Consider the following 225,258-nt stretch of genomic DNA (forward strand, 5'->3'; position numbering starts at 1 on the left):
CTGGAGGCGCGCAGGCAGGACGACGAACAGAACCTGATCGCCATCGTGCGCAGCGAGCGTCTTGCCGTGGCCGGGCTGGTACCCAGCCTGAGCCTGCGCTACGCGCGCATCGACAGCAACGTTGGCTGGCTGTACAGCCACGACCGCAGCCTGCTCAGCCTGAAGTGGGAGCGGGCCTTCTGAACACGCCGCTGCAATGCCGCGGTGAACGGGCCGTGGCCGCGATCTTCATCCATCATCACGCGCTCTTGTAGCCCGGTTCGCGCATCCTGCGGGCGTTGCGGCAGAGCTGGGCCGCGTGTATCGAGGAGCGCCGGTCGTGCTGGAAGCGGGCAACAAACCAGAGGGCCTGAAAGGGCTGCGTGTACTGGTGGCGGAGGATGAATTCGCCATCGCGATGTTCCTGGTCGACTATCTGGAGCTGAAAGGCGCACAGGTGGTGGGGCCGGCCGGTGACCTGCAGGCGCTGGGGCAACTGGTCGATACCCATCCCATCGATGTGGCATTGCTGGACATCAACCTGGGCGGTGAGCAGGTCTATCCGCTGGCCGATCGGCTGGCCGAGGCGGGTACGCCCTTTCTGCTGACCTCCGGTTACGACGACAACCTGCCCAGCCGCTTCGCCAGCGCGCCGCGCTGTACCAAGCCTTATCACATCGAAACCCTGGTGCAGCAGCTGGCCGGGCTGGTGGCGGCGCCGCAGGTCTCTGCGGGCATCGCCTGATTGCGCGGCATGTCGCGCGGTCCTGAAGGCATCCACGCTGCCAAGCTGCGTGGCTCGATGCCACCTGCGCCGCGCCTGCATGCGCGCCACGATGGCATGGCCGCGCGCATCGCCCGCCACGACTGGTCGTCCACGCCATTGGGTGCCTGTGAGCAGTGGCCGCCCCACCTGCGCGCCACCGTCGACCTGATGCTGGCCCATGGCTTCCCGATGATCGTGCTGTGGGGCGAGCAGCTGGTGCAGCTCTACAACGATGGTTATGCCGAGATCCTGGCCGACAAGCATCCCGGCGGGCTCGGCCAGCCGACCCGCGAGTGCTGGCCCGAGGTGTGGCATATCAACGGGCCGATCTACCAGCGCGTCTGGCAGGGCGAAACCATCACTTACGAGGACAAGCTCTATCCTCTGGCGCGCCGAGGGCGGTTGGAGGACGTCTGGTTCACCATTACCTACAGCCCGATCCGTGGCGAGGAGGGGCGCATCAACGGCGTGTTGGTGACCATGTTCGAGACCACAGCGGCACATGTGGCCCAATTGGCACGCGAGCGCGAAGAGCAGAAGCGGCGGGAGGCGGACCGGCGCCTGGCATTGGCCTTCAAGGTGCTGCCGGTAGGTGTCTGCATTGTCGACACCGAGGGGCGCTTGCAGCTGTCCAACGACCAGATGCGTGCCTACCTGCCCAGCGGCAAGGTGCCTTCCACGGATGAGGTGAACCTGCATCGATGGCGCGGGTGGCATGCGGACGGTAACGCCATCGAGGCGCACGACTTCGCCATCGCCCGCGCGATGCGCGGCGAGACCGTGGTGCCGGGGCTGGAGTTCCAGTACCTGCATGATGATGGCCGCGCGCGCTGGACCCGCGTCGCTGCCGCGCCCCTGCGCGATGGCGACGGTGAGGTCAGCGGGGTATTTGCCATCGCGGTGGACATCGACGACCTCAAGCGTGCCACTGAGTGTCAATCGGTATTGCTGGCCGAACTGCAGCACCGGGTGCGCAACATCATGTCGACCATCCATGCCATTGCCTGGCGGACCCGCGAGTCGGTCAGCAGTGTGGATGAATACGCTGAACGGTTGTGCGGGCGACTGATGTCGCTGGCACGCACGCAGAGCCTGCTGACCCGTGGTGCCAATGCCGGCGTCTGCCTGCGTGGCATGCTCGACGAGGAGATCGCTGCGCAGACGCCGGCAGCGGCCGCCTACCGCCTGCAGGGCGAGGACGTGCTGCTGCCGCCGAAAGCAGCCGAAGTACTGTCCCTGGCGATCCACGAATTAGCGACCAACGCGCTGAGGCATGGCGCGCTCACCCATGAGGATGGCCGGATCGAGGTCACCTGGGATCTGCAGGTTCAGGCCGGCCAGCCATGGCTGGGCCTGCACTGGTGCGAGCGTCATGCCGAGGTGGAGGACTGGGAGCTGCCCCGCCAGCGCGGCCTGGGCCGGGCGCTGATCGAGCAGCGCGTGCCGTACGAACTGGCTGGCAGCGGGGAGCTGCGCTTTGGCCCACAAGGCCTGGATGCCTGGATCCGCTTCCCGTTGCGGGAGCGCGACAGCCTGCTGCAGACCGATGCTCCGGGCGCGGCGGCGGAGGGTTCCGTCAGGTAAAGGTCCATTTATCCCCAATTGGGCCAAATTGGGCATAATGGCCTCAACTATCCCCGTCTGGAGCCGTGCCATGACCCTGCCGCTGGATCTGCCTGGCCTCGAAAAGGCCCCGGCCTCGTCGGTGAAGACCCGTGGCTGGCCGAGCCTGATGCGCACCGTGCGCGAGAAGCAGGCACTGGTCATCACCAACCATAATCATCCCGAAGCGGTGATCGTGGATATCCGCACATACCAGGAGCTGCTGGCCAAGGCCGCTGGCGGTGACGCCGGTGAGCGCAGTGAAGAACTGCTGCGCCTGCGCGGTGAGTTCGACCAGACCCTGGCCAGCCTGCAGCGCGGTGAGGGGCTGGGCAAGGTGCTGGGCCAGCCGATCCGCCGTGGCCGCAAGGTCACCCTCGGCCGTCCGCTCTGAACGATGGGGCGGATCCTGGTGCTGGCCGGCGTCAATGGCGCCGGCAAAAGTTCGCTGCTGGGTACCTGGCTGGAAGCCGAAGGACTGAGCTGGTTCAACCCCGATTCGTTCACCCGCCGCCTGGTCGAGGCTGGCTGGCCGCTGCCCGAAGCCAATGCCGAGGCCTGGCAGGAAGGCACCCGCCGCCTGCGCCAGGCCATGGCCGATGGCACGGACTTCGCCTTCGAGACCACGTTGGGTGGCAACACCATTCCACGCCTGCTTCGCGAGGCCTGCGAGCACCATCACGTCGCGATCTGGTTCTGTGGCCTGGCCACGGTCGAGCTGCACATCGCCCGCGTGGCGGCGCGGGTAGAGGCCGGTGGCCACGATATTCCGGTGGAAAAGATCCACGCCCGCTTCGATTCGGCGCGCGAGAACCTGTTGGACCTGCTGCCGCACCTGGCTGAGCTGCATGTCTACGACAACAGCGCGCCGGCCGACGCAGAAGGCTGCGTCGAGCCGCTACCGGTGCTGGCGATGGCGCATGGCCAGCTGCAGTACCCGGTCTCGGTGGCCGAACTGCTGCATACGCCGGACTGGGCCAAACCGATCGTGATGCGTGCGATGGAGTTGGACACCCCGCAGTAGATCCGCGCCGTGCATGACTTGCGCCACCGGAGCTGCGGTTAGACTGACCGCACAATCAAGGAGGATGACATGCACGGACCAGCGACGTTCCGCTCCACTTCGATCTGTCTGGTGCTTGCTGCGCTGGCACTGTCCAGCCTGACGGCGACGGCCGCACCTGCCGCGTCCAAGCGGGTGGTGCCGCCGCCCAGCCTGGTACAGGCCTACCACGCCGCCGAAGCCAACCTGCGGCTGATTCCCGGCGACGACATTGAATCCGATTTCCGTCCGGTGTGGACCGCTGTTGCCGACCTCGATGGCGATGGCCGTGCCGAGGTCGTGTACTTCTACACGTCCACCTACACCGGCGGCAGCTTCGCGCAACGCAATGTGGTGGCGGTGATGACGGCGCTGACAGCGAACGATCCGCGCGGCCAGGAGAACCCGAACAGCCTGTCGCCGGTGGAAGCAGAGGACTATGCCGCCATCCGCCAGTATGGCTATGGTGACGACGCGGTTGAACAGATTCCAGGCGCCATCCGCGCGATCCGCATCCAGGGGGATCGCATCATTGTCGATTTCACCGTCAGTGCCGGGGCGACGGTCTGCGAATGGAAGAGCCCGAACCGCCACGTCTGTCCGCCGGACGGAAACTACACCTGGACGCTGCGTTGGACGCCGGGGAAGCTGACCCGCATCAAGAAATAGCGCCAGGTAGCGCCGGGCGTATCCGCCCGGCGCCGCAGGCCCCATGTAGATCCAGGCCATGCGTGTGGCATTTCGCGGCGAGCCTCAGGCCGGCTTCACCTGCTCAGGCTCAGCAACGTCCGGCAGCGGCGGCAGGCTCGGGTCCACCGTGACCGGCACATCGCTCTTCAACAGCGCCGCAGCTTCCCTGTCGCTGCCGACGGCCGGCGGTGAACCACGCAACGGCAGGCCGGCGGTTTCCTTCACGAACAGCATCGTGATCAGGCCGACCACCGCCGCGCCCATCAGGTAGTAGGCCGGCACCAGCGGGTCGCCGGTACGCTCCACCAGCCACGCGGTCACCAGCGGCGTGGTGCCACCGAACAACGATACCGAGACGTTGAAGGCGATCGACAGCGCGCTGTAGCGCACCGGGGTATAGAACAGCGCCGGCAGCGTGGACGGCATCGAACTGGTGAAGCACACCAGCGCCAGGCCCAGCAGCATCAGGCCAAGGAAGATCATCCAGTCGTTGCCGCTGCCGACCAGCAGCAGGCATGGAATCGCCAGTACCAGCAGCGCGATGCAGGCGCCGATGATCATCGGCCGGCGGCCCAGCTTGTCACTGAACAATCCGCCGACGATGTTCAGCGGCATCATCACCAGCATCACGATGATGATCAGCAGCAGGCCTTTGCTCTCGGCGTAGCCCATGGTGACGCTGAGGTAGCTGGGCATGTAGGTCAACAGCATGTAGTCGGTGACGTTGAACACCAGCACCAGGCCCATGCACACCAGCAGCTGGCGGCCGTGCACCTGGATCAGCGCGGCCAGCCCGGGCCGGTCGTGCTCGCGCTTCTCGGCTTCCTCGGCGAAGGCGCGGAATGCCGGGGTCTCTTCCAGCTTCATGCGCATGTACAGGCCGAGCAGGCCGAGTGGGCCAGCCACCAGGAACGGAATGCGCCAGCCCCAGTCCAGCATCTGTGCGTTGCTCAACAGCATGTGCAGTGCGGTGACCGTACCGGCGCCGGCGATGTAGCCGCCCAGCGTGCCGAACTCCAGCCAGCTGCCCATCAACCCGCGGTTGCGGTCGGTGGAATACTCGGCGATGAAGGTGGCCGCGCCGCCATATTCGCCACCGGTGGAAAAGCCCTGCACCACGCGCGCCAGCAGCAACAGCACCGGCGCCCAGATGCCGATGCGCTCATAGGAGGGAATCAGGCCGATCGAGAACGTGCCCAGCGCCATCAGGATCATGGTGAACGCCAGCACTTTCTGGCGCCCGTAGCGGTCGCCGAGTGGGCCGAACACCAGGCCACCCAGCGGGCGCACCAGGAATGCCACGGTGAAGGTGGCGAAGGCCGCGATCACCTGCGCGGTGGGATTGCTCGATGGGAAGAACACCTGGCCGATGGTGACGGCCAGATAGCCGTAGACACCGAAGTCGAACCACTCCATGGCATTGCCGAGTGCAGCGGCACCGACGGCGCGCTTGAGCATGGGCTTGTCGACGACGGTGATCTCATCGACCTTCAGGTGGCGGCGGCGTTTGAACCAGCCGAAGTGGGCATGGGAATCGGGCGTGTCCTGCATAGGGGCTCCCTTGTAGGTATGGAATAGGGGAATGGGTGCTGTGGTGTGTCCCGGAAATCGGAAACGGCGATGCAGGCGCAAGTGGCGCAGGGGCATCGGAAGGCGGCGTGGGGGCCGGGGAATGTGTGCAGGCGCAACGCCACGCGCACGGCAAAGCACCGCCGCAAGGGCGGAAACGCGGCAACGGGATCACAACGGCCGCGCAGTTGGCAGCCGCGTGTCACATCAGCGTGTGGGGAAGGCAGGCCGTGGGCCTGCGGGCGTCATCCGCCGGGATCCAGCGCGAGGCGATGGAAATGCAGGGCGGGAGCAATCGTGGCAAGCGAAGCGCCGGTCGGCAGTGCTTCCCACGTAACAGGTGCGCCCGTCACGTAGTGGGTCGTGTCGATCATCCGTTCATCATAACGGCACCGGCGTGAGCGTGCAGCGAAGCGGGCTGATCTGCACGCTGTGTTCCACGTCGCCTGTTCAGAAGGCTCAGGCCGACTTCGCCAGCAAACCGAACACCGTGCAGGCCATCGCCAAGGCGCCCGGCAGTGCCAGTTTCCGCGTGACCAGTGCGGCGCCGATCATGGTAAGCACCGAGAGCATGATGGCCAGGGCGAAAAACGGTTGGCCCTGCAGGAACTGGTGGATGCATCCGGCGCAGCCGGCAATGGCCAGGCTGGTGGCGAAGCAGACGTGGAACAGTGAGCCAGCGTGCACAGAGGTTCCTCGCGATGATGGAGGCCATAGCGGCAGGCCTCCCGGTAAATTTAGGGCGGATTTCAGATTGCGATGACGGAATCACATCCTGTACGCGCTCTGGTGACATCGGCGTGCATAAGGTGGAGCACACACCCACTTTTCAAATTGATGGAGGATGCAATGGCGCGGACGATTCCCGAAGGAACGCTGATCGTGGTAGCCGACGGTGGTTCGGCACGGGTGTTTACCAACGTGGGCAGCAACCATCAGTTGACCCTGAAACAGGAGGGCGAGCTGCGCCTGCAGGACATCAGTGAGCAGGGCGTGTCCGGGCAGGGGCCTGCGGGTGCCGTGCCGAAGGACATGTCGGTCTCGCAGCTCAACGAGGCGACGTTCGCCAAGCAGGTGGCCGAACAGCTCAATGAGGATGCCTTGAAGAACCGCTATGCGCACCTGGTGTTGATCGCCGACCCGACCACGCTGGGTCGCATTCGTCCGCTGCTGCATAAAGAGGTCCAGGCGCGATTGCTCGGGGATATTGCCAAGGACCTGACCAACGCGCCGCTGGAAGACATCCAGAAGGCACTGGCGGCGTAGCGCTCATGCCGTTCATGCGTGATCACCTTCCGAACGAGCCCACCTTTGCGGGGGTGGCGGCGCAAGCTGGGTGGCAGGTGCTGGAGTTCGGTGCGCCCTGGTGCGGTCATTGCCAGGCCGCGCAGCCCGCGTTGCAGGCCTTCGTCGAAGCGAACGATCTGCCGCATTGGAAGATCGAGGATGGCAAGGGAAGGCCATTGGGGCGAGCGTTCAAGGTGAAGCTGTGGCCGACAGTGGTGCTGCTGCGCGATGGAGAAGAGGTCGCGCGGGTGGTGAGGCCGCTGGACAGTGCGGACCTCATGTCGTTGCAGAGCGCGCTTCCCGGTTGATGATTGAACCCGGCGCGGGACACCGGGCAGTCGCACTGCAGCATGCGGCGTGACAGGCCCGGTGCTAGCATCCGGCTACCACCTGAATCGATCCAAACGCCGATGCCCACGCTGGACCGTCGTCTCCTGATCGCTGTCGCCGCCACGGCAATGCTCGCTTCCGGCCTGGCGTCGGCCGCTCCCGCCAAAACCGCCGCCGACAAGGCCTACGCCTCGGTCGACCCGTTCATTGGTACTGGAGGTGAAGGCCACACCTACCCGGGTGCCACGGTGCCGTTCGGCATGGTCCAGCTCAGCCCGGACACACGCATCCAGCCACGCGAAAAGGCCTATGGCTGGGCAGCCGGCTATCGCTACGACGACAGCAGCATCGTCGGCTTCTCGCACACGCATTTTTCCGGAACCGGTCATTCGGACCTCGGCGACATCCTGCTGATGCCGTTCACCGGTAATCCCGGCCTGGAGCGCGGTGATCCGGAAAAGCCGCGCAGCGGTTACGCGTCGCGCTTCCGCCACGACGACGAGAAGGCCGAGCCGGGCTACTACGCGGTCACCCTGGACGACTACAAGGTGCGCGCCGAACTGACTACCAGCGCGCGCGTGGGCGTGCACCGCTATGCCTTCCCAAAGGGCACCGATGCCAAGGTGCTGCTGGACATGCGCACCAGCATGTACGACTACCCGGGCAAGGTGCTGTGGTCGCGGGTGCGGGTGCGCGCCGATGGCACGGTGACCGGCTTCCGCGAGACGCGCGGCTGGGCGCCGGGCCGCCAGCTGTATTTCGCGATGCGTTTCTCGCGCCCGCTGGCCGGGCATGAGCTGCACAACACCGAGCAGGACATCGTCTACAAGGGCTTCCCGCCGCCGGGCGAGAAGGATCCGGCGCAGCGCGCACAGATCGAGGGGCGCCAGCTGGTCGGCACCTTCGCCTTCGGCAAGCTGGATGCACCGCTGGTGGTCAAGGTGGCGATCTCGCCGGTCAGTGAAGCTGGTGCCATCGCAAACCTCGACGCGGAAGTGGCCGGCTTCGATTTCGACCGCGTTCGCGCGCAGGCAAAGCAGGAATGGACGCAGGCGCTGTCGGTGCTCGATATCGATGCGCCGGAACATGCGCGACGCAGCGCCTATACCGCGCTGTACCACACGATGCTGGGGCCAACGCTGTTCATGGATGCCGATGGCCAGTACCGCGGCTCGGACAACGCCGTGCACCAGGCCAAGGGCTACACCAACTACTCCACGTTCTCGCTGTGGGATACCTACCGCGCGCTGCATCCGCTGCTGACGCTGGTGCAGCCGGAGAAGCGCAACAGCGACTTCGTCAATTCGATGCTGGCCCACCATGAGCACAGCCCGTACGGCATGCTGCCGGTGTGGTCATTCCATGGCCTGGAAGACTGGTGCATGATCGGCTACCACGCCGTGCCGGTGATCGCCGACGCCTACGTAAAGGGCATCCGCGGCTTCGACGCCGACAAGGCACTGAAGGCGATGGTCGAGACCGCCAACTACGGGCCCTACGACGGCATCGCGCAGTACCGCGAGCTGGGCTATGTGCCGATCGACGAGGAAGGCGAAGCGGCCAGCAAGACACTGGAGTACGCCTTCGACGACTGGACCATCGCGCGCATGGCACAGGCGATGGGCAAGATCGATGTTGCGGCCACCTTCGACAAGCGCGCCGGCAACTGGCGCAACGCCTTCGACAAGGACACCGGCTTCATGCGCGCACGCAAGCGCGATGGCAGCTTCCGCACGCCGTTCGATCCCAGCGCAAGTGGTTACGGCACCGACTACACCGAAGGCAATGCCTGGCAGTACTCATGGTACGTGCCGCAGGATGTGGCCGGTCTGGCGGCAGCGCACGGTGGCAGTGACAAGCTGCTCGCCCGCCTGGACGAGGTGTTCAACGCCAAGGTCGATCCGTCCATCTTCGAGCACATGGAAGACATCACCGGCCTGATCGGCTGGTATGCGCACGGCAACGAGCCCAGCCACCACGTGGCCTACCTGTACTCGTACGCCGGCCAGCCGTGGCGCACGCAGGCGCGCCTGAAGCAGATCATGGACACCCAGTATGCAGACCGCCCCGATGGCCTGGCCGGCAATGATGACGTCGGCCAGATGTCGGCGTGGTACGTGTTCACCGCCTTGGGCTTCTACCCGGTGGCCCCGGGCTCGGGCGAGTACATCCTGGGTCGCCCGTTCCTGCCGAAGACCGCAATGCGCCTGCCGAACGGCAAGACCTTCACCATCGTGGCCGACGGGCTGGATGACAGGCACACCTATGTGGGCAGCGTGAGCCTCAACGGCAAGCCGTTGCAGCGCACCTTCCTGCGCCATGACGAGATCCTGGCCGGTGGCGAACTGCGCTTCAGCATGCAGGCCGAGCCGAACAAGGCATGGCCGGGGCAGGGCGCGCAGGCGCCGTATTCGATGAGCCGGTGATGATGGGTAGGTGCCAACCAAGGTTGGCATCTACCGGGATCCGCCGGCTGGGGTGCCTTTGGTAGGTGCCAACCTCGGTTGGCACGCGGGAGGTCAACAGCGCCCACCAAGGTGGGCATCTACCGGGATCCGCCGGCCGAGGTGCCTTTGGTAGGTGCCAACCTCGGTTGGCACACGGGACGTCAACAGCGCCAACCAAGGTTGGCATCTACCGGGATCCGCCGGCTGGGGTGCTTTTGGTAGGTGCCAACCTTGGTTGGCATGCGGAACATCAACAGCGCCAACCAAGATTGGCATCTACCGGGATCCGCCGGCTGGGGTGCCTTTGGTAGGTGCCAACCTTGGTTGGCACGCGGGAGGTCAACAGCGCCCACCAAGGTGGGCATCTACCGGAATCCGCCGGCTGGGGTGCTTTTGGTAGGTGCCAACCTTGGTTGGCACGCGGGAGGTCAACAGCGCCCACCAAGGTGGGCATCTACCGGGATCCGCCGGCCGAGGCGCCTTTGGTAGGTGCCAACCTCGGTTGGCATGCGGGACGTCAACAGCGCCCACCAAGGTGGGCGTCTACCGGATGGCGTGACCGGGTAGGTGCCAACCTTGGTTGGCACGCAGGACGTCAGCGGGATCGAAACCGCAACCCCACACGTGCGCCACCGATCGGGGCGGTATCAATCATCAGGGTCGCACCATGCCGCTGCGCGATCTCGGCCACGATCGCCAGTCCCAGCCCGCAGCCATCGCCTTCGCTGCTGGCCCGGTAGAAGCGTTCCGTGACGCGCGTGCGCTCGGCTTCGGCAATGCCGGAGCCGTCATCGTCCACCCACACCTGCACGCCCTCGGCATCCTGCCGAAGGCCGAGGGTGATCACACCTGGTAGGGAACCGTAGCGCAGCGCGTTGTCCAGCAGGTTGCCCAACGCCTCGCGCAGCAGCTGCGGATCGCCCTGTACCTGCACGCCGTCGTCGGGCCCGTCATAACCCAGGTCCACGCCTGCAGCCAATGCACGGTCCGCATAGCGCTCCACCACGCTACGCGCCAACGCGGCCAGGTCCACTGGCTGCAGCGGCAGTGCGCTGCCATGTGGATCTTCGGAGCGGCTCAACATCAGCAGTTGGTTGACCAGATGCTGCAAGCGGGCCAACCCGGCCAGCGTGCCGGACAACGCCAGCTGCTGGGCCTGCGGATCATGCTGGCGCAATGAACTCTCCAGCTCCACCTGCATGGCCGCCAACGGGGTGCGCAGTTGATGTGCGGCGTTGCTGACGAAGCGCCGCTGCGCATCCTGCATCGCGTCCAGGCGCTGCAGCAGCGCGTTGTAAGCCTCCACCGCCGGCCACAGTTCGCGCGGGGCTTCCTGCGCCGGATCCAGCGGTGCCAATGGATCCGGCCGCGGGCTGGCCAGCTTCCGCGCGACCAGGTTGGCATGGCGGGCGGCGGCGCCGGTGCCGGACCAGGCCAGCCACGCCGCCAGTGCCAGGATCGCGGCCTGGAACGGAACGCTGGTCAGCAGCAGCTTGCGTTCCAGCCGGTGGCGCTTGCGCAGTGTCTCGGCCACGCGCAGCCGGATGTCATGGCCCGGGCCGGCGCTGACCACCACTTCGACCATGCGCACCGGTTGACCACGCAGGCGCGCATCGTAGTAGACCGCATCGTCATTCGCGGCGGCGCTCGCCGGACGTGGCAATGCCTCGGGCAGGTCGCCATACAGGCGCCCGCCATCCGCATCGACCACCTCGCCATGCACTTCGTCGGCGGTGTCCCAGGTGAACATGCGTGATACCGCAGGGGTGATCTCGATGGATGCGCGGCCGTCCTGCACCGTCACCAGCTCGGACAACGACATCGCCGAATCCAGCAGCCAGCGGTCGTAGACCTGGCCGGCATAGAAGCGCGCCAACGCGAATGATCCCACCGCACTGCACAGCAGCAGCACCAGCAGCGGCAGCCACAGGCGCCGCAGCAGCAGACCACGCAGGCTGTGCACGCGCTCAGTCACCCACGGCCTCCAGCCGGTATCCAAGCCCACGCAGCATGCGGATGCCGACGCCGGCGCGCGCCTGTTCCAGTTTGCGGCGCAGGCGGCTGACATGCACCTCGATCACCGACAGGTTGGCCTCGTGGTCCCAGCTGTACAGCGCATCGAACAAGCGCTGCTTGGTCACGGTGCGGCCGGGATGCTGCATCAGTGCCTCGACCAGCGACAGTTCGCGCGCGGTCAACTCGATGCGCTGGCCTTCTACCTGCACTTCATTGCGGATGCTGTCGAAGCACAACCGGCCCAGCCGTTTCTGCGCCGGTGCATCGCTGCGGCGGCGCGACAGTGCACGCAGGCGGGCTTCCAGCTCACCGAGTGCGAACGGCTTGGCCAGGTAATCGTCGCCACCGCGGTCGAGGCCGAGGATGCGGTCCTCCACACCATCGCGCGCGGTCAGGATCAGCACCGGCAGGGTGGCGCCGTCGTTGCGCAGGCGCGAGAGCAGGTCCAGGCCATCGACGTCGGGCAATGAAAGGTCCAGCACCATCACGTCATACGGTGCGCTGGCCAATGCCGCCGGCGCGTGCAGTCCACGCGAGAGGTGGTCGCACAGATGACCGGCACCCTGCAGGGCGCGGATCAGTCCATCGGCCAGAGCGGCGTCGTCTTCGATCAGCAGGATTCGCATTGCAAGCTTCGTGCAAGGTTGGGGCAAGTTTGGCGCAAGTGCATCACCTTACCGTGACGTGCATGAATTTCTCCTCTCGTCTTGCGGCCGTGCTGGCCACGCTTCTGTGCGCGCCTGCGGCTTCGGCGCTGTCCCTGCAGGAAGCGCAGCGCGCAATGGAAGCACACAACCCGGACCTGCGCGCAGCGGCACTGGAGCTGCGCGGTGTGCAGGGCGATGCGCAGACGGCGGCATTGCGCCCGGCCACCGAGCTGTCGATCGGCACCAGCAAGATCAGCCCCAAGCACGGCATCGGCCCCGGACGCTGGCAGGACAAGCGGGTGGACAGCACCGTGGGCCTGGGCTGGACCTGGGAGCGCGGCGGCAAGCGCGCACTGCGCATCCGCCAGGCCGACGCGCTGCTGGAAGTGGCCGGGCTGGAGATGCTCGATGCGCGGCGTCGCCAGCAGGTGGCGCTGCATGAAACCTATTTCGGCCTGAAGGGCGCCCAGGAGCGGGCGCGGATTGCCGAGGCCAACTGGCAGAGTTCGGCCGAACAGATGGCAGCGGCGGACAAGCAGGTCGCGACAGGGGCGATGGCACCGGTGGATCGCGCGCGGCTTGCGGTGGACGACCTGGCGGTGGCCGACGCGGCGCGCGAGGCGGCCCTGGATCTGCGCGACGCGCGGCATGCGCTGGGGCTGCTGCTCGGCCGCGACGACAGCCATGACCTCAGCGCCGATGATCCGTGGCCAGACCCCGCGGGCAGGGTCGATACGCGCGCGTTCGACCCGCAGCAGCGCGCCGACCTGCGTGCCGCGCGTTCGCGCCTGGCTGCGGCCGACGCGGGCGTGGCTCTGGCGCGCAGTGAGCGCCATCGCGACATCCAGCTGGGTGTAGAGGCCGAACGAGAGCCGACCGACATCAGCGGTGTTACCTGGGGCGTGTCGTTGACCATTCCGCTGGGGGGGCCGTCGCGCGCGCGCGGCGCGATCCAGCGTGCCGAGGCCGACCGTGACAGCGCCGCGCTGGAGCTGCAGGTGCTGCAGCGCGAAGCACGCGCCGAGCTGGACCAGCTGCAGGCCAGCGCGCAGTCCGCCGCACAGCGCCGCAGCGACTATGAGGGACTGCAGTCCGACGCCGCACGCAAGGCGGTGCAGGGCATCGAACTGGCGTACCGGCGCGGTGCCGCCAATCTGACCGATCTGCTGGATGCGCGCCGCAGCTGGCGCGACTTCGAGGCCGCACTGATCGAGGCGCGCACCGACCATGCCATTGCACTGGCGCGCTGGGAAGCCGCCACATCCGTTGCCGAAGGAGAATCCCGATGAAGTCCACCGTCGCCTATCGCCCGCAGGCGCGATACGCCGTGCTGCCCGTCTTGCTGGCGCTGATCCTGCTGGGCGGCTGTGGTCGAGAGCCAGCTTCCTATCTTGAGGACGCACCTCGGGTCAGTGCCGGCCAGATTCAGTTTCCTTCCGACAGCCGCCAGCTGGACGTGCTGCGCAGCGAGACAGTGAGTGCCGGCGCCAGCGCCAGCCTGCAGCTGCCGGGCCGGGTGGTCTGGGATGAGACGCGCTCCAGCGCACTGCACACGCCGCTGTCGGGGCAGGTAGCGCGCATCGAGGCACAGCCGGGGCAGAAGGTGAAAGCCGGCCAGGTCATCGCCTGGATCACCTCGCCCGAGTTCGGCCAGGCTCAGGCTGAAGGTGCCCGTGGTCGCGCCGAGCTGAAGCAGGCACGCAAGGAACTGGACCGTACCCGCGAACTGCATGCGGCGGGAGTGGCGTCGGGTCGTGAACTGGACGAGGCCGAGGCAAACTTCGCTGGCAGTCAGGCTGATCATGCACGCGCGGCCGCCTTCGCCAAGGCCTATGGCAACGGCCAGCGCGTCGACCAGCGCCTGCCGCTGCGCGCTCCCATCGATGGCGTGCTGGTGGAGCGGCGGATGAGCCCGGGCATGTCGGTCAGCCCCGACAGCGATCAGCCGTTGGCAGTGATCGGCGATCCGGACCGCCTGTGGCTGTTGCTGGACATTCCCGAAAGCCTGGCCGGACGTTTGAAGGCCGGCATGCAGGTGAGCGTGCCGGGTGCAGATGGCCAGCCGCTGCAGGCGACCCTGCAGCATGTGGATGACTTCGTCGACAGCGAACGCCGCGTGGTGCAGGCGCGCGCCGAGCTGGACAATCGCGCACGCGGCTTCAAGGCGGGACAGTATGTGCGCGCCCAGGTGGCGTTGCCGGCCGAGGGCGGTGTCTCGTTGCCCGATGCGGCGGTGCTGCTGATCGACGGCAAGCAGGTAGTGTTCGTGGAAGAGGGCAAGGGCCGCTACGTGCGCCACGCCGTGCACGCCGAGGAGCTGGGTGACGGTCGACTGTGGGTGCGTGACGGTCTGGCGGCTGGCAGCAGGGTGGTGGTCGAAGGGGGCCTGCTGCTGCAGCAGCTGGTCGACAGCGCGCCAGCGGCCGCCAGCACCGGCGCGGGGCATGCCGCCCCATGATCGATCGCCTGATTGCCTATTGCCTGCGCCAGCCGCTGATGGTGATGCTGGCACTGCTGTTGTTCATCGGCGGCGGCATCGCCGCGTTCCGCGTGCTGCCGGTGGAGGCCTTCCCGGACGTCTCCGACACCCAGGTGACGGTGGTGTCGCTGCACCCGGGCCGCGCCGCCGAAGAGGTGGAACGCGAAGTGACGATGCCGCTGGAAGTGGCCTTGTCCGGCATTCCGCATTCGGTGCGGGTGTTCTCGCATACCCAGTTCGGCTTGTCGATGATCATCCTGACCTTCGACGACAAGGCCGACGACTATTTCGCGCGGCAGCAGGTGCTGGAGCGCTTGCAGGGTGTGGAGCTGCCAGAAGGGGTGACCCCGGAGCTGGAAGCGATGAGTTCGGCGGTGGGTGAGATCTACCGCTACGTGCTCAAGGGCCCGCACATGACATCGACCCAGCTGCGCACCGTGCAGGAATGGACGATGGAGCGCAGCCTGCGCACCGTGCCGGGCGTGGCCGATGTGATCAGCTTCGGCGGTTTCGCGCGCACCTTCCAGGTCAAACCGGACCTGGACAAGCTGCGTGACCGCGGCATCAGCCTCGGTGAGTTCGCCGAGGCGCTGGAGAAGGGCAGCTCGAACGCCGGTGGCGGCTACGTGGAGCGCGGCCAGCAGCAGTTCCTGATCCGTGGTGTGGGCTTGATGCGTTCGCCGGGCGACATCGGCAACGTGGTGGTGGCGCAGCGCGGGGGCACGCCGATCCTGGTGCGCGACCTCGCCGGGGTCGCCGACACCGGCCTGCCACGCCAGGGCCTGGTCGGCCAGGACGGCAATGATGATGCGGTGTTCGGCATGGTGCTGATGCGCAAGGGTGAGAATCCGTCCGACGTGCTCGACGCCCTGCATGCGCGCATCGCCGAGATCGAAGCGAACCAGCTGCCGGCCGGGGTCAGCATCGAGCCGTTCTACGACCGATCGTGGCTGGTGTCGACTACCTTGAAGACCGTCTTCCGCAACCTGCTGGAAGGTGCGGTGCTGGTGTTCCTGGTGCTGTGGCTGTTCCTGTACAACGCCCGCGCCGCACTGATCGTGGCGGCAATGATGCCGCTGGCGCTGTTGTCGACCTTCCTTGGCCTGCACCTGTGGGGCGTGCCGGCCAACCTGCTGTCCTTGGGTGCGATGGACTTCGGCATCATCATCGATGGCGCAGTGATCGTCACCGAACACATCGTCTCGCGATTGTCGAAACTGCCACCTACGGCCGACCGGAAGACGCGGTTCTCGACCATTCTTTCAGCCGCATCGGAAGTGGGCCGGCCGACGTTCTTCTCGATGCTGATCATCATCGCCGCGCACATTCCGATCTTCACTCTGCAGCGGCAGGAAGGCCGCATGTTCGCACCGATGGCGTACTCGGTGACCTCGGCCCTGATCGGTGCGTTGATCCTGGCGCTGACCGTGGTGCCGCTGTTCTGCTACTGGTGGCTGCGACGGGACCGCATGCGAGATGGCAATCCGCTGATGGACCGCCTGACCGGCTGGTACCGGCCGATCCTGGAGCGTGCACTGGCCCGGCCACGTGCGGTGGTGCTGACCGCAGTGGCGTTGCTGGTGGGTACGTTGGCACTGGGTACCCGCCTGGGCTCGGAGTTCCTGCCCGAGCTGGACGAAGGATCGATCTGGCTGACCGCCACACTCGACCCCAGCACCAGCCTGGCCGAAGCACAGCAGCAGTCGCGGCGCATCCGCGAGCTGGTCGGCACCTTCCCGCAGGTGTCGACGGTGGTGGCCAAGCTGGGGCGCCCGGAAGACGGCTCCGATGCCAAGGGCGCCAACCAGATCGAGGCGCTGGTGGCGTTGAAGCCGGAGAAGGAATGGCCGAAGGGCGTGGACAACCGGCAGCTGGTGAGCGACCTGCAGCGCACGCTGGAGCAACGCATTCCGGGGCCGGAGTTCTCGATCTCGCAGCCCGTGCGCGACAACATCCTGGAGAGCATTTCGCAGATCAAAGGCCAGGTGGTGATCAAGGTCAGTGGCTCGGATCTGGACGTACTGAACCGGCAGGCGCAGGCGATCCTGGGCCAGGTGCGTGGGGTGGAGGGCGTGGAGAGTGCCTTCATTGACCGCGATGGCTCGTTGCCGCAACTGCAGATCGAGATCGACCGCGACCGTGCAGCACGCTATGGGCTGAATGTGCGTGACATCGACGAAGTGATCGAGACCGCGCTGGGCGGGCGCCAGGTCGGCGAGCTGTGGGAGGGCGACCGCAAATTCCCGATCACGTTGCGCCTGGACGATGCCGACCGTGACCTGCAACGGCTGCGTACGGTGCCGGTGGGCATCGGCGATGGCCACACGGTGACGTTGTCCGACGTGGCCGACTTCCGCATGGCCAGCGGCGCGATCAATATCTCGCGCGAGAACGCACAGCGGGTCAAGGCGGTCAGCATCTTCATCGCTGGTCGTGACATGGGCAGCGTGGTGGCCGACATGCGCAAGCGCGTGGATGCCAGCGTGCAGCTGCCGGAAGGCTACCGGCTGGAATGGTCCGGTGAGTTCGAGAACCAGCAGCGTGCGATGAAGCGGCTGGGCTGGGTGATTCCGCTGTCGGTGCTGATCATCTTCGTGCTGCTGTTCGATGCCTTCAAGGACATCAGCAGCGCAGCACTGATCCTGGCCAACGTGCCCCTCGCGATGATCGGCGGCATCCTGGCCCTGTGGCTGACCGGTATTCCGCTGTCGGTGTCGGCGGCCATCGGTTTCATTGCGTTGTTCGGGCAGGCGGTGCTGAACGGTGTGGTGATGCTCAGTCGCTTCGCCCAGCTGCGCGAGCAGGGCATGGACCTGCTGCAGTCGGTGGTGCAGGGCTCGCTGCAGCGCCTGCGTACGGTGCTGATGACCGCGCTGCTGGCGATGTTCGGCCTGCTGCCGATGGCGACCTCGCACGCGATCGGCGCCGAGACCCAGAAGCCGCTGGCGGTGGTGGTGATCGGCGGCCTGCTGTCAGCGATGCTGCTGACCCTGCTGGTACTGCCCACGCTGTACTACTGGGTGCACCGGCGTCGCGAGGCCCGCGCCGGCTGATCGGCACCGTAGATCCACGCCATGCGTGGATGCGACCCGGCCGCCAGGCATGGCCCGGTAGGTGTCCACCTTGGTGGGCACGCGGCGACGCGCCCACCAAGGTGGGCGACTACCTACACCATCCCGCCATTGGCGCGCAGCACCTGGCCGTTGATCCACCCGCCATCGGCACCGGCCAGGAAGGCCACCGCTCCGGCGATGTCCTCCGGCGTGCCCAGTCGCTCCAGGGGATTCATCTTTGCCAGCCGCTCGATCAGCTCCGGTGCCTTGCCCTCCAGGAACAGGTCGGTGGCGGTCGGGCCGGGAGCTACTGTGTTCACGGTGATGTTGCGCCCACGCAGCTCCTTGCTGAGGATCGCTGCCATCGTTTCCACCGCCGCCTTGCTGGCCGCGTACACGCTGTAGTTCTCCAGTCTGATGCCGACCACGCTGGTGGACAGGCTGATCAGGCGGCCGCCGTCGCTCACCCGTCGCGCGCTTTCGCGCAGCACGTTGAAAGCGCCTTTCAGGTTGATCCCGATCACCCGCTCGAACAAGGCATCGTCGCTGTCGGCCAGCGGCGCCAGCTGCAGCACGCCGGCGCTGTTCACCACCACGTCGATACCGCCGAAGCGGGCCTCGATGGCGTCGAACAGCTGGCGCACCGCCTGCGGGTCCGCCACATCGGCCTGCAGCGCGACGGCGTGTGCGCCAGTGGCCGTGAGTTCGGCGGCCAGTGCTTCGGCGTCATCGCGGCGGCCGGCGTAGTTGATCGCCACGGCATGGCCGTCGGCGGCCAGGCGGCGCGAAATGGCAGCGCCGATGCCACGGGAACCACCGGTGACCAGGGCGACACGGCGGGCGGAGGAGGTGGGCATGGTAGGTTCCAGCAGGGCGCGCCGGACTGGCGCAGTGCCATCTTCGCCATCTCATCGATCCGGATAATCATGCATAATCCGCCAACATCATCCGGGTAGCCGAACAATGGACCGTTTCACGGCCATGCGCGCCTTCGTCCGTATCGTCGAGCGTCGCAGCTTCACCCGTGCCTCCGAGGACCTGGGCCTGCCGCGGGCCACGGTGACCGATGCGATCAAAGCACTGGAACAGCGGCTGGGCGTGCGCCTGCTGCACCGGACCACCCGGCTGGTGGTGCCCACCCTGGAGGGCGAGGCCTTCTATGGCCGTTGCCTGCGCCTGATCGCCGACATGGACGACGCCGAAGCCGCGTTCCGTGACGTGCCGCCGCGCGGCCCGCTGCGGATTGAAGTGCATGGCACGCTGGGCCGGCACCTGCTGTTTCCGCATCTGCCGGACTTCCTGCAGCACTACCCCGAGATCGAACTGGAGGTCAGCGAAGGCGACCGCTATGTCGACCTGCTGCGCGAAGGCGTGGATGCGGCGTTGCGGGTGGGGACCCTGGCCGACAGCGATCTGGCGGCGCGCCGGTTGACGATGTTGCGGGAAGTTACGGTGGCCGCACCGGGCTATGTGCAGGCGCACGGTGTGCCCGAGACCATCGAATCACTGGAGCAAGGCCACCAGATGGTCGGCTATCGCTCCAGCGCCACCGGCCAGCTGATTCCGCTTGAGTTCCAGCAGGGCGCGCAGGTGCGCTACGTGCCACTGCCCGCGCGGGTGAGGGTTTCGGGCGCGGACGCATTCCTTGGTGCCGCCTTGGCGGGTCTCGGCATCATCCAGGCACCGAGCTACCGGATGGACCCCTACATCGCGCGCGGGCAGCTGGTCGAGCTGTTGCCGGACGCGCCGCCGACACCGAGTCCACTGAGCCTGGTCTACCCCCGCAACCGCACACCGTCGCCGCGGCTGCGGGTGTTCATCGACTGGGTGGCCGGGGTGTTCGACCCGATGAGGTAGTGCCGGGGGGGGGGGGGGGGGGGGGCCCCCCCCCGCGGGGGGGGGGGGGGGGGGGCCGGGCCGGCCCCCCCGGGGGCGGGCGCGCCCCCCCCCCCCCCCCCCGGCGCCGCCCCCCCGGCGCCCCCCCCCCCCCCCCCCCACTACCGGGCTGATGCGCTTGGCAGCACCAGCTCGAACACGGTGCCGGTTTCATCGGAGGTCACGCTTACCGTTCCGCCATGCGCCTGTGCAATTGCACGGGTGATCGCCAGGCCCAGTCCAGCACCTTCGTGGCGGCCACGCTCGCCGCGATAGAAGCGATCGAACAGGCGCGGCAGTGCTGCTTCGGCAATCGGCGGGCCGAGGTTGTGCACGCTGACCCTGCACATACCATCGTCCTCGACCAGCTGCACCCGCACCTCGCTGCCCACGGCTGCGTGCTTCAACGCGTTGGATAGCAGATTGGCGATCGCCCGGTGCAGCATCAGACGGTTGCCTTCCACGCTCGCCATGCCGTCGCGGCGCAGGGTCAATTGCCGGTCCTCGGCCAGCAGCCCGTAGAACTCCAGCAGCGAATCCACCACCCCATCCAGTGCCACCGGCTCGCGCGAAGGCAGTGCGCCCGGCGCCTCGGCCTGCGCCAGGTACAGCAGGTCACCCACGGTCTGCGCCAACTGCTGTAGTTCTTCGGCGCACGAGGCCAGCGTCTCGCGGTAGGCCTCGTTGCTGCGGGGGTGGGCCAGCACCACCTGTACCTGGGTCAGCATGTTGGTGATCGGCGTGCGCAGCTCATGGGCCAGATCACCAGAGAACTCGGTCAGGCGCGCGAAGTCCTGCTGCAGGCGCGCCAGCATGCCGTTGAGTGTCTGTGCCAGCTGTTCCAGTTCGGCCGGTGCCGTGCGCGCGCTCAGACGCCGCTGCAATCGACCGGCGGTGATCTGCCGGGCTTCATCGGCCAACGTGCGCAGCGGTCGCAGCGTGCGTCGCACTACGTAGCCGCCGAGCAGGCTGCTGGCCACGGCGGCGCCGATGATGGCGATCGCCAGAAGATGGCGGAAGCGCTGCAGGAAATCGGCATGGCGGTCGTCATCGATGGCCAGCAGGGTGACCAGCTGGCTGCCGTCGGCCAGGGTCTGCCGCAGGTGCAGGGCATGCATGCAGCGACCATCGTCGAGAATCCAGTCGTGCCGCCGTGGCGCGGCGTCGATGGGCTGGCTGCGTGCGTGCTCGCGCAGCAGTGCAGGTGCGGTCGAGAACAGCACGGCTCCGTGGCCATCGACAATGTGGAAGGCGATATCGGGATGATGGCTGAGCGCCTCTGCCAACCGCGGGCCGCGTGCGGCGGCGGGCCCATTGCCAGCAATATCGCGGATCAACGCAACCTTGTTCTCCAGTTCGATGAAGTCCTGGGCAACAAGGTCATGGCGGGCGCTGACATAGATGGCCACGCCCAATGCGGCCAGCACCAGCGTGGCCACGATGGCGAACAGCAGCGTCAGCCGCACCGCGATGGAGCGGCGCAGGCTCATCCGTTGCGCGCGGCGCCGTCGTCCGGCGCCTCCAGTACATAGCCCATGCCGCGCACGGTAATGATCAGCTTGTCGGCGAAATCATCGTCGATCTTGGCGCGCAAGCGGCGGATCGCCACATCGATGACATTGGTGTCGCTGTCGAAGTTCATGTCCCACACCTGCGAGGCGATCAGCGAGCGCGGCAGCACTTCGCCACGGCGGCGTGCCAGCAGCTCCAGCAGGGTGTACTCCTTCTGGCTGAGGGAGATGCGCTGGCCGCCACGCTCCACCCGGCGGCGCTGGGTATCCACCACCAGATCGGCGATGACGATGCGTTCGGCCTGCGGCACCGCCTGGCCCCGGCGCAGCAGGGTACGCACGCGCGCCAGCAGCTCGGCGAAGGCGAACGGCTTGCCCAGGTAGTCGTCGGCGCCCAGCTCCAGGCCCTGCACGCGGTCGGCGATGCTGCTGCGCGCGGTCAGGAACAGTACCGGCACCTGCCAGCCGGCCTCGCGCAGCCGCGACAGCACATTCCAGCCATCCAGACCGGGCAGCATCACATCGAGAATGACCAGCTGGTACTCGCCGCTACCGGCCAGGTGCAGCCCGTCGACGCCGTTGCAGGCGAGATCGACCACGTAGCCGGCCTCGATCAGGCCCTGGCGCAGGTAGTTGCCGGTCTTGGGTTCGTCTTCGACGATCAGCAGTTTCATGGTGCGCCCATCATCGCAGCTTGGGCGTGGGCTGGCTGCGCAGTCTCATGCCAGCGGATCCAACGTGCCGAGAATCGCGACACAGGCCAGCACCAGCAGCGCCAGTACCGATTCGCAGGCCAGGCTGTGGCGCAGTGAACGCAGCGGCCTGGGCTGCCAGCCACCCCGGATGGAGACCGCCAGCGCCGGCACCAGCCGCCAGCGATGCAGCGCGGCCAGACCCAGCATGCCACCCACCAGTGCCAGCTTGAGCAGCAGCCAGCGTCCATGCGCGGCGCCGGTCAGGGTCTGTATGGAACCGCCGAGATCGACATAGGTATAGGTGCCGGTCATCGCCAGCAGGGCGACGATGATCGTGCCGGGCAGGGCGAAGCCGTGCGCGGCCTGCCATAGTTCGTGGGTGCGCTCGCGCAGGCTCGGCCCTTGCCGCCGCAGTGCCAACTGTACGATGGCGGCGATCGCACCGATCCAGGCACCGGCCGCCAGCAGGTGCACGATGCCGGCAGCAAGACGCAGCCGGCCAGCGACCCCATCGCCAGCAGCGGCGTGGCCGTTCCAGGCGAGGCTGGCCAGGGTCACCGCCGAGAGTGCCAGTAGTGCGGGGCGGCGCAGGCCCTGTACCGGGCGATTGACTGCCAGCAGCGGCAGCATTGCCAGCAGGGCCAGGATGCGCAGCAGTCCCGCCTCGCCCACCGGCGTACCGGTAAGAAACCAGCGCGCTGTCTCGCCATCGATGTCGACCGGTGATATGCCAAGCACGCCGGACAAACGGGTGACCACATCGATGCCGACCAGCACCAGTGCCACCAGAACGAGGGCCAGCGAGACGCTGCGCGGCAGTCCGGGGCGGACGAACAGCATCCGCCCGAACAGCAGCATCAGGGCCAGATACAGCGCCAGCCGCAGCGCATACGGCGAAAGCTCGGCCACAGCAGCGGCCTTACTTCACGGTGAAGCGGTAGGTGCCGGTGATCGGATGGCTGTCCTCGCCGACCGCGCGCCACTGCAGCGCGTAACTGCCGGCGGGCAGCGGCTTGGCAAAGCGCGCGCGCAGGGTGTGGCCGTCCTCGGAGATCTCCTGCGCCGTGGTTGGCATCGCCATCTTCATGCGGCCGTGGTCCATGCTCAGTTCGATGCGGGTGGCACGCGGCATCACCTTCTCACTGAACTGCAGCTCGATCTGGCTGGCCGGGGCCACGGTGGCATCGGCCGCGGGCGTCGAACGCACCAGGCTGGGATGGGCCAGCGCCAGCGGCGCGGCCGAAAGGCCGGACAGCAGCAGGGCGAGCGGGGCGACGCGGAACAGGGAGCGGGTCATATGCGGATCACCGATGAGGAAGTGGCCTGCAGGGTGACGTCCACTGCCTTTCGAGGCCCTGACCTGGACATTACCAGTTTGTAATGTTGGCGGCCGGCCTGCGGCCGGCACTACCGGCCCGTGACTGCGCGATCCATGCTGACGGCGAACAACCGACCACACGCCGGAAGGCCGCGCTGAACTTGCTGGGATTGGCGTAGCCACTGGCCAGCGCAACCTCGGTGACGCTGCATCCCTGGGCCAGTGCCCCGCGTGCCCATTGCATGCGGCGTCGGGTCAAGAACGCATAGGGCGGCAGGCCGGTGGCGGCGCGCAGCGCTCGACCGAACGTGGACGGTTCCATCTGCACCGCAGCGGCCAACTGTGCGACCTCAAGAGGCTGGCCGTGCTGTGCATCGATGTAGGCCTCCAGCTGCTGCAGCCGCCGCGTGGACAGTGCCGTGTCCCTGCCGCGTTCCGTGCAGGCAAGCCCGGCAAGCTGACCCAGGCGGTGCAGCAGCACCTGCGCGCCATGCTCGAGGAAGCCGGGCAGGCAAACATCAGCCTGCGCGCTGCACCACAGCGCCTGCAGCACCGAAGTAATCACCGGGTCGTGGTGCAGCCGCGCCGCCAGCGGCTGCAGCTGTTGCAACTGCTGCGGATCCTGCGGATGCAGGTGGGTATCGATGGCGATGCCGAGCAGATCGACCGCGGGGCTGGCATAGGTGCCGGTGTCTCCCGGCAGCACCAGATTGAACTGGCCGGGCCGCCACGGCGCCTGCAGAAGACCGCTGAGGGTGCGCTGCTGCAGCCGACCGCCGCCGCCCACGGCCAGGCCCAGGCGCAGTTGCTGCGGATGTCCCATCTCACCTTCGCTGGCATCGAAGCGATGACGCAGCAGCACCACCGCACCATCGTCGCTGGCGTAGGCCGCAGGGGCCTGCGACCGGGTTTCCTGCAGCAGCTGGTCGGCGAGGGCGGGCATCACGGATCCGGGAATGGAGCGGCGCTGACGGAAATGGAGTGGCGGCAGGATGTGAATGTTACAGGATAACACTCTTGTCCCGCGCTGCCGCCGCCCGCGCGTCCGTCACTCCATCCGTCGAGGTTCCCGCTTTGAAGTCGTCCACGCCTGCTGCCGCGCTCATCGCAGCATCCCTGCTCGTTCCTGCCTTGCCCGCCCTTGCCCAGCAGGCTGACCCGGCCACGCTCGACGGTGTCCGCGTCACCGGTTCCAAGCGCGATACCCCTTACCTGAAGAGCGATCTGTCGGTGACGGTACTCGACAGGCAGGCGCTGAAAGAAGCGGGCGTCACCGAGTTCCGTGACCTCGACAAGCTCGCGCCGAACGTCAAGTTCAATGCGATGGGCCAGCTCAGCAACATGTTCATCTCGATCCGCGGCATCGAGTCCAATCCATTCCTGGTCAATCGTGCCTCGGTCTACATCGATGGCATTCCGTTCCGCGAGCTGAGCAATGCCGTGCTCAACCAGGTCGAGTCGGTGGAGGTGCTGCGCGGCCCGCAGGGCACGCTGTACGGCGCCAACAGCGAATCCGGCCTGGTACTGGTGCGCACACGCGGCCCGGCTGATGCACGCGAGGGCGAGATCAATGTGCGCAGCACCTGGTTCGGCAACGGCAATGGCACCGCTCTCGATGGCTTCCTGGCAGGGCCGCTGAACAAGACGGGCAGCCTGTCCGGCTCGGTGGCGTTCATTGGCTCCGATGAGGACGCCTACCTGAAGAACCTCACACCTTCCGGTGCGCGCGGCAAGGTCGGCGAAGGCTACCTCCAGGGCAAGCTGCGCTGGCGGCCGAGCGATTACGTTTCGGTGAACGCGCTGGCCTATCATCTGCGCACCCGCGCGCCGGGCATGTTCGAGTATGAATACCTGCCGCTGGATACCGGCCTCTACAACCGCACCTACGGCACATCGCTCAATGGCGGCCGCCGTGCCGGTGACTTCACCTACATCAACGATGCCCCCAAGCGCACCGAAAAGGACGAAACGGTGGCCGGCCTCAGTGCGCAATGGCAGCTGCAGGCCGGCACGCTGGACGTGGCCGCTTCCTGGCGGGACGAGGAGGTGACCTCGGCCGGTTACGACTTCGACATGACCAACAGCCCGGCATTGGCCGGTCGCATCTACGACAGGAAGAAGGAATGGACGGCCGAGGTGCGCTTCAGCTCGCCCAGCGACCAGGCGTTGACCTGGATGGCCGGTGTGTCGACCTACCGCAACAGCAAGGATTCGATCCTCGGCACCTTCGTCGGCCCGGCGCTGCATGGGCTGGACAGCTACAACCTGGCCCCGCGGCAGACCTCCAAGGGCGAGGACTACAGCGTCTTCGCCACCGCCAGCTATACCTTCCCGGCGGTGCCGAAGCTGACGGCCAGCGCCGGCCTGCGCCATGAGCAGGCCCGGCGCTCCACCGAACAGCGTGCTGGCGCGCTGGATCTGGGTGCCGGTGGCCCCGTGCTGTACCGCGATGCCGCGCTGGCGCATACCTTCTCGGCCACGCTGCCGCGGGTGTCGCTGCGCTACGACGCCACTGACGACCTGTCCTTCTACGCGGCCTCGGCCAAGGGCTACATTCCGGGTGGCTTCAATCTGGCTGCGGCGCAGAGCGATGTGGTCAACGACAAGGTACTGCGCTACGAATCCGAGCGCATGTGGAGCCATGAGCTGGGCTTCAAGATGAATCTGGCCGGCGGTCGTGGCCACATCGGCGGCGCGCTGTTCCACATCACCTCGGACAACTGGCAGGAGATCCAGGTGGCCACCGATGCCAACGGCCGCCCGATCTCGTCGGACTACGTCGGTTCGGATGCCTCGATCCGTTCGCGTGGTGTCGAGCTGGAGGGCGTGTTTGAAGTGCTGCCGGGTTTCACCCTGATGGCGAATGTGGGCTACGTCGATGCGAAGTACACCAAGCTGTGGGTCAGCGTGGACCAGAACCTGGATGGCAAGCGGGTCAAGCTGACCCCTCATTACACTGGCTATCTGGCGGCGCGCTATCAGTTCGACTCGGGCATCCATGCACGGCTGGAATCGCAGTTCACCGGCTCCAGTGCACTGGATGAACGCAACCGCGCGTTCCAGCCCGCAGTGGCCGTGCTCGGTGCGCAGCTGGGCTACGAGACCGGGCCGTGGAGCGCGCGGGTGTTCGTGCAGAACCTGACCAACAAGCGCCGCATCAATGGCCTGATCTTCGACAACCTGGCCTTCGGGCGCGACGGCAACTACTACGGCCCGGTCGACAGCCCGCGCATCTTCGGCGCGGAAGTGGGTTACCGCTTCTGAGGAATCCACGGTAGATCCACGCCAAGCGTGGGTGGCGGCACCCCGCCGGGCATGGCCCGGCGCTACCGGTGCTGGTGCAATGCCCGCCGGTTGCCGATGTGCGCGCATGCCAGCAGCACGCCGCCGCAGGCGGTGGCCACACCATGCCAGAGCAGCGATTCCTTCAACGGCAGGTACAGCGACGCCGACACCAGCAGGACCGTGCCAACCACGGCCAGCCGCACCGGCAGCCAGCGCCCATGCCGGTACAGCCCGGCCGTGGTACTGGCCAGCGCCAACGTCGAGGCCAACAATGCGAACAACCATTCCCAGCGCGACATCATCAACAGCAGCGTCATCACGCCGTGGCCGGGGTGCTGGAACGAGCGCAGCGCCATCATTGCCGCCGGCACGAAGGCCAGCAGCAGCGGCAGGGCGATGCAATGGGCGGCGCAGGCCAGCGACAGCCAGGCGCCGGCCAGATCGAAACGGGGATGCCAGCGTGCCGAAGTTGGCGGCTGGGCCAGAGCCCTTGCGGGGGTCGGGGGGATGTGGTCCATTATGTTACATAGTAACAATTGGAGTCTCCCCCATGAAGCTTCCTGCTGCTCTTTTCCTGCTGCTGGCCGCCAACGCGGCCCAGGCACACGATGTCCGCCAGCACGCGCCACACGTGCACGGCCAGGCCACCGTTGATCTCGCACTCGACCAGGGAACGCTGGAGTTCGCCCTGCAGGCGCCGGGTATCGGCATTCTTGATTTCGAGCGACCGCCCGCCAACGCGACCGAGCAGGCGGCACTGTCGCGCGCCACGGCATTGCTGAAGGGCGGCAGCTGGGTGACCCTGCCCACCGCCGCCAACTGCCGCCTGGCCAGCAGTGACGCCAGTGCCGAAGGCTTCGCTGCGACCGCCGCTGTGCCAGCGGCCGGGCAGCATCGCCACGCCGGTTTCACTGCCAACCTGCAGTATCGCTGCACGAATCCGAGTGCACTGCGCGCCTTGGTCGTGCGCCTGCCGGTGCTGTTCCCCGGGTTGCACGAAGTCATCGTCAACAGTGCGACGGCCAACGGCCAGGACCGCAGCGTGCTGAGTGCCGACAACCTGCGCGTGGTGCTGGCGCCGTGAGCACGCCAGCGGTGATCGCCCTGGAGGATGTGCAGTTCGGCTACGCAACACGCCTGGTGCTGGATATCCCGCAGCTGCTGATAGAGCAGGGCAGTAGCGTGCTGTTGCGTGGAGTGAGCGGGGGCGGCAAGAGCACCTTGCTCGGCCTGCTGGCCGGCGTCCTGCTACCCGGCAGGGGGCGCGTCGAAGTGGCGGGTCACGCGCTGCAGATGATGCGGGGTGCCGCGCGCGATCGCTTCCGTGCCGATCACCTGGGCGTGATTTTCCAGCAGTTCAATCTGCTGCCGTTTCTCAGCGTACGCGACAACATCGCGCTGGGCCTGCGCTTTTCTCCGGTGCGCAGTGAGCGCATCAGCGGGCCGCTGGACGACGAGATCCTGCGCCTGCTGGAAGCGCTGCAGCTGGACCCGGCGCTGTCCAAGCGTGCGGCCGGTACCCTGAGTGTCGGCCAGCAGCAACGCGTGGCCGCCGCACGCGCCCTGATCGGCCGCCCCGCAGTACTGCTGGCCGACGAGCCGACTTCGGCGCTGGATCGCCAAGCTGCGACCGCCTTCCTGCAGCTGATGTCCGCACAGTGCCGGGCCGCCGGTACCACGGTTCTGGTGGTCAGCCACGATGAAAGCCTGCAGCCCTTGTTCGACCGCACCATCGCGTTGTCGCAGATCAATCACGCAGGTGGCACCCATGCTTGAACTTGCCTGGGCCAGCCTGCGCAGCCGCGCATTGAGCGTCAGCCTCACCGTGCTGGTGATCACCCTCAGCGTGGTGCTGCTGCTCGGTGTTGAGCGCGTGCGCACGCAGGCGCATGAAGGTTTTGCCAGCACCATCTCAGGCACGGACCTGATCGTTGGTGCCCGCTCCGGGCCGGTGAACCTGCTGCTGTATTCGGTGTTCCACATCGGCGACCCGACCAACAACGTGTCCTGGCAGTCCTACCAGGAGCTGTCCTCGCTGCCGCAGGTGAATTGGGCGGTGCCACTGTCGCTGGGCGATTCGTGGCGCGGCTACCGGGTGGTCGGCACCAGTGGCGGCTACTTCGAGCACTATCGTTACGGCGCGGGACATGCGCTGGCGTTTGCACAGGGAAGGCCGTTCGACGATCTGTACGACGCCGTGATCGGCGCAGAGGTGGCACGCGCGCAGAAGGTCGGCCTCGGCGACGAGATCGTGCTGGCGCACGGCACCGGCGCGGTCACGCTGGCCACGCATGCCGACAAGCCGTTCCGTGTGGCCGGCATCCTGCAGCGCACCGGCACGCCGGTCGATTCCTCGGTGCTGGTCTCGCTGCCGGCCATCGAGGCGATCCATGTCGACTGGCGCTCCGGCGTGCAGCTGCGCAGCCAGAGTGTCAGCGCCGAGCAGGCGCGCCATCTGGACCTGACCCCGACCAGCATCACCGCCTTCATGCTCGGCCTGAATTCGCGCATCGCCACGTTCTCGGTACAGCGCAGGATCAACGAGTACCCGGACGAGGCGATGCTGGCGATCCTGCCCGGCGTAACCCTGCAGCAGCTGTGGCAATCACTGGGCACCGCCGAGCGGGCACTGCAGCTGATCAGTGCGATGGTGGTGCTGTTGGGCATGGTCTCGCTGGTGGCACTGCTGGTCTCGACCCTGCAGGAGCGCCGGCGCGAGATGGCCGTGCTGCGTGCGATCGGTGCACGCCCGGGCTATATCGCCAGCCTGCTGGTGGTGGAGGCGGTAGCGACCAGCGCGCTTGCCTGCGTGCTCGCACTGGCCGCACTGGTGGTGGCCAGCCTGGCCGGGCGTGGCTGGGCGCTGGCCAACTTCGGCCTTTCGATCACCCACATCTGGCCGGATGGCCGCGAACTGGCGTGGGTCGCGGGTGTGCTGGCGATCAGCGCGGTGGCCGGCCTGGTACCGGCGCTGCTGGCCTATCGGCGCACGCTGGCCGATGGCCTGTCACCCGGGGGCTGAGCATGCGCTGGTTGCCGCTGTTGCCAATGTTGCTGGTGCTGACCGCCTGCGAACGCCCGGTCGATACCGGCGTGCAGGCGCTGCCACCGTCACCGGTGGTCGATCGCGATGCCCCGGCAGCTGCCGAGGAACAGGAACTGGACTGGTTGCAGATGATGCCGAAGGAAGAACTGGCGGCGCTGGAGCGCGGCGAGGGCCCGGAGGTCGAGCACAACGGCAACCGGCGCATGCCGCAGTTCGGTACGTTCCGCACTGTGGACACCGTATTGCAGCGGCCGGTGCGCTTGCCGGGTTACGTGGTGCCGCTGGCCAACGCGCAGGACGGGCGGCTGACCGAATTCCTGTTCGTGCCGTACTACGGCGCCTGCATCCATGTGCCGCCGCCACCGCCGAACCAGATCGTGCACGTGGTGCTGCCGCGCCCGATCGAGATGCCGGACATGTATTCGCCGTTCTTCCTGGCCGGTACCCTGCGTGCCGAACGGCTGGACGATGATCTGGCCGGCTCCGCCTATACCATGCGTGACGCACAGTTGAGGCCTTATGAACCGTAGTCATCTGCTGTTGGTGCTGGGATGCGTCTGGTTGGCAGGCTGTACGTCGCCGGGCGACGATGCCGTCGTGGTCACGTCGCAGGGCAAACCGGCGCCCTCCGCCACGACCGAAGCGCCCATCGCTCGCTGGGACGCGTTGCGGCCCGACGAAGTGACCTACCAGCGCCCGCCGCCGCAGATCGGCCTGTCACGCAATGGCATGGACGGCGTGGGCGGGCTGATCGATGACACCGGCTCGGGCACGCCACCGGGGCAGGAGATCGACCATTCCAGCCCGGATCGCGCCAAGCAGTTCGGCTCTTCGCGCGTGGTCGACGCTGTCGACGGTCGCGCGGTGGATCTGGATGGCTACGTGGTGCCGCTGGGCACCAACGACGCGGGACTGGTCGAGGAACTGTTGTTCGTGCCGTTCTACGGGGCCTGCATCCATGTGCCGCCACCGCCACCGAACCAGATCATCCATGTGACCCTGGCCACGCCGATCGCACTGGGAGACCTGTGGGACCCGTACCGGCTTGCCGGCCGCCTGCAGGTCAAGCGCTTCGATGCGGATATTGCCAGCGCGTCCTACGACGCGGCGGCGGCGACACTGACGGCGATCCACAATTGATGCGCACACGTTGGATCATCGTTGCGGGCGTGTTGGTCACCAGCGTGGTGTTGCTGGTGTGGTGGCACCTGTGCGTCGACGTGACCGAGCCACCGGCGATCGCCTTCCCGGCACCCGCGACCGATGCCAGCCAGCGCATCGAACAACGCCTCGGCGAAGACCACGCTTTTCGCAACGACGTGCTGTTCCTGCTGGCGGCCACGTTGCGCGACCGCTGCCAGCCGGCACAGACGGGGCTGCTGGCGCGCATGGCCAATCGTGCATCGTTGCCGGTGTTGGTGGCGGTCAGTGCGGTGACCCAGCAGGATCCAACGCTGGACCGGCCGATCTACCAGTACATCCAGCATCGTGCAGACGCCACGCGTTGTGGCCAGCCGCTGCAGATGCCGTTGGCCGGTGGGCGCAGCATGCAGGTGGACATCGAACAGTACGCGCGCACCTTCCCGGACAGCTATTTCGATCCGCAGCGCAGCAGCGAACCGCGTGATTTCGGCGGCCTGTCGCTGCAGCAGCGCGCCGGTAACGCCTGCAACAGCGTGGTGTATTCGGTGCTGCCGCTGGGGGGCACCGATTGGCGTTGCAGCAGCCTGCGCGCCAATGCGCGTGCGCGGGTGCGTGGGCTGTGCGAGGACGAACTGCGGCGCCAGCATGGGGCAACGGGCGGGGAACTGGACATGGCCGTGGGGCAGGGCATGCAGGGTGCGGTGGTGTCGGCGATTGCCGCGCTGCCGGAAGACTGCCGATAAGCGTTTACCAGTAGAGCCAGGCCATGCCTAGCTGGCGGTTCAGCCAAGCAGACTTGCCCCTACAGACCCTGAACTGGTGAATTCCGAAGGTCATAACTATACAGGACATCCGGTATAGTTATGGCCGTGCTCCACCCCACCAGGTTCTCCCATGGCTTTGTCCCAGCCCCTGGCCGGTGCTCCGGCCCTGTCGCGTGCCCGTCGCTGGGCGCTGTTGTTCACCGTCGCCGCCGGCCTGCTGCTGGTCACGCTCGACAACTCCGTGCTCTACACCGCGCTGCCCACCCTCACCGAGGAACTCTCGGCCAGTGCCGGCCAGGCGCTGTGGATCATCAACGCCTATCCGCTGGTGATGGCCGGCCTGCTTCTGGGCGCCGGTACGCTTGGTGACCGCATCGGTCACCGCCGCATGTTCCTGATCGGCCTGGTGGTGTTCGGCACCGCCTCGCTGGCGGCGGCCTTCGCTGACAGCGCCGCGCAGCTGATCGCCGCCCGTGCGTTCCTGGCGGTCGGTGCGGCGGCGATGATGCCGGCCACGCTGGCGCTGATCGGCCTGAGCTTCCACGAAGAGCGCGAGCGCAACATTGCCATCGCCATCTGGGGCTCAGTGGCCATCGTCGGTGCGGGACTGGGCCCGATCATCGGCGGCTGGCTGCTGCAGCACTTCTGGTGGGGCTCGGTGTTCCTGATCAACGTGCCGGTGGTGGTGGTGGCCTTCGTTGCAACCCTGCTGCTGGCACCGGAAGGCCAGCGCGATACCTCGCGGCCGTGGGACCTGGTGTCTTCGTTGCTGGCATTGGCGGCGCTGTCCGGCCTGGTGCTGGCCATCAAGTCGCTGATCGCTACGCCGCCGTCGTATGCGCTGGGTGCCGGTGCGCTGCTGCTGGCCGTCATCAGCGGCGCAGCGTTCGCACGTCGCCAGCAGCAGTTGCCGTACCCGCTGCTGGACTTTGCGATCTTCCGCAATCCTGCGTTCCTGGCCGGCACGCTGTCGGCGGTGTTCACCCTGTTCGCGATGGCTGGCCTGCAGCTGGTCACCACCCAGCGCTTCCAGCTGGTGGCGGGCTTCACGCCGCTGCAGGCAGGCCTGCTGGTATCGGTGGCGGCGCTGGGCAGCCTGCCGAGCGCGCTGCTGGGTGGCAGCATCCTGCACCGCGTGGGCCTGCGCCCGCTGATCTGCGGCGGCCTGGCGGCTGGCGCCGTGGGTGTCGGTGTTGTGGCGTTCGGCTTCCCGCACGGCCTCGGCTGGGTGGTGGCGGGCATGGCGATCACCGGTTTTGGCATGGGCTCGGCCATCTCGGTGGCGTCCACTGCCATCCTCAACAACGTACCGGCGCACCGCGCGGGCATGGCCTCATCGGTGGAAGAGGTGTCCTACGAGTTTGGTGGCCTGCTCGCGGTGGCGATGCTGGGCAGCCTGAGTGCGGCAATGTACGGTGCCTTCCTGCCGGTCTCGGCGGACATGCCCGAGCTTGCCCGCGAGGGCTTCACCCAGGCGCTGCACGTGGCACGCGAAAGCGGGCAGGGCGAGTGGTTCGCACTGGCCACGGCCGCGTATGACCGTGGCTACCAGATCGTGCTGCTGGTGATCACGGTGGTGCTGGCAGTGGGCGCGGCGATCATCGCGCGCCTGTTGCGGGGGCGCGTCGGTGGCCGCGAGGGTGCGGCCGATCGCGTAAAATGACGCGATGAGAACCAGCAAGCGCGACCGCATCCTCGACGCCGCCGTCAACGTGATCAATCGTGACGGCGTGCGCGCGGTGACCTTCGAGTCGGTGGCGGCCGAGGCCAAGCTGACCCGTGGCGGCCTGCTGTATCACTTCCCGTCGCGCGAAGCGCTGCTGCGCGGTATCGACGAGCACCTGGTGCAGGCCTGGGAGACGTCGATGGAAACGCTGCTGGGCAAGCGTGCGGAGGAAGCATCTGCGCTGGAGCGCTACCAGACCTTCGTGCGCGTCTCGGCGCAGAGTGCCACCCGTGCCGAACTGATGTTCATGCTCGAATCGGCCGACCCGGACGCCGATGAGCGTCCGTGGGGACCGGCTGTTCGGCGCTGGGCGCCGTTGCCGCCGTCGGCCGGACAGAATGACCCGGCCGCGCTCGACAACTTCGTGGCGCGGCTGGCGGCCGATGGCCTGTGGATCTACGAGGCGATGTACGAAGGGCAGCTGGATGAAAGCGTGCGCGCCCAGGTAGCGGAGCGCATCGCCGGGCTGCTGGCGAAGTCTGATGGGACGTCCAGCTGAGCCGTCGACCGACGCGGGGACGCCGCTCTTGGTAGAGCCGACCGCTGGTCGGCTGCTCACGAAAATCCCGCGCTTCGCGCGATAGTCGACCAGCCGTCGACTCTACCCCTCTCCATTTACCCAGCCTGCGCTGCGCTCGCGGCCAGCCAGGCCCTCGGCGAGGCCCCCAATCGCTTGCGGAACGCCTTCGACAACGACGCGGTATCGGCAAACCCCACCTCGATCGCCACCTGCTTGACCGCCACGCCCGCCCGCAACTGCGCGCAGGCCAGGCTCAGCCGCCAATCCAGCAGATAACTGGCCGGCGTCGCCTGCATCACCTCCTTGAACACGGCTGCGAACGCGCTACGCGACATGCCGGCGGTCGACGCCATGCGCGGCAGCGTCCATTCGTCCTGCGGCGCCTGGTGCATTGCCACCAGTGTGCGTGCCAGCCGTGCATCTGACAGCCCACGCATCAGCCCGTGGCTGACCCCGGCCGCATCGGGATGATCGACCACCCAGCGCAGGATCTGGATCAGCGCCACTTCGAACAGCCGGTTGGTCAGCAGCCGCGAACCGCAGCGTTGGCGGTCGGCCTCGGTGAACAGCAGATGCAGGGTGTCGTCCAGCTCGTCGATCGCGGCCAGCGGCACCACCATCACCGGCGGTAGCGACTGCACGATCGGGTTGCGCGCGCCACCATCGAAGTCGAGCGTGGCGCAGGTGAAGTCCGGCCCATCCAGCGGCGCATTGAAGAACACGTGGTGCAGTGGCTGTGGGTACAGCAGCAGGCTGGGGGTGTCGATCTTCAACCGTGGCAGCGCGGTATCGCCATCGGGATGACGGACCTCCATCTCACCCTGGCGCAGGATGTGCAGGAAAGCGCGCCCGGGTTGCGGCTCGAACACCTGCCGTCCACACAGCGGGCCGCTATGGAACAGCGCGGCCTGCACCCGGAAGCGTTCCAGCAGAGAGGAGAGGCGGTCGGGCGCGGAGCGGTCTGCAGGAGTGGGAAGTGTGCGCATGGACGAATGGACAACAATGGCGGCTGATCTGGTCTGTTGCGTCCATCGAGTCTACCTAGGATGGCCGGGTCGTCCAATCCCGGGCGCTTTCCGAAGGAGATCCACCATGTCCCGTGTCCCCCTGATCGATGCCGCCAACACCACCGCCGACCGCCAGGCCCTCCTGGGCCAGGTCCACGCCGCCTTCGGTGCCACCCCGGCCATGTTCCGCGCTGTGGCCAATTCGCCGGCCGCCCTGCAGAGCATGTGGGGCTCGTTCGGCGCACTGGGCGGCGGTCGCCTGTCGCCGCTGCTGGGCGAGCAGATCGCCGTCGCCATTGCCAACCACAATGCCTGCGAGTACTGCCTGGCCGCGCACACGGCGCTGGGTCGCAAGGCCGGCGCCAGCAGCGAGCAGATGGCCGCCGCGCAGATCGGCCAGTCCAGTGATCCGGCCACTTCGGCGGCGCTCGACTTCGCGCTGAAGGTGGTTGAGCAGCGTGCACAGATTACCGACGGTGATGTGCAGGCGCTGCGCGCAGCCGGCTTCGATGACGAGCAGATCGTCGAGATCCTCGCCCATGTGGCGCTCAACCTGTTCACCAACTACGTCAACGTGGCCTTCGACGTGCCTGTGGACTTCCCGAAGGTGGCGCTGCGCTGAGGTACGGTCTGGCCCGGGTGGCAATGGGCCGCCCGGGCCGGTCGAAAGGGAGCAGACGGGGTGGTCGGCGCTACCTGTCGTCCGCCTGCAGCCGCTCGGGGTGCGTATACACATTGAACCCGCTCTCCCGCGCGAACCCGACCAGGCACAGTCCCGCACTGCGGGCCAGGTCGATCGCCAGCGCGGTCGGCGCCGACACCGCTGCCAGCACGCTGGCACCCGCACGTATCGCCTTGCTGACCATCTCATAGCTGGCGCGGCTGGAAATCACCAGCAACCCACCGTCGATGGCGTGCTCGTTGTGATGCAGGGCGCCGATCAGTTTGTCCAGCGCGTTGTGGCGGCCCACGTCCTCGCGCACCCAGCCGATGCGCCCACTGGCATCGGCCCAGGCGGCGGCGTGCGTCGAGCCGCTTACCGCATTCATCGGCTGATGCTGCGCCAGCGTGGCCAGCGCCCGCTGCAACGCGGCATGAGGATAGGTGCGGCGCTCGCGGATCTGCGGCAGCGGGCGCAGCACATCCTCCAGCTGGCGCGTGCCGCACAGGCCGCAGCCACCGCGACCGGGCAGCAGGCGGCCATTGGCCGGATCCAGATCGGCACCGGGTGCGTCTTCGGAAACGGTCATCTGCAGTTCGATGCCCTCCAGCTGCGCGCGGACCTCGATCGACAGCAGTTGCGAGGGCGCAGTGATCAACCCCTCGCTGAGCGAGAAACCCAGCGCGAAGTCTTCCAGGTCGCAGGGCGTGGCCATCATCACCGCGAAGGCGGCGCCGTTGTAGCGCAGTGCAACCGGCACTTCCTCGGCCACCACGTCGACCTGCGGCTGGTGCCCCTCGCTGCGCCAGCGCAGCAACGGGCGCTGGGCCGTGCCGGCAGGCGGGGTGTGCGGTGGGGTCGAATCAGGCATGCAGCGCGTCCGGGCAAGGGAAATACGCAGGTGGTGGACCACCCACGTTTCGAGAATAGCGCAGTGGCCGGGCGCTGACGCGGGTGTAACCGTTGTCATGGCAGGCTGCGCTGAAAACAGCATCTGCCTCTGGCGAAGCGGCCTTGTCCGTGCTTGACTGCGGGGCTGGCCGCGCTGCAGACGCCGCATCCGGCCCATCCCGCGCCGTTGATTGTTGTGTTCCTCCCGCCAGGTTCCCGAACATGTCCGAGCAGAAGCCGCCGCGTTACAAGCCCTACAACCAGCCGGCCGGTGGCTGGGGTGCCGCCGGCGCCACGGCCAAGGTGCTGTTGCAGCAGAGTGTGATCGGCAAGGGCTCGAAGGCGCTGCTGGCGATGAACCAGCCCGGTGGCTTCAAGTGCCCCAGCTGCGCGTTCCCCGATGCCGACGAGCGCAGGAAACTGGAATTCTGCGAGAACGGCGCAAAGGCACTGGCCTGGGAAGCCACGCAGTTCCGTGCCGGCCGCGAGCTGTTTGCCCGGCACACGGTCACCGAACTGATGGCGCAGACCGACTACTGGCTGGAGATGCAGGGCCGGCTGACCGAGCCGATGCGCTACGACACGGCGACCGACCATTACGTGCCGTGCAGCTGGGACGATGCCTTCGCGCTGATCGGCCGCCACCTGCAGGCGCTGGACAGCCCACACCAGGCAGAGTTCTACACCTCCGGTCGCACGCCCAACGAAGCTGCATTCCTGTATTCGATCTTCGTGCGCGAGTTCGGCACCAACAATTTCCCGGACTGCTCGAACATGTGCCACGAGCCGACCAGCCGCGGCCTGCCGCCGGCCATCGGCGTGGGCAAGGGCACCATCGTGCTGCAGGATTTCGAGCACGCCGAGGCGATCTTCGTGATCGGCCAGAACACCGGCACCAATTCGCCGCGGATGATGAGCAACCTGGTCGAGGCGCGCAAACGCGGCATCCCGATCGTGGCGGTCAACCCGATGCCCGAGCGCGCGCTGATCCGTTTCGCCGAACCGCAGGACATGGTGCAGATGGCCACGTTCGGTTCGACCGAGATCACCAGTGAGTTCGTGCACATCCGCATTGGCGGCGACCTGGCCCTGATCAAGGGCATGATGAAGGTGATGTTCGAGCGCGAAGCGCAGGGTGAGCGCGTGCTTGACCACGATTTCCTGGCCGAGCACACGGTGGGCCTGGACGCACTGCGCGCAGATGTGATGGCGCAGGACTGGAACGAGATCGTGCAGGTCTCCGGTATCACGCAGGCGCAGATCCGCCGCTGCGCCGAGATCTACATCCGCTCCAAGGCCACGGTGATCTGCTATGGCATGGGCCTGACCCAGCATCAGTATGGTTCGACCCTGCTGCAGCAGGTGGCCAACCTGCTGTTGCTGCGTGGCAACTTCGGCAAGCCCGGCGCCGGCATCGGGCCGATCCGTGGCCATTCCAACGTGCAGGGCGACCGAACCGTCGGCATCGACGAGAAACCCAAGCCGGCCTATCTGGACCGCGTGCAGCAGGTATTCGGCTTCGATCCGCCGCGCGAGCACGGTCATCACGTGGTCGAATCGATCGAGGCGATGCTGGACGGCAGCGCCAAGGTGTTCATCGGTATGGGTGGCAACTTCATCCACGCCGTGCCCGATACGCCGCGCGCGTACGAGGCCATGCGTGGCCTGGAGCTGACGGTGGGCATCGCCACCAAGCTCAATCGCGGTCATCTGGTGCACGGCCGCGATGCCTTGATCCTGCCGGTGGTCGCGCGTTCGGAGCGCATCGTCACGCCTGCCGGCGAGCAGTTCGTCACCATCGAGGACGCGATGTCGAACGTGACCGCTTCGCGCGGCGTGCTCGAGCCGGTCAGCACGGACGTGCTCCCGGAGGTCGAGATCGTCTGCCGCATGGCGATGGCAACATTGCCGCACAGCAAGGTCGACTGGGCCGGGTGCATGCATGACTACGCTCCCATCCGGGAGCTGATCGCGGCGGTGTACCCGGAGATCTACACCGGCTTCAACGAACGCATCCAGCAGCCGCACGGTTTCCACCTGGACATTCCGCCGCGCCGCCGGGTGTGGCCCACGCCCAACGGCAAGGCCAACATCCTGGTGATGCCAGGCCTGGACGTGGACGCGCCGGTGGACGATCCCGGGATGCTGCGGTTGGCCACAGTGCGCTCACACGACCAGTACAACACCACCATCTACAGCTACAACGACCGCTACCGCGGCGTGTACAACGATCGCATGGTGCTGTTCATGAACATCGAGGACCGGCTGGCGCGCGGGCTGGAGAAGGAGGCGCTGGTCAGCCTGGAGACCATCAGCGGTGATGGCATGCAGCGGCGCATCGAGGGCCTGACCCTACTGGACTACCCGATGCCGCGCGGCGCCCTGGCCGGTTACTACCCCGAGTTGAACCCGCTGCTGCCGCTGGACTACTACGACCGGGTCAGCGGTACCCCAGCGGCCAAGTCGATCCCGGTAAGGATGCGGGCGATGGCCGAGGCGATTGCGTGATGCGTTCATCGGCTATCATCGTCCGGTGAACCTGCCTGGCCTGCTGCTGCGATGGATGCTCCTCCTTGCCCTGGTGCTGAACGCACCGGCGCTTGCGATTGCCTCATCCTCGTACGCGGCGCAGTCCAGCGCGGACCATTGCGCCGCACCGCATTCGGCGGCCATGGCCGGATGCTGCGACGAGGCAGCATCAACGGTCTGCCAGAGCAATGAGTGCGAATGCCCGCCGGCCAGCCTCGGCATGCTGGCCACCCTGAGCGGAACGCCAGCGTCACCCTGGCGTGAGGCGCCTTTGCCAGCCAGCGCCCAGCAACGCGCACCGCCGCCGTTGCCGGATCCGCTACGGCCTCCCATCGTGTGATTCCCTGCAGGCCTCAAGCGCCTGCCGTAGCTGCTCGACTCATTCTCGACTCTGCCTGTGCCTTCGATGCGCAGGCAGCGGGCCGCGTTGCCCGCATCTGCAAAGGAATCAACACCATGAACCGTTCTCTCTCCCTCGGCCTGCTGCTGGGCACCGTGCTGGTCAGCACCGCCTGCGCACGTGCAGCTGAAGAATCGCCTGCCGCACCGGTTGCCAGCGAAGCCCCGGCGGCACCGATCAAGGCCAGCCCGTCGCAGGTGGATCCGGCACTGCCCATCGCCATCGTGCACAAGACCGCAAGCTGCGGCTGCTGCGGCATCTGGGTCGACCACCTGAAGGCCGAAGGCTTCCAGGTGGATGTACGCAATACCGTTGACATGAACCCGATCAAGGTCCGGCTGGGTGTGCCGGTCGGCAAGGCCTCCTGCCACACCGCCGAGATCGGTGGCTACGTGGTTGAAGGCCATATCCCGGCCGAGGACATCAAGCGACTGCTGGCGAAGCGGCCGGCAGCGCGCGGCCTGGTGTTGCCGGGCATGCCGGCCGGTTCGCCGGGCATGGAAATGCCGGACGGCTACGTGCAGCCGTATACCGTCGAGCTGGTGCGCACCGATGGCACCACCGAGCCGTTCGCGCAGCACGGCCAGGGCGGCTGACAGTCACGGGTGCCGGTCGTCCTGACCGGCACCCTTCGGAGAGCCGAGCCCACCCTCGGCGTGCTCTTTGTAGAGTCGAGCGATGCTCGACTGCTCTGCTTCAGTCGAGCAAGCTCGACGCTACAGAATCAGCGGGCCCCGGCTGTTTCCTTGGCCAGCTGTGCGTCGAACTTCTGTTCGGCTGCATCCGCGTAGGCCTTGCAGGTCAGTGCCTTGGCGCTGGCCTTGCTGCCGGAGGCGTAGTCCCAGTTGCTGGCACCCGGATGAGGGGTCAGCAACACGTCACAGGGCAACGCCCGCACCGTCGCGAAGCTGCGTTTGTAGTCATCGACCAGGCGCGGATAGCGCGCATTGCCCTGCAGCTGGTATCCCGGTGCACTCAGGCTGTCGGCGTAGGCGATGCGCACCGGCTTGCCCTCGCGGGTATCGGTCCAGGTCCAAGCGGTGCTGCCCGGGGTGTGTCCCGGCATGAAGTGCGCGGTGAATTCGATGCCGCCCACCTTGACCACCTCGCCATCCATTACGATGCGGTCCGCATTGGCAGGCGGGTAGGTGATGCCATCGCCGAAGTGCAGATCATCGCTGCCACCACGTGCCAGCAGCACCGCCGATTCCGCGTTGGCGACCACGTGCGCGCCGCTGCGGCGCTTCAGTTCCGCCACTGGGCCTGCATGGTCGGCATGCGCATGGCTGAGCAGGATCAGACGCAGGTCCTGCGGTGCCACGCCGCGTGCCTTCATGTTGTCGAGCAGGTGGCCGGCCATCTGTGGCATGCCGCCGTCGAGCAGCACCGCGCCCTCGGCGGTCTGCACCAGCAGTGCGGTCAGGTTCTCGGTGCCGATCTGCCAGGTGTGGTCAGCAATCTGCAGCGGTGCCATCGGCTGCAGCCAGGAAGCATCCACGGTGTAGGCCCGCAACTGCGGCAGGGGTGCCTCGGCGGCGCTGGCGTGCGCGACCGGAAGAACAGCGGCCAGTGTGACGGCGAGCAGGGAAAAACGCATGGTTCACGTCCGTTTGAAGGAGGCCCAGAAACTAGCATGGGCCTCCTTCATCGCGTCGCGCATAGATTTCATGGCTCCCATAAGGGCGCCATGGATCAGTACCGGTACTGCCACCCCAGCGTCACCACCCGACCACGGCCCGAGAAATAGCTCGGGTTCGACGGCGTGGTCTGCGAGTAGTAGCTGATGTACTGCTTGTTCGCCAGGTTCTGCACGCCCAGCGTGAAGGCGTGCTTGTCCAGCGTGTAGCGCGCGACCAGGTCCACCGTGGTGTAACCCTCGAACTCCGCCACCCGCGCGCCACGCAGGTCGAAGTCGCGGTCGAAGGCATGGCTGGCCTGCAGGCGGGTGCTCAGCTGCGGCGTCCAGCTCTGTTCCCAGAACGCGGTCAGCCGGTTCGGCGCGATGTTGACACCGGCCAGGTCGCTGTCGAGGCGGCCATCGACGTCGGCATCGTAGCGGCCGTTGGCGCGTGCATAACCCAGGCCCAGCCGGCTGTCGCCCAAGCGCAGGCGCAGGTTGCTTTCAAAGCCTTCCACGCGGGTGGCCTGGCGCTGCACCGCATAGGCGTCGATGCCCGGGTCGTAGATCAGCACCGAGCCCAGCTTGGATTCAGAGGTGTAGTACGCAATATCGCCACTGAACCGGCCATCGTCGTACTCCAGGCCGATCTCGCGGTTGTCCGACACCACCGGTGACAGGTCAATCAGATTGTCAACGCGCTGGCCGTCGCGGTTGATCGCGCGCAGTACGCGACCGACGTCGGCCACGGTGTAGCCTTCCGAATACGAGGCGTAGGCATTGAGGCGATCGTTGATGTACCAGACCGCGCCGAAGTTGGGCAGGGTCTCGCTCATGGTCGGCTTGCCGCCAGCCACCTTGCGTGCGCCGTAGCGGGGCAGGGTGGTGTAGTCGGCTACTTCCAGCTCGCCCTTTTCGTAGCGCAGGCCGCCGGACAGCATCAGGTGGTCGGTTGGCCACCAGTGCAGCTGCAGCAGCGGCGACAGGCTCTGGTAGGTGGTCTGCGGCACCCAGTTCATGCCGCTGGCCAGCAGCACCTGATGGGTGCGGTCGCGCAGGCCGTCCAGGCCCAGGGTCACGTCCAGCGTGGTGTCGGCGATGCGGGCCCAGCTCTGGGTCAGCTTGAAGCCGCGCTTGTCCGATTCGTTCTGGGTCTGGTCCCAGGCGGCGTTGGCGCCGGTGTTGCCCCACGGATCCCACTGGCTGGCGCCATAACGGCCTTCGAAGTCCACCGCGAAGGCCTGCGCCTGGAAGCGGCCACCGAGCAGATCGGCGGCGCTGTAGTCCAGCGTCAACGAACGCGAGCGGTTCATCGGCGGCTCCAGCGGGGTATCGCCGGGCACCGAAATGGTCGGGCGACCGGTGCGGTAATCACCGTTCACCGCCAGGTAGTTGTCCAGCCCGCGCAGCTCGTAGCGGTTGGCCATCAGCTGCAGGCGGTGGCCCTCGGCAATGTTCCAGCCCAGCTTGGCGAACACGTTCGACGAGGTCGAATCCATCAGTTCGCCCTGCGCGTTGGTACCGATCGAACGGCCCTCGCCGTCGTGGTACAGGCCTTGCTTCTCATAGGCCAGGCCGGCCACCAGATCGAACTGCTCGCCGCGCACGCCGACCAGTGCCGAGCCGCGCTGGCCGTTGTCATCACGGCGGCTGGGCAGCGCCGAGCTGTAGCTGACGTTGGTGTCGAGCAGGAAGGCGCCGGGCTCGCTGGGCGCGCTGCGGGTGATGATGTTGACGATGCCACCGGTACCGCCGATGCCCTGCAGTGCGTTGGCACCGTGGATGACCTCGATGCGTTCGATCATCGCCGGATCGATGGTGTGCGAATCACGTGAGCCATCGCGCAGCGGCGTCGACTGCGGCACGCCGTCGACCATGTACAGGATGCCGCGGCCACGCATGGTTTCGCCGTAGTTGGACATCTTCTCGCGCGCCGGGGCAAATGCCGGGATCTGCGCCGACAGCACGCGCGAGACATCCGAGCCCAGCGCCAGCTGCTGCGCGATGTCCTCGCGGGTCAGCACGGTGATGGTGTTGGGCATCGCGGTCTCGCCCTGCGGCATGCGCGCGGTCGAGGCCGATACCGTGACGCGGGCCAGTGAAGTGGTCGTGGCCGGGGACGCTGCCGATGACGCGGCCCGGGCCGGAGCGCGGGGTTTGGGGGGTGCCGGCGCGGCACTCACCACGAACACCCCCGGCGAGCGCTCCTGCATCGCCAGGCCTTGCCCGGCCAGCAGGCGCTGCAGGGCGTCGTGCGGGGTGTAGCGGCCGTCGAGGGCGGGCGCGTTGCGGCCGCTCACGCTGTCGGCCGCGAACAGCAGCTGGATGCCACTCTGCCGCGCCAGCGAGTTGAGCGAAGTTTGCAGCGGGCCGGCCGGCAGGTGCAGTTCGACGGGTGCGGACGCAGCGGTCTGCGCGGTGGCGGGCAGCGCCGCACACAGGCAGGCGGCGAGCAGGGTGGGGGCCAGCCGGCGCAGCGCGGCGGGCGGAACAGGGCGGGTCATGCGGGGGTCCTTCGGAAGGGTTCAAGCACTTGCCGGATGGGATGGCGCGCAACCCACCCTCGGCGTGGCAATCAATCGCGGGCGCGCAGATGCAGGCTGCCGTCGGCGGCGGTCTGCACCTGGACCGGCAGGATCTCCGGCAACAGCGCGACCGCCGTCTCGGCACGATCGGCATCGAACACACCCGACACCTGCAGCGGACCCAGTGCCGGGTCGTCCAGCACGATCGGACGGTCGTGATAGCGCTGCAGGATGCGCAGCACCTCGCTCAGTGGCATGCGGTCGAACTGCAGCCGGCCGGTGGTCCAGTCGGCCCGGTCCGGATCCACGGCTTCCGGAGGAGACAGCGACCCCGGCTGGGCCAGCAGGCGCTGCCCCGGTTTCAGCCGCTGCTCGGTGCCGCCGCCATCCACGCTGACACCGACCTCGCCGCGCCACAGCGTGACCTCGCTGAGATCGCCTTGGCGGTCAACATCGAACACCGTGCCGTAGTTGCGTACCTGTACCGGCCCGGCATCGACCTGGAAGCGGCGCCACGCCGAATGCTGCACCTCGAAGCGCGCATGGCCCTGCGCCAGCAGCACCTGCCGCGAACGCAGATGGCGACGGACCTGCAGGTGGGTTCCCGCGTCGAGCAGCACGCGGCTGCCGTCCGGCAGCTCGATGTCGCGGCGCTCGCCGACGGCGGTCTGGTAGTCACGCACCTGCCAGGCCGGGTCGGTCAACAGCAGCGCTCCGGCCGCAAGCAACAGCACCGGCAGTACCCGTTTTGCGCCAGATCCGCCGCGCCGCCGCTGCAACTGCTCCGGGCCTGGCAACGGGAAACGCTCCTTCAGTGCCTCCCGGTGCTGATCGAGCGTGTCCTCGGCGGACGGTTCGGCGGGCGCCGACGGCGGTGCCGGATCGGGTGATGCAGGGCTCACCGCAGCGCACCGTGCAGCCGGCAGTCGGCCATGGCCAGGCGCAGATGACGTTCCACTGCCTTCAGGCCGATGCCCATCCGCTGCGCCACCTCGGCCTGGGGCAGCTCGTGGATCTTGTGCAGGATGAACACCTGCTGCCGCCGGCAGGGCATGCGCTCGATGCTGGTGGTCAGCCGCTGCAGCGCCTGCTGGCCCTGCGCCTGGCGCTCGGGTCCGGGGCGCTCGCAGGCGCCTTCGGGAAGCTCGGCGCGGGGCTCCACCCAGTGCCGGCGCAGGTCCTCGGCGCGGCAGCGGTCGACCGCCGCATCGTGGGCGATCCTGCGCAGCAGCGCGATCGGTTGGCGGGCGTCATGCGCGGCCGGGCGTTCCAGCAGGCGCACACAGACATCGTGCACCACTTCGCGGGCCAGCCCGGGCGAGCGGAACCGGCGATGCAGGTAGTCCACCAGTTCCTCGTAGTGGCGCACCAGCGAGGTCACCAGCGGCAGCGCAGGTGGGCGGGGAAGTGTCGGCTGGGACATCCGGACGGGCAGCAAGGGTGAAAGGCGGGTGCCGGGAGGTCATCCCTGCGCAATGACGCAATACTAATGGGAACTGTTCTCGTTTGCCATGCCGCGATCATCATGGCGATTGTTCGCCGCGCCTGGAAAGTGAATCCACGATCATCGGCTGGAGCGCAGAATCGCCCACGGCTAGCCTGCCTGCAGGCTCAAGGAGGTGGACCATGCATGTGCTTCTGGTGATGGTGGGTGGCGTCGTGCTGCTTGGGGTGTTCCTGCTGTTCGGACGGCTGTGGAGCGTGGGTACCTCACAGCTGCCCACGGCCCTGATCGCATTCGTTGCCACCTGGCTGCTGGTGACGGTGGCCAACCTGTGGGTGGGGGTCAGCAAGGCCGGCTACGGGATACGTGAAGAACTGCCGATCCTGCTGCTGGTGTTCGCGGTGCCGGCCCTGCTGGCCGGTCTGCTCTACTGGCGCCTGGCGCGCTGAAGGACAGCCATGAGTACACGACTGCGATTGCCGGCCCTGCGCCAGCGCGACGGCCACCATGCGCGCGTGACCTACGAAGAGCTGTTCTTCGACCTGGTCTACGTGTTCGCGGTCACCCAGCTCAGCCACCACCTGCTGCATCACCTGGATCTGGCCGGCGTGCTGCAGACCCTGGTGCTGTGGTTTGCGGTGTGGCTGGGCTGGCAGTACGCCTGCTGGGTCAGCAACTGGTTCGATCCGGAAGCACCGCGCATCCGCGGCCTGCTGTTCGCCACCATGCTGCTGGCCTTGTTGATGTCCTCGTCCATTCCCGAGGCCTTCGCCGACCGTGCCTGGGTGTTTGCCGGGGCCTACGCCACCATGCAGGTCGGGCGTACCGCCTTCGTGCTGCTGGAGGTCGGTCGCACGCATCCACTGGCACCGAACTTCCGTCGCATGCTGGCCTGGGTGAGCGTGTCGGCCTGCTTCTGGCTGGCAGGTGCGGCATCCGAGGGCAATGCGCGGTTGGCGCTGTGGGCGGTGGCGGTGGCGTGCGAGTACGTCTCACCGATGTTCGGCTTCGCGTTCCCGGGGCTGGGCCGTTCGCACACCCGTGAGTGGACCATCGAAGGCGGGCACCTGGCCGAGCGCTGCCAGCTGTTCGTCATCGTCGCACTGGGCGAGACGTTGCTGGCCACCGGTGGCGTGCTCAGCGAGGTCGAACAGTGGAGCGGGGCAGTGGTGTCGGCGGTGCTGGCAACGTTCGCCGGCACGATCGCCATGTGGTGGCTGTACTTCGGCATCTCCAGCCGCGACGCCACCGAGGCCATCAGCCATGCCGAAGACCCGGGCCGGATGGGCGCCAACTTCCACTATGTGCACGCGTTGCTGATCGCAGGGATCATCGCTACGGCGGTGGGCAATGACCTGGTCATGGACCACCCGCACGCTGCGGTGACGTCGGTGTATGCGGCCGTGCTGGTGGCCGGCCCGTTGATCTACCTGCTGGGCAGCGCGCTGTACAAGCGGGTGGTGTACGGGCGCGCACCGTACTCGCATCTGATCGGCGCGGTGGCGCTGGGCGTGCTGGGCGTGGTGTTGCCGCAGACCCATCTGTTGGCCGCTGGCTGGTTGACCAGTGCGGTGCTGCTGGCGGTGGGGTTGATGGATACGCGGTTGAAGCAGCGCCTGCAACGGGCGTGATCAGCCCTCTGCCGGGTACAGTCGAATGTTGGTCGACTGCTCTTCCACAAGGTTGTGGAAAATCCCGCGCTGCGGGCGATAGTCGACTGACAGTCGACTCTACCGCCGCCCTCTACTGTCTGAGGTGACCTGGTCGAGCGCGGCGGCCATTGCCGCAAGTTTGCCGACCGTGTTGAGGTTGCGGGCGGTGCCTTGCTGGGCACAGGGAATCCGCAGGCGTGAGTCGGCCATGCCGTCGCCATAGTGGACGAAGATCTCGCGGGTACCCAGCACCAGCTGCTCATCGCGCAGGCCGGTCACCCCGGTCAAGGGATTCGTGGGCAGTGCCTCATCCACGAACAGCGCGACCACACGATTGCCGGCGGCGTGCGGGAACGGATTGCCGGCGGCAACCGCTGCGATCTCGGCTGCCGAGCGCACCAGTACACCCACCGGTTTTCCTGCATAGGCCTGCAGCCGTTGGCCAAGGGCTTTCCGCACGCCGGCTTCGTCAAGTCCGCTGCGGAACACCACGTTGCCGCTGGCGATATAGGTGCGCACGTCGGTGAAGCCGGCGTCTTCGCACATCGCCACCAGTTCAACCATCGGCAGCTTGCCGGTACCTCCGACATTGACTGCTCGCAGCAGTGCGACATGCACGCTCATGGGGAACCTGCCTGCAGGCGGTCGTACATCCGCACCAGGTCGACCAGCGTACGCGCCCCCATCTTGCGCATCACCTGCGCGCGGCGCACTTTCACCGTGATCTCGCTGACGCCGAGATCGCCGGCGATCTGCTTGTTGAGGCGGCCACGCACCACACCGTCGACCACCTCGCGCTCGCCGGCGTTGAGGGTGTTCCAGCGCTGCTGCAGGGCATCGAGTGCCTCGCCGTCACGGCGGCGCTGGCGGTCGATCTCGATGCCTTTGTGGATCGCATCCAGCAGTTCCTGGTCACGGAACGGCTTGGTCAGGAACTCGATGGCGCCGTCCTTGATCGCATTGACACCCATCGCGATGTCGCCGTGGCCGGTGATGAACACCACCGGCAGCTGCAGGCCGTGGCTGCCCATCGTGCGATGGAACTCCAGCCCGCTCTGGCCCGGCATGCGTACGTCCAGCACCAGGCAGGCCGGCGCATCTTCCAGCTCATGTTCGAGGAACGCCTGGGTGGAGGCGAAGGCCCGCACCTGCAGGCCCATCGAGGCCAGCAGGTCTTCCAACGCGGCGCGCACCGACGGATCGTCGTCGATCACGTAGACGATGGGCGCTGGATCGGCGGCGGGTGCAGCGGGCTTACGCATGAGGGCGTTCCGTGGCGATGGGCAGGTCGAACACAAAGCAGGCGCCGCCACCTGCCGGCCGCTCAGCGCGGATCTGGCCGTCGTTGGCCTCGATCATCGAACGGCTCAGGCTGAGACCGAGACCCAGCCCGTGTGATTTGGTGGTCCAGAACGCATCGAACACACGCTCAGGATGGTCGATTGGCAAGCCGACACCGCGGTCACGCACGCTGAGGCTGATCCGCTGTCCGTCGCGTTGGGTCAACAGGGACAGGCGTCGATCGGCAGCCGGCACTGCTTCCATCGCGTCCACCGCATTGAGGATCAGGTTGCCGATCACCTGCTGCACCTGCACGCGATCGGCTTGCACCAGCGGCAGGTCGGCATCGAGCAGCAGGGCCACGGCCACGCCGTGCTGGTCCAGCTCGCTGCGCGACAGCGCCAGCATTTCCTCCACCGCCTGGTTCAGGTCAAACGCGCGTCGTTCCGGTGCAGCACCCTGGGTCAGGCCGCGGATACGGGCGATCACGTCACCGGCGCGGTGCGCGTCGGCCAGGATGCGGGCCACGGTCTGCCGTGCCTTGTCCACGTTCGGTGGGTCCTGTGCCAGCCAGCGCTGGCAGGCTTCGGCGCTGCTGGCGATGGCCGCCAGCGGCTGGTTCACTTCATGTGCGATGGAGGTGGTCAGCTCGCCCACGGTCGATGCGCGCGCCACTCGCAGCAGGCGGCCCTGTGCCTCCTGCACTGCGGCTTTGGCCGCTTCCATCTTCAACGCCAGGTAGGTGGTGATGCCGATCACCAGCATGCCGATCACCGAGTTGACCAGGCCGATGCGGTAGGTGCCGAAGCGGGTGAGGAAGAAGCTCAGGGCGGTGAGTGCGATGCAGGCGATGGCCAGGCTGATCAGTCCGCGCGCGGCGAGTACGCGCGATGCGGCGAGGATGACCGCTGCGTAGAAGCAGGCCGCCGCCACGGCGTAGTCGGTGACGGTATCGATCAGGAAGATCGCCGCCATCACGACGATCAGGGCCAGCAGCACCAGCGGGCGGCGGGGCGACAGCGATGGCATCGGAACGGCTCCCGGGCGTGGGGGGAAAGGATAGCAAAGCCGCCTTGGGTGGATGCGGGCACCCACCAAAGCGATGCCTGGTAGTGCCGGCCGCTGGCCGGCAGCTGCAGGATCGTCCCGGAGATCATGAGGTTGGCGGGCAGCGGGCGGGCCTACCCCGGGCTGTGGCGGCCCGCGTCGGCACAGACCAATGTGGTGCATGCGGGCTGTTGGTAGATGCCGACCTTGGTCGGCAGGCTCTGGCAGCAGTCGTGGCATCTGAGGGTTCTGTGCCGACCAAGGTCGGCACCTACCAAGCGGTGCACGATGTTGCCGGCCAGCGGCCGGCACTACTCCTCCAGGCTGGCGTTCCAGAACCCCTGCAACACCCCGGGCGTGGTCGCCAGCGTGGCCAGAACCGCATCCAGTTCACCGGCATCGACGGTGGTGGCATACAACACCGCTTCGATCTCGACATCACGCTCGCCGAACGGGCGCTGGTCCACCGCGCGCACCGGGTAGTGCGCCTGTTCCAGCAGCAGCAACAGCTGGTCCAGTACCTCGGCCTGCTGCTCACGCTGGCAGACCACGTTGATCGCATAAGTCGCTTCGCTGAACGCTTCCGGCAGTGGCTGCCGCTGGATGCGGTTCACTACCGGCCGCAGCAGGGTATTGGCGGCCAGCACGAACACGGCCGCCAGCACCGCCTCCGGCAGCAGCTTGATACCCGCACAGGCGCCAACCGCCGCCGAGCCCCATAAGGTGGCCGCGGTGTTCAGGCCGGACACCTGCGCACCGTCCTTCATGATCGCGCCGGCACCGAGGAAGCCCACACCGGAGATCACATAGGCCACCACATGCAGCGGCGACGGCGGACCGCCGTACAGGTCATGGAAGCGCACAGCGAGGTCCACGAACACTGCGGCGCCCACCGCCACCAGGGTATTGGTGCGCAGGCCGGCAGTGCGTTGGCGCAGCTGCCGCTCCAGGCCGATGACGGTGCCAAGCACGAACGCCACCGACAGGCTGATCAGCGAGCTCAGGGTCGCGCCGGCGTTGAACGCCGGCAGGTTCGGATTGATGTCCATTGTGTTTCTCCCTGGACCAGGCGGCGGGCGCTTACTGCCAGCCGTAACGACGGATGTAGATCTTCTTCAGCACGGTGGTCAGCACCGCGTAGCCGAACAGGATCGCCACCAGGAACGGCCAGTAGCCGGTCGGCAGGGCCTGCAGCTTGAAGTAGCCAGCCAGCGGGCTCATCGGCAGGGCCACGCCGATGGCCATGATCAGGCCGGTCATCACCAGCAGCGGCGGCGCGGCGATGCTCTGCAGGAACGGCACCTTCGGTGTACGGATCATGTGCACGATCAGGGTCTGGGTCAGCAGGCCCACCACGAACCAGCCGGACTGGAACAGGCCCTGGTCGGCGGGTGTGCGCGCATCGAACACGTACCACATCAGCGCGAAGCAGCTCAGGTCGAAGATCGAGCTGATCGGCCCGAAGAACACCATGAAGCGTCCAATGTCTGCCGGGTTCCACTTCAGCGGCTTGCGCACCAGCTCCTCGTCCACGTTGTCGAACGGAATGGCGATCTGCGAGATGTCGTACAGCAGGTTCTGCACCAGCAGCTGCAGTGGCAGCATCGGCAGGAACGGCAGGAAGGCCGAGGCCACCAGCACCGAGAACACGTTGCCGAAGTTGGAGCTGGCGGTCATGCGGATGTACTTCAGCATGTTGTTGAACGTGCGCCGGCCCTGGATGACACCTTCCTCCAGCACCATCAGGTTCTTTTCCAGCAGGATGATGTCGGCCGCCTCCTTGGCGATGTCCACCGCGCTGTCCACGCTGATGCCGATGTCGGCCGCGCGCAGTGCCGGCGCATCATTGATGCCATCGCCGAGGAAACCGACCACTTTGCCCTGCGCACGCAGCTCGCGCACCAGGCGCTCCTTGTGCAGCGGGGTCAGGCGAGCAAACACGCGGTGGTGGTGCAGCGCCCGCGACAGGGTGCCGTCGTCCATGCGCTCGATCTGCGGTCCGGTCAGGATGGTGTCCGCCTCCAGCCCGACCTGGGCGCAGACGCGGGCGGTGACCAGCTCGTTGTCGCCGGTGAATACCTTCACCTCTACGCCATGCGCGGCCAGCGCCTGCAGCGCCTGTGCAGCCGATTCCTTCGGCGGGTCCAGGAAGGCCACGTAGCCGACCAGGGTCAGCCCGCATTCGTCGGCCTGCGAATACACGGTCTGGCTGGCGGCGGTTTCCTTCATCGCCACTGCCACCACACGCAGGCCCTGTTCGTTCAGTTCCTCGGTGGTCTGCCGCACGCGCGCCAGCCGCTGCTCATCCAACGGCTTGTCCTCGCCGTTCTCGCGCACCGTGCTGCACACCGCCAGCATTTCTTCCACTGCTCCCTTGCAGATCAGCTCATGGTGGTCCTCGCGTTCGGACACCACCACCGACATGCGGCGGCGCTCGAAGTCGAACGGAATCTCATCCACCTTGCGGTAGTCCTGCGACAGCCGCAGCGAGCTCTGCAGCTCCACGTGCTCCAGCACCGCACGGTCGAGCAGGTTGATCAGCCCGGTCTGGAAATGGCTGTTGAGGTAGGCAAACTTCAGCACCTCCTCCGAATCGTGACCGAACACATCGGTGTGCCGTTCCAGCGCGATCTTGTCCTGGGTGAGGGTGCCGGTCTTGTCGGTGCACAGCACCTCCATCGCACCGAAGTTCTGGATCGCATCCAGACGCTTGACGATCACCTTGCGCCGCGACAGCAGCACCGCACCCTTGGCCAGGGTGGAGGTGACAATCATCGGCAGCATTTCCGGGGTCAGGCCCACCGCCACCGACAGCGCGAACAGGAACGCCTCGGTCCAGTCGCCCTTGGTCCAGCCGTTGATCAGCAGCACGAACGGCACCATCACCAACGCGAAGCGGATCAGCAGCCAGCTGACACTGTTGACGCCGGCCTGGAACGCGGTGGGCGCACGGTCGGTGGCGGTGCTGCGCTGGGCCAGGGTGCCGAAGTAGGTGCGGTTGCCGGTGGCCAGCACCACGGCGGTGGCGGTGCCGGACACCACATTGGTGCCCATGAACAACAGGTTGTGCTGCTCCAGCAGACCGGCCAGGCCATCGCCCGGGTGCGCGAACTTCTCCACCGGCAGCGACTCGCCGGTCATCGCTGCCTGCGCCACGAACAGGTCCTTGGCCGTCAGCACGCGGCAGTCGGCCGGAATCATGTCGCCGGCCGACAGCACGATGTGATCACCGGGCACCAGCTCACGGATCGGCAGGTCCAGCAGCCGCGCCGGACGACGGCTGTGCAGGTGCGCACCGAAGTACTGGTCGGCCACATCGGCGGCCTCGGTGCCTGGATTGCGGCGCAGCACGCGCGCGGTGTTGCCGACCAGTGCCTTCAGCCGCTCGGCGGCACGGTTGGAACGGCCTTCCTGCACAAAACGGATCAGCGTGGACAGCAGCACCATCGCGCCGATCACGATCGTGGCCTTGATGTCCTCGGTCAGCCAGGACACCGCCGCCAGTACGGTCAGCAGCAGGTTGAACGGGTTGCGGTAGCACTGCCACAGATGACGCCACCACGGCAGCGGCTTTTCGTGATCCACCTCGTTGGGGCCGAGCGTGGCCAGCCGCTCCTCGGCCTCGTGCGGGCTGAGGCCATCGACGTGCGAGTCGAGCGCAGCCAGCAGGCGCGGCTCGTCCAGCTGCGACAGGGTGACCAGGCCGGTGGTGAGTGCGAACGGTGCGGCCTCGGCGCTGCCCGGGCCAAAGCCGGCTTCGGGCATGGCGCGACGACCGAACAGGTTGCCTGCGCGACGGCTGCGCAGGAATGCATTGAACCAGGCGTTGAGCAGGCTCATGGGAACTCCTTGAATGTCAGAGCCGGCCGCGGCCGGAACACGAACGGAACGGATGCAACGGTTCAGGCGTGGCGCATCGCCAGCACCGCCGGTGACCACGGCTGCATGTGCAGGCGCTGGCTGCCGCCGATGCACAGCGGCTTCATCGCGTCGCGAAGGGGGTAGGGCAGATGGCGCAGCACGTTGATGCGTTCGCTGATCGGCAGCAGCGACAGTGCGTCGGCGACCACGCGCGGCGAACCGAGCGACAGCGAACGGGCGAAAACCACGGCGCCGTGCTGCAGCAGGTGGCTGCGCAGGGCGGCAACATCGCGCTCGCCGATCAGGCGGCGCAGGGTGATGTAGAGGATCTTGTAGGACATGGGGGTGATCTCCAGGCAGGCGGCGCCTGGCGATCCCCCGTCACTCAGGCAGGCAGGGACCGGCGGGCAGGCGCCAGGAACAGGCAACAGGCGGGCATATGGGGCGCGGTGCGCCCGGCAGGGTCGGGGTCCATCTGCGTCTCCATGAGGGGAGGGAGCCAGCCAGGGTTGCCCTGGCCAGTGGCGCTATTGTCCGCCCCTGAATGGGGTAGTCCTAGAGGCTCGTGGGTTAGCCCAACTATACCTTGGTATAGCCGGGCAAGCATCGCGCCAATCGATGGCGCATCAAGGGATCAATGCGAGGCACTGGTCTGCTTGCACACGTCGTACTCGCCGCGGCTCAACGTCTTGTTGCGATCGGTGTCGCAGGCGTGCATTCGTTCTGCCCAGTCCGGCGCAACCGCATCGACTTCGGCGAGGGTGACGATGCCGTCCTTATCCTTGTCCAGCGATTCATAGGCTGGAATCAGCTTCACTTCGGTCACGTCCTCGGCGGCGGTGGCCTTGCTGGCGCCCTGCGTTTTGGAACAACCGCCCAGCAGAATGCCGGCCGAGAGGATGAGGAGAGCGGGAAGGTAGCGGAAACCGGTCATGGCGTGCTCCTGAGGAGGGGGGCACCGGTGTGGTGGCCACGGCCGGATCTTCGGCGGGGGACTGTAAGCCGGTTGCGAAGAATGCAGGCAGGCGTGCACGCAAGTGGGGCGCCGTTCACCGCGATGGCGCCGGTCCCGCGGGTCGGGACCGGCAGACTAGCAATCGTTTCAAATGCGTAGGACATGTCCGGCTTTTGCAACTTTTCGCATATCGAGATTGTGATGGGGCCGTGAAAATTCGCGCTCGCCTTTCCCTGCGGGCTCGCCATGCGTCGTCTTCTCTCATTGATTCTGTTGGTCATCCTGTCTGGCAGCGCGCACGCATCCACACCCCAGATCAACGTAGGCGTGCTGTTCGACTATCTGCAGCCCACGCACAGCAACCTGCTCAAGCGCATCCGCAACACCGGTGACGCCACGGCTTACGTGCGGGTTGAAGTCACCCAGATGCACTTCGATGCAGACGGCAAGGCCAGCGAAACGCCGGTGGATACCACCGCGTTGGTCCGCAATACGCCGGATGCCCAAGGCGTCATTGCCAGCCCCAGCCGCCTGATCATCGCGGGCAATGGACAGCAGGCTACGCGCCTGGTGTATCGCGGTGCGCGTGACCAGGAGCGCTACTACCGGTTGCGCTTCATCCCGGTGGCGCCGACAGCCGAGGAATTCTCGCTAAGCGAAGACCAGGCCCTGGAGGCAGCCGAGCTCACCTCGGCCATCCGCGTGTTCACCGGCTACGGCACGATCTTCTTCGTCGCGCCGGAGAACCCGCACTACGACACGCTCATCGAGCAACAGCAGGTGCGCAATCGCGGCAACGCCACCGTGGTGCTGGACAACCTGCGCCAGTGCGAGCGCGACCGCCCCGATACCTGCACGCCGGGAATCATCGCCCATGTGCGTCCTGGCAACCGCTACGCGCTGCAGGCCGCCGATCATCAGTTCCTGCGTTTCGAGCTTCGCGAAGGCGACAGCCAGCGCAGCATCGACTCGCGCCGCTAGGCAACGGCCCTATCAATGGATCTATCCCGAATGGGCCTGCCGGGCGCCCGCTGGGATTGCTTTGCCCATGCCTGGCACCTTGATTTCCACCCTTGAACCTGGAGTGCATCCATGTCCCTGAAGACCACCCTGCTGGCAGCGGCCACCGCCCTGCTGATCACCCCGGCCGTTACGCTGGCCGCCACCGAAACCAAGTCGATCACCATCAATGTCACTGCCGACGTACCAAACTCAGCTGGCCTGCAGGTGTCCACCCCGGACGGCTGGGAAGGCCTGCCGCAGAACCTGCCGTGGGATACCGCCCGTCAGACCCTGGGCGATCTGACCGGCCGCGTCATCAACATCAAGTCGCCGGCGGCGATCAGTGCCTATCTGTCGGCACCGGCGCAGATGGCATCGGCCGCCGACGTGGTCGACCTGGCAGTGAAGCTGGACAACGTGGTGGTGCCGGCCACCTCGGCCGCCAAGATAACGGTGGCCAATGCCGCACAGGCCGCGGCCGGCAAGTCGTTGGCGTTTGCCATTGCCCCCACCGTGCCGACCGATGGCTACAAGCAGGGCAGCTACGGCGGCCAGTTCCACATGATCTTCGAAAGCGACATCTGACGATCATGCAGCTTCGAGCCCTTCCTACCGCGTCGGCGATGCGGGGGGAGGGCACTGGTATCCGCCCATGAGACTTCCCCTCGCTCCCGCATATCCGGCCCTTGCGCGATTGGCTGCTGGTATCGGCGCCGTGGTGTTTGCCGCGTCCAGCCATGCCGCCGGTCTTGCGCTGGGTGAACTGCCCAGCCTGCTGGAGCAGCGCGAGCGCATGCCTGCGGAGTTCCGCGAGCATCTGTTCGGCAACCCGCTCACCGTGCGGGTGGAGCTGGACGGGCGCTACCTGGGGGACGCCGAGGTGCTGCTGCACGAAGACAATCGTGTGCAGCTGATCGGCTTTGGCGAAGCGCATGACAGCCCGCTTCCGCAGACGGAGCGGGCGCGCTGGGCCGAGACGCTGGCCGAGCCGATGGCGCTGGGCGTGTGCCGCCAGCAATGCCGGGGCCTGGCAGCGTTGCACTACAGCCTGTCCAATTCCCTGCTCAGCCTGTTGACCCAAGCAGGCGCGCACAAGGAAGGACGCCACGTCGCGCTGCCGGAGCGCGGCAGCCATGGACTGGTCGTTCGCAACAGCGTGGCCGTGCATGGCGGCGAGGAGCAACAGACGTCCGCACGCTACAGCGCCGAGCTGCGTGGCAGTGTTGGCCGCTGGAGCACGGTCGGCAGCTACCAGTATTACGCCCAGCCGGGCAGCCGCGAGCACTATCTCAGTGCCCTGTATGCGCAGCGCGAGCTGGGCGACCATTTCGTGCGTGCGGGCTACTTCCTGCCCACCTTCGAAGGCATCATCCGCCAGCCGCGCGCACCCGGCACGCAGAACGATACCGCGCTGGGCTTCATGCTCGGCTCGTCGGACGTGCTGCTGGCCGACACGCGCAGCCCCAGTGTGTACCCGGTCTATGTCACGGCCAGCCGCGAAGGCGTGGTGGAGATCCTGCGCGACGGCAATCTGCTGTCCACGCAGGCCGTCAAGCCGGGCATCCAGGAAATCGACACCCGCCGTCTGCCCGGTGGCATCTACGACGTGGAACTGCGGGTCATCGAGGATGGCCACGAGGCCTCGCGTGAGATCGCGTCGATCCACAAACCAAGTCGTTGGAGCGACCCCAGCCGCCGCTGGCGCTACAGCGTGTTCGCCGGTCAACAGCGTGGCCTGCTCGATAGCGGCCGCTCAGCGCAGGAGAGCAAGGTCGCCGCAGGTGCGGTGGTCAATTACCTGGTGCACCCCCGTGCTGTGGCCGGTGCCACGGTGCAGCAGATCGGCACGCGTCACGCGGCTGGGCTGTCGATGGACTGGCAGGCCAGCGATCGCTTCAGCACCTACACCAATGTCTACACGTCCAGCGACGCCGGGCGCGGTGTGGACCTGCAGGGCCTGTACCGTTACCGCGCCGGTTCGGTGGTGGCCAACCATGCGCGCAGCTGGGCCGAACAACGCCAGCGCGTCCTGCCCGGTGACGGCTCGGCGCCGCGCTGGGAAACCCGTGGCGGCTGGCAGGACACAACTGCCGTGTCGATCACCCATCGCTTCAGTCATCGCGACAACGCCAGCGTGCGGGTAGCGCGCAGCTCGGGCATCACCAAAGGCACCGGCATCGATGTGTCCTATGGGCGCCGGGAGACCCTGTTCGGCAGGCACGACGTGAGCTGGCGGGTTTCGGCCTACGACCGCCCCGGCAGCCCCTTCACCCACTACCGCCGCCAGCGCGGTGTCGACCTGACCGTCAGCGTATCGCTGGGCAGCGAGCGCCGCAGCTACAGCGGCAGCCTGGGCAGCCGTACCGGCGAGGCCGGCCAGCGCGATACCTATGTCAGTGCGGCTGCCACTCAGCGTGTGGACGGCAAGCTGCTGCAGAGCGTGAACGGCATGATCAGTGCCGAGCGCAGCGGCATCGGCGCAGGCGCGGGTGCCTATCTGCAGAGTTCGCTGCTGGAAGGCGATGTGCAGTTGTACCGGGGCGCGGGCGCGGGCCACGTGAGTGGCAGCGCCAACCTGGACAGTACGCTGGTGATTGGCGGTGGCCGAGCAGCGGTGCTTGGCCAGGGCCGCAGTGGCAGCGTGGATACCGGCATCATCGTCGACGTGCGCAGCGACTACCCCGACGTGATGCTGCGCGGCGACGACAGCCGGGGCGGAGGCGTGGAACTGAAGCCGGGGCGCAACTTCGTGCCGGTGACTGCCTACCGCGCGGGCCACGTGCAGTTTGATTTCCAGGGCCGCCATGCACCCGCGGCCACGCTGCAACCGGCAACCATCAGCTACCACCTCAACAAGGGTGGAGTGATGCACGCCACCGTGGATGTGCTTCGCACGTTCACCGTAATGGGCCAGGTGCAGGATGCCGACGGCAACGGCGTGCGCGGTGTGCAGGTGATCAACCATGCAGGCCGCAGCGTCAGCCAGGAGGAAGGCTTCTTCACATTGGAGCTGAGTGCGCGCGCGCCGGTGCTGGAACTGCGCTACCCGAATCAGATCAGCTGCGTGCTGACGATGGAGGAGGGGCGCTATCCGCGAGAAGGCGATGTGCTGATGGTGGGGGGCGTTGGCTGCCCAGCACCCCTTGCTGGCCCGTGAGTAATCCGCTGAGAGACCACTCCATGTCCATGATTGAACGCTTCATTTCCGCTTTGTCACCGTGTGGTCTGCTTGTGCGGGCGAGTGGGCTCCTGGTCGTGCTGATGGCCTCGGCGGGAGCCGCCGAGTTACAGATCAGGGCGGAGTTTCGTCCAAGCGCCTTGGACCCTTCGCACAATCGGTTCGTTAACACTACGCCCCAGTCTGGCTACTGCGCACAGCATTCGAGCTACTGCAGAGTTGGCGACTTCACGATCGACACCGGGATGAACGTGAGCCAGCGGCGCCTGTTTGGCGGTGGCGAGGATCCGCGCGAAAAATGGTACCTGTCAGTTGACGGAAACTGGCGTGATGTAGTCGTGCACAACGCGAACAACCACGAGCTGAGGGCCCGGCTACGTCTGTTCCTGATCGGCATGCAATGGGGCTTGCCATCTGATGGCACCGCGCCCGGTGCATACGGAGCAGCCACTGGCGGCTGCCGTGGTCGACTGGGTGTTGGTGGTGGTTCATGGTATCGGTATGCGTGGGGTATTCCGGAAGGCAATCCTGTCTGTGTGAGGAGCCCAAGGGCAACCACCGATCGAGTTGCGAACTATCTGAACTTCTCGATTGGCTATCACCTTGAAGCGCCCAACCCGCTTCAGGCCCAGGACGGTCAGTACACCGGAAGCGTGACTTACACGGTTGGCAATGGGCAGCAGATCGATCTTGGTCAGGGTGACTACTCGGATTCAGAGCTGACACTGAAGCTGCAGCTGAACGTATCCCACGATTTCCACGTCCGATTCTCTAGCGAATCCCCCAGCGTGAAACTGGCGCCAGATGGAGGTTGGAAAAAATGGATGGACCAAGGCCTTCCACCGGCACGCCTGCGTCAGGAACTGACGTTCCGCCTTACCACGTCAAGGAACCTGAGCTTGAAGCTACGCTGCGAGCATGAGGCCGACGATCGTTGCGGAATCCGCAATCTGCGCGACGACATGGTGGTGCCGGTGGATGTGGACGTGACCATTCCCGGCATGAGCAATGTGGGTGACGGGCGTCCGGCACAGGACACGCCGTTGCTGCCGGATGATGGACGAGCGCCACGCTTCACGCCTGATGGCTACTTGATAGAGCGGCGTTCTACGCTGCGCTTCACCGCCGGTCGTGATGCGGTGATGGAGATGCTGAAGTCACCTGGTTCGCACTGGGCAGGCAACATGACCGTGGTGTTTGATGCCAATCCGTGACGAGGGGGCAGCTGGCATGGGTAGAGTCGACTGTCAGTCGACTCTGCCTGCAATCGCAGGGATGCCGGCCAGCGGCCGGCACTACCTCGTGCTTTCAGAAGTGGTCGGCGAACGCATCCGTGGCGCGCACCAGCGCATCCACCGTCGCCGGCTCGTTCGCGCTGTGGCCGGAGGTCACCATCTCCAGCCTGGCTTCCGGCCAGGCCTTGGCCAGGTCCCAGGCGCTGCGCGGAGGGCAGATGATGTCGTAGCGGCCCTGCACGATCACGCCGGGCAGGTGGCGGATGCGGTCGATGTCGCGCAGCAGCTGGTCCGGTTCCAGGAAGATGCCGTTGCGGAAGTAGTGCGCCTCGATGCGGGCCTTGGCCAACGTATCCAGCGGGTCATCGGTGGACACGGCATCCACGTCGTGCTGCAGGGTGGCGGCGTTGTCCTCCCAGCCCAGCCAGGCCTGCGCGGCGGCGATGCGGGTGGCCTCGTCGGCGCTGTCCAGGCGCGTCCAGTAGGCCGCAATCATGTCGCCACGCTCGGCTTCCGGGATATAGGCTTCGTAGCGGTCCCAACGCTCCGGGAAGATCCAGCGCGCACCACCATTGGCTTCCGCGAACCAGCGGTTTTCCATCTCACGGCCGAGGAACACGCCACGCACGATCAGGCCGGTGGCGCGCTCGGGATGCGCCTGCGCATAGGCCAGCGACAGCGTCGAACCCCACGACCCGCCGTAGACCAGCCAGCGCTCGATGCCCAGGTGCTCGCGCACCTTCTCGATGTCGGCCACCAGATCCTGCGTGGTGTTGTCGCGCAGCTCGCCTAACGGCGTGGAGCGGCCGCTGCCCCGCTGGTCGATCAAGACGATGCGGTAGCGCGCCGGGTCGAAAAAGCGCCGATGGGTCGGCGAGATGCCGGCGCCCGGTCCACCGTGCAGATACACCACCGGGATCCCTTCCGGCGTGCCGCACTCTTCGATATGCAGGGTGTGCAGATCGCTCACCGGCAGGGTGAACTCGCGGTAGGGCTCGATGGCGGGGTACAGGGTACGCATGGGGATGCTCACAAACAGGGGCGGCCAGCATAGCGCCGCAGCTCGGTGCCTGCAGTGGCACATGCTTTCGCGGTGCTGGAAATGGGCTGGCCGATGCGCATAAGCTTCCGCGATGCAAGCGACCACGACAGGGATGTCCACGCCCGATCCCAGCCTCAGCAGCGGCGCACGCGAGCTGCTGAAGTGGATCGCGCTGCTGACCATGACCGGCGACCACGTGGCAAAAGTGGTCTACGGCGGCTACCTGCCGGCCGTAAGCGAACTGGGGCGCATCGCGTTCCCACTCTTTGCACTGGTAATGGCCTGCAACCTCGCCCAGCCGGGCGCGGACCTGAGCAAGTCGATCCGTCGCCTGGCCGTATGGGGCGTGATCGCGCAACCGCTGCATGCACTGGCCTTCGGTTCCTGGTTGCCGCTCAACATACTGCTTACTTTTGCCCTGGCTGCGGTGGCAGTGCATGCACTGGCCAGCAATCGCCCACTGCTGTTGCTGCTGGCCGCGGGCATGGCGCCGATGCTGGTGGACTACCAATGGGCGGGCGTCGGCTTCGTGCTGCTCGGATGGCTGGCGTTCCGCCATGGTGCGTGGTGGTTGCTGCTGATCGGGCTTGCTGCAGTGTGCTGGGCCAACCACAACGGCTGGGCGTTGCTGGCCGTTCCTGTGTTGCTGTTGGCGGCGCGGGTGCCGTGGCAACTGCCGCGCTGGCGCTGGGCGTTTTATGGATACTACGTGGGGCATCTGGCGGTGCTGGCGTTGATTGCTCATCTGCTTGCGTAATGTCGGAACTGGCATGTGGCATGTCCCTGAATGCCGGATGCGGTCAAGGAATGCGCGATGCCGATGCGGGTGAAGCATGCCGTCATCGGCGTGGTGCAAGTTGTTGAATCTTCGGCTCGATTGTCGATATGCGACAATGCTGCCACTGCGTGAACGTTGCTGTCTTTGCACTTGGGTTGTTGGCGCCTGCCACCCCGTTGTGCTCATGATGGGGTGCCATCGAAAAAGGATGGCCGGGGCCTGGAAACCCCGTTGGTCGCGTGTAGTTTGCGCTCGCCAGCCGGCGTCGCCTTGTGCGGCGTCGGCTGGCATTCCGTTCGAGCTTTATGGCGGGCGGTGCGTGGAGGTGGGTGAAAACCCACCTGCCGGTTAGTGCTTACGCGACCACCGGATTTCCAGCCACGTACCGTCCGCCGCCTTTGTTAAGGGCGGTGGTCCTGCATGCCTTGCACGGAGACCTGCCATGAATGCATCGGAGTTCCCCCATCAGCGCGCCCCGGCCAATGCCGATGAGGGGCACGACATCCCGCCCGATCCCAACAGCCTGACGACCCTGCTGCATCGCATCGGGTTGGGCGCGGCTGCTGACGGTCAGTCTTGGCCCGAGCGCCATCAACTGCCGGGCCGATGCATGGCGTTGGCCGATGCTGATGGTGCGCTGGCCGGTCTGCGCATCGTGCAGGAAATCCTGCTGGCGGCGGAACGCGCCCGGCAGAATGGCAGCCCGGACCAGTACGTCGGCGATCGAGTGATGGAAGGGCTGAAGCTGGCTGCGCTGGCGTTGACCAACCTGGCCATTTATCGCCTGCATCCGGAATGAAATGGAAGGCCGAGGTTCAGTAGATCCACGCCATGCGTGGATGCTTTCGGCGGGTCACCGTGGCATCAGCCAGGCATGGCCTGGCTCTACTGATGCATTTCCAGTAGATCCACGCCATGCGTGGATGCCTTTCAGAAATCCATCGTGGCCGACAACAGCACCGTCCTCGGTGCACCCAGCGCCAGACTGGAGAGCAACGGCATGCCCCAATACGCCTTGTTGGTCACGTTGTTCACGCTGGCTCTCAGGGCAAGCGGTCGTCCGGCCATTGTGGTGCTGTAGCGCGCACCCACATCAAACAACGTGCGCCCCGGCACCGACAGGCGATTGTCGGTACTGATGTACTGCTTCGACATCGCGGTGGCATTGCCGGTCAGGGTCAAGCCTTCCAGCGCAGGCACATCCCATTCCACGCCCAGCTTCGCCTGCCGCTGCGCAACCGCCGTGGCGATGCGGCCTTCATTCACGCCACCCGCCGTGCGGGTCAGTTTCGGCTGCACGTAGGCCACGCCGCCCAGCAGGCGCACGCCATCCAGCGGTGAACCGAAGAAGCCCCATTCCACGCCGCGGTTCCGCTGTTCACCACCGAACGAGAAGATATTCGTGACCGGGTCGGTGTAGCTGCTCGGGCGCTTGATCTCGTACACGCTGAAGGTGTGCGCGAAGCTGCCCAGGTCCAGCTTCAGGCCCAGCTCCTTCTGCTTGGTGCGGAACGGTGCGAACACATCGCCGGCATTGGCGGCGGTCATCGGCGCGGTGGCACCCTGGCTGAGGCCTTCGATGTAGTTGGTGTAGATGGAGACCTTGTCGGTGGCCTTCACCAGCAGGGCGGCCGCCGGGGTGGTGGCACTCTCGTCATAGCGTGAGGTGCGCGCACCGCTTGCCACGTTGAAGGTCTCGCTGACCACCTGCTGCCGGCGCACACCCAGCGTCAGCTGCACGCGGTCATCGGCGAAGGAGAGGGTGTCGGCGAAGCCGATGCTGTCCAGCCGCAGTTCGGTGTGCGAGATATGCGGTGCGATGAACGGCGCAGCCGGGCCCCACACCGGGTTGTACAGGTTGGTGGTCCAGTCCCAGCCCGGCACGCTGCGGCGGCCGAAGTCGTTCTGGGTGTGCTGGTAGTGGGTCACGTTGGCGGCCCACTGGTGGCCGACACTGCCGGTACGGAAGCTGCCGCGCAGGCCGGCATCACCGGACTGCTTCTTGATGTCGAACGCCAGCTGGCCCATCACCGTGGTGAAGTCACCGGCCGGGTTGAGGATCTGCGCACTGATCGAGCCGTTGTAGCGGTAGTCGGTCTTGCTGGTGCCATAGGCAAGGTAGGCCATCAGGGTATCGCTGATATCCAGCTCGCCCCGCAGCATCGCGCCCTTGTCCTGGCTGTCCACGTAGGCCCAGTCCGGGTTGATCAGCGTGTCGCCACGGGGCGGGCGCGGAATCGCCACGCCCGGCGCCAGGCCGACGCCACGGGCCGGGCCGTCCACGCGGTCGTCGGCGCTGTACAGATCGGCGGACAGGCGGGCGCGCTCGCCGCGCCAGTCCAGTGCCAATGAACCCAGCTGCACCTTCTTGCTCTGCTTGCCCACTGCGCCGTCGCCATCACGGTAGGCGCCGTTGAAGCGGATGCCGAACTGCTGGTCGGCACCCAGGCGGCGGCCCACGTCCACGTGGGTGCCGAACTGCGCATCGGAGGCAAAGTTGGCGCTGACCCGCAGCAACGGTTGCTCACCCGCACGCTTGGGCACCAGGTTGACGCTGCCACCGACCGAGCCGCCCGGCGGCATGCCGTTGAGCAGGGCGGACGGGCCCTTCAAGACCTCGATGCGCTCGAACATTTCCGGCGAGGTGCGGTAGTACGGCGCCATGCCGCTGAGACCATTGAACGTGGTGTCGCTGGTGCTGGAGGCGAAGCCGCGGATGGCGTAGTTCTCGCTCCAGGAACCAGTGACGCCGTTGCTGAACACCGTGGGGTCGGTGGCGGCGATGACGTCGGTGAGGTCCTTGGCCTGGCGGTCGCGGATGAAGGCTTCGGTGTAGCTAACGGTACTGAACGGCGTGTCCATGAAGTCTTTGTCGCCGAGCAGGCCAACCCGGCTACCGGAAGCCACCTGGCCGCCGGCATAGTCGCCGGTCACCCGGCGCTGTTCCTGCACCTGCACCGAGGGCAGCGTGGACGGCGCGGAGTCGGCAAGCGCGGCAAACGAGGCCAGCAGCCCCAGTGCCAGGGCCGATACCCGGTAGCGCCGGGTCATGCCCAGCGCCTGCGTCAGGCTGGGGGTGCTCTGGTAGCGCCGGGCCATGCCCGGCGGATGCATCAGAACACGGGTTGTGTCAGCAGCTGCGCGCTGCAGCGGAGAGGAAAGGTGGTACACGGTCATGCCAGGTTCCTGTGAATCGCAGGTGCTAACGCGCCTGGCGCGCTGCCGACGGCAAGCACGGGGGAGGGCGCGGCGCAGGGTTGTCGGCTGGGTGGGGACCTGGCGGGAAGTGAGCCTTGGGCTCGATCGCGGACGGCGGCGGGGTTGCGAACCTCACGCATTCCGAATTAGTTGAGTAAATTAAACTAAACCATATGAAGCGGACAAGAGGGTCCCTTTGCTGGCACCCTCGCTACGGTATGAACATGCACCCTGAAACCCCGGCGTCGGCCCGTGGCCGTCCGCCCACCATCACCCCCGATCGTCTGGCCGACATCGGCATCACGCTGGGCCTGCCGAACCTGACCATGGCCAACGTGGCCGCCGAACTGGCGGTGACCCAGGCCGCGCTCTACAAGCGCGTGGCCAACCTGGAGGCCTTGAAGCGGCTGGTGGCCGATACGGTGTTCCAGCGCTGGCAGATTCCACGTGCTTCGGTCGATGCGCCGGGTGGGCTGCAGGCCTACCTGCTGGCGTTCGTGGAATCGCTGTGCGAGGTGGTGAAAGCGCACCCCGGACTACCGCCCTACCTGCTGCGCCGTTCGGTGGCGACCACGCCGATGCTGGAGAAGATCGCCTCGCACCAGGCCCATGTGGCCGAGGTGTTCGGCCTGCCGCTGGACAAGGCGCGCTGGCTGCTGGCCACGATCGCGTTCTACTGCATTGCCGGTGCGGATACGGTGTATGGGATTGCGGACGACGAAGAAGGCCAGGTGATCACCGAGTTCAAGCAGGGCATGCGTGCGCTGGTGATCGGTTCGCTGGAGGTGCTGGAGCTTCGGTAGATCCACGCCATGCGTGGATGCCGTTACACGGTTCGCCACGGCCCCATCCACGCATGGCGTGGATCTACAATGCGGCCATGCCTGCCACGCCCACCCTTGATGATCTGCGCCGCCATGCGGTGGCGCGCACGCTGTTCAAGCCCACCACGTTGCTGACCGCGATCCGGCGCCTGGGCTTCGTGCAGGCCGACCCGATCCGCGCACCGGCACGCGCACAGGACCTGACCCTGCGCCACCGAGTGAAGGACTATCGTGCAGGCGATCTTGAGCGCCGTTATGCCCGATTGCCGGTGGAAGAAGATTGCCTGGTGAACTACGGCTTCCTGCCGCGTGAGCATCTTGCGCTGATGCACCCGCGTGTGTCCAAGCGCGAATGGGATGCCGAAACCCAGCGCCGTGCGGCGGACGTGTTGGCCTTCGTGCGCGAGCGCGGCAGCGTGCATCCGCGCGAGGTTGATCAGGCGTTCGCGCATGGGCGGGTGACCAACTATTGGGGCGGCACCAGCAATGCCAGCACGCACCTGCTGGACGGCATGCACTACCGCGGCCTGCTGCGCGTGCAACGGCGCGACAGCGGCACCCGCATCTACGCGGTGGCCGACCACGTAGAGGCGGATGCCAGCGAGCAGGCGCAGATTGAACGCGCCGCGGCCCTGATCGATCTGGTGGTGCGCAAGTACGCGCCGCTGCCGTCGGGCAGCCTGACTTATCTGGTGCGCCTACTGGGCTACGGCGCACCGCATCTGGCCGAACAGACCCGGCAGGCGTTGATGCTGGCCAAGCAACAGCTGGCCAGCTGCACGCTGGAAGGCACCACCTGGTACTGGCCGGCGGATGAGAACCCGCGCTCGCGCCGGCATGCGCCGGACGATCAGGTGCGCCTGCTAGCCCCGTTCGATCCGGTGGTGTGGGACCGCCGCCGCTTCGAGCTGCTGTGGGGCTGGGTCTACAAGTTCGAGGCCTATACGCCTGCGCCGAAGCGCCAGTACGGCTACTACGCACTGCCCGTGCTGTGGCACGACCAGGTGGTGGGCTGGGCCAATCTCAGCGTGCGCGACGGTGAACTGGCGTCCAGCGTGGGCTACGCCGGCAAGTCGCTGGCCCGCGACAAGGTGTTTCGTGGCGCGCTTGAAGACGAACTGCAGCGCATGGCGGAGTTCCTGTAGCGCCGAGCGGCGCATGGGTACCTATCGCTCCCGGTAGCCGCCAACCTTGGTTGGCGCTGGCTTCCACCGGTGCCCACCAAGGTGGGCATCTACCAGAGCAACGCTCCTAAGGCCCGGTAGTCGCCAACCTTGGTTGGCGCCGCTTTCACCAATGCCCACCAACGTGGGCATCTACCGATTCCACCGCCCATGCACCACCATCGCCAACACCACCACGCCCGCGGCAACGCTGGTGTGACCGGACAGCGCAGCCAGACCGAAACCCACGCCCAACCCGCGCATGGCAAATACGGTACTGAACACCAGCAGTGCCCAGCCAATCGCGCGCAGCTGCTGGGTTGCCTGCGCGCTCAGCACACGACGCAATACGTCCCGCTGATGACGCTCCATCGCCAGTGCCAGGCAGGCGAACGCGGCCAGCGACAACACGAACAGAATGACGTGGATCATGCGCTGGCCTCCGGTGCCGCAGTGCGTGACGCGGCAGACGGCCGTGCACGCTTCACCTTCGGCGCATGCCGCCAGGTGCGCCAGGCCAGCAGCGTGTGCAGGGCGGCCAATGCCAGTAGGGTCAGGTCGGTGCCAGCGAATGCCCAGTCGCCCGCGGCCAGCGTGCGCCACAGCGGATGCAGCGTGGTCACCGCAGTCAGCACCGGCAGCAGCGCCAGCAGCAACGCCGCCAGCAGGAACTGTTCGATCCATGCGCGCTTGGGTGTGCGCATCGTGGCGTGCACGAACATGGCCGCCCAGGCCAGGAAGAACACATGCACCTCCCACGCCGCGCGCCCGCCCATGGCAGTGGGCAACAGGCGGTTCGCCCACAGATAGGCCGCCATCGCCACCGACAGGCCGGCGACGGTGGCGATGTTGAGACGCTCGACCAGGCGGAAGCCGAAGTAGGGGCGCCGCGGATCAGGCAGCTGCGCACGGCGCTTGACCGTCCACAGCACCAGCCCGGTGCCGACCATGGCCGTGCCGGCCAGGCTGACGATGAAGTACAGCCAGCGCAGGGCGGCATCGGCGAAGCGGCCCAGGTGCAGGCCATACAGCACGCCCTGGGTATCGGCGGCAACGCCCGAGTGTTCCTTGATCTGCAGCAGCTGCCCACCGCTGCCGTCGAACAGCAGATAGTTCGGGGTGGTCGAAACACGGCTGGACTGCGCACGCACCACGGCCACGCGTGCGTTCTGGTCGCCGGGGTTCTGCACCTGCACGCTGCCCACCGATCCGGCTCCCCAGCGCTGCTCGGCCTGCTGCACCAGTGCACCGACGTTGGTGAGCGGAGCAGGGTGGCCGGCGGCCTTCTGCGGTGGCAGGAACAGGCGCATCTCGCTGACGACCTCGGCCTGCTGGCGCTTGTCCGGCAGCTTGGCCAGGCCCCACGGCATGTACAGTACCGCCAGCATCACCAGGCCGCTCCAGGTGATCATGAAGTGGAACGGCAGGCCGAGTACCGACAGCGCCGCGTGTCCATCCAGCCAAGAGCGCTGGCCCTTGCCCCAGCGGAAAGTGAAGAAGTCGGCGAAGATCTTCTTGTGGGTGATTACGCCGCTGACGATGGCGACCAGCATGAACATCGCGCACAGGCCGACGATCCAGCGGCCCCACATCGCCGGCATGTAGTGCAGGTTGAAGTGGAAGGCATAGAAGAAGTCGCCGCCGCCGGTGTCACGTGCCTGCAGCGGTGCACCGGTGCTGGCGTCGAACAGGCCCGAGTCGAAGCCATGCCGGCCGCGCCCGCCCGGGCTGGCCCACATCGCCGACACCCACGGCATGCGCGTGCTCGGCAGGCTGAGGTTGATCTGGCTGGCCGCAGGCGTGTCGGCCATGATCGCCGTGACGGTACGCTGCGCAACCACAGCGGCGTCCGGCAACACGGACGGTGTGGCGATTTCCGGGCGGGTGTAGCGCGAGAGCTCGTCGCGGAAGTAGCTGGCGGTGCCGGTGAGGAACATCGCGTACAGGATCCATCCGGCCAGCAGCCCCACCCAGATATGCAGGTCGGACATGGTCTGGCGGATGCCGCGTGGCTTCGGAGTGCGATCGACCTTGCTCATGCAGCGCCTCCGTTGCCGACCGTCTGTGCGATCAACCACAAGGGCAACGCGGCGACGATCAGGCCCAGCCACGCACGCCACGCCGAGCGCACCGCGAACACCCAGACCACGGCGCCGGCGTACAGCAGGAAGCTGGCCAGCATGCCGGTGAACACGGCCTGGCGACCATCAATGGGCAGCGCCAGTGCCGCGATGCCGCACAGTGCGGCCAGCACATAGCCGCCGAACAACGCGGCGATGATGCGTGAGACCAGGGGCAGCCAGGTCAGCACGGAGGCGGTACGGGAAACGGTCAAAGCACTTCTCCAGGGCACCACGCGCAATGGCGTGGCGCCCTTGAAACGAGGATCAGAAATCGATGGTGGCCGACAGCAGGGCGGTGCGTGGCGTACCCAGCCCCGAGCCGAGGCTGCCCGCCCAGTACGCCTTGTTAGTCAGGTTCTGCACAGTGGCACGCAGTACCAGCGGATGGCCGGCCGCTTGCGTCGCATAGCGGGCACCGAGATCGAACACGGTGCGGCCCGCCACCCACTGGCTGTTGTCAGCAGTGATGTAGCCCTTGGACAGGCTGACCGCGTTGCCGGTGAGGGTGAGGCCGGCCACGGTCGGCACGTCCCATTCGACGCCCAGCTTGCCCTGCCATTGCGGTGTGGCCGTCGCCAGCCGGCCTTCGTTGATACCGCCCTGGGTACGGGTCAGCTTCGGCTGCAGCCAGCCGATGCCACCGAGCACGCGCAGCTGTTCGGTGGCCTGGCCGAACACGGTCCATTCCACGCCCCGGTTGCGTTGCTGGCCTCCGAACGAGAAGACATTCGTGGTCGGGTCGGTATAGGAGCTGGGCTTTTCGATCTCGTACACGCTCAATGCGCTGGCCAAGCGGCCGAAGTCGAGCTTGGCACCGACCTCGCGCTGGCGGGTCTTGAACGGCGGGAACACGTCGCCCGCGTTGGCGGCGGTTGCCGGGGCGGTGCTGCCCTGGCTCAGGCCTTCGATGTAATTGGCATACAGTGACAGGCGGTCGCTGGCCTTGAACAGCAGTGCACCGGCCGGGGTGTTGGCGCTGGCGTCGTAGCGTGCGGTGCGCTTGCCTGTGCCGCCATCGAAGGTATCGCTGAGCACGGTCTGGTGACGGATGCCCAGGGTCAGCTGCACACGATCATCGATGAAGGACAGCGTATCGGCGATGCCGAAGCTGGTGGTGCGCACTTCCGCGGTCTTCGGCAGCGACGCATCACTGAAGCTGCGGTCGATGGCAGGGCCCCACTGCGGGTTGTAGATATTGGTTACCCAATCGCGGGCCAGCAGGTTGCGCTTGAAGCCGAACTTCTGGTCGTGCTGGTACCAGGCTGCACTGATGGCCAGCGCGTGATCGACCGCGCCGGTGCGGAAACGCGCCGACAATCCGGCTTCGGCGGTGTCCTTGCTGTAGATGAAGCGTTGGTGGGCGAAGTTGTTGCGGAAGTCGCCGGCGGTGTTGGTGATCAGCGTGGTGGCACTGGCGATGGAGTCGAAATCGGTATGGCCGTGGCCGTAGCTGGCATGCGCCTGCAGGTAGTCATTGATGTCGAACGACCAGCGCAGTGCGGCGGCCTGGTCCTTGACGGTGCTGAAGGTCCAGTCCGGTGCAAACAGGGTGCTGGCTTTCGGCGGGCGGGGCACGGCCAGGCCGGGCGCCAGCGAGACGCCACGGTTGAGGCCATCCACATGGTCGCGGCTGCTGAACAGGTCCAGCGACACCTGCGAGCGCTCACCACGCCAGTCCAGGCCGAGCGATGCGAGCTGCGTCTTGTGCTGCTGGTGGTCGGTGGCGGTGTCGCCGTCGCGATGCACGGCATTGAGGCGTACGCCGAACTGCTTGTCCGCGCCGAAGCGGCGGCCGACATCCAGGTGACCGCCCCACTGCGCGTCGCTGCCGTAGCTGGCGGTGAAGCGGGTTAGCGGCGTGTCGCCTGCACGCTTGGGTACCACGTTAACCGCACCGCCCACCGAGCCACCGGGCGGCATGCCGTTGAGCAGCGCGGACGGGCCCTTCAGCACTTCGATGCTCTCGGCCAGTTCGGGAGTGACGCGGTAGTAGGGGATCAGCCCGTACAGGCCACCAAAGCCGATATCCGACGAGGCGACACCGAAACCGCGGATGTTGAAGTAGTCGGTGATGCCACCACTGGAGCCACTGTTGTAGACGCTGGGGTCGGTCAGTGCGATGACCCGCACCAGGTCCGGCGCCTGGATGTTGTCGATGAATTCGGCGGTGTAGCGGGTGGTGTTGAACGGCGTGTCCATGAAGTCGAGCTCGCCGAGCAGGCCGACGCCGCTGCCGCGCGTGACCTGGCCGCCGGCGTAGGTATCGGTGGGTGCGGTCTTGTCGGCGCGTACGTTCACGGTGGGCAACTGGCGGGCGCCATCGGGTGCATCGTTGGCGTGTGCGGCGGTGGCGATCAGCAGGGTGGGCAGCAACGCCGCACGGGCGGCCAGAGACAGCGCCGAGCGGCGTGGGAGGGGCAGGGTTCGCAGGGGGAGGGACATGGCGGTTCTCGTGTGGTGGGTCGTGCGATCGGCCAGCACGGCGCCGTCTGTGACCTGCAGGGGCAGGACGACGCGGGCTGTGGAATGGCTGGCAGAGGGCACGGCACTGCCGCTGTGGCAGTGCTGCACGCGAGGTGCGTGGGCGATCTGTGGCTGGGTGGAACGAAGCGCGGGGCGCGGATACTGCGGGGTGGATCAGATATCGTCGGCGAGGTCGTCGAGGTCCTGCAGGCCACCGCCGCGTGCCAGCACGCGCTCGTAGTTGCGGCGGCGACGCTGGTCGGTCTCGGTGGTGGTCTCGCCACGTTTCCAGTAGCCGGCCACGGCAACGTCGCTGCGTGGCAGGCCGACCGTTTCGATGAAGTGGCGGCGCAGGGCACGCATTTCCTCGCGCTCGCCGGCCGCCCAGACCGTGCTGCCGGGTTCCGGCCGCAGTTGGCGCGCCTGCTGCAGCAACGGCGCGTCACCGGTGGCGAGGCGGAGCACGCGGACACCTTCAATGGCGGGCAGTTCGTCTACCGGGAATGCATCATCCGAGGCGATCCAGGCCTCTGCGTGCAGGCCGGTGGGCCACTGCTGCAGCAATGCAAACAGGGCAGGGATGGCGCTTGGGTCGGCGAACAGCAGGGCGGAGGTGCCCTCGCGCTGCGGCACCTGCAGATGGGGGCGCGGTCCGGTCAGATCGAAGGCATCACCGGGGCGCAGCGCACGTACCCAGGCCAGCATCGGCCCCGGCGCCTCGTGCAGCACTACGTCCAGGGTGAACTGGCGGGTGTTGGGATCGAGGCTGCGCACGGTGTAGATCCGTGACACATCGCCGAACGTGGCGCCGAGCTGGATGCGCACGGCGGTGTTGGCACGCTGCCAGGGCGCGAGTTCTGCATGTTCCGGCAGCTGGCCCACGAGGCGCAGCAGGCTGGCGCACGGCTGTGCAACCGCGACCACTTGGACCTGCAGCGCCTGCAGGCCGCGATCATGGTCGGCGCCGCGCAGCGGCCCGGCCGGGGTGATTGAAGTGGGGGACGCGGACATCGACAACGATCCTGGACACTGCAAATGCGAATTAGTTACATCATAGTAAACTAAATTGATCGTGCCGCAACCGGGGCCTGTCCACGGACCGCAGCGACGCGTTGACCACGGCGTTGCTGCGGACCACCATGACAGCCCTTGCCCGCGCACTGCGCAGGAACCGTTACCGCATGGCTGCACCGAAAAAGACCGCTGCCCGTGGGCGACCGCCCAGCATCACCCGCGAGCGCATCGCCGACGCCGGCATTGCCATGACGCTGCCGGGGCTGAGCTTCGTGGGCGTGGCGGCGGCGCTGGGGGTCAGCCACATCGCGCTGTACAAGCATGTGGCGAATCTGGCGGCACTGCGCGAGCTGGTGGCCGAGGCGATCTTCGAGCGTTGGCAGGCACCGGCACTGGATGCCGCTGGCCGGCGCAGCATCGAGGAGGATCTGCGTGCGTTCCAACGTTCACTGCGGACGCTGGTGGACGGGAACCCGGGGCTGGCGCCGTTCCTGGTCAGCCACGGCGCGAAGACACCGGAGATGCTGGCGCGCATCCAGCGCCACCATGCCGAATTCAGCCGCGTGCATGATCTGCCGCTCGAGCAGGCGGCGTGGCTGCTGTCGACCGTGGCCTATCACGCCGTGGCGTTGGCCGACACCGTGTACTCGCGGCATGCGGTGGTGGATACCACGCGACGCCCGCTGGATCGGAAGGCGCAGGAGGCCGAGTTCGACCGCAGCATGGAAGCGTTGATCATCGGTGCATTGGCGATGTGCGGGCGCACGGCAGCCTCCGGGTAAGCCCCATTCCAGGTTGGCACCGTTGCCCCGGTAGTCGCCAACCTTGGTTGGCGCCGCGATACATCGTTGCCCACCAAGGTGGGCATCTACCGGTCACGCGGCGTCCTTGCGCTCCGCATCTTCCATGCCAGGGCTGACGCGGCGGCCGATGTCCTTCGGCGAGGTAACCGCCAATCCTGGTTGGCACCGTTGTCCCGGTAGTCGCCAACCTTGGTTGGCGCCGCGATACATCGTTGCCCACCAAGGTGGGCATCTACCGGTCACGCGGCGTCCTTGCGCTCCGCATCTTCCATGCCGGGGCTGACGCGGCGGCCGATGTCCTTCAATCGCGCCAGCTGATCCACCATCGAGGGTGCATCGTCCAGGCTGCCGACGAACGTCCACAGATAGGTCATCACCGCGTACACATGACCCGGCGTCACACCGTCGGTGGTGGCGAGACGGCCGATCGTCAGCGCGAACAGCACCGCTGCCGCTGCGCCAACTACCACAAAGGCACCGGCTTCGCGATCGGAGAGCAGGATGCGCAGCCGCGACAGCGTGGTGTAGTGGCGACGCAGCACCGAAGGACTGACCCGGTCGACCAGGCGGATCTCATGCTCCAGCCGGTTGTTCAGTCGCCCATGCAGCTGCTCGTTGCGGCGTGCGAACGACGGCAGCAGCAACAATGCACCCAGCAGAGCGACCAGGCTTGCAGCGCCCACCAGCGGTTCGATCGCCAGCAGCATCACCGCCGCACCAAACATTGATACGAGCGCGGTGGCGATGATCGGTACGTGCTTTTCGAAGAAGTCGACGAACTCACGGGCCAGCACAACGCGCGCGGCCGAGGTGGAGGTGGCCTGGCCCAGCCTGCGCTGTGCCTGCACCACGTTCACCGCCAGGTCGGCATAGATGCGGGTGAAGGTACGGGTATCGACCGCACGGCGGGCAGCACCGACCAGCCAGAACAGCAGTACCACGCCGGCGTAGGAGATGGCGTGGCCGATGTTGCCGCGGATGATCGCGTCCACCGCGAAGCCGGCAAACAGCGGATAGGCCAGCAGCAGCGCATTTTCCAGCGCCACCAGCGAAAAGGTGCCGGTGAGCTGCCACGGATAGGTTCGCAGGATGGCCTTGAGAGTGGCGGCCGCGTTCTGCTGGCCGATGCTGCCGGCGGCGGCCGCCGGATCGTGTGGGGGTTTCATGGGGATGCCTGGGTGGGTCGGAGTCAGGGCAGGGGATGGATGCCTGCCATCTCCCGGATCGCGCCCAGTATCTGCAGCCCTTTGGAGAAGGCATGGAGGGACGATGGAGATTGCGTGGAGAAACCGGCGCCGTTCAGCGATGCGAATGTCCACCAAGGTGGGCCGCTACCAAGGCAGTGTCTACCGCCTCAACGGCGGGCATGCACCGGCCAGCGGATTTCGAAGGCACTGCCACCACGTTCGGTGGCCCGGCATAGCGCTGTTCCGTGATGGGCCACGGCAATCGCACGCACCACGGCCAGGCCAAGCCCGGAGCCACCACTCTGCCGCGAACGCGAGACATCCGTGCGCTGGAAGGCTTCGAAGATGCTGTCGCGAAGGTCGTCCGGCACACCGGGGCCGCCATCTTCCACCGTGACGGTGCAATGGCCTTCTGCCAGCGTCACGTACACCCGCAGCGGGCAGGGAATGGCATGGCGTCGTGCATTCTCCAACAGTGCCAGTACTGCCTGGCGGATGCGTGCAGGATCGCAGTCGGCCAGCGAAGGTCGTGCGTCCAATTTCACCGAGAAACCACTCTCGGTCAGTGCCTCGGACATCGCTTCAACCACCGCGGCCACCTGCACACTGACATCGCTGCGCTGCAGGCGCAGATCCAGGTGGCCACTCTCGGCCAGGCTGACCACGCGCAGGTCCTCGATGATGCGGGTCAGGCCTTCCAGCTGGGTGAGCATGCTGTTGAACTGCTCAGGCCCCGGCTCGAACACGCCTTCGGCGATGCCCTGCAGGCGGCCGCGCAGGATGGTCATCGGCGTGCGCAGTTCATGCGCGATCGCCGCGTTCCAGAACACCCGGTTCTCGGACATCCGGCTCAGCCGTTCTGCCATGGAGTTGAAATCGCTGACCAGCGTGGCCGCTTCGGCCATCGTGGTATCACCACCGCGTGCACGCGCTTCCAGATCGCCACTGGCGACCCGGCGCAGGCTTTCGGCCACCGAGTTCAACGGCGTGATGATGCGCCGGGTCAGGCGCGAGGCGACCAGCGTGGCGAAGATGACGACCACGGTGGCGGTCAATCCGATCCACAGCCATTCCAGCCCGGACGGCATGATCGTTTCCGGCTCGTCGTACCAGCGCGGATAGAACACCTCCATGAGGTAATAGAACAGGTAGAAGCCGCTGATCGACAGCACCGTCGAACACAGCGAGGCCACCGTGATGGACAGCGTGATCTGGCGTCCGATGCTCTTGCCTTTGGGGTTCATCATTCAGTCCAGGAAGCGGTAGCCGACGCCGCGGATGGTGGCGGGAATGCCGATCACGCCGACATCCTCCAGCTTGCGCCGCAGTTTGCTGACATGGCTGTCGACGGTGCGTTCCTGCGCGTCGCCCTCGGGCAGGCAGGCATGCAGCAGATCGGCGCGCGCATGCACCTGCCGTGGCGCACGCGCCATGTGCACCAGCAGCCGGAACTCGGTGAGGGTGAAGTTCAGTTCGTGCACCTGCTCGCCATGGCGCACGGTCACCTCGTGGCTGCGCAGGTCGATCTCGAAGGGCCCTTGGCGGATCAGCCCGTTGGGCGCTTCGACCAGGGGCCGGGAACTCCGGCGCAGCACGGCCTGGATGCGGGCGACGATCTCGGCCGGATTGAACGGCTTGGCCACGTAGTCGTCGGCGCCCACGCGCAGGCCGGTCAGCTTGTCCACGTCCTGGTCGAGCGCAGTGAGCATGATGACCGGGGTGTTGCCGATCCGTCGCAGTTCGCTCAGCACCTGCCAGCCATCCAGTTTTGGCATCTGCACATCCAGCAGCACCAGGTCCGGACGCAGTTGGCGGTGGCTGGCGAGTGCCGCCTCACCGTCTGCGGCGCGGGCGCTGCGCAGGCCGGAACGGGCCAGGTAGGCACTGAGGATGTCGGCGATTTCGCCCTCATCTTCGGCAATCAGCACCAAGGGTGCCTGTCGGGTACGGAGATCGTTCATTGCGTGATGCGGGTTCGGGGCAAGGGTGGGCAAGGGCGGGATCTGGGGCAGGGTCATCGTCGGCACTGCATGTCCTGCGCCTCTTCGTTGGCAGCCCAGGCCAGGGTGGCCAGCACCAGCGTGCGCCGCAGACTCGGTTCCACTGCACCTGCGCCGCGCAGCTGCTGCAGCATCAGGGTGGACACCGCCGCCGGCAGCTTGCTCCAGCGCGATGCCATGGGAGTGGCATCTACCCGGGCCTGCAGCCGCAAGGCCATGCCCAGGATGGCGCGCAGGCGCAGTGCCAGCAGGGCGACGACCACGAGAGTGGCTAGGGCGAGCAGCAGATGCAGGGTGGCGTCGGCGACCGGGTGCGTTGCCGCCCAGACCGCCAGACCAATCAGCGCCAGCGACGCGAGTGCGCCGGAACGGCCAGTGCCACCAGGCCCATCGCTGCGGAACCCCACCAGGGCGGCCGCCCCGAAGCCCGCCAGCAGCGGGGGTAACGGATCCGGCGCGGCCAGCATCCAGCTGGTGGTCGATGCGAACACGACGGCGATCAACCACGGCGAAGGCGCACACCACGCCAGGTAGGCGCGGCGCACATCGATGGGTGGCAGGTCTGGATGGGAAAGGGACACGGCAGGCGGGCAGTCGGCGAGGCCGACGAGGCTAGCGACCGTTGATGGAGACTCGGTCGAGATTGTGTCGAGATTGCGTGGACGCAGGCCGCAGCATTCAGGCGCGGGGCTGGTGCCTGAACGGCTGCCGCGCCTCCATGCAATCTCCACAGTGGCTCCAAGAAACGTCCATCCGCGGCTTCCAGACTACGGTTTCGGCGGTCGCACTGGGCGACTGCACGCAGCCGGGCGTTTCGATGAGCAACCGCAGGACCTGGATCATTGCCGCTACGGTGGCCACATTGGCCGCCGGCGCTGGATGGTGGGCGTTTGCCGGCGGCGATGATGCCGCGCTGATCACCGCACCGGCAAGGGTGGCGGATCTGGAGAAGACCGTACAGGCGGTCGGCCGGGTCCATCCCAAGGAGCTGGTGGCGGTGGGTGCGCAGGTGTCCGGCCAGGTCAAGCGCCTGCATGTGGTGCTGGGCCAGCGCGTACAAGCCGGTGACCTGATCGCCGAGGTCGATTCGCAGCCGCAGCGCATCGCACTGCGCAGCGCCGAGGCGGCTACCAATACGCTGCGTGCCCAGCATGCCGCCAGCGAGGCTCGCTATGCGCAGGCCAGTCGCGCTTACCAGCGGCAGTCGCAGCTGGTGGCGTCGCGCCTGGTGTCACAGGAAGGTTTCGAGGCCGCACGCGTGGCGCGCGATGCGGCACGCTCAGAGGTGGCCGCGCTGCAGGCGCAGATCGACCAGGCCGTGACCCAGGTCGAAACCGCACGGATCAACCTGGGCTATACCCGCATTGTTTCGCCCAGCGACGGTTACATCGTGGCCATCGTCACCAAGGCCGGGCAGACGTTGAACTCGATGCAGACCACGCCGACCATCGTAATGCTGGCGCAGATGGATACGATGACCGTGCGCGCCGAGATCGCCGAGGCTGATGTCGAGCTGGTGGCACCGGGACAACCGCTGTGGTTCTCGACATTGGGGCCGAGCGGCCGCCGCTATGAATCCCACCTGCAGCAGCTGGAACCGGCGCCGTCCTCGATTGCCGACGTCGCCACCGGCAATGCGGGTGGCTCTGCGCAGACGCCGAAGGCGGTGTACTACGCCGGCCTGTTCGACGTGGCCAATCCCGGCCTGAAGCTGAAGCCCTCGATGACGGTGAAGGTGACCCTGCAGCTGGCGCGGGTCGCCAACGCGCTGCAGGTGCCATTGACGGCGCTGGTCGATTCGGATGGCAAGGACGGCAGCCGTGGAACCGTGCGCGTGGTGGACACCAAGGGCCGCCCCCAGCAGCGTGCGGTGACGACCGGCCTGCGCACCGCCACCGCCGTGCAGATCCTGTCCGGCCTGCGCGAGGGCGAGAACGTGGTGGTCGGCCAGGCGCCCAGCGGCGGCGAATCCGAACCGACCAGCCTGCTGGGGATGTGAGCATGGCCGACGCACTGCTGGAACTGCATGGCGTATCGCGCGCCTATCGCTCCGCCGCCGGCGAGGTGGTGGTGCTGAAGGACGTTTCGCTGCGCATCGATGCCGGCGAGTTCATCGCCATCATCGGCCCTTCGGGCTCGGGCAAGTCCACGCTGATGAACATCCTTGGCTGCCTGGACCGGCCGACCGACGGCAGCTATCGGGTGAACGGCGAGGCCAGCGAGCAGATGGCGCCGGACGCGCTGGCACGCCTGCGCCGCGAGCATTTCGGCTTCATCTTCCAGCGCTACAACCTGATGGAGAACCTGAGTGCCACCGAGAACGTGGCGCTGCCGGCAGTCTATGCCGGCGTGGAGGCGGACGTGCGCACTGCCCGTGCACGCACGCTGCTGGAAACACTGGGGTTGGGCGAACGCATCGCGAACCGGCCGAGCCAGCTGTCCGGAGGCCAGCAGCAGCGCGTGTCCATTGCCCGTTCGCTGATGAACGGCGGCGCGATCGTGCTGGCCGATGAACCCACCGGCGCGCTCGATCACGCCAGTGGCCAGCAGGTGATGGCCGAGCTGAAGCGCCTGCATGCACAGGGCCACACGGTGATCCTGGTGACACACGATGCGGCGATTGCCGCCAACGCGGCGCGGGTGATCGAGATCGCCGACGGCCGGGTGGTGACCGACCGCGGCGAGCGGGGATCGCGTGCTGTGGCTGAAACACCCGGGACCGAACGCGGCGTGTCGCCGGTCACCGAGCGCCGCGCACGCATGGATGCGATTCGCGAAGCCGCGCGCATGGCCGTGCGCTCGATGCTGGCCCATCGCCTGCGCACGCTGTTGACCATGCTCGGGATCATCATCGGCGTAGCGGCCGTGGTGACCGTGGTTGCGCTGGGCAAGGGCGCGCAGGCGCAGGTTGAATCACAGATCAACGAACTGGGCGCCAGTACGCTGGAGATCTTCCCGGGCGCCGATTTCGGTGACCCGCGCTCGGCGGAGATCGAGACGCTGGTGGTGGGCGATGCGGACCATCTTGCGGCGTTGAGTTACGTGGACAGCGTAAGCCCGAACCTGAGCGGATCGGTGGCAGCGCTGCAGGGCAACCGGCGTGCCAACACCCAGGTGCTGGGCGTAGGCGCCGACATGCCGCGCGTGCGTGGGCTGCGGCTGAAGGCCGGCCGCTTCTTCACCGACGCCGAAGTGGATGCGCATCGTGCGGTGGGCGTGGTCGACCAAAAGGCGGCCAAGGCGTTGTTCACCGGCAACTCGATCGGCAGCACGGTGCTGCTGGGCGGCATGCCGGTGGAGGTGATCGGTGTGGTCGGGGCCAATGCGTTCGCTGGCGGTGCAACCCCGACGGTCTACGTGCCGTATACCTCGGCGGCCTCGCGGCTGCTGGGCAGCCAGCGCCTGGAGAGCATCACGGTGCGCGTGCGCGACAACGTGCCCACCAACGCCGCCGAGGCCTCGTTGGGCGCCGAGCTGGAGCGCCTGCATGGGCGGCGTGATTTCTTCATCTACAACGCCGACCAGATCCGCAAGGCGGTGATGAAATCCAGCCAGACAATGGCGGCGCTGGTCTCGGCGATCGCCGCGGTGGCGCTGGTGGTCGGCGGGACGGGGGTGATGAACATCATGCTGGTGTCGGTGAAGGAGCGCGTGCGCGAGATCGGCGTGCGGCTGGCGGTGGGGGCGCGGCAGAGCGACATCCTGCGCCAGTTCCTGATCGAGGCCGTGCTGATCTGCCTGTTTGGTGGTGTGTTGGGGGTGCTGTTCGCGTTTGGGGTGGGTGCGCTGTCCAGCGTGCTGTCGCTGGGTGTGCCGTTCCTGTTCACGGCGGGCCCGGTGCTTGCCGCGCTGGCATGCTCGTCTGCGATCGGGCTTGGCTTCGGCTACTTCCCGGCGCGCAGCGCGGCACAACTGGATCCGATCCAGGCGCTGGCAGCGGAGTAGGCGCAGGCCCGGTGCAGGCATTTGTGGAGCCGAAGGCAACGGCAGGAGCCGTTGCCTTTGGCTCCACAGGAGCAGCCTCAGGATGAGGGGCGCGGATGCGTGCGCACGCGTGCACGCTCGCGATACAGACGGCTGTCGGCGCGCTGCAGGGTGGCGGCCACCGTCTCGCCGGATGCGTGGTGGGTCGCGCCCAGCGAGAAGGGTGTGGGTGACTGCCCGGCATGCTGCGCATACCACTGCTCCAGCGCGGCCAGCCGTCCCGGTTCCGGTGCAGTCAGCACCACCATGAACTCGTCGCCACCCATACGCACTACGCTTTCCATTGACCCCAGTGGAGCGCGCAGGAAGGCGGCGAACTCGACCAGCACCGTGTCACCCCGTGCATGGCCCTGGGTGTCGTTGATCTGCTTGAAATGATCCAGATCGAACATCAGGCAGGCCCAAGGCTGGTCGATCAGTTCGTCCAAGCGGGGCAGGAAGCGGCGGTTGTAGCTCTGGGTGAGGGGATCCTTGAAGGACATCTCGCGCAACTGCTGTTCCTGCATCCGCAGTGCGGTGACGTCCTGCGCATGGCCGAGCACGTAGGGTGGGGTGGCCTCGTTGTCGAGCACGTTGTGATACGCCCAGAAATGCCGGGTACCATCGGCGGCGATCAGCTCGATGACGCCGGCATCGGTGTGGTTGACTGCGATGCGTTCCAGATACGCCTTGAACGCGGCCCGCTTCTCCGGCGGCATCAGGTCGCACAAGCTGCGCCCGATCATGTAGCTCTCATCGAAGCCCAGTGACTGCACGGCCGCTGGGTTCACCGAGGTCAGCACGCCCTCCAGCGTGTGGGTGCAGATCAGCCCAAGGCTGTAGTGGAACAGCCGCCGGTAGCGGGTTTCGCTGGCTTCCAGTGCATCCAGCGCGGCGCGCTCCTCGGTGATGTCCTGTATGGCCCCGACCAGCCGCGGCCGGCCATCGACCTGCTGCCGGCCTCCAACCACGCGGGTCCAGATGGCTCGTCCGTCGGCGGTGGTCATCGGAAGCTGCACCTCCCACGTCGTGCCTTCATCGATGCAACGCTGCACCGCCGTGCGGATGATGGTTCGGCTGTCCTCGCGATAGAACGAGAGCGCAGTTTCGAGCGTCGGTTCGTAGTTGCTGCGCACGCCGTGGATCTGCTTGGTTTCGCGGGTCCAGCGGACCTCGTTGCTGACCAGGTCCATTTCCCAGCCACCCACCCGGGCCGCGCGGTTCGTGCGCTCCAGGAAGTCCTCGCTGCGCTTCAGCTCACGATGCAGGGCCTTGGCCTGGCCGACCTGGGCCATCAGCGTGCTGCGCTGCTCCAGCACCTGGGTGGTGACCCGGGCCAGATGCACCATCAATTCGCGCTGGGAGGGAGACAGAACGCCCGGCATCGGGTCGAGCAGGCACAGCGTTCCTATGCGCGCGCCATGCGCCGAGCCCAGCGAGATCCCCGCGTAGTGGCGGATGCGCGGGCCGCCGGTGACCAGTGGATTGCTGACGAAGCGCGGGTCCTGGCTCGCGTCCGGAATCTCGAACAGCGTGTCCTGCTGTATGGCATGGGTGCAGAATGAAATCTCGCGCGCGGTTTCGCTGACACCTTCCAGCCCGATGTTGGCCTTGAACCACTGGCGCTCGTCGGCAACAACTGAAATCAGAGCCATGGTCATGCCGGTAGCGGCACGCGCGGCGGCGACGATCGCATCGAAAACAGGCTCTGGTGGCGTGTCGAGCAGGTGCAGGCGGTCGAGTTCAAGCAGTCGTTCGGCTTCGTCCATGGCACTTTTCAGGGCGGGGTGGCAAGGGCGGCTTCGGCTGTCGGGCACTACGCTAGTGCGTACCGCGTTATGTATCGCCAGCGTCGGGTGATGCCGGTGTGACGCGCCTCGGTCAGCGTTTGCGAGGCGCGCGCGAGGGGCGTACCGAAACGTGACGGTGGTCGCGAACGTGCCAGCGCCAGGGAAAGTCCACCGCACGTGTGATACCGATGCGGGGCCCGACGACCGGGTCGAGCGGCGGTGCGGTGCCGTCGCTGGCAATGATGATCCCTTGGTTCCCGGTCACTAGATCCGCGCCATCGAAGCCGCGGTCCAGTCCGAAAGCCTGCGAGAGCTTGCCGGGGCCGTTGGCCAGATCGTGATCACGCCTGGCCGCCGGGCGCAGTTCGTGCATCCGCTCCAGCCCCGCCAATGGCTCGGCGGCACGCAGAAGGACCGCGATGCCTTCGCCGATCTCGCCACAGACCACGTTGCTGCCCCAGTGCATGCCGTAGGTGAAGTAGACATACAGGTGGCCAGCTTCACCGAACATGCTGGCCGTGCGTGGCGTCTGCCCACGATAGGAGTGCGCGGCTGGATCCACACTGCCGGCATAGGCCTCGACTTCGACGATGCGCGCCGCGCGGCCATCGTCGCGGACCAGCAGCTTGTTGAGCAGCTCAGGGGCAACGTCGGTGGACGGGCGCTGGTAGAAGCGGCGCGGAAGAATCTTCCAGTGATCGGGCAAACAGTCCAGCACGGCGGTGGCAAGCTCTGCAGGAGGAGTCTGCAGTGTGGCGGCGATCGGGTGAAGCCGTTGCGGACGCTGCGTCAATCCTGCCGGGGAGATGCTGCCAACGCCGCCCGACGGGCGGCATGGACCTCCGGTGTCTGCGGCTTGATGAACAGAGCTACCAGCTCCGGGTACTCGCGTTTCACGGCGGTCTCGATGCGGGTGATGCAGGCCGAGATCTGGGGCGTGATGACTGTCACCTGGGTCGGGGAGGTCCGTCCACGCCGCTCAGCCGCCAGGAAACTCCTTGGGCAGTTTTCGCTTCGGCTTGATTTTGGGCGGGGAGGTCGAAGAACGGGGGGCATACTCGGCCAGTGGTGTGGCCGAAGGGGGCGTTGTATACCAAGTCACCACATCGCCAATCGGGATCGGCACAGAGCGGGATGGCCTCTTTGGTGTCCAGCTCGGTTCGGCAATGACCATGTGGCTGCCCAGGCGATTGAGAACAAAGACGTCGTGGATTTCGTACAGGACCTTCCCCGGGCCTTCCAGCGTGCTACATGAATCAATGACCGCGGCGGCTCTGGCAACGCGACAACCTTCACTTGATACAACTACATTCTGGTGCGGACGCAGGCCCAGCTGGAATACTGCTGCGGCACGATCCAGTGCCTCGAACGCTGTGCCTGCGACCAAAAGGAGATAGGTGATTGTAATGGATGCTGCGATAAGCCTCTGCCGCAGTGGCAAAGCCCGGAAGGACAGGAAAAGAAAGTGGACGAGAGGAAATGAAAGATAGCCGACCACCAGTTCGGCGGTAGTCAGCTTCTCTGCGGCTGAATGAGTCCCAAGAACGACAAGGGTCAGGAATGGGAAGAAGAAAAGGTAGAGGCCTGTCGAGAATGTGACGAGCCTGAATGACCAGGCGATGCGGCCGCTCGGCTTGATAGCATAGTGGTGCAGAAGGGTTGGGGCGAACATAGATGCCACGCCAAACAGCATGAGCAACGCCAGTGCCCACGAATTAGCTTCCCCGAACTCGGTGAGTACTGCAGTTGCGAGAAGTGCCAGCGCCACGGCTCCGCCCACCATGAAGAGCCCCATGCTGAGTATGGTCGGTGCAACCCAGGATCCATCGCTGCTTCTGAGGCTGAGCTTGTCTGTAATGGCCCCGATCGCCTGCCACTCGCGCAACAACGCGACGGGTAGCAACGCATACACAACAAGCAAACCTATCATCAGTACCGAGAATGCGATGATGGCAACTGCAACGAGCCCGAGGTCGGTCAGAGTCATTGCTGGCAGATAGCGAACACGCCAGAAGAACGCGACCATTACGAGGGTGCCGAGCAGCAGGAAGAGCCACTTGTGCGTGTAGATTTCAACAAGCAGCTTTGAAATCGTCGGCCAAAGGGGGCGCGGCGGTGGCGGGGTCGTATAGGGGTAGGGCGGTGAGAAGGACAATCTTGTTCCTCCCTGAGTAGAGTCCAAGGAAGAACTATCGGCTGCAGTGCGCTTTGCTTGAGTGTTCGACCTTTGCAGGCAGCCGCATCGTTCGCTGATACCAGAACCAAATGCAGCTTTGATGTTGATGTGCACTGGCATTGATGTGGCTGCACCAATTCAAGCTACGGGCGTGGCAAGGTTGATTTCCTGCCAGTCATGCCAGGCAGTCAGGGCATTTCTGCTCTTGGAGCGGCGGTTACCGGCCGGCACTACCTACTCAGTCCGCCATCACCCGCCCAATCGCATCGGCCAGCAGCGCCCGCACCCGATCCGGCGGCAAGTCCGGATCGCGCACGGCACGCATCGCCAGCCCTTCCACCAGCAGCCGCAGCAGCAGGGTCCGGCTGGCAATCCGCTCTTCGTCCACGCCGCGGCCCAGATTGACGTCACGCTGGCGCAGCCAGGCATGGATCGCGGCACTGGTCTGTTTGTCATGGGTACGCAGCACCTCGGCCAGCATCGGGTCGCGATGCGCCTCGGCGTTGATTTCCGCATACAGCGCCACGCTGGCAATGGCATTGCCGTGGATCGGCAGCACCTCGCCGCGTGCCCATTGCTGGTAGCACTCCAGCAGCCCATCAATCAGATCGGACGCCACCGGCATCTCGCTGATCGAGGCCTGGTCGTGGCGCAGCTGGCGCTCGATCAGGGCCAGGATCAGGGCGCGCTTGTTGGCGAAATAGCGGTACATCAGCCCCTGGCTGATCTCGGCCTCGGCAGCGATATCGCCGATCGAACCGGCATGGAAACCACGGGTGATGAAGCACTTCTGGGCAGCATCGAGGATGCGCCGGCGCTGGGCTTCGGCATGGGCGGCGGCAGGGGCGTCAGCGGGTGCAGCTACGGCGGTTTTCGGCGTCATTGCATGAAGTCGGGGCGTCCAGAGGCGGGATAGTACGTCACAAAAGTTGTGAATGAACGGTCATTCATTTGTAATTGCCGCCTCCCAGACTGCGCCGGCCTTCTCCTTCCGCGAATGAGTCCGATGCGCTACGCCCTGCTGCACCGCCCGCTGCTCACCCTCGCCATTGCCGCCGCACTGCCGGCGCTGGCCCATGCCGAAGACAGCCCCAGCGCCGACGCCGAGGCATCCGCCGATGCCGCGCGCACCGTGGTCTCCCTTGACCAGGTGATGGTGACTGCGCAGAAACGCGCCACCAACCTGCAGGAGACCCCGATCTCGGTATCGGTGGTCGATGCCGAAGCGCTGAAGGACCGCAGCGCGATCTCGCTGGGCAGCTTGTCCGATGGCTCCATCCCGTCGCTGCGGGTCACGCCGTTCGCTACCCGCAGTTCGGCGCTGAACATCGGCATCCGTGGCATCGGCGCCTCCGGCGACGCCAACCAGCCGGCCCGCGACGCCGGCGTCGGCATCTACGTCGACGGGGTGTTCATGGGCCGCGCACAGGGCCTGGGCAACATGCTCTACGACGTGGAGCGCATCGAAGTGTTGAAGGGCCCGCAGGGCACGCTGTTCGGCCGCAACACCGAAGGCGGTGCAGTGAGTATCGTGACCAAGCAGCCGACCGGTGAATTCGGCGGCAGCGTCAGTGCCGGTGTGTCCAACTTCAGCGGCTACAACAGCGCGCTGCACCTGGACCTGCCCAAGGTGGGCGATGTCAGCTTCAAGATCGATGCAGTGCAGGCCAGGCGTGGCGGCACCACCGACAATCCGATGCGTGGCGAGCGTGACTTCAACAGCTACGACAAGCGTGGCGCACGACTGAGAGCACTGTGGCAGCCGAGCGATGATTTCTCGCTGTTGTACGCGTTCGACCGTTCCTACGACGCCACCACGGCGTACCACACCCAGGTGCTGGTGCCGGGCGCCTACCTCAGCCCACTGCAGAAGGCGGGTGCCAGCCTGGACCGCCGCGACAGCGCCATCCTCGGTGGACCGCAGGAAGACAACATCGGCCGCACCAGTGGCCATCTGTTGAACCTGTCGTGGGTGTTGAATGACAACCTTGAGCTGAAGTCGATCAGTTCCTACCGCGAACTCACCCAGGGCCAGTTCGACATGGGGCTGGTCGATGCGATTTCGGCCTATGGTGGCGCAGGCACACCCTTCGGGCGTTACAGCCTGGCCCAGGTCTACCAGCACCAGTACAGTCAGGAATTCCAGCTGATCGGCAACACCTCGCAGGTGCAGTTCCTGGGCGGTGCGTTCTATTACCACGAGACCGCTGGTGACAATGCGCAGACCCCGAACATGCTGGTCTGGGGGCCGGGTGGCAACAGCTACACCGTGAATCCGGCGACCAACCCGCTGGATCTCTCGCGGGTACGCATCGATCGCGCCAGCAAGGCCTGGACCGACAGCCTGGGCGTCTTCGGCCAGGCCACGTGGACCCCGGAAGCGATGCAGCGGCTGCACCTGACAGCGGGTGGCCGCTATACCCGCGATGACAAGAAGGGCAGCCTGTACATCGTCAACGGCGCGGCGACGAATCTCGCCTTCAAGGACCGCTGGAGCCGCTTCGACCCGATGGTCAACATTGCCTACGACCTCGGCGAGCACGCAATGGTCTATGCCAGGTACAGCACCGGCTTCAAGGCCGGCGGTGCCAATTCGCGTTCGACCAACTACACCGCGTTCGGTCCGGAAGAAGTGATCGCCTATGAGCTGGGCTTCAAATCGCAGTTCTGGGACAACCGCGCGCGCCTGAACCTGGCCGTGTTCGATTCGACCATCGCGCACAAGCAGATGGACTTCTCGCTGCCGTTCGACCCGAACAGCGGCGAAACCCGCACCACCATGGTCACCACCAATGCGCTGAGCGATGGCAAGTCGCGCGGCGCGGAGCTGGAGTTCAATGTGATGCCGATCGACAACCTCACCCTCGGCCTCAACTACGCCTATACGAAGATCGACGCGCAGACCGCGACCGACCCGTTTGGCGCAGGGGTGCAGGTGACCGTGCAGCCGCTGCTGGCGCCGAAGAACGCGGGCAGCCTGTCGATCGACTATCTGGTGCCATTCGCCAACTTCTCGGCGCTGAAATTCCACGTGGACGGCAACTGGTCCGATGGCTACTACACCAGCGAGTACGACCAGATGCTGACCGACAGCTCGTTCGTGGTGAACGCACGGGTGGCGCTGGTGGATGTGCCGGTCAACAGCACTGGCACCACCATGTCGTTCTCGTTGTGGGCACGCAACCTGCTCGATGAGCAGCACCTGTTCTACAAGATCAACAGCGCGGCGCTGGGCCAGAGCGGCATCTTCAACGACCCGCGTACCTTCGGCCTGGAAATGGCCGTCAACTTCTGATTCGAACGGAGAATTCCATGAAGCACCGCTCTACCGAACTTGTACTGGCCGTGATGCTCAGCCTGCCGATGGCTGCGACGGCTGCTGCCGCTGATGCGCCGCAGGTCGCCGCCGCGAAGCCGACGGCTGTTGCGAACGTGAAGCCCGTCGCTGCCGATGCGCAGCGCGTGATCCCGCTGCAGGGCGCCTGGAACGTGCGTACCTTCGCCGGCCTGCAGGGCCGCCACGGTCCGATTCCGGCCGATGCGTTCGTGCGCACCGCAGACCTCGGCCGCCTCACCGATGCCGACCGTGATGCCCTGGCCGCGGCCGGCGTGAAGCTGGATATCGACCTGCGTACTGCCGATGAAGAGGCGCAGTCGCCGGACCTGCTGGCCAGGGATGATCGCTTTGCTTACCAGCGCATTTCGCTGATGGGCACCGAGAAGATGGACCTGCAGAAGATGATGACCAGTTTCCCGGATTCGCTGGGCGAAGCCTATGTGCAGTGGCTGGGCCACAGCCAGCCGCAGTTCAAGCAGGTGTTCCAGCGCATCGCTGCACAGCAGGATGGCGCGGTGCTGTTCCATTGCACTGCAGGCAAGGACCGCACCGGCATCATCGCCGGCCTGCTGCTGGACCTGGCGGGTGTGCCGAAGGCAGAGATCGTGCACAACTACGCAATCTCCGCGCACTACCTGGAAGGGCAGCCGAAGGACAGCGCGATGAACGCGCAGATCATGGCGCTGGTCAAGCAGAACCCCGAGATCGCCCGCAAGATGGCCGGTATGGCCGGTACCGCACCGGACAACATGGAGCAGTTCCTGGCGGCACTGCACAGCCAGTATGGTGGTGCGGAAGGGTACCTGAAGTCGATCGGAGTGAGCGAGCAGGAGATCCAGCAGCTGAAGGTGCGGCTGGGGCAGGCAGGCTGAGGACTGCCAGGCTGAAGGCAGGTGCCGGACAGCGGCGGCACCTGCCGTGCATCATCACGGCCGCAGCGGCGCAACCAGGATGGCGGCGTCGAGCACCGGGAATGTCTGCGGTGCCTGGCCGGACGATGCGACCAGGCGGATCTCCAGCGTGGTCGCTCCCCCATCGGCGGCATTCAGTGCCTGCAGGGCCCCCAGTTTCTGCGGCAGCGGCACCGCGAACGTGGTCGGGTGGCTGTGATCCATCCCGGCCATGGTCGGCCCGAAGAACGATACGGTGCCGGCGTAGTACGGACTGTCGGCCCCCACGGAGGCGGTGCCCGCCGGTGCGTTGATCAGCACGTCGAACTCGCGCGTATTGTTCAAACCGCGTGGTCGCTCCAGGGTCACTTCGGCAATCAACTGGCGCGGGCCCGATGTGGTCAGGTGCGCGCGCACCGCCTCATTGGGGACAGCTACGCGGACGGCGCCATCGGAGCGTGTGCCGCGCACCAGCCGCACCGCGCCGGCAGCTGCTGGCAGCGCGACCGCCTCCAGCAGGTCGTTGCGGCGCGCGTAGACGTAGTCGTAGTCGAAGGCCGTGGTGGAGAAGAACGCGCTGGCCGGACGCTCGCCAACGGGCTTGCCCTGTGCATCGACGAAGAACCGGAACGGTTCGTTCATGAACTGACGCCGCTGGTCGACATTGACGGGCATGATCGGCTTGCCGCGGGATTGCTGCAGCTGGTTCCACACTTCCCACAGGCGGTCCATGTTGGCGTGGTGCAGGTAGAAGATCGGATCGAGTGGTGACAGGAAGTTGGTCATGTTGCCGTAGGGGCCGGGATCGACCGCGCCGACGCCACCGATGCAGTTGTGCACCTTGTTGTGCGGGAATCCTTCCAGTACCGAGAATTTCGTGGCGCCGTCAGGCTGCACCACGTGCGAGGCCGTACGCGAGCTGGTGAAGCTGCGGCTGACATCGTCGTTGTAGAACTCGACCGGCGACAGCCCCGCGTGGATGGTGTCGGGAGACACGGCCGAAGCGGTCTTTGCATCGAAGCCGGGATTCTCGCGCCAGAGGTAGCGGGCGCCGCAGGTGATCGCATAGGCCGCATTGCCCGAGATGCCGGTCTTTTCCGCGACGCTGTAGCCGGTCACATCGTTCCAGACATCGTCTGCAGTGAGGTAGCCGCGGAACTTGAGCTGGCCGCGTTGGCCCGCATCCAGCGTGTCCCAGTAGCGCTGCAGCGCCGGGCGCATGAACCGGGTGAAGACCGCCAGGTTGCGCGTATACGGCGCATAGGCGCTGTCAGTGGGCGTCAATACGCCGTCGAACATCGCCGGGGGAATCCGTGGCAGCTCGGTCCAGTCCCAGTAGGGCATGGCGAACTGCGGATCACCACTGAGCGTGCGGATGGTCTGTTCGAAGTAGCCGACATAGCCACGGTGCCAGACGTAGAACCACCAGTTGCCGTGCGGGCAGTCCATCAGGTGCACGAAGGCGTTGCGGAACCAGTTGCGTGGATCGTCTGCCGGCAGTGCCAACATGGCCTTGATGCCACGCGCGTAGCTGGCCAGCATGCGCTGGCCTTCGGGGCTGGTGACGTTGTAGCGGTGGTAGCGCGCCTGCGCGGCCTTTCCGGCCGGTGCGGCGCCGCTGGCCCAGGCCCCGGGTGCTACCAGTGACGCCAATGAAGCGCTGGCGGTGGTGGCAAGAAAATCACGACGTGTGTAGCGCATAGCCTTCCCCCTGGTGATTGGTTGAACCGCGTTGGGTTACAAATCACTGGCAGGACCGGCGGCAGCGTGGCGGCCGGCCCGACGGGGACATCCAGCCCCGCCGCTTCCACCGGCAGGTGCAACGATGGCAGGGGTGGAAGCGGCGGTAGTATAGGCATGGCAAACAGAGCTGATCTGCGAAGCAGGCCACAGTCGCAGGCGCGTACACATCTGCCCGGCTGAAGCTGTTCACCGTCGTCGTTGCGACGTTGTCGATCAGCCAGGCATGGCCTGGCTCTACTGGTCGGGTTTCAACCTTGCCACCCGTTTCCGGTACTCGTACACGTTGTCACCGCGTATGCGCTTTTCCTCGGTGCCGGTGACCCGGCCCACCTGCTGGTCTGAACCGGTCACGGGCTGCGCCTCGATTTCGGTCTCGTGCTCGAAGGAATGCGATTTGTCGGTGTTGCGGTAATAGCGGTACAACGCCCAGTACAGCGCGGTTGCGCCGGCCGGACCTGCCGCCAACAGCCAGAGGCCACTGTCGTCGCTCATGTCGATGCCACCAGGAAGGCAATTGCGAGGGCTTCAATGACGGTGCCGGTGGCAAGGGCCGCCAGCAGCATCTTCCATTGCTGCACGGGCACGCTGCCCATGGTTTCGCCGGTACGGCCGTTCACCGCGATGTAGTGCAGCATGCCGCCGTTCTTGCCAGGCTGATGGTACGAGTACAGCCAGACCGGCAGGTACATCGACACCCAGCGGGTGCCATGCACCTCCAGCTGTTCCTGCTCCCAGCGCACGCCGCGGTTGTAGCGCTTCACCGAGCCTTCCACCTGTGCGCGGGCAATCGACAGCAGCTGGTCTTCCAGCCGTGGCCGCAGCTTTTCCACATCCAGGTTGCGCTTCTCCGAAGTGAAGCCGGCCAGGTAGGAGGCGTTCCATTTCACCGCGTTCTTGGTATCGAACGGCAGGATGGTGTTGATGATGTTGTTGGTGTTGGCGCGGGTATCCAGGTTGCCGCGCTCGGCCGAGGATTCCAGCGGAAGATCGTCGACGGTGAAATCGACCTGGCGTTCGACCTGGTAGACATCGGCGTCGTAGAGGGTGCGCTTGTTCTTCTCGCTGCCGACCGTGTACTCACGGGTCTTGATCTCGCCCTTGCCAGCCACCGCAGCGCTGACATTGCTGTCGACGATCATGTAGGGCAGGAACACGCCCACCACGTTTTCAGGGGTGAACTGGTCCTTGAACGCTTTCAGCGCGAACATCCGGCGCTTGTCGACGAACTGGCGGATGCGCGCGACCGCATCGTCCTTCTTTATATGGAAGGGCAGCACCGCATCGGGTACCGCGCCGTTGGCGATCTGCTCGTTGACGCCGAAGACGTGGCGGCACCAGTGGCAGCGCGCCGTCATCGTGCTTTCGGTGTTGACCGTGACTTCTGCGCCACAGCCCGTGCACTTGAAGGTCATCAACGCCGAGGTGTCGGCATCGATGTCGCGTGCGCCGGAGGCGATGACGGTGCCGCGCAGCTGGTCGATGGCCTCGCCCAGCCCGAACTCCTCCTCGACGCGTGCGCCATGCCATTCGTGACGGCAGTACAGGCAGACCAGGATATCGGTACCGGCCTTGGGCCGGATGTCGGTGGCGCCGCACTTCGGGCAGCGGTTGAGGCCGTCCTTCAGCTCGCTGGCCGAAGTATCGATGGCCACAGGATCGGGCGCTTCCACTTCATCGCGGATGGCCTGTGGCAGTTTCGAGGTGTCCAGCGGGAAGCTGCCGGGCAGGGGAGGGACGTCCTGCGGCGAACCGGGCCCATCCAACGACGCCGCCGGCAAGGGCGGCGGCGTCGCGGGCGCGGATCCGGGCAGCGGCGGTGGGCCGTTTCGGGGATCGGACATGTTCGTTGTGCGTCCTGCTGTTACAGGCCCAGTGCCTTGGCTTTCAGGGCGTCATAGTCGCCCTGGGTGATCAGGCCCAGGTCCAGCATTTCCTTGGCCTTCTTCAGCTTGGCGACCGGGTCATCCGCGGCCGGGGTGACCGGCTGCTGCATGCCACCCACACCGAACATGCCCGAGGCCATGCCGACACCGACCAGGCCCGCCGCACCGCCGTTCTCGCCGGCCGACTGGATGCCCTGGGCGACGCTGGCCTGCAGGTTGGAATTGCCGCGCGAACCGGACAGCGCATCGGCGCGCTGCACGGTCTTCAGCAGTTCGCGGGTGTTGGCGTCGTACTCGATCGAGACGATGGCGGTCTTGACGATGGCCAGGCCGCGGTCGGACTTCCACTGGTAACCCTGCTCGACGGCGGCCGACAGGCTCTGCGCGAAGCCCAGCGAGTCCTGCTGCAGCTTGGTGATGCGGTTGCCCTTGCCCGGATCGTTGGTATACAGGCTGAAGGCCGGGGCCAGCGAACCGACCACTTCATTGAACAGCTGGCTGGCAGCGGCGTTGTCCAGATCGGTGAAGTCGAACACCTGGCCCGGCCGCAGGTAGCTGGCCGGTACGAAATTCTTCACGAACAGGATCGGGTCGACGATCTTCAGCGTGTACGAGCCGCGGGTGATCGCACCGACCTGGGTATTGAGGAAACCGTCGTCCCAGTAGATTTCCGACTGGGTGCCGAAGCGGTTGTCCGGCAGCTCCTTCAGCGAGACGAAGTAGGCCGCCTGCTGCGCGCCCGGCTGGCCACCGAACTTGAAGCGCTCCCAGCTCTGCTTGATGAAGGTGCTGACCAGGCCGTCGCCGGCGAAGATCGACTGCGAGTTCAGGTCGTCCGAACGCCATTCGTAACCACCCGGTTCGGCGACGAATGCGGTGATCGCGCCGTCCTGGAACAGCAGCAGGCCGTAACCTTCGGGCACGATGATTTTCGAGCCGTTGGTGATGATGTTGGACGAGCCGCTGGTGTTGGAGCCGCGGCCGGCATTGGTGCCCTGCGGCACCGCAGCGAACAGGGCCGCCGTGGACGGCAGGCCCGCCGGCACGGTGTAGAAGTCCTTCCACTGGTCGGCCAGCACACCGCCAACCGCACCCTTCACCGCCTGTACCAGACCCATGACCAACTCCCTGTGATTCGAGGGCAGGCACCATGCCTGCCGAGCTGGACTGAATATAGCAGTGGCCGGGGGCGGCTGTGGTGCCGGTGGGTGAATGGGCACCGTGGAACCTCTGTAATAGTCCGTTCGTTGATTCCGCGGCCGACTCCGGGCCTAATCGGCGGAGGGGCAATGACGTCCCAGCCGACGCCGTGTCGGGTCTAGCCAAGGAGAGGAGACATGATGTCGAACAGTGATTCCGCAGAGCGCCGCATCCAGTACTACGCGTTGTTCGAACCCACAGAAGTGCTTGAGGATGGGCGGTGGAACCCGGAGGCGCAGGTTCTTGTCGACGCGATTCCAGTGCCAACTGCTGAAGCTCTGGCGGGGGTGGAAGGGATGCCGAGATCCATTGACTTTCTGTTGGGTAGCGTGCCTGCCGGTAGTGTCCCGGTGCAGTGGCAAAGTGATGCGGCATGGCATCTCATCACGCTCACTGGCACGCCGACCGAAGATGCGATTCCGATGTCCACGGCTGTCCTCGGTCCGAACGCTGAAGGGCAAGATCTGACCTTATTCCTGACGATCCAGAACATGTCCTCGCACGACGTTTCCATCACCGGAAAGATCGGAACGTTTCTTGCTGGAAAAGAAGCAGCACCTGGCACCATCGAAGAACTGCTTGATCGGATCGACGCAGAGTCAATTCATGGTGTTGCGATTTACGACGTGGGGCAGGCAAGCTTCAGTGCACTAGTCGATGAGCTGGAGCACCCGCACCTGTTTTTTGACATCGGTCGTCCACTCGGATTCAACGCATATACAAGACCGATGCTTCCAGCATTCGACCCGCTGGTATTCGCTCCCAGTGATACATATCCGCAACCAATCATCCTTTCCCATCTGGACCAGGATCATTGGCTGTTCGCTGTACAGTCCGGAGCTGCTGTTTGGGATCCGGCAGCAGGATACTGGAAGACGACTCCAATCTATCGCCAAGCGGCTCTTGAACGCGTATGGGTTGTAAGGCTTCCGCTTGGAATTCTCTACGGAGGCAGCCATATTCATTTCCTGCTGGAGCTGCACAGCCTCGGCATTCTGCTCGTCTGGCCGGAAGCATGCGCATCCATTCAATCGGGCGACATTTCCATCTGGCAGTGCACTCCTTCAGTTGGCGCGCCGGCCACACAGCGATACATGAAAAACAACACGTCGCTGGCACTCAGGGTTGATTCTGCGCATTCCGCCGCCGTGCTGTGTGGTGATGCGGACTACGGCTCATTCGCCCCAGGAGTTTTCGTTGGTGTAACTGCTGTAGTCGCTCCACACCACGGCGGATGCATCCAGTTCGGAGCGACACCAAATGTGCGGGGCCCAGGTCGCATGGTCCTGTCGACGTATGAGAATGCCTACCCGAGCGTGCCCCATGACCAAACCATCGCCGATGCGCTGAACAACGGCTGGTTCGTAACTCGCACGGATGCAAGACATAGCTGTGGCCGATGCGGCAACGTTCATGGCCACAAGTACATTCCACTCGCTGGAACCCAGCCAGAATGTGGATGTGGAGTTGTCACTTCTGCGCAGATCTGCCTGCCGCACGTGCAATAGGACTCCAGCTGGCTACAACATGTACGGAATCTTGAACGCCAACGTGAAGTCCGGCGCATCCGGGGTCAGTCCGATGCCGAGCAGCGTCACCAGCGTGGTGTGCTGGTTCAACGCATAGGTCACGCCCAGGTTGAGTGATGCCGCATTGGCATCACTGCCGATCACCTTCATCCACTTGCCGCCCTGGAAGCGGGTGGAAGCGCGGGCGCTGATGCGGTCACTGAAGGACAGGCTCAGGCTGGTCCGCTCGTTGAATGCGAAGGCCACGCCTGCGCCGAAGTACACCGAGCCGCCCAGCTTCACATCGCCCGGGTTCACCGTGTCCGGATTACTGTCGATGTCGTTGAACCCGCGCGGGATGGAGTGCACGTAGCCGATGTTGGCAAACAGGATGGCCGGGTCGGCGGTCTTCACCATCGACAGGCCCAGGTTGGCCTGCCATACGCCATTGCCAGTGGGTTGCTCGCGCGGCACGGCGAAGCGGATGTAGTCGTCGTCATCGCGCTCGATCACCTTCCAGTCCAGGCCGTAGGGTGCGCGCCCGGTGGGGGCGGTGACGCCGGCGGTAAGCACGGTCTCAGGGCGCCAGCCGCGTTCGCCGAACAACCGGTAGTTCGCACTGAGCCCGATATCACCCAGGCCGTTGCCGTTGGTCTCTTCCTGTGCAATGGCGGCCGCTGCTCCGCCGGCGCCGCCCTTCTGGTATACGGTGCGCCGGGCCAGGTAGGGCACGTCCAGGTTGAGCGTCAGGTTCGGGCTGACACCCCAGCGGGCCGCCACGTTGTAGGTCAGCGAGTCGGACTCCACGTTCTCGATGGCGATATTGCCGAGGAAAATGGCGTCCAGCGCGAGGAAGCCGTTGAGGGTGAGCTGCTTGCGGTCGTAGCGGGCGTAGGTGAGGCTGTTCTCGATGGTGAAGCGGCGGGAGAACAGGGCCGATTGCTGTTGCTTCACGTCGTCCACGCTGCGCCGCGACTCCTGCTTGGCCTGTTGCGCCTCGGTGGCGGTACTGGCGTAGCCCTCGCTGCTCGGTGGGACCGCGGCGGCGGCCGCCTGCGCCAATGGCGCGGCCGATGGGGCTGTGACCGGGCCAACCCGCCCGCTCAAGCGCGCCTGCATGGCCTGGACCTGCATGTCCAGTTCGCGCAACCGCCGCACTTCCTGTGCGTAGTTGGCCTTCAGCTGTTCCAGCTGGTTGGCCAGGGCCTGCACGTCAGCGCCATCGTCGGACGTCGGCGGTGCGGCAAGAGCGGTGCCCGCCAGCGCCGCCAGCGCCAACGGGGTGATCCTCATCAGGGTGTGCATGTTGGTGTCCTGCGTTGTGGAGCGTTTCCCCCAATGCCAGGCCCTGTTACTGGCCTGGCCCCATGCCGCGGTTCAACGCAATCGCCTGGGCCACGTTCTGGCTCAACGGCAGGTTGCTGCCCACGGCGTTGCGCACCAGCTCCAGCCGCAGCTGGTTACTGGCGATCTGGCCGTCACCGGCGAGGGCGATACCCTGGCCGACGCTGCCGTTGCGAATCCACTGCTGCACCAGCCCCTGGCCATCCACCTGCAGCAGGAGGCGTGCCTGGTTGCCTTCCAGCACGGCGGTCGCGCTGGCGCCGGCCTGCTGCGCGGTGACGTTGCCTGCGTCATCAGAGAGAACGGCTGGCACGCCACCCTCGCGGACGGTCAGCGTGGTGAGGTTGCGCGCGACATTGTCATCGCCGGCCACCTGCACGCTCTGCACCAGGCCGCTGGTGTTGGCCAGGCCGCTGCTGTCGATGCTGCGTCCGTGGGTATCGGGCAGCGGCGCATCGGCTGCCGTGACATGCACGCTGGGCTGGAAGCTCAGCTTCGGCGCGCCACCACCACGGAAGTCCATGCCCAGGGTGAGGCTGCCCTGCAGCGTCGCGCCGTTGCTGGCCTGCCACTGCGACACCATGGTGACCCCGAACCAGGCAACGTTGTTGCCACCCACGGTGTAGCGCCCCCGCATCAAGCTCAGTTCCGGGTCCGGAATTTCCTTCAGGCCGCGACCGGGAGCGCCCTCTGCCGCCTGCAGGGGCAGGGAAGGGAAGGCCAGCAGCAGAGCCATCATCATCGGTTGGCGGAACATGGTCGAACCTCCTTCAGAACAGGTCGGCGTGGCTGAAGCCGAAGTCGACCAGTTCGGCATCGGTGATCGGCCCTTGCCGCGCGTAGAGCGCGCGGGCGCTTGGCCGTTCGCTGGGTTGCAGAAGAGCGGTGTTGCGATCGAAGTCGCTGCCGATCACCACGAAGACCGCGCGCGATGGCCAGGCGGCCAGGAACTCCGGAAGGGCCAGGCTGCGGTTGCCCAGGATCGGGTCGGCCACTTCCACGATGCCGTTGCGCACCTGCTTGAGCACCACGAAATGGCGGAAACCGCGCACGTCCATCAACACCAGTCCTGGCACGCGAAGGGTGCGCAGTCGTGTTTCATCGATGCGGTAGCCCCGACCGCGCATGCCCAGCGATTCCACGTAGCGCTTGATGTCGAGCAGCGAGAAGCCGCGCTCGGCTACCAGAGCGGGATCGGAGACCACCATCATTCCCTCGATCACCGTTGCCTCGTCGGTATCAAGGTGGTAGGCGTGGCGCAGGATGGTGGCCAGCGCGGCGGCCCCGCAGCTGTAATCGGTGTGCTGCCGTACCACGTTGCGGTAGCGCCGCTCCTGCATGCTCTCCACCTTCTGCTGCAGCAACGCGCCATTGGGCAATACGCCGCTGAAGCGCACCTCGCCCGCCCACGCGGAGGCGGTACCCAGCAGCAACAGCATCGCCAGCAGGCGCATCGAGAGGCGGCAACGGATCATCACGTTCTCCGGCAGCAGGGGGGAGCCCCTGTCCCAAGGGGGAGGAGGAACAGGGGCTCCCGGGGACCCGGCCATTGGCGGACGGCCGGGGTGTTGCGCTTACTCGCCGCTGCCGCCACCGCCGCCGGTGCTGGGCTGGGCGACGGCCAGGACCAGGCTGTTGGCCTGCAGGTTTCCGGTGCCCGCAGCAACGTTCACGCCGATGTTGCCGGAGGCGCCGGAGAAGGCACTGCCGGACAACGCCGAGGTGTTGGTCGCGTTGACGTTCACCCAGCGCGTGGTGCTGACCGTGCCACTGAGGCTGGCGTACAGATCGGCCACGCCCAGTTCGACGAACTGGCTGGTGCCACTCTCACGCGTATCGAAGCCCAGGCCGCCCACTCCCGGCCGGTTCGGGTTCATCGTGGCGTTCTGGATCTCGTTGTCCAGGTCGATGTGGCCGGTGCTGTTGCCATCCGGATGTGGCAGCTCGCCATTCCATGTATCCAGATAGTAGTTGGCCATCTGGTAGGCGTTGCCGGTGCCGCGGTAGGTGCCCGCGCCATAGGCCAGCGTCAGGCCGCTGACGCCGCCACGCATGCCGACCTGCACGGTATCCGTGTAGGACTGCACGAAGCCGGCATTGCTGACCGTGTTGCCGGTGGAGACCTGGTTGGAGCTGATGCTCGACTGCGCCACCGCGGTGGTCGCTACCGAGGCCGCGAGCGCGTTCTTCTGCTCGTTGTTGTTGCCCGAGGCGATGTTCACGCCGATGTTGCCCGAAGCACCACCGAAGGCGTTGCCGCCGAGACCTGCGGCGTTGGTGACGCCGGAGTTCATGGTGGCGTTGCCGAAGCCGGTCTGGTTGACGAACACCTCGGCGTCGGCCATGCCGAAGCTGAAGGACGCGTCGGCAGCGGACAGCGACGCGGCATTGTCCTGCGCGTTGTTGTCGCCGGAGACAACGTTGAAGCCGAGATTGCCCGAGGCGCCGGCACCCACGCTGTCACCGATGGAAGCACTGTTGGTGACCAGGCTGTTGCTGGTGGCGTTGTTGCTGATCGACTGGCGGTTGTCGATCACGGCAATGGCCGCCGAGTCGAGGTCGATGTCGCCGGTGATGTTCGGGTCACCGGAGAAATTGATGTCGGTGTTCAGCCGCAGGTCCTTCTCCAGGTTCACGTCGACGCCGTGGTTGTTCTTTTCCTTGCGTTCGTCGGCCTGTATGTTGCTGTGTTTCTGCACATTGACATTGACGGTGCGGTTGCGTACGTCGTTGTCGGTGTGGTTGTGCGTGTCGTTGCGGGTTTCGCTGACGGTGTGGTTGTGATTGATGTTCGCGTTGGCGTTCTGGTTGTCCCAGCCATTGGCCGCAGCGGCGGTCGAGGCAGTGGCAATCGCCATGGCGAGCATGGTCTGTTTGACGGTCGCTTTCATGGTGCCCTCTCTCTCATCAGGTGGTGCATCGGTTGGGTGGTTGTCACGGGCGGTCCTGCACGACCAGGCCCAATACGTTGGCCGTGTCGTTGCCGTTGCCCGCGATCTGATTGAGTTGCAGGACCCCGTCGAATCCCCGCAGTGCGGTGCTGGCTACACCTGCGCTGCGGGTGCCCGTCGCGACGCCGTGACCGGTGTCGTCCCGCCCCCCTGCCAACGCGGAACCCTCGGCGGCCAAGGCCGTATCGTCGGTTTCGCGTATGCCCTGTCGGGCCAGCGTCGCGCTGACGACGTTGAGCGTCGTGTTGGCGATGCCGCTGGCCTGGTTGATGGATGCGATGCCACTGGCACCGGCCAGTGCGTCACCGCCGATGAATGCAGTGGCCTGCAGCGGCCCGGACAGCACGCGGTTGCCCTGCTGCAGCTGCCGCGCATTGATCGCGACATCGGCGCGATCACCCTTGGCGATACCCCGTAGGTTGGCCTGCACGTTGAGGTCGCCGGCGGCCTGGTTCACGGCGATGGCGCCATTTGTTCCGGCAAGTGCGTGGCCGTCGATGCGGGCCACGTCGAGATAGGCGAGCATGCCGCTGTAGTCATCGGCCCGGGTCGCCCAGGGCGCGGCAGCGAGCAGCAGAAGCAACCCGTGCAGGGGCTTCATTTTCCACCTGCCGGGGCCGTGCCCTGCAGCGGGAACTGGGCCAGTGCGCCGCGCACGGTATCGGCGATACCGCGGGTGCTGCTGCCGACCGCTCCGAGCGGCCCACTCATGGCCCCCCCCAGATTGCTGCCGACCATGCCGTCGCCACTGCGGCCCAGCGTGCCGCCCAGGGCCTGCTGGGTGACCCGTTCAACGGTGGTGCCACCCGGCGCCGTGATGGACGCGGCCTGGCCGGCGCCCATGCCGGCATAGTCCTCATCGCTCAACTCGTCCATGCCGGTTGTTGTGCCGCCGGCACCCAATGCGGTGGCGATCTCGCGCTGCGGCTTCGGGTCGGCAATCAGCGCCATGCCCGGCGGTGCCATGCGATATGCCGGGCGCGCGGATACATCCCGCAGCAGGACGATCTCGCCCGGTTGTGCCTTCACGCCTTGGCGGGCGCCGGATGCGGATGCGCCCGCGCCAACCGACAGCAGGGCCACTGCCAGTGCTGCGGCCAGGCCGCGAATCAGGGTGGAGCCGTCCATGCCGATCTCCCGCGATGGGTGCGGCGGAACCACGCATCAACCGTGCCAACTTCGAAGTGCCCACCGGCCAATGTCGGCAGCGTGCCGCACGTGACCGGGCTGCTGCCACGCTGTTACAGGCACGTCGTGGAATTGTTGGGATTTCGAAGCCCCAGGCACTGCAGGGCAAGGGCGGCGGGCGACTGTCGCATCCGTGTTACAGGTGGCGTCGCGGTCTGCAACGGTGCCGCTTCAGCCAGGAATTTCTTGACGCACTGCTCATTGCGCCGCCGTTTAGGGAAGCGCTAGGATCCGCCCAACAAAGGCCGCCCCGGTGGCCGTAGAGGTCCCGGCGGGGGGCGGCACGCCGGTGATTGCCTGACAGTCCGCCGACGGTGTCCGGATGCTGGGGGAAGCATGGCAGCGGTCCCGGAGGCTTCAACGTCACGTTGCGTGCTCTGGTTTGGCGAGCCGTTGGCGAACGAGCGCAGTGCGCTGGCGGCAGCAGGCTGGTATGTGCGCAGCATCCGTCCCGATCCCGCCATGGCGATTGGCCTGCGCGGGCGCGATCGCTTGCTCGCCGTGCTCGATCTGCGCCACCTCGATGCGGTCGCGCTGCAGCTGCTGGTACCGTGGATCGAGCAGCACCAGCATCTACCCTGGCTGGCGGTACTGCCACCGGGTGCCGGACCTGCTTCAGCGGCCTGGCTGCCGTTGCTGCAGCGATGCCGTGCCCGCTTCACGCTGCCGTTCGGCCTGCAGGATCTGGTCTGCGCAATGCGCCAGCAGTTCGACGCAGATGATCCGCCTGTCGACGCAACCTGCAGCGGGCAGGGACCGCACGCATTGATTGGTGAAAGCGCTGCGCTGCATGCGGTGCGCATGGTGCTGCACAAGTTCGCGCCGGTGGAGCTGCCGGTGCTGGTCACCGGCGAAACCGGTACAGGCAAGGAACTGGCCGCACATGCGCTGCATGCGTTGTCGGGGCGTGCTGGGAGGCCTTTCATTGCGGTGAACTGTGGTGCGATTCCGGCCAACCTGGTGCAGTCGGAGCTGTTCGGCCACGAACGTGGCTCGTTCACCGGTGCCGACAAGCGGCAGATCGGCGTGTTCGAATCCGCGCACGGCGGCACGGTGTTTCTGGACGAAGTCGGTGACCTGCCGTCGGAGGCGCAGACCAGCCTGTTGCGTGTACTGCAGGAGGGCACCTTCGAGCGTGTCGGCAGCAGCCAGCCGTTGCGGGCGGATGTGAGAGTGCTGGCTGCCACCCACGTGGAACTGGAACACGCGGTGGCGCAGGGCCGGTTCCGCAGCGATCTCTACTACCGTCTGAACGTGCTGCGCCTGCTCATGCCACCATTGCGTGAGCGCGGTGCCGATGTGCAGCTGCTGGCCGAACACTTCCTGCGCTGTTTCCGGCAGCGCCACAGCGTGCGTGCACGCGGCTTTGCGCCGGCCGCACTGCAGGCCATGCGGCGTTTCGAATGGCCCGGCAACGTACGCGAACTGCTGAACCGTGTGCAGCGTGCAGCGATCATGGCCGAGGGCGAGCTGATCAGCGAGCGTGACCTGGAGCTGGGCGCATCGGTGGCGGTCCTGCCTGGGGCGATGCTGCACGATGCGCGGGGCCAGGCCGAGCGCGATGTGCTGCTGCAGACCCTGCGCCAGACCGGCTACAACGTTTCCGAGTGCGCGCGGCAGATGCAGATCTCGCGGGTGACGGTGTATCGCCTGTGCCGCAAGCACCGGCTGGAGCTGCCTGCGCAGCGCTGATCAGCCGGCCGCCAGGTGCTTGAACAGGCGCAACGGCTTGCCCGTGACGCGCTCGATCACGCCCTTGGCTTCCAGGTCCGGCTGCACGGCCTTCAACCACCAGCCGGCGGTGGCGCCTGCCGGGAACAGGGCGGCGGGCAGGCGCGGCAGCAGCGCCTGCTTGGCCTGCGCAACGGTCAACCCTGGCGGTTGCGCAGGCAGGGCCTGCAGCAAGGCATGGCGCATGGCGAGATACTTGGCACGATCCACGCGCTGGATGTGCCCGGGCGTGGTGATGCTCTTGATCTCGATCCGCTCGGGCTCAGACATGGCTATCTCCCGCGACTTCGATGCGAGGGCTGCGGAAGCCCATGGCGATCCACGCCTTCAACAACAGTGCATGGAACCGCAGCGACCGGGTCTGCAGGTTCGGCACATCGTCCGGAAGGACAGACGCATCAGGAAGATCACCGACCATCGTCCGCATCTCCACTGCGGGTTTTGCCGATGCGGGCCACAACAGGCCATACAGGCTCAGCCAATGGCCGCCACTGAACTCCAGGAACAGCGGTGTATTGCAGCAGCCCGCCACGACGCGGCGGCTGCCGCCCCTGCTGGACAACCGCAACGCGCGCAGCATGGCATGTCCGGCATCGATGCTGACGCGATCCTTGCGGTGCATTACGAAGAGCGTCTGGCCGTGCGGGCCCAGGACGTCCGGTGCTCGGGGCATCGACTGCAGCATGGCGCCGGTCTTGCGGCAGCTGTCGCAGCAGCATTCGACGGTGGCAATGGGTTGGCCCGTGGCGGCCAGGTGCACCTGGCCGCAGGCGCAGGCAAGGGACTGGTGTGAGGCCATCTGCGTTTTCTCCTGGGGTTTCATCCTCTCGACGAACCGGGGCGCCGAAAATCGACACCATCTGCCTTCAAGGGCGCATCATCCGAAAGCGGATGCGGTACAGGTCCAACCCTGCACCGTCCGCGCGCCGCGCCGAATAGGTCAAGGTGTCGGGTTGCGAGCCATCCAGCATCGCGCCGTAGCTGTCGCCGGAGGCCTCGTTCAAGGGCGAGGGCAATGCATGGCCCGCGTCATAACGGCCTCCACGTTCGTAGGCAACGAACTGGCGCACCGGTGCGCTACCGAAGTCGAGAGCGCGGGCAAAGACCACAGTACGGGCATCCCCGAGGAAGGTGGCATCGAACTCCTGCGCCGAGGTATTGAGGTCTCCGGGCAGTGGCCGCGCGGGCTGCACCTCACCACGGACCATCGCTGCGACGTAGAGGTCATGGCCACCCGCACCGCCTGCGCGATCGCTGGAGAACAGCAGCGTGGCTGCGTCTGGCGAGAGCATTGGCGCGAACTCATCGGCCGCGCTGTTCACTGCGGGGCCAAGATTGACCGGCTCCCCGAATCGGCCGTCGCTCCCCACGCTGACCCGATACAGATCGTCGCCGCCCTGGCCGCCTGCTCGGTCCGAACAGAAATACACCACGCGGCCATCGGCGGAAAAGGCGGGATCGAAGTCACGTCCCGGCGTATTGAACGAGACCGGCTTCGCCGGCCGCCAGCGCTGTCCGTCGTGGTGTGACATCCATATGTCATACCCGCCCGGACCGCCGGGCCGGTTGCGGCTGAACCACAGTGCGGTCTTTCCGTCCGGGCTCAAGGTCAGTCGAATCTCGTCGTACTGCGTGGATGCAACGCCCGGAGCAAAGCGCTCGGCCGGACCGATGATCTGCAGCACCCTGGATGGAGACGCGCAAGGCGATGCAGACACCAGCAGCATCACGGCCAGCAGCGCCTTCATGCCTGTCGCTCGAAGTCGCTGACCCAGTTGGTTTCCCAGCTGCGTCCACCATCGGTCGAGGCCGCCTGTTCCCAGCGCGCCGAACGCGGGGTAATGCGTGACCAGATCACCCGCGTCTGGATCGCTCGTCCGTCGTGCTGGTCTTCGCCGAAGAAGCGACCGACACCGGCCTTGAAACCACCGCGCAGCGGCGCGCCGATCCGGGTCGGTTCCCGGCCATCCAGCCACCAGCTCAGCCAGTGCCGCTCAGCCGCATTCCAGGCGCGGATGCCCATGCCGCGCAGCGGGGCTCCTGGCACGTCCATCAGATTGTCACCTACGTTGCCGAATCCTCCCAGTACCGGCCAGTTGTGCAGGGTGCCGTTGAACGCGTCCCACGCATCGCTGCCTGCCAGCCGGGCGCGCAGGCGACGATGGCGCACGTTCCAATGGCCCACCAGGAAATCAAAATCGCCCGGTGCATCCGGCAGCTTCGGAAGCGGCGAGGGGGCCGCAGCCGTGCGGCGGAACCAGTTGCGCCAGTTCACCTCCCAGTGCGCACCGGCGTCGTCGGAGAATGCCTGTTCCCACCACGGCTCCTCGCCGTGGATGGCGTGCCACCTGAACCACACGTCGATGGGGCGTCCGTCGATCCGGTCGGTGCCGCGAAAGCTGCCGGCATCGCCCTTGAAACCGCCGCGTACGGGGGCTTCGATATGGGCAGGATTGCGGCCATCGATCCACCAGATCGACCATGTGGAAGACACCGGATCAAAGGCACGCACGCCCAGGCCCCTGTAGGGACCCGAGGGCAGTTCCATGACGTTGTCATCGATGGTGCCGAGCCCGCCCAGGGTGAGCCAGACCGCGCTGGCGCCGGTGAAGGCTTCCCAGCGGGTATCGCCCACCAGCCGCTCCTTCAGGCGTTGGTGCCGGACCTGCCAGTTGCCCTGCAACCATTTCCAGTCTTCGCTGTGACTGGCCAGGGCCCACCCGGCGGGCAGGGCGGTGGACGCGGCCGTGGCGGCCAGGGTGACCAGGAACTGCCGTCGATCCATATGCGTGATCCCCTACCGAAGGTGCCCCCATGGTTGCGGGTACGAAGGGGATTGACCACGCAGATATCGGGGCTCAGGCTAAGTCACACTTATGGTCACCCAACGCCAGCTGCCATCGCTTGCCGCCATCCGCGCCTTCGAGGCGGCGGCGCGGCTGGGCAGCTTCGCGCGTGCCGCCGAGGAGCTCGACACCACTGCGGCATCGGTGAGCTATCACGTGCGGCGGCTGGAGGCCCAGACCGGTACCTGCCTGTTCCTGCGCCACGCACAGCACGTGGAACTGACGGTGGTGGGTGCCAGCGTCGCGCAGGAAGCCACCCGGGCATTCGACGCACTACGCGCCAGCTTCATGCGCGCCGCTGGCATGGATGCGGCGCGACTGCGCCTGTCCGTACTGCCAACGCTGGGCACCAGTTGGTTGACGCCGCGGCTGGGTACGTTCCGCGCCCGCCATCGGCAGCTCCTGCTGGAACTGGATCTGTCGGCAGAGCCGCAGGATCTTGCCGCCGGCCACTTCGATGCCGCCATCCGCAACGGGCATGGCGAGTGGCCTGGGCTGCAGGCCACGCCCTTGTTCCCCAGCGTTTTCATGCCGTTGTGTGCGCCGGCGCTGCTGCCGGCGGCCCGTGGGCTGGGCAGCACCGCGCTGGAGATTCCCCTGCTCGGTCGGCCGGACTGGTGGGCCCTGTGGTTCGCCGCGCACGGGCACCTTTCACCGCCGGCACCAGGGAGTCTGGTCACGCCCTTCGCCGTCGAGCATCTGGATGTCGGTGCCGCGATCGCAGGGCAGGGCATCGCCATCGGTTCGCCGATCCTGTTCCAGGCCGAGCTGGAGAGCGGGCGCCTGGTGCAGGCGCATCCGGGTGTCGCCAGCGACGGTCGCAGCTTCTGGTTCGTGGCGCCCTCGGCGCGGAGTGGCAGCGCCAAGGTCATCGCATTCCGTGACTGGTTGGTCGAACAGGCCGCCGAGGCACGGCACGCAGCACGCCATCATCTGGCGCAAGCGGTGACGCCGTGAACCAGAGCCCCGAACTGCTGCGACGACTGCTGCGTGCCAAGGACCGGATGGACCGGGCCAGCCATGAGGAATGGCCAGTCACACGCCTGGCCGAGGTCAGTGCGGTGTCGCCGGCGCACTTCGCCCGCTCGTTCAAGCAGGCATTCGGGCTGCCGCCGCACCGGTATCTTCTCAGCCGCCGCATCGAACGGGCCGTGGCGATGTTGCGTGACACCGACCTGCCGGTGACCGAAATCGCCGTGCAGACCGGGTGGGGCAGCCTGGGCACCTTTGGCCGCATCTTCCGTGACATCACCGGTGACAGCCCGGGCAATGTGCGTGAGCGTGAGCGTGCAACCCGGGCGGCGTCGGCCAGCGTGCCGGAATGCCATGCACGCGCCGCGCAGCGCCCGGACCTGAAGATCGCAGTTTTGGAGAAGCGCCGCCGCGAGGCGGTTGCTAACGTGGACCCTACCTGAAGGAGGTCCCATGACGAACACTGTGAACACGGTCGGCCTGTATGTGCGCGACCAGGATGAGGCGCTGGCGTTTTACGTCGGCAAGCTCGGCTTCGAAGTGCATACCGACGTACGCAATGGCAGCTACCGATGGCTGACGGTACGCAGCCCGGGCCAGGACGGTTTCCAGCTGGGCCTGTTCGTGCCAGGCCCGCCCACCCACGACGCCGCTACCGCGCTTTCGCTGCAGCAGCTGGTGGCCAAGGGCGCAATGCCGCCGCTGGTGCTGGCCGTGGATGACTGCCAGGCGCGCTACACGCAATGGCTGGCACAGGGCGTGGAATTCACCCAGGAGCCGATCGAGCGCTATGGCGCCGTGGACGCCGGGTTCCGTGACCCATCAGGCAATGGCTGGAAGATGATCGAAGCCCGCTCCGAGACGAGGCGCCGGCAATGAGCCGCGGTGGCTGGGCACGGCCCGTGCACCGTTGGACCTCGATCGTATTCACCCTGGCGGTGATCGCCAACTTCGTAGTGCGCGCGATGGGACAGGGCGAGCCTGCGGCGTGGCTCACCTATTCGCCGCTGCCGCCGCTGTTCCTGCAACTGTTCACCGGCCTGTACCTGTTCGCGCTGCACTACGCCGGAAAGCGCCGCAGCGCCGCACTGGGCACTGCGGGCTGAGCAGGGTCAGGCGACGGCGTCCACCGCGTAGGCGGCAAGCAGGCCCGGCAGCTGGTCCATGCGCTGGAAAATCACCTTTGCACCGACTGCGCGCAGGGCTTCGGGCGTACTGTGGTGCGGGCCACCCTCACTGAAGCCGAACACGGTTGCGCCTGCGGCAACGCCCGCAGTGGCGCCGGTGACGGTGTCCTCGATCACTGCACAGCGCGTCGGGTCGACGCCCAGCGCAGCGGCGGCGGCCAGATAGACATCCGGGTGCGGCTTGGTGCGCGGCATGTCCTGGCCACTGAACACATGGGCACCAAAGGCATCAAGGATGCCGACCTTGCCCAGCTGCAGCTTCACCTTATGCAGATCGGCGCCGGACGCGCAGGCAATCCGACCGCCGGTGAGCACCGCGATCGCACGCACCGCCTCGGGCGCACCCTGGATCGCAACCAGGTCACGTTCCAACGCCCGGTTGCGCTGCTGGCGGAACTCTTCCAGCCATTCCTCGGTGAACGGCTTGCCGGTGCGTTCTTCGATCAGGCCGGCCAGATGGGCCACGGACTGGCCAAGGAACACCTCACCTGCCTGCGCCGGGGTCAGCGGCCAGCCGCGCTCGGTCAACATTTCCGAAAGCACGCGGGCCACCAGCGGCTCGGAATCAACGAGTACGCCATCGCAGTCGAACAGCACGGCATCGAAGGGGAAACGGGACATCTACAGCTCCAGTGGGGCAATGCGGTGGTGCAATTGCCCGCCATTTTCCCACAGCCATCCTTGCGTGACACCCGAAGCGGGTGCCACCCATTGCCGGCAGGCCGATCAGCCCAGATCACAGCCCGCCGGCTGCGGCCAGGTGGTGGCCGGCAGCATGTTCTTCAGCGAAGCGGGCGCGTTGATCGCCACATAGCTGGCGCCCAGCAGCTCCTCCAGGTCGGCGATGGTCACCAGGTAGCTGTCCAGGCTGCCCAGGTTCGCTTCATTCGGGATGATCCAGCTGATCGCCTTGGCGGTGCCGGTGTTCGGGTCACGGGTGATGATGGTCTTCCAGAAGAACTCCGGCGTCGGGATGCCGTGGCTGGAAAGGAAGTAGTCGTTGGAGGCGTCGCCGTAGACCACGCCACCATAGACATCCACCGGCGCGATGTCGCGGTAGCACTCGGCCACGTTCTCGGCCTTCACCCAGATGCCCTGGTTGAAGCTGGACACCTGCGGAACGATGTTGGACATGTAGTTGGCGCGACGGATGTAGGTCGCGTTGTAGTCCATGTGGTTGGAGGTCACCAGGTGGCCGCGGTCATAGCCGCTGCGGATGCTGGCATACGACGCGGTGCTGTTCTGGCCGAGGCAGCCGGCCGGCAGGTCCGGATCTTTGTAGAAGCTGGACGGGCGCGCGGCGGAGCCGGTGTCGGCGGTGAGCGTGTACTCATAGCGGGTGGCGCTGTGGATGCTGCAGTCGTAGGTGAGCACGAAGCCGCCCTTGTTGAGGGTGACGACCTGGGCCTGGGCAGCACCGGCGAAGGCACTGAGGACGAACGCGAAGAAGAAACCTGCAAGGCGCATTGCGATTCTCCAGCAGAAGTTCAGGGCGCAGCCGTCCACCACGACCGGGCCAGTGCGAGGTCATGTGAGGACACTGCGGAGTCGGGTAGTGCGGAATGCGTGGGACGTGACCGCGATGACATGGCCAGGGAGGCCGTGCGGTGTCGTAAGCGTCACAAGCTGTCGTCTTTCGGTCAATGGCGAAACGACGAAGCTGTGACAGCGCGCAAGCACTGGAGATGTGTCAGATCATGCGCCGCGTGGGTGACATGCGCGCGTGCTAGGGCGTCGTAGCGCAGGGGGTGTACGACTCGATATCCTGCGCAGCAGGACCGGAAACCGCAGGATCGAGCAAGGCGAATGACCCACAATGAACTGCTTGCAGGGGGCGCTGCTGCTGCCCTGATCGGGGTTGCAATCGTGGCTGCGCTACACCGACAGAGACGCCCGCCACATCGCAGCTTCAAGTGTGGGCGCTGCGGCAACGCCGCCCTCCATGACGAACGTACCAGTGGCGCCTGGCGCGCCGGGAAGCAGCGCTTCTACTGTAGGGCGTGTCATGCCGCCTGGCTGCGATCGCATCCGCAGGCTTCCGCGCCGCACCGCAGAGCGTCCGGATGCCTGGGCGTCGTTGGCACACTTGCATTGATGCCACTTGCGGGCGTGGTGGCGTGGGTGATCCACCGCGCCTGAATGTGATCCTGCATCGATCCAGCCGGCCGCCGGCTTCGAAAGCGTCATGTTGCGTCGCAAGGTGCCACCCACCATTCGCACTGGTACGGTCCAACCCGTTGCACCACCACCGACGGGGACAGACGACGATGCGCAAGGTATTGCTGCTGTTGATCCTGCTGACCGGACTGGCGCCCACCGCCTGGGCCGCCATGGTCAAGACCACCCACCGGACCATTCCCAGCTGGGATGGAACGCCTCTCGGGGCCTTCGTCATCGAACCGCAGGACGCGGGCAGCGGGCGCTATCCACTGCTGGTGATGCCCAGCAGCTGGGCGGTACCCAGCGTGGAGTATGTGGGGGTGGCGCAGTCGCTGGCGCGGCGCGGCTATGTGGTGATCAGCTACAGTTCGCGGGGTTTCTGGGAGTCCGGCGGCAGCATCGACATCGCAGGGCCAGCCACGGTCGAAGATGTCAGCGCCCTGATTGATTGGGCGCTGGACAACACCCGGGCCGATCCCGCCCGGATCGGCGTTTCGGGCATCTCCTACGGCGCAGGCACCAGCCTGCTGGCGGCGGCGCGCGATCCACGCATCAAGGCCGTGGCGGCGCTGAGTGGCTGGGCCGATCTGCAGGCCTCGCTGTACAGCAACGACACCCCCAGCGCGCAGGGCATCGCCTTGCTGGTGGCAGCCGGCCTGGCCACCGGGCGCCCGGGACCGGAACTGACGACCATCAATCGCAATGTACTGGTCGGCAACTACCAGGGCGCGGTGGATTCGCTGTTGCCGGTGGCGGCGCAGCGCAGCCCCGGGTCCAGCATCGATGAGATCAACGCCAACCAGCCAGCGGTGTTCCTCGCCAACGCCTTCAACGACAGCTTGTTCCCGCCGGGCCAGCTGGTCGATTTCTTCACCCGGTTGAAAGGCCCCAAGCAGTTGCAGCTGCGCCACGGCGATCATGCGCTCAACGAAGCCTTTGGCGCTCTGGGTGTTCCCAACGAGGTCTACGATTCGGTGGGCGACTGGTTCGACCATTACCTCAAGGGTGAAGCCAATGGCATCGACCGCCAGCCTGCAGTACAGCTGAAATCGCAGAAGGGCAGCTGGAGTACCTATCCGAACTGGCAGGCGACCAATGCCGGCGCTGTCAGCTATGCGCTGAGCGCACCCAAAGGACTTCTGCTGCCCACGGGCGGCCTGGTCGCGAGCGGCAGCAGCACCGGCTGGAGTTACCGGATCGGCAGCGGGCTGCTGACCGCCGCCAATTCCGGCGTGGCGATGGCCTCCGGTGCATTGCAGATGATCAACCTGCCGCCGGGTGCCTATGTGCCCTTCGTGGGCCGCAACGCCGCAGGTGTCTGGCAGGGGCCGATCCAGTGGAGTGCGCAGCGCCTGGATGGAACGCCGGAGGTACGCTTGACCGTCACGCCCAGCCGCGCCAACACCACGCTGTACGCCTACCTGTACGCCGAGGATGTGCTGGGCAACGGCCAGCTGATCAGCCACAAGCCCTATACGCTGCGTGGTGCCACGCCGGGGCAGGCGAAGACCATCGACCTGCGGTTGGAAGCCAGCAGCTGGAACCTTCCGGCCGGCAGCCGCCTGACCCTGGTGGTGGACACCGTGGACCTGCGGTACGCGGGCATCAGCCAGCTGGGTGGCACGGTGACTTTCAGTTCGCCGGCCAATGCGCCATCAGTGTTGAAGGTGCCGTTGCATTGATGGAAGGCCGCGCCCGTTGCGGCGGGCGCGGTACGCCAGGCAGTAGAACTGCGAGACTGGTGTTTGTTCCGGGGAAGGGAGGAATCCATGGTCACTCCATGGCTGTTGCTCGGTGCAGTGCTTGCGGCACCTACCGCGCAAGGCGCGCCGATCGACTGGTCGGATACGCTGTTGAAGGATCTGGATGCTGCCGACGCCGCCATGCGCGGCAGCCATCCGGGCGCCGTGGACCTGCGGAATCCTGGTTTCGGCGCACAGCTGGACGATGCCCTGGCGCTTGCACGCTCGCGCGCGGAACGGGTCGCCAGCTACCCGGGCTACTGGTGGGCGATGAAGGGCTATGCGGCCTCCTTCAATGATGGCCATGTCAGCCTCAATGCGCTTGCCGATGCTCCCGATCTTCCAACGCAGTGGCCCGGCTTCCTGACCGGCTTCGATGGCGACGCACAGGTGGTCATGACCGTGGATGGTGGTCCGGGCCATCCGCCGCTGGGGGCTCGAATGCTGGCCTGCGATGGCATCGATGCGCAGACGCTGGCTGTACGCCGGGTGGGTGACTTCAACGGGCGCTGGAACCTGCAGGCCAGCCGCATCCAGGGTGGCGGTGAAGTGCTGCTCGAACAGGGCAATCCTTACGTGCCTGCATTGCGTACCTGCGTTTTCCAGGTGGGCGGACGCGAGACATCCTATGCACTGCGGTGGCAGCCGCTGCAGGCAGCACAGCGCAAGGAGCGCTTGGCTGATACCCGGCGCAGCTTCCGTCCCCCCAACGGCTGGCACGCGATGCCCGATGGCAGTTACTGGATCACCACCAGCAGCTTCAATGCCGACCCTGCGGAGCAGAACTTCAAGGAACTGACCGCGCTGCTTGAGCAGCTTTCACCGCAAGCCGAAGGGTTGCAGCAGGCACCGACGGTGGTGCTGGACGTGCGTGGCAACACTGGCGGTGCTTCGCAATGGAGCATCGAACTGGCGCGATTGATCTGGGGCCGGGCCGCTGTCGACGCGCTGCCCGACCGCAGCTGGGTAGAGTGGCGGACCTCGGAGGGCAACATTGCCCAGCTTCGCGGCTTCCTTCAGAAGCTGGAGCAGGCGCCCGACGCGGCGCCAGAGCTGCGTCGCATGCTGGAATCGGTGACGACGGGCATGACGCAGGCACGCAGCCGGGGGGAGGCATTGTGGCGGGAGCCATCCGAAGCCGGGGCAGATACAGCATCAACTGCGGGTACGGCCGCACCTCTGCGCAAGGGCAGGGTGGTAGTCGTGGCTGATGCCGCCTGTGGTTCGGCCTGCCTGGATGCACTGGACCTGTGGAAGCGGCTGGGCGCGATGCAGGTGGGCGTCGAGACCTCGGCCGACAGTCTGTACATGGACGTGCGGCCGGAGCGGTTGCCCAGCGGGCTGGCCAGGATCTCGGTGCCGATGAAGGTGTTCCGTGGGCGGGTACGTGGTTCGAATGAACCGCACGTGCCCGATCATCGCTATACGGGCGACATGCGCGACACCCGGGCGCTGGAAGCGTGGCTGCTGACGCTGTAAGTGCGCGCAGGACCTCGTGCAGGGCTGCCGATCCTGTTGCTTGCCGCAGTTGCCAGCGCGGTCAGTTTCTTCGCGGGTTTTGATTCGCCATGGTTCGACCCTTCACCGGCGTCGAGCGTTGGGCGCTGAGTACAGTGAACTACAGCGAAATCAGCGCCGGACGTCGAACTGCTCGCTCTCCAGCAGCGCCCAGACCTCGGCCTCGCGCACGGGACTGAAGTCTCCGGGAATGGAGTGCTTCAGCGCACCTGCCGCCAGACCGAAGCGCACGGTGCTCTCTGCATCGAATCCGGACGCCAGCCCGTGCAGGATGCCTGCCGCGAATGCATCGCCGCCGCCGATGCGATCAACGATACCGGGCAATGGCCGCGAGGGGGCCTGCGCACGGGTACCGTCGCGTCCCAACAGCAGCGCGCCCAGGATGTGATGGTCTGCACTCACCACGTCGCGCTGGGTGCAGGCCAGCCACTGCAGGTGCGGGAGGGCCGCGAACGCGGCCGCTGCAGCCGCCTCGGTCCGCGCGATGGGGCTGTCCTCGGCGAAGCGCAGTCCCAGCACCAGTTCGATATCGCGATGGTCGGCAAAGACGATATCCGCCTCTGCGAAGAGCTCCCGCAGGATGGCGGCGGCGTTGCCGCCCCAACGCTGCCAGAGCGAAGGTCGGTAGTTGCCGTCGAAGGACACTCGCACGCCTGACCTGCGTGCGGCCCGCGCAGCGCTCAAGACGGATTCGGCCACATTGGCACCCAGCGCCGGACTGACGCCGGAGAGGTGCAGCCACTGCGCATCACGCAACAGCGTTGGCCAATCATGGTCGGCAAGGGCAGTGTTGGCGAATGCCGAACCCGCCCGGTCATACACCACTTCACTGGCGCGCTGCAGCGCGCCGGTGGCCAGGAAATACAGGCCCATGCGGTCGCGGTCGACTTCACGCACACCTGCCACGCCCACACCATGCCGCCGCAGCTCGGCCACGGCATGCCGGCCCAGCGCGTTGCCGGGCACCGTACTGACCATCTGCACATCGTGGCCGAGACAGGCCAGTGAGACCGCCACATTGGCCTCGGCGCCCCCCACGTGGACCTGCAGCTGCGGCGTCTGCAGCAGCAGTTCCCGACCGGGTGCACCCAGGCGCAGCAGCAGTTCACCGAAACAAACGACGCGGCTCATCGGTTCTCTCTCACTCGGTGGGGGTGCAGCCCAGCATGCGCAGATCGATGGCATCGGCCATGCGCCGGTAGCCTTCGTCATTGGGGTGCAGGTGGTCGCGGGTGATGTCGTTGGGCAACGATTCCGCGGCCTTCGGGTCACGCAGCGCGGCATCGAAATCGATGATGCCATCGAACCCGGTCTTCCCACCGCGTGCCCACTGGTTGATCGTGGTGCGGGTCGCTGCGGACACGGGCTCGTAGCGCTCGGAACCGCCGAACGGGGTCAACGTACCCAGCCAGGCGCGGATGCCGTGCGCATGCAGTCGCGCGGCAACCTGCTGATAGCCCAGCAGCATGTCCGCCGCACTGCGTCCAGGCAGCGGCTGCGCGCCACCACCGTGGCGGATGTCATTGATGCCCTCGAACAGGATGACCTGATCGGCATCGGCCACCGCGATCACATCGCGATCCAATCGTGACAGGGCGCTGTGGCTGCGGCCATGGTCAAGCAGCTTGTTGCCGCTGATGCCCTGATTGAGTACCACGAACCGGTTCGGGCAGGCTTGCTGCAGGCGCTGCGCCAATCGCTCCGGCCACTGGTTGAAGGTTCCGCGACGGGCGGTGGCACCTTCCGTGATGGAATCGCCGAGTGCCACGAGCACCTGGGGACGATCAGCGCGCTGCACCATCACTGCCGAGAACACGTTCTGCTGGTAGCTCAGCCGCACGCTGTCGGCAACCGATGTCTGCCTGCCGTCCGCTACCCGCACTTCGGTGCGGCGCACCGCCGGGCGGGTCGGCTGCGGAAAGTAGGCCGTTACGCTGATCTCCTGCAGCGCTGCCACCGGCATCGGTACCGGGTCGCTCAGCAGCGCGGCACCCACCGGCAGCTCGATGACCGCGCGGCCATCCACCGTTACCGGCAGAGGGGCGGACGTGCCGTTTTTCACTCCTGCGCGCAGGTCCTCGACCCGTAACGGCGCCGTGCCGAGTTCGTTGCTGATGCGCAGCCGCAACGCGTCGCCACGGCTGCCGATGCGCATGTCCTGGCGCACGGTCTGCGCGGCGAACTGTACGGGGGCCTCGGCTGTGCCATCCTTGCGGTCCGGTGCCGGCGAGGCGGTCCAGGCGGTGACCCAGACCGGTGCGGCCAACGCGCCAGGCGCAGCTGCGGCGGAACAGATCGTCAATGAAAGCAGGAGCGTCCAGCGCTGCATGGTCAGGATTCCAGTCAGGAGAAGTAGGTGCCGCCGTTGACGTCCAGATTCGCACCGGTGATGAACGCCGCCGCATCCGAGGCCAGGAATACCGCAGCGTCGGCGGCTTCGTCCGGTGCCCCTTGGCGGCGCAGCGGGGTAGCGCCAGCAACGGCCGTGCGTACTTCCGGCTTGGTGAACTCGTCATGGAAACGGGTGGCGATCATGCCGCAGCACAATGCATTCACGCGGATGCCCTTCGGCCCCAGCTCCTTGGCCATGGCACGGGTGAAGGTCATTACTGCCGCCTTGGCGGTGGCGTAGATCGATGCCCCCGGGCCGCCGCCATCACGACCTGCCTGCGAGGCGAAGTTGACGATGGCTGCGCCGTCGCGCATGTGTGGTACCACCGCGTGTGTGGTCAGGTAGGTCGAGGTCAGATTCAGGTCCATCACGGCGTGGAAGAACGCCGGGTCGATGTCGGCCAGCGGCCGACGCTGCACCATGCCACCGGCCACGTTCACCAGCAGGTCGATACGCTCGCCGAACGCGGCCTGTACCGCAGCGACCAGGCCAGCCACGGCGGCGGCATCGGTGACGTCGGCGTGATGCACGATGGCCTGGCCACCGGCGGCCTGGATCTGTGCCAGCGTTTCCTGGGCACTGGCTTCATCATGGGCGTAGTTGATGCAGACGTGTGCACCGGCGGCAGCCAGTTTGATCGAAACGGCACGGCCGATATCGCGGCCACCACCGGTGACAATGGCCACCTTGTCCTGGAACGACATGCGGAAAACTCCTTGGTTTGCGGGGGAATGGATGTACTTGGAAAAGAAGGAGACCCAGGCTCAGCCGCCGCGACGGTCGAGCTTCTGGATAGGTCCGGTCCACCACCACAGCGCAGCCAGCGACAGCGGCACCAGCGCGGCAACGAGGATGAAGATCGGGGCGTAGGAGTGGCGGGTCAGCACCGGCACCAGCCAGGTGGTGATCAAGGTGCCGGCGACCGCCGCCAGGCCACCCAGGCCTGCCAGCGTGCCCACCGAACGGCCGTCGAACAGGTCGCCGGGCAGGGTCTGGATGTTGCCGATGGCTACCTGGAAGCCGAACAGCACCGCAGCGATTGCCAGCACTGCCAGCAGCGGCTGATTGGCCAGCACAGCACCCAGCAGGGCAGGGGCCATGATCACGCACCCCAGGGTGATGGCCAGCTTGCGGGCGCGGTCCACGCTGTGTCCGGCGCGGATCATGCGCCCCGACAGCCAGCCGCCACTGAGGCTGCCCAGCATCGCGCCGACGAAGGGTACCCAGGCGAAAAGGCCGATCTGCTTGATGTCGAAGCCGAAGGTTTCAGCGAGATAGATCGGCAGCCAGGACACGAACAGCCACCAGATAGGATCCAGCAGGAAGCGGCAGGCGAGCATGCCCCAGCTCTGGCGATGGGCCAGCAGCTCGCGCACGCTGGCTTTGGGCGCCGCCTCTGTTTGCTGCCCGGCCTGGTCTTGCTGGATCAGTCGGCGCTCGGCATCGCTCACCCACGGATGCTTGTCCGGCCCGGCGCGGTAGACAAACAGCCACGGCAGCAGCCACAGGAAGCCGATCGAACCGACCAGCACGAAGGTGCCGCGCCAGCCCAGCCAAAGGTAAAGGCCTGCGATGGCGGGTGCGGAGACGATCGCGCCGATCGACACACCCGCGTTGAACACGCCCTGCGCCAACGCGCGTTCGCGCGCAGGGAACCACTCGGCATTGGCCTTGACCGCGCCGGGCCACGCACCCGCTTCGCTGATGCCGAGCATCGCCCTTACCAGGCTGAAGGAGAGCATCGAATGGGTGATCGAGTGCAGCGCGATCGAGATCGACCACACGCTGATCGACAGGGCGAACCCCAGGCGCGTGCCGATCATGTCGAACAGGCGCCCGAACAGGAACTGGCCGGCGGCGTAGAACAGCATGAACACCGTTACCAGCAGGGCATAGTCGTCCTTGGTCGCGCCTACTTCCCTGGCAATTTCCGGCCACATCACCGCCAGTGCATTGCGGTCGATGTAGTTGATGACCGTAGCGACGGCGATCAGGCCCACGATCAACCAGCGCACTGCTGAACGCACCGGCACCTTGCGCAGGTTGGCCACCACGGCAGGGCCGTTCATTTTCCGTCACCCTTGCTGCGGTCCATGCGTGCATGGCTGCCGCTCCAGCGGTAGGCATGGCCGTCCACGGTGACGCTGTGCTCGCCCTTGGCGCTGCTGTCGTCGGCCACGCCGAGGGCGATGCGTGCACCGCTGGCCAGGCGCAGTTCGATCACCTCTGCATCGCTGCCCCGGCTGCGCACGATGTCCTTGATGCGGCTGTCCGCGCCGTGCACGTACTCGGCGGTTCCGTTGTACTCGCCATGCGGCTCCAGCACGCTGAAGAAGGTCACGTCCTTCTGGCCTTCCACGCGCTGCAGCAGGGCCGGTTCACGGCGCAGGTTGAACTCCGGATCGTTGGCACCACTTTCCACCAGCAGCGCCTGTGCCGGCGCACTGCTGCCGAAGCGGTAGGTGTAGAAGCGCCCATCCAGCAGCCACGCCAGGGAACGCAGTTCGCTGCCGGGCGTGCTGCGTGCATCCAGCCACAGGTGCTGGTAGCCGTTGTCCTTGCCCAGCACCGGGCGCTGGGCAGGGAAGTGCTCTGCCTCGAAGCCGGTGGTGACGATGTGGCCGTTGAAGTGCAGCGGCAGGTCGTAGCGCGCGGCCTTGTCGCCGTGTACCTGCAGCAGGTCCAGCACCACCGGCAGGCCCAGGTCGGGGTGGCGCAGCAGCGCCTGGGTGCGGGTGAACACCACGCCAGGGTAGGCATCGCGCATGGTCGCCGAGGCAACCTGGGTATCGGCATCGGCCTGGAAGAAGCGCACCTGCGGGGCATGCTCCTCGCCGCGCTTCCAGTCGCCCTTGAAGTGGCTCTGTTCGTCCACCACCAGAGTGTTGTGCGCCACGGTCTGTTTGGCCCAGCTGCGGTTCTCGGCCAGGTAGATGCCACCCCGCTTGGCTTCCACGTTGAGGAAGCGGGCAGCGCCGTAGTCGGTCACCACCGGATTGCCGTTGTCGTAGAACAGCCAGTTGAGTTTGTCGAAGTGGCCATGGCCCATGCCCTGCATCGTGTCCTTCTGCACCAGCGCCTGGCCGCGTTCGCCGTTCATGCGCAGGATCGCCAGGCCACCGCGGTCGCCGTCCGGGCCATCGCGCAGCAGCATCGGACGGTAATCGAAGGGCCTGGCCTTGTTGGCGGCCAGTGCTTGCGCCACCTGCAGTCCCTCGGGGGACAACAGCAGGCGTTTCTGCTGCTGGGCCACCGACAACAGGCGGTCGTCAGCGGTGCGCGCATAGGCGATGCCGATACCGGCCACCAGTTCCTCGGTATCGATGCCCTTGTCCAGGATGGCATCGTTGATCGGGAAGAACAGGCCGTCATAGCTGGACTGCACCAGCACATCCACGGCCTTCAGCAGCACGCCGTCGCGGCGCGCGAAGATCCTGCGCTGCGGCTCGTTGCGCTCGATGGCGTTGGCGAACAGCAGGAACGGCGCCAACGCATAGCGCTGGTAGTAGGGGCCTTCCTCGTAATAGCCATCGGGCGAGAACAGCAGGTCGATCTGGCGCAGGAAGCCGAACTGGTCGTTCTTCTGGCTGCCACGCAGGGATTTCTCCACCAGCTCCGGGTCGCGCAGCACGTAGCCGGTCATGCCGGTCGCAGCCACCGCCCAAGTCGCATGGTTGTGGATCTGGTCGTAGTTCTTCGGCTCGCTCACCAGGAACTCCGCCATCGGCCGGAACACCTTCGATTCGATGGTGTTGCGATCCTCGGCGGACAATGCATCACGGATCGCGTCGTAGCCCTGGATGGCGTTGACCAGCCACACCGAATCGTTGAGCACCTGCCAGAACACGCGGCCTGGAATCTGTCCGCGGCCTTCGGGGTGCGGGCCCAGGGTGGGGTAGAGCCTGGCGTACTGCAGCAGCATGTCGCGCGCGTAGTCGACATAGACCTTGTCGCCGGTCAGCCGGTACAGGGTGCCGGCCGCCATCAGGGCCTGGTAGTTGCGCTTGTGCTGTTCATGGGTGCGGCCGCCGCCCTTGTCCTTCGGTACCGGCACGTCGATGCCGGCCTTCATCATCTTCTTCAGCGATTTTTCCGTGCGCGCCTGTTCCTTGGCGAACCACGGGTAGCGGCCGCCTTCGCTGGCCAACCGCTGCCACTGCGCTGCGGTCACCAGCACCGGCGCGGTGTCGGCCTGCCTCGCTGCGGCAGCGGGGGCTGCGAACAGCGGCGCGGCCGGCAGCAGGGCAAAGGGGGTGGCCAGGGCCAGGGAGACGAACAGCGGCGGCAACCTCATCGATCAACTCCATTGCGGGTGCGTGACAGGGCAACTTCGCCCACCTTTGGATACCAGTCGATGCCGGTCGCCTCGCGCGCGGTCATCGCCAGGGCAGGATCGGCGCCCACGGCGGGCAGGGCAGGCGCGGCCACCCACAATCCGCTGGCAGCCTGCTGCAGGCTGACGCCACGCCCCTCTACGCCGCCCGGGAATACGGTGCTGGCTGCCGGTGACTGCACGTTGCCACTGAAGTCGATGCCGGCCAGCGAACTGGCGGCATTCGGCGGGTTCCTGCTGGTGCGGTTGACGATCAGGTTGGCGCTGAAGCGGCTGTTGCTGGCGGCGACCACGATGCCCTTGGCCTCATCATGGCCGACGCCGAAACTGATCTTCGCCACGTCCACGAAAGTATTGCGGCTGATCGTGGCGTTCACCACCGGCGCATAGCCGGACAGCGGCGGATCGGCCTGCGCGTCCATCACCGCCAGCGCGGAACGGTTGCTGGAGCCGGCCAATCGTTCGAAGTAATTGTTGCTGACGGTCTGGTCGGCATTGATGATGCGCACGCCGCCGGTGCCGGCCTTGTCGTTGCCCAGGAACACGTTGTCGGTTACCCGGTTACCGTTGCCATGGCGTAGCGTGAGCGCGCCGGCCGAACGGTAGAACACGTTGCCTCGGTAGGTATTGCCGCCGGACTTGTTGCTGATGATCTCGGTCTCGCCGTCGCAGCCTTCGAACCAGTTGTTCTCCACCGTACTGTTGGAATCGCTCAACGAAGTGTCGCTGGTGCCGACGCGGAGGGTTTCGCCGCCGTTGACGCCCAGCGCCGGGCGCGGTCCGAACCAGTTGTGGTCGATGCGGTGCTGGTTGTCCAGGCCCTGGGTGGCATCGCGCACCACCACTACCGTGGGCCCGGCGTTGGTCTTGCCGCGCAGCTGGCTGTGATCCAACCGGTTGTTGCTGCCATACAGCGATACCCAGTAGTCCTGGTCGCTGGCATCGGGGTTGGTGTAGTCATCGATCACCAGGCCGGTCACCCGGCTGTGGCGGGCCACCGCCTTGCTGGATTCGCGGAACGCCACCACCGCATCACCCGGCGTATAGCCGTTGCGGAACACCAGGTTGGACACCTGCAGGTAGCTACCCGCCAGGCGCAGGTCCGAACGTCCGCTGAGGACGACCTTGCCGGCGGTCTGCGCGCGCAACACGATCGGCGCGGCTGCCGTGCCCTGGCCTTTCAGCAGCAACCGCGCGTCGGTCCAGGTGCCGTCAGCCAACACGATCTCATCGCCGGGCTGCAGCGCCGAGGCGGCGGTAGTGAACTCAGCGACATCGTGGACGAGCCAGCTGGCTGCACTTGCCGCCGAAGTGGTCAGGCACATGACCAGACCAGTGGTCAGGAAAAACAGTGATGAATTGCGGAGCGGATGTCGAGCAAGCGGACGAATGCGCATGAAATCCTTCCAGAGACGGCCGGGCCGTCGTTTCAGGGTGGGTCTGCATACCACTTTCGAGTCCGTTGTAAGCCAGCTTTCGCGCAAAGTCATGCTGCATGAGCACATTAAATTGCGTTCCACTGGTATGGATGAAAGGCATTTGAAGGTTCGCATACCAATTGGTTGACATTTTCATGTCGCCGTGCCGAAGCTGCGTCCCACGCCTGGCATGCAGGCGATCCTTTGGGAGGAGGAAACCATGCGGCGACCCGCCGGAGCAGTGCACAGCATCTCGTTGTCCCCCACACCCCTGATCGTGGCGCTGCTTGCCGTGCTGGCGGGCATGCCCGCGGCCCAGGCGCAGTCCAGCAAGGACGCGTCAGGGCAGGATCCCACCACGCTGGACCAGGTGCAGGTCACCGGCATCCGCGAATCAATGCAGAGTTCGATCAACAAGAAGCGCGACGACACGGTCATCGCCGACGTGCTCTCGGCCGATGACATCGGCGACCTGCCGGCACCGTCGCTGGCCGATGCGATCGAGACCTTGACCGGCGCCGCCTCGACCCGCGACAAGACCGGCGCCTCGGAGATCTCCATCCGGGGCCTGGGCGCCTTCCTCAGCAGCACCAACTTCAATGGCCGCGAGATCACCAACGGCAGCGGCGACCGCTCGGTGAACTTCAACATGTTCCCGGCCGAGCTGATCAACACGGTGGCCATCTACAAGACCCAGCGCGCCGACATCATCGAAGGCGGCGTGGCCGGCACCATCGGCCTGGAAACAGTGCGCCCACTGGAGTACGGCAAGCGTGCAGCGCAGCTGGACCTGCGCGGCAGCTGGGCGGAGTACGACAGCAAGTACCGTGACAAGGACGGCATCGGCTATCGCGGCACCGCCAGCTACATCGATCAGTTCGAGTTCGGCAACGGGCAGAAGCTGGGCATCTCGCTGGGCTTCCAGCGCCTGGACGGCACCGATCCGGAAGAGAGCATTACCAGCGGTTCCACCTGGTATGCCTGCGATGGCACGCAGAACGTGGGCAATGCCAACTGCAACGAAGTGTCCGCGCAGGCCATCGCCAACGGTGCGCCGTACTACCTGGTGCCGAGCAGCCGCATCTACCGGCTCAAGCAGGAGCGCAACGACCGGCAGAGCGAGTTCGCCGCGCTGCAGTGGCGGCCAAATGATGTGGTTGAAGTGAACCTCGATTTCGAGCACACCGAGCGCAACTGGTATGAGAACCGCAGCGATCTGAGCCTGTCCAACGCACGACGCGGCATCACCCAGCGCGAGGTTGACGAAGACGGTATCGTGCGCCACCTGCACGGCAGCACCTCGATTGATTCCACCTCCAACCGCTACTGGCGTGGCGAGGAATACACCGGGGGTGGCCTGAACCTGATCCTGCGCCCGACCCCGGCCTGGGAGCTGTCTACCGATCTTTCCTACTCGCACACCAATCGCCTCGACAGCGAGCGCATGACGCGCCTGCGCGCCAACCAGCGCGACGTCAACAATGCCGTCGTGCCCGGTATCAGCAGTGGTGCCACCGGCTACGTGGACTATGACTGGGACTGGCACGGCGAAGTGCCCAGTGTTGCCCTGGCGCCGAACTTCGACCCCAACAACTGGGACGCCTATACGGGGGCGGCGCGGGTGACCTCCAGCGCCACCGAGAATGACCACAGGATCAAGGCCGGCCGCTTCGATGCCAGCTTCATGCCGGAGTCCGGTTTCTTCACCCGCATCAAGGGCGGCGTGCGCGCCAGTCAGGCCGACTACCGCCTGCGCGACAACACCCTGGTAACCGACTACGACCAGCGCGTGGCGGCCGACAAAGCGAAGATCATCGCCGCCAACCAGGCCTGCCGTGCACCCTTCCCGCAGGATGACTTCATGGATGCCGCCAGCGGCAACACGATCTCCTCGTGGGCGTACTTCGATCCGAACTGCCTGTACCAGTCGTTCCGCGGCAGCCTCGACAGCGGGCTGGATCCGGGTTTCCAGGATCCGAACAATGTCGATATCACCGAGAAGACACGCGCGCTCTATCTGATGGGTGAGTTCAGCAGCACCCTGTTCGGCTTGCCGGTGACCGGCAACCTCGGCCTGCGCTGGGTCAAGACCGATGTTCGTTCGGAAGGCGTGCGTACCGGGCTGCGCATCGAGGACAACGGTGACGGGACGATCCGCCTGCAACCCACCGGCGAGTACAGCACGCAGGTGTTCAAGGCGGGCAACGACAAGCTGCTGCCCAGCCTCAACGCGGCCTTCGAGCTGCGCCCGGACGTGTTGCTGCGGGTCGGTGCATATCGCGCGATGTCACGGCCGGACATTGCCGCGCTGGGTGCCGGGCGCACCATCAACGTGAGCAGTGATGCCACCTACGGCAACCTGGCCGCAGCGCTGGATGACATCAGCGCCAGCGGCAACCCCGCCGCGCAGCCGCTGATGTCCTGGAACGGCGACCTTTCCCTGGAGTGGTACCCGAACCCGGACACGATGCTGGCCGGCGCGGTGTACTGGAAGCAGTTCAACGGCGGCACCGCCACTGCGCTGGTGCCGGAGACCTACACCATCGACGGCCAGAGCGTGACCGTACCGGTGCGGCAACAGGTAACCACCGACGAGAACAGCACGCTGACCGGCTTCGAGCTGACCGCCACCCATCGACTGTCGTACCTGCCCAAGCCGTTCGACGGGCTGGGTTTCAAGCTGAGCTACAACTACGCCGATGCCGACTATCAGACCCAGGACTCGCGACTGGGCGAGCAGCTGGCCAGCGATGGCACAATCATTCCGGCCATCGTGCCACCGGCTGGCCTGAGTGGTTTCTCGCGGCACGTGCTGTCCGGCTCGATCTACTGGGACGTCGGGCGCTTCAACATCCAGGCCATCGGCAAGTTCCGCTCGCACTACTACCAGGACTTCACCGGCAACACCGCGCAGCAGAACCGCTACTACGATGACAACACCAGCGTGGACCTGCGCCTGCGCTACCGGGTGAACAAGCAGTTGTCGCTGTCGCTGGAGCTGATGAACCTGACCAACGAGCCGCGCGTGGCCTACCAGCCGCTTTATGGGAACTTCCGCGAAGTGGTGACCTACGGGCGGCGTGCGTATTTCGGTGTACGATACAAGTTCTGAACAGGGCGGCGCGGCCAGTGGTCGCGCCGTCGCTCCAACCGGACCCTTGCCGGCCGCGGTGGCAGGGCAGGGACCCGGAAGGAATCGCCAAGGGTCAGCCGCATGTCCGCCAACCGCCTTTACCAGACCATCGCTGCCAAGCTCCGCAAGCTGATCGAGGACGGCGAATTTCCGCCGGGCTCGCGGCTGCCGGGCGAGCGTGAGCTGGCCGAACGGTTCGGTGTCAGCCGGGTCACCATCCGCGAAGCCGAGATCGCACTGGAAGCGCAGGGCTGGATCGCCATCCGCATCGGCTCGGGCGTGCATGTGAAACCGCGCCCGACGCAGGCGTCCGGCGGGCTGCCGGATGTCAGCGCCTTCGACCTCACCGCCGCCCGCGCGGTATTCGAGGCCGAGGCCGCCGCTCTGGCTGCCAGCAATCTGGATGATGCCGGCATTGCCGAGCTGCAGGCGTTGGCCGAAGCGCTGTGCCGTCGCGACCTGAGTGACGCGGAAGCCGGCGAGTACGACCGCCGTTTCCACCTGGCCATCGCACGGCTTTCCGGCAACCCAGTGGTGGAATTCTTCGTGCAGCAGATCTGGCGCATGCGCAGCGAACTGCCGCGGGTGACCGAGGTCTATGCCCGGGTCTGCCATGATGATGGCGCGAGCCGTGCGGACGAGCACATGGCGATCTTCGAAGCACTGCGCGCGCGTGATCCGGTGGCCGCGCGCAATGCGATGCGCCTTCACTTCCAGCGCCTGTTCGAAGCCATGCTGCAGGCGACCGAAAGCCAGGCGCTGGAGGAGATCCGCCGCCGCACGCAGCAGGACCGCGAACGGTTCATGGCAACGACGCGGATCTGAGCGCCGCGTTCAACACAATCGGCGCTGCGACCTTCAGCAGGGCAGCTCGCGCTCGAAGCCTGATGGATATGAGAAATGGGCATGACTGCGCCGATGCCCAGCCTGTCCGCAATGCCTACACTGCCCGCAGGTCATAGACGGCCCGTTGAGAAAGCTGCATACACACAAGGAGCAGGGTATGAAGTTCTCGCTGTTGGGCGCGGCGCTGCCATTGGTGCTGGCACTGAGTGGAGTCCCCGGTGGAAGCGTCAATGCAGGACCGATCGCGGGCACCGCGACCGCCACTGTAGTTGCGAAGGCCACGTACGCGTCGGATTCGCTGGAAGCCGGCTACATCGTCGATTGGATCAAACGGAATTCGCCCGCCTACGCGCCGGCGTTGCAGACGGGCGAACTGGCCATCTCGCACAGCTATCAGTCTGCTGGCAGCCTGAAGCCGGCCGGTGCAGCGGGCCCGCCTGTTCCATTGCCTGCACGTGGTGTGGAGGGCGAGGTCATCTCGATCTCCAATACCTTGCCGAGCGGTGCTTCCGAGTCGTGGACATACCGGTGGTCGAGTGGGGCGTGGAAGCTGATCAAGTACAGCTTTGATGCATGCCAGGGCCCGGCCAGCATCGGTGCGAAGGGATCCGGCACGGAGATCGCTGCGAAGGGACCTTGCATCGACTGAGGGTGACCGGTCCTGGCGGAACTGAACCAGGTCTGCTGCAGAGCAGTGGTGCCCCGGGAGATCATCGTCCCGGGGCGCCGCTCCATACCTTGGCGTGCCCTGCATCGTGTCCTTCGAGCATTGACCTCGGCGATCAAGCGGAGATCACCCACGGCCCGAGCCAGTCGCTGGGTCATGCAACCCACGCAGCTTCTTCTTGTTGATCTTGCCCACGCTGGTCCGCTCGATCGATTCCACGAAACTGACCCGTTCCGGAATCGCATACCGTGAGATGTCCCCCGAGCGGCTTCGCGCGGCGACCAGTTCGATGATCTCCGCTTCGGTCACCTCACTGCCCGGCTGCCTGACCACCAGCGGCAACGGCCGCTCGCCCCATTTCGTGTCGGCGATGCCGATCACCGCGACTTCGCTGACCGCCGGATGCAGGGCGATGATGTCCTCCAGGGCGAGCGAGGAGATCCACTCACCGCCGGTCTTGATCACATCCTTGATACGGTCGGTCACCCTCAGGTAGCCGCATTCATCGATGTTGCCGATGTCCCCGGTATGCAGATAGCCCCCCGCCCACAGTGCTGCAGATGCATCCGGATTGTGCAGATAGCCCTGGGTGAGCCAGGGTGCGCGCACGACGACCTCTCCGGTGGCGATGCCGTCGTGGGCGACATCCTTCATGTCCGGGTCGACGATGCGCAGGTCCACCAGCGGTACGGGTATGCCGGCCTTGGTGCGCAGCGACAGCACCTCATCGGCATCGGTCACGCTGTCCACGTCGATCTGGGCGATGGTGAGCAGAGGGCAGGTCTCGGACATGCCATAGCCGCCGAAGATGTCGATGCCCCGCGCCAGTGCACGCTGCGCCAGCGCACGCGGCAGGGCGGCACCGCCGATGATCACCTTCCAGCCCTCCAGGTCGGTCTGCGCCGCGTCCGGATGCTCCAGCAGCATGTGCAGGATGGTTGGCACGCAGTGCGAGAAGGTCACCTTCTCACGGGCGATCAATGCCAGCAGCGTCGCAGGCAGGTAGCGCCCCGGATAGACCTGCCTGATGCCCATCGCCGTAGCCACGTAGGGCAGGCCCCACGCGTGCACATGGAACATCGGGGTCATGGGCATGTAGACATCGTCACGATGCAGGCGGCCTTGACGGGGTGCACCGCCAAGCGCGGCCATCGCCGCCAGCGAATGCAACACCAGCTGCCGGTGGCTGAAATACACGCCCTTGGGCAACCCGGTGGTTCCAGTGGTGTAGAACACCGTGGCACGGGCGTTCTCGTCGAAGTCCGGGAAGCGGACGATCGGCGTGGCATCGCGCAACCCCGCTTCGTACTCGGTGGCGAAGCCTGGCGGCAGCGGTCCGCCTGCATCGTCCAGCAGGATGCGCGTGCGCAGGTCCGGCAGCTGCTCGTCGATGGCGTCCAGCAGTGGCAGGAACTCGCGGTTGGCCAGGATCACCCGCGCCCCGCTGTGGTTCAGCGTGTAGGCGATCTGCTCTGGGGCCAGGCGCACGTTCACCATCATCAGCACCGCACCGATCATCGGCACGGCGAAGTAGGCCTCCAGGTAGCGGTTGCTGTCCCAGTCCATCACCGCCACCGTGTCGCCGTGGCCGACTCCCAGCGAGGTCAACAGGCCGCCCAGCTGGCCGATGCGCGCCTGCAGGGTGCGGTAGTCGAATCGGACCTGGTCGCCGTAGACGATTTCCTGTTCAGGGCTCACCGCCAGCGGCATCAGCAGCAGCTGCTTGATCAGCAGTGGATAGGCAGGGGCATCGGGAGTGCGGGCGGATGACATGGCATTTCCTCGTGGGCGGCGTTGCGGTCGCCGGCCTTCTCCGCACCACACTAGCAAGCCCTTCCTGCTGCACCAGCGTACCTAGGTACCTGTTCCCGCGCGCACCCGATTTGATAATCTCGCCAGGACATGCCCACCCTGCTCATCGCCGACGATCACCCCTTGTTCCGCGCGGCACTGCATCGCGCGGCGGAAGAGGCGGTCGCCGATCTGCAGATCAGCGAAGCTGATTCGCTGGACAGCGTGCTGGAGGTGATCGAGAACCAGTCGATCGATCTGATGCTGCTGGACCTGCACATGCCGGGCAACCACGGACTGGCCGGGCTGGCCACGATCCGTGCGTTGCAGCCGGGCCTGGCGATCATCATCGTCTCCGCCAACGAGGAGCCGCAGGTCATCCGGCGTGCCATCGACCTTGGCGCCGCGGGCTATCTGCCCAAGAGCTCGGGTTTGAACGAGCTGCAGTCCGCGCTGCAGTCCGTGCTGGAGGGCGAGCGCTGGATCCCGGCGCTGCTGCGCGAACCGGTGGCGCGGGTGGCGACGTTCAGCAGGGATGCCGACCTGGCCGCACGCCTGGCCAGCCTGTCGGCACATCAGTACAAGGTGCTGGGGCTGGTGGCCGAGGGCCTGCTCAACAAGCAGATTGCCGACCGGCTGGGCGTACAGCTGCGCACGGTCAAGGCGCACATGACACGCATCATGGAGCGGCTGGGCGTGCGCAACCGCGCGCAGGCCATCCGCGTGCTGCACGAAATGGGATTGGCCGATCCGTCCCGGCAGATCGAAGAACTGCCTGAGCCCTGACCGGTCAGGGCGTGGTGCTGGCCGCCAGCAGGTGGTTGATCGCCCAGCGCAGCGCCAACGGTTTGAACGGCTTGTTGAGCAGGGACAGCCCAACGCCGCGCACCGCCTCGCGCGTATCGCTGCCGGCATCCGCACTGAGGATCACCGTCGGCCGCGGCCCATGCATGCCTACCAGGCGCTTCCACAGCGCAACACCGGTATCGCCATCATCCAGGTGATAGTCGAACAGCCACAGCGCCGCCTCGTGCGCTGACGGTCCGATGTCATCGGCTTGGCCTGCCGCGATGACATCGCAACCCCAGGAAAGCAGCAGCTGCCGCATCGCCTCCAATGCGTCCGGGTCGTTGTCGACCACCAGCACGCGGACTCCCTTGAGCGCGCTGCTGCCGGCTGCCGGCGGCGAGCTGCGCGGGGTCGCAGGGGGTGCTGCGCGTTGCACGCTGATCGAGAAGGCCGAGCCGTGCTCGGGCACGCTGCGCAGGTGCAGGGGTGCGTGCAGCAGGTCGGCGATGCGGTGCGCGATGGTCAAGCCCAGGCCCAGTCCCTGGCCGTTGCTGCGATCGACCCGGTGGAATTCCTCGAACACCACCGCCTGCTGCTCCGGAGCAATGCCGGGGCCGGTGTCATGCACACCGATCAGCAGTGCCTGTCCCTGGCGGCGCACACCGAGCAACACACCGCCATGGCGGGTGTAACGAATGGCATTGGCCAGGAAGTTCTGCAGCACCCGGCGCAGCAGCAGGGGGTCGCTATGGACCCAGGCCTGGCTCCGTACATGGCGGAACTGCAGGCCGCGCGCCGCCGCCAGTACCGCGAACTCCTGCGCGAGCGGATCCAGGACGGTCGACAGCGCGAAGGGGCGTGGATCGGCGACCAGTCCACCCGCCTCAAGCCGGGAGATATCCAGCAGCCCGGACAGCAGGTCGTCGGTGGAGTCCAGCGCACCACGGATCTGGCGCAGGAAACTGTCGAGGAACTCCGATTCGATGTGCTGCGACATCGCATCGGTCAGCAGCTGCGCCGCATGCAGTGGCTGGATCAGGTCGTGGCCGACCGCCGTCAGGAAGCGTGTCTTGGCAACGTTCGCGCGCTCGGCTTCGTGCACTGCCTGTTCCAGCCGTGCGGTGCGGTCCTGCACGCGGCGCTCCAGGGTTTCATTGCTGCGCTTGAGCGCTTCCTCGGCACGCCGGAAGGCCGTGACGTCGGTGAAGGTGGCCACGTAGCCACCGCCGGGCATTGGATTGCCACGGATCTCGACGATGGTGTTGTCGGGGAAGATCCGTTCGGACAGATGCGGCGTGCCACGTCGCATGTGTGCGGCGCGACGCTGCAGGGCCTTGTCGCGAGAGTCACCAGGGCCGTCGCCGATCTTCAGTTCGGCCAGCGCCCACGCTGTCAGATTGACCACCGGCTGCCCGACCTGCAGCAACTCGGGCGGAAACTTGAACAACGCGGCGTAGCGGCTGTTCCAGGCCACCAGCTGCAGCTGCGCGTCGACCACGCTGATGCCCTGACTCATGTTTTCCAGCGCCGCTTCCAGCAGGCGCTGGTTGAAGCGCAGCGCCTGAGTGGCTTCGCCTACAGCGCGGGTTACCGCATCCAAGGGCGCGGCACCGCCATCACGAGCGGCCTCCACCAGCAGGCGCGCCATGCCCGCGCCGACCACGGCGCTCAGTTCGCGTTCGATGGTGATGACCCGGTCGTCGTCCAGCAGCTGCCCTGCATGCCCATCCATCAGTTGCCGGGCCCGCTCCTGGCCGAGGAAGCGTCCGGCCGTCCTGCGCAGCGAGGCTGCCGCCACCGCATCCCGTCGTCGCGGCAACGAGGGACGCACCGCGCGCGACACCAGCGCAACCGTCAGCAGGTTGACCGCCAGACTGGCGCCCATGCTGATGGCGATATGGCCCGACTGCAGGCGCAGCGAGACCACGGACAGCCAGTGCAGGTCATCGGGGCCCGAGGCGGGCGGCGTGGCAGGGATCACCATCGGCAGCAGCACCAGCCACAGCCAGGCCAACGACCCCAGCACGATGCCGGCGATGATGGCCGGAGAGGGCGTGCGCGGGCGATACACCGCCAGCAGGACCGCCGGTGCCAGCTGCGAGAGGGCGGTGAAGGACATCAGGCCGAAATCGCTGAGTGCCTCGGTGTCGCTCATCGCCCGGCTGTACAGCCACGACATCAGGAACACGGCGAGGATGCCGGCACGGCGGAAGGCCAGCACGCGTGGACGCAGGTCGGCCGCCGCGGCACCGCCGGCAATGCCGTCCAGCAACCGTGAGCCGAAGCCATGGTTGCCGAGCATGATCGACAGGGTCAGCCCCGAAAGGATCATCATGCCGGTGGCGGCGCTCAGGCTGCCTAGATAGGCCAGCAAGGCCAGCAGGTGGTGGCCACCGGCCTGCGGCAGCGCCAGCACGTACAGGTCAGGCGACACCGATGCGGGCAGCTGCGCGGCACCGGCCAGCGCCATCGGCACCGACGGAAGCCCGATCAGCAGCAGGTAGACCGGGAACAACCAGCGTGCCGTCCTCAGGTCCGAGGTCTGGCGCAGTTCGACCACGCCGACATGGAACTGGTGCGGCAGGGTAAACGCGGAGATCGCCCCCAGCGCGACCATGGTCAGATAGTCCGGCATGATGGCCGGTGGCGGCAGCTGCGCCATCTTTTCCAGCAGCGGCGTACCCGCCTGGCGCACCGACAGCGCCGCATAGAGGCCAATGGCGAGCAGCGCCACCAGCTTCAACACCGACTCCAGCCCCAGTGCGACCACGATGCCACGATTGGGCTCGGTGGCCGATGCCTTGCGTGCACCGAACAGCAGCGTGAACGCGGCCATCGTCAGCGCGAACCAGAACGACATGTCCAGCTGCGCGGCAGCAGGCGCGAAACGATCGCCCAGCAGCGCGCCCAGGCCCTGACTGACAGCCTTCAACTGCAGGGCGATGTAGGGAATGATGCCGAACAGTGCCACCAGGGTGATGGTGAAGCCGAGGCCGCGATCGGCACGCAGTCGTGCGACGACCAGATCAGCGATGGTGGCACTGTTGTGCTGCTTGGCCAGCCGCCCCAGGCGGAGCAGGAAGGGCAGGCCGAACGCAAAGATCAACGCCATGCCGGCCAGGGTGGGTGGAATCGGGAAGCCCCATTGCAGTCCCTGCGAGGCCGCGCCGTAGTAGGTCCACGCGGTGCAGTGCACGGCCAGCGACAGCGCATAGATGAGCGGCCATGCCTTCGAAAGCCGGTGCCCCCTGCGCTCACCCCACAGCGCCACGCCAAACAGCAGTGCGGTCCATGCAATGCAGGCGAAGAGGACGATGGAGGGCGTCAACATCGCTCCAGTGTAGGGAGAGAACCGGGCAGGGTGGTGCTAGGGAGCGACCACGATCAGTGACAGCTGCTCAGCGACCAGTGCCAGCTCGTCATCGGCAACCCGCTCGACGGCCTTGCGCTGGGTCAGCAGCCACTGGCCGGGCTGGCGCGCGTCCAGCGACAGCAGCTGCGAGCGTACCCGCACCCCGGACCCGCTGGGTACCGGCGCCAGGAAGCGGACCTTGTTGAGGCCGTAGTTGAGCACATGGGCGATGCCGGGGAAGCCGGTGAGGGCGGCCACATCGTCCTGCACGGTGAGCGAGAGCAGCAGGAAGCCGTGCGCGATGGTCTGCCCGCCCGGCAGCTGCGTCTGCGCGCGGCCTGGATCGACGTGGATCCAGTTGTGGTCGCCGGTGGCGTCGGCAAAGGCATCGATGCGCGCCTGGTCCACGTGGGTCACGCCACTCACCCGCTCGCTGGCCGCCCACTGCTGCAACGCCTGCAGCGCGGGAGGCAGGTTGCTGTCTGCACTCACGCCACACGCTCCAGCAAGGTCAGGATCGCGTCACGTGCCTCTGGCTCGGACAGCATCGGAGCGTGTCCCACATCCGGCACTTCCACCAGGCGGGCACTTTCCGAGGTGGCCGCCATCTGCCGCGCGACATCGGCCGGCAGGATGTCGGACAGCGCACCGCGCACCACCAGTACCGGCACCCGTGCGGTCAGCCCACGAACCGCATGCCACAGCACCGGCCGCAGCAACCACAGCAGCCAGGGACGTGTCGTTCGGATCACGGCCGGATCGTAATCCAGCTCCAGCAGTCCATCGCTGCGCGGGCGGAAGGTGCGCACCGCCATCTGCCGCCAGTCGTCGGTACTGAAGCGAGGGAACGCGGCCTTGCCGATGGATTCCACGTAAGCGGTGGCCTGCACCAGGTCCATCGGCGGCACCGGCTTGCCGGCGTACTTGCCGATCCGTGCCAGCGCCTCACGCGGCACCTTGGGGCCGGCATCGTTGAGCACCGCGGCCGCGATCCGCTCGGGCGCGCGCGAGGCAAGGGTGATGGTCACCAGAACGCCCAGCGAGGTGCCGACGAATACCGCCTTGGCGATGTTCTGCGAGCGCAGCAGCGCAACCATGTCATCCGCATAGGCACGCGGGTTGTAGCTGGACGGATCATATGCGCGTTCCGACCCTGCGCGACCGCGCAGGTCGACCGCGATCACGCGCCAGCCCTCGGCGGTAAGCACATCGGCAAGCGCATCGAAATCGGCGCCATTGCGGGTCAGCCCGGGAATGCAGACCACCGTGCCACGCGCTGTCTGCCCCGCATCGGGTGCATGGTCGCGCGCGTGCAGGCGCAACCCATCATTGCTGTTCCAGTACAGGTCGTCGTAAGACTGCGTCATGCAGAAGCTTCCTGGAGATCGTAACGGATGCGCTAGAAATCGTAACGGACGCTGAGGCTATATTGGCGCGGCGGACCATAGAAGCCAATCAGCGTGCCGACCGCCGGGATGTTGTAGCCGGTGGTGCGGTATTCCTTGTCGGCCAGGTTGGTGCCCTGCAGCGAGAAGGTCCACGCATCATCCAGGCGCCAGATGACGCCGGCATTGACCAGCCCGTAACCCTGCTGGCGGATCACCGGGCTGAGATCAGTGGTCGGCCACACTTCGCTCTGGTAGCTGTAGCTCACCCGTGCCGACAGGTTGCTGCCGTTGGCCAGGTCGGTGCGGTATTCCACGTTGAATGCACCTGAGAATTCCGGTGCATTGGTGAACTTCATCTGCCTGGCAACGTTGACGCCACGATCCATGTACTCGTCGTACTTGGTATCCAGCCACGCCAGGTTGCCGGAAATCAGCCAGTGCTGGCTGGGCAGGTACTGGTACTCGACTTCCAGGCCTTTGACCGTACCTGCGCCGGCATTGGTGAAATCACCGAAGAAGGAGTCATCGACACCGTCGCCATTGGTATCCAGGCCGGTGAACACCGACAACTGGATGTCCTTGTACTTGTTGTAGAAGGCCGACAGATTGAGGAACAGGCGCTGGTCGAGGAAGGCCATCTTGCTGCCGACCTCGTAGCTGTCCACGGTCTCGTCGTCGAACGGCTCGGCCGAGCGTGGCACGGCCACCGCGTTGGCGCGGATGTTGTAGCCACCGGACTTGAAGCCACGCGTGGCCAGGCCGTAGACCATGATGTCCGGAGTGATCTGGTAGTCCAGCGAGACCTTGGGCGAGACGTTCTTGAAGTTGGTCTTCTTGTCGAAGTCCGCGGTCACCGCCACCGGCCGGCTGAAACCCGGGTCGGCGTACAGGCGGTTCAGCACGATCGCGCGCTTGTCCTCGTCGGTGTAACGGGCACCGACATCCAGCTTGAGTTTGCTGGTCAGGTCGAAGGTCCAGTCCGCGTACAGCGCGATGCTGTCGGACAACACCTTGCCCTGGTTGTCGGCGAACTGCGCACTGAAGTAGTTGTTCTGGATCTGGCCGCCCGCCTCGCCACTGAACTGGTACAGGCCGACCACACCGCGCACCCGGCCGCCGGCATCGTAGTTCAATTGCACTTCGTTGCTGACCTGGTCGTCGTGATAGGTGCCGCCCACGTCGGCCAGCTTGACCGGCGCGGTATCGAAGTCGATGTTGGCCTCGCTGTCCGATTCACGCTTGGCGACCACGTACTTCAGCGCAATGTCCTCGTTCGGCCGCCAGTTCACCGTAGCCGAGGCACCCTTGCTCTCCACGTTGTTGAGGTTGCGCATGCCCGAGCGGATGTCATAGCGGCTGTCCATCGGCGGGTATGCGCGCAGGAACGGATTGGGCGCCAGCATCTTCGAACCGCGCATGCCGGACTGGTCATCGATCCAGTCCAGTGCGAACTGCACGTCGAAGTCATCGCCCGCGTACGCGCCGACGTTCAGTCGTGCAGCATTGATCTGCTTGTCACTGACCGGCTGGCCGTTGAAGGTGTTCTCGCCAAACCCGTCGTGGTTCATGCTGGCCACCGCCACACGGGCGCGCAGGCCACTGTCGGCGCCGCCAATCGGGCCGCCGATGGCCGCCTTCGCATCCAGCTGGCTGTAGTTGCCCACGGTGATCTGGGCGAAGCCCTCGGTCTGGGTGGGCAGGCCGCGCGAGATGTACTTGATCGCGCCGCCGATGGTGTTCTTGCCGTAGAGCGTGCCCTGCGGGCCGCGCAGCACCTCGATACGCGAGACATCGAACACATCCAGCAGCGCACCCTGCGGACGTGCGATGTAGACGTCATCCAAGTAGATGCCGACGCCCGGGTCCGCGCCCCAGGTGGGGTCGGACTGGCCGATGCCACGGATGTAGGCGGTGACCGTGCTGCTGGCGCCGCGCGCCGCGTAGATGGTCAGGTTGGGCACCTGCGCATCGAGGTCGCTGATGTCCTGGACATTCATCTTGTCCAGCGCCTCGGAGGTAAATGCGGTGACTGCCACCGGCACCTCCTGCAGGGTTTCCTCACGCTTGCGCGCGGTGACCTTGATGCTGTCCAGGTTGGTCGGCGAAGCGGATCTGCCTGCCGTCGGTGATTCCTGTGCCAGTACCGGCCCCGTGGCCAGCAGCGCGCCGATCATGAGACTCAAACAATTCCGTTTCATTCGGTCCTCCCCCAGGCATGAGCGTGCGGATGGCCCATTGCCACCCCTGCAGCCAAGGCTAGCGGTGTCATGGGCAAGCAGCGAGTGGACCTAGGTCCAGTCGGCAGCGGCCCGTGGATGCGGATACTGGGCGCGCCCCCAACCGGAAGCGGTCCCCGGTACTCCTTCATCCACGACTCACGCACGAGGATCTGGCCATGAAATCCGGAATCGATTCGATCAAGGCGGTACTGCTGGTGTTGTGCAGCTGGCTGGCGATGGCGGGCAGCGCGGTTGCCGCTGGCCCGGCCGGTCATTGGGATATCGGCCTGTACGGCAATCTGTTCGGCGCCCGCGAGTACCAGGTATGGGTGCCGGCCGGCTATGACGACAGCCAGCCGCTGCCGCTGCTGCTGGTGCTGCATGGCTGTGTGACCGGGCCGAACCTGATGGGCGAGGCGTCAGGCTTCAATGATGTGGCCGACACTGAGGGGTTCATCGTGGTCTACCCCCGGCAGAACGTCACCTCCAATCCGGCCCGCTGCTGGAACTGGCAGCTGCCGGTCAACCAGGCCCGCGACAGCGGCGAAGCGTCGATCCTGGCCGGCATCGTGGACAAGGTGAAAGCGGGCTACAGCGTGGATCCGCACCGGGTCTATGTCACCGGCATTTCCGCGGGCGGCGCGATGACCTCGATCATGCTGGCCTGCTATTCGGATGTGTTCGCTGCCGGCGCCATCCACTCCGGCGGCATGTTCAAGGGTGCGACCACGATTTCCGGTAGCGCCTATGCGTTGCTGGCCGGCAGCATCTATTCGCCGGACAGCAATGGCCGTCTGGCGTGGCAGTGCTCGGGCTCGCCGTCGCCGCGACCGCTGCCGGTGCTGGTGTTCCATGGCAGCGCCGATCTCACAGTCAATCCGGTGAACGGCCAGCAGGCGGTGCGCCAGTTCCTGCAGACCAATGATCTGGCCGACGACGGCCTGGACAACGACTCGGTGAAGTACGTGCCGACGAGCACCTATCACGGCCAGGTTCCGGGTGGGCGTGCGTATACAGTGGATACCTACGCCTACGGTGGCAGGACGCTGGTGCAGCACTATGTGGTGCAGGGCATGGGCCATGCGTGGAGCGGCAGCCAGTCCGGCCTGCCGTTCACCGACCCGAAGGGGCCGGATGCCACGCTGATCACCTGGTTGTTCCTGAAGGACTACCAGCGCTGAGGGGAAGGGCAATCCTTGCCGGTGCGGGAGCCACGCGCTCCCACATCGGTCAACGTGGCTCCTGCGGCCGCTGATCGTCGGCGTCCGATACTGGCTGCCGAGTGCCTCGTTCCGCGAGGAAGCGCTTGGGTGGTGCACCCACGGTCTTGCGGAACATGGTCACGAACGCTCCGGCACTGTCGTATCCCAGGTGGTCCGCAACGGCCTGTACTGTCCTGCCTTTGGCCAGCAGGGGCAGCGCGACCACCACATGCAGCTGACTGCGCCAGCGCCTTACGCTTAATCCGGTTTCTCCAGAGAACAGGCGCGACATGTTGCGCTCGCTCATTCCAATCCGGCTCGCCCAGACTTCAAGCGTTGCCCGTTCGGCTGGCGTGTCCAGCATTGCGTTGGCCAGCCGGCGCAACCTTGCATCGGATGGCATGGGCAGATGGAGCCACTCCGGTGGCGCAGCAATCAGCTCATCCAGGAACACGCCCATCAGGCGGTCCTGCGCGCTACCAGGCTGGTAGTGCCCGGGAAGGGCGGATGCCCGCTCCAGCAGGGCCTGCATGAACGGGGTGATCGCCATTGCAGCGCAGTGCGTCGGCAGCCCCGGCACGACACCGGGTTCCACGAACACCACGAACCCATGCGGCCGCCCACTGCTGCTGGCCCGATGGGAAAGGCCACCGGGAATCCAGATCGCGCCCTGGGGGGGAACCACCCACAGGCCGGCTGCGGTCTCCAGCATGATCAAGCCGCGCGTGGCAACCAGCAGCTGTGCCTTCCGGTGCGCATGGAAGGGCATCTGCCAGGCATCTGGAATGGGGTCCAGCCCAAGCACCATCACCGGAAGATCGACACGGTCCGGATAGTCGGGCCCAACCTCGCTCAGCCCCGCAATCGAAATCTCCACGCCGGACCTACGACTCAGAGCTACGCCGGGCAGTACGGCGGCGCTTACTTGTCATCGCGTGCCGACTCCGCTTCGCGCCTGCGCCAGACACAGATCAGTCCCATCAGGACATGGACGATCGGCGTGTCCTTTCCTGCGGGTTCGGTGGTCCGTGGCTGTTCAATCACGCTGACATCCTCTCTTGTTGAGGATGAGAAGCGTATGGGTCAACCCGACAGGCGTCATTCGACAGTTCCGCCAGGTGATTCACCAATCCGGCCATCTCTGTCGACGTGGCCCCAGGGAGGGGAGGGTTCGGCCCAGGATTACAGCGCCGGAACCGTGATCCTCTGCAGGTCGAGCTTGGCCCTCAGAGCGTAGTGCTTGCGGGTGACCGGCACGACGCAGGTCAGGCGAGGATCGACATAGTCCTTGAACAGCGGCGGACGCGGGGAAGACAGGTAGAACCCGCGATCCTGCTTGACCGCCGCCGGCAGCAGAACCTCGCTGAGGTCGCTGTCGGAGGCATCGGTGACGAGGCAGGGCGCATGGCGGAACCCGAGCCGGCGCAGCAGGTACAGGCGATGGGAGCCATTGGTCAGCACCATGCGCCTGCCGAACCGGGTGGCGCTGATCAGGTTGTCACTGAAACCCAGATAGATGACGACGGCGTGGCTGGCTGCGCCGAACGGCTCGTAGTCGGCGATGGCAGCCGGATCGAGGGTCGCCACATCGAGGAAGCGCAGGTCGTTCGAGGTGGACGCGAAGGTGTAGCTGCCATCGGACTGGGTGAAGCGCACTTCCGGATGTGCATGGCTGCCGCTGCGCGCGACAAGCTGCATGACCTCCTGCGCGCTGGGCGAGGCGGTCAGGGATGCCGCCAACTGGTCGATGTGACGCAGGTTGATGCACTCCTGGAAGATCACCAGTCGATCGATATCGACCATCTGCCAGCTGCGGGGCAGAACACTCGTCATGCGGTGCATCGAGGGTTGCCGCAGCGCCTGCTCAGCCAGCGGCAGCATCTCATCCGGCAACGCATGGACATTGATGGCGTCGGCCTCACCGGCTTCCTCCTGCCGCAGCCTCAGCACCTCGGCACGTGCCGTCCGCCATTCCTCCACCAGCGCAGCCTCGTCGAAGCGTCCCGGTGGGCAACGCTCCCGTACGAAACGGATGAACTTCGGCAAGGGAAACATCCCTTTCAGCAGAAGCGTGGGATCCAGGCCGTCGTCTCTGATCTCGCTGCTCATCCCTCTCGCCTCTCGTAGGTCATATCGACAACGGGCCACTGGCGTCATTCGTCACGCCAAAATAATATGTTATATCGTAACATTCAGGTGCCTTGGCGGCAATCGCCCTGCAATGTCGCGGCGATGGTGGCTTGGCTGCTCCGTATCCAATGCAACGCGATCCAACGCAATGCGCGGGTACATCCACTGACGATAGGAGATGTTCATGAACGAGCTGATTGAGCTGGGTGTAGTGGCAGGACAGCAGAACCCTGAGGATCAGGGCATGGGTGGCGAACTGATCGAGCTGGGCTCGGTGGTTTCGGAAACGAAGGCGCACAACCACGGCACGTTGTGGGATGGCGTGTTCCCGACCACGTCGCCCTGATCTACCGCGCAATGTCGCATCTGCGGTGCATGCCCTGCATGCACCGCTTCTCCGGTTCCGGCGCAGGAGCGCATGATGGAGCAGGCTGCCGCCCCGTATTTCCTGTCAAAGCACGCCCACGTCTGTGTCACCGGCGATGCGATGGTGATTCTGGACCAGGCCACGGGAAAGTATCTTTCCCTTGAAAAACGCGGCGCCGCAGGCCTTGGCAAGCTCGTTCTCGATTGGCCCCTGCAGTCCGATGACGCAAGCACGCCAAGGCTTCTGCAGGCCATGATCGACCGCCGCCTGATCACCGCGGATCCGCAGCAGGGGAAATCCGCTGCCAGCCCTGCCATTGCGCTGCCTCGGTACTGGGCGCGCGAAGGCGCGCCGCGAGGCCGTCCGCCCATCATGGCGTGCGACCTGCGTCGATTCATCGCCTCGTGCGCCTATGCCGCCTGCAGCAGAACGTTCCTTCCTTTCAGTTCCACGGTGTCGGCCGTGCGCCGTCGGGCGGATCGCGGCCACAGCCGGCCGGTAAGCGCTGAAGAACTGGCCCTGCGGGTGCGGGTGTTCGACTGGCTTCGACCCCTGGCCTTCAGGAAAACCGATGAGTGCTTTCTCTACTGCCTGGCGATGCGCGGATTCCTGTCGAACTACGGCATCGTTCCGGCCTGGGTGTTCGCCGTCAGAACCCAGCCGTTCGCCGCGCATTGCTGGCTGCAGCACGGCGATCAGGTGTTGACCGACATTCCCTTCAACCTGCGCCGGATGGTTCCCATCCTGGTGCTGTAACGAAACCTGCCATGTACCGATACATCGCCGTGCTCTGGAACACCCACTCGGAATCCGCGACGGCGCAGGCGGAACGCATCGTGGAAAGGATCGGCGCCAGGCTGCCCGGCATCGCCTGCGTGTTGAACGACAACGGCGCGGCGATCCATGTGCATAGCGACAACCACGGCTATTTCGAATGCAATCGCTCGAACGCGCTGGTGGTACTGGGCAAGCTGTTCGACAAGACGTTCGGCGAAGGCAAAGTGCCTTGCTGCGTGAACCTGGATCCCGCCACAGCGGACGCCGCCTGCAGCAGCCAGGGCCGCAGCATCGTAGAACACTACTGGGGCCGCTACGTGGCGTTCGGCTTCCAGCAGGAAACGTCGAGCTGGTTCGTCCTGCGCGATCCCACTGCGGAGATCCCGTGCTATATGACCACGGTGGGCCAGTTGACGCTGGTCTTCTCCAACATGGAAGACTGCCTGATGCTGGGTCTGCGCGAATTCAGTGTTGACTGGTCCTTCCTGTCGTACTCGCTGCTGTACCCGTTTCGTGATGGCCTGCAGACCGGCTTCGAGGAGGTCACGGCGGTCGAAGCGGGTGAAGCGGTTTCAATCCGCGATGGAGAGCCGGTGGGCCGGCACTGCCAGTGGGACGTGGTGCGGCTGGCCCGCGACGCGCCGATCGAAGATCTTCAGGAAGCCGTGTCGCTGGCGCGTTCCACGCTGCTGGGCTGCATCGGTGCATTGGCCAGCCCGCACCGGCGCATCCAGCTGCAGCTGTCAGGCGGGCTGGATTCCTCGATCATCCTGGCCGGCCTGTTGCAGGCGCCGTCGGCACCTGAGGTGACGTGTGTCCATCACTACGATGAGGGCATCGGTGCCGACGAACGGCTGTTCGCGCGGATGGCAGTGCAAGGGGCCAGTGATTCCTCGGGCAGGCGTTGCGAATACATCGAGTACCGAAGGCAACCTCACTGCGCGCTGGAAGAGATCATGACCTTCCCGCGTACAGCCCGGCCGGCGCATTGTTCCGGCTATCTTCTCCACCGCCGTGAAGTGGCCTTCGACGGTGACACCGTGCAGTTCACCGGCGTTGGCGGTGATGCGGTGTTTCTGCGTTTCAAGGGCAATGCCGCTGCGATCGACTACGCCTGGCGGCGCGGCATCGACCGGGATTTCTTCCGCGTCGCCTTCGAAACCGCGCAGTCTGGCGATTCACTGTACGGCGTGCTGAAGGATGCGATGGTCCATGGTCTGCTCAAGCGGCCAGGCAGCATCAATGGTCGTTGGGGCAAACCCTGCCCATGGGTGCGGGTGGACCGCGCCGAACAGGATGGCATGCAGCCGGCCTGGTTGCGGCATGCGCAGGCGCAGGGGCATCGCGTATCACCCTACAAGCTGGCCCATATCGGCCGCATGGTGTTTCCGACCAGCGTCCTTGATCCCTTCGAAGGTGCAGGCCACTGGCATGGCGTATCGCCGATCAGTGCGCAGCCGCTTGTCGAACTGTTCGCGCGCATTCCGCTGCACCTGCTCATCGCGGACGCGGAAGACCGCACCATCGCGCGGCGTGCAATGAAAGGCCTGTTGCCGGAGGTGCTGCTGTCGCGGAAGGTGAAATCCTATCTGGATGATCACTCCGTGGCGGTCACCCAGGGGCACCAGCAGTTCATCAGGAATCTTCTGGTCGATGGAATGCTGGCCAGGCGCGGCTATCTCGACAGCGCGCTGGCCGATGCCGGCATCCAGCAGGTCAGCCCGGACCACTCGTCGCAGGTGCTCGGCATCTTCGGCCCGCAGATCAACATCGAAGCGTGGCTGCGGCGCTGGTCCGGCCAGCGTGGCGCGCAGGCGGCCGCCGTGGCCTAGGCGCTGCGGCTCATTTCTTCCAGGTACAGGCTCTCAAGATCGTTCGCGGTGATCGTGCTGGCATCCAGTGTCCTGCGCAGGCGACCGGCCCGCATCAGGCCGATCGTGGTCGCCACCTCACGGGCACGGAACAGATCGTGGGTGGCCATCAGGATCGCCGTGCCGCGATCGCGTTCCCGCACGATCAACTCATGGAATTCGGCTGACGCCGTTGGGTCCAGGCCCGAGGTGGGTTCATCCAGCAACAGGGCGCTGGCTTCCTTGACGATGGCCAGTGCGATGCCGACCTTCTGCCGCATGCCCTTGGAATAGAGGCCCACGCGTCGCCCGAATGCGTCGGTCGCCAGACCAGCGGACCTGAGGGCGTCCTTCAACCGCGCTGGCGAGCGTTGCTCGACACCGGCCAGGCGGGCGAAGTAGTCCAGATTCTCGTAGCCGGTCAGCTCGTCGTACAGCGCCACGGTCTCGGGGATGTACAGCAGCCGCCGGCGTACCTCCTGCGGCTGCTGGTGCGCACTGAGACCGTCCACTTCGGCCGCACCGGAGGTGGGTTTCAGAAAGCCAAGAAACAGCTTGATGGTGGTCGACTTGCCGGCGCCGTTGGCGCCCAGCAGGCAGAATATCTCGCCCGGCTTCACCTCGAAGCTGACGTCATCCAGCGCCCGATGTGCACCGTGTTCCATGACCAGGCTTTTTGCAGACAGCATGTGGACGTCTCCTCAGGGCGTTGCCAGCCGGCTGCGCAATGCACCGGCTGCAAGCAGGACAAGCAGGGTGGCAATGATCAGTGCGGTGAGATCGGCGAGGACACCACGTTGGGCGACGCCGGCTGTTTCGTGGAACTGGAAGCGGGGCAGGGTGTCGTACTCTTCGAAGGTCTGCGGCGCGTCACGATCCAGATAGGCCTTGTGCAACAGCCGCCGCGCCTGCCAGAAGGAGTGGACCTGTCCCTGGAAGTCGAGTGCGCGGTCGGCATCCGAGCCTGCGATGCGGTCGAGCGCGTCCTGTGTCGCGACGGCCGGCAGCAGCAGCCGCACCTTGTCCAGAACCTGGCGATGTGCGGCCTCGGCCTGCGCATGCGAGGCGATCAGGCGTTCCAGTTCCCGGTCAGCTGCAACCCGATCGGCGTAGGCCTGGCGCACAGTGTCGGAGATGACGGGGGACGGCGAATTCACTGGCGCCGACGTCGCATGCTCGCGCCGCTGGCGCGTGGCGATGTCGGACTGCATCGCCTTTACTTCGGTGGCGAACTGCATCTGTGACGGCGGCGGCGCGATCAGATTCACCGTGGCCAGCGCCAGCGACGGCGCCATGACCACGATCAGCAGCCACAGCGCGCCGGCGGCGATGGCCGCCTCGGTGGTGCGCCGGGCAAGGCAGCCGATCAGCAGTGCAAGGGCCAGCCAGAACGCGCCGTACAGGAGGACGGTCAGGGCCAGCATGGCCAGGCCCGCAGGACTGCGCGCGCCGGCCCCGATCGTCACCGCCAGGAGGATGGCCAGTGCGGGCAGCAGCACCATCAGGCCACGGGCCAGCACCTTGACCACCAGCAGGCGCGTTGCCGACACCGGCTGTGACAGCACCAGCGCCGCGATGCCGCGCTCGCGCTCACGGGACCACAGATCGTGGGTGGCCACGAGAATGACCAACGGCAGCAGGAAGACGATGACGAAGGCGAGGTCGAACCGTCCCGCAGCCCGTGCCGCTGGATTGCCGATGTCGGCCCAGACGTGCTTGAGCAGCTGGGTCGGATCACCCAGCGCGACCACATCGGCGGTGTAGGGGTAGGCGTCTGCCTGGCCGATCGACAGCGGTGCCATGGCGGCAGGCGCAAGCACCGGCTGAGTGCGGGGCAGCACCGAGGGCGCCTTGCCGACGAATGCCCGGCTGCGTTCCTGCGTCTGTTGTTCTTCCTGCTTGATCAGGGCGATGGCCGCCTCCCGCTGGTCCACCCATGCGCGGCCGTTCCACGCGGCGTAGGCACCCAGCCCGAGCAGCAGGACAAGCAGCACCGGCAGCGCTCGATCGCGCAGCAATCGGCGGATCTCATAGCGGGCAATCGACACAACGTTCATGGCGATCTCCCCAGCTTCCGTGCGGAGATGAGCACCACCACGCAACCCAGCATCAGCCAGGCCAGCAGAATGACGAGATTTCCGCGCTGCGCGGTAGCGGTACCGGCCAGGGTCTGTTGCGGCGGCCGGTAGTGCACTGAACGGGTGATGCCGGCGATGTCGGCCACGTGCTTCCCGCCTTGTGGTGCCTTGTGCAGTTTCACTTCCTGGTTGAGTGCCTGGATCAACCGATAACGGTAGTCCTCCACGCCGCGCAGGAACGCCAGATGCGCCGGGAAATCCGTGCCGGCGAAGGCGCGCGACCAGGACTGCAGCGCCAGCGTCGGCGAGGCAAGGCCAAACAGGCGCTGGGTGGCGTCCTGCTGCTGGTAGGTGGCATGCAGGCGATCGAAATGGCGGTTGTAGACGCGCGTCGAGTTGGCCTCGGCAAACTCCAGTGCCACGCCGCGGAAGTTCAGCGGCAGGTCGTCAACGCTGTCGACCCGGTAGCGTGCCATCAACGCCGCGCGCAAGGCATCAAGTCGTTTGTCGGCCGGGTCATGGCCATCCGCGCCGTTCTCCGCTTCTTCGGTCACGCCGGTCCTGAACGCTGGTGCCGAAGGGGTCGGGTACAGGGATTCGGCAACCGCAGGCGCCACCCTCGGCAGCAGCAGCGTGGACACCACCCAGAAGCCGAGCAGCACGACCAGTGACGTCCGTGCCGAGCCGGCAAGTGCCGACACCCCCACGGTAAGTGCACAGAACACCGCCAGATAGAGCAGGTAGGCGGCCGCCAGTGCGAGCAGGGCGGCAAGATCCGTGGCGTCGCCGTACTGGATGGACAGCCCCGGAAGACTGATCAGCAGCATGGCCAGCACCAGGAGCAGCGACGCGGCCGCCAAGGCAATCAAGCGCCCGCCGATCAGCACGCCGGCCGAGGCACCGGTGCCGAGCTCCTGGCGCAGCGTCTCGCGGGCGACGTCGCCGGACAGGGTCGCGAACCCGGCCAGGATGATCAGCAGCGGCGCCACCACCTGCAGCGCCCACGCCGCAGAGAAGCCCTCGAAGCGGCTGAGTGCGGTGCCACCATCCACGGCACGGTGCCGGGCCGGGTTCTGCGCGTGGCCTTCGATGAACACCGAGGTTCCCAGGTAGTCCGTCAGCCCCGGGTCCAGTGCAGCCAGTGGCCGCACAGGGGCAGCAATGGCACGCCCCACATGTGCGGCGCTATGCGGGTCGATTGTGCCCTGGCTGTCCCAGAGCCGCGCCTCTTCCTCGCTCATTGCCTGGCGCTCCTGCGCCTGCAGGGTCAGGCGTGCAGCACCACCGAGCACCGATGCTCCCGCAATCAGCAACAGGGCAAGGGCGAGCCACAGCACGCGCCGCTCGCGCCACATCAACGTGAGCTGGGTTGCCGCAACAGCAAACGCCTGCTGGATGGCCATGACGGATCGGGACAAGGCAGGGGCTTCGGCGCGCATGGCGGCTTACCAGCGGTGGGTCAGCGACATGGACAGGAAGCGGCCCAGCGCTGTCGCATTGGTGGGGTCGTAGCCGGTGTTGATGCTGTTGACGATGAACGGCGGATCCCGGTCGAGCAGGTTCTGCACGTTGAACGCAAGCGAGGTGCCACGCTGCGGGTCCGCCGATGCACCGAAGTGGTAGGCGAGGTTCAGATCTACGGTCGTCCAGGAGCTGACGTGGGGCCGGGCGACATTGGCGGGGTCGCGATAACTGTCCACGTAGTTCACGAAGATCCCCGCCGCGGCCTGCTGCCGGCTCAGCGCGATGCCACCGCGCATCTTGAGGTCCACCGGGTAGTAAACCGAATTCACCGCATCCACCTCGGGCGACGTACTGGTCACGCGCCGCTTCGACTCGATGATGTACTGCCCGGCCAGGTTCAGCCCGATGTGGGTCTGGCCGGCATCGAAGCCATACGATCCGCTGAAGTCGACACCACGCTGCCGGGTGAAGGCGTTGTTGCGGAAGCGGTTGTCGAGGATCACCTGGCTGTTGGTTTCGTCCATGCCTGGCGGCAACGCATACGGCCCCACGCGCGAGACGAACAGGCCCAGCCCCGATACGCCCAGCTGGCGTGCCTGCTGGATCTGCTGCTGCGTGGGATTGGTGGTCAGGATGTCTGCGTAAGGTGCGGTGGACTGCAGGAACAGCGACGGGAAGCTGCCGCCGAAGCCGCTGCCGATACGGTCGGCGTATTCGATGTGGTAGTAGTTCGCATCGATCTTGAGCCCCGGCAGCGACGGCGGCGCGAACGAGAAACCGCCGGTCCAGGTCTTGGCCCGTTCGGGGCCCAGATCGGGATTGCCATTGGAGAGCATCATCAGGATGGTGTTGCCATTGGCTGCACTCGGGTTGGGCACGTTCGCCACCACCACGGTGTTGTTCAATTGCATGTCCTGGTACACCGGCGCCCGGTAGGAGCGGCCGTAGCTGGTACGGAGCGAAAGCCCCTGGGTCGCCTCCCACAGCAGGCCGAACTTGGGGTTCAGCGTGGAACCGAAATCGCTGTAGTCGTCATAGCGCGCTGCGGCGGTCAGGGACAGGCTGCGCACGCCCGGCAGATCCTTCAGCAGCGGAACGTTGAGCTCGGCAAAAGCGGACCTCACGGTACGCTGCAGGTCGAGCGGCTTTTCCAGGCCGCGGTGATCGATCAGTTCATAGCCATCGCGGCGGTAGCCCGCGCCGAATGCCGCGCGAACCCCACCGGCGGGCAGGCTGAACAGCTCACCGTCGGCGACCAGGTCCAGGTAACGCGATTCGGAGTTGGTATTGGTGGGCGGCGCGGTACTGGCCGAGCTGCCGGTGATGGTGGTGCGCTGATAGGACACATCGCTCCTGCCGAACCCCGAATCCAGGCGCGCCTGCCACTGACGCGGAAGGTCCAGTGTCAGGCCGGCGAACAGGTCGAACTGGCGCGTATGCGGGAACAACCGGGTTTCGTCAGCGGTGCCGGAAATGGTGGTGTCCATCTCGCGCTTGGCGAACGAGCCGGTCACGTTCAGGGTCAGCGCATCGCTGAGCTGCTGCACGCCGTCCACGTACAGGCTGTGGCGCTTGGACCCCGGGTAGAGGTCGTACGGTTTGACCCGCACGTTCTTCGAGAAGTCCTTGTCCACCGCCGGCAGGTTGCTCTGCTTCAGGAACTCGTAGCTGGCCAGCACATGGCCGCCATCCCACGACCAGCCTGCCGACTGCGATGCCTGGTACTCCTCCATGCCACCGGCGGTGACGGTGCCGTAGCGCACAGCGGTCTCATACCCGGTGAAGTCGCGGCGCAGGATGATGTTGACCACACCGCCGACCGCATCGGTGCCATAGATGGCCGAGGCACCATCGGTGAGGATCTCCACGCGTTCCACCGCACTCAGCGGTATCAGCGAGACATCCACGTACTGGTAGCGGTTCGACGAGGTCACGCGGTGGCCGTTGATCAGGGTCAACGTGGTGCCGGTTCCCAGACCGCGCAGGTTGATGGCGGTGCCCTGGCCGAAGTTGTTGCCGGTATCGCGGTCGACGCCAAGGTTGGCGACGTTGGCACCATTGGCGCCACCGCCGAAGTTCTGCGGCAGTTTCTCGAACAGCTGCTGCACGGTGGCCACGCCGGTGCGGTCGATGGCCTCCTTGTCGATCACGATCACCGGCGAGGCGCCTCCGCCAATGGCATCGCGGATGTTGCTGCCGACCACCAGCACCTTGTCCAGAGTGGCGGTCGGCGCCTCGGGTGCTGCGCCTGCGGCCCGCGAGCGCCGGGCATCGCCGGGGTTCTGGGCGATCGCAGGCACGCTGGCCAACAGTGCAGCGGCAATGCTGAGGGCCATGAGCGCGCGTGGCATGGCAGCGGATACGTTCGTCATTCCCCGGTCCATCGATCCCATCCGAAAGTGGCCTGCGACGTGGCCACGTCGCTCCTGAATAGATATGTTATAGCATATCATTATGGGGTTGAGTCCACGCCGGAACCAGGCCGATGAAGAAGACTGCTGTTCCGCCGCCCGTCGCTGAAATCCTGGGCACGTACTGGAAGGCTGACCGCAGGCTGCTGCTGCTCATCGCCGGCAGTGTCGCGCTGTCCAGCCTGGCCAATGTTGCGGCGCCCTATCTTTTCTCACGCCTGATCGACCGTCTGCCCATCGACGGGGTCGGCGCTCTCGCGGGCGGCTTCCTGCTGTATGCGGTCATGCTTGGCGCTGGCAGCGCCCTGCAGAACACCGTGCAGTACCTGTCGTTCCTCAGCGGCGAGAATCTTGGCTTCATCACCAGTACCCGCTACTTCGCCCGTCTGCTGAAGAAGACCAACAGCTTCTTCCTGGAGTACAACGCCGCCGAGCTGCAGGTTGCAGGGGAGAAAGGCCGTGGCGCGCTGAAGATCGTGGTGCAGCTGGGGCTGGTGGCCTTCATTCCCAGTGCGCTGCAGATCCTGCTGACGCTGATAACGCTGGGTGCGTTGATCAACCGGCAGGTGGTGGCCATCGTGCTGGCCTACGGCACGGTAGCCGTCACGCTTTCCGCCATCGCTACCCGGCGCGCACGCATCCATCGCGAAGCTGCGGTCGAGGCCGGCCAGCAGAACGCGCGCTTCGTCGGCAATGCCATGAATGCCATGGAGACGCTGCGCCAGTTCGGTGGCAGCGCCTGGATGGTGCAGCGCTTCGAGCAGAAGGCCCAGGAGGTGCGCGACAGCTGGCGCGCCTACGTACTGCAGCGGATCGGCTTCATTGCGCTGCTGGGCATCGGCCTGGCGGTCGAGTTCATCGTTACCTTCCATCTGTTGCTGCCGCGCTACCAGAGCGGCGGTCTGAGCGTCGGCGACATCGTCCTGTTCAATCTGCTGCTGCTCCAGCTCAACATGCCGTTCGAGATGATCGCCCGTTCGATCGATGACGTCGCGCGCTCGTGGAGCATGCTGGCTCCGCTTTCCACCTTGTGGGCGGCGCCCGAGGAGCAGCAGGTGGCCGATGCCCAGCGCTTTGCGGGTGAAAGCGGCCGGCTGGCGTTCGAGCGGGTCAGCCACCGCTATGGCAACGGTCGCGGGGTAAGCGATGTGTACTTCGCGGCCGAACGTGGCGGCATCAATTTCCTGATCGGCCCGACCGGTGCAGGGAAGTCGACCCTGTTCAAGCTCGCCCTGAAATCGATCGATCCGCAGCGTGGCCGGATCCTGGTCGATGGCCTTGACCTGTCCCGGATCGACCGTGCGGCCTGGCATGCCGCTGTCGCGGTGGTTCCGCAGGATGTCATCCTGCTCAACGAAAGCCTGGCCGACAACATCCTGCTCGGGCGCGCGCGTGATGATGATCGGCTGCGGCATGCCGCACGCAAGGCTGCGATCCTGCCGTTGATCGAGGCGCTGCCCGAGGGGCTGGAAACCACGGTGGGCGAGCGGGGCCTGAAGTTGTCCGGCGGGGAACGCCAACGCATCGCGATTGCCCGTGCACTGTATGGCGAGCCGGCGATCCTGTTTCTGGACGAGGCAAGCTCCGCGCTGGATGAGGCCACTGAACGCGAGATCATGGACCATATCCGCGCACTGGCGAACGATGTAACCGTGGTGGCCATCACCCATCGGCGGGGCATCGTGAGCCCGACTGACCGGGTGATTGATCTCGGGGGCGATGCTTAGGGCCAGGAGGCGCTCCGCAGCCAGCGTGTTCGTCTCGACAATCGGCTATCGTGAGCGCTCTTTCCTGATCGCCCTTCAAGCGCCAACGCATGGAAGCCACTTCGATGACCGTTCGAAACAGACGTTGGTTTCATGCCTTCGTCGTGTCCGTCGTACTCCTTGGTACCGGATGCACGGGCGGAAAGACGCCATCGAAGGAACCGTGGGCAGAGATCGACGAGGTTGCGCAGACCCTGATCGAGCAGCCCTTGCTGCACTCGGCCTCCATTGGCGTGGTGTACCGGGGCAGGACCTTCATCCGCCATCGCGGCGATATGGTGGCCGGTACAGCCGGCGCGCCGACCGATGCCACGCTCTATGAGATCGGCTCACTGAGCAAGACGCTGGCCGGCACCTTGATGGCCAATGCGGTGCTGGAAGGCAGGGTGGGCCTGGAGGATGACGTTCGCACGTACCTGCAGGGCGACTATCCCAACCTGCAGTACCAAGGCCAACCCATCCGCGTCCGCCACCTGCTGTCGCACACCAGTGGCCTGCCGAACATGCTGCCGGAGCGCGCGAACACGGTACTGGAGGACTTTACCGATCACCGCACGCCGGGCGAACTCAATGCGCTCTACGCGCACTACGGCAAGACGGATTTCCTCCGGGACCTGCACGCCGTACAGATCCCGCGGATGCCAGGGAAGGAGTACGCCTACTCCAGCGCAGGGACCGAGCTGGCGGCGCATGTTCTGGAGGTGGCCTACAAGACCGACTACGCGTCACTGCTGCGTGGCTTCTTCAGCGACTCCGCGGCGATGACCGGCCTCCGGATCAGGTTGGATGATGCCGAAGCGCCGCGGTTGGCGGCCGGCTATCACAGCGACAATCCCGTACCGACCACGCCGATGCCGCAGTTGCCATGGGGCGCTTCCGGCAACGTCAAAGCAACCGTCCCGGACATGGTGAAGTACCTTCAGTTCCAACTGGCCAATGGGCCGGTGGTAAAGCAATCGCATCGCGCCCTGGCCAGATTCGACGACGAGTTCAGCATCGGCTACTTCTGGAACATCGTCGCCGGCGATCGCCAGAAGGGCGTCTACTATGCCCACCACGGTGGCGTACCGCGCTCACAGTGCTACATCTACATCATGCCCGAGCACGATCTGGGCATCTTCGTGATCACCAACCAGAGTGGCGACCAGACCGCGCATGCCATGGAAGCGGCGATCGATGCCCTGGTAGGGAAGATTGCTGCAGGCAAGACCCCATAGTCCGGGGGGGGCGCCCGGCAGCCCCCGACTAGAGCAGCAACAGTGCCCCGATCAGCGCAGGCGGCATCACCAGCGCGCCGACGCGCAGGAAGTCGAGCGCGCTGACATGCTCGCCCTCGCGGCGCAGCGCCACCAGCCACAGCATCGTGGCCAACGAGCCGGTCACCGACAGGTTGGGGCCCAGGTCCACGCCGACCAGCAATGCGGCGCGGGTCTGTGCCGGCAGGTCGGCCATCTGGCCCAGCGAGCCTGCGGCGAGGCCGACCGGCAGATTGTTGGCCACGTTGCTCAGCAACGCCGCCGCGCCACCGGCCAGCCAGCTGGCCTGGTGTGGCGATGCCTGCGCTACGGCCTGCAGCGCGCTGGCCGCCGCCTGGATGACACCGGTCTGGGCCACCGCTTCCACCAGCACGAACAGGCCGGCCACCAGCGGCAGTACGCCCCATGACACATGGCGCAGCAGCGGCAACGGACTGCGCCGCTGGCGCATCGCCACCACTGCCACGCTCAGCGTGCCTGCGCAGAACGTGGCCAGGCCGAGCGGGCCGTTCAGTGCGGAGGTCACCAGCAGCACGGTGCCGGTGAACAACACGCCCAGCGCGCTCAGCCGGCCACCTTCGGTCAGCGGGCGATGCGCCGGCGCCGCCACCAGAGGCTGCGCGATCTCGCGCCGATGCACCCAGCGCAGCACCAGATAGGTGGCACCGATCGCGGCCAGTGACGGCATCGCGAACTGTGCCAGCCACTGCATCAAGGGCGGCATGTGCTGGCCGTACACCACCAGGTTGGCCGGGTTGGAAATGGGCAGCACGAAGCTGGCCGCATTGGCGATGAACGCGCAGACGAACAGATAGGGCAGGGGATTGGTACGGGCGGCCTTGCAGGCGGCGTAGACCGCCGGGGTCAGCACCACCGCCGTGGCATCGTTGGAAAGAAACACGGTCACCAACGTGCCGACCAGGAACACGAGGTCGAACAGGCGTCGTCCCGAGCCGCCTGCGTGGCGGACCGCGTACAACGCCAGCCAGTCGAACAGGCCTTCGCGCCGGGCCAGCTCGGCCAGCACCATCATGCCGACCAGGAACAGATAGACATCGCGCCCCTCGGCCACCGCGTGCAAGGTCGTGCCGAACGACATCGCTCCCAGCAGTGGAAGCAGAAGGGCAGCCCCCAGTGCCCACACATATTCCGGAATGCGGAACGGCCGGAACAGCAGGCCGACGGTGGCAACGGCCACGGCCGCCCAGATGAGGAAAGAGGAGTAGGAAACGAGCATCGGGCGGGGTGTATCAGCGGCGCCGACGCGTACCTCGCAGGAGCGCGCCCGCTGCAATCACGGCAGTTCGGGGAAGGCGGCATCATACTCCGTGAGCTGCGCCCGAGTTGTGGAGCCCAGTCCATGCTCGTCTGCTTGCCGCATGCCCCCGGCACCCACGCTCCGCGAACGTTTTCTTCGGGCGCTCTTCACCGTCGCTCCGCTTAGAGTGAAGGCCACTCAAAGTGTCACGCATGGAATCAACGATGTCCGAATACCGGGACTGGATCTTCAATGCCAACGGCCGAACCCTGGTAGCCCGGGTGGAGCTGGATGGCGACGGCGGCGGCACCATCAACCGCTACCAGTTGACTCCGGGTCCCGCGCAGTCCGGGCTGTGCATCAAGGTAGCCTCGCAGGCCGAAGCCGCAAAGAAGCTCGAAACCGAGGTGGAGAAGCTGCTCGGCCCAGAGTGGTGAGAGGGCTTCGCTACGGCAGAAGCGTTGAGAGGTCGCCAGCGCAAATCCACAATCTCATTCCATGCGACGGCCGACCGTATTCTTCGGGCCATGCATTCACCCTCCAGCCCTCCCGATTTCATGACCGCTACTCGGCCCTCCGGCTGGGTGCAGAGCGGTGACCGCTGGGACCTGTGGTGGAACGGCCGCTGCGTGGCCAACATCGTGCCGCATGCCGTGCTCGGTGTCCGCCTGTTCCTCGACGCGCGGAAAATGTCACAGACCAAGGTGGTGGCTGCCGCAAATGCGCGGCAGGCCAAGCGCTACGCCGAACGCTGGTGCGCCGCCCGGCTCTGCCCGCAGTTGCGGTTGCGCGATGCGGTGGCGCGGCTGTTGGATGCCGGTACTCCACCACCTTCCGCGCTCACGCGGGAGCAGCGGCAGCAGGCCCGCCGCCTGGCCGAGGCCGGGTCGCGTGAGATGGGCCGGATCAAGGAGGCGCTGGCGCTGAGACGGACCCCTGCGATGTCGCGAGCGCAGGAGCAGGCACGCCCGCTACCCAGATAGAACCTCGGCCACGTGGTCCTGCGCGCACCTATAATGCCGCCCCCAGCCTCGATCACTTGCTGATCGAGGCACCTGCCGGGTCTACCTGCGGCATCCATCTGGAGTTGATCAAGAATGCAGACGTTCACGGAAGAATGGATTGGCGCCCTGCGGCGCGTTGCACTCTGTGCGGGGCTGGCTGCCCTGGCCTGTAGCACGCCTGCGCTTGGCAATGACAACGCAGCCGAGCGGGATCGCGTGATGGCTGCGGCGAAGACCGGCAACGCGGAAGCCCAGAATGAACTTGGGGACAGGTATCTGCGCGGCGCAGGCGTCGACAGGGACGCAGCGAAGGCAGCGGACTGGTACCGCAAGGCGGCCGATCAGGGCTATGCGCCGGCACAGTCCATGCTGGGTGTGCTGTATCTGCGAGGCAATGGCGTGCCGAAGGATTCCGCTCAGGCCCTGCACTGGGTACGCAAGGCTGCCGATCAGGGCAATGCGGACGCACAGTCCGATCTCGGGATCATGTACCTGCAGGGCCTGGGCCCGCAGCAGGATGATGCCCAGGCTGTCCTGTGGCTCCGCCGAGCCGCTGAACTCGGCTCGCCGGCCGGGCAGTACAGCCTTGCCAATCTCTATCAGAAGGGACGCGCCGGCCTCACGAAAGACGAGGCCCAGGCCATGCAGTGGTATGCCAGGGCAGCCGTGCAGGAGCTCGGCCTAGCGGGAGTCAAGGAGGCCCGTCTGGAGCTGTGCCTGAATCGCAAGGAGAACGAGGTGTGGTGTGCCGAGATGGACACGCCCGGCGCGTTTGGCCCGGTTGAAGCATTCACAGCGGCTGCCGATGGCGGTGATGTGGAGGCGCAGACCAGGCTCGCCCTGATGTATGCCAAGGGTATCAGCGTACAGAAGGATGAGGCCCGATCCGCCGACCTGTATCGCAAGGCGGCAATGGCGGGCTACGCGCCTGCACAGGCCGAGCTGGGATACCTGTACTCCATCGGGCGCGGGGTGCCCAAGGACCAGGAAGAGGATATCTACTGGACCTGTGAGGCTGCAGCGCAGGGAAACCGCAGGGCGATCCGCAATCTGGCCATCAAGCAGACCTACGATCTGTTCGATCCGAAGGAGTGCCCCGAGCGGCGCGCGCGCAAGCGCTGAGTGCCGATGCGTCCGGACCCCGCACAGAGGTCCGGACGCAGATCGCTTGCAGCGGTTACGCCGAGAGCTCCTCGCGCACGATCCTGGCCCCTTCGCTGAGCGCACGCAGCTTGCCCCGTGCCACGTCACGGGCCAGCGGCGCCATGCCGCAGTTGGTGCTCGGGTAGAGCTTGTCGGCATCCACGAACTGCAGCGCCTTGCGCAGGGTGTTGGCCACTTCCTCAGCCGTCTCCACCGTGCTGGAAGCCACGTCGATGGCGCCCACCATCACCTTCTTGCCGCGCACCAGCTCGATCAGATCGATCGGCACGTGCGAGTTGTGGCATTCCAGCGAGATGATGTCGAGGTTGGAGGTCTGCAGCTTCGGGAACGACTCTTCATACTGGCGCCATTCCGAGCCCAGCGTCTGCTTCCAGTCGGTGTTGGCCTTGATGCCGTAGCCGTAGCAGATATGCACGGCAGTCTCGCACTTCAGTCCTTCGATCGCACGCTCCAGTGCGGCCACGCCCCAGTCGTTCACTTCGTCGAAGAACACGTTGAAGGCGGGCTCGTCGAACTGGATGATGTCGACGCCAGCGGCTTCCAGCTCCCTCGCTTCCTCGTTGAGGATCTTCGCGAATTCCCAGGCCAGCTTCTCTCGGCTCTTGTAGTGCGCATCGTACAGGGTGTCGATCATGGTCATCGGCCCGGGTAGTGCCCACTTGATCGGCTGCGTGGTCTGCCGGCGCAGGAACTTCGCATCCTCCACGAACACCGGCTTGGGGCGGCTCACGGCGCCGACCACGGTCGGCACGCTGGCGTCGTAGCGGTTGCGGATGCGCACGGTTTCGCGCTTCTCGAAATCGACGCCGTTGAGGTGCTCGATGAACGTGGTAACGAAGTGCTGCCGGGTCTGCTCACCGTCGCTGACGATATCGATGCCGGCGTGCTGCTGTTCCTGCAGGGACAGGCGCAGGGCATCCTGCTTGCCTTCGGTCAAGCCTTCATCCTGCAGTTTCCAGGGCGACCAGAGCTTTTCGGGCTCCGCCAGCCAGGAGGGCTTGGGCAGGCTGCCGGCGGTGGAGGTGGGGAGCAGTTTCTTCGTCGACATTGCGTTCTGTGTCCTGGGGCGAATGGAGAATCGATGGATCAGCGGGCAGCCCACTGCTCAAGCACGGCGCGATACGGCTTGATGAAGTGCTCTTCGGTGAATTTGCCCTGCTTGACCGCCAGCTGGCTGCGCTCTTCGCGGTCGTAGACGATGCGGGTGGAGGAGTAGTCCTGGTGCTTCAGGCTGGGCTGGTAGACCTTGCCGGCCACGGAATTGGCGTTGTAGATCTCCGGCCGGTAGATCTTCTGGAATGCCTCCATCGTGCTGATGGTGCCGATCAGTTCCAGGTTCGAGTAGTCGCCCAGCAGGTCGCCCTGGAAGTAGAACGCCAGCGGCGCGACGCTGCCTGGCGGCATGAAATAGCGCACCTGTAGGCCCATCTTGTCGAAGTACTGGTCGGTGGGGGAGAACTCGCCCTGGCGATACTCCACCCCCAGGATGGGATGGTGGTTCTCGGTACGATGGTAGGTCTTGCTGCTGGAGATGCTGATGCAGATCACCGGCCCCTTGCTGAAATTGGCGCGGTAGGCCTCCGATTCCAGGAAGTGCTGGAACAGCTTGCCGTGAAGATCACCGAAGCCTTCCGGAATGCCGAAGGTGGCCTTTCCCTCGTTGCTGGCCGGCAGTACCACGCTGAAGTCGTAGTCGCGCACATAGGACGAGAAGTTGTTGCCGACGATGCCTTCGGTGCGCGTGCCGGTACGCGTGTCGACGATGGTCGGCCGCAGCACTTCGATCAGCGGGAACGGATCGCTGCCGTCGGCTCCATCGATGTGCATCTCCACCGAGATGATGTCCAGCTCAACGGCGTAGCGGTCCGCACTCGGGTTGTCCCAGTGCGCCAGGTCGTTGAAGCGGTTGTTGATCATGCTGATCGTGTTGCGCAGGTTCTCCTGGCGGGACTCGCCGCGAGCCAGGTTGGCGAAGTTGGTGGTGATGCGCGTGCCGTCAGCGGGCTGGTAGTCCTCGTTGAAAGGGATGCGCGTGATGCTGAAGGTGAAGTTCTCGGTCGTCATGGGCGGCGTTCCGGTTTGCGGGGTGACATCCGAATGCAGGGTGCTGGCATCCGGTATTCAGAGAATTGCGGCGGTCTCGCCGATGGCGGGCGCTGCGCGATGGGACAGGGCGAGCAGGGGCAGTGCCCGCTGCACCGCCAGCCGTGTGCGCTGGATCAGTGCCTCGTTGTGGACGCGGCCCTCGGCGAAATCGCGGTCGGTGGCGTAGACGCCGAGGGGTAGGGTGCGCGCCTGAAAGAAGCTGAAGAGCGGCCGCAGCTGATGGTCGATCACCAGCGCGTGGCGCTCGCTGCCGCCGGTGGCGGCCAGCAGGATGGGGGTGTCGACCAGCGCATCCTGGTGGATGAAATCGAAGAAGTGCTTGAACAGGCCGGTGTACGAACCGCGGTAGACCGGCGTGGCCACCACCAGTACGTCCGCCTGTTCAACGGCCACCAGCTGCCGCTCCACAGCCTCGGGCAGCTGCGAGCGCCACAGCGCACCGGCCAGCTGCGGCGCCAGTTCGCCCAGCTCGATCAGGTGCGGCTCGCAGGCAACGTCCTCGCCGATCAGGTCCAGCAGGTGCTCGGCCAGGGTCGCAGCCCTGGAGGGGCGCTGCAGCCCGCCGGAAACGGCGACGATACGGAGGGGGCGGGTCATCTGTTCGCTTTCAGCAGGGGAGGGAGCTCCTTCGGGCGATCTGCGGGGGGCGCAGTCCTGCAGGCCGGCGAGGTGGCCGGGCTGGCAGGCAACCGAAGGCATGACCCGATCCTAGTCATGCCCTTCCATGACGTAAAATGGTATTACTTCACCAATCCATGAGCAGGATTCATCGTCATGCTGGAACGGATCCACCTCAGCATCGTGCAGCAGGTCGAACAGCAGGGCTCGCTCACCGCGGCCGCCGGCGTGCTCAATCTGACCCAGTCGGCGCTCAGCCACAGCATGAAAAAGCTGGAGCAGCAGCTCGGCACCGATGTCTGGCTGCGCGAAGGCCGCAGCCTGCGCCTGACCCAGGCCGGGCAGTACCTGCTGGCGGTCGCCAACCGGGTGCTGCCGCAGCTGGACCTGGCCGAGGAACGGTTGGGCCAGTTCGCGCAGGGCGAGCGTGGCGCGCTGCGCATCGGCATGGAGTGCCACCCGTGCTACCAGTGGCTGCTGAAGATCGTCTCGCCCTATCTGGCCGCGTGGCCGGATGTGGATGTGGACGTCAAGCAGAAGTTCCAGTTCGGCGGCATCGGCGCATTGTTCGGCTACGAGATCGACTTGCTGGTCACCCCCGATCCGCTGCTGAAGCCGGGCCTGAAGTTCATCCCGGTGTTCGACTACGAGCAGGTACTGGTGGTGGCCAGCAACCATGCCCTGGCCAAGGTGGACCACGTAAAACCGCGCCAGCTCGGCCAGGAAGTGCTGATCAGCTACCCGGTACCGTTCGAGCGCCTGGACATCTACAACCAGTTCCTGCTGCCGGCCGGCATCACGCCGCGGCGCCACAAGACCATCGAAACCACCGACATCATGATGCAGATGGTGGCCAGCGGCCGTGGCGTGGCCGCGATGCCGCGCTGGCTGGTGGAGGAATATGCCGCACGCATGGACGTGGTGCCGGTGCGCCTGGGGGCGAAGGGCATTCCCAAGCAGATCTACCTGGGCGCGCGCGAGGCCGATACCGGTATCGACTACCTGCAGGCCTTCGTCGAACTGGCGCGTAACAGCACGCCGATTGCCGGCAATGTGGGCGGAGCGCGTTGATGCCGGCCGGTACCTCATCGCAGGCGGACGCCTTCATCAACGCCTTTTCATTGGAAGTCAGCGCGAAGGCCATGCCGGCACTGCGCGCCGAGGCGGCCCGCATCCGGCGCGGCACGGTCATCTCCATTCCCTGGCTGGCCAGCGAGGACGACGATGCACGCCTGGCCGCCGCACGCACGGTGCGCGAGCTCGGCTTCGCGCCGATGCCGCATCTCTCCGCCCGCCGCATCGGCTCGCACGCAGCGCTTGAGCGCTTTCTGGAGCGCGCCACCAGCGAAGCCGGGATCACCCGCTGCCTGCTGGTCGCGGGTGACCTGGCCACACCCGCCGGGCCGTTTGCCGACAGTGCTTCAATCATCCAGACCGGTCTTCTGGAGCACTCCGGGATCAAGGTCGTTGGTATCGGCGGGCACCCGGAAGGCCACCCGGTGATGAGCGCTGACGATCGCTGGGAGGTGCTTGGGCGTAAATGCCAGGCCATCGAAGCGCGCGGCATGGCCCCCTTGGTCGTCACCCAGTTCGCCTTCGATGCCGATACCGTGCTGGCCTGGCTGGAAGCACTGCGCGCGCGTGGCATCACGGTTCCGGTGCTGGTTGGCGTGCCGGGGCCGGCCAGCATCACGCGGCTGCTGCGCTACGCCACGATGTGCGGCGTGGGTGCCAGTGCCTCGGTGCTGGCCAGGTATGGCATCTCGATCGGCCGGCTGCTGGGAACGGCAGGGCCGGAGGTGTTCATGGATCGCCTGCTGAGTGGGCTGACGGACGCCCATGGCCCGGTCAGCCCGCACTTGTTCCCGTTCGGCGGTATCGCGCCATCGCTGGAGTGGGTGGAGCAGTATCGGCGGAGCATTTACAGCAGCGGCGGCTGAAAATCCGGGCAGCGGCGCATCCCAAGATCGAGGCGCTCTGCAATGCGCTGGGGATTGATGTCTCCGGCACGATTGATCAGGACCACGACCGTTCTTCGTTGCGCAGGAACGTGCCGCAAGTACCCAGTAAAGCCTGCGGTTCCGCCTCCGTGACCGACTACATTGCCGTCATCGGCAACCTGCCAGCCGGCCCCCCAGCCCGCCTTGCTTCCGTTGGAAAGAACCGTGTCGCACCACATGCGCCTCAGCGCACCATCAGGTAGCAGCCGACCCTGGTCCAATGCCACAGCAAGGCGTGCCATGTCATCGATGCTCGCCAACAGGCTGCCGGCCGCCCACGCCGAACCCGCAGCAGTGGGCGGTGGGTCGTGCCACTGGCCATCCTGGAATAGATGCCCCTGGGCAATCCGGCGCCGATCCTCTGAGCGGCGCGGTCCCGCGTCGCGCATGCCTAGCGGCGACAGGATCTCTTCCTGGAGAACGTTCCAGTAATCCATGCGGGTTGCATGTTCGATGGCCAGACCGAGCAGAATGTAGTTCGTATTGGAATAGGCATGCCGCGTACCTGGCGCAAACTCCAGCGGGATCTGCTCCACCCCTGCCAACAGTTCACGGGGTTGCGGACTCGTCGGCATCAAACGCAGGAAGTTGTCTTCATTCAAATAATTGGGAATGCCGGAGGTATGGCTCAGCAGCCGCAGCAGTGAAGTGGATGCCCACTCTGAAGGCAGTCCCTCCACATACAGGCCGATGGGCGCCGTGACGTCGAGCAACTGTCGCTGCTGGAGCCGGAATACCAGCAGCGCCGTGAACACCTTGGTGATCGATCCCAGCTCGAACACGGTATGGCGATCAATCGGTGAGGGCCGGGTGTCAGTGCGTCGGCCAGCCGCGGATAGTGCGGCGATGCGCCCATGATCTACCACAACGGCCGCCAGGCCAGGCTGTTGCTCGGCCTGCAGCAGCGTGTCCAGCGAACTGCAGCTGCCTGGAGTACTCCGGCTCGCCAGTGCAGACCGGGCAGGCAGGCCGCAGCCGGCAGCCAGTAGTGCTGCACACAGGTGGCGCCGGACAGGATCGTTGCGCATGGCGTATCAGCTCGCAGCGGCATTGTGGCAATGGTATCGCGGGTCGAGCAGGCCGAGCAGATGAGGCGGGTGTCCCGGGTAGGTCCGTACTGTGGCTGTTGGCAGCGTGGCGCGCCGACACATCACCCACGAAGGCTGACAGCTGTCACTGGCTGCAACCCAGGCGGAAGCGAATAGTGAGCGCCAAGGCGAGGGCGCCTCGCCACCACTCAGCCACCACTCACCAAGGGGGACCGCTCATGAACATGCTCCAGCAACTCGCCGCACAGACGCCGATCTGGGTCTGGCTGCTCCTGGCCTTCCTGATCACCCGCGGCATCGCCGCCATGAAGCCAGGGGAGACCTCGCTGCAGAAGCTGGCGATCGCGCCCGCCCTGTTCGCCGCCTGGGGTGCGTGGTCGATCAGCCATCGCTTCGGTGCGTCGCCGACCGCCTGGGGCGAGTGGTTGGCCGGCATCGGCACCGGTGCGGCACTGGGATGGCTGCTGCTGGGCCACGTGAAGCTGACCCTGGATGGCGCTACCGGAAAGCTCTGGCGCAGCGCGGACTTCAGCCTGCTGCCGCTGCTGCTGGTCACCTTCCTGGTGAAGTACGGCTTCGAAGTTGCATTTGCAGTGTCGCCGTCGCTGACCGCCAACGCTGGCTTCAGCGCCGCCTATCTCCTGCTGGCAGGTGGGTTCACCGGCCTCTTCGTCGGCAAGTACTGCCGCTATCTGGCCTCGTTGCGACTGGGCGAGGCAGTTAAAGGGGTTGGGGTCGCAGGCTGAAACCAGCTCCGTCGTGACGCGTCACATTAATAGCCCCAGAGGGTAGTGCCGGCCGCTGGCCGGCACCCCTTGTCCCCACGGGCTCCAATCAACCCGCATGCCCGCAATCAACGCATTCGGCAGGTCCCGCTGGCGTCCAGCACCATCACTGGTGGGCTGCTGCTTGCATTTCATGACGTGGCCGGGACGGGGTAGGGAGTTCCAATTGCAAATGACTCTCACTACACTTGCGGCATCCCACCCCTTCCGCCGCCTATGGCGGCCAGAACTCCGGCTCCCAACGTGAATTCCCCGCCCCACCTGTGCAGACCGCAGGCATTTGCCCTGAGGGTGATGTGTCCACGCTAGGCCGGGGCACGGGCAGCAACGCGGATCGGGCCTCGTCCACGGAGGCGGGCATTCCGGAAGACGCCTCGCCAATGGGCGGGAACCTCCTTGCGAAAGCCTATGCCCGCTGGCGCGGGCCCATTCTGCGCAGCCTTGCGCGTGTCAGAGGTGCGGACGGTGAGGACGCCCTGCACGACGGTGCAGTCAAGTGGCTGGCGGCAAACCCTGCACTGGCCTCGTGCGACCAGCAAGGCGCCTATTTCCGGCGGACGGTAATGAACACCGTGGCCGATGAATATCGTGAGCACACCGCAGGCCGCCGTCTCCAGACGCTGCCGCTGGCAGATGCCGAGGATGCGGGCCAAGCCATCGCCAGCGATGAATCACAGTGCCCGTTGCAGCTCAGCGCCCAGCGGCAGCGCCTGGAGCGCCTGCGAGAAGCGCTGACCGAGCTGCCCGAGCGCCAACGCGAGGCATTCGTGCTCTGCCGCTTCGATGGGCTGACCCAGGAGGACGTTGCCGCTCGCATGCAGATCTCCCGCCGCATGGTGGTCAAGCATCTGTCGCGAGCGGTTGCCTACTGCGAAGTGCGGGTACGCTATGCGTCTCTGGCACAGATGCAGGAACTGCATCGCCCGATCAATGCGGGCGAGGCGTTGGCGCCTGCCATCGATGCTGATTTTCCCTGCCGATGACCGATCTCCCTTCTGCCGCAGGTTCCGACCCGTTTGCCCTGCATGAGGCGGCCGCCGCGTGGATGGTGCGGCGGCAGGATGCGGACTGGCAACCGGAAGAAGAGGCGGCCCTGCAGCACTGGCTGGCCGAGAGCGAAGCGCACCGACAGGCGTTCGCCGACGTGGCCAGAACCTGGCACGACCTCGGCCAGTTGCCGCGCCCCGTGCTGGCCTCGGACCCGCATGCGGTGATCGCCCCAGCAGTACCTGCACCTGCCGCTCCACGGCGGGGCAGGGCGGCGCGGCGTGCACGGTCGTGGCGCCTGCCACGCGTTGCGGCGGCTGCGGCCGTGGCGATGCTGGCCTTGGGGTACGTCGGCTACGGTTGGTACACCGCGCCCAGCTACGTACAGGACGTGGCCACCGGTGCGGGCGAGATACGCGATCTTCAATTGCCGGACGGCTCACGGATTTCACTCAATGCACGCAGCACGCTGGCGGTGCATTTCTATCGATCCCGTCGTGAAGTGGTGCTCAGCCAGGGCGAGGCGTACTTCGAGGTCGCCCCGGCGGCCGACCGGCCCTTCACCGTCGATGCCCAGCGCAGCCGGGTGACGGTGGTCGGCACGGCCTTCAATGTGCGCAATGGGCCGGGCGAAGTCGTGGTCAAGGTGCTGCATGGGCACGTGCGGGTACAGCCGGATCGCGCCGAAGGCACCGCGCCGGTCAGCCTGCACGCTGAACAAGGCCTGGCCGTTACCACGCTTACAGCCGCCTACCGCTCCATTGCCGCCAGCGCAGACAGCATTGGCGGCTGGCGCAACGGGCGCCTGGTGTTCCGGCGCACCCCGCTGGACGAAGTGGCGCAGGAGGTCGGGCAGTATCTGGGCCATCCCGTCACGTTGGGCCAGCCAGGGCTGAAGTTCCTGCCGGTCTCCGGCTACGCAGCCACCGATGCCCCGGCCACCTTCCTGGAAGCGCTGCCGGATCTGTTGCCCGTGCAGGTGACCCGCACTGCCCAGGGCGGCTATCGCATCGACGAACGGCCTGTCACCCGCTGACGCCGGAACGAAAATTTCTTCCGGCGCGGGTTCCCACCCCACCGCCATTTTCCGTTTACCCCAGTGAGGCCAGTAGCGGCCAAGCATGATGGAGCGGTAATGGGGTACATGAAGATCAAGCGCGCACTTGTTGCTGGCGCGTTCTCTACGGGGGTACACGCCAAGCGGCTGCCGTTGCTGGCACTGTGCATTTCCAGCGCGCTGGCAGCGCCAGCCATCGCACAGGCGCAGCCGGCTGCGCGCGTGCAGTTCAATATTCCGGCGCAACCGCTGGATGCCGCACTGCGCCGCTTTTCCGAGCAGTCCCGGCAGCAGGTGCTGTTCAGCGAATCGGCGGTGGCGGGCCGTCGCGCCCCGGCCTTGACCGGCAGCTACACGCCGCAGGAGGCACTGGCGCGCCTGCTGGAGGGGAGTGGCGTGCGTGTCAATGCCACCCGTCCGGGCGTGTTCACCCTGGCCCAGGAAGCAGCAACACCTGCGCGCAGCAAGGAGGCCCAGACCACCCTGCAGACGGTGAACGTCACCGCCAATGCGCCAAGCGATGGCGCTTACACGGCACGTGAGCTGAGCCTGGGCAAGCTGGGGCAGAGCATCCGCCAGACCCCGCAGTCGGTCAGCGTGATCACCCGCCAGCAGCTGGACGACCGCAACCTCACCACGCTGGACGAAGCGCTGGCACAGACCACCGGCGTGACCAAGACCGCCCGCAACTTCGGCAACCACAAGTTCTCGATCCGCAGCTTCACCGTGGACGACAGCAACTATCTGGTCGATGGCGTGGCCGGCATTGTCTATGCCCCGGTGGGCTGGCTGCCGATCGACACCGCCGTGCTGGAACGGGTTGAAGTGCTGCGCGGTGCCGGTGGCATGATGCTCGGCGCGGCCGACCCCAGCGGAGCAATCAACATGGTGCGCAAGCGCCCGCGCGACCAGGCTCATCTGGATCTGGCCGCCACCGTGGGCTCGTGGGACAACTACCGCGTCGAGGTGGATGGCGGTGGCCCGCTCAATGCTACCGGCAGCGTGCGCGGCCGACTGGTCGCCGCCTATCAGGATCGCGACTACTTCCAGCGGGGCACCTCATCGAAGACGCCGGTGGCCTATGGGGTGATCGATGCCGATCTGGGCACGGATACCACGCTGACCTTCGGCCTGCGCCATCAGGCCAGTAACACCGACGGCTACTGGCTGTTCGGCCTGCCGCGCTACACCGATGGTGGTGCGCTGGACATCAAGCGTTCCACCTCGCTCATCCAGGACTGGAACCGGCAGGAGGGCTCCGTCGACGAAGCCTTTGCAGAGGCGGAGCACCGCTTCAACGAACGCTGGAAGGCACGCCTGTCGCTGAACCGCACCGAGTCGGACCTGGACCAGCGTGTTGCAGTTCCGCTGGGCGGGGTGGACCGCGCCACCGGTATCGGTTCGCGCTTCTATGACATCTATTTCAACCGCTCGCGCGTGCGCAGTGATGGCATCGACCTGCACACCACCGGCAGTTTCGACGCCTTCGGCCGCAGCCATCAGTTGCTGCTGGGCGCGATGTGGTCGCGCCAGCGTACCCGCCAGAGCTCGGCGGACCTGGCCATCGACGTGCCGATTGATGTCTACGCACCCGACCACAGCGCCATCGCGCAGCCGCTGCAGCCCGCGTGGGACTGGTCAGAAAACGCCCGCGCCCAGCAGAGCGGCGTGTACAGCAACCTGCGCCTGCAGCTTGCAGAACCGCTGCACCTCACGCTGGGTGGCCGGCTGAGCTGGGTGAAGTACCAGTCCAGCGATGGCTTCACCGGCGCCAAGAGCCGCGACTACGAACAGAAGCACGAATTCACCCCGTACGCCGGCCTCGTCTACGACCTGGGTCCGCAATGGTCGGTCTATGCCAGCTACGCCGATACCTTCCAGCCGCAGAGCTCGTACGTCACCGCGTCCGGCTCGGTGCTGGATCCGGCCATCGGCGCCAACTACGAGCTGGGCGTGAAGGGTGAGTTGAACGATGGCCGCCTGAATGTCTCCGCCGCAGTGTTCTCCATCCGCAAGACCGGCAACGCCGTGGTGGACGAATCCGACCCGGGCAGCTGCCGTGGCTCGCTGGCGTCGTCCGATTGCTACCGCAATGGCGGCAAGCTGCGCAGCAAGGGCTTTGAGCTGGAGGCCAGCGGCGAACTGGCACCGGGCTGGCAGATGATGGCGGGCTATACCCACGTCACCAGCCGCGACGATGAGGGCGCGACCATCAGCGCAGAGACGCCCCGCCACCTGCTGCGCCTGTCGACGTCCTACCAGCTGCCCGGCAAGTGGAACGCGTTCTCCGTGGGCGGGGGTGTATCGGCACAGAGCAGCTACTCCTATCCGGCCTACGACGACCCGGACTGGCGCATGGGTGCAGCAGGACGTGCCGTGTGGGACCTGCGTGCCGGCTACCGGATCAATCCGCGCTGGAGCGCGGGCCTCAACGTAGCCAACCTGTTCGACACGCGCTATTACGCGATGATCAGCCAGATCCGCCGCGGCAACTTCTTCGGCGAACCGCGCAATGTAATGCTGACGCTGCGCGGCTCGCTGTGATCTTCCGAAACCGGCGGGGCAACGGCCTGCCCGCCACGGGGCAGGCATGAAGGCAGGCTTCCGGCAGAGCATGTCGTGGCTGCACACGTGGTGCGGCCTTACCTGCGGCTGGCTGCTGTGCGCGATCTTCCTGACCGGCACGCTCAGCGTGTTCCGCGAGCCGATCACGCGATGGATGGAGGCCGGCCCCGTGCCGGCCTCCTTGCCGGCGGTGGACACCGCAACGCAGGCGGTGCGTGCGCAGCACTGGCTGGCCGCAAACACCACCGATGCCCGGGCATGGCAGATCCGTTGGCCTGCGCAGCACGGCTGGCCGCTGGAGCTGTCATGGGAGGATGGCGACGGCAACGCGCACGAACGCTGGGTGGATGCCAGTACAGGCATGCCACAGCCTCCACCTCGTCTTCGGGAAACCGAAGGCGGGCGCCACTTCATGTCCTTCCATTACACCCTGCACGGTGGCATGGCCGGCTACTGGCTGGTCGGCTGGATCACCGCCTGCATGCTGCTGGCGCTGGTGTCCGGCGTGGTAGTGCATAAACGCATCTTCAAGGACTTCTTCACCTTCCGCCCGGGCAAGGGACAGCGCAGTTGGCTGGATGCGCACAACCTGAGTGCCGTGCTGACCCTGCCATTCCTGTTCATGATCGGCTACACGGGGCTGACCTTCTTCTACAGCAGCTATCTGCCATGGCCGGTGCACACCGCCTATGGCGATGCGGATGGCGCCTATGCGCGCTACGAAGCCGAGCTGGCGCCTGCACCGTTGGCTCCGCCCGGCATCCTGGTATCCACCGCGCAACTGCCGGACCTGCCGCAACTGCTGGCACGCGCGCACGCCATCAGCGGGCAGCCACCGGCACTGGTCGTGATCCAGGCGCCCGGCACCGTGCACAGCGTGGTGGAGGTGATCGGCCGCAAGCCCGAGGGGGGCGCGGACAGGCATCTGCTGACCGAAGCCAGCCGGGTGACGTTCGATGCTGCCAGCGGCACGCTGCTGCAACAGCATGGCGCACATCCGCATGCCATTGGCGCCGTACAGGTGCACGAGACCATCGAAGCACTGCACAAGGCCGATTTCGGCGGCTGGCCGATGAAGTGGCTGTACTTCATCAGCGGCCTGCTCGGTACGGCGATGATCGCCATCGGCACGCTGCTGTTCTCCATCAAGCGGCGCAAGCGCAGCGAGCATGAGTTCGGCGCGGCCACGGCGGGCATCTATCGCTGCGTGGAAGCACTCAACGTCGCATCGCTGGCTGGAGTGGCGCTGGCAAGCATCGTCTACCTGTACGGCAATCGCTTGCTGCCACTGGAAGTAAGCGGTCGCAGTGGGTGGGAAATACGCATTTTCCTTGTTGCCTGCGCTGCCTCGGTGCTGCACGCGCTATGGCGCCCGCCACGCCTGGCCTGGATCGAGCAGTTGTGGCTGGCAGCAGCACTGTGCCTGGCTCTGCCGCTGGTGAATCTGGCAACCACCGGGCAGGGGCTGCTGATGTATCTGCAGCGGGGCGCATGGCATCAGGCCGGCGTGGAGCTGGTCGCACTGGCCTTCGGGTTGATGCTGGCAAGAATGGCCCTGATGCTGCAGCGCCGCTGGCCACGGGCACAGGAGGCGGCGCGCCCGGCCAAGCCTCCGGCCGGGCGGGAACCGGCCTATCGCTGGCAGGTGGCGAGCCGAGTGCTGGCCGCCTCACTGGGCGGCTACGTGTTCACCGCCGTTACTGCCACGGCACTGGCGTTGTTGTTGCCCGTGCTGGTGGGGGTAAGGACAGCCGTTTCGGTCCTGGCCAGTTCACTGCTGGGGTTCGTGCTGTTCATTGCCGTTGCTGTGGGCGTCTTCAGTGCCCGTAGTGTTGGGCGGGTGTGGCTGAGTCTGCTGGCGGGGAGTGCCCTGATGGGGGTGTGGGTGGCGATGCTTCAGACAGGGTGAGAGCGCTCCCGACAGGGCAGGCGCCTGTGGTTGCTAGTGCGAACGATTTGCATTTGGTATTATTTAACGCGAAATTAACGCCGCCGCAGCTGCCGCCTAGGGCGCACTTCCTACCGTAGGCCCCCAAATGAACAAGATCGCCACTACTTCCCGCGCCCCGAGGCGCTCTCTGTTGTCCGTGTCCGTTGCCCTCATGCTGGCCTTCCCGCTGGCCGGTCACGCTGAAGCACCGCCCTCGCCAGAAGTCCCCGATGGCAGCGCCACGACGCTCGATGCGGTGCGCGTCAACGCCTATCGCACAACCACACACACCTCCGGCGCTACCAAGACCGACACGCCGGTTGCGGAAATGGCCAAGTCGGTCTCGGTCATTGCCCGCGAAGAGCTCGATGCCCGCGGTGTGCAGAACCTCAACGAGGCGATGCGCTACGTGGCCGGCGTGGTTCTGGAGAGCGGCGGCATCGACAATCGCGTCGATGACTTCCGCATCCGCGGCTTCGACGCCGGCAGCTGGAGCAACAACGTCACCGTCGACGGCATGCGAGCGCCGCAGGGTGGCCAGTGGAACCGGACCATGGTGGACAGCTGGAACCTGGACCGTGTCGAGGTGCTGAAGGGACCGTCGGCCGTGATGTATGGTCAGGTGGCTCCGGGCGGCATGGTCAACCAAGTCAGCAAGACCCCGACACCTGACCAGCAGCAGGTGCTGCAGTTGGGTCTGGATGGAAACGGCCAGTACAGCAGCGCGTTCGATCTGGGCGCGGCATCGGACGACAAGCGCCACCTCGGGCGCCTGGTGGGCCTGTATCGCGACGGTGACACCCAGATCGAGCATACCCAGCAGCAGCACTGGTTCCTGGCCCCCAGCTATACATTCCAGATGGCCGAGCGTACGCGGCTGACGGTGCTGGGCCTCTATCAGCGCGATGACGGCGGCTCGACCTACCAGTTCCTGCCGATGGACGGCACGCTCAAGGCCACCCCCTATGGGCGCATGAAGAACACGACCTTCATTGGCGAACCGAACTGGAACACCTACGACCGCACGATCTGGACGGCCGGCTGGCTGTTCGAACATGCCTTCAACGAGAACTGGACCCTGAGCCAGGGTGCCCGCCGCACCAACGTGGAATCGACCTTCCGCACCGTGGTGACCAATGGTGGCCTGAACCCGGATGGCCGCACGCAGAAGCGACGTGCCACCTGGGGCGAGGGGGACTCCCAGGGCGACACCATCGACACCCGTGTGACCGGCAAGTTCCAGACCGGCTCGGCTGAACACACGCTGCTGGTGGGCGTGGACTGGCAGAAGGCCGATTGGGACGCGGCACGCGGTGCGATGCGTGATCCGGCGCCGATCGACATCTTCAATCCGGTCTACACCGGCTATGTTCCGGTCACCAACAGCATCAGCTACTCGGGAGGCGTCAACCGCCAGACGGGTGCCTACCTGCAGGATCAGATCGCGCTCGACAAGTGGCGCTTCACCGTGGGCGGCCGTTACGACTGGACCAAGGACGACACCTGGACGCAGTCGTACACCGTGGCTACGGATCGCTATGGCGCACGCGCGCCGAGCCGCATCAAGAACGAGGCTTTCAGCGGCAACGCGGGCATCCTGTTCGTGGCTGACAATGGCCTGACGCCATACCTGAGCTATGCCGAGTCGTTCCAGCCCGCAGGCAGCACAGCTACACAGTCCTTCGACCGGACCCCGTTCGACCCAATCACCGGCAAGCAGTGGGAAGTGGGCGTGAAGTATCAGCCGTCTGGATTCGATGGCCTGATCACGCTTTCAGCCTACGATCTGCGCCAGCAGAACATCCTCACCAACGACCCCGATCCCAGCCACAACACCTGCGGCACGACTGGGTCCAGCCAGTGCCAGGTGCAGGATGGCGAGGGTCGCGTGCGTGGCGTGGAACTGGAAGGCCGCATCCCCCCCCTCGATGGCTTCAGCGTGATCGGCGCCGCGTCTTGGATGGACTCGGAAGTCACCAAGAGCAACAACGGCTACCAGGGCAAGCAGCTGGCGATGGTTCCGGACTGGACCGCTGCGCTGTGGGGTGACTACACCTTCCAGGGCGGGGCACTCGCAGGCCTGAGCCTTGCCGCAGGCGTCCGCTACAACGGTGAAAGCTACGGCGACAGCGCCAACGTCTACCTGATTCCGTCCTACACGATGTGGGATGCAGCTATCCGTTATGACGTCGGTGCGATCGGGAGTGTGGGCACGCAGTTCGCACTGAACGTCAGCAACCTGACCGACAAGCGATTCGTGACCACGTGCAGCGGTGTCTCCTCATGCTTCTTCGGCACAGGACGCACCGTCACGGCCACCGCCCGGTTCACCTGGTAACCCTTCTGCCCCGTGACCGGCCAGCCAGGTCACGGAGCCTCCAAATGAGACTTCCAGAATGTCAGTCGTGATGGCGTTGCTGGCCTCAGCCACGGGTGTGGTAGGGGCGTGGCTGTTCTATCTGGCCTCACCGAAACAGCAGTGGCGGCGCGCCGGACCCTGGCCTGTCCGTGGGAAATGGATTCCCGGCAGCACCTTGTCGCTGGTCTCGCTTGCCTTGTTCCTGTCATTGATGGGAAGTGGTGCGGCCTTCTTCACCTGGTTGACGATTCTGATGCTGGTCTGGTCAGTGGCGCCGTTCCTGGGCGTCTGGCGTGGCCGTCGAGGCGGAGGCCCGCATGGCCAAGCCTGACAAGCTGCAGAGCCGCCACTGGTTCGGAAAGACGTGCGCAGGCGTACTCCTGGGCTTCGGGCTCTCCCTGGCCTTGTCCGGCCTGTTCGCGTGGTTCGGCCCCGGCGGCATCGATGGTGGGGGCGGCAAGGCCCAGTTCAATATGTGGCTGGTCGCGCTGCTGTGGGCGCCCATCCTGTCATTCGTCTTCCTTTTCCGTAGCAGCGCACGCGCCTGGCTGTGGCTGGGTGCTGCCAACCTGGTCGCCTTTGGCGCACTCTGGCTGGCGCGATGCCAGCTGGGCTGATTGGACCCCGCATGAAGATCCGCAACGACATCATCAAGGTCTACAAGGACGTGCACATCTGGGTCGGCATCTTTGCTGGCCTGATGCTGTTCGTTGCCTTCTATGCCGGCTCGATCACCATGTTCGAGAAGCCACTGGAGCGATGGGCAACACCCCCGTCTGCGCTGTCTGCGCCGGTCCCGATGGAACGTGCACCTGAACTGCTGGCCGCGGTGCTCAAGGCGCATCCCGAGGCGGCGAAGAACTACAGCGTGATGGTGCAGACGTCGCCTGAAGCGCCTGCCCGCGTGATCTGGCGAGTACGTGGCGACAAGCCACGGCAGTTCACTGAGTTTGGCGCAAGCTTTGACGAGAAGGGCCGCCTCCAGGTGGAGCAGCTACGCAAGGCACCGGTGGCGCAGCTTGTCGATACCCTGCACCAGTTCGTCGGCCTGCCGTTCCCCGATGCGATTTCGCGCCCCATCATGGGCATCATTGCGCTGATGTATGCCGTCGCATTGATCTCCGGCGTCATCGTGCTGTTGCCGACGTTGGTGAAAGACTTCTTCGCCGTGAGGGTAGGCAAGAACATCAAGCGCATGTGGCTGGATGTGCACAACGCGCTGGGCATTGTCAGCTTGCCATTCCACCTGATCATGGCCGTGACCTGCGTGGTATTCGCGTTCCACGATCAGATCTACGACATCCAGGACAAGGTGGTTTATCCCAACGGCATCCAATGGGGCGAAGAGCACGATGCCGGGCCCGCTCCGGGCGCCCAGCCTCTGCCTGCTCCTGCACTACTGGAAAAGGTAAAGGCACAGCTGCCGGGTTTTGAGGTCTACAGCCTGGGCTTCCAGCAGAAGGACAGTGTGGTCGAGGGGCGTGTCACCGGCCTGGATATCCGCTACGGGACCCGTGCCCGCACCTACATGAGTACCCATCTCGATCCGTACACTGGTGTGGTGGACACACATGACCTGCCAGGACACATGGGCGGCTGGGATACGGCGGTCAATGCCTTCTTCATGCTGCACTTCGGCAGCTTTGGCGGGAACCCCGTGCGCTGGATGTACCTGCTCCTTGGGCTTGGCGGTGCGATCGTGTTCTACACCGGCAACCTGCTGTGGATCGAATCACGACGCAAGAAGCAGCGCGATGCCAACCTTCCCGAGCAGAAGCGATCAACCCGTGTACTGGGATCGCTGACCATCGGTGTGTCCCTGGGCTGTGTCATCGGCATATCGGCAACACTGGCAGCTACCAAGTGGCTGCCTGGGCTGGTTGGCAATGTCCCGGCATGGCACGAAGGCATCTACTATGCGGCCTTCCTGCTGGCAGTGGCCTGGGCATTCCTGCGTGGGGCCGCGCGCTCTGCCTATGAGCTGCTGTACGTTGGCGCCATGGTGACGGCACTGATCCCGCTCGGCAGCCTTGCGGCGTTGGCCGGGGTACCCGGCACCTGGAACCATTCAAGTGCCGGGGTGGCCGTGGACGCGACCGCAATCGTCGCCGCTGTCATTTTCTGGCAATTGGCGAGGCGATCCAGGAAGCGCGCAACGGTGGGCCACAAGGACAGCGTTTGGGCCATCGACGGAAATGCGACCACAAGGGCAGGGCACATCCAAGCGGCCGGGGAGTAGATCCGCCCCTGAAACGATTGCCGAGGCGGGCAGGTAGGCATTGGATGGAAAAAACAGCCGTTGCCCAAGCTACCCTGGACGCAGCAAGAATTCGACCCGGCCATGAACAGGCCTGAACGGCCCGCTCTTCAGTTCGGCGAGGCACGCGTCATGGGTACTTTGCACGTACCAGGTACGCCGCATTCACGGCCACCGACAACCGCACTCACCACACTCCCCCTTCATTACACACAAAGGGGTGCCACATGGCCACCTGTGATGTCTGCGGCAACAACTACGACAAGAGTTTCACCCTGCAGCAGGGCGGACGCAGCGGAACCTTCGATTCGTTCGAATGCGCGATCCATGCATTCGCGCCGCGCTGCGCACATTGCAACTGCGCGGTTATCGGGCATGGCGTTGAAGGAAAGGGCCAGATCTTCTGCTGTGCACATTGCGCCGGTCATGCCGGTGTACAGGGTGTAGCGGACCGGGCCTGAACTGCCTCGATTTGATCCTGCCGATTACGCAGAGACCAGCGACGAAAGTCGGACGACCCGGGCTGCGCCCGAGTCTGCCAGCACTGCCAGTGCACGCCGTTTCTGCGAGGGCATCGCCGCCACAGCTTCCAATGCCACCACGACCTCGAACTCCCTGGCGTTGGCGTCCAGCGCCGTGGCCAGGACACACGAGTCGGCCGTCATGCCAGTGAGGCAAAGACGGCGTACTCCCAGCTTGGCCAGCAGAATCGGCAAGGGACTGGCGAGGAACGCCGAGTGCTTGGGCTTGAGCACGAAATAGTGGCCGGGCAGGGGGGAGAGGGTGGTGGCAATTCGGGCAGCCGTCCCCCCGTCCCGCTGGCACTGCTCCACTTGTTGGCGGAAGTCCCGCTTCCAATCTGAGAAGTTGTCATTGGCATAGATGACTGGCCACCCCTGGTCATCGAAGTGGTCTCTCAGGCGGCGGATCTGCCGGGCCGCGTTCTCTGCCGCTGGCGCCAGCGCGTCTGCACCTGGGAAGTCGAAACGACTGAACATGTCGACGATCAGCAGGGCGGTAGAAGGGCGGCGTGCCATGCCTCAATCTCCTGTCTGCGCATGCGGCGCTTCGACCGGCTTGGACTGTGGCGAATCCTTCTGGCGCAGGAAGATGGTCAGCACAACCAGAGACAGCACGGCCAGAAACTCGCTTTGCCAGTTCTGCATCGATTCGAACCAGAACGTGCTGCTGGCCAGGTGCTCGAGAAAGCCCGGTACTGGCAGGCCCTGCAGCTGCTGCTCGGCCTGTTCGGCTCGCCAGCTTCCCAATGCGTGCAGCGTAAAGCTGGCCAGGAACAACAGGCCGAAGGCGATCGCAAGCGAATGGCCGTAGATGACTTTCCATGCGCCACCACGCCTGACGGGCCAAGGCGCCGGCCCCGGCTCGATGCGATTCTGTTCCTGCACAGGGTCCAAGGGCCGCGATTCGGCCGAACCGCGCTGGCGCAGGCTCACTGTCAGAAGAACATACATCCCCATCTGCAGGAATTCGCTTTCCCAGTTCTCGAATGTGGCGCTGACGAAATGCCCGGTCGCCAAATAGTTCCAGATATCGATCGGCGTGCGTCCGTGCTGCACCAGCTCCTGGTTGTGCACGTGATGTCCCGCAACTGCCTGCCCACCGATGAATACGATGGTGAGCACAAGCAGCACCAGCGAGAGACCGTTGCGTTTCCACATGCAACACCTCGTTCAGGCTGTTCCAATGGCCGTGATGAAGCTTGCGCCGCCAGCGGCCCATGAGCTGTGAATCCGGCGCATCCAGGATGTGAGGCGGACTCAACGCTTTCCTGTTGGATCGGGATCAGGACGCTCGTAGTCCTCGGGTACGGCCTTGGGGCCATTGCCATCGTCGGGCATGTCGTGCTCCTTCCATTTGGCTCGATCATTGCGCCGCTTGTCAGGCGTATGTGCCTTCGACTGATCATCCACGTCCGTGGTCGGATTGAAGGGAAGCTTGTCGGTCATGGGTTGCTCCTGCAGCAGGAGGTTGAAGCGTGCGACCCGTCCGGTTAACGCGGTGACGTCGCGAAATGAACACCATGCACACCGGGATGTCACCGCAGGGGGAGGGGGGTGTTGCGAAGCTGGAACCCCCTCTTGCTGGAGAAGCACGATGCAGGCATTGACCTACCACGGCCGCAAGGATGTACGCGTCGAGACCGTGCCGGACCCGGTACTGGCGGCTGATGACGACCTGATCCTGCGTGTTACCGCTACCGCCATCTGCGGCTCGGACCTGCACCTGTATCGGGGCAAGATTCCGGATCTGCACGACGGCGATGTGCTGGGCCACGAATTCATGGGCATCGTGGAAGAGGTCGGCAGCGGCGTTACCCAGGTCAAGGCGGGGGATCGGGTGGTGATTCCCTTCGTGATCGCCTGTGGTGAGTGCTTCCACTGTCGGCTGGCCGAGTATGCCGCCTGCGAAACCACCAACCCGGGCAAGGGCGCCGCGCTGAATCAGAAGGGCCTTCTGCCGCCGGCCGCGCTGTTCGGATACAGCCATCTGTATGGGGGGGTTGCCGGTGGCCAGGCGGAGTTCGTGCGCGTGCCCAAGGCGAATGTGGGCCCGCTACGTATTCCGGAAGGCGTGGCCGACGAGCAGGTCCTGTTCCTGTCTGACATCCTCCCCACCGGCTACCAGGCCGCGCTGAACGCAGGGGTGAAGCCGGGCTCAACGGTGGCCATCTTCGGTGCGGGCCCGGTCGGGCTGATGAGCGCGGCCTGCTGCCGCCTGCTGGGGGCCGAGACCATCTTCATGATCGATCATCTTCGGTACCGCCTTGATTATGCGCGCCGGGCCTACGGGGTGTCCCCCATAGATTTCAACGAGATCGAAGACCCTGCTGACTACATCCTTACCCAGACCAGCGGGCGGGGCGTGGACGCCTGCATCGAGGCGGTAGGCTTCGAGGCCGAGGGCAGTGCGCTGGAGTCAGCATTGACCGCTGTAAAGCTGGAAGGCAGCAGCGGCGTGGCGATCCGGCAGTGCATCGCGGCAGCGCGCCGCGGCGGGGTGGTCAGCATCCCAGGCGTCTACGCCGGCTTCATCCATGGCTTCCTGCTGGGTGACGCGTTCGACAAGGGGCTGACGTTCAAGATGGGGCAGACCCATGTGCAGGGACTGATGCCGGAACTGCTCGACGCAATCATGGAAGGAAAGCTGGACGCGGGTGACATCATCTCGCACCGGATGCGCCTGGCCGATGCAGCGCAAGGCTATGCGATGTTTGATGCCAAGGACGACGACTGCCGCAAGATCGTATTGACCCCCTGAGCATGCCGCAATGAGCGCGATCGTCATGGCATGCGTCTATGCGCTCTGGTTGGCCGCAGGTTGGCTCGACTTCCATTTCCACCGGCGTACCGACCTGCCGCACACCTCTGCGTTGCGGGAAAGCGCATTGCACGGGCTGCAGCTACTGCTGATTGGCAGTGGCGTGCTGGCATGGCTCCTGCTGGAGAATACCCGGTCACTCGTCGCGCTCCTGGCGCTTCTGGTCATCGCACACGCGATCACCGGCTATTTCGACACCGTCAGCGCGGACGGTCGCCGGCGTATCAGTCCAGCGGAGCAGCACGTGCACAGCCGCGCCTTGGGTTCTGCTGGGCTGGGTCGGCTGGCACGCGCAGCCGCGGTGGTCGCTGAGCGTGGATCCTGCGGCGCTTGAGGCCTGGTGGCTTGTTCTGTTGCCGGCGGTGGTACTGGTGGTGCTGCCATGGCTGTGGGAATTGCAGCAGTGCCTGCGCGTGAGGCAGCAACGGCGTGGGACAGGTGCGTGAGGATCACTGCGCGGGGCATTCATGTGCCCGCCACACCTCCAAGACAGTGATGTGACCGCCTGCCGCCTACGTTCATGACATGTCTTCATTGCAGAAGCCCTCATGCAGGATGTGACGCCACCATCATCGTTGATCAACCGCGCCCGCCAGGTGCTCGTTCAGCAGCCTGAACTGCCATTACCGGGATGCGGGCAGACACTGGATCGTTGGAGGGCGCTTGCGGCGTTGGGGGGCGAAGATCTCTGCCTGGCCAAGGTGCTGGAGGCGCACTACGACGCGCAGGCGATCATGGTCGAGTTGAAGGCACCGTCGGCTGCTGAAGGCAGATTGCTGGCGGTGTGGGCGGCAGAGGGCCCGACGAGCACACTCCGCATCGACGCCGAGGGCAGGCTGCGCGGGGACAAGCCCTGGTGTTCGGGCAGCGCCTGGGTGGATGCCGCATTGGTCACGGTTCGCAGTGCTCAGGGGGTGTGGCTGTGCCAGGTCGCAGCGGAGCACTGGACGACGCTGTCGGGTGAACCATGGCCCGCCGTAGGCATGGCCGGGATTCCGTCCACCACCGTGCGCTTTGATGCCGCGCCAATGGTGATATTGGGGGCTCGCGATGACTATCTGCAACGACCGGGCTTCTGGCATGGAGGCGCGGGTATTGCGGCGGTATGGTTTGGCGCAGCGGTCGTGTTGGCCGAACGCATGCGATCAGCCTGCACCGAGGGAAATCGTGCACGTCTACTGGGTGAAGTGGACCTCGCGTTGGCGCCGGCCGCGTCCCTGCTTCGCGAACTGGCAGCACGCATCGATGCCGAGCCCGAATCGGCGCATCGCGAGGACGTGGTGCGGATTCGTTGCGTGATCGAGCGTGCGGCCACGCGCGTGCTGGATCTGGCGGGTCGGGCCCTGGGCCCGGCCCCCATGTGCCTGGAAGACGCCCATGCCCACCGCTGCGCGGACCTGGCCGTGTTCCTTCGCCAGAACCACGCCGACCGCGATTGGGAATGGTTGGGTGGGCAGCGGGCAGCCCAGGAGGCGACATGGGCGCTGTAGCCAAAGCACCGCTGCAAGGCGAAGGAACCCAGGAGCAGGCATGGCTGCGCTGCCATTGGCTCTGGCAGCAGCCGATCACACCGGCAAGCGCGCTGTGCACCGGGCATGACCGCCTGGTGGTGGTCGCGCCGCACCCGGACGACGAGATCCTCGGCTGTGGCGGACTGCTCCATCACGCAGTGTGGCTGGGCATGGAGGTGAGCGTCGTTGCAGTGACGGACGGCGAAGCATGCTATCCGGGCGAGCCGTGGTGGACGCCAGGGCGCCTGCGGTCGGCACGACGGGCGGAGCTTGCCGCGGCATTGGGCGAACTCGGCATCCCTGCCGGTTCCATATTTCACCTGGGTATCGCCGACGGCGCGGTCAGCACGCACGAACAGGGCCTGGAAGGCTGGCTGCAACAGCATCTGCAGCCCCGTGACCTGGTCCTGGCGCCATGGCGGTTTGATGGCCACCCCGACCATGAAGCGGCAGGGCGGGCTGCCTGCCGCGCCGCCCGGGCGGTGGGTTGCCGCCGCCTGGAGTACCCGGTATGGGGATGGCACTGGCTGGATCCGGCCTGTGCACATATGGCGTGGGAGGTGCCCAGGCTGGTCGACATTTCAGCAGTGGCGGCCGCAAAACGGAACGCGATCGCGCATTTCCGGACGCAGACGGGCGACGTGCCGGGCTTGAACAGCCCTCCGGTGCTGCCCGCGCATGTACTGACCCGATTCTTCCGAAACTACGAGGTATTCCTGGCATGAGCGCGCAACCGTACTTCGATGACCTGCATGAGCAGGAGGACCCGTTCGGCTACCGAAGCCGATGGTATGAAGAACGCAAGCGTGCACTGCTGCTGGCAAGCCTGAGCCAGCGTCATTTCACTCGCGGGTGGGAGCTGGGTTGTTCCAATGGCGTGCTGACCGAGGCCCTGGCCGCCCGCTGCGAGCGCCTTCTGGCAACCGACATCAGCCCGCGTGCTGCGTTCCAGGCGCGCCGCAACCTTGCCCACCTGCCGCACGTGCAGGTCCACTGCGCCAGCCATCCCGAGCAATGGCCGCCGGGCCGCTTCGATCTGATCGTCTGCGGCGAAATGGGCTACTACCTGGGAGCCGGCGCACTGCGCGAGCTGCGCGCCGGTATCGGGGAAGCACTTCGTGATGATGGACTGCTGGTGGCCTGCCACTGGCTGCCCTCGTTCCCGGGGCGCGCGAGCCGCACCGAGGTCGTGCATCGATGCCTGGGTGAAGGCCTGCAGGAGGCCTTCCACTATCGCGACGCGGACTTCGTACTGCAGGGGTGGACGCGCGGCGCGCTGTCGTTGGCCCGTCTGGAGGGCCTGCGGTGATAGGCGTGCTGGTTCCGGCCCACAACGAAGCAGCCAGCATGGAGCGGTGCTTGCAGTCGATCAGGAGGGCGGCCCTGAATCCCGGGCTGGGTGGCGAAGCGGTGGAGGTGATTATTGCGCTGGACGATTGTTCCGACGCCACGGAATCCATCTGCGCCCAGCAACGAGTTGATACGCTGCGGTTGGATGCACGCTGCGTCGGCATCGCCCGGGCCGCCGCCGCCGCCGAGCTGCTGGGCCGGGGTGCAAGATGGCTGGCGAGCACGGACGCGGACAGCGAGGTACCTCCTGAGTGGCTGGTCGCACAGCTTGAGGGACGCCGGGACGTTTTCTGCGGGCTGGTGGACATCGCAACGAACTGCAGCGCCGAGGAGCGCCTGCGCAAGGCGTTCCGGAGGCGGCAGCAATGGGGGGACGATCATGGGCGTATCCACGGTGCGAACCTGGGTGTTTCCGCCCAGGCCTATCGTGCGGCAGGCGGCTTTTCGCCGCTGCACTGCGGGGAGGACGTCCAGCTGGTGAGGACATTGCAGCGTCTCGGCGCTGATGTGCGGTGGGCGGGTGCCCCGCTCGTCATGACCAGTGCCCGCCTGGCAGGGCGCGCGACAGGCGGGTTTTCAGCCTATCTGGCGGAGATGGGCGGGTTGGGCGCCGCCCCGGCGGCAGGCCAGCCGATCCTGTTGGCTTGAAAATCAGCCGCTTCGGCGCGCCATGGCGGGATGCAACGGAAATGCTGTTAAAAACCCCGGTTCGCCGGGCGATATGTGACCAATTCACGTTTGGCGCTTACGGTCTCTCAACGACACCGGCCTTAGATTGAGCGACCGGGAGAGCAGGAGCGCCACCATGCCGAACAGAGCCATTGTCTATGTCAGCGAAGCCGTCGCTGGATTCACGTCCGCGCGCTTGGAAGCACTGATGGAAGATGCGGCCCGCTTCAACCGATCAGCGGGTGTGACCGGCGTGCTTCTATTCGACGGCCGGTACTTCCTGCAATACATGGAGGGCCCCGCCGATGGGCTGGATGTGGCCTTCTCCCGCGTCAACGGCGCCGGTAGCCACGCCGCCCTGATGGAGCTTGCTCGCGGGCGTGTCGGGCAACGGCGGTTGCCGTTCTGGCCAATGCGCTGCCTGCCAGTCAGTGCGGATGAGCTGCGGATGATCGCCCTTGCTGACTGGACCAGTTTCATCCAGCGGGCGGCGATGAACCAGGCGGGTGCTACCGCGATGGAGAAGCTCCTATCGATCGTCGAGCCCTACGCAAAAGCGGCCTGATTGGCCGATGCGCCTGCTGTAGGCCAACCCTGCCGGGTTTCACGGGGCGGCGCACGCCAAGTGAAATGCGCTTTCCCGTGCCGACGCCCTATCCGAGCTGACTGCTATGCAGCATCAGTGCGTGGTCAAAGGCGTGCAGGTGTCCCCCACCACGCGTTGGACGGCTTGCTGCAACTGGGCAATGTGGAAGGGTTTGGCCACGAAGGCTGCGCCTCGGTGGCGCTGCGGTACCAGCTGGTCATAGACCGCAGATACAAACAGGAAGGGGATGCCAAGCTCGGCCAAGCGATCGGCAACCGGAAAGACCACGCCGTCACGAAGCTCCACATCCAGCACGGCGCCATCGAACGTCTGCTTCTCCAACAGCCCCATCGCATCAAACACGCTATACGCATGGGTTACCTGGCCTCCCCCGTCTTCGAGCGCCTGCTCCATCAGTGCGGCCAGATCGAACTGATCCTCCACCAGCAGCAGGTTGCACCTGCGCCGGCTCATATCGGGTTGCATGCGCGCATGCCTGTATTGCCTCGGGAACTGCAGTGTGTGCTGTGCTGCATCAAGGCTGCGAGTGTGGAATGTCAGCCCGGTGCGAAGCTGGGAAGGTGTCGCCAATGCTGTCGAGGTGGCGTGGAAGGAGCCCGGCGTTCCTTGACGGCATTTTGGCAGCGGCCATGGATTATTGCCGCCATCTTCGACACTGGAGCTTCTGCCATGCATCGACCTGGAACCGATCCCGCTTCGCCACGCGTGCTGCGTGTCGAGAGCATGTCCCTGGACTGCGGTGGCACCGCCGTTGTTGTAGAGCTTGACCGGACACCCGAACGGGTATGGATGAAGTCGCTGAAGCGAGCCGTTCAGGCCAACACCGCCCTGGAGGGGGCGCAGGCCAAGTTCGATGGCCGTTTTGTGTATTTCGTGGGCATGGAGGAGAGTGGGAATCGCGTCCAGCATCACGTGATGCAGGCGCTGATTTCGGCGGAACCGGGCCGCGACCCGGCCAGGCCCAAGGGTTTCCCGGGCGCGGCACTCTCCAGCTTGATGACCGCCTGAGTGCGACCTGGGCCGATACGGCATTCCGCCTTGATTGCCACTGTCAGCCCATGCCGGCCGCCGTCGCGGCTGAAGCCCGCCATGTGCTGGCACGCGTGCGCACATCTGAAGCGCACGTTGCGTGTAGACGCGATGCGCAGCGGCCACGCCACAGCTCGACGCAACCTCCACACCGGTCTCACCGCGCGTACGATGCGCGTCGCTAAGGTAGGGCTGTCTGCAACAACCGGTGGTGTCATGCCTCTTCGCGCAATTGCCTATGTAAGCGAAGCGTCCAACAGCCTGACTGCGGAACGGCTGCAGCAGCTTGTGATGGACGCGGTGCTGTTCAATGAATCCGCCGATGTCACCGGTACGCTGTTGTTTGATGGCACCCGTTTCCTGCAGTACCTCGAAGGTCCCGAGGCTGGGGTCAACGGCGCTTACAAGCGGATCCTGGCATCTACCAGCCACAGCGGCGTGGTCGAACTCAACCGGGGGAGGATGGGCCGGCGGCAGTTCCCGCACTGGCGGATGTGCTGCGTACGGGTGGATGAACTGGTCTTGGGAAAGATCGCCATCTCCGACTGGACAGGCTTCGTGCGCAGCGCATCGGCGCTGGCATCAAGTAGCAGCGCGCTCGATCGCCTGCTGTCGGTGACGCAGTCAAATGTGGAAGGCGTTGCCAGCAGCGCTCTGGAACCTGACGGCTGGGTGGCACGATGAACACAGCTCCGTCGCCGCCTGGGCCGGTACGCATCGGTTGCGCCGGCTGGTCGCTGTCCCGGTCGGCGCAGGGAGCCTTTGGGCAGGGCAACAGTGTTCTTCAACGCTACGCCACCCGCCTGCCCATGGTCGAGATCAACTCCTCGTTCTACCGTCCACACCTGCCCAGCACCTATGCACGGTGGGCTGCGAGCGTGCCGGACCATTTCCGCTTCGCAGTGAAGATGCCGCGCTCGATCAGCCATGAACATCGGCTTCGCGATGCAATGCCGCCGCTGCAGCGGTTCCTCGATGACGTGCTGGCACTGGGTGACAGGTTGGGGCCGCTGTTGCTCCAGTTGCCCCCCAGCCTGGCATACGACCCGGCGACGGCGGAAGGCTTCCTGCAGGGCCTGCGTGCACGTACCCAGGTCGATGTGGCCTGTGAGCCGCGCCATCCCAGTTGGTTCAATGCGGACGTGGACGCCCTGCTGAGCAAACATCGTGTCGCACGGGTTGCAGCGGACCCGGCACGGGCGCCCTCGGCAGCGATTCCCGGCGGGGACCGCACGTGGAGCTATTGGCGCTGGCACGGCCGGCCGCAGATCTATCGAAGCACCTACAGCGAACAGGCCTTGGCAGGCTTGGCGCGGGCGCTGCAGCTCGAATCGGATACGCAGCGATCAGTCTGGTTCGTACTGGACAATACCGCGCTGGGCCACGCCACCAGCAACGCCCTTCGCCTGCAGGCCCTGCTGCAGGAGGGCGAGCATGCCTGAGGGACCATCCATCGTCCTGCTGCGCGAGGCTGCGAGGCGTTTCAAAGGGCACGTCGTCCGCACCGTTTCAGGCAACAGCAGGATCGATCTGTCGCCACTTCAAGGGCGCAGGGTGAAAGCGGTTCGCAGCTGGGGCAAGCACTTTCTGTTGGAGCTCAGCCACCAGACCCTGCGCATCCATCTGATGATGTTCGGCAGCTGGCGCATCGACGAACGGAAGCCAACCCCGGCGCGGGTATCCCTGGTGTTCGACAATGGGGAACTGAACTTCTATGCCTGTTCCGTAAGGCTCATTGGCGAGCCATTGGACGACGTCTACGACTGGCGCGCGGACGTGATGAACGATGCCTGGGATCCGAAGCTGGCCCGACGCAAGCTGAAGGCAATGCCGGACGTCCTGGTCTGCGATGCGCTTCTGGACCAGACCGTCTTCGCCGGCGTGGGCAACATCATCAAGAACGAGGTACTGTTCCGCATAGGCGTGCATCCGGCCACCCGCCTGGGTAACCTGCCGCCGCGCAAGCTCACCGCCTTGATCACGCAGGCACGCGCCTACAGCTTCGATTTCCTGGAGTGGAAGCGCCGCTTCGAGTTGAAAAAGCGCTGGCAGGTACACACACGCAGGATCTGCCCGTCGTGCGGCGGCCCGGTCAGCAAGCTTTACATGGGGACCACCCGGCGGCGCACCTTCTTCTGCCCGAACGACCAGGTACTGTACGAGCCCTGAGGCCGCCTTCCATGGCGGCCGGTTTGCCAGCGACGTGGCTCAGGCAGCCTGCGCCGCCTTGGCATTGCCGCCACCCTTGGCCAGCAGGGTCAGTTTTTCATCGGTCGCCTTCTCTTCCTCCAGCGTCTCCAGCAGCAAGGGAAGGGCATCCTTGTAGCCCAGTTGTTTGGCCAGCGCGGCGATGGTGCCGTAGGACGCAATCTCGTAGTGCTCGACCTTCTGCGCGCCACCAATCAGGGCGGCATCACGCACAGGGCCCTTGTCGATGCTGTCGATCACTTCCTTGCCTTCCTCCACAAGGCCCTCCATCGCGGCGCACTTGATGCGCTTCAGGCGGATGCCAAGCACCTCCACCACCTGGTCGATGCGCTCGATCTGGCCCTGCGTTTCTTCCAGGTGCGTTTCGAAGGCCACCGCCAGATCCGGGTTCTCGGCCGCACGGGCCAGGCGTGGGAGGGCCTTGGTCAGCTGCTTCTCGGCGCTGTAGATGTCCGAGAGTTCGTGGATGAACAAGTCTTCCGCCGTCTTGATAGCCATAGTGAGCTCCGTGGTGGATGGAGCACTGAAAATAGGTCCAACCCGGTTGCGATCAGGCGCGTGGCGAGTGAAGACGGCATGTGAGCTTCTGCGGGACCCTACGCACAGTCTTCACGAAAGTGGTGCCTGCCGCCTTTCGCTGGCCCGTGATGGAACCGGCCTTTGCGCTGCCGCCACGGCAACGGGTCATGTTCGTGATGCAGCGGCACAACGCCAGCCGCAGGCACGATGATGTTCGTCTACAGGCTGGGTGAGGGGTTGAAGGGCTGGGCAGTGCCCAACGAGATCAACGGCGAAGCAACGCGGCGTCAAACTTTCACCACCATCAGCAGGGCGGGGGTGTTCGCGGTCCGCCTCGACGGCGCCAGGCCATCACCTGGCCAACCACCGCCGTCAACAGCAACATCGCATTGGTCACCACGAAGACGGTGCTGCCCAGCATCGCGCTGTACGCCGTAAACAGCGCGGACGCGGTCATCTGGCCCACGAACAGCCACTTCGATACCGCCTCCGGGTTCGGCGACTGCCACTGTTTCACCATCTGCCGGATCAACGTTGCCATCAAGACCGCTGTGGCGACCCAGCCGAGTACATCGGGGTGCATGATCGCCTCCTATCGTGTAGATGCCTCACGCTAGCGCTTGGCCGCGCAACGGCGTAGGAAGGGGACGTGAAGGCAGCATTCCGCCTCCGGCGCCCTCACACCATTCACCCCGTAGCGGCGAGAATGGCCTGCCGGGTGCGCCCATGCGCGACCCGCCCACAGAATGCAGGAACGCTGAAATGTCCAACACCTCCTTTGGTGAATCGTCATGCGCTGCCGCCGCCAGCGGTTGCGTCGAGGTGCGTGGTGCACGCGAGCACAACCTCAGGAATGTCGATGTCTCCATCCCGCGCAATGCACTGGTGGTGTTCTCCGGCGTATCAGGTTCCGGCAAGTCATCGTTGGCCTTCGGTACCGTCTTTGCTGAAGCGCAGCGGCGTTACTTCGAGTCGGTTGCGCCGTATGCCAGGCGCCTGATCGACCAAGCCGGCGTGCCGGATGTGGATGCCATCGACGGCCTCCCGCCGGCAGTGGCTCTGCAGCAGCAGCGCGGGGCCGGCAATGCGCGTTCATCGGTGGGCAGCGTGACCACGCTGTCCAGCCTGGTGCGCATGATGTACTCGCGTGCCGGTGCGTACCCGGCCAACCAGCCCATGCTGTACGCCGAGGACTTCTCGCCCAACACGCCACAGGGTGCCTGCAGCACCTGCCATGGCCTGGGGCATGTCTACGAAGTGACCGAAGCGCTGATGGTTCCGGATCCGTCGCTGAGCATCCGCGAGCGCGCCATCGCCTCCTGGCCGCCGGCCTGGCATGGCCAGAACCTGCGCGACATCCTGGTCACGCTGGGCTACGACATCGACGTGCCGTGGAAGAAGCTGCCGAAGAAGGACCGTGACTGGATCCTGTTCACCGAGGAAGCGCCCAGCGTGCCGGTCTATGCCGGGTTCACGCCCGCCGAGACCCGTGCCGCGCTGAAACGCAAGCAGGAGCCCAGCTACATGGGCACCTATACCGGCGCGCGCCGCTACGTGCTGCACACCTTTGCCAACACCCAGAGTGCGCTGATGCGCAAGCGTGTTTCGCGCTACATGGAAGGCAGGCTGTGCCCGGCCTGCCACGGAAAACGCCTGAAGCCGGAGGCACTCTCGGTCACCTTTGCCGGAGTGGATATCGGCGAATTCATGCGGCTGCCGCTGGATCAGCTGGCGGCGCTGCTGGAGCCCATTGCACAAGGTGATTTCGGCGCGCACAGCAAGGGCGCTCGCACCAGCAGGCGCGCAACACCCCGCGATCGCGCCCGGCGGGCCGCGAGTGGCCGAGCGACCCACGAGGGCGCTCCCGACGTGCGTTTGACCTCGGCCTTGTCCGAAGAGAAGCGCCTGGCGGCACAACGATTGGCAGGTGGCGTCATGGCGCGGGTACGCCAACTGCGTGACCTGGGCCTGGGGTATCTCTCGCTGGATCGCGCCACACCCACGCTGTCGGCCGGGGAACTGCAGCGCCTGCGGCTGGCCACCCAGCTCAGCTCGTTGCTGTTTGGCGTGCTGTACGTACTCGACGAACCCTCGGCCGGCCTGCACCCCGCCGACAGCCAGGCCCTATATGACGCGCTTGAGCGCCTGCGCGACGGCGGAAACTCGGTCTTCGTTGTTGAACACGATCTGGAGCTCATGCACCGCGCACAGTGGCTGGTGGATGTGGGCCCACAGGCGGGGGAACACGGCGGGCGCGTGCTCTACAGTGGCGAGCCCGATGGCCTGCGCCATGTCCAGGAGTCGCGCACGGCCCTGTATCTGTTCGATCAGGTGCCCGCACCGGCCAGCCGGCAGCGCAACGCCAGCAGCTGGCTGGAATTGAAGGGCATCCACCGCCACAACCTGCAGGGTGTGGACGCGCAGGTACCGCTGGGGCTGCTGACCGCAGTGACCGGCATTTCCGGATCGGGCAAGTCCAGCCTGATGGCGCAGGCGCTGCCCGAGCTGTTGCTGCTGCACCTCGGGCATGAGCCCGCGGACGACAGCGCCGATAGCGCGCCCACCGACGGGCCAACCGTGATCGAAACGACCCGGGGCACATTGGCAGGCGACATGAACGCCATACAGCGGGTGGTGCAGGTCGACCAGAAGCCCATCGGCCGCACGCCACGCTCCAACCTTGCCACCTATACCGGCTTGTTCGATCACGTGCGCAAGCTGTTCGCCGCGACACCCGCCGCGCGCCGCCGCCGTTTCGATGCGGGGCGCTTCTCGTTCAACGTGGCCAAGGGCCGGTGCGAGACCTGCGAAGGCGAGGGTTTCGTCAGCGTCGAACTGCTGTTCATGCCCAGCGTCTACGCGCCGTGCCCCACCTGCCACGGTGCGCGATACAACGAAGCGACGCTGAAAGTGCAGTGGAACGGCCGCAACATCGCCGAGGTCCTGCAGATGACGGTGGACCAGGCGCATGCGTTCTTCAGCGAGGAAGAGGCCATCGCCCGGCCGCTGCAGTTGCTGCAGGAGATTGGCGTGGGGTACCTGCGCTTGGGCCAGCCGGCCACCGAGCTTTCAGGCGGCGAGGCCCAACGCATCAAGCTGGCGACCGAGCTGCAGCGCAGCCAGCGCGGGCGCACGCTGTACGTGCTGGATGAGCCCACCACGGGTCTTCATGCGTCGGACGCGGACAGGCTGCTGGTGCAGCTGCAGCGGCTGGTGGACGCGGGCAATACGGTGGTGATGATCGAGCATGACATGCGCGCGGTTGCACAGGCGGACTGGGTGATTGACGTCGGGCCTGGCGCAGGCGGGGCAGGGGGCACCATCGTGGCGAAGGGCACGCCGCAACAGGTGGCTCGGGCCAAGGGCAGCAGGACGGCGCCGTTCCTTGCCAGGGAGCTGGCTCTTATGTAGAGCCGAGCCATGCTCGGCTGACGAAGAATCCACGCACGTGGTTCCAGCACTGCACTCATCAACAGATGCGGGCTATGGACAATCAGGGCATCCACTGCAGTGCAGGTTGTACTCAACGGGCTCGGCGGTGATTCCAGACGCATCCTTCAAGGTAATCCGCTCCCTCCAGGTCAACGGGGGAGGGGGAATGACGGGAGGCGGGTAGAGCACGATGGGGTAGAAGCAGGCCCATGTGTAGTTGAGCGGGGAGGGCATCTTGTCCGGCAACGTTTCCGTGGCGGGTTCGCAGGGCCCGCTCGGGCACACCGGGCGCTCCAGCGTCAACTCTATAGGGAACTTCGGAACTCCCTTGTACGCAACCGGAACGGAAAATGGCCTGAAATAATTTTCTGTGCGATCTGCGATGCCGGTAACTTCAAAGGCCTCCGTCAATACGGTAACGCCAAGTGCTGAAACCCGCTCGATGGGCATGTAGAACAGGTCGTTCTCAAATCCCGTGTCTTCACCGCCCCGGCCGTGAATGACGCCGACGGCCGCATTGTTGGAAAAGACCGGCCCACCGCTGTCACCTTCGACGCTGAGAGGGCCTGGAGAAAGGTTGCGTGCACGAATGTACCTGCCTATGGTCCCATTATGATTGGACCTTGAATTCATATCCTCAATGGTCCCGCATGCGTAATGGCCGTGAATTCCACTCTTGCAGATCACATCCCCCACATGCGTCGAACTGGAGGGGAGTGTGCTGGTTATTTCGAGCGTCTGCGACGGACCATTGATCAGGGAGATTTCATTTGTCTGCGCGTGGCGCGGGCCCCTAGGCGGCTCTTTATGCCACTGGACATCGTAGTCGCCTACATTCTGCTCGCTCTGGAAAACGAGAGGCGCGGCAATGCCCTGATAGGTCAGCGTATTGTCACAGTGACCGGCCGTGAGGACGCCAAGCTCACGATCTGCGTCGAAGACGTTGAAGCCAGTAGTGCAACTGAAGGCAGTACCGGTCAACTTATGGCCGCCGGAGATCGCGGTAGTGACAGTAAAGCCTTTCACTTGCTTGATCGCCATGAAATCGACAGCGCCCAGCAATGGCCGGAGTGCGCGTCTAGCGGCCGCTTCGTCCTTCACGTAAAAGGTCACAATGGACCGCTTGATATCAACGCCCGACTCGAACCCAACCTTCTTTGCGAGAAGCTGGGCCTCTGCCTCGGCCTGGGTCGCCAGGAGCATCTCGAGCGATTGAGCGGAAGTGCGGCCGGCAAATACAGGATCCTGCGTGTACTTTGCCAAGGTCTCTGTCGGCTTCTTCGTGAACAGCACTACGATCTTGAATTCTGGCTCATGCTCAACGTACAAGCCACCAAACGTATCCGGCTCAGATGCCTGAATCCTGGCTTCCAGACCTGCCGCAGAGATCGATTTCATCGACCTGTATTTTGCTTCGGCCTCAGATACATTGAACGTTCGCGAGTAGGTGTGTGCCGTGGGGTTGCCAGTTATCGGCTGGCCGTGCAGGGAGAATGCGAACGCACCGAGGGCGGACAATGCCAAGGCGCGCATTGATAGCTTCGTGCGCAGACTAATCATGGCTGCTCCTTTGCCTGACGCATCAAGTGAATCGTCATGAGTGGGCCAGTACAGGCATCCGGAATGGACGCAGCAAGACTCGAACGGAGCGATTCACCGCCATGCCCCCCTCCGAATGATGCGGTGATTCCGAATTCCATTATTTCCCCCGATCGTTCATCCTGCACGCCTACGGGAGCGCCCCCCTTCATGGCCAGCGAGTAATCGTGAGGCCATGCTGCAAGATATGCCGTGCTACCTGGATCCACGAAGTAGATACAGCCGTTGATTGGCCTCAACACCCCCCTGAGTAGCCCGGTTGCCAGGACCGCCCCCTGCTCAGGTGAGAGTCTGACAAGCACAAGTGATTGGCCCTCTTTGGCGCCAACCGGCATGATCGCGGCGATGCAGGAGGCAATCATCAGATAAAGGAGAGCCGCAAGCTTTGCTGAAGACCTGCCAGATACCGTGCACATCCCTACCTCCATGTCACAGCTGATTGTTGGCCCGCCCGGAATCCACTCGCATTTTCAACAATTACGTTGCAGCGAGATTGAAGGTATTGACTTTCTCCGGACTTAACCGTGACCACCTTCACGAACGCGTATTTTCAGATTACCCGCTCGCTCCGTGTAAAGCCGAGTTATCTTGCGAACGAGGGGCAGAGGATTACTGCCAGGTGCCGAGGTTCTGGCATGCCCATTTCCACGCCCTTGCAGCCGGGCCCGGATGAAATTCTGCACCGCCCGAATCCACGCATGGACGGCGCCGACCGGGAACGGACACGCGGCGGGGCAGAAACACTCTGATGTGAGACGGGCTCCGGCACGATGCCGGAGCCCCGGTTACTCACTTCTCCTGCAGGAAGCTCAGCAGATCCTGGTTGACCTTGTCCTTATGGGTGTCGGTCAGGCCGTGCGGCGCGCCCGGGTAAACAATCAGCCTGGCGCCCTTGATCAGCTTCGCTGACTGGCGGCCGGAGATGTCGATCGGCACGATCTGATCGTCATCACCGTGAATCACCAGCGTCGGCACATCAAACTTCTTCAGGTCGGCGCGGAAGTCGGTAGCCGAGAACGCGGCGATCGAATCGTAGGTGTTCTTGTGGCCACCCTGCATGCCCTGCGCCCACCAGGCATCGATCAGGCCCTGCGACACCTTTGCACCCGGGCGATTGAAGCCGTAGAACGGCCCGGACGGGATGTCCTTGTACAGCTGTGCGCGGTTGCCCATCTGCGCCTTGCGGATGCCATCGAACACTTCCATCGGCAGACCATTGGGGTTATCGGCGGTCTTCAGCATCAACGGCGGCACCGAGCTGATCAGCACCGCCTTCTTCACCCGGCCGGTGCCATGACGGCCGATGTAGCGCGCCACTTCGCCGCCGCCGGTGGAGAAGCCCACCAGGGTGACGTCATGCAGGTCGAGCGTGTTGATCACCGTGGCCAGGTCATCGGCGTAGTGATCCATGTCGTTGCCATCCCAAGGCTGGCTGGAACGGCCGTGGCCACGACGGTCATGGGCGATGACGCGGTAGCCGTGGTTGGCCAGGAAGATCATCTGCGATTCCCAGCTGTCCGAGTTCAACGGCCAGCCGTGGCTGAAGGTAACGACCGGGCCGTCCTTCGGGCCCCAGTCCTTGTAGTAGAGCTGCACGCCATCGGCGGTGGTGATGTAGCTGGCTGTGCGCGCGATGCTGGTGAGTGCTGCCGGCTTGGCCGGTTCGGCGGCCTGGGCGGACAGGCCGGCCTGGACCGAGAGGGCGAGGGCGGCAACGGCCAGGGTACGGGCAAGGGCGTTCATGCGGGGCGTCTCATGGGTGGGTGGTGAGACGTACTTTGCGATCGAAATCGGGCGTCTGGATGATGACATGTACGAATTTCTTGATAGATCGTCCTGCGCGAGCTTGCCCGCGCGAGAGGTCGCCGCGCCACCCGTTGACAGGGTAGAACGATCGTTCTACCTTGGCGTCGTGAACACAACTACCTCCGATACCCAGCAGAAGATCCTGGCCACGGCCGAGGCGCTGATCTACCAGAACGGGATCCACGCCACCGGCATGGACCTGCTGGTGAAGACCTCCGGCGTTGCCCGGAAGAGCATCTACCGGCACTTTGAAAACAAGGACCAGGTGGCCGCTGCGGCATTGAACGCGCGCGACGTGCGCTGGCTCACCTGGTTCCAGCAGGAGTGCAACAAGGCCGACACCCCGGAAGCGTGCATCCTCGGCATGTTCACCGTGCTCAAGGGCTGGTTCCAGTCCGAGGGCTATCGCGGCTGCGCCTTCATCAACACCGCAGGCGAGGTCGGCGACCCCGATGATCCGATTCGCCACATCGCCAAACATCACAAGCAGAAGCTGCTGGATTACACGCTGGAACTCACCACGCAACTGGATATCCAGCAGCCGGACGCACTGGCGCGGCAGCTGCTGGTTCTCATGGAAGGCGCCATCACCGTCTCGCGCGTGATGGGCGACTACAACGCCGCAGACACTGCAAGGGATGTTGCAGAAGTGCTGTTGGAGCAGGCCAGGCGCTGACGCCTGAGTCATCAAAATCCGTCGAAGCACCCCGTTCATCCACTTGATTGGAGGCCCCACCGTGTCCACTGAAGCACCCCGTCCACCACTTCCCCCCTTCACCCGTGAATCGGCCATCGAGAAAGTGCGCCTTGCCGAGGATGGCTGGAACTCCCGCGATGCCGACAAAGTCGCGCTGGCCTATTCACTGGACACCGAGTGGCGCAACCGCGCCGAGTTCACCCATGGCCGCGAGGAAGCGCGGCAGTTCCTGGCCCGCAAGTGGAACAAGGAGCTTGAGTACCGGCTGATCAAGGAGCTGTGGGCCTTCACCGACAATCGTATTGCCGTGCGCTACGCCTATGAGTGGCATGACGACTCCGGCAACTGGTTCCGTTCCTATGGAAACGAGAACTGGGAATTCGGCGCCGATGGATTGATGCAGCGCCGGTTCTCGAGCATCAACGACATGCCGATCAAGGAAAGCGACCGCAGGTTCCACTGGCCGCTGGGGCGCCGCCCCGATGATCATCCGGGGCTGTCTGAGCTGGGTATGTGATTCGCATTGCTTCCTGGAATGCAACATCACGTCCCCCTCCACGGGCCTACCGCAGCAACGGTGTGCTGCCTAGGCTGATCGCACACGGCACATGCCGTGTTCCGGGCCCACCGCTTGCGCAGTGGCCCGCCTTCCCATGAACCCTGCAGCGCTGGCCTGCCAGGCATCGTGCCCTGACAACGCCACGCCCTGCGCCGTGGGAAAGCGCCCGGAATCGTTCCGCGCCAGCCTTGCATCGCTGCCCGCCCAATGCCCCTTCGTGGAGATCCCTCATGTTCAGTCTGGAAAACACCGCCGCGCCCATTGCCCCCGCCCTCGATGAACTGGTGCCCTCGCGCTACGCCCTCAAGGTGGGCGACGTCGAAGTGCTGGTGATCAGCGATGGCGTCCTGCCGTTGCCCACCCAGATGCTCGGCCACAACGTTCCGGCCGCCGACCGTGCCGAATGGTTCGAAGAGATGTACCTGCCGCAGGATGCCTTCGACTGGGCATTGAACGTGATGGTGGTGCACAGCGGTGATCGCACCATCCTCATCGATGCCGGCCTGGGCATGGACCCGGACCTGCAGCTGCCGCGCGCCGGCCAGTTGATCCGCCGCCTCGGTGCCGCCGGTATCAACCTGGGCGAGATCACCGATGTGGTGATCACCCACATGCACATGGACCACGTCGGCGGGCTGCTGGTTGAAGGCGTGAAGGAACGGCTGCGCCCGGACCTGAAAATCCACGTGGCCGCGGCGGAGGTGGAGTTCTGGAAGTCGCCGGACTTCAGCCGTACCAACATGCCGCAGGGGTTCCCCGATGCGCTGCGCGCCACGGCCAAGCACTTCTGGGCCGAGTACAGCAGCTATGTGCACACCTTCCAGGACGAACAGCAGATCGCACCGGGCGTGACGGCCCGCCGCACCGGAGGGCATACCCCAGGCCACTGCGTGGTGCGCGTGGCGTCTGCCGGGCAGGCCCTGACCTTCGCCGGTGACGCGGTGTTCGCGGTCGGCTTCGACCAGCCGAACTGGCACAACGGCTTCGAGCACGACCCGGAGGAATCCGCGCGCGTCCGCATCGCCCTGCTGAAGGAACTGGCAGGCACCGGCGAAATGCTGGTAGCCACGCATCTTCCGTTCCCGTCAGTGGGCCGGGTGTCACTGGAGGGCGAGACCTTCCGCTGGGTACCGGTGTTCTGGGACTTCTGATCGGATCCTGCGGCCGTTGCGCAGGCAGACCTTCACGCCCGGGGCGCATCGGCGCCCCGGTCGAATCCCGCAAGAACGAGGTCGACAATGGATGCCATCCACGCGGGGCGCGGATCTACTGGATGGCGGTGGGCAGTGCCAGCCGCTGCAGCTTGTGCGGGTTGCGCTGCACCAGGACCTGCGTGATCCGTTCGCCATCGGTCTCGAAAGCCATCGCCGCTTCCAGCTCACCATCGAAATAGCGCAGCAGTCCCAGTCGTCCGTTGAGCATGGCCGGCACCATCCGCAATTGCGCGCTGCGCCGCAGGTGCGGGGCATACAGCAGCTGGGCAATGCGTGCGCCCCCGACCATCGGTTTGGGGAAGCTGGTGACGATGCCGCCGCCGTCACCCACCAGCTGGGCCGACTCGGCCATCAGTGCCTTCATCGCGCGGAAATCGCCACTGGATGCGGCCTCGGCGAAACGGCGCAGCAGTTTCTGGTGCACGTCCTGCGGGACGTTGTAGCGCGGGCGCTCCTGCCTGAGCTGCTGGCGCGCACGATGCACGATCTGCCGGCAGGCGGCTTCTGTCTTGTCCAGGGTGCGCGCGACCACCGCGTAGTCCTGATCGAACACGTCGTGCAGCAGGAAGGCCGCACGCGCATCCGGTGCCAACCGCTCCAGCACGCTGAGGAAGGCGACCGACAGATCACTGGCGGTTTCCAGCACATACTCAGGGGTGCTGGTGTCATCGGTCAGCAGCGGCTCGGGCAACCACATGCCGACATAGTGTTCGCGCGTATGCCGTGCCAGGCGCAGGCCATCAATGGCGCGACGGGTTGTGGTGGCCACCAGCCAGGCTTCGGGATTCTCGATCTGTGACGGGTCGGCGCCATGCCAGCGCAGCCAGACATCCTGCACCACGTCCTCGGCTTCGTGCGAAGATCCGAGCATGCGGTAGGCCACGCCGAACAGGCGTGGGCGGAGGCGGGAGAACAGCGCAGTGGAATCGTCCATGCCAGCGTAGACGGGACAGGTCCCCGGATTGTGACACCCGGGGACCTGTCGTTGGTGCCAGCGCCGGACGTGCGATCAGTGCGGCGGCAGAACCGCCGGCTTACCGATGTCCTTGATCAGGAACACCACGAACTTCGCCGGCTCGGTAGCGCTGGCGTTACGACCCACGGTGTGCAGATCGGCCGGGCCTTCATGGAAGGCCTCACCCGGGCCGAGGGTGACTTCCTTGCCGCCGGCCACGCCCATCACGATTCGTCCTTCCAGGACGTAGACGAAGCCATGGGCATCGTGGCGATGCACCGGATCGGCGCCACCCGGCGGGTATTCCACGGTAAGGATCAGCGCTTCCTTGCCGGGCTGCTCCGGCAGGGCGCGGGTCATCACCTCGTGCACCTGGGGCTCGGGCGCATTAGGGGGCGGGGAGGCGGCAGCGCTGCACAGTGGCAGCAGCGCAAGCAGGGCCAGAACAGAACGACGCATGGCAGGTCTCCAGTGCGGTAGGGGAGGGCCGCTGCATGGGGCAGCGGCGGATCGATCAGGCCAGGCCGGCCTTGTCCAGGCCAAAGGCCGCGTCCAGGATGCCGGGCGTAGTACGGAAGGCGACGTTGGCGCGGTTCCAGGCGTTGATCGCCATCACCGCGTGGGTCAGGTCGACGATCTCCTGCTCGGACAGCTGGCCGCGCACGCGCGCGTACAGCTCATCGGGCACACCCTGCGCCGGCAGCTGGGTCAGCACCTCGGTCCAGGCCAGGCAGGCGCGCTCGCGCGGGCTGAACAGCGTCGATTCACGCCATGCCGCCAAGTGATGCAGGCGCAGTGGGCGCTCGCCGCGCAGGGTGGCCTCCTTCACGTGCATGTCCAGGCAGAAGCCGCAGCCGTTGAGCTGCGATGCACGGATGTTGACCAGATCGATGATGGCCGCTTCGATCGAGGCGGTGTGGGCGGCATGCGAGTACAGGCCGAGCTTCTTGAACAGTTCCGGCGATTGCGCGGCGTAATCCAGACGTGCGGTCATGGCGTGTTCCTGTAGCGAGTGAAGGACACAGCGAGGCTAGGCCTGCGCCCGCACAGCCGGTAGGCCGGGGCCGGGCCGCACGCTGTTGCATGAAAAACACCAATGGCCTGTCACAGCGGCCGATGCTCGGCCGTCTGCCGGGCATGGACACCTCATCGCACCTGCGCACCGCATTCCGCCCTGCCAGCGAACAGGTCTGGCAGACCTTCCTGGCCGCACTGCGTGAATTGCCGCCCGATGCACGTGCGGTGCTGTTGCTGCACGACGTACTGGGCGCCGGGTTCGAGGACATCGTGCCCCTGCTGGGGCTCGACCTGTCCGCGTGCAGGCAGCGCCTGGCGCTGGCGCGGAACCACCTGCAGGCGCAACGTGCCCGCCTGGAGCCAGGCCGCCCATGAACACCGCACAGCCCAGCCCGGCCAGCGACGGCCACGATGCGCTCAATGCATCCTTCTCCACCAGCTACGCCGGCGTGCTGGCCTTCATTGCAGTGGCGGCCGAGGGCAGTTTCGCCCGCGCGGCCGACCGCCTCGGCATCGGCCGTTCGGCCGTCAGCCGCAGCGTGCAGAAGCTGGAAAGCCAGCTGGGCGTGCGGTTGTTCCTGCGCACCACGCGCTCGACCACGCTGACCCGCGAAGGCGAGCTGTTCCTGGAGGGCTGCAACCCGGGCGTGAACTGCATCCTGCAGGCGCTGGAGGAAATGCGCGACCTGCGCGAGGGCCCGCCGCGCGGGCACCTGCGCATCAGTGCCAGCCACGGCTTCGGCCGGCGGGTGATCGCCCCCTTGCTGGCCGCCTTCCGCGCCGAGTACCCGCAGGTCTCGGTAGAACTGCTGTTGGACGAGCAGGCCCCCGACCTGGCCGGTGACCGCATCGACGTGGCGTTCCGCGACGGCCTGCTGGAAGACAGCCAGGTGATCGCCAAGCAGCTGGTGCCGATGCAGCTGGTGGTGTGTGCATCACCAGCGTACGTGCAGGCGCAGGGTCTACCGTCGTCGGTGGATGCGCTGTCCACGCATGCCTGCATCGGGCGGCGCCTGCCGGGTGGACGCATGCAGCCCTGGGAATTCCGGGTCGACGGCACCGATGTGCACCTGCAGCCGCCGGCCGCACTGGTGTTCAACGATGCCGACCTGGCCCTGCAGGCCGTCATCGACGGGCTGGGCATCGCCCAGCTGCCCAGCTATCAGGTGCGTGAAGCATTGTGGGCGGGCAGGGTGGTGACCTGCCTGGATCGGCATGCCCCGCTCGATCGCGGCCACTACCTGTGCTACCTCAGCCGCCGCCAGCTTCCCAAGCGTGTGCGGGCCTTCATCGACTTCAGCACGCAGCGGGTGCGCGCGCTCGAGCTGGATGTGATCTCGCATTGGGAAGCGCGCCAACAGGCCACGTCCATGAAGCCAGAGGCACAGCCCGCCTGGGCCTGAAGCATTGGTGCGTGCCGGGCAACAGTGCGCGCCCCAGCGCGGACCTACTGCCCCGCGCCCACGCTGCCTACGATTCCAGCATGCCCGGCCACAGCCGGTCGCCCCTTCTACATTCCAGGAGACACGTCATGAAATTCCTCGTCATCGGTGGTACCGGCCGCATCGGCAGCAAGGTGGTTGAGCGCCTGCGCACCGCCGGGCATGACATCGTGGTGGCCGCGCCCTCCACCGGCGTGGATGTGCTGACCGGTGAAGGCCTGGACGCCGCCATGGACGGGGTCGACGTGGTGGTGGACCTGGCCAACTCGCCCTCGTTCGAAGATGCGGCAGTGCTTTCGTTCTTCGTGACCGCTGGCCACAACATCCTCACCGCCGCCGCCCGTGCCGGCGTACGCCACCACGTTGCGCTTTCCGTCGTAGGCACCGACAAGCTTGCGGCCAGCGGCTACTTCCGCGGCAAGATCGCGCAGGAGCGCCTGATCCGCGATTCAGGCCTGCCGTACACCATCATCCATTCCACGCAGTTCTTCGAGTTCCTGCCGGGCATCATCCAGTCCGCCGGCAATGGGTCGACCGTGCGGTTGCCCGCCGCCGACGTACAGCCGATTGCCGCCGAGGATGTTGCCGAGGCGGTGGCACGCATCGCGCAGCAGCCACCCCGCAGTGACGTTGTGGAAATTGCGGGCCCCCAGCGCGCCGCGATGGCAGATCTGGCCAGGCAGTATCTGCAGCGGACCGGCGACCCGCGGCAGGTCGTGGCAGACGCCGAGGCCCTGTACTTCGGTGCGCCGCTGCAGATCGATACGCTGGTGCCGGTCGGGCAGGCGTGGCTGGGGCAGGTCGGCTTCGACGCCTGGCTGCAGCAGTCCGGCCTGTTGCAGCGGCAGCCTGCCTGAGCGGCGAAGCAAACGCCTGCCAATGACCGAGCTGAAGCCACCTTCGCCCGCCATGCTGGACCGCTACCAGGGCGACGACGTGCAGCCGCTGTACACCGGCCGCGTGCGGGTGAGCGGTGGCCAGGCCCAGCACGGGCGCGCGTCTGGCGTGGTGCGATCGGACGACGGCGCACTGGCGGTGGACCTGCGCCTGCCGCCGGAACTCGGTGGGCCTGGCGGCGGCTCCAATCCCGAGCAGCTATTGGCCGCAAGCTACGCCGGTTGCTTCCACGGCGCCATGGTACTGGTGGCCGCGCGTGCCGGCCTGCTGCTGCACAACCCCAGCATCGAAGTGGCGGTCACCTTCGCCCGTGACCCGGCAGATGGGCTGTACCTGCTGTCTGCCGAGATCGTGGTCCATCTTCCCGGCATGGATGCGAACCTGGCCTGCGAACTGGTGCGCAACACCGAACGCGTCTGCCCGTACGCCAAGATGTTCCATCGTGGCATCAGCCATGTGGTGCATGTGCGGGTCGGGCCGCAGGCTGCGCCTCTGTAAAGTCGAGCCATGTTCGACTATTGCCCTGACGTCCGCTTCCGGCCAACGGATGCACTCCTCATGTAAATCCGGCTAAGCTGCGGCGCGTCCACGCGTGGAAACGCCAGATCCCCTCAAGAGGCTGCCATGGAACCGCACTATCAGCTGCTGGCGAGCGTGCTCATGGGGGTGTTTGTCTTCCTGTTCTTTCTTGCACGTGACTACTTCAAGAGCCTCGGCTGGATGCTCGGCCCGTTCGACCCCAATCTAGGGTATCCCTCTGCAGCCAAGCTCATCTCAGCAGCCAACAAGACCATGCTCGTGATTGGGGCGCTCCTGCTGATCTGGGCCTTTATCGGGCCTTCGCCGTACCGCAGGAACTGGGAACTCGAGGCCATGGGCCTGGCCCTGGGGGCGTTGGCCTGCTATGTGCTGCTCATCCTTCTGGCGTCTTCCCGCAGTCGATCCACACGGCAATGAGTCCAGCATCACGCACGGCCGTGGCAGCTCGCCCGGACCACAGCGCTTGCTGACCACCGACGCAGCACCGTATCCGAGCGCCGTATGGCGCAGTTCCGCAGACCTGCCCACGGCGCGCTTTGGGCCTGTCTGGGCGGCTTTATCTGGGCATCAATACGCTGTCCACCAGGCGCACGTTTGCCAGAGGCGGCGTTGAAGATGACCGGCCAGCAGGCTCGGCCGTCGATGCAGGCACACGCTGGACAGGCTTCACAGATCTGTACTACCCAGATGGGCATAGTGCCCAGCAGGTAGTCCGAGCGCGTCCATCCAGCCACGGGGTTTCCCCGAACGCCAGGAGGTCACTGTGCCAAGTTGGGACGAAGGAATGAAGTTGACGCGTCGCCAGGTGATCGCCGGCGGCGCCACGACCATGGCGATGTCCGCCGCACCGGGGGCGTCATCGCTCGCCGCCGAACTGGCCGCGTCCCCGCCGCCCAGGCCGCCGGTCATCAGCACGGTGGCGTTGACCGTCAACGGCGCGCGCCGGGAGCTTGAGCTCGACACGCGGACCACGCTGCTCGACGCCCTGCGCGAACATCTGAAGTTGACCGGGACCAAGAAGGGCTGCGACCACGGTCAATGCGGGGCCTGTACCGTGCTGGTCAACGGTGAGCGCATCAATGCCTGCCTCAGCCTGGCAGTGCAGCACCAGGGCGATGCCATCACCACCATCGAAGGCCTCGGAACCCCTGATGACCTGCATCCGATGCAGGCCGCCTTCATCAAGCATGACGGCTACCAGTGCGGGTACTGCACGCCGGGGCAGATCTGCTCGGCGGTGGCGGTGCTGGATGAGATCAAGCGGGGTGTCCCCAGCCATGTGCAGGCGGACGTCAGCGCACGGCCCCGGGCCACCAACATGGAAATGCGCGAACGCATGAGCGGCAACCTCTGCCGCTGCGGCGCCTATTCCAACATTGCCGAGGCGATGGAAGAGGTCGCTGGCGTGACCTCTGCAGGGAGGCGCTCATGAGGGCCTTCAGTTACGAACGCGCGAAATCCCCGGCCGAGGCCGCCAGGGCCGTCGCCGGCACCGAGGGCGCGAAGTTCCTGGCGGGAGGAACCAACCTGCTCGACCTGATGAAGCTGGAGGTCGAGACGCCCGCGCACCTGGTCGACGTGCAGGACATCGGCCTGGACAGGATCGAACCCACCGACGACGGCGGCCTGCGCATCGGCGCGCTGGTCAGCAATACCGCGCTGGCCTCGCATGAGCGCGTGCGCCGCGACTATGCGGTGTTGACCCGCGCGATCGTGGCAGGCGCGTCCGGGCAGCTGCGCAACAAGGCCACCACCGGCGGCAACCTGCTGCAGCGCACCCGCTGTCCGTACTTCTACGACCCCCATCTGCCCTGCAACAAGCGCCTGCCCGGATCAGGCTGCGGCGCGCTCGAAGGGTTTTCCCGGCAGATGGGCGTGATCGGCACCTCGGACAGCTGCATCGCGACCTATCCGGGCGACATGGCGGTGGCCCTGCGGGTGCTGGACGCCACGGTCCAGACCGTCAAGGGTGACGGCAGCACGCGCAGCATCCCGATTGCCGATTTCCATCGTTCCCCGGGCGACAAGCCACAGCAGGACAATGTGCTGCAGCGCGGTGAGCTGATCACCCACGTCACGCTGCCGGAACCGCTGGGCGGCCGGCACGTGTACCACAAGGTACGTGACCGCGCGTCCTATGCGTTCGCACTGGTGTCGGTCGCCGCGGTCGTGCAGCGTGACGGCTCGGCGCGGTTCGCCTTCGGTGGGGTCGCGCCGAAGCCGTGGCGCATCGAAGCTGCCGAACCCCTGCTGCGCGACGGCGTGAAGGCGGCAACCCGGCAGGTGTTCGCCGGCGCCCGTCCGACGCGGGAGAACGCGTTCAAGATCGCGCTCGCCGAGCGCACCCTCGCCGCCGTGCTGGCGGAAGGAGAGCGCTGATGGCCCTTGAATTCAACGCCCCCGCCGGTGACAACCTGTTCGACAAGGCCAAGGTCGTCGGCAAGTCGACGCCACGCATCGACGGCCCCCGCAAGACCACCGGCACCGCCCCCTATGCCTACGAGCGCCATGACGTGGCGCCGAACCAGGTCTACGGCTACATCGTCGGCGCGGGCATCGGCAAGGGGCGCATCATTTCGATGGATGCCTCCCGCGCACGTGCCGCTCCCGGCGTGCTGGCGGTCATCACCGCACCGGAAACCAAGCCGGTCGGCAAGTCGAACTGGAACAACGCGCCGCTGTTCGGCGGGTCCGAGGTCGCCCATTACCACCAGGCCATTGCCTGCGTGGTGGCAGAGACCTTCGAGCAGGCCCGCGCCGCTGCGGCGTTGATCCGCACCCGCTATGAGCGCGGCAAGGGGCGGTTCGATTTCCCGGCGCTGGCGCCGTCCGCGCCGCTGGCGAAGGGGCGCGACGGCAAGCCCGACCGGCAGGCTCTGGGCAATTTCGACACCGCCTACGCGAGCGCCGCGGTCAAGTTCGACGAGACGTACCACACCTCCGACGAAAGTCATTCGATGATGGAGCCGCACGCCACCATCGCGGCCTGGGAGGGCGACACGCTCACCCTGTGGACGGCGAACCAGATGATCGACTGGGCCAGGCAGGGCATGGCCGCGATCCTCGGTATCGATGCTGGCAAGGTGCGCGTGGACTCGCCCTATATCGGCGGCGGCTTCGGCGGCAAGCTGTTCATCCGCGCCGATGCGGTGCTGGCTGCACTGGCTGCCAAGCAGGTCGGGCGGCCGGTGAAGATCGCGCTGCAACGCCCGTTGATGCCCAACAACACCACGCACCGGCACGCGACCATCCAACGCGTCCGGATCGGTTGCGCGAAGGACGGCAGGATCTCCGCCATCGCCCATGAGAACTGGTCGGGCAACATCAACGGCGAGGACGGCGAGAACGGTACCCTGCAGACGCCCAAGCTCTATGCAGGCGCCAACCGCCTGGTGGCCAACTACATCGCCACGCTCGACATGCCCGAAGGCAATGCGATGCGCGCGCCGGGCGAAGCGCCGGGCCACATGGCGCTGGAAGTGGCGATGGACGAAATGGCCGAGAAGCTGGGCCTCGACCCGATCGCGTTCCGCATCCTCAACGAACCCGAGGTCGTACCCGGCGATCCGAGCAAGAAGTTCTCCGACCGCAACCTGGTGCGCTGCCTGCGCGAGGGCGCGGAGCGCTTCAGCTGGAACAAGCGCAACGCAAAGCCGGCGCAGGTCAGGGAAGGGCACTGGCTGGTCGGCATGGGCGTATCCGCAGGCTATCGCGGCGCACCGACGATGAAGTCGGCGGCGCGGGTCCGGCTTGACGGCCAGGGTGGGGTGATCGTGGAAACCGACATGACCGACATCGGCACCGGCTCCTACACGATCATCGCGCAGACGGCGGCCGAGACCATGGGCGTGCCGCTGGACCGGGTCCAGGTCACCCTCGGCGACTCCCGCCATCCGGCCTCCGCCGGTTCCGGCGGCCAGTGGGGCGCGGCAAGCTCCACCGCAGGCGTGTACGCGGCGTGCGTCAGCCTGCGCCGCAAGGTGGGCGAGAAACTGGGCTTCGACGGCGACACCGCAAACTTCGCCAATGGCCGTATCCAGGCGGGTGGGCGGACCATCGACCTGGCCGAAGCAGGCACACTGTCGGCAGAGGACGGCATTGCCTTCGGCAACTTCAAGCAGGGGTACGACGTCGGCACCTATGCAGCGCATTTCTGCGAGGTCGCCGTGCATGCCTACACGGGAGAGACGCGCATCCGCAGGATGCTTGCCGTATGCGATGGCGGTCGGATCCTCAATCCGCTGTCCGCGCGCAGCCAGGTCATCGGCGGGATGGTGATGGGTGCGGGCGCGACCCTGATGGAGGAACTGGTGGTCGACAAGCGGCTTGGCTTGTTCGTCAACCACGACCTTGCGGGCTACGAGGTTCCCGTGCACGCCGACATTCCGTACCAAGAGGTGGTCTTCCTCGACACGCTGGATCCGGTGATCTCGCCGATGAAGGCCAAGGGCGTGGGTGAGCTGGGCATCTGTGGGGTCGGCGCCGCGATCGCCAATGCGGTCTACAACGCCACCGGTGTGCGCGTGCGCAACTATCCCATCACCCTGGACAAGCTGTTGCCCGGCTTGCCCGATGTGGGCTGACCCTTGCGCATGGACCGACCCGTGGCCTCACCCGCCCTGGAGCCCTCTGCGGCAGAGGGAGTGGACCCCAGGGATGCTGCCGGGCACCTGTCCGCAGCGCCGGGCTTCCTCGCCGAAGGCAACCCGCGCGGCGTGCTCGAGACGGCCTTGACGCGCGTGCGCGCGGGCGAGCACGCCGTGCTCGCGCTGGTGCTGGAAACCGATGGCTCCACCTACGCCGGTGCCGGCGACATGGTGCTGTTCTGCAACGGCAGCCAGGTCGGCTGGCTGAGCGGCGGATGCCTGGAGCCCGAGCTCGCGCGACGCGCGGAGCAGGTGAGCGCGGCAGGGCAGGTCCACTGGATCGAGATCGACACCCGCAGTGACGACGATCTGTTGAGTGGGTCCGCGCTCGGCTGCCGCGGCCGGCTTCGGATTGCGCTGCTGCCATTGCGTGCCATGTCCGGCATCGACGACGTGATCGAGGCTTGGTTGCGCGACGGTGTGTCACTCCAGCGCGAGCTTCGCACGTCGGGGCAGGTCATTTTTCGTGCCAGCCATCGCGAGCAGGCGTGGCAGCTGCATCCGATGGAGGGTACGCAGCCCTTTGACGAGGGCGCATGGCATTTGCCGTTGCCCCGGCTTCCGCGGGCCCTGGTGTTGGGGGGCGGTCCAGAAACGCCCTTCCTGATTCCGTTGCTGCGGGGACTGGGGTGGCGGGTCAGCGTAGCCGAACGACGAGCGCGCTGGTCCTCAGCGGGGCAGGGCGCGGATGCACAGCTCCAGGTGAGCCCGGCCGAGGCCCTTCATGCCGACCCGTGCGACGCGGTACTGGTGATGCACCACGACTTCGAGCTGGACCGCGAGGCACTGGTGGCCCTGACCGATACCGAGGTTGCCTTCATTGGACTTCTGGGGCCGCGGCGAAGGCGTGAGGATCTGTTCAAGCTGCTGACACCGGATCAGCGCAACCGCCTGTCTTCCAGGCTTCGATCACCGGTCGGCCTCAACATCGGAGGGCGGGGGCCGGAGGCGATTTCGCTCAGCATCGCCGCGCAGCTGCAGCAATGGCGCAGCACGGCCGGCAGGTGACGTCCGCGCATGCGGTCGTGGTGCTTGCTGCGGGCGGCAGCACCCGGCTTGGCCAACCCAAGCAGCTGCTGACCCGGCAGGGCGAGACCCTGGTGCATCGCGTGGTTCGGCTGGCGCTGGAGCTCGCGCCTTCGCAGGTGTTGGTGGTGGTGGGCGGGAACGCACAGGCCGTGACATCCAGTATTTCCGGACTGGATGCGACTCCGGTAACCAACCACCACTGGGAACGCGGCCTGGCCAGCAGCCTGCAGGTTGCTGGCACACATCTGCTGCCCGCAGCGGCCGCCGTGATGGTCGTGGCATGCGACCAGCCCGCAATCGAGCGCTCCCATCTGCAGGCGCTGCTTTTGGGTGCCCGCGCTTCGGCGTCAGGGTGCGCTGGCACGCGTCACGGAAACGTCCTTGGCGTTCCTGCAGTGGTGCCGCGCGCATGGTTCACTCAGGTGGATGCAAGCGGTGACCGCGGCTTCGGAGCGCGCTTGAGGCAGCTTCCCATCGATGCCGTGCATGCCCTTCAGGCGCCAGAGCTGGGCCTGGATATCGACACGCCAGAAGATCTCGCGCGTGCGCGCCTTGCGGGCTGGATCGATGCTGGGTGAGTCGCACCCTCGAGTGCTTGCGTAATGACGTTGCCGCCAACCTCGGCGTGCTGGCGGCTGCCGGTGGTGTTGCACTGACCGGGAGCGGCTGACCGGACATCGCAGCGGGTGCAGTGATTGCGCTGTGGTTCCTCCGATCTGCGCTGAAGGTAATGGGCCAGGCGTGGCCGGCGTGGTGTGCAACGGTGAAGCCGTCAGGCGAGCGGGGTACAGGTGGAACGCCGCCTACCTTTCCAATACCCGCTTCCGGACCTGCTCAGATAGCTCTGGCTCGGCTAGGATGATGCCGCCGGCATCCGCGCCGGCGGGGCAGGGGACGCAATGGACATGCAGGCAGGGGGCGGAGTCGATTCGCCGGACCAGACGAAGCAGCAGGAACTGACCTTCCATTGGCTTTACCAGCGGGTACAAGGGCTGGCTGAGCACAGCATCTACCCCAAGGCCGGCCGGCTGGAGAGGTGGTCGTTGCGCGTGGGCGCCCTGGCGGCCGCCATCGGCATTCTCGGCAGCCAGCTGCCTGATCGATGGCTTCCGCTTACGGCCGCGCTGCTTCTGGTCAGGGTGTGCCTGGCGGTGGAGATCGGAGGCTTTGTCATCGGCGGATTTCTCGCGGCCCGCCGCGGAATCCGCCAGTTCGTGCAGCCACGGCTGTCGCACGCGCAGGAAATGGACGGCGAGTTTGCCCAGTGGCAAGCGGTGATCGCCGAGCTTCGAGGATTCCCCAGGGTCGAGCGTGAGCGCCGCCTCAAGTACGTCACCCACCTGCGCACAAGCATGATCGAGCGCATGGGGCTGATCTACGGCGGCCTGCAACGCCTCGGTCCATTTCCGCTGCTGATCGCTCTCTACCTGCAGTTCCGGCAGTGGAAATGGGGCGACTGGAGCAGCGCCTTTGACGTCGGCCAGCTGGGCGCATTCCTCATCTATGCGCTCGTACTGCTTTACATCACAGGATGGCTGTTGACCGGGTTGCGCACGCGCCTGGACACCTACGTCGCCCTGCTGGAAGGCTCCACCCACGAACCCGAGCCCACGCCGCCCACCGCCCCGTAGAGTCGAGCTTGATCGACTACGACCAACCCCTCACATCGCGCCCCCCCAGCCACATCACCCGCCATCGCCAACAACACTCGATCCATCAGAACAGGTTCCGGCACGCCAACCAGCACCTGTTCCATGTAGTCCAAGGGCTCCAACTGCCGCTGCAGCAATGCCCGCAACGCCAGAACGTCGGGTGCCCGCTGCACCGCATCCAGCGATACCCGCATCGTCAGATGCGGCGGCCGCCGCTCCAGCCACAGCACCGGAACGCCTTTGCAGTGAATCTGCAACGACGCACCCCGCTGCGTCTCGACAAACTGCAAGCCCTGCCTTTGCCGGGCCTCCACGAACGCCATCGCCTGCCGGCGCAGCTGCGAAAAGCGATCATCCGCGATGCTCTGGAATGCCAGCCGCTCGGGCACGGCCGGCGATAGCCAAAGGACGGGCGCCGCCACGGCCGCTACGAGGCATAGCGCGGTGGCCGCCCAGCGCCAGCCCACCTCTCAGGTCTCCGGCCGCACCCGCGTACTGGCGTGCGCGGTAAGCCCCAACCCGGCCATGATCAGCCCTTCCATCACGCGCGGGCCGACGTATTGCTCCAACTCGCCGTTCTCGCGGGCACGCTGTGCGGCCAACAGGATTTCCAGCACCACACGAAGGCCGGCCAAGGAGCAATCGGTGTCTGCCAGAGCAATGCGCCGCCCAGGCATCTGATGGCGCTCAGGCCAGGGCTGGCCATCGGACGCGGCGCCGGAGCCGATGCTGTGCAGCAGGGCGATGAGCGTGTTCGGATCCAGCGCAGGACCGTTGGCAGGCGCGTCGTGGATCGGGTGCGGGGCAGGGGAGTGGGGCTGGTTCATGGCTGGGCTCCTTGCGTGCGTGCAGAAGCCGCCACCGATAAAGGTGGCGGACGGTGCGAGGTTCGAAACCCGGTCTACGCTAAAACCGGCAGGCACAAGGCCTCCGCGCACCGCCCGCCATAGCCGGCCGACGGATTGCCAGCCGGCACCACCTGATGGGTGATGCCGGCTGGCAAGCGTTTACTTCAGCGTAGAACCGGGGTTTCGAATCCCGGCCACCGATGCACGGTGGCACGGCAAGGAATACGCGGACCTATGCGTGATGCCAATGCAGTAAGGCCGATGCCGACACCACTTTCAACATTTTCAGAATCGTTGCATACCGCGCAATGAGACTGGAGCCTTGCGCTGCAATGCTATCGGCGATGTCGGTGGTGCAGGCCTGCGAACTGTCGGTATCCGCCCGGCGGAGCCGTGAGCGAGGCGGATGCGACAGGATTGCCAAAGCCCGACAGGCGTCAGTAGCCCTTCATCGCGGCCTTAGTCCGCTCCAGCCAGGCCGCATTGTGGCTGCGCGCATGCCGCGACCAGTGCTGGGCATCGTCGATGATGCTTGCGAACAGGCTGCGGGCCTGCTCGCGATCGTCGGGTTGCGGCTGCGCTATCAGCCATTCGGCGTAGAGGCAGCGAGCGGCCGCATCGTTTCCGCATTCCACGGCGCGCTCGAATGCGGCGCGGGTGCCGGGCGCCTGGGTAACTGCCAGTGCCTGCGCGTAAAGCAGGGTCTGTTCCGGCTTGCGGCGCACATCCGGATGGCGGGCGAACAGGCCGTCCAGCGTCTCCACCGCCAGCGCGGCGTGCCCGGACTCAAGGCGGGCTCGGGCGAGGCCGGTCAGGATGTAGGGATCGTCACCCAGCGGCGAGCTGGCCGCCTGCTCGAGCAGGGTTCTGGCTTCCTCGGCCTGGCCTGCATCCAGTAGCGTCATGCCAAGACGAACCCGATTCTGCACGGTGGGCGTGCGCGCCAGCTCGGCGCGAGCGTTACGCAGGTCCTGGCCCGGGTCCATGAGCTGCTTGGCGGAGCGGATGGCCTGCCGGGCGCCGCGCGAGTGGCGGACTTCCGGGAAGTAGATCGCCAGGAAGTAGACGACGCTGCCGAGCAGCGGGAACGAGAAGAGCAGGATGAGCCAATAGAGGCTCTGGCCCGAGCGGATGGCATGCACCGCGAAGTAGATGGCCGCCAGTACGTGGAGTCCGATTCCGATATAGGGCATGTGCGCCGCCTCGTCCTTGTGGGGGCTGGAACTATAGTGGGGGAGGGGTGGGGTGCCAATGGGGTGGGGCGATCGAGCGTGACGCGTCACGTTAATAGGGTTGGATTCTGCGAGGTAGGGCGCTGCATGTCACTATGTGAGGGTGCTGCATTGATGGAGGGCAATACATGGAACGTACGCAAAAAGCACTAGCGATGGCCAATGTCGCTGGTTGGGATCGGCGCTGGTCACGTTTGGCTTGGTTCAAGGGGGCTTTTATCTGAAGGCGTATTGGGACCACTTCGGCCTGGATCCCTTTCAGTTTGTGGCAGTGAGTGAGCTTGCGCTGGCAGGTTTAGCGGGCATCGGTTTGGTGTTGTTCTTCATGCTCGTGGCCCTGCTGCTTGGCGGCTGGGTTGAGGGCAAACTGACAACGCACACGCCCAAGGCCAGTCCGTTGATATGGCTGGTCTTGACGATCTTCCTTGTGGGCACGGCCGCGTTGATGTGATGGGCGAAGGGCTGGCCGCTTCTGATAGGCACAGCTTTGATGGCCATCTGCGCAGTGATCGTGCGCGTGTCGGCGGTGTTGCCGGCCTTCTTCAAGGACTCACCATGGCTGGTCTATGTCCTAGCGATGCTTGTCTATGTATCGTTTTCTTCGAACTGGCTTGGTTCTGAGCGCACCAAGAAGATCGCTGCCGATAGCAGCGAGCACACGGTGGCTGTGACTGTTGACGGAAAGGTGCAAGGCGGCCTGATACTGGCGGGTCGCTTTGGTGATAGTTATGTGTTTTGGGACTCAGGGCAGAAGCATGCATTACGTGTGCGTGCGGACGATGTCAGCAGATTGGAGATTGCGCGTGGTTCTTTAGCGCCTGCAAAGTCAGCCCAGTAGCGATTAGGAAGATCTACCAGGGGTATGGCTCTGGATCGACCGAGACATTGAGTACCCGTTCGCGCTTGGCGTTTTTGCCCTAGATTGCCGTATGCGGTGGCCGAGCGCTCCCTTGGATGCACTCCAGTGACGACTCCCCGCTTCAGTGAACTAGTTAGTTAGCTCCCCGTGCGAACCAGTGGAATGACGATCTCCGGATGCGGTACCGTTTGTCTTAATTAAGACTGAGCTAACCGAGTAATGTCTGAAACGATAGCGTCAAACGCCCAAGGTAAGCCCATGCTGTGCGAGGTCCAACGCATCATCGAGGACTTCGATGCACTATACCCGTCACAAGACGTGGGTGCCGCCGTGGAGGCCATCGGCATCGCGACGCACGGCAAAGGCCTTTCGCAGTGGTCGGACCTTATCCACAAGCGCTTGGGCGCCTTGAGCGCTCCCGACCAGTACGGGGTGCGAGAGCATCTCCGCGACCTCACAACCGAAGTCGTATATGCGCACGCGCTATTTGATCAACCGCTCGAGCCGGTATTGAAAACTTTGGGGGCGGCTAGCTCGATCTCCGCGCCGCCCGATACTCGCAAGACCGCGGCGCCGATCGACTGGACAGCCTTGATCCAGGCCGCGCGCGTGCAGTCGTTATTGACCCAGTGGTACGCTGACAACTTGGACATGCGCTACCCGCGCGAGTTTGCGGTTGCGCGCGCCGCGCGCCGCCTAGCTGACCGCGGTTTCCCGGTGGAGCACGAGCGCACGCAACTTCGTCTTTCGCAGCAAACTAACGATCGGTTGATCGCGCGCTTGGAGGAATTGATCGGCGATCTAGGTGGACTAAGCTTGCTCCGAGAGTTGTTCCGAAAGGCCATTGCAACGTATGACGCCGACTCGGAGCGGTACATGATCGTCAGGGATACGAGGGTTGGGCGTCCGCGTGAACCAGACTTCCCTTGGGGTTACCTCATCGCCTTGAGCGCCAAGCACGTCTGCCGCCGCAACAGTCGCAGACCTGGCAACGAGGCTTGGGAAGAGCTTATCGGCCTAGCAACGGATTTTGCCGCCCTTCATGACGTCCAGGACTACACACCGCCGATCTTTGCGCAGATCCCGACCGACAAGCTCGTTGCGACGTTGACGAGGCGAGCGCTCTACGACTCAATTTACACCTTTCCGCAACTACGCTCGAGCGATGTGCTGCGCATGCTTCGGCCGTTGCTGGCCGAGATTCCCGCTGACAGAACTTACGGTCCTGGTTGGACGAAAAATGACGTATTCTCCGTCATCGAGCAGCTATACCGGGCCATAGGAGATTGCCGCGGTCCGGTCTCTCTTGACCTTCGGCACATCGCCAAGACCGTTCCGGGCGTGGCGCCTGTGCTAGCCAAGCACATCCTGTTTGACGTGCTCTCGCACCCTTCCACGGGCCCAAACTCGCAGTTCTTCCGTCCCACCGACCAGACCGTGCGCGGCGCAGATCCGCTAACTGGCCCAGGCAACAGCCTGTACCTGCGCCCATTGATCCGGCTGGATGGCAAGCGCGCTATCGTCATAGATCGATCCGTGGCCGGGCCGGGCATGGTGGAGGCAGTGCTCAGTGCCGTGCGCGGGTACGAAGGTGCCGACACGTTCCAGGGCAAGGTGATTGGCGCAGGGGCCGAGGCGCTCATTCGACTTGAGTTCGCACAGCACGGTATTGCGATTCATACCGGCGACTACGACACGCCAAAGGTCCATGGCGAGTGCGACATCGTTATCGACGAGGCTGGCAACCTGGCATTCATTGAGTCCAAGGCCAAGGCCCTCACTCGAAACGCCGCCAACGGCAATGATGTCGACGTACTGCTCTCGCTCGCCGGCAGCGTGGTTGCGGCGGTGGAGCAGTCTTTTGGGCATGAGATGCAGTTACGAAAGCACGGCGAGCTTGAGCTTTACGATAAGGAAACACGGAAGGTGAATCACACCTTGACCTGGAGAGGCCAGACCGTCGATCGCATCGCTTTGTCCCTGTACGACTTTGGTTTTTTCCAGGATCATACTGCGATCTCAAAGCTGATGTGGCCGATGTTGAATGCTCGCTACGGAGCGATCGACCCTGCAATCCAGAACACCTTCAAGGGTCAGTTTAAAAAGTTGAACGAGAAGGTGTTGCCAAAGCTCACCGGACACCTGCAGATTTGGGAAGAGCTTGGCTTTCAGGGGGAGGACCCCTTCGCATTCGGCAACTGGTTCCTGAGTGCCCCGCAGCTTTTTGGGCTGCTCGATGGGATCCAAGGGCCGGCCGAATTCTTCGAGCGACTCGGTTTTCTAAGAAACCTGACATATCAAAGCTACAACTTCCACCACCAACTCAAACATGCCTTATCTCTCAAGGCGGAGCGGGATGTTCGCGCCGACGGAGAAAGGCCTTGAGTAAGAGCGAGACCAGGCAACTTGGGAGAGCTTCCGCTTGGGGCCGGCAAAGCACACCTGGACGGAACAGGCTCGTAATTGTCGGGGGAACTTACAGGCAGGCAAGAGCCGAGCCAGAGCCGCAGCCATTGCCAAGCAGAGCCAACGGCGCAGCCAGAACGGATCGAGCAGAGTGGGGCGGTCATCAATGGGAACGCCATCGCGCGTGGGGATAGGGCGCTCGGCAGCTTCCCGGAAACGCCCTCATTCCAAAGCAGCAGCCACATGACCACGCCAGCGATCCCCACAAGGCTGTGACCCCGCCCGTACTCGCCAACCTGAAGGCTAAGGAGGTAAGCTTCGGCCCAGCTACAGGGGGAAGTCATGGTCACAAGGATTGCGGCAGCAGCGGTGCTGTGCGTGATGGCTGCGCCAGTAGGCGCTCAGCAGATTTACAAGTGCGTCACCAAGGGCCGCGTTGAGTACCAGTCGATGCCATGCGCCAATGGTGAGGCGGCGAAAACGTGGAATGTTGAGGTTGCCCCGCGCTCTGCCGAATCCGCAGCCAATGAGCGTCGCCTGGATATGATCAGGCAGCAGAATTCTGCCGCTGTCACGCCTCAACCGGCACCGCGCCCGGCTCCGGTCTACAGAAATGGCGGTGGTGGCGGCCAGCTACATCACGTTTCGCAGTACAAGGACGCCAACGCGTGCGAGGCAGCACGTGCCGAGCGTGAGCGCGTTTTCCGGGCCTATGGCACCAATCGCCCATTTGACGTTGGGCGACGCATGGACGACATGGTTTGGCGTGCATGCAAGTAACCAAAGCCGTGATTCTTTGGACTCACAGTGACAGGAGGGCCCAGGTGGCGGAAGATTTCTCGACCAGCAATCTGAACGAAGCCAAGTTCCATGCGAGCTTGATGATTCGCACGGTGGCTTTCTCGACGTCAGATTCAGTGGGGGCGTTAAGCTCGTATGTGACCGCCGCAGCCGGAGCTGCGTTTATTGCCGCCATCTCCACCGGCTCCTCAATAGCAGCCGCCCTTGGCGCAAACGTCCTTGCCGCATGGCTTTTCACGTGTGTTGTCACGATGGTGATCGGGTTCGCCGCTAAGGGAGCAGGTACTGGCGTCCAGGCTGCGAAGGCTGCGTATGAGATGGGAGCCAAGGAAACGGACCGCCTTGGCGGTTCGGCTTCCTACGACATTTCCCCCTTACCAATTGACGTTCAACGGCTGGTTCTTAAGGCCGCGCCATTCGGCGAGAGGTGGATCGCGCGGCATACGCTTGCCATGGACGGATATGAAGGCGCTCTCTCCATTGCACTCATGAGCAATCTGCAGAAGCGGCTCGTTTTCCTGCAGATATCCGTCCTGCTATTTGGCGGCGGTTACATTTCACGGATGGTGTGGTGGGTGTTCGAGCACGGAAAGATCCCCGGGGTGTAGGGGCAGCGCCCCTACGGAAGCGCCTCACACGCGCTGGCGGGACCTCGGCCCACGGCTCATGTAGACCACATTGCAGGTTTCGGCGCCGGAGCCAGGATCACCGACGCCCAACCGCCGTTCTCGGCGAATTCTGAGGACTTCGGCAAGGTAGATCACGCCGGATTTCGCCGTGGCGGATCCCGTGGGGGCCGGAGCCGATCGCGCAGCCAAGTCTGCGCGAGCCTCGGCCATCATCAGTCGCCATTCCCGCGCAATGTTGCAGATCAGGGACCACCAGGCCATATCGCAGGGTTCCAGCTGGTGACCTTCGGGAGTGAACATGTGTCCAGCTTGGAAGCCGAAACCGGCCCAAGGGCCGGTTAGGTCAGTTCGGTCATGCGGATCGATTTCGATCATGCTGCAAGCTCTTCCTTGTCGGGGGAGCCTGCAGGGAGGCAAGAGCCAAGCCAGAGCCGCAGCCATTGCCATGCGGAGCCGACAAAGCCGACCGCCGACCGATACAACATTTCGCATAATGTATATTATGTTCCAGGCAGGATCGCCACCCAAGCGACCGGAGCCTTCCCAGCCCTCAGATCCCAAAGCCTCCCCCTGGGCCATCTTGCCCACTCAGTCCCCACAGCGCTGATAGTCAAACGGAATCCGTAGGATCTTCCCATCAACTCCCGGACCGGAGATGCTCGCCTTCAGCGCAGTGCCATCACGCCGGTACTCAATGCGTTTCGGGAAGTCATTCTGCAGATTCTCGAACACCACCCAGTTCGCGCCATGTTCGGCAATGACGAACGCGGTTGGCGCCACGCCATTGGGCTGCACATGCAGGCCAGCCCCTTTGCCTGCAGGCACCAGGCGCATGTACTCGAATGACTCCATATCGCCGCGGCTCAGCGTGCGCGACATGCCAAGCAAGGCGCCGCCGGCCTCGGGCAGCCAGACCTCATCAAGCCTGCGCTCCTCGGTACCGCCACACCAATGCCCGGCCAGCCAGTCAAACTCGGCCGGTGCAGCCATGGCCGCGCCGCTTCCCAGCGCCAGGCCTGCGCCCAGCACCGTCACCTTCGACTTCAACATGTACTGACCTCCTGGATGGTTGGCTGCAGGCTAGCGGCAGGGCCACCAAGGGCGCTTGTAAAAATGCGCAGGATGGCGTCCGATGCCGCATGGACTACCGCGAGCACCCTGCCCCCGACGAACTGCGCCGTCATGTCCAGTGCCTCTGGTGGCTGCGGGACGAAGCCCCCGGCCATGACGTGCAGGTCATCTATCCCGATGGCCGCTGCGAGTTGCTGGCGGAACTGGGCGTGCCGCTGCGTCTTCATGGGGCAGATGGCCGGATCCGCTCCGATCTGCCGTTCTGCTTCGCTGCACAGCAATGCGGCCCGATTCGTCTGCAGGCTGTCGGCCCGGTGTCCTGCATCGGCGTGCGCCTGCAGCCTGCCGCGAGCGCCTTGATTGCCGGCGTCCGCCTGCCCGGGCTTCGTGACCAGGCGCCGGACCTGTACACGCTGGATGCCATCTTTGCCGAGACCTTCGGTACGGCCGCACGCACCAGTGCCGCCAGCGGTACGCCCGAGCCCCTCTGGCAGGTGCTGCGGGATCGTTGTGCCGGCTTCGCCCTGGACGAGCGCATCGAACTGGCCGTTGCGGAACTGGATGCAGCGGAAGGCACTCTGCGCATCGCCGAACTGGCACGGCGGCTTGGCATGTCCCTGCGTGGCTTGCAGTCACGTTTTCTGGCGGCGGTGGGCATGACCCCGAAGGAGTACGCTCGTGTGTGCCGCCTGCAGGCGTTGCTGCGCACACTGGATGGAGAAGCCATGACCATCGCTTCCGCCGCTGCGCGCCACGGTTACAGCGACCAGGCCCATGCCACGCATGATCTGGTGCGCTGGACCGGCGTCACGCCCGGTCGACTGGTCCACGCGCTGCGCGGCGATCGTGGCAGTAACGATGCACTGCGGCTGGCAGCGGCCTTCGTTCGTGGAAGCAGTGTCGCCCGCTCACCGTGAGCCCCTGCCCTGCGTCGACCTACAGGAACCGGTGCATCACATACACGTCAACCAACCCCAGCGCCCGATGCCGGAACGCCGCCGGTAGCGTCCCGACCACGGCAAAGCCCAGCTTCCGGTACAGCTCAACCGCTGGCGCATTGGTGCTGACCACGTAGTTGAACTGCATGGCCAGGAACCGCTCCGATCTGGCGCGATCCAGGCTGTGCGCCACCAGCGCCCGCCCGACGCCACGCCCTTGCGTCAACGGATCGACCACATAGGTGGCGCTGGCCACATGCGCCCCCAGGTCCGGGTAGTTGGCGCCCATCTTGTACATTCCGGCCACGCGCCCTTCCAGAACGGCCACAAAGGCCGCCTGCACTCCGAACCAATTGCTTCGAAAGGTTCCGGCCTCGAAGGTGCCGGCGAACGGAAGCGAATCCTCCGTCGCAATGGCCGCCTTGAAAATCGCCCACATGGCGTCGAAGTCACCGGCGGTGGCAGCTCGGATCTCCATGCGATTCCCCGCGGTTCGGCATAGTGGGCAAGGCGGACACTAGCAGAATCCAGCACGTGCCCCGCACCCGCTTCACGCGCCACCGCCATCAGTTCCGCAATAGTTGAGCAAATTCCGGCCTCTAGAGCAGTACATGTCCCCCACTCCCGCGCGCACTCCACACCGGTTCCGCCGATGGCGCGTCGCTGGCTACGTTCTACTGGGCGTGTACGTTCTCTACCTGCTGGCCGGCAACATCTTCCTCAATACCCCGCTGTTCGACCAGGTCACCAACCGCAAGCCGCACAAGTTCGTGATGACGACCGGCCCGGCCATCACGCTGCTGCCGGGCCATGTGATTGCCTGGAACGTGCACATGCGCGGCCACGTCAACCACACCGTCTACGTGCTGCATGCCGAGCGTGCCAGCGCCCGATTGGCCGTGCTGCCCCTGTTCCGCCGCGAAGTGCGGGTTCCCCGATTACAGGCCACTGGCGTGTCTGCCGAGATCAGCCGCGTCGAGGACGCCATTCCGTCGCCTCCGCGCAGCGACCAGGGCTGGACCCTGCGTTTCGACGCCATCCACAGCGACAGCATCCGCAGCGCCCGGCTCGGCCAGCTGCTGATCATCGGCAAGGGCCAGGGCACGGTCGGGTTCCTCAAGCAGCTGCGTGGGGGCCCATCGGAACTGTTCGATTCCGAGGTCTCGTTCAGCAAGGCAGACACCAGCTATGACGGCGTACAGCTGCTGGGCGACATGGATCTGACCGCGCGCTTCAGCTATCCGCGGCACTATCGCGACCAGGCGCCCGGCCTGGCCAAGCTGAAGCTGCTGCATGGGCAACTTGAGGTGGATGCGCGCAGCCAGGGCCTGCGCATGGATACCGAGGTGCAGACGCCGCGCATCTCCAGCTCGCCGGTGCCCGGCCGCCTGCAACTGGCGGTCCACCTGTTGGACGGCCAGCTGCAACCCGGTGACCACGCGCTCTGGCAGGTGCCGCTCTTCCTAGGCGATGGCGCGCCCGATCGCGGCGTGCTGGCCCTGCAGCTCAATGTGGCCAACGACCTGCGCCTGCAGGCCCGCCTGCCGCCACGCCCGGATTCAGCCGCCGGCATCGATGCCGACCTGCACATCACCGGGCGCGAGATTCCGTTCCAGCACCCTGCCCAGCTGCTGGAACGCAGCTCCGGCACCGTGCGTGGCGAATGGGCCTTCACCTCGCTCAACTGGATCCCTGCCCTGTTCGTGCGCAAACCGTGGCTGCAGCTGGACGGCGGCGGCACGCTGAAGGCCGATCTGCGCCTGCGCAATGGCGAACTGATCGAAGGCAGCACCGTGGATATTCCCTCGGCCGCAGCCGTGGCCGAAGTGGCCGGCGTGCGCCTGGCCGGTACCGCCAGCGCGCATGGCGAGCTGAAGGCCGGCACCCCTACTCAGGCACAGCTGGCGATCCGGCTGCCCCGCTTCACCGCGCACCCCAGCGATGCGAAGGATGTACGCCTGTTCGACGGGCGCGACCTGGCCGTGGACCTCACCGGCGATGGACGCCTGCAGGAACTGCGCAAGGGCGTTCGCGCACGGTTGCGTTTCAGCGAGGCAACCATCCCTGACCTGGCCGCTTACAACCGCTACCTTGGCTCTCAACAGGTGCGCCTGCTGCGTGGCACCGGCAGCCTCAGCGGCGACGCCACGCTCGACACCGATGGCCGCGTCGGCCACGGCACCGCGCGCCTGCAGGGGCGCAACGCCAGCGCGAAGGTTGCAGGCCTGGACATGGGCGGCGATGTCGACGTGAACGCGACGCTTCGCCGCGGGGACTTCAACCAGCGCCACTTCGATCTGTCCGGCACCACCGTGGAACTGCGCAACGTGCAGGTGGCCGGCGCCGATTCCAGCAGCGCGTGGAAAGGCCGTGCTGTGTTCAAGCGAGGCCGCATCGACGCGCAGTCCCCGTTCCAGGTGGACGCCACCACCGATCTGACCTTGAGCGATGCACGCCCCTTGCTGGCGGTGTTCGCCAAACGCACCGACTACCCACGCTGGACGCTGTCGCTGCTCGACTCCGGCCAGGTCGATGCACAGGCCACGCTGCGCTGGCGCCCGGGTCATCTGCTGATCGACGGCCTGCGGGCCGAGAATGATCGCCTGTCGGTACGTGCGCGGCTGGATCTTCTGGAGCAGCGCAAGCGTGGCGATCTCTACCTGCGCTGGGGGCTGCTGGGCGCCGGCATCGAGCTTGATGGCGAACAGCGCCAGTGGCATCTGGCCAAGGCGCGCGAATGGTTCGATCAGCGCCCTTCGCTGTTGCCGGCTGGGCAAAGTGGAAGCGCCGCGGGCTCTTCAGACTGATCGCCGCGGGGCTGCATCCATCTGCCGCCTCCGTTCGTATGAGCGGGTAAACGCAGGATGGAGCGGCACGGAATGAAGCGGCGTTCACAGGTTGTGGGTCTTCTGGGATGGGGCGTGGTCACGTTTGCGGCGGCGGCAGTCGGCGCCTGGGCATCGACCTCCGCAGCCAGCTTCTACGCCACCCTCGTCCTGCCTGCCTGGGCACCGCCTGCCAGCGTGTTTGGCCCGGTGTGGAGCCTGCTCTACGCGATGATGGCCCTTGCGGCGTGGCTGGTCTGGCGTGAACGTGGCTGGCGCAACGCACAACCGGCGCTGACGCTCTATCTGCTGCAGTTGGCCGTCAATGCGCTATGGAGCTGGCTGTTCTTCGGCTGGAAGCTGGGTGCGCTGGCTTTCGTCGACATCCTGGTGCTGATCACGCTGGTGTGCGCAACGATCGTTGCATTCGCCCGCATCCACCGCGGCGCGGCGGTGATGCTGCTGCCTTACCTGGTCTGGATATCGTTCGCCTCGGCGCTGAACTTCGCGGTGTGGCGGGCCAATCCCGGATTGCTGTGAGCCGGGATCAGGACTCTCAGGCCTGTGCGACGCGCTGCGGCTGCCATGCACGCAGCAACGCTGGCTTGAACGCCTGCTGGCCACAACCCGTGGGGCATCGCACCACGCGCGCGGCAGTGTGGCTGACCAGCCCTTGCCCTTCCTCGGCCTTGAACACCGTTTCGCAGCTCATGCACCGCGCAACCAGCGAGTACAGGTGGAGCAGGCGCCCACTGGCCGGATCCTGCAGGGCATCCACATCCAGCAGTTCAAACTGGCAGCTGTCGGCAAGCACGCGGTATGGCGTTGAAGGCAAGGTCTGCAGGTTCACGGGGCGTGGTCACTCAGGAATGTGCGTTCACCGTAGGCAAGTCGGTGTCGAGTGCGCGTGCAGCGCACATGTACCTTTCGCGAAACATGCAAGTGCTGTTGGAATGTTCGTATGAAGAATTCAGGTTTGAATGAAACGTTCTTCACACGCACGTACCGGTATGCGAATGCACGATTTTGCGTCACCATCCGTGCATGCCGGATGCAACGCTGGGCCATTCCAGCCATCCACGAATCATGAGTCCCGCCTTTGATGCCTTCTGCCGAGTCCACGCACGACACTGCCTTGTCCAGTTGCGCGCGCGAACCGATCCACACCCCCGGCGCGATCCAGCCCTACGGCGTGCTTCTGGTCGTTGAACCGCAGTCCCTGCGGGTGCGCGAGCGCGCCGTCAGTCATCCCGGGCTGCTGCAGCAGTTCGGCGAACCGTTGATGCAGCATGTCAGCGAGGTACTGGGCGGCGTACTGGCGCCCTTCCAGGCGCTGTTCCAGCAGGCCACGGTCGGCAGCAGCGCCCATGTCGGCGCCGTGCACCTGGATGGCCACGGCCGCCATCAATTGCTGCTGCACCGCTCTGCCACGGATCTGCTGGTCGAGTTGGAGGCACCGGTTCCCGGCCAGCCGGGTTCGCTTGAAGAACTGTATCCGTCGATCCGCGAACTGATGACCGGCATCGAATCGGCCAGCACCGTGGAAGATCTGTGCCAGCTGGCGGCCGCGCACATGCGCCGGCTGACCGGCTTCGATCGCACCCTGGTCTACCAGTTCGATGCCGGCTGGAACGGTATCGTGGTCGCCGAGGATGGCAACGGCCTGTTGCCGTCCTACCTGGACCTGCGCTTTCCCGAATCGGACATCCCGGCCCAGGCCCGCGAGCTGTACCGGCGCAACCGGGTACGCCTGATCGCGGACAACAACTACACCCCTGCCCCACTGATGCGCAGCGAGGAGTATCGCGATGCACCGGCCACCGACCTGAGCCTGGCCGTGCTGCGCAGCGTTTCGCCGGTGCACCTGCAGTACATGCGCAACATGGGCACCGGCGCGTCGATGTCGGTCTCGCTGGTGCATGAGGGCCAGCTGTGGGGCCTGGTGTCCTGCCACACGGTGCAGCCGCGCCGCCTGCCCTACCACGTGCGCACCGCCTGTGAGTTCATGGGCCAGATCCTGTCGCTGCAGATCGCGCTGAAGGAGCGTGCACGCGCCATCGAAGAGCGCGTGGCGCGCCGCTCGGTGCTGGTCAAGCTGCTTGCACGCATGGCCGGCGACGAGGATTTCATGGCTGCGCTGCGCCACGATGAAGCCAGCCTGCTGTCGCTGACCGGCGCGGCAGGCGCCGCCATCGTGCACAAGGGCGACTGCATGCGTGTGGGCCAGTGCCCGCCCGCAACCGACGTGTTGGCCCTGGCCGATTGGCTGGCCGCACAGCAGGCTGGGCAGGAAACGTACTGCAGTGACCATCTGGCAGCCGACTGGGCGCCCGGTGCGCGCCTGTCCGACGTGGCCAGCGGCGTACTGGCGGTGTCCATCTCGCAGCTGCACGACAGCTACCTGATGTGGTTCCGACCGGAGGTGGTGCGTACCGTGCGCTGGGGCGGCGATCCACGCAAGACCGAAGCACCCGACGTGGCACTTTCGCCGCGCAGCTCCTTCGAGGCCTGGAAGGAAATCGTCCAGCAGCGCAGCCTTCCGTGGAACGACGCCGACCGCGATGCCGCCCTCGAGATGCGCACCGCCATCGTCGACATCGTGCTGCGCAAGGCCGAGGAAATGGCCGAGCTCAACGAGCAGCTGGTCCGCAGCAACAAGGAACTCGAAGCGTTTTCCTATTCGGTCAGCCACGACCTGCGCGCGCCCTTCCGCCACATTGTCGGTTACTCGGAGCTGCTGGGCAGCTCGGCCGGCGAACGCCTCAACGACACCGAGCGCCGCTTCCTGGATACGATCGTGGAGTCGGCCAAATCTGCCGGAACGCTGGTGGATGACCTGCTCAGCTTCTCGCAGATGGGCCGTTCCACGCTCGGCCGGGTGCGACTGGACATGGCCGCACTGGCCGAAGATGTCCGCAGGAGCCTGGCCTTGGACTACAGCGGCCGCGACGTACAGTGGAGTCTGGCACCGCTGCCGGAGGTCGAGGCCGACCCGACGATGCTGCGCCTGGTCTGGCAGAACCTGCTGGCCAACGCGATCAAGTTCACCCGCGAGCGCGACCAGGCAGTGATAGAGATCGGTCACGAGCGCAACGTCGACGAAGACCATTTCTTCGTACGCGACAACGGCTGCGGCTTCGACATGCGCTATGTCGACAAGCTGTTCGGCGTATTCCAGCGCCTGCATCACGTCGAAGAATTCGAAGGCACCGGCATCGGCCTGGCCAATGTACGCCGCATCATCGGCCGCCATGGCGGCCGTACCTGGGCCGAGGGCGAGCCCGGCAAGGGCGCCACGATTCATTTCACCCTACCCCGTTCCACAGGAGATCACCCATGAGGGACCTGCGGCCGATCCTCTTGGTAGAGGACAGCCCCAAGGATGCAGAGCTGACGCTGGCGGCGCTGTCGCGTTGCCAGTTGCTGAACGATGTCATCCATGTACGTGACGGCGCCGAAGCGCTGGATTACCTGCGCTGCGAAGGCAAATTCGCCGGCACCAACCACGGCGGCCCGGTGGTGGTGCTGCTTGACCTGAAGCTGCCCAAGGTGAACGGCCTGGAGGTGCTGGAGCAGGTCCGTGGCGATTCGAACCTGAGCAGCACGCCGGTGGTGATGCTGACCTCCTCCCGCGAAGAGCAGGATCTGGTGCGCAGTTACGAACTGGGCGTCAACGCATTCGTGGTCAAGCCGGTGGACTTCAAGGAGTTCTTCGACGCCATCCAGGGCCTGGGCATGTTCTGGGGCATCACCAACCAGCCACCGCCGCATCGCCCCAACGGCTCGGGGCAGCACAATGCGTGATGGATCGCGCCGCAGCGAGCGCCTGCGCATCCTCATGCTTGAGGACAGTGCGCTTGATGCGGAGTTGATCAGCGCACAACTGCAGCGGGCTGGCCTCGACTTCGAGGCCGAGCGCCTGTGGACCCGCAATGCCTTCATCGAGGCGATCGAGAATCGCGCCTTCGATGTCATCCTGGCCGATCACGTGCTGCCCGGATTCGACGGCGACGCTGCCCTTGCGTTGGCGCGCGAGCGGATCCCGCAGACGCCCTTCATCTTCGTCTCCGGTACGCTCACCGAGGAGCTGGCGGTACAGGCGCTGACCCGCGGCGCACGCGATTACGTGGTCAAGCAGCGCCTGCAGCGCCTGCCGGATGCGATCCGCCGCGCCCGCCAGGAGGCGCACGAGCGCACCCAGCTGGCCCACGCGCAGGCCGCACTGAATGACAGCCAGGCCCAGCTGCAGCAGGTGACCGATGCTGTACCGGCATTGATCGCCCAGCTCGACAAGGAGCATCGCTACCGCTTCGCCAACAAGGCCTTCCTAGACTGGCATGGCGTCAGCCTGGCCGAACTGCTGGGCCGTTCGGCGCGCGATGTCAGCGGCATTTCCGCCTTCGAACATGCCCTGCCCAGCATCGAACGGGTGCTGCAGGGTGAGCGCACCCGCTTCCAGGTGGAACTGGCCCACCGCAGCGGCGAGTCACGCTTCGTGCAGATGGACTGCGTGCCGGAGCGAGGCGCCGACGGAGCCGTGGTCGGCTACATCTGCCTGGGCAGCGACGTCTCCGGGCTGAAGCAGGCCGAGCTCGCCCTGCGCGAAGACAACCAGCTGCTCGAACGGCAGGTCCAGGCGCGCACCGCCGAACTGCGGGCGAGCAAACGACGGTTGCAGGCCATCTTCGAATCCAGCTTCCAGCATCAGGTGCTGCTGGACCTGGAGGGCTGCGTGGTCGATGCCAATGTTGCATCGTTGGCTGCCGTACTGGCTGACAAGCACGGCGTGGTAGGGCAGCGCTATGGGCAATCGTTGTGGTTCAGCACCAGCGGCGACGTTGGCACCCTGGTGGACCTGGCCGTTGCCGATGCCGCGAAGGGGCAAAGCTCGCTGCATGCACTGGAGCTGGAGCTGCCCACCGGCCGCCGCAGCTACGATTTTTCGTTCCGTCCGCTATTGGATGCCGAAGGCGCAGTGACGGCGGTGGTGTCGGAGGCAGTGGAAACCACGGCCCGGCTGCAGGCCGAGCATGCACTGCGCCAGTCACAGAAGATCGAAGCGGTGGGCCAGCTCACCGGCGGCATCGCCCACGATTTCAACAACATCCTGACCGTGATTTCCGGCAACGTTGAACACGCCATGCTGCTCAGCGAGCGCGCCGGCGAGCCGGGCGCCATGGTCAGCCGTGCGCTGGACAACGCCCTCAAGGGTGTGGGCCGTGCCGCCAGCCTGACCCAGCGCCTGCTGGCATTTGCCCGGCGCCAACCGTTGCACAGCCAGGCCGCCAATCTCAACGACCGGCTGCTGGACATGCATGACATGCTGCAGCGTGCACTGGGCGAGCTGGTGCAGCTGGAAATCCGCGCCGCCGAGGACATCTGGTGCGTCGAGATCGACGTCAGCCAGTTGGAGGCCTCGGTGCTCAACCTGGCCGTCAACGCCCGCGATGCCATGCCCCACGGCGGCCGGCTGGTGATCGAAGTCGACAACAGCCATCTCGACCACGACTACGCTGCCTTGTTCCCCGACGCTGCGCCTGGCGAATACGTGATGCTGCGGGTCCGCGACAACGGCCAGGGCATGGACGCGGCCACCCTCGCGCGCGTGTTCGAGCCGTTCTTCACCACCAAGCAGGTTGGCCGCGGCACCGGCCTGGGCCTGTCGATGGTGCATGGCTTCGTCAAGCAGTCCGGCGGCCATGTGCTGATCGACTCAGTGGAAGGCGGCGGCACCAGCATCACCATGATGTTCCCGCGTTCGACGCTGGCCCTGCCCTGCGAGACCAGCGCACCACAGACCGGCCTGGCCGGTTACTCGCCACGCGAGGAAACCATCCTGGTGGCCGAGGACAATGATGACGTGCGTGCGCACACCGTTGATGCCCTGCGCCTGCTGGGCTATCGCGTGCTGGAAGCACACGACGGCCCCTCCGCGCTGCGCCTGCTGGAACGCCCCGACACCAGGGTGGACCTGCTGTTCTCGGACGTGGTGATGCCCGGCATGTCGGGCTGGGAGCTGGTGCGCGAAGTGCGGGAACGCTGGCCGGAAGTCGCCGTGCTGTTCACTTCGGGCTATCCACGCGACCACGACGCAGTCGGCAGCCAAGGCCGGGCAGCCGCCCTGCTGCCCAAGCCGTTCACCCGCAGCGACCTGGCCCAGGCGGTACGTGCCGCGCTGGAGGCTGCCACGCACTGAGGTCAGGCAACCGGGTCGCGCTGGTCCGCTGCGATCCGGTTGATGTCCGCGCACTCCACCGTGGCCGGCGGGTGCTCCCTGCCGGCCAGCGCAATCATCGCCTGGCCCAGCGCCAGGTTGCTGGTCACCAGCGACGGCGCAATCGCGCCCGCCAGTTTCATCAAGGGCGCGCCACCCCAGTACAGCGGCTTCAACAGGCCATGACGGGTGCCGGTGCCTTCCACAGGGCGCACGCCACCCGGACGCAGCATGACCGTACGGACCGGCAGTTCCTGCAGCGCCCGCTCGATCTCGCCCTTCACCCGCAATGGCATCACCCGGCTTCGCGCATCCGCGCCGGCGCCGGATACATAGAGGAAACACCCCTGCGGATTCGCCGTGGCCCAGGCGCGGGCGACGGCCAGGGTGGTGTCCAGCGTCACCCGCCGGTACTCGGCCTCGGCGGTGCCCACCGGTGGAGCGCCGGCGCAGTAGAAGCATGCATCGAACCCGGCCAGGTCCTCCACCCGATCCTGGATACGCAGAAAGTCCGGCACGATCAGCTCGCTGCCGCTACCGGTGAGGCTGCCCGGGTGCCGGACCAGTGCGGTCAGATTTGCGACCCGGGGCGAGCGCTGGCAGGCCAGGGCCACACCCTGCCCCACCAGCCCCGCGGCACCGGTCAACAGAACCCGTAGCGCGCCCGTTGCCATCGCCGCACTCATCCTAGAGTTTCACGAAACGCTGGATTTTCCGCGCCAGCCAACCGCTGAACACCAACGGCGCATCCAACGCAGACACGCAGATGCATGGCACACCCGGCGCGGTCACCGGCTGGTGCTCCACCTCCTCGTCCAGATCCGCCACGTCACCCGGCGCGAACAGCCCCAGCGCGTCGTTGTAGGAACCGCGCAGGATCTGGGTCAGCTCGCTGCGGCCATGGCTGTGCATGGGCAGGCACTTGCCGGGGGCAATCTTCAGCATGATCAGCGAGGGCATCTGCTCGGCCCGGATGCAGTGCACCCCCGGCGCCATCCAACGCCAGCGCAGGCCGCTGAGCGAGCTGCCGAAATAAGGATGCAGCGAGGCAGGCAGATGGTCCGGGTTGGCCTCAGGCCGCTCCTTCGACACGGCACGTGCGAGCCCAGCGATGGCCGTCGGCGCCTCTGCAGCCAGCTGCATCAGCATGGCCTCGCGCAACTGTTCGCGCCGCGTGTCGGTTGCAGGCGGCTGGGTCTGCTCCAGCAGCACCGAACCGATCGCCTCAGCATCGCGCAGGCGCTGACGGCAATGCGGGCACTGCTCCAGATGGGCACCGGCCACGATGCTCAACGGCGCCGGCAGCGCACCCGCGGCATAGCTCATCAGCGTGGATTCGTGCAGGTGGTGGTGCGGATTCACAGCACACCTCCCACTTTCGCCTGCAGTTGCAGGAAGGCACGGCGCAGGTGCGATTTGACCGTCCCCAGCGGCATGCCCAGCGCTTCGGCGATCTCGCTGTGGCTCTTGGCCTCGAAATAGGACATCCGCACCAGCCGCCCCTGAACCGCAGGCAGCTCGTTGATGCGCTGGCGCAGACGCGCCTGGTCGGCGAACTGTTCGGCGCTGCTGCGCTCGATCACATCCAGCGTCGCCGCGTCCTCCACCGCTGCCTGCACCTGCATCCAGCTGCGCTCGCGGCGCACTCGATCGATATGCAGGTTGCGGGCGATGCGATACAGCCACGTACTCAGCGCCCCCTGTGCCGGATCGAAATCGGCGGCCCGCAGCCATAGGCGCAACAGGCATTCCTGCGCCAGCTCCTCGGCTACGGCATCGGGTGCGCCCAGGCCGCGCAGGTACACGCACAGCCGCGGCATGAAGTAGTCGTAGATCCGCATGAAACACTCGCGGTCGCGCAGCCGCGCCACGCCGTCCATGTCACCGGCCCAGTTCGTCGGCTCGCTGCTCGGCTGCTGGGAACTGGACACGGTACGTGCGGTATCGAAGTTGAGGAGTGTGCTGGCGGCGTCAGGGTACATCTGCGTTCGCGGCGGGCGGGTGAAGGTCTATCCTCTGTACGTGCAGGGGCAGCCATTGGATGCAGTCGGCACTGCGCATCCAACCGGGCGCCCCCGCCGTATGACCTGAGAGACCTACCCTTCCGGATGAACACCATGCGCACTGCCTGGCTGCTGCTGTGCCTGCCCCATGCCGCGCTGGCGGCACCCTGGCTGCGAAGTGAGGGTGTGGCCACCTCCGCGCAGGGCGACATCCTCTACCGTGAAGTGCACTGGCGGCGCGAGGCAACGGAGGGTGCCGAACGCTGGGTGCTGTACCAGTGCCCGGATGGCCAGCCCTTCGCCCGCAAGCATCTGCCCGCCAGCGCCCGCCCGCAGGCACGGAGCTATTCGCTGCAGGACCGCCGCAGCGGCCAGACCGCCGAAGTGGACGCCACTGGCGACTCGGTGTCGATTGCCTGGAAGGAAGATGCCGCCAGCCAGCCGCATCAGCGCCGGCTTGAACTGCCGCCGGACGCGGTGATCGATGCAGGGTTCGACGCCGCGGTGCGCCTGCACTGGCCGGCGCTGCTGCGCGGCGAACGCATCAGTCTGCCCTTTCTGGTGCCGGGGCGGCAGCGCTACTTCCCGGTGCAGGTGCGGCGCATCGGTCCGGTACGTTGGCAGGGTATTGATGGGCAGTCGATCGACGTCAGTCTGGACACCTGGTACGGCGGCATCGCCCCGCGTCTGTCACTCGTCTATGCCAGCGCCGACCGCCGCCTGCTGGAATTCCGCGGTACCAGCAACCTGCGCGACGCACGCGGCACTTATCCGCAGGTGACGGTGCGCTTCAGCTCGCCTGCTGCCGAGCAGACTGCCGCGGAATGGCAGCAGGCCTGGACGCATCCTCTGGTCGACCGCTGCGCCGTGACGCCCAGGTGAAGTCGAGATTCTTCGCGTCGCAGCGCATCCATTGCACGCGCTGCTGCGTACAGGTAGACACGACACCCGCCGAGATCCCCCAATGGCCTCTGTAGCGCCCCTCCCCCGTCGACGCTCGCGCCTGCTGCGTACCCTGCAGCGCTGGATCGACACCGGCAACGTCGCAGAGACCACCGGCGAACAGCCCGGCCACATCGACTGGTTGCGCGCCGTGCCATTCGCACTGATGCACCTGGCCTGCATCGCTGTGCTCTGGGTCGGAATCTCATGGACAGCGGTGATCGTCGCCGCAGTGCTCTATGCGGTGCGCATGTTTGCCATCACGGCGTTCTATCACCGCTATTTCTCGCACCGGACCTTCCAGGCATCGCGGCCGGTGCAGTTCGTGTTCGCTGTCATCGGCGCCTCCAGCGTGCAGCGTGGGCCGCTCTGGTGGGCCGCCCATCATCGCCATCACCATCGGCATGCCGACCAGCCGCTGGATCCGCACTCGCCACGCGAGGGCGGCTTCTGGCGCAGCCACATGGGTTGGTTCCTGACCCGCGAGGCGTTCGCCACCGATCTGTCACGGGTACCGGACCTGGCGCGCTTCCCCGAACTGCGCTGGCTGGACCGTTTCGATACGGCCGTACCGGTACTGCTGGCCGCAGCGCTGTATGCATTGGGCGCCGGGCTGGAGCGCTGGGCACCGGGCCTGCACACCTCCGGCCCACAGCTGCTTGTGTGGGGCTTCTTCATCTCCACCATCGTGCTGTTCCATGCCACGGTCACCATCAATTCGCTGGCGCATCGATTCGGCCGCCGCCGCTTCGACACACGCGATGACAGCCGCAACAACCTCTGGCTGGCGCTGCTCACCTTCGGCGAAGGCTGGCACAACAACCACCACTTCTTCCCCGGCACTGTCCGCCAGGGCTTCCGCTGGTGGGAAGTGGATTTGACCTGGTACGGACTGCGCGCGATGGCCGCCCTGGGCCTGGTCAAAGGTCTCAAGCCCATCCCCGAGTGGGTCCTGGCCAAGGCGAGGTACTGACATGCGCATCGCCGTCATCGGCTCGGGTATCGCGGGGCTGGCCAGTGCCTGGTGGCTCGATGGCCAGCACGACGTCACGCTGTTCGAGGCCAACGACTACCTCGGTGGTCATACCCACACGCACGACGTGCAGGTGGATGGGACACGCATGGCGGTGGATACCGGGTTCATCGTGTTCAATCCCCAGCACTATCCGCTGCTGACCGCGCTCTTCGACGAGCTGGGTGTGGCT

General features: G+C 65.8%; 211 protein-coding genes and 3 pseudogenes (2 of these 214 only partly in view). 114 read left to right on the top strand and 100 right to left on the bottom strand.

All coding sequences use genetic code 11. From position 1 onward, the window contains the following. The 6 genes from V3B25_RS02570 to V3B25_RS02595 all read left to right on the top strand — a co-directional run. Window positions 1-183: the 3' portion of a porin family protein gene (locus tag V3B25_RS02570; RefSeq protein WP_049422974.1), read on the top strand. It extends 1,272 nt beyond the left edge of the window; only the last 183 of its 1,455 coding nucleotides appear in the window; the start codon falls outside the window, past its left edge; the stop codon is at window positions 181-183. A 136-nt stretch (window positions 184-319) separates the two neighbouring features. After that, window positions 320-724 (top strand): response regulator, encoded by a 405-nt coding sequence (locus V3B25_RS02575; protein WP_019337750.1) that lies wholly within the window; start codon window positions 320-322, stop codon window positions 722-724. A 9-nt stretch (window positions 725-733) separates the two neighbouring features. Next, the gene (locus V3B25_RS02580; protein ID WP_329809981.1) at window positions 734-2,329 is read left to right on the top strand and encodes a PAS domain-containing protein; all 1,596 of its coding nucleotides are present in this window, start codon (window positions 734-736) and stop codon (window positions 2,327-2,329) included. A 70-nt stretch (window positions 2,330-2,399) separates the two neighbouring features. Next, complete coding sequence (locus tag V3B25_RS02585; protein WP_005413623.1) at window positions 2,400-2,741, top strand: type II toxin-antitoxin system prevent-host-death family antitoxin; 342 nt, start codon at window positions 2,400-2,402, stop codon at window positions 2,739-2,741. Window positions 2,742-2,744: 3 nt separating this feature from the next. Then, window positions 2,745-3,371 (top strand): AAA family ATPase, encoded by a 627-nt coding sequence (locus V3B25_RS02590; RefSeq protein ID WP_329809982.1) that lies wholly within the window; start codon window positions 2,745-2,747, stop codon window positions 3,369-3,371. Window positions 3,372-3,440: 69 nt separating this feature from the next. Further along, the gene (locus V3B25_RS02595; protein WP_201116319.1) at window positions 3,441-4,058 is read left to right on the top strand and encodes a hypothetical protein; all 618 of its coding nucleotides are present in this window, start codon (window positions 3,441-3,443) and stop codon (window positions 4,056-4,058) included. Window positions 4,059-4,142: 84 nt separating this feature from the next. Here the strand turns inward: V3B25_RS02595 and proP are convergent, their stop codons facing one another. From proP to V3B25_RS02610, 3 genes are all read right to left on the bottom strand, one after another. Then, a complete protein-coding gene (gene proP, locus V3B25_RS02600) occupies window positions 4,143-5,630 on the bottom strand; it encodes a glycine betaine/L-proline transporter ProP (protein ID WP_329809983.1) in 1,488 nt (495 codons plus the stop codon). Between the two features lie 263 nt (window positions 5,631-5,893). Then, complete coding sequence (locus V3B25_RS02605; protein ID WP_256200907.1) at window positions 5,894-6,022, bottom strand: hypothetical protein; 129 nt, start codon at window positions 6,020-6,022, stop codon at window positions 5,894-5,896. Between the two features lie 85 nt (window positions 6,023-6,107). Then, window positions 6,108-6,335, bottom strand: a complete 228-nt coding sequence (locus V3B25_RS02610; RefSeq protein ID WP_049462507.1) for a hypothetical protein — start codon at window positions 6,333-6,335, stop codon at window positions 6,108-6,110. A 162-nt stretch (window positions 6,336-6,497) separates the two neighbouring features. Between V3B25_RS02610 and V3B25_RS02615 the strand changes: the two genes are divergently transcribed. From V3B25_RS02615 to V3B25_RS02625, 3 genes are all read left to right on the top strand, one after another. After that, complete coding sequence (locus V3B25_RS02615; protein ID WP_019337746.1) at window positions 6,498-6,914, top strand: host attachment family protein; 417 nt, start codon at window positions 6,498-6,500, stop codon at window positions 6,912-6,914. Window positions 6,915-6,919: 5 nt separating this feature from the next. Beyond that, window positions 6,920-7,243: a thioredoxin family protein gene (locus V3B25_RS02620; RefSeq protein WP_049462508.1), complete on the top strand. Its 324-nt coding sequence runs from the start codon at window positions 6,920-6,922 to the stop codon at window positions 7,241-7,243. Window positions 7,244-7,345: 102 nt separating this feature from the next. Next, entirely contained in the window at window positions 7,346-9,691 is a 2,346-nt protein-coding gene (locus tag V3B25_RS02625) for a GH92 family glycosyl hydrolase (RefSeq protein WP_049422966.1), read from the top strand. Between the two features lie 616 nt (window positions 9,692-10,307). Here V3B25_RS02625 and V3B25_RS02630 read toward each other — a convergent pair. Next, the gene (locus tag V3B25_RS02630) at window positions 10,308-11,687 is read right to left on the bottom strand and encodes a sensor histidine kinase (RefSeq protein ID WP_049422156.1); all 1,380 of its coding nucleotides are present in this window, start codon (window positions 11,685-11,687) and stop codon (window positions 10,308-10,310) included. Next, window positions 11,680-12,354 (bottom strand): response regulator, encoded by a 675-nt coding sequence (locus V3B25_RS02635; protein ID WP_005413615.1) that lies wholly within the window; start codon window positions 12,352-12,354, stop codon window positions 11,680-11,682. Before V3B25_RS02635 ends, V3B25_RS02630 begins: the two co-directional genes overlap by 8 nt. A gap of 62 nt (window positions 12,355-12,416) precedes the next feature. Here V3B25_RS02635 and V3B25_RS02640 point away from each other — a divergent pair, with 62 nt between their 5' ends. The 3 genes from V3B25_RS02640 to V3B25_RS02650 are packed head-to-tail and all read left to right on the top strand — an operon-like array spanning window position 12,417 to window position 17,907. After that, window positions 12,417-13,664: a TolC family protein gene (locus V3B25_RS02640; protein WP_049422157.1), complete on the top strand. Its 1,248-nt coding sequence runs from the start codon at window positions 12,417-12,419 to the stop codon at window positions 13,662-13,664. Continuing rightward, a complete protein-coding gene (locus V3B25_RS02645; protein ID WP_277778322.1) occupies window positions 13,661-14,833 on the top strand; it encodes an efflux RND transporter periplasmic adaptor subunit in 1,173 nt (390 codons plus the stop codon). Before V3B25_RS02640 ends, V3B25_RS02645 begins: the two co-directional genes overlap by 4 nt. Next, entirely contained in the window at window positions 14,830-17,907 is a 3,078-nt protein-coding gene (locus V3B25_RS02650) for a CusA/CzcA family heavy metal efflux RND transporter (protein ID WP_329809984.1), read from the top strand. Before V3B25_RS02645 ends, V3B25_RS02650 begins: the two co-directional genes overlap by 4 nt. Before the next feature lie 113 nt (window positions 17,908-18,020). Here the strand turns inward: V3B25_RS02650 and V3B25_RS02655 are convergent, their stop codons facing one another. Next, entirely contained in the window at window positions 18,021-18,764 is a 744-nt protein-coding gene (locus V3B25_RS02655) for an SDR family oxidoreductase (protein ID WP_329809985.1), read from the bottom strand. Window positions 18,765-18,870: 106 nt separating this feature from the next. Between V3B25_RS02655 and V3B25_RS02660 the strand changes: the two genes are divergently transcribed. Next, window positions 18,871-19,764: a LysR family transcriptional regulator gene (locus V3B25_RS02660; protein ID WP_329809986.1), complete on the top strand. Its 894-nt coding sequence runs from the start codon at window positions 18,871-18,873 to the stop codon at window positions 19,762-19,764. Between the two features lie 140 nt (window positions 19,765-19,904). Here the strand turns inward: V3B25_RS02660 and V3B25_RS02665 are convergent, their stop codons facing one another. The 5 genes from V3B25_RS02665 to V3B25_RS02685 all read right to left on the bottom strand — a co-directional run bounded on the left by V3B25_RS02665 (window position 19,905) and on the right by V3B25_RS02685 (window position 24,249). Next, entirely contained in the window at window positions 19,905-21,272 is a 1,368-nt protein-coding gene (locus V3B25_RS02665) for a heavy metal sensor histidine kinase (protein ID WP_329809988.1), read from the bottom strand. Beyond that, window positions 21,269-21,967, bottom strand: a complete 699-nt coding sequence (locus V3B25_RS02670; protein ID WP_329809989.1) for a heavy metal response regulator transcription factor — start codon at window positions 21,965-21,967, stop codon at window positions 21,269-21,271. The genes V3B25_RS02665 and V3B25_RS02670 overlap by 4 nt, the downstream gene beginning before the upstream one ends. A gap of 45 nt (window positions 21,968-22,012) precedes the next feature. Beyond that, window positions 22,013-22,897: a copper homeostasis membrane protein CopD gene (gene copD, locus V3B25_RS02675; RefSeq protein ID WP_329809990.1), complete on the bottom strand. Its 885-nt coding sequence runs from the start codon at window positions 22,895-22,897 to the stop codon at window positions 22,013-22,015. Between the two features lie 10 nt (window positions 22,898-22,907). Continuing rightward, a complete protein-coding gene (gene copC, locus V3B25_RS02680) occupies window positions 22,908-23,285 on the bottom strand; it encodes a copper homeostasis periplasmic binding protein CopC (protein WP_329809991.1) in 378 nt (125 codons plus the stop codon). Window positions 23,286-23,355: 70 nt separating this feature from the next. Beyond that, complete coding sequence (locus V3B25_RS02685) at window positions 23,356-24,249, bottom strand: AraC family transcriptional regulator (protein WP_329809992.1); 894 nt, start codon at window positions 24,247-24,249, stop codon at window positions 23,356-23,358. Between the two features lie 188 nt (window positions 24,250-24,437). Between V3B25_RS02685 and V3B25_RS02690 the strand changes: the two genes are divergently transcribed. Next, the gene (locus V3B25_RS02690; RefSeq protein WP_329809993.1) at window positions 24,438-26,570 is read left to right on the top strand and encodes a TonB-dependent receptor; all 2,133 of its coding nucleotides are present in this window, start codon (window positions 24,438-24,440) and stop codon (window positions 26,568-26,570) included. Window positions 26,571-26,632: 62 nt separating this feature from the next. Here the strand turns inward: V3B25_RS02690 and V3B25_RS02695 are convergent, their stop codons facing one another. Next, on the bottom strand, window positions 26,633-27,109 hold the full coding sequence (locus tag V3B25_RS02695; RefSeq protein ID WP_329809994.1) for a MerC domain-containing protein: 477 nt from the start codon (window positions 27,107-27,109) through the stop codon (window positions 26,633-26,635). A 32-nt stretch (window positions 27,110-27,141) separates the two neighbouring features. Between V3B25_RS02695 and V3B25_RS02700 the strand changes: the two genes are divergently transcribed. The 8 genes from V3B25_RS02700 (at window position 27,142) to V3B25_RS02735 (ending at window position 33,769) form a co-directional block, all read left to right on the top strand. Then, window positions 27,142-27,675, top strand: a complete 534-nt coding sequence (locus V3B25_RS02700; RefSeq protein WP_071227990.1) for a DUF2796 domain-containing protein — start codon at window positions 27,142-27,144, stop codon at window positions 27,673-27,675. Continuing rightward, the gene (locus V3B25_RS02705; RefSeq protein ID WP_032129457.1) at window positions 27,672-28,367 is read left to right on the top strand and encodes an ATP-binding cassette domain-containing protein; all 696 of its coding nucleotides are present in this window, start codon (window positions 27,672-27,674) and stop codon (window positions 28,365-28,367) included. Before V3B25_RS02700 ends, V3B25_RS02705 begins: the two co-directional genes overlap by 4 nt. Next, complete coding sequence (locus V3B25_RS02710) at window positions 28,360-29,613, top strand: ABC transporter permease (RefSeq protein WP_329809995.1); 1,254 nt, start codon at window positions 28,360-28,362, stop codon at window positions 29,611-29,613. The genes V3B25_RS02705 and V3B25_RS02710 overlap by 8 nt, the downstream gene beginning before the upstream one ends. A gap of 2 nt (window positions 29,614-29,615) precedes the next feature. Beyond that, a complete protein-coding gene (locus V3B25_RS02715; protein WP_012511204.1) occupies window positions 29,616-30,167 on the top strand; it encodes a DUF3299 domain-containing protein in 552 nt (183 codons plus the stop codon). Next, window positions 30,157-30,777: a DUF3299 domain-containing protein gene (locus V3B25_RS02720; protein ID WP_329809997.1), complete on the top strand. Its 621-nt coding sequence runs from the start codon at window positions 30,157-30,159 to the stop codon at window positions 30,775-30,777. Before V3B25_RS02715 ends, V3B25_RS02720 begins: the two co-directional genes overlap by 11 nt. Then, window positions 30,777-31,523 carry a hypothetical protein gene (locus V3B25_RS02725; RefSeq protein WP_329809998.1) on the top strand — a complete coding sequence of 249 codons (747 nt, stop codon included), beginning with the start codon at window positions 30,777-30,779 and terminating at the stop codon, window positions 31,521-31,523. The genes V3B25_RS02720 and V3B25_RS02725 overlap by 1 nt, the downstream gene beginning before the upstream one ends. Before the next feature lie 151 nt (window positions 31,524-31,674). Further along, window positions 31,675-33,207: an MFS transporter gene (locus V3B25_RS02730; protein ID WP_065723398.1), complete on the top strand. Its 1,533-nt coding sequence runs from the start codon at window positions 31,675-31,677 to the stop codon at window positions 33,205-33,207. Window positions 33,208-33,211: 4 nt separating this feature from the next. Next, entirely contained in the window at window positions 33,212-33,769 is a 558-nt protein-coding gene (locus V3B25_RS02735; RefSeq protein ID WP_049422177.1) for a TetR family transcriptional regulator, read from the top strand. A gap of 116 nt (window positions 33,770-33,885) precedes the next feature. Here V3B25_RS02735 and V3B25_RS02740 read toward each other — a convergent pair whose 3' ends face one another. Then, window positions 33,886-34,776, bottom strand: a complete 891-nt coding sequence (locus V3B25_RS02740; RefSeq protein ID WP_329809999.1) for an AraC family transcriptional regulator — start codon at window positions 34,774-34,776, stop codon at window positions 33,886-33,888. A 106-nt stretch (window positions 34,777-34,882) separates the two neighbouring features. Here V3B25_RS02740 and V3B25_RS02745 point away from each other — a divergent pair, with 106 nt between their 5' ends. Next, window positions 34,883-35,419, top strand: a complete 537-nt coding sequence (locus V3B25_RS02745; RefSeq protein WP_049462647.1) for a peroxidase-related enzyme — start codon at window positions 34,883-34,885, stop codon at window positions 35,417-35,419. Between the two features lie 70 nt (window positions 35,420-35,489). On the opposite strand, the gene fdhD is transcribed toward V3B25_RS02745, so the two are convergent. After that, the gene (fdhD, locus tag V3B25_RS02750; RefSeq protein WP_329810000.1) at window positions 35,490-36,329 is read right to left on the bottom strand and encodes a formate dehydrogenase accessory sulfurtransferase FdhD; all 840 of its coding nucleotides are present in this window, start codon (window positions 36,327-36,329) and stop codon (window positions 35,490-35,492) included. 242 nt (window positions 36,330-36,571) lie between these two features. Here fdhD and V3B25_RS02755 point away from each other — a divergent pair, with 242 nt between their 5' ends. The 3 genes from V3B25_RS02755 to V3B25_RS02765 all read left to right on the top strand — a co-directional run bounded on the left by V3B25_RS02755 (window position 36,572) and on the right by V3B25_RS02765 (window position 39,874). Next, the gene (locus V3B25_RS02755) at window positions 36,572-38,857 is read left to right on the top strand and encodes an FdhF/YdeP family oxidoreductase (RefSeq protein WP_329810001.1); all 2,286 of its coding nucleotides are present in this window, start codon (window positions 36,572-36,574) and stop codon (window positions 38,855-38,857) included. 25 nt (window positions 38,858-38,882) lie between these two features. Further along, complete coding sequence (locus tag V3B25_RS02760; protein WP_080355387.1) at window positions 38,883-39,218, top strand: hypothetical protein; 336 nt, start codon at window positions 38,883-38,885, stop codon at window positions 39,216-39,218. Between the two features lie 116 nt (window positions 39,219-39,334). Next, a complete protein-coding gene (locus V3B25_RS02765; protein WP_329810002.1) occupies window positions 39,335-39,874 on the top strand; it encodes a DUF411 domain-containing protein in 540 nt (179 codons plus the stop codon). A gap of 128 nt (window positions 39,875-40,002) precedes the next feature. Here the strand turns inward: V3B25_RS02765 and blaL1 are convergent, their stop codons facing one another. From blaL1 to V3B25_RS02785, 4 genes are all read right to left on the bottom strand, one after another. Beyond that, window positions 40,003-40,875, bottom strand: coding sequence for a L1 family subclass B3 metallo-beta-lactamase (gene blaL1 / locus V3B25_RS02770; protein WP_329810003.1), 873 nt, complete (start codon window positions 40,873-40,875; stop codon window positions 40,003-40,005). Between the two features lie 95 nt (window positions 40,876-40,970). Further along, on the bottom strand, window positions 40,971-43,400 hold the full coding sequence (locus V3B25_RS02775) for a TonB-dependent receptor (protein ID WP_329810004.1): 2,430 nt from the start codon (window positions 43,398-43,400) through the stop codon (window positions 40,971-40,973). A 71-nt stretch (window positions 43,401-43,471) separates the two neighbouring features. Beyond that, window positions 43,472-44,323 carry a FecR domain-containing protein gene (locus V3B25_RS02780; RefSeq protein WP_201116255.1) on the bottom strand — a complete coding sequence of 284 codons (852 nt, stop codon included), beginning with the start codon at window positions 44,321-44,323 and terminating at the stop codon, window positions 43,472-43,474. Beyond that, the gene (locus V3B25_RS02785) at window positions 44,320-44,844 is read right to left on the bottom strand and encodes an RNA polymerase sigma factor (protein ID WP_032129471.1); all 525 of its coding nucleotides are present in this window, start codon (window positions 44,842-44,844) and stop codon (window positions 44,320-44,322) included. Before V3B25_RS02785 ends, V3B25_RS02780 begins: the two co-directional genes overlap by 4 nt. Window positions 44,845-45,047: 203 nt before the next feature. Here V3B25_RS02785 and V3B25_RS02790 point away from each other — a divergent pair, with 203 nt between their 5' ends. Further along, entirely contained in the window at window positions 45,048-45,314 is a 267-nt protein-coding gene (locus tag V3B25_RS02790) for a hypothetical protein (protein ID WP_201116253.1), read from the top strand. A gap of 9 nt (window positions 45,315-45,323) precedes the next feature. Next, window positions 45,324-46,496 (top strand): low temperature requirement protein A, encoded by a 1,173-nt coding sequence (locus V3B25_RS02795; RefSeq protein WP_329810005.1) that lies wholly within the window; start codon window positions 45,324-45,326, stop codon window positions 46,494-46,496. A gap of 99 nt (window positions 46,497-46,595) precedes the next feature. Here V3B25_RS02795 and V3B25_RS02800 read toward each other — a convergent pair whose 3' ends face one another. From V3B25_RS02800 to V3B25_RS02830, 7 genes are all read right to left on the bottom strand, one after another. Beyond that, window positions 46,596-47,141 carry a DUF1697 domain-containing protein gene (locus V3B25_RS02800; RefSeq protein ID WP_329810006.1) on the bottom strand — a complete coding sequence of 182 codons (546 nt, stop codon included), beginning with the start codon at window positions 47,139-47,141 and terminating at the stop codon, window positions 46,596-46,598. Further along, a complete protein-coding gene (locus V3B25_RS02805) occupies window positions 47,138-47,779 on the bottom strand; it encodes a response regulator (RefSeq protein WP_049462638.1) in 642 nt (213 codons plus the stop codon). Before V3B25_RS02805 ends, V3B25_RS02800 begins: the two co-directional genes overlap by 4 nt. Then, window positions 47,772-48,827, bottom strand: coding sequence for an ATP-binding protein (locus V3B25_RS02810; protein ID WP_329810007.1), 1,056 nt, complete (start codon window positions 48,825-48,827; stop codon window positions 47,772-47,774). Before V3B25_RS02810 ends, V3B25_RS02805 begins: the two co-directional genes overlap by 8 nt. Window positions 48,828-49,156: 329 nt before the next feature. Further along, on the bottom strand, window positions 49,157-49,894 hold the full coding sequence (locus V3B25_RS02815) for an MgtC/SapB family protein (RefSeq protein WP_012511185.1): 738 nt from the start codon (window positions 49,892-49,894) through the stop codon (window positions 49,157-49,159). Between the two features lie 31 nt (window positions 49,895-49,925). Then, a complete protein-coding gene (mgtA, locus tag V3B25_RS02820; RefSeq protein ID WP_329810008.1) occupies window positions 49,926-52,685 on the bottom strand; it encodes a magnesium-translocating P-type ATPase in 2,760 nt (919 codons plus the stop codon). Between the two features lie 62 nt (window positions 52,686-52,747). Beyond that, window positions 52,748-53,047, bottom strand: coding sequence for a hypothetical protein (locus V3B25_RS02825; RefSeq protein ID WP_032129479.1), 300 nt, complete (start codon window positions 53,045-53,047; stop codon window positions 52,748-52,750). A gap of 293 nt (window positions 53,048-53,340) precedes the next feature. Beyond that, on the bottom strand, window positions 53,341-53,640 hold the full coding sequence (locus V3B25_RS02830; RefSeq protein WP_329810010.1) for a hypothetical protein: 300 nt from the start codon (window positions 53,638-53,640) through the stop codon (window positions 53,341-53,343). A gap of 267 nt (window positions 53,641-53,907) precedes the next feature. Here V3B25_RS02830 and V3B25_RS02835 point away from each other — a divergent pair, with 267 nt between their 5' ends. From V3B25_RS02835 to V3B25_RS02850, 4 genes are all read left to right on the top strand, one after another. Continuing rightward, window positions 53,908-54,642, top strand: a complete 735-nt coding sequence (locus V3B25_RS02835; protein ID WP_329810011.1) for a CS1 fimbrial subunit B flags: Precursor — start codon at window positions 53,908-53,910, stop codon at window positions 54,640-54,642. Window positions 54,643-54,753: 111 nt separating this feature from the next. Continuing rightward, window positions 54,754-55,248 carry a CS1 type fimbrial major subunit gene (locus tag V3B25_RS02840; protein WP_201116229.1) on the top strand — a complete coding sequence of 165 codons (495 nt, stop codon included), beginning with the start codon at window positions 54,754-54,756 and terminating at the stop codon, window positions 55,246-55,248. Window positions 55,249-55,315: 67 nt separating this feature from the next. Next, on the top strand, window positions 55,316-57,820 hold the full coding sequence (locus V3B25_RS02845) for a TcfC E-set like domain-containing protein (RefSeq protein WP_329810012.1): 2,505 nt from the start codon (window positions 55,316-55,318) through the stop codon (window positions 57,818-57,820). Between the two features lie 23 nt (window positions 57,821-57,843). Beyond that, a complete protein-coding gene (locus V3B25_RS02850) occupies window positions 57,844-59,055 on the top strand; it encodes a hypothetical protein (protein ID WP_329810013.1) in 1,212 nt (403 codons plus the stop codon). Between the two features lie 94 nt (window positions 59,056-59,149). Here V3B25_RS02850 and pip read toward each other — a convergent pair whose 3' ends face one another. Continuing rightward, window positions 59,150-60,097, bottom strand: a complete 948-nt coding sequence (gene pip, locus V3B25_RS02855) for a prolyl aminopeptidase (RefSeq protein WP_329810014.1) — start codon at window positions 60,095-60,097, stop codon at window positions 59,150-59,152. A gap of 112 nt (window positions 60,098-60,209) precedes the next feature. On the opposite strand from pip, the gene V3B25_RS02860 reads away from it, so the two are divergent. Both V3B25_RS02860 and V3B25_RS02865 read left to right on the top strand, forming a co-directional pair. Further along, window positions 60,210-60,875: a TraX family protein gene (locus V3B25_RS02860; RefSeq protein WP_329810015.1), complete on the top strand. Its 666-nt coding sequence runs from the start codon at window positions 60,210-60,212 to the stop codon at window positions 60,873-60,875. 463 nt (window positions 60,876-61,338) lie between these two features. Then, window positions 61,339-61,695 (top strand): hypothetical protein, encoded by a 357-nt coding sequence (locus V3B25_RS02865; RefSeq protein ID WP_065723382.1) that lies wholly within the window; start codon window positions 61,339-61,341, stop codon window positions 61,693-61,695. A gap of 131 nt (window positions 61,696-61,826) precedes the next feature. On the opposite strand, the gene V3B25_RS02870 is transcribed toward V3B25_RS02865, so the two are convergent. Beyond that, the gene (locus tag V3B25_RS02870; protein WP_329810018.1) at window positions 61,827-64,073 is read right to left on the bottom strand and encodes a TonB-dependent siderophore receptor; all 2,247 of its coding nucleotides are present in this window, start codon (window positions 64,071-64,073) and stop codon (window positions 61,827-61,829) included. A 239-nt stretch (window positions 64,074-64,312) separates the two neighbouring features. Here V3B25_RS02870 and V3B25_RS02875 point away from each other — a divergent pair, with 239 nt between their 5' ends. Next, window positions 64,313-64,897, top strand: coding sequence for a TetR/AcrR family transcriptional regulator (locus tag V3B25_RS02875; protein WP_164080226.1), 585 nt, complete (start codon window positions 64,313-64,315; stop codon window positions 64,895-64,897). Between the two features lie 53 nt (window positions 64,898-64,950). Further along, a complete protein-coding gene (locus tag V3B25_RS02880; RefSeq protein ID WP_329810019.1) occupies window positions 64,951-66,063 on the top strand; it encodes a crosslink repair DNA glycosylase YcaQ family protein in 1,113 nt (370 codons plus the stop codon). Window positions 66,064-66,234: 171 nt separating this feature from the next. On the opposite strand, the gene V3B25_RS02885 is transcribed toward V3B25_RS02880, so the two are convergent. The 5 genes from V3B25_RS02885 to V3B25_RS02905 form a co-directional block, all read right to left on the bottom strand. Further along, entirely contained in the window at window positions 66,235-66,513 is a 279-nt protein-coding gene (locus tag V3B25_RS02885; protein ID WP_121503367.1) for a DUF3325 domain-containing protein, read from the bottom strand. Further along, window positions 66,510-68,120, bottom strand: coding sequence for a PepSY-associated TM helix domain-containing protein (locus V3B25_RS02890; RefSeq protein ID WP_329810020.1), 1,611 nt, complete (start codon window positions 68,118-68,120; stop codon window positions 66,510-66,512). The genes V3B25_RS02885 and V3B25_RS02890 overlap by 4 nt, the downstream gene beginning before the upstream one ends. Continuing rightward, a complete protein-coding gene (locus tag V3B25_RS02895; RefSeq protein ID WP_329810021.1) occupies window positions 68,117-68,416 on the bottom strand; it encodes a DUF3649 domain-containing protein in 300 nt (99 codons plus the stop codon). Before V3B25_RS02895 ends, V3B25_RS02890 begins: the two co-directional genes overlap by 4 nt. A 52-nt stretch (window positions 68,417-68,468) precedes the next feature. After that, complete coding sequence (locus V3B25_RS02900) at window positions 68,469-70,646, bottom strand: TonB-dependent siderophore receptor (protein ID WP_329810022.1); 2,178 nt, start codon at window positions 70,644-70,646, stop codon at window positions 68,469-68,471. A 195-nt stretch (window positions 70,647-70,841) separates the two neighbouring features. Further along, a complete protein-coding gene (locus V3B25_RS02905) occupies window positions 70,842-71,678 on the bottom strand; it encodes a siderophore-interacting protein (protein ID WP_329810023.1) in 837 nt (278 codons plus the stop codon). A 170-nt stretch (window positions 71,679-71,848) separates the two neighbouring features. Here V3B25_RS02905 and V3B25_RS02910 point away from each other — a divergent pair, with 170 nt between their 5' ends. Then, window positions 71,849-72,463: a TetR family transcriptional regulator gene (locus V3B25_RS02910; RefSeq protein ID WP_107433434.1), complete on the top strand. Its 615-nt coding sequence runs from the start codon at window positions 71,849-71,851 to the stop codon at window positions 72,461-72,463. 260 nt (window positions 72,464-72,723) lie between these two features. On the opposite strand, the gene V3B25_RS02915 is transcribed toward V3B25_RS02910, so the two are convergent. The 4 genes from V3B25_RS02915 to V3B25_RS02930 form a co-directional block, all read right to left on the bottom strand. After that, window positions 72,724-73,650, bottom strand: a complete 927-nt coding sequence (locus V3B25_RS02915; protein WP_329810024.1) for an ABC transporter six-transmembrane domain-containing protein — start codon at window positions 73,648-73,650, stop codon at window positions 72,724-72,726. Between the two features lie 188 nt (window positions 73,651-73,838). Further along, the gene (locus V3B25_RS02920; protein ID WP_329810025.1) at window positions 73,839-74,915 is read right to left on the bottom strand and encodes an ATP-binding protein; all 1,077 of its coding nucleotides are present in this window, start codon (window positions 74,913-74,915) and stop codon (window positions 73,839-73,841) included. 3 nt (window positions 74,916-74,918) lie between these two features. Continuing rightward, window positions 74,919-75,632 carry a response regulator gene (locus V3B25_RS02925; protein WP_050509761.1) on the bottom strand — a complete coding sequence of 238 codons (714 nt, stop codon included), beginning with the start codon at window positions 75,630-75,632 and terminating at the stop codon, window positions 74,919-74,921. Window positions 75,633-75,685: 53 nt separating this feature from the next. Then, a complete protein-coding gene (locus tag V3B25_RS02930; protein ID WP_239669808.1) occupies window positions 75,686-76,252 on the bottom strand; it encodes a hypothetical protein in 567 nt (188 codons plus the stop codon). Between the two features lie 236 nt (window positions 76,253-76,488). Between V3B25_RS02930 and V3B25_RS02935 the strand changes: the two genes are divergently transcribed. Further along, window positions 76,489-77,670: an efflux RND transporter periplasmic adaptor subunit gene (locus tag V3B25_RS02935; protein WP_329810026.1), complete on the top strand. Its 1,182-nt coding sequence runs from the start codon at window positions 76,489-76,491 to the stop codon at window positions 77,668-77,670. A gap of 2 nt (window positions 77,671-77,672) precedes the next feature. Further along, window positions 77,673-79,616, top strand: a complete 1,944-nt coding sequence (locus V3B25_RS02940) for an ABC transporter permease (protein ID WP_329810027.1) — start codon at window positions 77,673-77,675, stop codon at window positions 79,614-79,616. Window positions 79,617-79,693: 77 nt separating this feature from the next. Here V3B25_RS02940 and V3B25_RS02945 read toward each other — a convergent pair whose 3' ends face one another. From V3B25_RS02945 to V3B25_RS02965, 5 genes and pseudogenes are all read right to left on the bottom strand, one after another. Then, window positions 79,694-81,403, bottom strand: a complete 1,710-nt coding sequence (locus tag V3B25_RS02945; RefSeq protein ID WP_329810028.1) for a PAS domain S-box protein — start codon at window positions 81,401-81,403, stop codon at window positions 79,694-79,696. A 112-nt stretch (window positions 81,404-81,515) separates the two neighbouring features. After that, window positions 81,516-82,139: a DNA-3-methyladenine glycosylase gene (locus V3B25_RS02950; protein WP_329810127.1), complete on the bottom strand. Its 624-nt coding sequence runs from the start codon at window positions 82,137-82,139 to the stop codon at window positions 81,516-81,518. A 74-nt stretch (window positions 82,140-82,213) separates the two neighbouring features. Further along, a pseudogene (locus tag V3B25_RS02955) lies at window positions 82,214-82,363 on the bottom strand (cation transporter); the annotation flags it as partial. A gap of 40 nt (window positions 82,364-82,403) precedes the next feature. After that, window positions 82,404-83,579, bottom strand: coding sequence for a hypothetical protein (locus tag V3B25_RS02960; protein WP_329810029.1), 1,176 nt, complete (start codon window positions 83,577-83,579; stop codon window positions 82,404-82,406). Between the two features lie 259 nt (window positions 83,580-83,838). Beyond that, a complete protein-coding gene (locus V3B25_RS02965; protein WP_329810030.1) occupies window positions 83,839-84,483 on the bottom strand; it encodes a TetR/AcrR family transcriptional regulator in 645 nt (214 codons plus the stop codon). Window positions 84,484-84,606: 123 nt separating this feature from the next. Between V3B25_RS02965 and V3B25_RS02970 the strand changes: the two genes are divergently transcribed. Both V3B25_RS02970 and V3B25_RS02975 read left to right on the top strand, forming a co-directional pair. Beyond that, entirely contained in the window at window positions 84,607-86,895 is a 2,289-nt protein-coding gene (locus tag V3B25_RS02970) for a TonB-dependent receptor (protein WP_329810031.1), read from the top strand. 17 nt (window positions 86,896-86,912) lie between these two features. After that, window positions 86,913-87,809 carry a tyrosine-protein phosphatase gene (locus V3B25_RS02975; RefSeq protein WP_180837222.1) on the top strand — a complete coding sequence of 299 codons (897 nt, stop codon included), beginning with the start codon at window positions 86,913-86,915 and terminating at the stop codon, window positions 87,807-87,809. Window positions 87,810-87,863: 54 nt separating this feature from the next. On the opposite strand, the gene V3B25_RS02980 is transcribed toward V3B25_RS02975, so the two are convergent. From V3B25_RS02980 to V3B25_RS02995, 4 genes are all read right to left on the bottom strand, one after another. Continuing rightward, a complete protein-coding gene (locus V3B25_RS02980; protein WP_329810032.1) occupies window positions 87,864-89,528 on the bottom strand; it encodes a tyrosinase family protein in 1,665 nt (554 codons plus the stop codon). Between the two features lie 276 nt (window positions 89,529-89,804). Continuing rightward, a complete protein-coding gene (locus V3B25_RS02985) occupies window positions 89,805-90,062 on the bottom strand; it encodes a hypothetical protein (protein ID WP_201116159.1) in 258 nt (85 codons plus the stop codon). Continuing rightward, window positions 90,059-91,411: a membrane protein gene (locus tag V3B25_RS02990; protein ID WP_049461047.1), complete on the bottom strand. Its 1,353-nt coding sequence runs from the start codon at window positions 91,409-91,411 to the stop codon at window positions 90,059-90,061. Before V3B25_RS02990 ends, V3B25_RS02985 begins: the two co-directional genes overlap by 4 nt. A gap of 20 nt (window positions 91,412-91,431) precedes the next feature. Further along, the gene (locus V3B25_RS02995; RefSeq protein WP_197577931.1) at window positions 91,432-92,571 is read right to left on the bottom strand and encodes an SPFH domain-containing protein; all 1,140 of its coding nucleotides are present in this window, start codon (window positions 92,569-92,571) and stop codon (window positions 91,432-91,434) included. 219 nt (window positions 92,572-92,790) lie between these two features. On the opposite strand from V3B25_RS02995, the gene V3B25_RS03000 reads away from it, so the two are divergent. Further along, entirely contained in the window at window positions 92,791-94,161 is a 1,371-nt protein-coding gene (locus V3B25_RS03000) for a hypothetical protein (RefSeq protein WP_147427800.1), read from the top strand. A gap of 12 nt (window positions 94,162-94,173) precedes the next feature. Here V3B25_RS03000 and V3B25_RS03005 read toward each other — a convergent pair whose 3' ends face one another. The 6 genes from V3B25_RS03005 to V3B25_RS03030 all read right to left on the bottom strand — a co-directional run bounded on the left by V3B25_RS03005 (window position 94,174) and on the right by V3B25_RS03030 (window position 99,584). Then, on the bottom strand, window positions 94,174-95,466 hold the full coding sequence (locus V3B25_RS03005) for a transporter (RefSeq protein WP_201116154.1): 1,293 nt from the start codon (window positions 95,464-95,466) through the stop codon (window positions 94,174-94,176). 46 nt (window positions 95,467-95,512) lie between these two features. After that, entirely contained in the window at window positions 95,513-96,262 is a 750-nt protein-coding gene (locus V3B25_RS03010) for a hypothetical protein (RefSeq protein WP_049422217.1), read from the bottom strand. A 13-nt stretch (window positions 96,263-96,275) separates the two neighbouring features. Continuing rightward, on the bottom strand, window positions 96,276-96,980 hold the full coding sequence (locus V3B25_RS03015) for a C39 family peptidase (protein ID WP_049422218.1): 705 nt from the start codon (window positions 96,978-96,980) through the stop codon (window positions 96,276-96,278). A gap of 99 nt (window positions 96,981-97,079) precedes the next feature. Then, a complete protein-coding gene (locus V3B25_RS03020) occupies window positions 97,080-98,396 on the bottom strand; it encodes an adhesin (RefSeq protein ID WP_329810035.1) in 1,317 nt (438 codons plus the stop codon). Between the two features lie 43 nt (window positions 98,397-98,439). Continuing rightward, the gene (locus V3B25_RS03025) at window positions 98,440-99,057 is read right to left on the bottom strand and encodes a hypothetical protein (protein ID WP_125894783.1); all 618 of its coding nucleotides are present in this window, start codon (window positions 99,055-99,057) and stop codon (window positions 98,440-98,442) included. Beyond that, the gene (locus tag V3B25_RS03030) at window positions 99,054-99,584 is read right to left on the bottom strand and encodes a hypothetical protein (protein ID WP_049422221.1); all 531 of its coding nucleotides are present in this window, start codon (window positions 99,582-99,584) and stop codon (window positions 99,054-99,056) included. The genes V3B25_RS03025 and V3B25_RS03030 overlap by 4 nt, the downstream gene beginning before the upstream one ends. Before the next feature lie 396 nt (window positions 99,585-99,980). Between V3B25_RS03030 and V3B25_RS03035 the strand changes: the two genes are divergently transcribed. Then, complete coding sequence (locus tag V3B25_RS03035; protein ID WP_049422222.1) at window positions 99,981-101,336, top strand: sigma-54 dependent transcriptional regulator; 1,356 nt, start codon at window positions 99,981-99,983, stop codon at window positions 101,334-101,336. Here the strand turns inward: V3B25_RS03035 and V3B25_RS03040 are convergent, their stop codons facing one another. From V3B25_RS03040 to V3B25_RS03055, 4 genes are all read right to left on the bottom strand, one after another. After that, on the bottom strand, window positions 101,337-101,645 hold the full coding sequence (locus V3B25_RS03040) for a hypothetical protein (protein ID WP_049422223.1): 309 nt from the start codon (window positions 101,643-101,645) through the stop codon (window positions 101,337-101,339). Continuing rightward, entirely contained in the window at window positions 101,638-102,060 is a 423-nt protein-coding gene (locus V3B25_RS03045) for a hypothetical protein (protein ID WP_329810036.1), read from the bottom strand. The genes V3B25_RS03040 and V3B25_RS03045 overlap by 8 nt, the downstream gene beginning before the upstream one ends. A gap of 181 nt (window positions 102,061-102,241) precedes the next feature. Beyond that, window positions 102,242-103,123: a hypothetical protein gene (locus V3B25_RS03050; protein ID WP_329810037.1), complete on the bottom strand. Its 882-nt coding sequence runs from the start codon at window positions 103,121-103,123 to the stop codon at window positions 102,242-102,244. Then, window positions 103,120-104,160, bottom strand: a complete 1,041-nt coding sequence (locus V3B25_RS03055) for a hypothetical protein (RefSeq protein ID WP_049422226.1) — start codon at window positions 104,158-104,160, stop codon at window positions 103,120-103,122. The genes V3B25_RS03050 and V3B25_RS03055 overlap by 4 nt, the downstream gene beginning before the upstream one ends. Before the next feature lie 91 nt (window positions 104,161-104,251). On the opposite strand from V3B25_RS03055, the gene V3B25_RS03060 reads away from it, so the two are divergent. From V3B25_RS03060 to V3B25_RS03075, 4 genes are read left to right on the top strand one after another with little or no spacing between them, the layout of a single operon-like run. After that, window positions 104,252-105,178 carry a LysR substrate-binding domain-containing protein gene (locus tag V3B25_RS03060; protein ID WP_049422227.1) on the top strand — a complete coding sequence of 309 codons (927 nt, stop codon included), beginning with the start codon at window positions 104,252-104,254 and terminating at the stop codon, window positions 105,176-105,178. Further along, window positions 105,175-105,636, top strand: a complete 462-nt coding sequence (locus V3B25_RS03065) for a helix-turn-helix transcriptional regulator (protein ID WP_049422228.1) — start codon at window positions 105,175-105,177, stop codon at window positions 105,634-105,636. The genes V3B25_RS03060 and V3B25_RS03065 overlap by 4 nt, the downstream gene beginning before the upstream one ends. A gap of 10 nt (window positions 105,637-105,646) precedes the next feature. Continuing rightward, window positions 105,647-106,072, top strand: coding sequence for a VOC family protein (locus V3B25_RS03070; RefSeq protein ID WP_049422229.1), 426 nt, complete (start codon window positions 105,647-105,649; stop codon window positions 106,070-106,072). Then, entirely contained in the window at window positions 106,069-106,299 is a 231-nt protein-coding gene (locus tag V3B25_RS03075; RefSeq protein WP_049422230.1) for a hypothetical protein, read from the top strand. The genes V3B25_RS03070 and V3B25_RS03075 overlap by 4 nt, the downstream gene beginning before the upstream one ends. A 6-nt stretch (window positions 106,300-106,305) precedes the next feature. On the opposite strand, the gene V3B25_RS03080 is transcribed toward V3B25_RS03075, so the two are convergent. Beyond that, window positions 106,306-107,001, bottom strand: a complete 696-nt coding sequence (locus tag V3B25_RS03080; RefSeq protein ID WP_049422231.1) for an HAD family phosphatase — start codon at window positions 106,999-107,001, stop codon at window positions 106,306-106,308. 105 nt (window positions 107,002-107,106) lie between these two features. Beyond that, on the bottom strand, window positions 107,107-107,847 hold the full coding sequence (locus V3B25_RS03085) for a DNA/RNA non-specific endonuclease (RefSeq protein WP_329810038.1): 741 nt from the start codon (window positions 107,845-107,847) through the stop codon (window positions 107,107-107,109). An 800-nt stretch (window positions 107,848-108,647) separates the two neighbouring features. On the opposite strand from V3B25_RS03085, the gene V3B25_RS03090 reads away from it, so the two are divergent. Together V3B25_RS03090 and V3B25_RS03095 are read left to right on the top strand one after the other, a co-directional pair. Next, window positions 108,648-110,222 (top strand): alpha/beta fold hydrolase, encoded by a 1,575-nt coding sequence (locus V3B25_RS03090; protein WP_329810039.1) that lies wholly within the window; start codon window positions 108,648-108,650, stop codon window positions 110,220-110,222. 87 nt (window positions 110,223-110,309) lie between these two features. After that, window positions 110,310-111,761: a hypothetical protein gene (locus V3B25_RS03095; protein WP_329810040.1), complete on the top strand. Its 1,452-nt coding sequence runs from the start codon at window positions 110,310-110,312 to the stop codon at window positions 111,759-111,761. 150 nt (window positions 111,762-111,911) lie between these two features. Here the strand turns inward: V3B25_RS03095 and V3B25_RS03100 are convergent, their stop codons facing one another. The 6 genes from V3B25_RS03100 to V3B25_RS03125 are packed head-to-tail and all read right to left on the bottom strand — an operon-like array spanning window position 111,912 to window position 119,922. Continuing rightward, window positions 111,912-112,931, bottom strand: a complete 1,020-nt coding sequence (locus V3B25_RS03100) for a sugar kinase (protein ID WP_049422236.1) — start codon at window positions 112,929-112,931, stop codon at window positions 111,912-111,914. A 10-nt stretch (window positions 112,932-112,941) separates the two neighbouring features. Then, a complete protein-coding gene (locus V3B25_RS03105; protein ID WP_329810041.1) occupies window positions 112,942-114,129 on the bottom strand; it encodes a GDSL-type esterase/lipase family protein in 1,188 nt (395 codons plus the stop codon). Window positions 114,130-114,143: 14 nt separating this feature from the next. Beyond that, the gene (locus V3B25_RS03110; RefSeq protein ID WP_329810042.1) at window positions 114,144-114,896 is read right to left on the bottom strand and encodes a glucose 1-dehydrogenase; all 753 of its coding nucleotides are present in this window, start codon (window positions 114,894-114,896) and stop codon (window positions 114,144-114,146) included. Window positions 114,897-114,956: 60 nt separating this feature from the next. Continuing rightward, window positions 114,957-116,261, bottom strand: coding sequence for an MFS transporter (locus V3B25_RS03115; protein ID WP_329810043.1), 1,305 nt, complete (start codon window positions 116,259-116,261; stop codon window positions 114,957-114,959). Continuing rightward, window positions 116,258-118,486: an oligoalginate lyase gene (locus V3B25_RS03120; protein ID WP_049422240.1), complete on the bottom strand. Its 2,229-nt coding sequence runs from the start codon at window positions 118,484-118,486 to the stop codon at window positions 116,258-116,260. Before V3B25_RS03120 ends, V3B25_RS03115 begins: the two co-directional genes overlap by 4 nt. Next, window positions 118,483-119,922 carry a polysaccharide lyase 6 family protein gene (locus V3B25_RS03125; RefSeq protein WP_049422241.1) on the bottom strand — a complete coding sequence of 480 codons (1,440 nt, stop codon included), beginning with the start codon at window positions 119,920-119,922 and terminating at the stop codon, window positions 118,483-118,485. The genes V3B25_RS03120 and V3B25_RS03125 overlap by 4 nt, the downstream gene beginning before the upstream one ends. 241 nt (window positions 119,923-120,163) lie before the next feature. Between V3B25_RS03125 and V3B25_RS03130 the strand changes: the two genes are divergently transcribed. The 3 genes from V3B25_RS03130 to V3B25_RS03140 all read left to right on the top strand — a co-directional run bounded on the left by V3B25_RS03130 (window position 120,164) and on the right by V3B25_RS03140 (window position 124,571). After that, complete coding sequence (locus V3B25_RS03130; protein WP_329810044.1) at window positions 120,164-123,055, top strand: TonB-dependent receptor; 2,892 nt, start codon at window positions 120,164-120,166, stop codon at window positions 123,053-123,055. Window positions 123,056-123,157: 102 nt separating this feature from the next. Continuing rightward, window positions 123,158-123,901 (top strand): FadR/GntR family transcriptional regulator, encoded by a 744-nt coding sequence (locus tag V3B25_RS03135; RefSeq protein ID WP_049401514.1) that lies wholly within the window; start codon window positions 123,158-123,160, stop codon window positions 123,899-123,901. 178 nt (window positions 123,902-124,079) lie between these two features. Further along, window positions 124,080-124,571 carry a hypothetical protein gene (locus V3B25_RS03140; RefSeq protein ID WP_329810045.1) on the top strand — a complete coding sequence of 164 codons (492 nt, stop codon included), beginning with the start codon at window positions 124,080-124,082 and terminating at the stop codon, window positions 124,569-124,571. Between the two features lie 144 nt (window positions 124,572-124,715). Here the strand turns inward: V3B25_RS03140 and V3B25_RS03145 are convergent, their stop codons facing one another. After that, complete coding sequence (locus V3B25_RS03145; RefSeq protein WP_329810046.1) at window positions 124,716-126,362, bottom strand: fatty acid--CoA ligase; 1,647 nt, start codon at window positions 126,360-126,362, stop codon at window positions 124,716-124,718. A gap of 129 nt (window positions 126,363-126,491) precedes the next feature. Between V3B25_RS03145 and V3B25_RS03150 the strand changes: the two genes are divergently transcribed. Next, on the top strand, window positions 126,492-127,166 hold the full coding sequence (locus V3B25_RS03150; protein WP_032127250.1) for a response regulator transcription factor: 675 nt from the start codon (window positions 126,492-126,494) through the stop codon (window positions 127,164-127,166). Window positions 127,167-127,170: 4 nt separating this feature from the next. Here the strand turns inward: V3B25_RS03150 and V3B25_RS03155 are convergent, their stop codons facing one another. The 4 genes from V3B25_RS03155 to V3B25_RS03170 are packed head-to-tail and all read right to left on the bottom strand — an operon-like array spanning window position 127,171 to window position 134,083. Then, on the bottom strand, window positions 127,171-130,500 hold the full coding sequence (locus V3B25_RS03155; RefSeq protein ID WP_049422245.1) for a PAS-domain containing protein: 3,330 nt from the start codon (window positions 130,498-130,500) through the stop codon (window positions 127,171-127,173). A 36-nt stretch (window positions 130,501-130,536) separates the two neighbouring features. Next, the gene (locus V3B25_RS03160) at window positions 130,537-131,013 is read right to left on the bottom strand and encodes a MaoC family dehydratase (RefSeq protein WP_049422246.1); all 477 of its coding nucleotides are present in this window, start codon (window positions 131,011-131,013) and stop codon (window positions 130,537-130,539) included. Next, window positions 131,010-131,888 carry an alpha/beta hydrolase gene (locus tag V3B25_RS03165; RefSeq protein ID WP_049422247.1) on the bottom strand — a complete coding sequence of 293 codons (879 nt, stop codon included), beginning with the start codon at window positions 131,886-131,888 and terminating at the stop codon, window positions 131,010-131,012. The genes V3B25_RS03160 and V3B25_RS03165 overlap by 4 nt, the downstream gene beginning before the upstream one ends. Window positions 131,889-131,920: 32 nt before the next feature. Further along, window positions 131,921-134,083 carry a TonB-dependent receptor gene (locus tag V3B25_RS03170; RefSeq protein ID WP_329810128.1) on the bottom strand — a complete coding sequence of 721 codons (2,163 nt, stop codon included), beginning with the start codon at window positions 134,081-134,083 and terminating at the stop codon, window positions 131,921-131,923. Window positions 134,084-134,304: 221 nt separating this feature from the next. Between V3B25_RS03170 and V3B25_RS03175 the strand changes: the two genes are divergently transcribed. Further along, window positions 134,305-135,309 (top strand): PHB depolymerase family esterase, encoded by a 1,005-nt coding sequence (locus V3B25_RS03175; RefSeq protein WP_049422249.1) that lies wholly within the window; start codon window positions 134,305-134,307, stop codon window positions 135,307-135,309. A 49-nt stretch (window positions 135,310-135,358) separates the two neighbouring features. Here V3B25_RS03175 and V3B25_RS03180 read toward each other — a convergent pair whose 3' ends face one another. Next, a complete protein-coding gene (locus V3B25_RS03180) occupies window positions 135,359-136,207 on the bottom strand; it encodes a helix-turn-helix transcriptional regulator (protein WP_201119256.1) in 849 nt (282 codons plus the stop codon). A 305-nt stretch (window positions 136,208-136,512) separates the two neighbouring features. Continuing rightward, on the bottom strand, window positions 136,513-137,385 hold the full coding sequence (locus V3B25_RS03185) for a hypothetical protein (protein ID WP_329810129.1): 873 nt from the start codon (window positions 137,383-137,385) through the stop codon (window positions 136,513-136,515). Window positions 137,386-137,644: 259 nt separating this feature from the next. Here V3B25_RS03185 and V3B25_RS03190 point away from each other — a divergent pair, with 259 nt between their 5' ends. The 3 genes from V3B25_RS03190 (at window position 137,645) to V3B25_RS03200 (ending at window position 140,436) form a co-directional block, all read left to right on the top strand. Next, entirely contained in the window at window positions 137,645-137,806 is a 162-nt protein-coding gene (locus V3B25_RS03190) for a hypothetical protein (protein WP_162292259.1), read from the top strand. 75 nt (window positions 137,807-137,881) lie between these two features. Beyond that, window positions 137,882-138,583 carry a lasso peptide biosynthesis B2 protein gene (locus V3B25_RS03195; RefSeq protein WP_329810048.1) on the top strand — a complete coding sequence of 234 codons (702 nt, stop codon included), beginning with the start codon at window positions 137,882-137,884 and terminating at the stop codon, window positions 138,581-138,583. 11 nt (window positions 138,584-138,594) lie between these two features. Further along, window positions 138,595-140,436: an asparagine synthase-related protein gene (locus V3B25_RS03200; protein WP_329810049.1), complete on the top strand. Its 1,842-nt coding sequence runs from the start codon at window positions 138,595-138,597 to the stop codon at window positions 140,434-140,436. Here the strand turns inward: V3B25_RS03200 and V3B25_RS03205 are convergent. The 4 genes from V3B25_RS03205 to V3B25_RS03220 are packed head-to-tail and all read right to left on the bottom strand — an operon-like array spanning window position 140,433 to window position 146,368. Then, window positions 140,433-141,143 carry an ATP-binding cassette domain-containing protein gene (locus V3B25_RS03205; RefSeq protein ID WP_201119252.1) on the bottom strand — a complete coding sequence of 237 codons (711 nt, stop codon included), beginning with the start codon at window positions 141,141-141,143 and terminating at the stop codon, window positions 140,433-140,435. The two genes, V3B25_RS03200 and V3B25_RS03205, sit on opposite strands and share 4 nt — an antisense overlap. Before the next feature lie 12 nt (window positions 141,144-141,155). After that, the gene (locus tag V3B25_RS03210; RefSeq protein WP_329810050.1) at window positions 141,156-142,511 is read right to left on the bottom strand and encodes an ABC transporter permease subunit; all 1,356 of its coding nucleotides are present in this window, start codon (window positions 142,509-142,511) and stop codon (window positions 141,156-141,158) included. After that, window positions 142,508-143,950, bottom strand: a complete 1,443-nt coding sequence (locus tag V3B25_RS03215; protein ID WP_236494450.1) for a DUF3526 domain-containing protein — start codon at window positions 143,948-143,950, stop codon at window positions 142,508-142,510. Before V3B25_RS03215 ends, V3B25_RS03210 begins: the two co-directional genes overlap by 4 nt. Window positions 143,951-143,977: 27 nt before the next feature. Then, complete coding sequence (locus tag V3B25_RS03220) at window positions 143,978-146,368, bottom strand: TonB-dependent receptor (protein ID WP_329810051.1); 2,391 nt, start codon at window positions 146,366-146,368, stop codon at window positions 143,978-143,980. Window positions 146,369-146,481: 113 nt separating this feature from the next. Here V3B25_RS03220 and V3B25_RS03225 point away from each other — a divergent pair, with 113 nt between their 5' ends. Together V3B25_RS03225 and V3B25_RS03230 are read left to right on the top strand one after the other, a co-directional pair. After that, window positions 146,482-148,134, top strand: a complete 1,653-nt coding sequence (locus V3B25_RS03225) for an ABC transporter ATP-binding protein (protein WP_329810052.1) — start codon at window positions 146,482-146,484, stop codon at window positions 148,132-148,134. A 104-nt stretch (window positions 148,135-148,238) separates the two neighbouring features. Further along, window positions 148,239-149,390: a serine hydrolase domain-containing protein gene (locus tag V3B25_RS03230; protein ID WP_329810053.1), complete on the top strand. Its 1,152-nt coding sequence runs from the start codon at window positions 148,239-148,241 to the stop codon at window positions 149,388-149,390. Between the two features lie 28 nt (window positions 149,391-149,418). On the opposite strand, the gene V3B25_RS03235 is transcribed toward V3B25_RS03230, so the two are convergent. After that, window positions 149,419-150,666 (bottom strand): arsenic transporter, encoded by a 1,248-nt coding sequence (locus V3B25_RS03235; RefSeq protein ID WP_329810054.1) that lies wholly within the window; start codon window positions 150,664-150,666, stop codon window positions 149,419-149,421. 245 nt (window positions 150,667-150,911) lie between these two features. Here V3B25_RS03235 and V3B25_RS03240 point away from each other — a divergent pair, with 245 nt between their 5' ends. The 3 genes and pseudogenes from V3B25_RS03240 to V3B25_RS03250 all read left to right on the top strand — a co-directional run bounded on the left by V3B25_RS03240 (window position 150,912) and on the right by V3B25_RS03250 (window position 152,813). Next, on the top strand, window positions 150,912-151,124 hold the full coding sequence (locus V3B25_RS03240) for a hypothetical protein (protein ID WP_012511105.1): 213 nt from the start codon (window positions 150,912-150,914) through the stop codon (window positions 151,122-151,124). Between the two features lie 24 nt (window positions 151,125-151,148). Next, window positions 151,149-151,616: pseudogene (locus V3B25_RS03245) on the top strand (hypothetical protein); the annotation flags it as partial. A 168-nt stretch (window positions 151,617-151,784) separates the two neighbouring features. After that, window positions 151,785-152,813: a tetratricopeptide repeat protein gene (locus tag V3B25_RS03250; RefSeq protein WP_329810055.1), complete on the top strand. Its 1,029-nt coding sequence runs from the start codon at window positions 151,785-151,787 to the stop codon at window positions 152,811-152,813. A 55-nt stretch (window positions 152,814-152,868) separates the two neighbouring features. Here V3B25_RS03250 and V3B25_RS03255 read toward each other — a convergent pair whose 3' ends face one another. From V3B25_RS03255 to msuE, 3 genes are read right to left on the bottom strand one after another with little or no spacing between them, the layout of a single operon-like run. Then, window positions 152,869-153,903: a methionine synthase gene (locus V3B25_RS03255; RefSeq protein WP_049422263.1), complete on the bottom strand. Its 1,035-nt coding sequence runs from the start codon at window positions 153,901-153,903 to the stop codon at window positions 152,869-152,871. Window positions 153,904-153,941: 38 nt separating this feature from the next. Continuing rightward, window positions 153,942-154,919 carry a DUF1852 domain-containing protein gene (locus V3B25_RS03260; RefSeq protein WP_329810056.1) on the bottom strand — a complete coding sequence of 326 codons (978 nt, stop codon included), beginning with the start codon at window positions 154,917-154,919 and terminating at the stop codon, window positions 153,942-153,944. A 57-nt stretch (window positions 154,920-154,976) separates the two neighbouring features. Beyond that, complete coding sequence (msuE, locus tag V3B25_RS03265; RefSeq protein WP_329810057.1) at window positions 154,977-155,558, bottom strand: FMN reductase; 582 nt, start codon at window positions 155,556-155,558, stop codon at window positions 154,977-154,979. Window positions 155,559-155,735: 177 nt separating this feature from the next. Between msuE and V3B25_RS03270 the strand changes: the two genes are divergently transcribed. After that, window positions 155,736-156,650 carry a LysR family transcriptional regulator gene (locus V3B25_RS03270; protein WP_154352622.1) on the top strand — a complete coding sequence of 305 codons (915 nt, stop codon included), beginning with the start codon at window positions 155,736-155,738 and terminating at the stop codon, window positions 156,648-156,650. Then, a complete protein-coding gene (locus V3B25_RS03275) occupies window positions 156,650-157,519 on the top strand; it encodes a methylenetetrahydrofolate reductase (protein ID WP_154352621.1) in 870 nt (289 codons plus the stop codon). The genes V3B25_RS03270 and V3B25_RS03275 overlap by 1 nt, the downstream gene beginning before the upstream one ends. On the opposite strand, the gene V3B25_RS03280 is transcribed toward V3B25_RS03275, so the two are convergent. Further along, complete coding sequence (locus V3B25_RS03280) at window positions 157,501-158,607, bottom strand: serine hydrolase domain-containing protein (protein ID WP_329810058.1); 1,107 nt, start codon at window positions 158,605-158,607, stop codon at window positions 157,501-157,503. The genes V3B25_RS03275 and V3B25_RS03280 overlap by 19 nt on opposite strands. 239 nt (window positions 158,608-158,846) lie before the next feature. Between V3B25_RS03280 and V3B25_RS03285 the strand changes: the two genes are divergently transcribed. The 10 genes from V3B25_RS03285 (at window position 158,847) to V3B25_RS03330 (ending at window position 171,029) form a co-directional block, all read left to right on the top strand. Next, complete coding sequence (locus V3B25_RS03285) at window positions 158,847-159,374, top strand: DUF6622 family protein (RefSeq protein ID WP_154352619.1); 528 nt, start codon at window positions 158,847-158,849, stop codon at window positions 159,372-159,374. Window positions 159,375-159,709: 335 nt separating this feature from the next. Further along, on the top strand, window positions 159,710-160,396 hold the full coding sequence (locus V3B25_RS03290) for a sigma-70 family RNA polymerase sigma factor (protein ID WP_329810059.1): 687 nt from the start codon (window positions 159,710-159,712) through the stop codon (window positions 160,394-160,396). Further along, on the top strand, window positions 160,393-161,436 hold the full coding sequence (locus V3B25_RS03295; protein WP_201119232.1) for a FecR domain-containing protein: 1,044 nt from the start codon (window positions 160,393-160,395) through the stop codon (window positions 161,434-161,436). The genes V3B25_RS03290 and V3B25_RS03295 overlap by 4 nt, the downstream gene beginning before the upstream one ends. A gap of 108 nt (window positions 161,437-161,544) precedes the next feature. Next, on the top strand, window positions 161,545-164,001 hold the full coding sequence (locus V3B25_RS03300; protein ID WP_329810060.1) for a TonB-dependent siderophore receptor: 2,457 nt from the start codon (window positions 161,545-161,547) through the stop codon (window positions 163,999-164,001). 46 nt (window positions 164,002-164,047) lie between these two features. After that, entirely contained in the window at window positions 164,048-165,931 is a 1,884-nt protein-coding gene (locus V3B25_RS03305; protein WP_329810061.1) for a PepSY-associated TM helix domain-containing protein, read from the top strand. 178 nt (window positions 165,932-166,109) lie between these two features. Further along, a complete protein-coding gene (locus tag V3B25_RS03310) occupies window positions 166,110-168,290 on the top strand; it encodes a TonB-dependent siderophore receptor (RefSeq protein ID WP_329810062.1) in 2,181 nt (726 codons plus the stop codon). 67 nt (window positions 168,291-168,357) lie between these two features. Next, window positions 168,358-168,642 (top strand): hypothetical protein, encoded by a 285-nt coding sequence (locus V3B25_RS03315; RefSeq protein ID WP_154352615.1) that lies wholly within the window; start codon window positions 168,358-168,360, stop codon window positions 168,640-168,642. Next, window positions 168,629-168,928 (top strand): hypothetical protein, encoded by a 300-nt coding sequence (locus tag V3B25_RS03320; RefSeq protein WP_154352614.1) that lies wholly within the window; start codon window positions 168,629-168,631, stop codon window positions 168,926-168,928. Before V3B25_RS03315 ends, V3B25_RS03320 begins: the two co-directional genes overlap by 14 nt. Window positions 168,929-168,939: 11 nt before the next feature. After that, window positions 168,940-170,550: a PepSY-associated TM helix domain-containing protein gene (locus tag V3B25_RS03325; protein ID WP_154352613.1), complete on the top strand. Its 1,611-nt coding sequence runs from the start codon at window positions 168,940-168,942 to the stop codon at window positions 170,548-170,550. A gap of 245 nt (window positions 170,551-170,795) precedes the next feature. Next, window positions 170,796-171,029: a hypothetical protein gene (locus tag V3B25_RS03330; RefSeq protein WP_049463413.1), complete on the top strand. Its 234-nt coding sequence runs from the start codon at window positions 170,796-170,798 to the stop codon at window positions 171,027-171,029. Window positions 171,030-171,053: 24 nt separating this feature from the next. Here the strand turns inward: V3B25_RS03330 and V3B25_RS03335 are convergent, their stop codons facing one another. The 3 genes from V3B25_RS03335 to V3B25_RS03345 all read right to left on the bottom strand — a co-directional run bounded on the left by V3B25_RS03335 (window position 171,054) and on the right by V3B25_RS03345 (window position 172,535). Further along, on the bottom strand, window positions 171,054-171,605 hold the full coding sequence (locus V3B25_RS03335; RefSeq protein ID WP_329810064.1) for a cysteine hydrolase: 552 nt from the start codon (window positions 171,603-171,605) through the stop codon (window positions 171,054-171,056). Window positions 171,606-171,608: 3 nt separating this feature from the next. Further along, the gene (locus V3B25_RS03340) at window positions 171,609-172,247 is read right to left on the bottom strand and encodes a DUF6766 family protein (RefSeq protein WP_329810065.1); all 639 of its coding nucleotides are present in this window, start codon (window positions 172,245-172,247) and stop codon (window positions 171,609-171,611) included. A 99-nt stretch (window positions 172,248-172,346) separates the two neighbouring features. Further along, window positions 172,347-172,535: a hypothetical protein gene (locus V3B25_RS03345; protein WP_106468074.1), complete on the bottom strand. Its 189-nt coding sequence runs from the start codon at window positions 172,533-172,535 to the stop codon at window positions 172,347-172,349. A 148-nt stretch (window positions 172,536-172,683) separates the two neighbouring features. Here V3B25_RS03345 and V3B25_RS03350 point away from each other — a divergent pair, with 148 nt between their 5' ends. The 7 genes and pseudogenes from V3B25_RS03350 to V3B25_RS03380 all read left to right on the top strand — a co-directional run bounded on the left by V3B25_RS03350 (window position 172,684) and on the right by V3B25_RS03380 (window position 178,002). Further along, on the top strand, window positions 172,684-173,847 hold the full coding sequence (locus V3B25_RS03350; protein ID WP_329810066.1) for a zinc-dependent alcohol dehydrogenase: 1,164 nt from the start codon (window positions 172,684-172,686) through the stop codon (window positions 173,845-173,847). Window positions 173,848-173,857: 10 nt separating this feature from the next. Continuing rightward, a pseudogene (locus tag V3B25_RS03355) lies at window positions 173,858-174,353 on the top strand (hypothetical protein). Window positions 174,354-174,455: 102 nt separating this feature from the next. Next, window positions 174,456-175,397 (top strand): acyl-CoA dehydrogenase, encoded by a 942-nt coding sequence (locus tag V3B25_RS03360; RefSeq protein ID WP_329810067.1) that lies wholly within the window; start codon window positions 174,456-174,458, stop codon window positions 175,395-175,397. After that, complete coding sequence (locus tag V3B25_RS03365; RefSeq protein ID WP_049422296.1) at window positions 175,385-176,143, top strand: PIG-L family deacetylase; 759 nt, start codon at window positions 175,385-175,387, stop codon at window positions 176,141-176,143. Before V3B25_RS03360 ends, V3B25_RS03365 begins: the two co-directional genes overlap by 13 nt. Next, a complete protein-coding gene (locus V3B25_RS03370) occupies window positions 176,140-176,727 on the top strand; it encodes an SAM-dependent methyltransferase (protein WP_329810068.1) in 588 nt (195 codons plus the stop codon). Before V3B25_RS03365 ends, V3B25_RS03370 begins: the two co-directional genes overlap by 4 nt. Beyond that, window positions 176,724-177,416, top strand: a complete 693-nt coding sequence (locus V3B25_RS03375) for a glycosyltransferase (protein ID WP_329810069.1) — start codon at window positions 176,724-176,726, stop codon at window positions 177,414-177,416. The genes V3B25_RS03370 and V3B25_RS03375 overlap by 4 nt, the downstream gene beginning before the upstream one ends. A 157-nt stretch (window positions 177,417-177,573) precedes the next feature. Continuing rightward, entirely contained in the window at window positions 177,574-178,002 is a 429-nt protein-coding gene (locus tag V3B25_RS03380; RefSeq protein WP_049422299.1) for a BLUF domain-containing protein, read from the top strand. Between the two features lie 114 nt (window positions 178,003-178,116). Here the strand turns inward: V3B25_RS03380 and V3B25_RS03385 are convergent, their stop codons facing one another. After that, the gene (locus tag V3B25_RS03385) at window positions 178,117-178,509 is read right to left on the bottom strand and encodes a response regulator (protein WP_049422300.1); all 393 of its coding nucleotides are present in this window, start codon (window positions 178,507-178,509) and stop codon (window positions 178,117-178,119) included. Window positions 178,510-178,713: 204 nt separating this feature from the next. Here V3B25_RS03385 and V3B25_RS03390 point away from each other — a divergent pair, with 204 nt between their 5' ends. The 4 genes from V3B25_RS03390 to V3B25_RS03405 all read left to right on the top strand — a co-directional run bounded on the left by V3B25_RS03390 (window position 178,714) and on the right by V3B25_RS03405 (window position 181,242). Continuing rightward, complete coding sequence (locus V3B25_RS03390; RefSeq protein WP_329810070.1) at window positions 178,714-179,052, top strand: hypothetical protein; 339 nt, start codon at window positions 178,714-178,716, stop codon at window positions 179,050-179,052. Window positions 179,053-179,289: 237 nt separating this feature from the next. Next, window positions 179,290-179,757: a BLUF domain-containing protein gene (locus V3B25_RS03395; protein ID WP_329810130.1), complete on the top strand. Its 468-nt coding sequence runs from the start codon at window positions 179,290-179,292 to the stop codon at window positions 179,755-179,757. Next, on the top strand, window positions 179,754-180,515 hold the full coding sequence (locus V3B25_RS03400; protein ID WP_329810071.1) for a DUF72 domain-containing protein: 762 nt from the start codon (window positions 179,754-179,756) through the stop codon (window positions 180,513-180,515). The genes V3B25_RS03395 and V3B25_RS03400 overlap by 4 nt, the downstream gene beginning before the upstream one ends. Beyond that, the gene (locus tag V3B25_RS03405; RefSeq protein WP_049422304.1) at window positions 180,508-181,242 is read left to right on the top strand and encodes a DNA-formamidopyrimidine glycosylase family protein; all 735 of its coding nucleotides are present in this window, start codon (window positions 180,508-180,510) and stop codon (window positions 181,240-181,242) included. The genes V3B25_RS03400 and V3B25_RS03405 overlap by 8 nt, the downstream gene beginning before the upstream one ends. Window positions 181,243-181,281: 39 nt before the next feature. Here the strand turns inward: V3B25_RS03405 and V3B25_RS03410 are convergent, their stop codons facing one another. Continuing rightward, on the bottom strand, window positions 181,282-181,779 hold the full coding sequence (locus V3B25_RS03410; RefSeq protein ID WP_201119214.1) for a DUF892 family protein: 498 nt from the start codon (window positions 181,777-181,779) through the stop codon (window positions 181,282-181,284). Between the two features lie 325 nt (window positions 181,780-182,104). Beyond that, window positions 182,105-182,386, bottom strand: a complete 282-nt coding sequence (locus V3B25_RS03415) for a hypothetical protein (protein ID WP_193391251.1) — start codon at window positions 182,384-182,386, stop codon at window positions 182,105-182,107. Between the two features lie 176 nt (window positions 182,387-182,562). Here V3B25_RS03415 and V3B25_RS03420 point away from each other — a divergent pair, with 176 nt between their 5' ends. Beyond that, window positions 182,563-185,211 carry an excinuclease ABC subunit UvrA gene (locus V3B25_RS03420; RefSeq protein WP_329810072.1) on the top strand — a complete coding sequence of 883 codons (2,649 nt, stop codon included), beginning with the start codon at window positions 182,563-182,565 and terminating at the stop codon, window positions 185,209-185,211. Between the two features lie 72 nt (window positions 185,212-185,283). On the opposite strand, the gene V3B25_RS03425 is transcribed toward V3B25_RS03420, so the two are convergent. Beyond that, window positions 185,284-186,792: a S1 family peptidase gene (locus tag V3B25_RS03425; protein ID WP_329810073.1), complete on the bottom strand. Its 1,509-nt coding sequence runs from the start codon at window positions 186,790-186,792 to the stop codon at window positions 185,284-185,286. Between the two features lie 828 nt (window positions 186,793-187,620). After that, window positions 187,621-188,574: an alpha/beta hydrolase gene (locus tag V3B25_RS03430; RefSeq protein WP_329810075.1), complete on the bottom strand. Its 954-nt coding sequence runs from the start codon at window positions 188,572-188,574 to the stop codon at window positions 187,621-187,623. Window positions 188,575-188,743: 169 nt separating this feature from the next. Between V3B25_RS03430 and V3B25_RS03435 the strand changes: the two genes are divergently transcribed. The 3 genes from V3B25_RS03435 (at window position 188,744) to V3B25_RS03445 (ending at window position 191,044) form a co-directional block, all read left to right on the top strand. Continuing rightward, window positions 188,744-189,313, top strand: coding sequence for a TetR family transcriptional regulator (locus V3B25_RS03435; protein ID WP_071228241.1), 570 nt, complete (start codon window positions 188,744-188,746; stop codon window positions 189,311-189,313). 61 nt (window positions 189,314-189,374) lie between these two features. Further along, window positions 189,375-189,851 carry a nuclear transport factor 2 family protein gene (locus V3B25_RS03440; protein ID WP_329810076.1) on the top strand — a complete coding sequence of 159 codons (477 nt, stop codon included), beginning with the start codon at window positions 189,375-189,377 and terminating at the stop codon, window positions 189,849-189,851. A 272-nt stretch (window positions 189,852-190,123) separates the two neighbouring features. Next, on the top strand, window positions 190,124-191,044 hold the full coding sequence (locus V3B25_RS03445) for an MBL fold metallo-hydrolase (RefSeq protein WP_329810077.1): 921 nt from the start codon (window positions 190,124-190,126) through the stop codon (window positions 191,042-191,044). 115 nt (window positions 191,045-191,159) lie between these two features. On the opposite strand, the gene V3B25_RS03450 is transcribed toward V3B25_RS03445, so the two are convergent. From V3B25_RS03450 to V3B25_RS03460, 3 genes are all read right to left on the bottom strand, one after another. Next, window positions 191,160-192,041 (bottom strand): RNA polymerase sigma-70 factor, encoded by an 882-nt coding sequence (locus V3B25_RS03450; RefSeq protein WP_329810078.1) that lies wholly within the window; start codon window positions 192,039-192,041, stop codon window positions 191,160-191,162. 75 nt (window positions 192,042-192,116) lie between these two features. After that, entirely contained in the window at window positions 192,117-192,521 is a 405-nt protein-coding gene (locus V3B25_RS03455) for a cupin domain-containing protein (RefSeq protein WP_329810079.1), read from the bottom strand. A 55-nt stretch (window positions 192,522-192,576) separates the two neighbouring features. Next, window positions 192,577-193,056: a carboxymuconolactone decarboxylase family protein gene (locus V3B25_RS03460; protein WP_071228236.1), complete on the bottom strand. Its 480-nt coding sequence runs from the start codon at window positions 193,054-193,056 to the stop codon at window positions 192,577-192,579. Window positions 193,057-193,145: 89 nt separating this feature from the next. On the opposite strand from V3B25_RS03460, the gene V3B25_RS03465 reads away from it, so the two are divergent. From V3B25_RS03465 to V3B25_RS03515, 11 genes are all read left to right on the top strand, one after another. Next, window positions 193,146-193,454 (top strand): sigma factor-like helix-turn-helix DNA-binding protein, encoded by a 309-nt coding sequence (locus tag V3B25_RS03465; RefSeq protein ID WP_262082566.1) that lies wholly within the window; start codon window positions 193,146-193,148, stop codon window positions 193,452-193,454. Beyond that, complete coding sequence (locus V3B25_RS03470; RefSeq protein WP_071228234.1) at window positions 193,451-194,482, top strand: LysR family transcriptional regulator; 1,032 nt, start codon at window positions 193,451-193,453, stop codon at window positions 194,480-194,482. The genes V3B25_RS03465 and V3B25_RS03470 overlap by 4 nt, the downstream gene beginning before the upstream one ends. 128 nt (window positions 194,483-194,610) lie before the next feature. Further along, window positions 194,611-195,378 carry an SDR family oxidoreductase gene (locus V3B25_RS03475; protein WP_329810080.1) on the top strand — a complete coding sequence of 256 codons (768 nt, stop codon included), beginning with the start codon at window positions 194,611-194,613 and terminating at the stop codon, window positions 195,376-195,378. A 22-nt stretch (window positions 195,379-195,400) separates the two neighbouring features. After that, a complete protein-coding gene (locus tag V3B25_RS03480; RefSeq protein WP_329810081.1) occupies window positions 195,401-195,916 on the top strand; it encodes an Ohr family peroxiredoxin in 516 nt (171 codons plus the stop codon). Window positions 195,917-196,042: 126 nt separating this feature from the next. Further along, window positions 196,043-196,375: a hypothetical protein gene (locus V3B25_RS03485; protein WP_032127302.1), complete on the top strand. Its 333-nt coding sequence runs from the start codon at window positions 196,043-196,045 to the stop codon at window positions 196,373-196,375. A gap of 367 nt (window positions 196,376-196,742) precedes the next feature. Continuing rightward, the gene (paoA, locus tag V3B25_RS03490) at window positions 196,743-197,390 is read left to right on the top strand and encodes an aldehyde dehydrogenase iron-sulfur subunit PaoA (protein ID WP_329810082.1); all 648 of its coding nucleotides are present in this window, start codon (window positions 196,743-196,745) and stop codon (window positions 197,388-197,390) included. Next, the gene (locus V3B25_RS03495) at window positions 197,387-198,337 is read left to right on the top strand and encodes a xanthine dehydrogenase family protein subunit M (RefSeq protein WP_329810083.1); all 951 of its coding nucleotides are present in this window, start codon (window positions 197,387-197,389) and stop codon (window positions 198,335-198,337) included. The genes paoA and V3B25_RS03495 overlap by 4 nt, the downstream gene beginning before the upstream one ends. After that, window positions 198,337-200,541, top strand: a complete 2,205-nt coding sequence (gene paoC, locus V3B25_RS03500) for an aldehyde oxidoreductase molybdenum-binding subunit PaoC (protein WP_329810084.1) — start codon at window positions 198,337-198,339, stop codon at window positions 200,539-200,541. The genes V3B25_RS03495 and paoC overlap by 1 nt, the downstream gene beginning before the upstream one ends. Window positions 200,542-200,550: 9 nt before the next feature. Next, on the top strand, window positions 200,551-201,612 hold the full coding sequence (locus V3B25_RS03505) for an XdhC family protein (RefSeq protein WP_329810085.1): 1,062 nt from the start codon (window positions 200,551-200,553) through the stop codon (window positions 201,610-201,612). After that, window positions 201,588-202,211, top strand: coding sequence for a nucleotidyltransferase family protein (locus V3B25_RS03510; RefSeq protein ID WP_329810087.1), 624 nt, complete (start codon window positions 201,588-201,590; stop codon window positions 202,209-202,211). Before V3B25_RS03505 ends, V3B25_RS03510 begins: the two co-directional genes overlap by 25 nt. Window positions 202,212-202,532: 321 nt before the next feature. After that, complete coding sequence (locus V3B25_RS03515; RefSeq protein WP_125893247.1) at window positions 202,533-203,264, top strand: hypothetical protein; 732 nt, start codon at window positions 202,533-202,535, stop codon at window positions 203,262-203,264. On the opposite strand, the gene V3B25_RS03520 is transcribed toward V3B25_RS03515, so the two are convergent. The 3 genes from V3B25_RS03520 to V3B25_RS03530 all read right to left on the bottom strand — a co-directional run bounded on the left by V3B25_RS03520 (window position 203,201) and on the right by V3B25_RS03530 (window position 205,326). Continuing rightward, window positions 203,201-203,752, bottom strand: coding sequence for a hypothetical protein (locus V3B25_RS03520; RefSeq protein WP_239669947.1), 552 nt, complete (start codon window positions 203,750-203,752; stop codon window positions 203,201-203,203). The genes V3B25_RS03515 and V3B25_RS03520 overlap by 64 nt on opposite strands. A gap of 3 nt (window positions 203,753-203,755) precedes the next feature. Continuing rightward, the gene (locus V3B25_RS03525) at window positions 203,756-204,112 is read right to left on the bottom strand and encodes a hypothetical protein (RefSeq protein WP_125893249.1); all 357 of its coding nucleotides are present in this window, start codon (window positions 204,110-204,112) and stop codon (window positions 203,756-203,758) included. Window positions 204,113-204,570: 458 nt separating this feature from the next. Further along, window positions 204,571-205,326: a tetratricopeptide repeat protein gene (locus tag V3B25_RS03530; protein WP_279911762.1), complete on the bottom strand. Its 756-nt coding sequence runs from the start codon at window positions 205,324-205,326 to the stop codon at window positions 204,571-204,573. Window positions 205,327-205,537: 211 nt separating this feature from the next. Between V3B25_RS03530 and V3B25_RS03535 the strand changes: the two genes are divergently transcribed. The 5 genes from V3B25_RS03535 (at window position 205,538) to V3B25_RS03555 (ending at window position 210,039) form a co-directional block, all read left to right on the top strand. After that, complete coding sequence (locus V3B25_RS03535; RefSeq protein ID WP_223224611.1) at window positions 205,538-205,816, top strand: hypothetical protein; 279 nt, start codon at window positions 205,538-205,540, stop codon at window positions 205,814-205,816. Between the two features lie 39 nt (window positions 205,817-205,855). Beyond that, window positions 205,856-206,203 (top strand): hypothetical protein, encoded by a 348-nt coding sequence (locus V3B25_RS03540; RefSeq protein WP_329810089.1) that lies wholly within the window; start codon window positions 205,856-205,858, stop codon window positions 206,201-206,203. 279 nt (window positions 206,204-206,482) lie between these two features. Then, window positions 206,483-208,609, top strand: a complete 2,127-nt coding sequence (locus V3B25_RS03545; RefSeq protein ID WP_279911760.1) for a hypothetical protein — start codon at window positions 206,483-206,485, stop codon at window positions 208,607-208,609. A gap of 363 nt (window positions 208,610-208,972) precedes the next feature. After that, the gene (locus V3B25_RS03550) at window positions 208,973-209,410 is read left to right on the top strand and encodes a DUF4124 domain-containing protein (RefSeq protein ID WP_080356585.1); all 438 of its coding nucleotides are present in this window, start codon (window positions 208,973-208,975) and stop codon (window positions 209,408-209,410) included. Then, window positions 209,401-210,039: a hypothetical protein gene (locus V3B25_RS03555; protein ID WP_329810091.1), complete on the top strand. Its 639-nt coding sequence runs from the start codon at window positions 209,401-209,403 to the stop codon at window positions 210,037-210,039. The genes V3B25_RS03550 and V3B25_RS03555 overlap by 10 nt, the downstream gene beginning before the upstream one ends. A gap of 24 nt (window positions 210,040-210,063) precedes the next feature. On the opposite strand, the gene V3B25_RS03560 is transcribed toward V3B25_RS03555, so the two are convergent. Both V3B25_RS03560 and V3B25_RS03565 read right to left on the bottom strand, forming a co-directional pair. Then, complete coding sequence (locus V3B25_RS03560) at window positions 210,064-210,435, bottom strand: DUF3653 domain-containing protein (RefSeq protein ID WP_049463370.1); 372 nt, start codon at window positions 210,433-210,435, stop codon at window positions 210,064-210,066. 213 nt (window positions 210,436-210,648) lie between these two features. Continuing rightward, window positions 210,649-211,110 (bottom strand): DUF6265 family protein, encoded by a 462-nt coding sequence (locus tag V3B25_RS03565; protein ID WP_329810092.1) that lies wholly within the window; start codon window positions 211,108-211,110, stop codon window positions 210,649-210,651. 89 nt (window positions 211,111-211,199) lie between these two features. Between V3B25_RS03565 and V3B25_RS03570 the strand changes: the two genes are divergently transcribed. Continuing rightward, window positions 211,200-212,048 carry an AraC family transcriptional regulator gene (locus V3B25_RS03570; RefSeq protein ID WP_329810093.1) on the top strand — a complete coding sequence of 283 codons (849 nt, stop codon included), beginning with the start codon at window positions 211,200-211,202 and terminating at the stop codon, window positions 212,046-212,048. A 19-nt stretch (window positions 212,049-212,067) separates the two neighbouring features. On the opposite strand, the gene V3B25_RS03575 is transcribed toward V3B25_RS03570, so the two are convergent. After that, on the bottom strand, window positions 212,068-212,547 hold the full coding sequence (locus V3B25_RS03575) for a GNAT family N-acetyltransferase (RefSeq protein WP_329810095.1): 480 nt from the start codon (window positions 212,545-212,547) through the stop codon (window positions 212,068-212,070). A gap of 133 nt (window positions 212,548-212,680) precedes the next feature. Here V3B25_RS03575 and V3B25_RS03580 point away from each other — a divergent pair, with 133 nt between their 5' ends. Both V3B25_RS03580 and V3B25_RS03585 read left to right on the top strand, forming a co-directional pair. Further along, a complete protein-coding gene (locus tag V3B25_RS03580; RefSeq protein ID WP_049422008.1) occupies window positions 212,681-214,876 on the top strand; it encodes a hypothetical protein in 2,196 nt (731 codons plus the stop codon). A gap of 72 nt (window positions 214,877-214,948) precedes the next feature. Next, window positions 214,949-215,434, top strand: a complete 486-nt coding sequence (locus tag V3B25_RS03585) for a TspO/MBR family protein (protein WP_329810096.1) — start codon at window positions 214,949-214,951, stop codon at window positions 215,432-215,434. 16 nt (window positions 215,435-215,450) lie between these two features. Here the strand turns inward: V3B25_RS03585 and V3B25_RS03590 are convergent, their stop codons facing one another. Beyond that, window positions 215,451-215,744 (bottom strand): hypothetical protein, encoded by a 294-nt coding sequence (locus V3B25_RS03590; protein ID WP_071227401.1) that lies wholly within the window; start codon window positions 215,742-215,744, stop codon window positions 215,451-215,453. Between the two features lie 252 nt (window positions 215,745-215,996). Here V3B25_RS03590 and V3B25_RS03595 point away from each other — a divergent pair, with 252 nt between their 5' ends. The 3 genes from V3B25_RS03595 to V3B25_RS03605 are packed head-to-tail and all read left to right on the top strand — an operon-like array spanning window position 215,997 to window position 221,090. Continuing rightward, window positions 215,997-218,234: an ATP-binding protein gene (locus tag V3B25_RS03595; RefSeq protein WP_329810098.1), complete on the top strand. Its 2,238-nt coding sequence runs from the start codon at window positions 215,997-215,999 to the stop codon at window positions 218,232-218,234. Next, the gene (locus V3B25_RS03600) at window positions 218,231-218,698 is read left to right on the top strand and encodes a response regulator (protein ID WP_049422003.1); all 468 of its coding nucleotides are present in this window, start codon (window positions 218,231-218,233) and stop codon (window positions 218,696-218,698) included. The genes V3B25_RS03595 and V3B25_RS03600 overlap by 4 nt, the downstream gene beginning before the upstream one ends. Further along, the gene (locus V3B25_RS03605) at window positions 218,691-221,090 is read left to right on the top strand and encodes a response regulator (protein ID WP_329810100.1); all 2,400 of its coding nucleotides are present in this window, start codon (window positions 218,691-218,693) and stop codon (window positions 221,088-221,090) included. The genes V3B25_RS03600 and V3B25_RS03605 overlap by 8 nt, the downstream gene beginning before the upstream one ends. 2 nt (window positions 221,091-221,092) lie before the next feature. On the opposite strand, the gene V3B25_RS03610 is transcribed toward V3B25_RS03605, so the two are convergent. Genes V3B25_RS03610 through V3B25_RS03620 form a run of 3 tightly spaced genes read right to left on the bottom strand, consistent with a single transcriptional unit; the run spans window position 221,093 to window position 223,090 of the window. Further along, complete coding sequence (locus V3B25_RS03610; RefSeq protein ID WP_329810101.1) at window positions 221,093-221,794, bottom strand: oxidoreductase; 702 nt, start codon at window positions 221,792-221,794, stop codon at window positions 221,093-221,095. A 1-nt stretch (window position 221,795) separates the two neighbouring features. Next, window positions 221,796-222,470, bottom strand: coding sequence for a ChrR family anti-sigma-E factor (locus V3B25_RS03615; RefSeq protein WP_329810102.1), 675 nt, complete (start codon window positions 222,468-222,470; stop codon window positions 221,796-221,798). Continuing rightward, entirely contained in the window at window positions 222,467-223,090 is a 624-nt protein-coding gene (locus V3B25_RS03620; protein ID WP_329810103.1) for a sigma-70 family RNA polymerase sigma factor, read from the bottom strand. Before V3B25_RS03620 ends, V3B25_RS03615 begins: the two co-directional genes overlap by 4 nt. 135 nt (window positions 223,091-223,225) lie before the next feature. On the opposite strand from V3B25_RS03620, the gene V3B25_RS03625 reads away from it, so the two are divergent. From V3B25_RS03625 to V3B25_RS03635, 3 genes are all read left to right on the top strand, one after another. Next, on the top strand, window positions 223,226-223,993 hold the full coding sequence (locus tag V3B25_RS03625) for a hypothetical protein (RefSeq protein ID WP_329810104.1): 768 nt from the start codon (window positions 223,226-223,228) through the stop codon (window positions 223,991-223,993). A gap of 82 nt (window positions 223,994-224,075) precedes the next feature. Next, on the top strand, window positions 224,076-225,026 hold the full coding sequence (locus tag V3B25_RS03630; protein WP_329810106.1) for an acyl-CoA desaturase: 951 nt from the start codon (window positions 224,076-224,078) through the stop codon (window positions 225,024-225,026). Window position 225,027: 1 nt separating this feature from the next. Beyond that, a protein-coding gene (locus V3B25_RS03635) for an FAD-dependent oxidoreductase (protein WP_329810108.1) crosses the window boundary here: on the top strand, window positions 225,028-225,258 show its 5' portion. 1,047 nt of this gene lie beyond the right edge of the window; the window shows 231 of its 1,278 coding nt (coding positions 1-231); it begins with the start codon at window positions 225,028-225,030; its stop codon lies off the right edge, out of view.

This window comes from Stenotrophomonas sp. SMYL8 (assembly GCF_036320065.1).
GTDB classification, from domain to species: domain Bacteria; phylum Pseudomonadota; class Gammaproteobacteria; order Xanthomonadales; family Xanthomonadaceae; genus Stenotrophomonas; species Stenotrophomonas maltophilia_A.

Bases quoted from the DNA above. Each gene is read 5' to 3' on its own strand.
- V3B25_RS03330 (WP_049463413.1), top strand. From the start codon at position 170,796: ATGGCCACCTGTGATGTCTGCGGCAACAACTACGACAAGAGTTTCACC.
- V3B25_RS03585 (WP_329810096.1), top strand. From the start codon at position 214,949: ATGAAGCGGCGTTCACAGGTTGTGGGTCTTCTGGGATGGGGCGTGGTC.
- V3B25_RS02605 (WP_256200907.1), bottom strand. From the start codon at position 6,022: ATGATCGACACGACCCACTACGTGACGGGCGCACCTGTTACGTGGGAA.
- V3B25_RS03400 (WP_329810071.1), top strand. From the start codon at position 179,754: ATGAACACAGCTCCGTCGCCGCCTGGGCCGGTACGCATCGGTTGCGCC.
- V3B25_RS02735 (WP_049422177.1), top strand. From the start codon at position 33,212: ATGAGAACCAGCAAGCGCGACCGCATCCTCGACGCCGCCGTCAACGTG.
- V3B25_RS02645 (WP_277778322.1), top strand. From the start codon at position 13,661: ATGAAGTCCACCGTCGCCTATCGCCCGCAGGCGCGATACGCCGTGCTG.
- V3B25_RS03025 (WP_125894783.1), bottom strand. From the start codon at position 99,057: ATGAAGCCCCTGCACGGGTTGCTTCTGCTGCTCGCTGCCGCGCCCTGG.
- V3B25_RS02860 (WP_329810015.1), top strand. From the start codon at position 60,210: ATGCAAGCGACCACGACAGGGATGTCCACGCCCGATCCCAGCCTCAGC.
- V3B25_RS02940 (WP_329810027.1), top strand. From the start codon at position 77,673: ATGGCCGACGCACTGCTGGAACTGCATGGCGTATCGCGCGCCTATCGC.
- V3B25_RS03240 (WP_012511105.1), top strand. From the start codon at position 150,912: ATGTCCGAATACCGGGACTGGATCTTCAATGCCAACGGCCGAACCCTG.
- V3B25_RS03205 (WP_201119252.1), bottom strand. From the start codon at position 141,143: ATGCTGTCTGCAAAAAGCCTGGTCATGGAACACGGTGCACATCGGGCG.
- V3B25_RS03450 (WP_329810078.1), bottom strand. From the start codon at position 192,041: ATGGACGATTCCACTGCGCTGTTCTCCCGCCTCCGCCCACGCCTGTTC.
- V3B25_RS03405 (WP_049422304.1), top strand. From the start codon at position 180,508: ATGCCTGAGGGACCATCCATCGTCCTGCTGCGCGAGGCTGCGAGGCGT.
- V3B25_RS03185 (WP_329810129.1), bottom strand. From the start codon at position 137,385: ATGTTTCCCTTGCCGAAGTTCATCCGTTTCGTACGGGAGCGTTGCCCA.
- V3B25_RS03170 (WP_329810128.1), bottom strand. From the start codon at position 134,083: ATGATCGGCGCGCTGCTGGCCACGGGGCCGGTACTGGCACAGGAATCA.
- V3B25_RS02665 (WP_329809988.1), bottom strand. From the start codon at position 21,272: ATGAGCCTGCGCCGCTCCATCGCGGTGCGGCTGACGCTGCTGTTCGCC.
- V3B25_RS02740 (WP_329809999.1), bottom strand. From the start codon at position 34,776: ATGCGCACACTTCCCACTCCTGCAGACCGCTCCGCGCCCGACCGCCTC.
- V3B25_RS03200 (WP_329810049.1), top strand. From the start codon at position 138,595: ATGTACCGATACATCGCCGTGCTCTGGAACACCCACTCGGAATCCGCG.
- proP (WP_329809983.1), bottom strand. From the start codon at position 5,630: ATGCAGGACACGCCCGATTCCCATGCCCACTTCGGCTGGTTCAAACGC.
- V3B25_RS02880 (WP_329810019.1), top strand. From the start codon at position 64,951: ATGGCGTGGATCTACAATGCGGCCATGCCTGCCACGCCCACCCTTGAT.
- V3B25_RS03395 (WP_329810130.1), top strand. From the start codon at position 179,290: ATGCCTCTTCGCGCAATTGCCTATGTAAGCGAAGCGTCCAACAGCCTG.
- V3B25_RS02890 (WP_329810020.1), bottom strand. From the start codon at position 68,120: ATGAGCAAGGTCGATCGCACTCCGAAGCCACGCGGCATCCGCCAGACC.
- V3B25_RS03580 (WP_049422008.1), top strand. From the start codon at position 212,681: ATGTCCCCCACTCCCGCGCGCACTCCACACCGGTTCCGCCGATGGCGC.
- V3B25_RS03165 (WP_049422247.1), bottom strand. From the start codon at position 131,888: ATGACGCAGTCTTACGACGACCTGTACTGGAACAGCAATGATGGGTTG.
- V3B25_RS03190 (WP_162292259.1), top strand. From the start codon at position 137,645: ATGAACGAGCTGATTGAGCTGGGTGTAGTGGCAGGACAGCAGAACCCT.
- V3B25_RS02910 (WP_107433434.1), top strand. From the start codon at position 71,849: ATGGCTGCACCGAAAAAGACCGCTGCCCGTGGGCGACCGCCCAGCATC.
- V3B25_RS03285 (WP_154352619.1), top strand. From the start codon at position 158,847: ATGAACATGCTCCAGCAACTCGCCGCACAGACGCCGATCTGGGTCTGG.
- V3B25_RS03410 (WP_201119214.1), bottom strand. From the start codon at position 181,779: ATGGCTATCAAGACGGCGGAAGACTTGTTCATCCACGAACTCTCGGAC.
- V3B25_RS03030 (WP_049422221.1), bottom strand. From the start codon at position 99,584: ATGGACGGCTCCACCCTGATTCGCGGCCTGGCCGCAGCACTGGCAGTG.
- V3B25_RS03505 (WP_329810085.1), top strand. From the start codon at position 200,551: ATGGACCGACCCGTGGCCTCACCCGCCCTGGAGCCCTCTGCGGCAGAG.
- V3B25_RS03565 (WP_329810092.1), bottom strand. From the start codon at position 211,110: ATGTTGAAGTCGAAGGTGACGGTGCTGGGCGCAGGCCTGGCGCTGGGA.
- V3B25_RS02755 (WP_329810001.1), top strand. From the start codon at position 36,572: ATGTCCGAGCAGAAGCCGCCGCGTTACAAGCCCTACAACCAGCCGGCC.
- V3B25_RS03235 (WP_329810054.1), bottom strand. From the start codon at position 150,666: ATGCTCGTTTCCTACTCCTCTTTCCTCATCTGGGCGGCCGTGGCCGTT.
- V3B25_RS03570 (WP_329810093.1), top strand. From the start codon at position 211,200: ATGGACTACCGCGAGCACCCTGCCCCCGACGAACTGCGCCGTCATGTC.
- V3B25_RS02640 (WP_049422157.1), top strand. From the start codon at position 12,417: ATGAATTTCTCCTCTCGTCTTGCGGCCGTGCTGGCCACGCTTCTGTGC.
- V3B25_RS02835 (WP_329810011.1), top strand. From the start codon at position 53,908: ATGCGTCGTCTTCTCTCATTGATTCTGTTGGTCATCCTGTCTGGCAGC.
- V3B25_RS02625 (WP_049422966.1), top strand. From the start codon at position 7,346: ATGCCCACGCTGGACCGTCGTCTCCTGATCGCTGTCGCCGCCACGGCA.
- V3B25_RS02635 (WP_005413615.1), bottom strand. From the start codon at position 12,354: ATGCGAATCCTGCTGATCGAAGACGACGCCGCTCTGGCCGATGGACTG.
- V3B25_RS02715 (WP_012511204.1), top strand. From the start codon at position 29,616: ATGCGCTGGTTGCCGCTGTTGCCAATGTTGCTGGTGCTGACCGCCTGC.
- V3B25_RS02745 (WP_049462647.1), top strand. From the start codon at position 34,883: ATGTCCCGTGTCCCCCTGATCGATGCCGCCAACACCACCGCCGACCGC.
- V3B25_RS02660 (WP_329809986.1), top strand. From the start codon at position 18,871: ATGGACCGTTTCACGGCCATGCGCGCCTTCGTCCGTATCGTCGAGCGT.
- V3B25_RS03475 (WP_329810080.1), top strand. From the start codon at position 194,611: ATGAAATTCCTCGTCATCGGTGGTACCGGCCGCATCGGCAGCAAGGTG.
- V3B25_RS03090 (WP_329810039.1), top strand. From the start codon at position 108,648: ATGCGCAAGGTATTGCTGCTGTTGATCCTGCTGACCGGACTGGCGCCC.
- V3B25_RS02830 (WP_329810010.1), bottom strand. From the start codon at position 53,640: ATGACCGGTTTCCGCTACCTTCCCGCTCTCCTCATCCTCTCGGCCGGC.
- V3B25_RS03130 (WP_329810044.1), top strand. From the start codon at position 120,164: ATGCGGCGACCCGCCGGAGCAGTGCACAGCATCTCGTTGTCCCCCACA.
- V3B25_RS02920 (WP_329810025.1), bottom strand. From the start codon at position 74,915: ATGAACCCCAAAGGCAAGAGCATCGGACGCCAGATCACGCTGTCCATC.
- V3B25_RS03255 (WP_049422263.1), bottom strand. From the start codon at position 153,903: ATGTCGACGAAGAAACTGCTCCCCACCTCCACCGCCGGCAGCCTGCCC.
- V3B25_RS02620 (WP_049462508.1), top strand. From the start codon at position 6,920: ATGCCGTTCATGCGTGATCACCTTCCGAACGAGCCCACCTTTGCGGGG.
- V3B25_RS02720 (WP_329809997.1), top strand. From the start codon at position 30,157: ATGAACCGTAGTCATCTGCTGTTGGTGCTGGGATGCGTCTGGTTGGCA.
- V3B25_RS03340 (WP_329810065.1), bottom strand. From the start codon at position 172,247: ATGTGGAAACGCAACGGTCTCTCGCTGGTGCTGCTTGTGCTCACCATC.
- V3B25_RS03545 (WP_279911760.1), top strand. From the start codon at position 206,483: ATGCTGTGCGAGGTCCAACGCATCATCGAGGACTTCGATGCACTATAC.
- V3B25_RS03115 (WP_329810043.1), bottom strand. From the start codon at position 116,261: ATGAACGGCCCTGCCGTGGTGGCCAACCTGCGCAAGGTGCCGGTGCGT.
- V3B25_RS03320 (WP_154352614.1), top strand. From the start codon at position 168,629: ATGGCCAAGCCTGACAAGCTGCAGAGCCGCCACTGGTTCGGAAAGACG.
- V3B25_RS02810 (WP_329810007.1), bottom strand. From the start codon at position 48,827: ATGCCATCGCTGTCGCCCCGCCGCCCGCTGGTGCTGCTGGCCCTGATC.
- V3B25_RS03385 (WP_049422300.1), bottom strand. From the start codon at position 178,509: ATGCAACCCGATATGAGCCGGCGCAGGTGCAACCTGCTGCTGGTGGAG.
- pip (WP_329810014.1), bottom strand. From the start codon at position 60,097: ATGCGTACCCTGTACCCCGCCATCGAGCCCTACCGCGAGTTCACCCTG.
- V3B25_RS02795 (WP_329810005.1), top strand. From the start codon at position 45,324: ATGAGTACACGACTGCGATTGCCGGCCCTGCGCCAGCGCGACGGCCAC.
- V3B25_RS02775 (WP_329810004.1), bottom strand. From the start codon at position 43,400: ATGACCCGCCCTGTTCCGCCCGCCGCGCTGCGCCGGCTGGCCCCCACC.
- V3B25_RS02850 (WP_329810013.1), top strand. From the start codon at position 57,844: ATGTCCATGATTGAACGCTTCATTTCCGCTTTGTCACCGTGTGGTCTG.
- copC (WP_329809991.1), bottom strand. From the start codon at position 23,285: ATGACCCGCTCCCTGTTCCGCGTCGCCCCGCTCGCCCTGCTGCTGTCC.
- V3B25_RS02825 (WP_032129479.1), bottom strand. From the start codon at position 53,047: ATGTCCTACAAGATCCTCTACATCACCCTGCGCCGCCTGATCGGCGAG.
- V3B25_RS02815 (WP_012511185.1), bottom strand. From the start codon at position 49,894: ATGGACATCAATCCGAACCTGCCGGCGTTCAACGCCGGCGCGACCCTG.
- msuE (WP_329810057.1), bottom strand. From the start codon at position 155,558: ATGACCCGCCCCCTCCGTATCGTCGCCGTTTCCGGCGGGCTGCAGCGC.
- V3B25_RS02915 (WP_329810024.1), bottom strand. From the start codon at position 73,650: ATGAAACCCCCACACGATCCGGCGGCCGCCGCCGGCAGCATCGGCCAG.
- V3B25_RS02865 (WP_065723382.1), top strand. From the start codon at position 61,339: ATGAATGCATCGGAGTTCCCCCATCAGCGCGCCCCGGCCAATGCCGAT.
- V3B25_RS02700 (WP_071227990.1), top strand. From the start codon at position 27,142: ATGAAGCTTCCTGCTGCTCTTTTCCTGCTGCTGGCCGCCAACGCGGCC.
- V3B25_RS03050 (WP_329810037.1), bottom strand. From the start codon at position 103,123: ATGAAGGCGCTGCTGGCCGTGATGCTGCTGGTGTCTGCATCGCCTTGC.
- V3B25_RS03605 (WP_329810100.1), top strand. From the start codon at position 218,691: ATGCGTGATGGATCGCGCCGCAGCGAGCGCCTGCGCATCCTCATGCTT.
- V3B25_RS02885 (WP_121503367.1), bottom strand. From the start codon at position 66,513: ATGATCCACGTCATTCTGTTCGTGTTGTCGCTGGCCGCGTTCGCCTGC.
- V3B25_RS03055 (WP_049422226.1), bottom strand. From the start codon at position 104,160: ATGGATCGACGGCAGTTCCTGGTCACCCTGGCCGCCACGGCCGCGTCC.
- blaL1 (WP_329810003.1), bottom strand. From the start codon at position 40,875: ATGCGTTTTTCCCTGCTCGCCGTCACACTGGCCGCTGTTCTTCCGGTC.
- V3B25_RS03470 (WP_071228234.1), top strand. From the start codon at position 193,451: ATGAACACCGCACAGCCCAGCCCGGCCAGCGACGGCCACGATGCGCTC.
- mgtA (WP_329810008.1), bottom strand. From the start codon at position 52,685: ATGAGCCTGCTCAACGCCTGGTTCAATGCATTCCTGCGCAGCCGTCGC.
- V3B25_RS02730 (WP_065723398.1), top strand. From the start codon at position 31,675: ATGGCTTTGTCCCAGCCCCTGGCCGGTGCTCCGGCCCTGTCGCGTGCC.
- V3B25_RS02580 (WP_329809981.1), top strand. From the start codon at position 734: ATGTCGCGCGGTCCTGAAGGCATCCACGCTGCCAAGCTGCGTGGCTCG.
- V3B25_RS02840 (WP_201116229.1), top strand. From the start codon at position 54,754: ATGTCCCTGAAGACCACCCTGCTGGCAGCGGCCACCGCCCTGCTGATC.
- V3B25_RS03485 (WP_032127302.1), top strand. From the start codon at position 196,043: ATGGAACCGCACTATCAGCTGCTGGCGAGCGTGCTCATGGGGGTGTTT.
- V3B25_RS02870 (WP_329810018.1), bottom strand. From the start codon at position 64,073: ATGACCGTGTACCACCTTTCCTCTCCGCTGCAGCGCGCAGCTGCTGAC.
- V3B25_RS03625 (WP_329810104.1), top strand. From the start codon at position 223,226: ATGCGCACTGCCTGGCTGCTGCTGTGCCTGCCCCATGCCGCGCTGGCG.
- V3B25_RS03270 (WP_154352622.1), top strand. From the start codon at position 155,736: ATGCTGGAACGGATCCACCTCAGCATCGTGCAGCAGGTCGAACAGCAG.
- V3B25_RS03145 (WP_329810046.1), bottom strand. From the start codon at position 126,362: ATGTCATCCGCCCGCACTCCCGATGCCCCTGCCTATCCACTGCTGATC.
- V3B25_RS03225 (WP_329810052.1), top strand. From the start codon at position 146,482: ATGAAGAAGACTGCTGTTCCGCCGCCCGTCGCTGAAATCCTGGGCACG.
- V3B25_RS03515 (WP_125893247.1), top strand. From the start codon at position 202,533: ATGGACATGCAGGCAGGGGGCGGAGTCGATTCGCCGGACCAGACGAAG.
- V3B25_RS03420 (WP_329810072.1), top strand. From the start codon at position 182,563: ATGTCCAACACCTCCTTTGGTGAATCGTCATGCGCTGCCGCCGCCAGC.
- V3B25_RS03360 (WP_329810067.1), top strand. From the start codon at position 174,456: ATGCAGGATGTGACGCCACCATCATCGTTGATCAACCGCGCCCGCCAG.
- V3B25_RS03140 (WP_329810045.1), top strand. From the start codon at position 124,080: ATGAAGTTCTCGCTGTTGGGCGCGGCGCTGCCATTGGTGCTGGCACTG.
- V3B25_RS03280 (WP_329810058.1), bottom strand. From the start codon at position 158,607: ATGCGCAACGATCCTGTCCGGCGCCACCTGTGTGCAGCACTACTGGCT.
- V3B25_RS03005 (WP_201116154.1), bottom strand. From the start codon at position 95,466: ATGCACACCCTGATGAGGATCACCCCGTTGGCGCTGGCGGCGCTGGCG.
- V3B25_RS03575 (WP_329810095.1), bottom strand. From the start codon at position 212,547: ATGGAGATCCGAGCTGCCACCGCCGGTGACTTCGACGCCATGTGGGCG.
- V3B25_RS02695 (WP_329809994.1), bottom strand. From the start codon at position 27,109: ATGGACCACATCCCCCCGACCCCCGCAAGGGCTCTGGCCCAGCCGCCA.
- V3B25_RS03155 (WP_049422245.1), bottom strand. From the start codon at position 130,500: ATGTTGACGCCCTCCATCGTCCTCTTCGCCTGCATTGCATGGACCGCA.
- V3B25_RS02805 (WP_049462638.1), bottom strand. From the start codon at position 47,779: ATGCGTAAGCCCGCTGCACCCGCCGCCGATCCAGCGCCCATCGTCTAC.
- V3B25_RS03560 (WP_049463370.1), bottom strand. From the start codon at position 210,435: ATGATCGAAATCGATCCGCATGACCGAACTGACCTAACCGGCCCTTGG.
- V3B25_RS03335 (WP_329810064.1), bottom strand. From the start codon at position 171,605: ATGGCACGCCGCCCTTCTACCGCCCTGCTGATCGTCGACATGTTCAGT.
- V3B25_RS03045 (WP_329810036.1), bottom strand. From the start codon at position 102,060: ATGCTGCAGTCGATGCCCCGAGCACCGGACGTCCTGGGCCCGCACGGC.
- V3B25_RS02765 (WP_329810002.1), top strand. From the start codon at position 39,335: ATGAACCGTTCTCTCTCCCTCGGCCTGCTGCTGGGCACCGTGCTGGTC.
- V3B25_RS03195 (WP_329810048.1), top strand. From the start codon at position 137,882: ATGGAGCAGGCTGCCGCCCCGTATTTCCTGTCAAAGCACGCCCACGTC.
- V3B25_RS03250 (WP_329810055.1), top strand. From the start codon at position 151,785: ATGCAGACGTTCACGGAAGAATGGATTGGCGCCCTGCGGCGCGTTGCA.
- paoA (WP_329810082.1), top strand. From the start codon at position 196,743: ATGAAGTTGACGCGTCGCCAGGTGATCGCCGGCGGCGCCACGACCATG.
- V3B25_RS03210 (WP_329810050.1), bottom strand. From the start codon at position 142,511: ATGAACGTTGTGTCGATTGCCCGCTATGAGATCCGCCGATTGCTGCGC.
- V3B25_RS03445 (WP_329810077.1), top strand. From the start codon at position 190,124: ATGTTCAGTCTGGAAAACACCGCCGCGCCCATTGCCCCCGCCCTCGAT.
- V3B25_RS02965 (WP_329810030.1), bottom strand. From the start codon at position 84,483: ATGACGCCGAAAACCGCCGTAGCTGCACCCGCTGACGCCCCTGCCGCC.
- V3B25_RS03135 (WP_049401514.1), top strand. From the start codon at position 123,158: ATGTCCGCCAACCGCCTTTACCAGACCATCGCTGCCAAGCTCCGCAAG.
- V3B25_RS03465 (WP_262082566.1), top strand. From the start codon at position 193,146: ATGAAAAACACCAATGGCCTGTCACAGCGGCCGATGCTCGGCCGTCTG.
- V3B25_RS03260 (WP_329810056.1), bottom strand. From the start codon at position 154,919: ATGACGACCGAGAACTTCACCTTCAGCATCACGCGCATCCCTTTCAAC.
- V3B25_RS03540 (WP_329810089.1), top strand. From the start codon at position 205,856: ATGGCCATCTGCGCAGTGATCGTGCGCGTGTCGGCGGTGTTGCCGGCC.
- V3B25_RS03555 (WP_329810091.1), top strand. From the start codon at position 209,401: ATGCAAGTAACCAAAGCCGTGATTCTTTGGACTCACAGTGACAGGAGG.
- V3B25_RS02655 (WP_329809985.1), bottom strand. From the start codon at position 18,764: ATGCCCACCTCCTCCGCCCGCCGTGTCGCCCTGGTCACCGGTGGTTCC.
- V3B25_RS03595 (WP_329810098.1), top strand. From the start codon at position 215,997: ATGCCTTCTGCCGAGTCCACGCACGACACTGCCTTGTCCAGTTGCGCG.
- V3B25_RS03325 (WP_154352613.1), top strand. From the start codon at position 168,940: ATGAAGATCCGCAACGACATCATCAAGGTCTACAAGGACGTGCACATC.
- V3B25_RS02900 (WP_329810022.1), bottom strand. From the start codon at position 70,646: ATGTCCCTCCCCCTGCGAACCCTGCCCCTCCCACGCCGCTCGGCGCTG.
- V3B25_RS03110 (WP_329810042.1), bottom strand. From the start codon at position 114,896: ATGTCGTTCCAGGACAAGGTGGCCATTGTCACCGGTGGTGGCCGCGAT.
- V3B25_RS03620 (WP_329810103.1), bottom strand. From the start codon at position 223,090: ATGTACCCTGACGCCGCCAGCACACTCCTCAACTTCGATACCGCACGT.
- V3B25_RS03075 (WP_049422230.1), top strand. From the start codon at position 106,069: ATGAGCCGCGGTGGCTGGGCACGGCCCGTGCACCGTTGGACCTCGATC.
- V3B25_RS03365 (WP_049422296.1), top strand. From the start codon at position 175,385: ATGGGCGCTGTAGCCAAAGCACCGCTGCAAGGCGAAGGAACCCAGGAG.
- V3B25_RS03150 (WP_032127250.1), top strand. From the start codon at position 126,492: ATGCCCACCCTGCTCATCGCCGACGATCACCCCTTGTTCCGCGCGGCA.
- V3B25_RS03220 (WP_329810051.1), bottom strand. From the start codon at position 146,368: ATGACGAACGTATCCGCTGCCATGCCACGCGCGCTCATGGCCCTCAGC.
- V3B25_RS03610 (WP_329810101.1), bottom strand. From the start codon at position 221,794: ATGAGTGCGGCGATGGCAACGGGCGCGCTACGGGTTCTGTTGACCGGT.
- V3B25_RS03010 (WP_049422217.1), bottom strand. From the start codon at position 96,262: ATGTTCCGCCAACCGATGATGATGGCTCTGCTGCTGGCCTTCCCTTCC.
- V3B25_RS02925 (WP_050509761.1), bottom strand. From the start codon at position 75,632: ATGAACGATCTCCGTACCCGACAGGCACCCTTGGTGCTGATTGCCGAA.
- V3B25_RS03550 (WP_080356585.1), top strand. From the start codon at position 208,973: ATGGTCACAAGGATTGCGGCAGCAGCGGTGCTGTGCGTGATGGCTGCG.
- V3B25_RS03125 (WP_049422241.1), bottom strand. From the start codon at position 119,922: ATGCGCATTCGTCCGCTTGCTCGACATCCGCTCCGCAATTCATCACTG.
- V3B25_RS03455 (WP_329810079.1), bottom strand. From the start codon at position 192,521: ATGCGTCGTTCTGTTCTGGCCCTGCTTGCGCTGCTGCCACTGTGCAGC.
- V3B25_RS03295 (WP_201119232.1), top strand. From the start codon at position 160,393: ATGACCGATCTCCCTTCTGCCGCAGGTTCCGACCCGTTTGCCCTGCAT.
- V3B25_RS03015 (WP_049422218.1), bottom strand. From the start codon at position 96,980: ATGATCCGTTGCCGCCTCTCGATGCGCCTGCTGGCGATGCTGTTGCTG.
- V3B25_RS02685 (WP_329809992.1), bottom strand. From the start codon at position 24,249: ATGCCCGCCCTCGCCGACCAGCTGCTGCAGGAAACCCGGTCGCAGGCC.
- V3B25_RS03105 (WP_329810041.1), bottom strand. From the start codon at position 114,129: ATGCAGCGCTGGACGCTCCTGCTTTCATTGACGATCTGTTCCGCCGCA.
- V3B25_RS03480 (WP_329810081.1), top strand. From the start codon at position 195,401: ATGACCGAGCTGAAGCCACCTTCGCCCGCCATGCTGGACCGCTACCAG.
- V3B25_RS03175 (WP_049422249.1), top strand. From the start codon at position 134,305: ATGAAATCCGGAATCGATTCGATCAAGGCGGTACTGCTGGTGTTGTGC.
- V3B25_RS02800 (WP_329810006.1), bottom strand. From the start codon at position 47,141: ATGAGCGTGCATGTCGCACTGCTGCGAGCAGTCAATGTCGGAGGTACC.
- V3B25_RS02970 (WP_329810031.1), top strand. From the start codon at position 84,607: ATGCGCTACGCCCTGCTGCACCGCCCGCTGCTCACCCTCGCCATTGCC.
- V3B25_RS02785 (WP_032129471.1), bottom strand. From the start codon at position 44,844: ATGTCCCAGCCGACACTTCCCCGCCCACCTGCGCTGCCGCTGGTGACC.
- V3B25_RS03495 (WP_329810083.1), top strand. From the start codon at position 197,387: ATGAGGGCCTTCAGTTACGAACGCGCGAAATCCCCGGCCGAGGCCGCC.
- V3B25_RS02710 (WP_329809995.1), top strand. From the start codon at position 28,360: ATGCTTGAACTTGCCTGGGCCAGCCTGCGCAGCCGCGCATTGAGCGTC.
- V3B25_RS02615 (WP_019337746.1), top strand. From the start codon at position 6,498: ATGGCGCGGACGATTCCCGAAGGAACGCTGATCGTGGTAGCCGACGGT.
- V3B25_RS02945 (WP_329810028.1), bottom strand. From the start codon at position 81,403: ATGGACGAAGCCGAACGACTGCTTGAACTCGACCGCCTGCACCTGCTC.
- V3B25_RS03460 (WP_071228236.1), bottom strand. From the start codon at position 193,056: ATGACCGCACGTCTGGATTACGCCGCGCAATCGCCGGAACTGTTCAAG.
- V3B25_RS03380 (WP_049422299.1), top strand. From the start codon at position 177,574: ATGCCGAACAGAGCCATTGTCTATGTCAGCGAAGCCGTCGCTGGATTC.
- V3B25_RS03070 (WP_049422229.1), top strand. From the start codon at position 105,647: ATGACGAACACTGTGAACACGGTCGGCCTGTATGTGCGCGACCAGGAT.
- V3B25_RS03300 (WP_329810060.1), top strand. From the start codon at position 161,545: ATGAAGATCAAGCGCGCACTTGTTGCTGGCGCGTTCTCTACGGGGGTA.
- V3B25_RS03095 (WP_329810040.1), top strand. From the start codon at position 110,310: ATGGTCACTCCATGGCTGTTGCTCGGTGCAGTGCTTGCGGCACCTACC.
- V3B25_RS02875 (WP_164080226.1), top strand. From the start codon at position 64,313: ATGAACATGCACCCTGAAACCCCGGCGTCGGCCCGTGGCCGTCCGCCC.
- V3B25_RS03390 (WP_329810070.1), top strand. From the start codon at position 178,714: ATGCATCGACCTGGAACCGATCCCGCTTCGCCACGCGTGCTGCGTGTC.
- V3B25_RS03510 (WP_329810087.1), top strand. From the start codon at position 201,588: ATGGCGCAGCACGGCCGGCAGGTGACGTCCGCGCATGCGGTCGTGGTG.
- V3B25_RS02595 (WP_201116319.1), top strand. From the start codon at position 3,441: ATGCACGGACCAGCGACGTTCCGCTCCACTTCGATCTGTCTGGTGCTT.
- V3B25_RS02725 (WP_329809998.1), top strand. From the start codon at position 30,777: ATGCGCACACGTTGGATCATCGTTGCGGGCGTGTTGGTCACCAGCGTG.
- V3B25_RS03370 (WP_329810068.1), top strand. From the start codon at position 176,140: ATGAGCGCGCAACCGTACTTCGATGACCTGCATGAGCAGGAGGACCCG.
- V3B25_RS03120 (WP_049422240.1), bottom strand. From the start codon at position 118,486: ATGAGGTTGCCGCCGCTGTTCGTCTCCCTGGCCCTGGCCACCCCCTTT.
- V3B25_RS03000 (WP_147427800.1), top strand. From the start codon at position 92,791: ATGATGTCGAACAGTGATTCCGCAGAGCGCCGCATCCAGTACTACGCG.
- V3B25_RS02975 (WP_180837222.1), top strand. From the start codon at position 86,913: ATGAAGCACCGCTCTACCGAACTTGTACTGGCCGTGATGCTCAGCCTG.
- V3B25_RS03040 (WP_049422223.1), bottom strand. From the start codon at position 101,645: ATGTCTGAGCCCGAGCGGATCGAGATCAAGAGCATCACCACGCCCGGG.
- V3B25_RS03305 (WP_329810061.1), top strand. From the start codon at position 164,048: ATGAAGGCAGGCTTCCGGCAGAGCATGTCGTGGCTGCACACGTGGTGC.
- V3B25_RS03230 (WP_329810053.1), top strand. From the start codon at position 148,239: ATGACCGTTCGAAACAGACGTTGGTTTCATGCCTTCGTCGTGTCCGTC.
- V3B25_RS03035 (WP_049422222.1), top strand. From the start codon at position 99,981: ATGGCAGCGGTCCCGGAGGCTTCAACGTCACGTTGCGTGCTCTGGTTT.
- V3B25_RS03630 (WP_329810106.1), top strand. From the start codon at position 224,076: ATGGCCTCTGTAGCGCCCCTCCCCCGTCGACGCTCGCGCCTGCTGCGT.
- V3B25_RS03060 (WP_049422227.1), top strand. From the start codon at position 104,252: ATGGTCACCCAACGCCAGCTGCCATCGCTTGCCGCCATCCGCGCCTTC.
- V3B25_RS03100 (WP_049422236.1), bottom strand. From the start codon at position 112,931: ATGAGCCGCGTCGTTTGTTTCGGTGAACTGCTGCTGCGCCTGGGTGCA.
- V3B25_RS02905 (WP_329810023.1), bottom strand. From the start codon at position 71,678: ATGTCCGCGTCCCCCACTTCAATCACCCCGGCCGGGCCGCTGCGCGGC.
- paoC (WP_329810084.1), top strand. From the start codon at position 198,337: ATGGCCCTTGAATTCAACGCCCCCGCCGGTGACAACCTGTTCGACAAG.
- V3B25_RS02995 (WP_197577931.1), bottom strand. From the start codon at position 92,571: ATGGGTCTGGTACAGGCGGTGAAGGGTGCGGTTGGCGGTGTGCTGGCC.
- V3B25_RS02585 (WP_005413623.1), top strand. From the start codon at position 2,400: ATGACCCTGCCGCTGGATCTGCCTGGCCTCGAAAAGGCCCCGGCCTCG.
- V3B25_RS03525 (WP_125893249.1), bottom strand. From the start codon at position 204,112: ATGAACCAGCCCCACTCCCCTGCCCCGCACCCGATCCACGACGCGCCT.
- V3B25_RS02790 (WP_201116253.1), top strand. From the start codon at position 45,048: ATGCATGTGCTTCTGGTGATGGTGGGTGGCGTCGTGCTGCTTGGGGTG.
- V3B25_RS02590 (WP_329809982.1), top strand. From the start codon at position 2,745: ATGGGGCGGATCCTGGTGCTGGCCGGCGTCAATGGCGCCGGCAAAAGT.
- V3B25_RS03275 (WP_154352621.1), top strand. From the start codon at position 156,650: ATGCCGGCCGGTACCTCATCGCAGGCGGACGCCTTCATCAACGCCTTT.
- V3B25_RS02935 (WP_329810026.1), top strand. From the start codon at position 76,489: ATGAGCAACCGCAGGACCTGGATCATTGCCGCTACGGTGGCCACATTG.
- V3B25_RS03350 (WP_329810066.1), top strand. From the start codon at position 172,684: ATGCAGGCATTGACCTACCACGGCCGCAAGGATGTACGCGTCGAGACC.
- V3B25_RS03430 (WP_329810075.1), bottom strand. From the start codon at position 188,574: ATGAACGCCCTTGCCCGTACCCTGGCCGTTGCCGCCCTCGCCCTCTCG.
- V3B25_RS03530 (WP_279911762.1), bottom strand. From the start codon at position 205,326: ATGCCCTATATCGGAATCGGACTCCACGTACTGGCGGCCATCTACTTC.
- V3B25_RS03020 (WP_329810035.1), bottom strand. From the start codon at position 98,396: ATGAAAGCGACCGTCAAACAGACCATGCTCGCCATGGCGATTGCCACT.
- V3B25_RS03080 (WP_049422231.1), bottom strand. From the start codon at position 107,001: ATGTCCCGTTTCCCCTTCGATGCCGTGCTGTTCGACTGCGATGGCGTA.
- V3B25_RS02845 (WP_329810012.1), top strand. From the start codon at position 55,316: ATGAGACTTCCCCTCGCTCCCGCATATCCGGCCCTTGCGCGATTGGCT.
- V3B25_RS03085 (WP_329810038.1), bottom strand. From the start codon at position 107,847: ATGCGCCTTGCAGGTTTCTTCTTCGCGTTCGTCCTCAGTGCCTTCGCC.
- V3B25_RS03600 (WP_049422003.1), top strand. From the start codon at position 218,231: ATGAGGGACCTGCGGCCGATCCTCTTGGTAGAGGACAGCCCCAAGGAT.
- V3B25_RS02990 (WP_049461047.1), bottom strand. From the start codon at position 91,411: ATGTCCGATCCCCGAAACGGCCCACCGCCGCTGCCCGGATCCGCGCCC.
- V3B25_RS03425 (WP_329810073.1), bottom strand. From the start codon at position 186,792: ATGATTAGTCTGCGCACGAAGCTATCAATGCGCGCCTTGGCATTGTCC.
- fdhD (WP_329810000.1), bottom strand. From the start codon at position 36,329: ATGCCTGATTCGACCCCACCGCACACCCCGCCTGCCGGCACGGCCCAG.
- V3B25_RS02985 (WP_201116159.1), bottom strand. From the start codon at position 90,062: ATGAGCGACGACAGTGGCCTCTGGCTGTTGGCGGCAGGTCCGGCCGGC.
- V3B25_RS02650 (WP_329809984.1), top strand. From the start codon at position 14,830: ATGATCGATCGCCTGATTGCCTATTGCCTGCGCCAGCCGCTGATGGTG.
- V3B25_RS03345 (WP_106468074.1), bottom strand. From the start codon at position 172,535: ATGACCGACAAGCTTCCCTTCAATCCGACCACGGACGTGGATGATCAG.
- V3B25_RS02670 (WP_329809989.1), bottom strand. From the start codon at position 21,967: ATGAAACTGCTGATCGTCGAAGACGAACCCAAGACCGGCAACTACCTG.
- V3B25_RS02980 (WP_329810032.1), bottom strand. From the start codon at position 89,528: ATGCGCTACACACGTCGTGATTTTCTTGCCACCACCGCCAGCGCTTCA.